The 226929-nt window shown below is 60.7% G+C and carries 219 protein-coding genes, 2 tRNA genes and 5 pseudogenes (2 of these 226 cut by a window edge); 107 read left to right on the top strand and 119 right to left on the bottom strand.

Going from position 1 to position 226929, the window contains the following annotated elements; genetic code table 11:
* Together DNK50_RS11320 and DNK50_RS11315 are read left to right on the top strand one after the other, a co-directional pair.
* Nucleotides 1-270 carry the 3' portion of an RNA methyltransferase gene (locus tag DNK50_RS11320; protein WP_003189607.1) on the top strand. Its footprint begins 198 nt before the window's first position, so the window shows 270 of its 468 coding nt (coding positions 199-468); its start codon lies off the left edge, out of view; its stop codon occupies nucleotides 268-270.
* A 67-nt stretch (nucleotides 271-337) separates the two neighbouring features.
* A complete protein-coding gene (locus tag DNK50_RS11315) occupies nucleotides 338-688 on the top strand; it encodes a DUF2892 domain-containing protein (RefSeq protein WP_099587454.1) in 351 nt (116 codons plus the stop codon).
* Nucleotides 689-748: 60 nt separating this feature from the next.
* On the opposite strand, the gene DNK50_RS11310 is transcribed toward DNK50_RS11315, so the two are convergent.
* Entirely contained in the window at nucleotides 749-1969 is a 1221-nt protein-coding gene (locus DNK50_RS11310) for a hypothetical protein (protein WP_112194064.1), read from the bottom strand.
* 13 nt (nucleotides 1970-1982) lie between these two features.
* The gene (locus DNK50_RS11305) at nucleotides 1983-2432 is read right to left on the bottom strand and encodes a YcgN family cysteine cluster protein (protein ID WP_003172524.1); all 450 of its coding nucleotides are present in this window, start codon (nucleotides 2430-2432) and stop codon (nucleotides 1983-1985) included.
* 153 nt (nucleotides 2433-2585) lie between these two features.
* On the opposite strand from DNK50_RS11305, the gene DNK50_RS11300 reads away from it, so the two are divergent.
* Nucleotides 2586-3170: a nitroreductase family protein gene (locus tag DNK50_RS11300; protein ID WP_112194062.1), complete on the top strand. Its 585-nt coding sequence runs from the start codon at nucleotides 2586-2588 to the stop codon at nucleotides 3168-3170.
* Nucleotides 3171-3217: 47 nt separating this feature from the next.
* On the opposite strand, the gene DNK50_RS11295 is transcribed toward DNK50_RS11300, so the two are convergent.
* The 5 genes from DNK50_RS11295 to DNK50_RS11275 all read right to left on the bottom strand — a co-directional run bounded on the left by DNK50_RS11295 (nucleotide 3218) and on the right by DNK50_RS11275 (nucleotide 7875).
* Nucleotides 3218-4150 carry a D-2-hydroxyacid dehydrogenase gene (locus tag DNK50_RS11295; protein WP_099587457.1) on the bottom strand — a complete coding sequence of 311 codons (933 nt, stop codon included), beginning with the start codon at nucleotides 4148-4150 and terminating at the stop codon, nucleotides 3218-3220.
* Between the two features lie 107 nt (nucleotides 4151-4257).
* Entirely contained in the window at nucleotides 4258-4551 is a 294-nt protein-coding gene (locus DNK50_RS11290) for a YcgL domain-containing protein (RefSeq protein WP_099587458.1), read from the bottom strand.
* Nucleotides 4548-5681, bottom strand: coding sequence for a ribonuclease D (rnd, locus tag DNK50_RS11285; protein ID WP_099587459.1), 1134 nt, complete (start codon nucleotides 5679-5681; stop codon nucleotides 4548-4550). Before rnd ends, DNK50_RS11290 begins: the two co-directional genes overlap by 4 nt.
* A gap of 122 nt (nucleotides 5682-5803) precedes the next feature.
* Nucleotides 5804-6403: a class I SAM-dependent methyltransferase gene (locus tag DNK50_RS11280; RefSeq protein WP_112194060.1), complete on the bottom strand. Its 600-nt coding sequence runs from the start codon at nucleotides 6401-6403 to the stop codon at nucleotides 5804-5806.
* 101 nt (nucleotides 6404-6504) lie between these two features.
* Nucleotides 6505-7875 (bottom strand): glutamine synthetase family protein, encoded by a 1371-nt coding sequence (locus DNK50_RS11275; RefSeq protein ID WP_112194058.1) that lies wholly within the window; start codon nucleotides 7873-7875, stop codon nucleotides 6505-6507.
* A 344-nt stretch (nucleotides 7876-8219) separates the two neighbouring features.
* Between DNK50_RS11275 and DNK50_RS11270 the strand changes: the two genes are divergently transcribed.
* Nucleotides 8220-8993 (top strand): transporter substrate-binding domain-containing protein, encoded by a 774-nt coding sequence (locus DNK50_RS11270; RefSeq protein ID WP_099587462.1) that lies wholly within the window; start codon nucleotides 8220-8222, stop codon nucleotides 8991-8993.
* A gap of 48 nt (nucleotides 8994-9041) precedes the next feature.
* Nucleotides 9042-9881, top strand: a complete 840-nt coding sequence (locus tag DNK50_RS11265; RefSeq protein WP_112194056.1) for a cache domain-containing protein — start codon at nucleotides 9042-9044, stop codon at nucleotides 9879-9881.
* Nucleotides 9882-9952: 71 nt separating this feature from the next.
* On the opposite strand, the gene DNK50_RS11260 is transcribed toward DNK50_RS11265, so the two are convergent.
* Nucleotides 9953-11470, bottom strand: a complete 1518-nt coding sequence (locus DNK50_RS11260) for an MDR family MFS transporter (RefSeq protein ID WP_112194054.1) — start codon at nucleotides 11468-11470, stop codon at nucleotides 9953-9955.
* 66 nt (nucleotides 11471-11536) lie between these two features.
* Nucleotides 11537-12721, bottom strand: a complete 1185-nt coding sequence (pobA, locus tag DNK50_RS11255) for a 4-hydroxybenzoate 3-monooxygenase (protein WP_177411607.1) — start codon at nucleotides 12719-12721, stop codon at nucleotides 11537-11539.
* Between the two features lie 189 nt (nucleotides 12722-12910).
* Between pobA and DNK50_RS11250 the strand changes: the two genes are divergently transcribed.
* On the top strand, nucleotides 12911-13789 hold the full coding sequence (locus DNK50_RS11250) for a helix-turn-helix domain-containing protein (RefSeq protein ID WP_099587466.1): 879 nt from the start codon (nucleotides 12911-12913) through the stop codon (nucleotides 13787-13789).
* On the opposite strand, the gene DNK50_RS28920 is transcribed toward DNK50_RS11250, so the two are convergent.
* Both DNK50_RS28920 and DNK50_RS11240 read right to left on the bottom strand, forming a co-directional pair.
* A complete protein-coding gene (locus DNK50_RS28920; RefSeq protein WP_177411513.1) occupies nucleotides 13782-13958 on the bottom strand; it encodes a hypothetical protein in 177 nt (58 codons plus the stop codon). The two genes, DNK50_RS11250 and DNK50_RS28920, sit on opposite strands and share 8 nt — an antisense overlap.
* Nucleotides 13959-14058: 100 nt before the next feature.
* Entirely contained in the window at nucleotides 14059-14964 is a 906-nt protein-coding gene (locus DNK50_RS11240) for a LysR family transcriptional regulator (protein WP_112194048.1), read from the bottom strand.
* A 107-nt stretch (nucleotides 14965-15071) separates the two neighbouring features.
* Here DNK50_RS11240 and DNK50_RS11235 point away from each other — a divergent pair, with 107 nt between their 5' ends.
* Together DNK50_RS11235 and DNK50_RS11230 are read left to right on the top strand one after the other, a co-directional pair.
* Entirely contained in the window at nucleotides 15072-15938 is an 867-nt protein-coding gene (locus DNK50_RS11235; protein WP_112194046.1) for an MBL fold metallo-hydrolase, read from the top strand.
* Between the two features lie 34 nt (nucleotides 15939-15972).
* Nucleotides 15973-16587, top strand: coding sequence for an NAD(P)-dependent oxidoreductase (locus DNK50_RS11230; RefSeq protein WP_112194044.1), 615 nt, complete (start codon nucleotides 15973-15975; stop codon nucleotides 16585-16587).
* A gap of 115 nt (nucleotides 16588-16702) precedes the next feature.
* Here the strand turns inward: DNK50_RS11230 and DNK50_RS11225 are convergent, their stop codons facing one another.
* Nucleotides 16703-17581: a LysR substrate-binding domain-containing protein gene (locus DNK50_RS11225; RefSeq protein WP_112194041.1), complete on the bottom strand. Its 879-nt coding sequence runs from the start codon at nucleotides 17579-17581 to the stop codon at nucleotides 16703-16705.
* Between the two features lie 110 nt (nucleotides 17582-17691).
* On the opposite strand from DNK50_RS11225, the gene DNK50_RS11220 reads away from it, so the two are divergent.
* The 4 genes from DNK50_RS11220 (at nucleotide 17692) to DNK50_RS11200 (ending at nucleotide 23476) form a co-directional block, all read left to right on the top strand.
* The gene (locus DNK50_RS11220; RefSeq protein ID WP_112194039.1) at nucleotides 17692-19317 is read left to right on the top strand and encodes a 5-guanidino-2-oxopentanoate decarboxylase; all 1626 of its coding nucleotides are present in this window, start codon (nucleotides 17692-17694) and stop codon (nucleotides 19315-19317) included.
* Nucleotides 19314-20756, top strand: coding sequence for an aldehyde dehydrogenase family protein (locus tag DNK50_RS11215; RefSeq protein ID WP_112194037.1), 1443 nt, complete (start codon nucleotides 19314-19316; stop codon nucleotides 20754-20756). The genes DNK50_RS11220 and DNK50_RS11215 overlap by 4 nt, the downstream gene beginning before the upstream one ends.
* A gap of 459 nt (nucleotides 20757-21215) precedes the next feature.
* Nucleotides 21216-22403, top strand: a complete 1188-nt coding sequence (locus DNK50_RS11205; RefSeq protein WP_112194035.1) for a cyanate transporter — start codon at nucleotides 21216-21218, stop codon at nucleotides 22401-22403.
* 137 nt (nucleotides 22404-22540) lie between these two features.
* Nucleotides 22541-23476 (top strand): LysR family transcriptional regulator, encoded by a 936-nt coding sequence (locus DNK50_RS11200; protein ID WP_099587475.1) that lies wholly within the window; start codon nucleotides 22541-22543, stop codon nucleotides 23474-23476.
* Nucleotides 23477-23492: 16 nt separating this feature from the next.
* Here the strand turns inward: DNK50_RS11200 and DNK50_RS11195 are convergent, their stop codons facing one another.
* A complete protein-coding gene (locus DNK50_RS11195) occupies nucleotides 23493-23855 on the bottom strand; it encodes a 5-carboxymethyl-2-hydroxymuconate Delta-isomerase (protein ID WP_112194033.1) in 363 nt (120 codons plus the stop codon).
* Nucleotides 23856-23900: 45 nt separating this feature from the next.
* Complete coding sequence (locus tag DNK50_RS11190) at nucleotides 23901-24824, bottom strand: LysR substrate-binding domain-containing protein (protein ID WP_099587477.1); 924 nt, start codon at nucleotides 24822-24824, stop codon at nucleotides 23901-23903.
* Nucleotides 24825-25070: 246 nt separating this feature from the next.
* On the opposite strand from DNK50_RS11190, the gene DNK50_RS11185 reads away from it, so the two are divergent.
* A complete protein-coding gene (locus DNK50_RS11185; protein ID WP_099587478.1) occupies nucleotides 25071-26375 on the top strand; it encodes an MFS transporter in 1305 nt (434 codons plus the stop codon).
* Nucleotides 26375-27133 carry a substrate-binding domain-containing protein gene (locus tag DNK50_RS11180; RefSeq protein WP_099587572.1) on the top strand — a complete coding sequence of 253 codons (759 nt, stop codon included), beginning with the start codon at nucleotides 26375-26377 and terminating at the stop codon, nucleotides 27131-27133. Before DNK50_RS11185 ends, DNK50_RS11180 begins: the two co-directional genes overlap by 1 nt.
* Here DNK50_RS11180 and DNK50_RS11175 read toward each other — a convergent pair.
* The 9 genes and pseudogenes from DNK50_RS11175 to dapA all read right to left on the bottom strand — a co-directional run bounded on the left by DNK50_RS11175 (nucleotide 27125) and on the right by dapA (nucleotide 34148).
* A complete protein-coding gene (locus DNK50_RS11175; RefSeq protein ID WP_099587573.1) occupies nucleotides 27125-28027 on the bottom strand; it encodes a LysR family transcriptional regulator in 903 nt (300 codons plus the stop codon). The two genes, DNK50_RS11180 and DNK50_RS11175, sit on opposite strands and share 9 nt — an antisense overlap.
* 118 nt (nucleotides 28028-28145) lie before the next feature.
* Nucleotides 28146-28742 (bottom strand): annotated as a pseudogene (locus DNK50_RS29470) (methyl-accepting chemotaxis protein); the annotation flags it as partial.
* 309 nt (nucleotides 28743-29051) lie between these two features.
* Nucleotides 29052-29771, bottom strand: a pseudogene (locus tag DNK50_RS29465) (MCP four helix bundle domain-containing protein); the annotation flags it as partial.
* A 171-nt stretch (nucleotides 29772-29942) separates the two neighbouring features.
* Nucleotides 29943-30197, bottom strand: coding sequence for a hypothetical protein (locus DNK50_RS11165; protein WP_112194029.1), 255 nt, complete (start codon nucleotides 30195-30197; stop codon nucleotides 29943-29945).
* A 262-nt stretch (nucleotides 30198-30459) separates the two neighbouring features.
* A tRNA-Ser gene (locus tag DNK50_RS11160) sits at nucleotides 30460-30549 on the bottom strand.
* 83 nt (nucleotides 30550-30632) lie between these two features.
* Complete coding sequence (gene purC, locus DNK50_RS11155) at nucleotides 30633-31346, bottom strand: phosphoribosylaminoimidazolesuccinocarboxamide synthase (protein WP_017736329.1); 714 nt, start codon at nucleotides 31344-31346, stop codon at nucleotides 30633-30635.
* 27 nt (nucleotides 31347-31373) lie between these two features.
* Complete coding sequence (locus DNK50_RS11150) at nucleotides 31374-32132, bottom strand: MBL fold metallo-hydrolase (protein WP_099587492.1); 759 nt, start codon at nucleotides 32130-32132, stop codon at nucleotides 31374-31376.
* A gap of 4 nt (nucleotides 32133-32136) precedes the next feature.
* On the bottom strand, nucleotides 32137-33252 hold the full coding sequence (gene bamC / locus DNK50_RS11145; protein ID WP_099587493.1) for an outer membrane protein assembly factor BamC: 1116 nt from the start codon (nucleotides 33250-33252) through the stop codon (nucleotides 32137-32139).
* Nucleotides 33253-33269: 17 nt separating this feature from the next.
* Nucleotides 33270-34148, bottom strand: coding sequence for a 4-hydroxy-tetrahydrodipicolinate synthase (gene dapA, locus DNK50_RS11140; RefSeq protein WP_112194027.1), 879 nt, complete (start codon nucleotides 34146-34148; stop codon nucleotides 33270-33272).
* A gap of 272 nt (nucleotides 34149-34420) precedes the next feature.
* Here dapA and DNK50_RS11135 point away from each other — a divergent pair, with 272 nt between their 5' ends.
* Both DNK50_RS11135 and DNK50_RS11130 read left to right on the top strand, forming a co-directional pair.
* Nucleotides 34421-34981 (top strand): glycine cleavage system protein R, encoded by a 561-nt coding sequence (locus tag DNK50_RS11135; protein ID WP_003172487.1) that lies wholly within the window; start codon nucleotides 34421-34423, stop codon nucleotides 34979-34981.
* 10 nt (nucleotides 34982-34991) lie between these two features.
* The gene (locus tag DNK50_RS11130) at nucleotides 34992-35462 is read left to right on the top strand and encodes a peroxiredoxin (protein ID WP_112194025.1); all 471 of its coding nucleotides are present in this window, start codon (nucleotides 34992-34994) and stop codon (nucleotides 35460-35462) included.
* A 134-nt stretch (nucleotides 35463-35596) separates the two neighbouring features.
* Here DNK50_RS11130 and DNK50_RS11125 read toward each other — a convergent pair whose 3' ends face one another.
* Both DNK50_RS11125 and DNK50_RS11120 read right to left on the bottom strand, forming a co-directional pair.
* Nucleotides 35597-36667 carry an AI-2E family transporter gene (locus tag DNK50_RS11125; protein ID WP_027604314.1) on the bottom strand — a complete coding sequence of 357 codons (1071 nt, stop codon included), beginning with the start codon at nucleotides 36665-36667 and terminating at the stop codon, nucleotides 35597-35599.
* Nucleotides 36668-36697: 30 nt separating this feature from the next.
* Nucleotides 36698-36937 carry a sulfurtransferase TusA family protein gene (locus tag DNK50_RS11120; protein ID WP_010212198.1) on the bottom strand — a complete coding sequence of 80 codons (240 nt, stop codon included), beginning with the start codon at nucleotides 36935-36937 and terminating at the stop codon, nucleotides 36698-36700.
* A 95-nt stretch (nucleotides 36938-37032) separates the two neighbouring features.
* Here DNK50_RS11120 and DNK50_RS11115 point away from each other — a divergent pair, with 95 nt between their 5' ends.
* The gene (locus tag DNK50_RS11115) at nucleotides 37033-38466 is read left to right on the top strand and encodes a M48 family metalloprotease (RefSeq protein ID WP_099587496.1); all 1434 of its coding nucleotides are present in this window, start codon (nucleotides 37033-37035) and stop codon (nucleotides 38464-38466) included.
* A 67-nt stretch (nucleotides 38467-38533) separates the two neighbouring features.
* Here DNK50_RS11115 and DNK50_RS11110 read toward each other — a convergent pair whose 3' ends face one another.
* Complete coding sequence (locus tag DNK50_RS11110) at nucleotides 38534-39973, bottom strand: DegQ family serine endoprotease (protein ID WP_112194023.1); 1440 nt, start codon at nucleotides 39971-39973, stop codon at nucleotides 38534-38536.
* 25 nt (nucleotides 39974-39998) lie between these two features.
* On the opposite strand from DNK50_RS11110, the gene DNK50_RS28785 reads away from it, so the two are divergent.
* Nucleotides 39999-40178, top strand: a complete 180-nt coding sequence (locus DNK50_RS28785) for a hypothetical protein (RefSeq protein WP_162633354.1) — start codon at nucleotides 39999-40001, stop codon at nucleotides 40176-40178.
* A gap of 29 nt (nucleotides 40179-40207) precedes the next feature.
* On the opposite strand, the gene DNK50_RS11105 is transcribed toward DNK50_RS28785, so the two are convergent.
* The 3 genes from DNK50_RS11105 to rpoE are packed head-to-tail and all read right to left on the bottom strand — an operon-like array spanning nucleotide 40208 to nucleotide 42388.
* Complete coding sequence (locus tag DNK50_RS11105) at nucleotides 40208-41170, bottom strand: MucB/RseB C-terminal domain-containing protein (protein WP_112194022.1); 963 nt, start codon at nucleotides 41168-41170, stop codon at nucleotides 40208-40210.
* Between the two features lie 16 nt (nucleotides 41171-41186).
* Nucleotides 41187-41774, bottom strand: a complete 588-nt coding sequence (locus DNK50_RS11100; RefSeq protein ID WP_099587499.1) for a sigma-E factor negative regulatory protein — start codon at nucleotides 41772-41774, stop codon at nucleotides 41187-41189.
* Nucleotides 41775-41806: 32 nt separating this feature from the next.
* Nucleotides 41807-42388: an RNA polymerase sigma factor RpoE gene (rpoE, locus tag DNK50_RS11095; protein ID WP_003172477.1), complete on the bottom strand. Its 582-nt coding sequence runs from the start codon at nucleotides 42386-42388 to the stop codon at nucleotides 41807-41809.
* 462 nt (nucleotides 42389-42850) lie between these two features.
* On the opposite strand from rpoE, the gene nadB reads away from it, so the two are divergent.
* Complete coding sequence (nadB, locus tag DNK50_RS11090; protein WP_099587500.1) at nucleotides 42851-44467, top strand: L-aspartate oxidase; 1617 nt, start codon at nucleotides 42851-42853, stop codon at nucleotides 44465-44467.
* On the opposite strand, the gene DNK50_RS11085 is transcribed toward nadB, so the two are convergent.
* A complete protein-coding gene (locus tag DNK50_RS11085) occupies nucleotides 44436-44882 on the bottom strand; it encodes a protein YgfX (RefSeq protein ID WP_112194020.1) in 447 nt (148 codons plus the stop codon). The two genes, nadB and DNK50_RS11085, sit on opposite strands and share 32 nt — an antisense overlap.
* Complete coding sequence (locus tag DNK50_RS11080) at nucleotides 44866-45120, bottom strand: succinate dehydrogenase assembly factor 2 (protein WP_099587502.1); 255 nt, start codon at nucleotides 45118-45120, stop codon at nucleotides 44866-44868. The genes DNK50_RS11085 and DNK50_RS11080 overlap by 17 nt, the downstream gene beginning before the upstream one ends.
* Before the next feature lie 140 nt (nucleotides 45121-45260).
* Between DNK50_RS11080 and DNK50_RS11075 the strand changes: the two genes are divergently transcribed.
* Together DNK50_RS11075 and DNK50_RS11070 are read left to right on the top strand one after the other, a co-directional pair.
* Nucleotides 45261-46202 (top strand): folate-binding protein YgfZ, encoded by a 942-nt coding sequence (locus tag DNK50_RS11075; RefSeq protein WP_112194018.1) that lies wholly within the window; start codon nucleotides 45261-45263, stop codon nucleotides 46200-46202.
* A gap of 36 nt (nucleotides 46203-46238) precedes the next feature.
* Nucleotides 46239-47060: an HDOD domain-containing protein gene (locus tag DNK50_RS11070; protein ID WP_099587504.1), complete on the top strand. Its 822-nt coding sequence runs from the start codon at nucleotides 46239-46241 to the stop codon at nucleotides 47058-47060.
* On the opposite strand, the gene DNK50_RS11065 is transcribed toward DNK50_RS11070, so the two are convergent.
* Together DNK50_RS11065 and DNK50_RS11060 are read right to left on the bottom strand one after the other, a co-directional pair.
* Complete coding sequence (locus DNK50_RS11065) at nucleotides 47061-48446, bottom strand: sensor histidine kinase (RefSeq protein ID WP_099587505.1); 1386 nt, start codon at nucleotides 48444-48446, stop codon at nucleotides 47061-47063.
* Nucleotides 48439-49110, bottom strand: a complete 672-nt coding sequence (locus tag DNK50_RS11060; RefSeq protein ID WP_099587506.1) for a response regulator — start codon at nucleotides 49108-49110, stop codon at nucleotides 48439-48441. Before DNK50_RS11060 ends, DNK50_RS11065 begins: the two co-directional genes overlap by 8 nt.
* Before the next feature lie 235 nt (nucleotides 49111-49345).
* Between DNK50_RS11060 and DNK50_RS11055 the strand changes: the two genes are divergently transcribed.
* The 6 genes from DNK50_RS11055 to DNK50_RS11030 all read left to right on the top strand — a co-directional run bounded on the left by DNK50_RS11055 (nucleotide 49346) and on the right by DNK50_RS11030 (nucleotide 55782).
* On the top strand, nucleotides 49346-50638 hold the full coding sequence (locus DNK50_RS11055) for an OprD family porin (protein ID WP_112194016.1): 1293 nt from the start codon (nucleotides 49346-49348) through the stop codon (nucleotides 50636-50638).
* A gap of 48 nt (nucleotides 50639-50686) precedes the next feature.
* A complete protein-coding gene (locus DNK50_RS11050; RefSeq protein ID WP_099587508.1) occupies nucleotides 50687-51670 on the top strand; it encodes a tripartite tricarboxylate transporter substrate binding protein in 984 nt (327 codons plus the stop codon).
* Nucleotides 51671-51731: 61 nt separating this feature from the next.
* Nucleotides 51732-52190: a tripartite tricarboxylate transporter TctB family protein gene (locus DNK50_RS11045; protein WP_099587509.1), complete on the top strand. Its 459-nt coding sequence runs from the start codon at nucleotides 51732-51734 to the stop codon at nucleotides 52188-52190.
* Between the two features lies 1 nt (nucleotide 52191).
* Nucleotides 52192-53706 carry a tripartite tricarboxylate transporter permease gene (locus DNK50_RS11040; protein WP_099587510.1) on the top strand — a complete coding sequence of 505 codons (1515 nt, stop codon included), beginning with the start codon at nucleotides 52192-52194 and terminating at the stop codon, nucleotides 53704-53706.
* A complete protein-coding gene (locus DNK50_RS11035) occupies nucleotides 53699-54727 on the top strand; it encodes an AbrB family transcriptional regulator (RefSeq protein WP_112196920.1) in 1029 nt (342 codons plus the stop codon). Before DNK50_RS11040 ends, DNK50_RS11035 begins: the two co-directional genes overlap by 8 nt.
* Nucleotides 54728-54846: 119 nt before the next feature.
* A complete protein-coding gene (locus tag DNK50_RS11030; protein WP_112194014.1) occupies nucleotides 54847-55782 on the top strand; it encodes a DUF5074 domain-containing protein in 936 nt (311 codons plus the stop codon).
* Between the two features lie 15 nt (nucleotides 55783-55797).
* Here DNK50_RS11030 and ung read toward each other — a convergent pair whose 3' ends face one another.
* The gene (ung, locus tag DNK50_RS11025; protein ID WP_099587512.1) at nucleotides 55798-56490 is read right to left on the bottom strand and encodes a uracil-DNA glycosylase; all 693 of its coding nucleotides are present in this window, start codon (nucleotides 56488-56490) and stop codon (nucleotides 55798-55800) included.
* Nucleotides 56491-56626: 136 nt separating this feature from the next.
* On the opposite strand from ung, the gene DNK50_RS11020 reads away from it, so the two are divergent.
* Nucleotides 56627-57739 carry an enoyl-CoA hydratase/isomerase family protein gene (locus DNK50_RS11020; RefSeq protein WP_112194012.1) on the top strand — a complete coding sequence of 371 codons (1113 nt, stop codon included), beginning with the start codon at nucleotides 56627-56629 and terminating at the stop codon, nucleotides 57737-57739.
* Between the two features lie 52 nt (nucleotides 57740-57791).
* On the opposite strand, the gene DNK50_RS11015 is transcribed toward DNK50_RS11020, so the two are convergent.
* Entirely contained in the window at nucleotides 57792-58157 is a 366-nt protein-coding gene (locus tag DNK50_RS11015) for a hypothetical protein (protein ID WP_112194010.1), read from the bottom strand.
* 309 nt (nucleotides 58158-58466) lie between these two features.
* Between DNK50_RS11015 and DNK50_RS11010 the strand changes: the two genes are divergently transcribed.
* The 7 genes from DNK50_RS11010 (at nucleotide 58467) to DNK50_RS10980 (ending at nucleotide 63468) form a co-directional block, all read left to right on the top strand.
* Nucleotides 58467-60089, top strand: a complete 1623-nt coding sequence (locus DNK50_RS11010; protein WP_112194008.1) for a methyl-accepting chemotaxis protein — start codon at nucleotides 58467-58469, stop codon at nucleotides 60087-60089.
* A 63-nt stretch (nucleotides 60090-60152) separates the two neighbouring features.
* Complete coding sequence (locus DNK50_RS11005; RefSeq protein ID WP_112196919.1) at nucleotides 60153-60365, top strand: cysteine-rich CWC family protein; 213 nt, start codon at nucleotides 60153-60155, stop codon at nucleotides 60363-60365.
* The gene (locus tag DNK50_RS11000) at nucleotides 60355-61047 is read left to right on the top strand and encodes a 16S rRNA pseudouridine(516) synthase (RefSeq protein WP_112194006.1); all 693 of its coding nucleotides are present in this window, start codon (nucleotides 60355-60357) and stop codon (nucleotides 61045-61047) included. Before DNK50_RS11005 ends, DNK50_RS11000 begins: the two co-directional genes overlap by 11 nt.
* Before the next feature lie 305 nt (nucleotides 61048-61352).
* On the top strand, nucleotides 61353-62237 hold the full coding sequence (locus DNK50_RS10995) for an alpha/beta fold hydrolase (RefSeq protein ID WP_112194004.1): 885 nt from the start codon (nucleotides 61353-61355) through the stop codon (nucleotides 62235-62237).
* A 122-nt stretch (nucleotides 62238-62359) separates the two neighbouring features.
* Nucleotides 62360-62433 (top strand) — tRNA-Gly (locus DNK50_RS10990).
* A gap of 183 nt (nucleotides 62434-62616) precedes the next feature.
* Nucleotides 62617-63141, top strand: coding sequence for a DUF3833 domain-containing protein (locus DNK50_RS10985; RefSeq protein ID WP_112194002.1), 525 nt, complete (start codon nucleotides 62617-62619; stop codon nucleotides 63139-63141).
* A gap of 21 nt (nucleotides 63142-63162) precedes the next feature.
* Nucleotides 63163-63468: a DUF6482 family protein gene (locus DNK50_RS10980; protein ID WP_112194000.1), complete on the top strand. Its 306-nt coding sequence runs from the start codon at nucleotides 63163-63165 to the stop codon at nucleotides 63466-63468.
* A gap of 38 nt (nucleotides 63469-63506) precedes the next feature.
* Here the strand turns inward: DNK50_RS10980 and DNK50_RS10975 are convergent, their stop codons facing one another.
* Nucleotides 63507-64670 (bottom strand): MFS transporter, encoded by a 1164-nt coding sequence (locus DNK50_RS10975; RefSeq protein WP_112193998.1) that lies wholly within the window; start codon nucleotides 64668-64670, stop codon nucleotides 63507-63509.
* Nucleotides 64671-64765: 95 nt separating this feature from the next.
* On the opposite strand from DNK50_RS10975, the gene DNK50_RS10970 reads away from it, so the two are divergent.
* Nucleotides 64766-65683 (top strand): LysR family transcriptional regulator, encoded by a 918-nt coding sequence (locus DNK50_RS10970; protein ID WP_112193996.1) that lies wholly within the window; start codon nucleotides 64766-64768, stop codon nucleotides 65681-65683.
* Between the two features lie 88 nt (nucleotides 65684-65771).
* The gene (locus DNK50_RS10965; protein WP_099587522.1) at nucleotides 65772-66272 is read left to right on the top strand and encodes a methylated-DNA--[protein]-cysteine S-methyltransferase; all 501 of its coding nucleotides are present in this window, start codon (nucleotides 65772-65774) and stop codon (nucleotides 66270-66272) included.
* Here DNK50_RS10965 and DNK50_RS10960 read toward each other — a convergent pair whose 3' ends face one another.
* Nucleotides 66273-67187 (bottom strand): GNAT family N-acetyltransferase, encoded by a 915-nt coding sequence (locus DNK50_RS10960; RefSeq protein WP_371929491.1) that lies wholly within the window; start codon nucleotides 67185-67187, stop codon nucleotides 66273-66275.
* A 45-nt stretch (nucleotides 67188-67232) separates the two neighbouring features.
* On the opposite strand from DNK50_RS10960, the gene DNK50_RS10955 reads away from it, so the two are divergent.
* On the top strand, nucleotides 67233-67658 hold the full coding sequence (locus DNK50_RS10955; RefSeq protein ID WP_099587524.1) for a low affinity iron permease family protein: 426 nt from the start codon (nucleotides 67233-67235) through the stop codon (nucleotides 67656-67658).
* 54 nt (nucleotides 67659-67712) lie between these two features.
* Here DNK50_RS10955 and DNK50_RS10950 read toward each other — a convergent pair whose 3' ends face one another.
* The 3 genes from DNK50_RS10950 to fos all read right to left on the bottom strand — a co-directional run bounded on the left by DNK50_RS10950 (nucleotide 67713) and on the right by fos (nucleotide 69466).
* Nucleotides 67713-68240 carry a DUF4142 domain-containing protein gene (locus DNK50_RS10950; protein ID WP_016975135.1) on the bottom strand — a complete coding sequence of 176 codons (528 nt, stop codon included), beginning with the start codon at nucleotides 68238-68240 and terminating at the stop codon, nucleotides 67713-67715.
* A gap of 119 nt (nucleotides 68241-68359) precedes the next feature.
* The gene (locus DNK50_RS10945) at nucleotides 68360-69001 is read right to left on the bottom strand and encodes a LysE family translocator (protein ID WP_099587525.1); all 642 of its coding nucleotides are present in this window, start codon (nucleotides 68999-69001) and stop codon (nucleotides 68360-68362) included.
* A gap of 54 nt (nucleotides 69002-69055) precedes the next feature.
* Nucleotides 69056-69466: a fosfomycin resistance glutathione transferase gene (gene fos, locus DNK50_RS10940; RefSeq protein WP_099587526.1), complete on the bottom strand. Its 411-nt coding sequence runs from the start codon at nucleotides 69464-69466 to the stop codon at nucleotides 69056-69058.
* A 100-nt stretch (nucleotides 69467-69566) separates the two neighbouring features.
* Here fos and DNK50_RS10935 point away from each other — a divergent pair, with 100 nt between their 5' ends.
* Together DNK50_RS10935 and DNK50_RS10930 are read left to right on the top strand one after the other, a co-directional pair.
* Complete coding sequence (locus DNK50_RS10935) at nucleotides 69567-69806, top strand: CopG family ribbon-helix-helix protein (protein WP_112196918.1); 240 nt, start codon at nucleotides 69567-69569, stop codon at nucleotides 69804-69806.
* Nucleotides 69796-70080, top strand: a complete 285-nt coding sequence (locus tag DNK50_RS10930) for a type II toxin-antitoxin system RelE/ParE family toxin (protein ID WP_112193992.1) — start codon at nucleotides 69796-69798, stop codon at nucleotides 70078-70080. The genes DNK50_RS10935 and DNK50_RS10930 overlap by 11 nt, the downstream gene beginning before the upstream one ends.
* Before the next feature lie 10 nt (nucleotides 70081-70090).
* Here the strand turns inward: DNK50_RS10930 and DNK50_RS10925 are convergent, their stop codons facing one another.
* The gene (locus DNK50_RS10925; RefSeq protein WP_099587529.1) at nucleotides 70091-71008 is read right to left on the bottom strand and encodes a LysR family transcriptional regulator; all 918 of its coding nucleotides are present in this window, start codon (nucleotides 71006-71008) and stop codon (nucleotides 70091-70093) included.
* Between the two features lie 68 nt (nucleotides 71009-71076).
* On the opposite strand from DNK50_RS10925, the gene DNK50_RS10920 reads away from it, so the two are divergent.
* Nucleotides 71077-71562 (top strand): DMT family transporter, encoded by a 486-nt coding sequence (locus DNK50_RS10920; protein WP_099587530.1) that lies wholly within the window; start codon nucleotides 71077-71079, stop codon nucleotides 71560-71562.
* A gap of 7 nt (nucleotides 71563-71569) precedes the next feature.
* On the opposite strand, the gene DNK50_RS10915 is transcribed toward DNK50_RS10920, so the two are convergent.
* The 6 genes from DNK50_RS10915 to yiaY form a co-directional block, all read right to left on the bottom strand.
* Nucleotides 71570-72898, bottom strand: a complete 1329-nt coding sequence (locus DNK50_RS10915; protein WP_099587531.1) for an MFS transporter — start codon at nucleotides 72896-72898, stop codon at nucleotides 71570-71572.
* Nucleotides 72899-72956: 58 nt separating this feature from the next.
* Entirely contained in the window at nucleotides 72957-73898 is a 942-nt protein-coding gene (locus tag DNK50_RS10910; protein ID WP_112193990.1) for a hydroxymethylglutaryl-CoA lyase, read from the bottom strand.
* Entirely contained in the window at nucleotides 73895-75088 is a 1194-nt protein-coding gene (locus DNK50_RS10905; protein WP_099587533.1) for a CaiB/BaiF CoA-transferase family protein, read from the bottom strand. Before DNK50_RS10905 ends, DNK50_RS10910 begins: the two co-directional genes overlap by 4 nt.
* 102 nt (nucleotides 75089-75190) lie before the next feature.
* Nucleotides 75191-76144 carry a LysR family transcriptional regulator gene (locus DNK50_RS10900; protein ID WP_099587534.1) on the bottom strand — a complete coding sequence of 318 codons (954 nt, stop codon included), beginning with the start codon at nucleotides 76142-76144 and terminating at the stop codon, nucleotides 75191-75193.
* Nucleotides 76144-76818, bottom strand: a complete 675-nt coding sequence (locus DNK50_RS10895) for an NAD(P)H-binding protein (RefSeq protein WP_099587535.1) — start codon at nucleotides 76816-76818, stop codon at nucleotides 76144-76146. The genes DNK50_RS10900 and DNK50_RS10895 overlap by 1 nt, the downstream gene beginning before the upstream one ends.
* Before the next feature lie 85 nt (nucleotides 76819-76903).
* Nucleotides 76904-78052 (bottom strand): L-threonine dehydrogenase, encoded by a 1149-nt coding sequence (gene yiaY, locus DNK50_RS10890; RefSeq protein WP_112193988.1) that lies wholly within the window; start codon nucleotides 78050-78052, stop codon nucleotides 76904-76906.
* 124 nt (nucleotides 78053-78176) lie between these two features.
* On the opposite strand from yiaY, the gene DNK50_RS10885 reads away from it, so the two are divergent.
* Nucleotides 78177-79193, top strand: coding sequence for a DUF4917 family protein (locus tag DNK50_RS10885; protein WP_112193985.1), 1017 nt, complete (start codon nucleotides 78177-78179; stop codon nucleotides 79191-79193).
* 19 nt (nucleotides 79194-79212) lie between these two features.
* Here the strand turns inward: DNK50_RS10885 and DNK50_RS10880 are convergent, their stop codons facing one another.
* Nucleotides 79213-79740: a helix-turn-helix domain-containing protein gene (locus tag DNK50_RS10880; RefSeq protein ID WP_099587538.1), complete on the bottom strand. Its 528-nt coding sequence runs from the start codon at nucleotides 79738-79740 to the stop codon at nucleotides 79213-79215.
* 106 nt (nucleotides 79741-79846) lie between these two features.
* Here DNK50_RS10880 and DNK50_RS10875 point away from each other — a divergent pair, with 106 nt between their 5' ends.
* The 6 genes from DNK50_RS10875 (at nucleotide 79847) to DNK50_RS10850 (ending at nucleotide 86858) form a co-directional block, all read left to right on the top strand.
* Nucleotides 79847-80629, top strand: a complete 783-nt coding sequence (locus DNK50_RS10875) for an aldolase (protein WP_099587539.1) — start codon at nucleotides 79847-79849, stop codon at nucleotides 80627-80629.
* A 28-nt stretch (nucleotides 80630-80657) separates the two neighbouring features.
* Entirely contained in the window at nucleotides 80658-81530 is an 873-nt protein-coding gene (locus tag DNK50_RS10870) for a dihydrodipicolinate synthase family protein (RefSeq protein WP_099587540.1), read from the top strand.
* A 137-nt stretch (nucleotides 81531-81667) separates the two neighbouring features.
* A complete protein-coding gene (locus DNK50_RS10865; RefSeq protein ID WP_112193983.1) occupies nucleotides 81668-82207 on the top strand; it encodes an RNA polymerase sigma factor in 540 nt (179 codons plus the stop codon).
* Complete coding sequence (locus DNK50_RS10860; RefSeq protein ID WP_112193981.1) at nucleotides 82204-83172, top strand: FecR domain-containing protein; 969 nt, start codon at nucleotides 82204-82206, stop codon at nucleotides 83170-83172. Before DNK50_RS10865 ends, DNK50_RS10860 begins: the two co-directional genes overlap by 4 nt.
* A 128-nt stretch (nucleotides 83173-83300) precedes the next feature.
* Nucleotides 83301-85859 (top strand): TonB-dependent receptor, encoded by a 2559-nt coding sequence (locus tag DNK50_RS10855; protein WP_112193979.1) that lies wholly within the window; start codon nucleotides 83301-83303, stop codon nucleotides 85857-85859.
* A gap of 99 nt (nucleotides 85860-85958) precedes the next feature.
* A complete protein-coding gene (locus tag DNK50_RS10850) occupies nucleotides 85959-86858 on the top strand; it encodes a DMT family transporter (RefSeq protein WP_099587544.1) in 900 nt (299 codons plus the stop codon).
* A gap of 40 nt (nucleotides 86859-86898) precedes the next feature.
* On the opposite strand, the gene DNK50_RS10845 is transcribed toward DNK50_RS10850, so the two are convergent.
* The 4 genes from DNK50_RS10845 to DNK50_RS10830 all read right to left on the bottom strand — a co-directional run bounded on the left by DNK50_RS10845 (nucleotide 86899) and on the right by DNK50_RS10830 (nucleotide 90255).
* Nucleotides 86899-88116, bottom strand: a complete 1218-nt coding sequence (locus DNK50_RS10845) for an SAM-dependent methyltransferase (protein WP_112193977.1) — start codon at nucleotides 88114-88116, stop codon at nucleotides 86899-86901.
* Between the two features lie 145 nt (nucleotides 88117-88261).
* Complete coding sequence (locus DNK50_RS10840; RefSeq protein ID WP_099587546.1) at nucleotides 88262-88879, bottom strand: TPM domain-containing protein; 618 nt, start codon at nucleotides 88877-88879, stop codon at nucleotides 88262-88264.
* A 31-nt stretch (nucleotides 88880-88910) separates the two neighbouring features.
* Nucleotides 88911-89639 carry a TPM domain-containing protein gene (locus DNK50_RS29370; protein ID WP_112193975.1) on the bottom strand — a complete coding sequence of 243 codons (729 nt, stop codon included), beginning with the start codon at nucleotides 89637-89639 and terminating at the stop codon, nucleotides 88911-88913.
* 4 nt (nucleotides 89640-89643) lie between these two features.
* Complete coding sequence (locus DNK50_RS10830) at nucleotides 89644-90255, bottom strand: LemA family protein (RefSeq protein WP_099587548.1); 612 nt, start codon at nucleotides 90253-90255, stop codon at nucleotides 89644-89646.
* Between the two features lie 244 nt (nucleotides 90256-90499).
* On the opposite strand from DNK50_RS10830, the gene bglX reads away from it, so the two are divergent.
* Nucleotides 90500-92791 carry a beta-glucosidase BglX gene (gene bglX, locus DNK50_RS10825; protein WP_112193972.1) on the top strand — a complete coding sequence of 764 codons (2292 nt, stop codon included), beginning with the start codon at nucleotides 90500-90502 and terminating at the stop codon, nucleotides 92789-92791.
* 67 nt (nucleotides 92792-92858) lie between these two features.
* On the opposite strand, the gene DNK50_RS10820 is transcribed toward bglX, so the two are convergent.
* From DNK50_RS10820 to DNK50_RS10805, 4 genes are all read right to left on the bottom strand, one after another.
* Nucleotides 92859-94016 carry a phosphatidylserine/phosphatidylglycerophosphate/cardiolipin synthase family protein gene (locus DNK50_RS10820; protein ID WP_112193970.1) on the bottom strand — a complete coding sequence of 386 codons (1158 nt, stop codon included), beginning with the start codon at nucleotides 94014-94016 and terminating at the stop codon, nucleotides 92859-92861.
* A gap of 1 nt (nucleotide 94017) precedes the next feature.
* Nucleotides 94018-94599: a YceI family protein gene (locus tag DNK50_RS10815; protein ID WP_112193968.1), complete on the bottom strand. Its 582-nt coding sequence runs from the start codon at nucleotides 94597-94599 to the stop codon at nucleotides 94018-94020.
* Nucleotides 94600-94686: 87 nt separating this feature from the next.
* Nucleotides 94687-95001 carry an amidase gene (locus DNK50_RS10810; protein WP_099587552.1) on the bottom strand — a complete coding sequence of 105 codons (315 nt, stop codon included), beginning with the start codon at nucleotides 94999-95001 and terminating at the stop codon, nucleotides 94687-94689.
* Nucleotides 94998-96071, bottom strand: a complete 1074-nt coding sequence (locus DNK50_RS10805; RefSeq protein WP_112193966.1) for a serine hydrolase — start codon at nucleotides 96069-96071, stop codon at nucleotides 94998-95000. The genes DNK50_RS10810 and DNK50_RS10805 overlap by 4 nt, the downstream gene beginning before the upstream one ends.
* Nucleotides 96072-96256: 185 nt before the next feature.
* Between DNK50_RS10805 and olsB the strand changes: the two genes are divergently transcribed.
* Both olsB and DNK50_RS10795 read left to right on the top strand, forming a co-directional pair.
* Entirely contained in the window at nucleotides 96257-97012 is a 756-nt protein-coding gene (olsB, locus tag DNK50_RS10800; protein ID WP_099587554.1) for an L-ornithine N(alpha)-acyltransferase, read from the top strand.
* Nucleotides 97012-97803: a lysophospholipid acyltransferase family protein gene (locus DNK50_RS10795; RefSeq protein ID WP_099587555.1), complete on the top strand. Its 792-nt coding sequence runs from the start codon at nucleotides 97012-97014 to the stop codon at nucleotides 97801-97803. Before olsB ends, DNK50_RS10795 begins: the two co-directional genes overlap by 1 nt.
* A gap of 51 nt (nucleotides 97804-97854) precedes the next feature.
* Here DNK50_RS10795 and DNK50_RS10790 read toward each other — a convergent pair whose 3' ends face one another.
* Nucleotides 97855-98439, bottom strand: coding sequence for an ACP phosphodiesterase (locus DNK50_RS10790; protein WP_112193964.1), 585 nt, complete (start codon nucleotides 98437-98439; stop codon nucleotides 97855-97857).
* A 154-nt stretch (nucleotides 98440-98593) separates the two neighbouring features.
* On the opposite strand from DNK50_RS10790, the gene DNK50_RS10785 reads away from it, so the two are divergent.
* The 3 genes from DNK50_RS10785 to DNK50_RS10775 are packed head-to-tail and all read left to right on the top strand — an operon-like array spanning nucleotide 98594 to nucleotide 101185.
* The gene (locus DNK50_RS10785; protein ID WP_012722694.1) at nucleotides 98594-98920 is read left to right on the top strand and encodes a helix-turn-helix transcriptional regulator; all 327 of its coding nucleotides are present in this window, start codon (nucleotides 98594-98596) and stop codon (nucleotides 98918-98920) included.
* Nucleotides 98921-98934: 14 nt separating this feature from the next.
* Nucleotides 98935-100101 carry an MFS transporter gene (locus DNK50_RS10780; RefSeq protein WP_112193962.1) on the top strand — a complete coding sequence of 389 codons (1167 nt, stop codon included), beginning with the start codon at nucleotides 98935-98937 and terminating at the stop codon, nucleotides 100099-100101.
* A gap of 28 nt (nucleotides 100102-100129) precedes the next feature.
* Nucleotides 100130-101185: an alkene reductase gene (locus DNK50_RS10775; protein ID WP_112193960.1), complete on the top strand. Its 1056-nt coding sequence runs from the start codon at nucleotides 100130-100132 to the stop codon at nucleotides 101183-101185.
* A 290-nt stretch (nucleotides 101186-101475) separates the two neighbouring features.
* Here DNK50_RS10775 and DNK50_RS10770 read toward each other — a convergent pair whose 3' ends face one another.
* Entirely contained in the window at nucleotides 101476-102108 is a 633-nt protein-coding gene (locus DNK50_RS10770; protein WP_099587559.1) for a TetR family transcriptional regulator, read from the bottom strand.
* Nucleotides 102109-102394: 286 nt separating this feature from the next.
* Between DNK50_RS10770 and DNK50_RS10765 the strand changes: the two genes are divergently transcribed.
* From DNK50_RS10765 to DNK50_RS10740, 6 genes are all read left to right on the top strand, one after another.
* Nucleotides 102395-103543 (top strand): efflux RND transporter periplasmic adaptor subunit, encoded by a 1149-nt coding sequence (locus tag DNK50_RS10765; protein WP_112193958.1) that lies wholly within the window; start codon nucleotides 102395-102397, stop codon nucleotides 103541-103543.
* Nucleotides 103544-103546: 3 nt separating this feature from the next.
* Entirely contained in the window at nucleotides 103547-106708 is a 3162-nt protein-coding gene (locus DNK50_RS10760; RefSeq protein ID WP_112193956.1) for an efflux RND transporter permease subunit, read from the top strand.
* On the top strand, nucleotides 106705-108162 hold the full coding sequence (gene adeC / locus DNK50_RS10755) for an AdeC/AdeK/OprM family multidrug efflux complex outer membrane factor (RefSeq protein ID WP_099587562.1): 1458 nt from the start codon (nucleotides 106705-106707) through the stop codon (nucleotides 108160-108162). The genes DNK50_RS10760 and adeC overlap by 4 nt, the downstream gene beginning before the upstream one ends.
* A gap of 168 nt (nucleotides 108163-108330) precedes the next feature.
* Nucleotides 108331-110028: a molecular chaperone HscC gene (locus DNK50_RS10750; protein WP_099587563.1), complete on the top strand. Its 1698-nt coding sequence runs from the start codon at nucleotides 108331-108333 to the stop codon at nucleotides 110026-110028.
* Between the two features lie 224 nt (nucleotides 110029-110252).
* A complete protein-coding gene (locus DNK50_RS10745) occupies nucleotides 110253-111503 on the top strand; it encodes an OprD family porin (protein WP_112193954.1) in 1251 nt (416 codons plus the stop codon).
* A gap of 84 nt (nucleotides 111504-111587) precedes the next feature.
* Entirely contained in the window at nucleotides 111588-112487 is a 900-nt protein-coding gene (locus DNK50_RS10740) for a polysaccharide deacetylase family protein (RefSeq protein WP_112193952.1), read from the top strand.
* A 65-nt stretch (nucleotides 112488-112552) separates the two neighbouring features.
* Here DNK50_RS10740 and pcaC read toward each other — a convergent pair whose 3' ends face one another.
* The 11 genes from pcaC to pcaR form a co-directional block, all read right to left on the bottom strand.
* Entirely contained in the window at nucleotides 112553-112951 is a 399-nt protein-coding gene (pcaC, locus tag DNK50_RS10735) for a 4-carboxymuconolactone decarboxylase (protein ID WP_112193950.1), read from the bottom strand.
* Between the two features lie 10 nt (nucleotides 112952-112961).
* Complete coding sequence (gene pcaD / locus DNK50_RS10730; protein ID WP_112193948.1) at nucleotides 112962-113753, bottom strand: 3-oxoadipate enol-lactonase; 792 nt, start codon at nucleotides 113751-113753, stop codon at nucleotides 112962-112964.
* Between the two features lie 10 nt (nucleotides 113754-113763).
* On the bottom strand, nucleotides 113764-115128 hold the full coding sequence (locus tag DNK50_RS10725) for a 3-carboxy-cis,cis-muconate cycloisomerase (RefSeq protein ID WP_112193946.1): 1365 nt from the start codon (nucleotides 115126-115128) through the stop codon (nucleotides 113764-113766).
* 10 nt (nucleotides 115129-115138) lie between these two features.
* Nucleotides 115139-116434, bottom strand: coding sequence for an MFS family transporter (locus DNK50_RS10720; protein WP_012722673.1), 1296 nt, complete (start codon nucleotides 116432-116434; stop codon nucleotides 115139-115141).
* A 204-nt stretch (nucleotides 116435-116638) separates the two neighbouring features.
* Nucleotides 116639-117205, bottom strand: a complete 567-nt coding sequence (gene pcaG, locus DNK50_RS10715) for a protocatechuate 3,4-dioxygenase subunit alpha (protein ID WP_112193944.1) — start codon at nucleotides 117203-117205, stop codon at nucleotides 116639-116641.
* A 1-nt stretch (nucleotide 117206) separates the two neighbouring features.
* On the bottom strand, nucleotides 117207-117911 hold the full coding sequence (gene pcaH, locus DNK50_RS10710) for a protocatechuate 3,4-dioxygenase subunit beta (RefSeq protein ID WP_112193943.1): 705 nt from the start codon (nucleotides 117909-117911) through the stop codon (nucleotides 117207-117209).
* A gap of 17 nt (nucleotides 117912-117928) precedes the next feature.
* Nucleotides 117929-119131, bottom strand: coding sequence for a 3-oxoadipyl-CoA thiolase (gene pcaF, locus DNK50_RS10705; protein ID WP_177411606.1), 1203 nt, complete (start codon nucleotides 119129-119131; stop codon nucleotides 117929-117931).
* Nucleotides 119128-119907, bottom strand: a complete 780-nt coding sequence (locus DNK50_RS10700) for a CoA-transferase subunit beta (RefSeq protein ID WP_112193941.1) — start codon at nucleotides 119905-119907, stop codon at nucleotides 119128-119130. The genes pcaF and DNK50_RS10700 overlap by 4 nt, the downstream gene beginning before the upstream one ends.
* On the bottom strand, nucleotides 119907-120764 hold the full coding sequence (locus DNK50_RS10695) for a CoA transferase subunit A (RefSeq protein ID WP_112193939.1): 858 nt from the start codon (nucleotides 120762-120764) through the stop codon (nucleotides 119907-119909). The genes DNK50_RS10700 and DNK50_RS10695 overlap by 1 nt, the downstream gene beginning before the upstream one ends.
* Before the next feature lie 145 nt (nucleotides 120765-120909).
* Complete coding sequence (locus DNK50_RS10690; protein ID WP_112193937.1) at nucleotides 120910-122250, bottom strand: MFS transporter; 1341 nt, start codon at nucleotides 122248-122250, stop codon at nucleotides 120910-120912.
* Nucleotides 122251-122395: 145 nt separating this feature from the next.
* Nucleotides 122396-123238 (bottom strand): pca regulon transcriptional regulator PcaR, encoded by an 843-nt coding sequence (pcaR, locus tag DNK50_RS10685; protein ID WP_025855315.1) that lies wholly within the window; start codon nucleotides 123236-123238, stop codon nucleotides 122396-122398.
* Between the two features lie 558 nt (nucleotides 123239-123796).
* Here pcaR and DNK50_RS10680 point away from each other — a divergent pair.
* Together DNK50_RS10680 and DNK50_RS10675 are read left to right on the top strand one after the other, a co-directional pair.
* Nucleotides 123797-123997: a hypothetical protein gene (locus DNK50_RS10680; RefSeq protein WP_099583295.1), complete on the top strand. Its 201-nt coding sequence runs from the start codon at nucleotides 123797-123799 to the stop codon at nucleotides 123995-123997.
* 311 nt (nucleotides 123998-124308) lie between these two features.
* A complete protein-coding gene (locus tag DNK50_RS10675) occupies nucleotides 124309-125784 on the top strand; it encodes an inorganic phosphate transporter (RefSeq protein ID WP_099583296.1) in 1476 nt (491 codons plus the stop codon).
* Nucleotides 125785-125935: 151 nt separating this feature from the next.
* Here DNK50_RS10675 and ccoM read toward each other — a convergent pair whose 3' ends face one another.
* Both ccoM and DNK50_RS28915 read right to left on the bottom strand, forming a co-directional pair.
* The gene (gene ccoM / locus DNK50_RS29365) at nucleotides 125936-126052 is read right to left on the bottom strand and encodes a cytochrome c oxidase subunit CcoM (protein WP_276145525.1); all 117 of its coding nucleotides are present in this window, start codon (nucleotides 126050-126052) and stop codon (nucleotides 125936-125938) included.
* Nucleotides 126053-126195: 143 nt separating this feature from the next.
* Nucleotides 126196-126357 (bottom strand): hypothetical protein, encoded by a 162-nt coding sequence (locus DNK50_RS28915; RefSeq protein ID WP_092487749.1) that lies wholly within the window; start codon nucleotides 126355-126357, stop codon nucleotides 126196-126198.
* A 133-nt stretch (nucleotides 126358-126490) separates the two neighbouring features.
* Between DNK50_RS28915 and DNK50_RS10670 the strand changes: the two genes are divergently transcribed.
* The 3 genes from DNK50_RS10670 (at nucleotide 126491) to DNK50_RS10660 (ending at nucleotide 129103) form a co-directional block, all read left to right on the top strand.
* A complete protein-coding gene (locus DNK50_RS10670) occupies nucleotides 126491-127363 on the top strand; it encodes a LysR substrate-binding domain-containing protein (RefSeq protein WP_112193928.1) in 873 nt (290 codons plus the stop codon).
* Nucleotides 127364-127454: 91 nt separating this feature from the next.
* The gene (locus tag DNK50_RS10665; protein ID WP_112193926.1) at nucleotides 127455-127925 is read left to right on the top strand and encodes a RidA family protein; all 471 of its coding nucleotides are present in this window, start codon (nucleotides 127455-127457) and stop codon (nucleotides 127923-127925) included.
* Entirely contained in the window at nucleotides 127922-129103 is a 1182-nt protein-coding gene (locus DNK50_RS10660; RefSeq protein WP_112193924.1) for an aminotransferase class V-fold PLP-dependent enzyme, read from the top strand. Before DNK50_RS10665 ends, DNK50_RS10660 begins: the two co-directional genes overlap by 4 nt.
* Here DNK50_RS10660 and DNK50_RS10655 read toward each other — a convergent pair.
* Nucleotides 129100-129441, bottom strand: a complete 342-nt coding sequence (locus DNK50_RS10655; RefSeq protein ID WP_112193922.1) for an aspartate-semialdehyde dehydrogenase — start codon at nucleotides 129439-129441, stop codon at nucleotides 129100-129102. The two genes, DNK50_RS10660 and DNK50_RS10655, sit on opposite strands and share 4 nt — an antisense overlap.
* 218 nt (nucleotides 129442-129659) lie before the next feature.
* On the opposite strand from DNK50_RS10655, the gene rapA reads away from it, so the two are divergent.
* Nucleotides 129660-132506, top strand: a complete 2847-nt coding sequence (gene rapA / locus DNK50_RS10650) for an RNA polymerase-associated protein RapA (RefSeq protein ID WP_112193920.1) — start codon at nucleotides 129660-129662, stop codon at nucleotides 132504-132506.
* A 659-nt stretch (nucleotides 132507-133165) separates the two neighbouring features.
* Here the strand turns inward: rapA and DNK50_RS10645 are convergent.
* The gene (locus DNK50_RS10645; protein WP_112193918.1) at nucleotides 133166-134512 is read right to left on the bottom strand and encodes an MFS transporter; all 1347 of its coding nucleotides are present in this window, start codon (nucleotides 134510-134512) and stop codon (nucleotides 133166-133168) included.
* A 251-nt stretch (nucleotides 134513-134763) separates the two neighbouring features.
* Between DNK50_RS10645 and DNK50_RS10635 the strand changes: the two genes are divergently transcribed.
* The 3 genes from DNK50_RS10635 to DNK50_RS10625 all read left to right on the top strand — a co-directional run bounded on the left by DNK50_RS10635 (nucleotide 134764) and on the right by DNK50_RS10625 (nucleotide 139931).
* A complete protein-coding gene (locus tag DNK50_RS10635) occupies nucleotides 134764-135129 on the top strand; it encodes a YkgJ family cysteine cluster protein (RefSeq protein WP_099583304.1) in 366 nt (121 codons plus the stop codon).
* Nucleotides 135130-135267: 138 nt separating this feature from the next.
* Nucleotides 135268-137532 (top strand): bifunctional diguanylate cyclase/phosphodiesterase, encoded by a 2265-nt coding sequence (locus DNK50_RS10630; RefSeq protein ID WP_112193914.1) that lies wholly within the window; start codon nucleotides 135268-135270, stop codon nucleotides 137530-137532.
* Between the two features lie 203 nt (nucleotides 137533-137735).
* Entirely contained in the window at nucleotides 137736-139931 is a 2196-nt protein-coding gene (locus DNK50_RS10625) for a hypothetical protein (RefSeq protein ID WP_112193912.1), read from the top strand.
* A 36-nt stretch (nucleotides 139932-139967) separates the two neighbouring features.
* Here DNK50_RS10625 and DNK50_RS10620 read toward each other — a convergent pair whose 3' ends face one another.
* Together DNK50_RS10620 and DNK50_RS10615 are read right to left on the bottom strand one after the other, a co-directional pair.
* Nucleotides 139968-141059, bottom strand: a complete 1092-nt coding sequence (locus tag DNK50_RS10620; protein ID WP_112193910.1) for a hypothetical protein — start codon at nucleotides 141057-141059, stop codon at nucleotides 139968-139970.
* Nucleotides 141060-141316: 257 nt separating this feature from the next.
* Nucleotides 141317-141622 (bottom strand): DUF2288 domain-containing protein, encoded by a 306-nt coding sequence (locus DNK50_RS10615; RefSeq protein WP_112193908.1) that lies wholly within the window; start codon nucleotides 141620-141622, stop codon nucleotides 141317-141319.
* Between the two features lie 341 nt (nucleotides 141623-141963).
* Between DNK50_RS10615 and DNK50_RS10610 the strand changes: the two genes are divergently transcribed.
* From DNK50_RS10610 to DNK50_RS10570, 9 genes are all read left to right on the top strand, one after another.
* On the top strand, nucleotides 141964-143091 hold the full coding sequence (locus DNK50_RS10610; RefSeq protein ID WP_112193905.1) for a branched-chain amino acid ABC transporter substrate-binding protein: 1128 nt from the start codon (nucleotides 141964-141966) through the stop codon (nucleotides 143089-143091).
* A gap of 226 nt (nucleotides 143092-143317) precedes the next feature.
* Nucleotides 143318-144241 (top strand): high-affinity branched-chain amino acid ABC transporter permease LivH, encoded by a 924-nt coding sequence (gene livH / locus DNK50_RS10605; RefSeq protein WP_112193903.1) that lies wholly within the window; start codon nucleotides 143318-143320, stop codon nucleotides 144239-144241.
* Nucleotides 144238-145491 carry a high-affinity branched-chain amino acid ABC transporter permease LivM gene (locus tag DNK50_RS10600; RefSeq protein ID WP_099583309.1) on the top strand — a complete coding sequence of 418 codons (1254 nt, stop codon included), beginning with the start codon at nucleotides 144238-144240 and terminating at the stop codon, nucleotides 145489-145491. Before livH ends, DNK50_RS10600 begins: the two co-directional genes overlap by 4 nt.
* A complete protein-coding gene (gene livG / locus DNK50_RS10595) occupies nucleotides 145488-146255 on the top strand; it encodes a high-affinity branched-chain amino acid ABC transporter ATP-binding protein LivG (RefSeq protein ID WP_099583310.1) in 768 nt (255 codons plus the stop codon). Before DNK50_RS10600 ends, livG begins: the two co-directional genes overlap by 4 nt.
* Before the next feature lies 1 nt (nucleotide 146256).
* Complete coding sequence (locus DNK50_RS10590) at nucleotides 146257-146958, top strand: ABC transporter ATP-binding protein (protein WP_078731918.1); 702 nt, start codon at nucleotides 146257-146259, stop codon at nucleotides 146956-146958.
* A gap of 181 nt (nucleotides 146959-147139) precedes the next feature.
* Complete coding sequence (locus DNK50_RS10585; RefSeq protein WP_112193901.1) at nucleotides 147140-147436, top strand: DUF2282 domain-containing protein; 297 nt, start codon at nucleotides 147140-147142, stop codon at nucleotides 147434-147436.
* A 23-nt stretch (nucleotides 147437-147459) separates the two neighbouring features.
* On the top strand, nucleotides 147460-148338 hold the full coding sequence (locus DNK50_RS10580) for a DUF692 domain-containing protein (RefSeq protein ID WP_099583312.1): 879 nt from the start codon (nucleotides 147460-147462) through the stop codon (nucleotides 148336-148338).
* Nucleotides 148335-149111, top strand: a complete 777-nt coding sequence (locus tag DNK50_RS10575) for a DNA-binding domain-containing protein (protein ID WP_112193899.1) — start codon at nucleotides 148335-148337, stop codon at nucleotides 149109-149111. The genes DNK50_RS10580 and DNK50_RS10575 overlap by 4 nt, the downstream gene beginning before the upstream one ends.
* A complete protein-coding gene (locus tag DNK50_RS10570; protein WP_099583314.1) occupies nucleotides 149108-149593 on the top strand; it encodes a DoxX family protein in 486 nt (161 codons plus the stop codon). Before DNK50_RS10575 ends, DNK50_RS10570 begins: the two co-directional genes overlap by 4 nt.
* Here the strand turns inward: DNK50_RS10570 and DNK50_RS10565 are convergent.
* Nucleotides 149590-150498, bottom strand: a complete 909-nt coding sequence (locus DNK50_RS10565; RefSeq protein WP_112193897.1) for a LysR family transcriptional regulator — start codon at nucleotides 150496-150498, stop codon at nucleotides 149590-149592. The genes DNK50_RS10570 and DNK50_RS10565 overlap by 4 nt on opposite strands.
* A gap of 103 nt (nucleotides 150499-150601) precedes the next feature.
* Between DNK50_RS10565 and DNK50_RS10560 the strand changes: the two genes are divergently transcribed.
* The 3 genes from DNK50_RS10560 (at nucleotide 150602) to DNK50_RS10550 (ending at nucleotide 153687) form a co-directional block, all read left to right on the top strand.
* Nucleotides 150602-151201 (top strand): short chain dehydrogenase, encoded by a 600-nt coding sequence (locus tag DNK50_RS10560; RefSeq protein ID WP_112193895.1) that lies wholly within the window; start codon nucleotides 150602-150604, stop codon nucleotides 151199-151201.
* 95 nt (nucleotides 151202-151296) lie between these two features.
* Complete coding sequence (locus DNK50_RS10555) at nucleotides 151297-151968, top strand: COG3650 family protein (RefSeq protein ID WP_112193893.1); 672 nt, start codon at nucleotides 151297-151299, stop codon at nucleotides 151966-151968.
* 105 nt (nucleotides 151969-152073) lie between these two features.
* Entirely contained in the window at nucleotides 152074-153687 is a 1614-nt protein-coding gene (locus tag DNK50_RS10550; protein ID WP_099583318.1) for an NAD(P)/FAD-dependent oxidoreductase, read from the top strand.
* Nucleotides 153688-153749: 62 nt separating this feature from the next.
* Here DNK50_RS10550 and DNK50_RS10545 read toward each other — a convergent pair whose 3' ends face one another.
* Nucleotides 153750-154844: a PLP-dependent cysteine synthase family protein gene (locus tag DNK50_RS10545; protein ID WP_112193892.1), complete on the bottom strand. Its 1095-nt coding sequence runs from the start codon at nucleotides 154842-154844 to the stop codon at nucleotides 153750-153752.
* A gap of 216 nt (nucleotides 154845-155060) precedes the next feature.
* On the opposite strand from DNK50_RS10545, the gene nhaA reads away from it, so the two are divergent.
* Nucleotides 155061-156236, top strand: a complete 1176-nt coding sequence (gene nhaA, locus DNK50_RS10540) for a Na+/H+ antiporter NhaA (RefSeq protein WP_099583320.1) — start codon at nucleotides 155061-155063, stop codon at nucleotides 156234-156236.
* A 75-nt stretch (nucleotides 156237-156311) separates the two neighbouring features.
* Here nhaA and DNK50_RS10535 read toward each other — a convergent pair whose 3' ends face one another.
* The 6 genes from DNK50_RS10535 to dinG all read right to left on the bottom strand — a co-directional run bounded on the left by DNK50_RS10535 (nucleotide 156312) and on the right by dinG (nucleotide 164775).
* Nucleotides 156312-156776 (bottom strand): glycine zipper 2TM domain-containing protein, encoded by a 465-nt coding sequence (locus DNK50_RS10535; protein ID WP_003189251.1) that lies wholly within the window; start codon nucleotides 156774-156776, stop codon nucleotides 156312-156314.
* 264 nt (nucleotides 156777-157040) lie between these two features.
* Nucleotides 157041-157688 (bottom strand): pyridoxamine 5'-phosphate oxidase, encoded by a 648-nt coding sequence (gene pdxH / locus DNK50_RS10530; protein WP_112193890.1) that lies wholly within the window; start codon nucleotides 157686-157688, stop codon nucleotides 157041-157043.
* Between the two features lie 27 nt (nucleotides 157689-157715).
* A complete protein-coding gene (locus tag DNK50_RS10525) occupies nucleotides 157716-158873 on the bottom strand; it encodes an OmpA family protein (protein ID WP_112193888.1) in 1158 nt (385 codons plus the stop codon).
* 143 nt (nucleotides 158874-159016) lie between these two features.
* Complete coding sequence (locus DNK50_RS10520; protein WP_112196917.1) at nucleotides 159017-160162, bottom strand: serine hydrolase domain-containing protein; 1146 nt, start codon at nucleotides 160160-160162, stop codon at nucleotides 159017-159019.
* Nucleotides 160163-160244: 82 nt separating this feature from the next.
* Entirely contained in the window at nucleotides 160245-162542 is a 2298-nt protein-coding gene (locus DNK50_RS10515; RefSeq protein ID WP_112193886.1) for a beta-galactosidase, read from the bottom strand.
* A gap of 88 nt (nucleotides 162543-162630) precedes the next feature.
* The gene (gene dinG / locus DNK50_RS10510) at nucleotides 162631-164775 is read right to left on the bottom strand and encodes an ATP-dependent DNA helicase DinG (protein ID WP_099583324.1); all 2145 of its coding nucleotides are present in this window, start codon (nucleotides 164773-164775) and stop codon (nucleotides 162631-162633) included.
* A 99-nt stretch (nucleotides 164776-164874) separates the two neighbouring features.
* On the opposite strand from dinG, the gene DNK50_RS10505 reads away from it, so the two are divergent.
* Complete coding sequence (locus DNK50_RS10505) at nucleotides 164875-165339, top strand: CopD family protein (protein WP_112193884.1); 465 nt, start codon at nucleotides 164875-164877, stop codon at nucleotides 165337-165339.
* Between the two features lie 100 nt (nucleotides 165340-165439).
* Here the strand turns inward: DNK50_RS10505 and DNK50_RS10500 are convergent, their stop codons facing one another.
* Nucleotides 165440-166198, bottom strand: a complete 759-nt coding sequence (locus DNK50_RS10500; protein WP_099583326.1) for a hypothetical protein — start codon at nucleotides 166196-166198, stop codon at nucleotides 165440-165442.
* A 206-nt stretch (nucleotides 166199-166404) separates the two neighbouring features.
* Here DNK50_RS10500 and DNK50_RS10495 point away from each other — a divergent pair, with 206 nt between their 5' ends.
* The 14 genes from DNK50_RS10495 (at nucleotide 166405) to pdeM (ending at nucleotide 181040) form a co-directional block, all read left to right on the top strand.
* Entirely contained in the window at nucleotides 166405-166902 is a 498-nt protein-coding gene (locus tag DNK50_RS10495) for a DUF6231 family protein (RefSeq protein ID WP_112193882.1), read from the top strand.
* A gap of 4 nt (nucleotides 166903-166906) precedes the next feature.
* Entirely contained in the window at nucleotides 166907-167377 is a 471-nt protein-coding gene (locus tag DNK50_RS10490) for a YchJ family protein (protein ID WP_112193881.1), read from the top strand.
* A 19-nt stretch (nucleotides 167378-167396) separates the two neighbouring features.
* On the top strand, nucleotides 167397-167879 hold the full coding sequence (locus tag DNK50_RS10485; protein WP_099583329.1) for an LEA type 2 family protein: 483 nt from the start codon (nucleotides 167397-167399) through the stop codon (nucleotides 167877-167879).
* Nucleotides 167876-168088 carry an SEC-C metal-binding domain-containing protein gene (locus tag DNK50_RS10480; protein WP_099583330.1) on the top strand — a complete coding sequence of 71 codons (213 nt, stop codon included), beginning with the start codon at nucleotides 167876-167878 and terminating at the stop codon, nucleotides 168086-168088. The genes DNK50_RS10485 and DNK50_RS10480 overlap by 4 nt, the downstream gene beginning before the upstream one ends.
* Nucleotides 168089-168245: 157 nt before the next feature.
* The gene (locus DNK50_RS10475) at nucleotides 168246-170687 is read left to right on the top strand and encodes a penicillin acylase family protein (protein WP_112193880.1); all 2442 of its coding nucleotides are present in this window, start codon (nucleotides 168246-168248) and stop codon (nucleotides 170685-170687) included.
* A gap of 132 nt (nucleotides 170688-170819) precedes the next feature.
* On the top strand, nucleotides 170820-171824 hold the full coding sequence (locus tag DNK50_RS10470; RefSeq protein ID WP_099583332.1) for a ligase-associated DNA damage response exonuclease: 1005 nt from the start codon (nucleotides 170820-170822) through the stop codon (nucleotides 171822-171824).
* On the top strand, nucleotides 171821-173455 hold the full coding sequence (locus DNK50_RS10465) for an ATP-dependent DNA ligase (protein ID WP_112193879.1): 1635 nt from the start codon (nucleotides 171821-171823) through the stop codon (nucleotides 173453-173455). The genes DNK50_RS10470 and DNK50_RS10465 overlap by 4 nt, the downstream gene beginning before the upstream one ends.
* 223 nt (nucleotides 173456-173678) lie before the next feature.
* On the top strand, nucleotides 173679-174458 hold the full coding sequence (locus DNK50_RS10460; protein WP_032891615.1) for a transporter substrate-binding domain-containing protein: 780 nt from the start codon (nucleotides 173679-173681) through the stop codon (nucleotides 174456-174458).
* A 57-nt stretch (nucleotides 174459-174515) separates the two neighbouring features.
* Nucleotides 174516-175244: an ABC transporter permease gene (locus DNK50_RS10455; protein WP_032891617.1), complete on the top strand. Its 729-nt coding sequence runs from the start codon at nucleotides 174516-174518 to the stop codon at nucleotides 175242-175244.
* Nucleotides 175241-175951 (top strand): ABC transporter permease, encoded by a 711-nt coding sequence (locus tag DNK50_RS10450; protein WP_099583334.1) that lies wholly within the window; start codon nucleotides 175241-175243, stop codon nucleotides 175949-175951. Before DNK50_RS10455 ends, DNK50_RS10450 begins: the two co-directional genes overlap by 4 nt.
* 9 nt (nucleotides 175952-175960) lie before the next feature.
* On the top strand, nucleotides 175961-177079 hold the full coding sequence (locus DNK50_RS10445; protein WP_099583335.1) for a succinylglutamate desuccinylase/aspartoacylase family protein: 1119 nt from the start codon (nucleotides 175961-175963) through the stop codon (nucleotides 177077-177079).
* Nucleotides 177080-177092: 13 nt separating this feature from the next.
* Nucleotides 177093-177857 carry an ABC transporter ATP-binding protein gene (locus DNK50_RS10440; protein WP_099583336.1) on the top strand — a complete coding sequence of 255 codons (765 nt, stop codon included), beginning with the start codon at nucleotides 177093-177095 and terminating at the stop codon, nucleotides 177855-177857.
* A gap of 58 nt (nucleotides 177858-177915) precedes the next feature.
* The gene (locus tag DNK50_RS10435; protein WP_112193878.1) at nucleotides 177916-180390 is read left to right on the top strand and encodes a ligase-associated DNA damage response DEXH box helicase; all 2475 of its coding nucleotides are present in this window, start codon (nucleotides 177916-177918) and stop codon (nucleotides 180388-180390) included.
* Nucleotides 180387-181040, top strand: coding sequence for a ligase-associated DNA damage response endonuclease PdeM (pdeM, locus tag DNK50_RS10430; RefSeq protein WP_112193877.1), 654 nt, complete (start codon nucleotides 180387-180389; stop codon nucleotides 181038-181040). Before DNK50_RS10435 ends, pdeM begins: the two co-directional genes overlap by 4 nt.
* A gap of 23 nt (nucleotides 181041-181063) precedes the next feature.
* On the opposite strand, the gene DNK50_RS10425 is transcribed toward pdeM, so the two are convergent.
* Both DNK50_RS10425 and dcd read right to left on the bottom strand, forming a co-directional pair.
* The gene (locus DNK50_RS10425; protein ID WP_010212420.1) at nucleotides 181064-181261 is read right to left on the bottom strand and encodes a hypothetical protein; all 198 of its coding nucleotides are present in this window, start codon (nucleotides 181259-181261) and stop codon (nucleotides 181064-181066) included.
* A gap of 107 nt (nucleotides 181262-181368) precedes the next feature.
* Nucleotides 181369-181935 carry a dCTP deaminase gene (dcd, locus tag DNK50_RS10420; RefSeq protein WP_003172320.1) on the bottom strand — a complete coding sequence of 189 codons (567 nt, stop codon included), beginning with the start codon at nucleotides 181933-181935 and terminating at the stop codon, nucleotides 181369-181371.
* A 389-nt stretch (nucleotides 181936-182324) separates the two neighbouring features.
* Here dcd and DNK50_RS10415 point away from each other — a divergent pair, with 389 nt between their 5' ends.
* Nucleotides 182325-182534 carry a cold-shock protein gene (locus tag DNK50_RS10415; RefSeq protein ID WP_002554837.1) on the top strand — a complete coding sequence of 70 codons (210 nt, stop codon included), beginning with the start codon at nucleotides 182325-182327 and terminating at the stop codon, nucleotides 182532-182534.
* Nucleotides 182535-182715: 181 nt separating this feature from the next.
* On the opposite strand, the gene rpoS is transcribed toward DNK50_RS10415, so the two are convergent.
* The 8 genes from rpoS to DNK50_RS10375 form a co-directional block, all read right to left on the bottom strand.
* Nucleotides 182716-183720 (bottom strand): RNA polymerase sigma factor RpoS, encoded by a 1005-nt coding sequence (gene rpoS, locus DNK50_RS10410; protein ID WP_099583339.1) that lies wholly within the window; start codon nucleotides 183718-183720, stop codon nucleotides 182716-182718.
* A gap of 105 nt (nucleotides 183721-183825) precedes the next feature.
* Nucleotides 183826-184662: a peptidoglycan DD-metalloendopeptidase family protein gene (locus DNK50_RS10405; protein WP_112193876.1), complete on the bottom strand. Its 837-nt coding sequence runs from the start codon at nucleotides 184660-184662 to the stop codon at nucleotides 183826-183828.
* A gap of 207 nt (nucleotides 184663-184869) precedes the next feature.
* Nucleotides 184870-185505, bottom strand: coding sequence for a protein-L-isoaspartate(D-aspartate) O-methyltransferase (locus tag DNK50_RS10400; RefSeq protein WP_169899534.1), 636 nt, complete (start codon nucleotides 185503-185505; stop codon nucleotides 184870-184872).
* A gap of 41 nt (nucleotides 185506-185546) precedes the next feature.
* Nucleotides 185547-186296, bottom strand: coding sequence for a 5'/3'-nucleotidase SurE (gene surE, locus DNK50_RS10395; RefSeq protein WP_099583341.1), 750 nt, complete (start codon nucleotides 186294-186296; stop codon nucleotides 185547-185549).
* The gene (gene truD / locus DNK50_RS10390) at nucleotides 186284-187342 is read right to left on the bottom strand and encodes a tRNA pseudouridine(13) synthase TruD (RefSeq protein ID WP_099583342.1); all 1059 of its coding nucleotides are present in this window, start codon (nucleotides 187340-187342) and stop codon (nucleotides 186284-186286) included. Before truD ends, surE begins: the two co-directional genes overlap by 13 nt.
* Complete coding sequence (gene ispF / locus DNK50_RS10385) at nucleotides 187339-187812, bottom strand: 2-C-methyl-D-erythritol 2,4-cyclodiphosphate synthase (RefSeq protein WP_012722614.1); 474 nt, start codon at nucleotides 187810-187812, stop codon at nucleotides 187339-187341. Before ispF ends, truD begins: the two co-directional genes overlap by 4 nt.
* 55 nt (nucleotides 187813-187867) lie before the next feature.
* The gene (fghA, locus tag DNK50_RS10380) at nucleotides 187868-188713 is read right to left on the bottom strand and encodes an S-formylglutathione hydrolase (protein WP_099583343.1); all 846 of its coding nucleotides are present in this window, start codon (nucleotides 188711-188713) and stop codon (nucleotides 187868-187870) included.
* Nucleotides 188714-188721: 8 nt separating this feature from the next.
* The gene (locus tag DNK50_RS10375) at nucleotides 188722-189834 is read right to left on the bottom strand and encodes an S-(hydroxymethyl)glutathione dehydrogenase/class III alcohol dehydrogenase (protein ID WP_057701300.1); all 1113 of its coding nucleotides are present in this window, start codon (nucleotides 189832-189834) and stop codon (nucleotides 188722-188724) included.
* A gap of 110 nt (nucleotides 189835-189944) precedes the next feature.
* Between DNK50_RS10375 and DNK50_RS10370 the strand changes: the two genes are divergently transcribed.
* On the top strand, nucleotides 189945-190841 hold the full coding sequence (locus DNK50_RS10370; protein ID WP_099583344.1) for a LysR substrate-binding domain-containing protein: 897 nt from the start codon (nucleotides 189945-189947) through the stop codon (nucleotides 190839-190841).
* Between the two features lie 58 nt (nucleotides 190842-190899).
* On the opposite strand, the gene ispD is transcribed toward DNK50_RS10370, so the two are convergent.
* The 23 genes from ispD to rpsB form a co-directional block, all read right to left on the bottom strand.
* Complete coding sequence (gene ispD, locus DNK50_RS10365; protein ID WP_099583345.1) at nucleotides 190900-191607, bottom strand: 2-C-methyl-D-erythritol 4-phosphate cytidylyltransferase; 708 nt, start codon at nucleotides 191605-191607, stop codon at nucleotides 190900-190902.
* Nucleotides 191604-191882, bottom strand: coding sequence for a cell division protein FtsB (ftsB, locus tag DNK50_RS10360; RefSeq protein WP_003231201.1), 279 nt, complete (start codon nucleotides 191880-191882; stop codon nucleotides 191604-191606). Before ftsB ends, ispD begins: the two co-directional genes overlap by 4 nt.
* 171 nt (nucleotides 191883-192053) lie before the next feature.
* Nucleotides 192054-193343 (bottom strand): phosphopyruvate hydratase, encoded by a 1290-nt coding sequence (gene eno / locus DNK50_RS10355; RefSeq protein ID WP_053137218.1) that lies wholly within the window; start codon nucleotides 193341-193343, stop codon nucleotides 192054-192056.
* Between the two features lie 157 nt (nucleotides 193344-193500).
* Nucleotides 193501-194346: a 3-deoxy-8-phosphooctulonate synthase gene (gene kdsA / locus DNK50_RS10350; RefSeq protein WP_010563535.1), complete on the bottom strand. Its 846-nt coding sequence runs from the start codon at nucleotides 194344-194346 to the stop codon at nucleotides 193501-193503.
* Between the two features lie 5 nt (nucleotides 194347-194351).
* Nucleotides 194352-195983, bottom strand: a complete 1632-nt coding sequence (locus DNK50_RS10345; protein WP_032891641.1) for a CTP synthase — start codon at nucleotides 195981-195983, stop codon at nucleotides 194352-194354.
* Nucleotides 195984-196257: 274 nt separating this feature from the next.
* The gene (tilS, locus tag DNK50_RS10340; RefSeq protein ID WP_112193875.1) at nucleotides 196258-197568 is read right to left on the bottom strand and encodes a tRNA lysidine(34) synthetase TilS; all 1311 of its coding nucleotides are present in this window, start codon (nucleotides 197566-197568) and stop codon (nucleotides 196258-196260) included.
* 160 nt (nucleotides 197569-197728) lie between these two features.
* Nucleotides 197729-198676: an acetyl-CoA carboxylase carboxyltransferase subunit alpha gene (locus tag DNK50_RS10335; protein WP_003172288.1), complete on the bottom strand. Its 948-nt coding sequence runs from the start codon at nucleotides 198674-198676 to the stop codon at nucleotides 197729-197731.
* A 128-nt stretch (nucleotides 198677-198804) separates the two neighbouring features.
* Nucleotides 198805-202326 (bottom strand): DNA polymerase III subunit alpha, encoded by a 3522-nt coding sequence (dnaE, locus tag DNK50_RS10330; protein ID WP_112193874.1) that lies wholly within the window; start codon nucleotides 202324-202326, stop codon nucleotides 198805-198807.
* A gap of 75 nt (nucleotides 202327-202401) precedes the next feature.
* Entirely contained in the window at nucleotides 202402-203034 is a 633-nt protein-coding gene (rnhB, locus tag DNK50_RS10325; protein ID WP_112193872.1) for a ribonuclease HII, read from the bottom strand.
* Nucleotides 203031-204170, bottom strand: a complete 1140-nt coding sequence (gene lpxB / locus DNK50_RS10320; protein ID WP_112193870.1) for a lipid-A-disaccharide synthase — start codon at nucleotides 204168-204170, stop codon at nucleotides 203031-203033. Before lpxB ends, rnhB begins: the two co-directional genes overlap by 4 nt.
* Nucleotides 204171-204172: 2 nt before the next feature.
* Complete coding sequence (gene lpxA / locus DNK50_RS10315; protein WP_099583350.1) at nucleotides 204173-204949, bottom strand: acyl-ACP--UDP-N-acetylglucosamine O-acyltransferase; 777 nt, start codon at nucleotides 204947-204949, stop codon at nucleotides 204173-204175.
* Entirely contained in the window at nucleotides 204946-205386 is a 441-nt protein-coding gene (gene fabZ, locus DNK50_RS10310; RefSeq protein ID WP_003172281.1) for a 3-hydroxyacyl-ACP dehydratase FabZ, read from the bottom strand. The genes lpxA and fabZ overlap by 4 nt, the downstream gene beginning before the upstream one ends.
* Nucleotides 205387-205497: 111 nt before the next feature.
* Complete coding sequence (gene lpxD, locus DNK50_RS10305) at nucleotides 205498-206553, bottom strand: UDP-3-O-(3-hydroxymyristoyl)glucosamine N-acyltransferase (RefSeq protein WP_112193868.1); 1056 nt, start codon at nucleotides 206551-206553, stop codon at nucleotides 205498-205500.
* Between the two features lie 3 nt (nucleotides 206554-206556).
* Nucleotides 206557-207060: an OmpH family outer membrane protein gene (locus DNK50_RS10300; protein WP_003172279.1), complete on the bottom strand. Its 504-nt coding sequence runs from the start codon at nucleotides 207058-207060 to the stop codon at nucleotides 206557-206559.
* 45 nt (nucleotides 207061-207105) lie between these two features.
* Nucleotides 207106-209493, bottom strand: a complete 2388-nt coding sequence (gene bamA, locus DNK50_RS10295; RefSeq protein WP_112193866.1) for an outer membrane protein assembly factor BamA — start codon at nucleotides 209491-209493, stop codon at nucleotides 207106-207108.
* A gap of 74 nt (nucleotides 209494-209567) precedes the next feature.
* Nucleotides 209568-210920, bottom strand: coding sequence for a sigma E protease regulator RseP (gene rseP, locus DNK50_RS10290; RefSeq protein WP_099583353.1), 1353 nt, complete (start codon nucleotides 210918-210920; stop codon nucleotides 209568-209570).
* Between the two features lie 53 nt (nucleotides 210921-210973).
* Complete coding sequence (ispC, locus tag DNK50_RS10285) at nucleotides 210974-212164, bottom strand: 1-deoxy-D-xylulose-5-phosphate reductoisomerase (protein ID WP_112193864.1); 1191 nt, start codon at nucleotides 212162-212164, stop codon at nucleotides 210974-210976.
* Nucleotides 212161-212970, bottom strand: coding sequence for a phosphatidate cytidylyltransferase (locus DNK50_RS10280; RefSeq protein WP_099583355.1), 810 nt, complete (start codon nucleotides 212968-212970; stop codon nucleotides 212161-212163). The genes ispC and DNK50_RS10280 overlap by 4 nt, the downstream gene beginning before the upstream one ends.
* Nucleotides 212971-213726 carry a polyprenyl diphosphate synthase gene (gene uppS, locus DNK50_RS10275; protein ID WP_099583356.1) on the bottom strand — a complete coding sequence of 252 codons (756 nt, stop codon included), beginning with the start codon at nucleotides 213724-213726 and terminating at the stop codon, nucleotides 212971-212973.
* Between the two features lie 17 nt (nucleotides 213727-213743).
* Nucleotides 213744-214301 (bottom strand): ribosome recycling factor, encoded by a 558-nt coding sequence (gene frr / locus DNK50_RS10270; RefSeq protein ID WP_048719947.1) that lies wholly within the window; start codon nucleotides 214299-214301, stop codon nucleotides 213744-213746.
* The gene (gene pyrH, locus DNK50_RS10265) at nucleotides 214298-215041 is read right to left on the bottom strand and encodes a UMP kinase (protein ID WP_003189161.1); all 744 of its coding nucleotides are present in this window, start codon (nucleotides 215039-215041) and stop codon (nucleotides 214298-214300) included. Before pyrH ends, frr begins: the two co-directional genes overlap by 4 nt.
* A 210-nt stretch (nucleotides 215042-215251) precedes the next feature.
* A complete protein-coding gene (gene tsf, locus DNK50_RS10260; RefSeq protein ID WP_099583358.1) occupies nucleotides 215252-216115 on the bottom strand; it encodes a translation elongation factor Ts in 864 nt (287 codons plus the stop codon).
* Between the two features lie 192 nt (nucleotides 216116-216307).
* Nucleotides 216308-217045, bottom strand: coding sequence for a 30S ribosomal protein S2 (gene rpsB, locus DNK50_RS10255; protein WP_003189158.1), 738 nt, complete (start codon nucleotides 217043-217045; stop codon nucleotides 216308-216310).
* Nucleotides 217046-217432: 387 nt separating this feature from the next.
* Between rpsB and map the strand changes: the two genes are divergently transcribed.
* The 4 genes and pseudogenes from map to DNK50_RS29115 all read left to right on the top strand — a co-directional run.
* On the top strand, nucleotides 217433-218215 hold the full coding sequence (gene map, locus DNK50_RS10250) for a type I methionyl aminopeptidase (RefSeq protein ID WP_112193862.1): 783 nt from the start codon (nucleotides 217433-217435) through the stop codon (nucleotides 218213-218215).
* A 63-nt stretch (nucleotides 218216-218278) separates the two neighbouring features.
* Entirely contained in the window at nucleotides 218279-220981 is a 2703-nt protein-coding gene (locus DNK50_RS10245) for a [protein-PII] uridylyltransferase (protein ID WP_112193860.1), read from the top strand.
* A gap of 38 nt (nucleotides 220982-221019) precedes the next feature.
* On the top strand, nucleotides 221020-222219 hold the full coding sequence (gene dapC / locus DNK50_RS10240) for a succinyldiaminopimelate transaminase (RefSeq protein ID WP_099583361.1): 1200 nt from the start codon (nucleotides 221020-221022) through the stop codon (nucleotides 222217-222219).
* 133 nt (nucleotides 222220-222352) lie between these two features.
* A pseudogene (locus tag DNK50_RS29115) lies at nucleotides 222353-222889 on the top strand (M12 family metallopeptidase); the annotation flags it as partial.
* 349 nt (nucleotides 222890-223238) lie between these two features.
* On the opposite strand, the pseudogene DNK50_RS10230 reads toward DNK50_RS29115, so the two are convergent.
* Nucleotides 223239-223601 (bottom strand): annotated as a pseudogene (locus DNK50_RS10230) (LysR substrate-binding domain-containing protein); the annotation flags it as partial.
* A 1-nt stretch (nucleotide 223602) separates the two neighbouring features.
* Nucleotides 223603-223722, bottom strand: a pseudogene (locus DNK50_RS10225) (aldo/keto reductase); the annotation flags it as partial.
* Between the two features lie 454 nt (nucleotides 223723-224176).
* Between DNK50_RS10225 and DNK50_RS10215 the strand changes: the two are divergent.
* The 4 genes from DNK50_RS10215 to DNK50_RS10200 form a co-directional block, all read left to right on the top strand.
* Nucleotides 224177-224485 (top strand): arsenate reductase, encoded by a 309-nt coding sequence (locus DNK50_RS10215; protein ID WP_250925901.1) that lies wholly within the window; start codon nucleotides 224177-224179, stop codon nucleotides 224483-224485.
* Between the two features lie 32 nt (nucleotides 224486-224517).
* Entirely contained in the window at nucleotides 224518-225552 is a 1035-nt protein-coding gene (gene dapD / locus DNK50_RS10210) for a 2,3,4,5-tetrahydropyridine-2,6-dicarboxylate N-succinyltransferase (protein WP_099583365.1), read from the top strand.
* Nucleotides 225553-225616: 64 nt separating this feature from the next.
* Entirely contained in the window at nucleotides 225617-226822 is a 1206-nt protein-coding gene (locus DNK50_RS10205) for an aminotransferase class V-fold PLP-dependent enzyme (RefSeq protein ID WP_112193853.1), read from the top strand.
* A protein-coding gene (locus tag DNK50_RS10200; protein ID WP_112193851.1) for a SufE family protein crosses the window boundary here: on the top strand, nucleotides 226819-226929 show its beginning. 303 nt of this gene lie beyond the right edge of the window; 111 of the gene's 414 nt are visible here — the first part of the coding sequence; its start codon is at nucleotides 226819-226821; its stop codon lies beyond the right edge, outside the window. The genes DNK50_RS10205 and DNK50_RS10200 overlap by 4 nt, the downstream gene beginning before the upstream one ends.

Raw genomic sequence — 226929 nt, 5'->3', positions numbered from 1 at the left:
CTGAAAAAAATCCTGCCCCTGGGCTGCATCCCGGTCGCCGTGGAACTGGTGGAAGGCGCCCGCCCGCTGCCCGAGTACACCCACCCCGACCGCGCCCTGTATATCTTCGGCCCGGAAGACGGTTCGCTGGATAAAGAGATTCGTGACTGGTGCGAAGACGTGGTCTACATCCCGACCACCGGCTGCATGAACCTCGCCGCGACGGTCAACGTGGTGCTTTATGACCGCCTGGCCAAGGGCAACAACACCCGTTCGGGCCCCAAGTACTGATTTTTTGGGAACATCCGGCGCCCGCCAGCAGTCAGCTACTTACACTTGCCCTTGTTGGAGACAGATCATGAGCGACAGCAAAAACGTGCGACCTATCATCGAACACACGCCGTTCCAGACTCAGCCCACGCAAAACGTGCACGGCTGGGAACGCATCGGCTCGGTGGCCGGTGGCGTGATGATGGTGGGCAAAGGCCTGCGCCGTGGCGGGATTTTCGGTTTGATTCAGGTGGCGATCGGCGGTGTGGCACTGGCCCGTGGTTTTACCGGGCACAGCTCGCTCAAGGACAAGCTGGAACAGGGTCGTCAGGAAATGAACAGCCTGCGCACCAAGGTCGAGCGTGCCGGGGCAGAGCTGAAGAACCTGAAGACCAAAGCTGAAGTGGCGGCTGAGAAGGCCGTTAAAACCACTGGTTAGATTCAAATGTGGGAGGCGGCAATTCCCCTCCCACATTTTGTTTCGTGCATGACGGGGACTTCAGCGCAGTAACTTGCTGTCCAGCACCACCGACGACTCGCCAATGATGCTTTGGGCCAGTTGCACAAACTCTTTCGTCGTAATGCTATTGGCCCGCATCACTGCCTGCGCAAGGTCGTCGAGCGAGCGCTTGTTATGGGTTTTCACCCGAATCTCGCGGTCCAGCTCCTGCAATACCACCACTGCGCGCGCCACGGTTGCGCCGCTGACGTGCTCGCCGCGTAACGTCGTGACGTCCTTGCCTTCCTTGCTCAAGCGCACCTGTATTGCCTGATATCGCTCATCAGTGATCCCGCCGGCACGGCGCAGCAGTTCAATGGCGTAATACTCGCCAAACCCTTCGCTGATCCAGTCACTGGTGTCGTGATCGTTGAAGCGTGCAATCGCCTGCACCACTTCACGAATCAACGGGCTGCTGCCGTTTTCGCTGACCAGCGGCGTGCGGCTGTTGAGGTAGATCGAGTCATGGGCCGAGAACACGCCCCGGCGCATCGGGTCGCTGGCGCCCACCACCAACAGCTTCGCCGGATGACGCGGGAACGCAGCCTCGACCTGCGGCCAGACAAAGGTCAGCAACGTCAGCACATCCATGCGGCGCATGGCCTGGCCCTTGGGCGACGCTACGGTGACTTCAGTTTCGCCCAGGCGCACGCGGCGGCTGCCCAAGGTGCCGGCGAGCATCCAGCCGGTGGGCCGGTCGAACAGGCGGGAAACATTGTCGATGCGGAATTTGTGCTTGCCGATACGCGGCCAGGCGGTTTCGACGCTTTTCCAGCCCGCCGGCAGTTCGAACACCAGGCGCGAGACCAACTCGACGCCGTCCTGCTGGTCGAGCCGCGCCGTCGGCACCAGGTCTTCGCCGCGAAACAGCGCCCAACTCGGGGTCATGCGCGCTTCATAGCTGCCCGGCTTGCGCGCTTGGGTGAGGTGCACGCGGTAGGTCAGGCTGGCCTTGTCGGCGCTGGGTTGCCACACGCCACGCTCGCCGCTGACCTGCCACTGGCCGTCGGCCTTGAAGTCGCTGTAACTGCCGGTGCGGCCCAGGTCGAAGTCGAGGCTGCGCACCGCCGAGCCTTGTGACAGGCTCAGGCGCACTTCGGCCTGATCGCTCTGGGGCAGCAGTTTGACGTGATAATCCAGGTCGACTTTCCTGGCGCACCACGCAGGCACGCTCAGCGCCAGCAGCACAAAGCTTGCCGCCAGCTGGGTTGCCACCTTCATACACACTCCTTTTTCAGCCTGCGCGGAAGATCAGGTAATCCTCCCAGTCGTCTTCGGGCACGCTGCCTTCGCTGAGCATGCGCCCGGACTGGGAAATGCGTTCGTGGTGCACGGCGTCGCGGTCGCCGCAGACCAGGTGGTGCCACAGCGGCAAGTCCTTGCGCTCGCTGACCAGGCGGTAGCCACAGGTGGGCGGCAGCCATTTGAACTGGTCGGCCTGGCCTGGGGTGAGCTGGATGCAGTCGGGCACCGAGGCGCGGCGGTTGGGGTAATCGGTGCACTGGCAGGTCTTGAGGTCGAGCAGTTTGCAGGCGATACGCGTGTAATAGACGCTGTTGTCGTCTTCGTCCTCGAGCTTTTGCAGGCAGCACAGGCCACAGCCGTCGCACAACGATTCCCACTCCTCCTGGTCGAGGTGTTCAAGGGTTTTGCGTATCCAGAAAGGTTCGACTTTGGCGGCCATGGCTCTACATCAGTTTCGGTAGGTGAAAAGGCCGCCAGTCTAGTGCCCAAGCCCCTTGGAACCAAGCGCTTACGACTGGCGGTGTTACAACACTTGTCAGTCTAGCGGGCGCGCAGTAGCTTTGAGCGCCGAATTGACGATCAGGAACAGCTCATGACACGTGTTGCCGACTATCCGATCCACACCCAGTTCACCGACCGCTGGTCGCCCCGCGCCTTTACCGGCGAGAGCATCTCGCAAGAGACCCTGCTGAGCTTCTTCGAAGCCGCCCGTTGGGCACCGTCGGCCTACAACTCGCAGCCGTGGCGGTTTCTCTACGCGCGCCGTGACACGCCGGACTGGGAACGTTTCCTGGGTCTGCTCAACGAGTTCAACCGCGGTTGGGCGCAGCATGCGTCGGCCCTGGTGATCATCGCCTCGAAAACCGACTTCGTCGCCCCCGGCGCCACCGAAGAAACCCCGGCGCTGTGGCACACCTTCGACACGGGCTCGGCCTGGGGCCACCTGGCGCTGCAAGCCAGCCTCAGCGGCTGGCACACCCACGGCATGGCCGGTTTCGACCAGGAGCTGACCCGCAAGGAACTGAAGATTCCAGAAGGCTATGCACTGCATGCGGCCGTGGCCGTTGGCAAGCTGGGGGATAAGTCGACCCTGCCGGAGTATCTGCAAGGTCGTGAAGCGCCAAGCCCGCGCAAGCCGCTGAGCGAGCTGGTATCGGAAGGTGACTTCAGCCTTTAAGACGGACGCTTTGCCACTGTGGGAGGGGCCAAGCCCGCTCCCACAGTTCAGTAACCCCGCTCGAAATCCACGGTTCCGCGCAGCGCTTCATTGGCCTTATAGGCCCGCAGGTTCTCCAGAAACAACTCCACCATCATCGGCGGCGACGTCGGCGCAGAGCTGTGCCCGGTCAACAGCAAACCCCAGGCGGTCCAGAACGGATGGCGCTGTGGCAGCGGTTCCTGGCGGCACACGTCGATCACGGCGCCGGCCAGGTGCCCTTCTTTCAGAGCTTCGACCAGATCAGCATCCACCACCGCCACACCGCGCCCGACATTGATGAACAAGCCGGTCGGTTTGAATTGTTTGAACAGCGCCGCGTCGTACAGATCGTGGGTGTTCGGCGTGTTGGGCAGCAGGTTGATCACGTAGTCCACTTCGCCCACCAGACGCCCGAGCTGATCAAGCCCGGCCACTTCGATAAACGGCGCTTGCTCACGCTCAGTACTGGCAATGCCATACAGCTTGACGCCAAACGGCACCAGGAACTCGGCCACACTCTGGCCAATATCGCCGGTGCCCACGATCAATGCCTTGCGCCCCGCCAGGCTCTGGCCGGTGCGGCTGTCCCACTTGCGTTCGACCTGGCTGACCAGCCGCGCCAGCACTTCGCGCTCATGGCCGAGCATATACGTGAGGACAAACTCAGCCATGACCTGGCCATAAATGCCGACGGCGCGCGTCAGACGGTAGTCGCGGGGCAAGCCTTCGGCCAGCAGGGGCGTGATACCGGCCCAGGTCGATTGCAGCCATTGGGGTTGGTGGCCCTGGCGCAGCAATGTCGCCAGCAGGTCCGGCTGGCCCAGCCAGACCGGGCAATCGGCGGCCAGGCGTGACAGTTCGGCCGAGTCGCCACTGGTGAGCACCTCAAGGTCCGGCGCCACATCGTTGAGCAGTTGGGCGTAGAGCGGGTGATCCTGTTCAGCAATCAGAACACGCATGGTTCAAACCTTTCAAAAACAATGCAGACGGCCGCCCGCATCCTTACGGCCACCGCCCACTAATACGATTCCATTGAAACCTGTGCCCTGAAGCAGGCACTGACCGATTACATCGGGTCGTTGCGGCGCAGCAGCTCTTCGGGCAAGTGTTCGATGTACTCGTCCTCGGCCGGCGGCATTTGCAGGTGGTAGCCCTGTTTGTCGAGGTTTTCCAGGACCACCAGGATGTCTTCGCGCGACAGCTTGCGCTCCGGCGTCAGGATCATCTCGAACGCCAGATGGGCCTTGCCGAAGGCGGCCATCAACGGTTCCGGCACACGCTCAAGGGCATCGCTCTTGAGCACGTAGAGGTACATGCCGTCTTTTTTCAGGCTGCGGTAGATGGAGCAAATACGTTTCAAGGCTGTTCTCCGGCAGTGGCCAGGCTGTCGAGCAGCGCCTGGCCCATCAACTCGCGGCGCCAGCCACGCAGCGAGTCTGGCAATTTATAAGGCCCATCGGGGTAGCCGCTTTTAACCAGGGCTTCGAGGGTTTTCTTGCGCAGCATCAGTTCCGGCGCCATCTCCAGGCGTTCGGCGAACGTCTGGCCCAGGGCACGCAGTTGCTTGATCAGGTTGGCGGCGTCCACCGGCAGCGGTTCCGCCACGGCCGGCGGCCATTGGTCCATGGACACACTGCCGGCACGTTTGATCAGGTCCAGCAGGAACTGGCCATCCTGACGCACGGTGCGCGGGTGCATGTCTTCGATCTTGCCCAGGGCCGCGAGGTTATCCGGCTGGGATTTGGCCAGGGGCCACAACGAGTGCTCGCGAACGATGCGGTTGCGCGGCAAGTCACGGGCGCGGGCTTGCTGTTCGCGCCAGGCGCACAGTTCACGCAGCACGGCGAGTTGGGCGCGAGACAGTTTCCACGCCAGCTTGGCGTCGCGGTACACCTCGTACGGGTCGACTTCGCGGCGCAGGTTGGCCACCAGTTCGGCGCCGTCCTCCAGCACCCAGGCGTATTTATCGTCCGACAGCTGCGGACGCAGGCGAATGTAGACCTCGGCCAAGTGCACCGCGTCTTCGGCGGCATAGCTGACCTGGGTCTCGGACAATGGTCGCTGCAGCCAGTCCGAGCGGGTCTCGCCCTTGGGCAGATCGATGTCGAGCACGGCGTGGACCAGGCGCGAGTAGCCCATGGAGAAACCGAGATTCAGGTACGCGGCTGCCAATTGGGTGTCGAACAACGGCACCGGCAGGCTGCCGGTCAGGCGCAGCAGGACTTCGAGGTCTTCGCTGCAGGCGTGCACCACCTTGATCACCGCCGGGTTTTCCAGCAGGTCGGCCAAGGGTTGCCAGTTGTCGATGGTCAGGGGATCGATCAGGTAAGCGCGTACGCCATCACCGATCTGGATCAGCCCGGCAATGGGATAAAAGGTGTCGACCCGCATGAATTCGGTGTCGAGGGCGACGAATGGCAACTGCTGCCATTCGGCGCAATGCTGGCCGAGGCTATCGTTGTCGCAGATCCAGTGAATATCGATGGCCACACGGCTCTCCCTTGAAGAATGGCGCGCAGTATATATCGCGAAAGGGGCTAGCGAGCATCCGCAGTGCACTGGCAACCATGAAAACTCAGACAGGAGATGAAGAATAGCCCTACGGGACGGAGTTATCCTTTCTTACGCAGCACATAGACCCGCCACAGGTTTGAGCCTGGCATGAATTCCTGCTGGTTCAGGACTTTGAAGCCGGCCTGGCGAAACTCGTCGTCTACCGCATTGCGCGAATTGACCGAGACAATCACCGTATCGCGGCTCACGCGGTGAAACTCGCGCAGCAACGCCAGGCGTCCCTCGCTGTTGGGCACATGGCGAAACAACTCCAAACAGAAGATGCAGTCCACCGCGTTCTCCGACAAACCGATGGAAAACGCCGAACCCTGAAAGGTCTTGACCCGCTTGAGCAGCGCCGCCGGGTGGTGGGTGCACGCGTGGTCGAGCATGTCCTGGGAATTGTCCGAGGCGAGGATCACCCGGTTGATGTGTTCGGCCAACACCGGCCAGAAACGCCCTGAACCGCAGGCCAGGTCAAGGATCAACCCCGGTTCGCCGGCAACCTTGAGCGCCTGGCGCACCAGCCACTCGTCACGCCACGACGCCAGCCGCCGACGCAGTCCCGGTGGGCGCGTGTCTGCGCAGACCTTGGCATGTTCAAGGCCGCAGCGCTCGGCGTATTCGATCTCGATGGAGGATGGTGGTTGTGGCGACATCACGGGCTCATTGGGGTTAAACAGGGGTGAACGACCTTGATTCGCAGCTTAACCAGCGCAACGTGAAAAAAAGGTCGAAGCGTCCACTCCCCTTCATCCACTCAGGCCTGATGCAGGTACCAACGCCAATCCTGCTCGCCCACCTCGCCCATGAACTGGCGATACTCAGCGCGTTTTACCGCCAGGTACACACCGAGGAATTCACTGCCAAACGCCTCTCTGGCCCAGCTTGAGCCTTCCAGCGCACGCAAGGTGGTGAGCCAATCGGTGGGCAGAAACTCCGTAGCCTGGGCGTAGCCGTTGCCTTCCACCGGCGCGCCGGGGTCGCGCTGTTCGCGGATCCCTCGGTGAATGCCGGCCAGGATCGCGGCAGCGGCCAGATAAGGGTTGGCGTCAGCGCCGCAGATGCGGTGTTCGATATGCCGCGAATGTGCCGGGCCACCGGGCACGCGCAAGCTGACGGTGCGGTTGTCCACGCCCCAGGTGACGGCCAGGGGCGCGTAGCTGTTGGTTTGGAAGCGGCGATAGGAATTGGCGTTGGGGCAGAACATCAGCAGGGAATCGAGCAAGGTGCCGAGCATCCCGCCCACGGCCTGACGCAGCAGCGGCGTGCCGTCGGCCGCCTCGCTGGCGAACAGGTTATGGCCTTGGGCATCCGCCAGGCTGACGTGCATGTGCATGCCGGTGCCTGCCAGGTCGTCGAACGGCTTGGCCATGAAGCACGCCGTCATCCCGTGCTTGTGCGCCACGCCCTTGACCAGGCGCTTGTAGCGCACTGCTTCGTCCATGGCTTGCAGCGCGTCGGCGCGGTGTTCCAGGGTGATTTCCACTTGGCCGGGGGCGTATTCGGAGATGGCCGTGCGCGCCGGGATGCCTTGCAGCTTGCAGGCGCTGTAGAGGTCGGCGAGGAAGGGCTCGATCTGCTCCAGTTCGCGCAGGCCGTAGACCTGGGTCGAACGCGGGCGACCGCCATCCCTATCCCGCGCTGGTTGCGGGCGGCCGTGGCTGTCGGGCTTCTGGTCGAGCAGGTAGAACTCCAGCTCGGCCGCCATCACCGGGTAATAGCCATCGGCGTTGAGCCCATCGATGACCCTGGCCAGCACATGCCGGGGGTCGGCCACGGTGGCGGGCAGGCCTTCGGTGGGGTGCATGCTGACTTGCACCGCTGCGGTGGGGATCAGCCGCCACGGCATGCGCTGCAAACTGCCGCTGATGGGGTAGGCGCGGCAGTCGATATCACCCACCTCCCACACCAGGCCGGAGTTCTCGACGTCATCGCCATTGATGGTCAGGCCGAGGATGGTGCTGGGCAATGGCCGGCCGCTTTCATACACCGCCACCAGTTCATCGCGGTGCAGCAACTTGCCACGCGGTACGCCGTTGTTGTCGAGGATAAACAGCTCGAACATCTCGATGTCCGGGTGCTGCTCAAGGAAAGAGTGGGCTTCGTGCAGGCTGGCGAAATCGCGCATAGGGTTTCTCATACGTTTGCTTCAGGCAGATGCGCACACAGGCGCGTCATCCATGGGGTAAATCAACGTAGGAGAAAGGCATCCGGCGGGCGCGCATGCCGGCAATGGAACAGCGCCCAGAATGCCAGTATGGACGGCAGTGTCGCGAGGTGAGTGGCGGCGGAACCGTCCATGGGCGCATCACGGTGATGGAGATGCCCGCAGCCTCACACGCCGGGATAGGCGCGTAAATTCAGGGATGACGGAGTTTGGTTACGCGCCGGCTAAACATTCGCCACGCCTTGCCACCCTGCCCCGCGCTGGAAATAATGGCTGCCCCCACCCTGCCCCAAGGACTCGACCGCATGAAAGCACCCTTAGCCCTGTGTGTACTGGCGAGCCTGGCCACCAGCGCCCTGGCCGACACTGCCCCGTCACGCCTCGACGAGGTGCTCCAGCGCGGCACCCTCAGCGTATGCACCACCGGCGACTACACGCCCTACACCAAGCTGCGCGCTGATGGCACCTATGAAGGCATCGACATTGCCATGGCCGAGTCCCTGGCCAAGAGCCTCAACGCGAAGATCACCTGGGTGCCCACCACCTGGAAAACCCTGATGCCGGACTTCCTCGCCCAACGCTGCGATATCGCCGTCGGGGGGATTTCGGTGTCCCTGGAGCGCCAGAAAAAAGCCTTCTTCAGCCAGTCCCTCGGCGTCGACGGCAAGATTCCGCTGGTGCGCTGCGCCGATGTGCAGCGCTACCAGACTGTCGAGCAGATCAACCAGCCCCAGGTACGGGTGATCGAACCGGCAGGCGGCACCAATGAAGTGTTTGCCCGTGCCCACCTGGGCCAGGCGCAGATCCGCCTGCACGACAACGTGACCATCTTCGACGAACTGCTCGCTGGCAAGGCAGACGTCATGATCACCGACGCCAGCGAAGCCCGTTACCAGCAGAAGCAAAAGCCCGGCCTGTGTGCAGTCAATCCTGAGCGGCAGATGCAGTACAGCGAAAAAGCCTTTTTGCTGCCCCGCGATGACGTGGCCTGGAAAAGCTATGTCGACCAGTGGTTGCACCTGAGCGTCGCGACCGGTGTGTACCAAGGCATTGTCGACCAATGGTTGGCAGCGCCCTAGCCAAGGCCGTCTACGCTCTTGTCACATCAATAACAACGAGGACGGACCATGAAGGGAATGCTCCGCGTCACCTGGCTGCTGCTGTTGTGTTTCAGCCAAGTGCACGCCGCCACAACTCAGGATGAGGACGCGCAGGCGGCCAAGGCCCTGCTGGAAAAAGCCCTGGCCTACTACCAGAGCAATGGCGACAAGGCCTTTGCCGCGTTCAGCCGCCAAGGGGAATTTATCGACCAGGACCGTTACGTGTTCGTGATCGATACCCAGGGCGTACTGCTGGCCAGCGGCGGTCCCTCCTCCGTGTTGATCGGCCGGGACGTCAAAGAGGTACTGGGGCCGGACTTGCGCGAGTCGTTCAAAACCGCGCTCACGACACCGCAAGGCCAGGGCATCCAGCAGGCGGATTATCGCTGGCAGAACTGGAACGACGGCAAGGTCGAGCACAAGCACGTGTTTTATCAGCGGGTGGGTGAACGCATCCTGGCCGTGGGCTATTACCTGCCACGGGCGACCCCGGAACAGGCCCGGGCCTTGCGCAACAAAGCGGTTAACGCGTTGCTCAAGGATGAAGCCGGTACGCTCAAGGCCATCAACTCATTGCAGGGCGGCTTCCTGCAGGATGATCTCTATGTGTTCGTGGTCGACCTGGACACCCAACGCTACGTGGCCCACGGCACCACCCTGCGGCTGATCAACACCGACTTCAGCAAGATCAAGGACCCGGACGGCAGACCGGTCGGCGAGCCGATCCTCAAGCTGATGGCGGAGCAGGATCAGGGAGAATACAAATACCGCTGGAAAAACCCGGTGACGGACAAGGTCGAGAACAAGCATGCCTATGTGCGCAAGGCCGGGCATTTCATGGTTGCGGTGGGTTACTACAGCCCGTGATCTGGACGCGGATGCCTGAAATTGTGGGAGGGCGCTTGCTCCCTCCCACACGTTGATCTCTATCGCGCCAGTTACTTCGCTTTGTCTTCCCGCCCGCGCAGCACCCGATTCGGCATCGCAATCGCCGCCGCCAACCCCAGCAACGACACCGCCGCACTCACCATCAGCAAATGCCTGAACGTCACCCCCAACTCCCCGCGCAGTGCATCCTGCGCCGGGCCTGGCGCGGCGTTCAGACCGTCGAGCAGCACATTGCCAGAACTGCCCTCGGCCACCAGCGCACCGCTGGCCAGATGCGCGAAGCTCGAATCCTGCAACAACGCCAGCAGCAGCGCCGACATGCACGCCACGCCCACCGCACCGCCGAGGGAACGGAACAGGTTGGTGGTGCTGGTGGCGACGCCGATGTCGCGCTGTTCCACCGAGTTTTGCGAGCCCACCAGGGAGGTGGGGAATTGCATCCCGGCGGCGATCCCGCACAGCAGCATGAACACACCGGTCAGCAGCACATCCTGGGGCGCACTGAAGGCCATGCCCAGGATTGCCAGCGGGCTTAACAGTGCGCCACTGAGAATCATCGGTTTATAGCGCCCGGTCACTGAGGTCATGCGCCCGGCGGAATACGCGCCAATCGGCAAGCCAATCGCCAGGGGCAACAAGTGCAAGGCCGCACTGTCGGCACCGCCTCCGGTTACGGTCTGAAAGCGCAGGGGCATCAGCACCGTCAGGGAAATCGCCTGGAAACTGGTGAAAAACACCGTGCACCAGCACAACACTGCGCTGCGGTTGACGAACAGGTGCATCGGCAGCAAAGGCTCCCGCGCACGGCGCTCGTGCCACACAAACAGCGTCAACGCCACCAGCGCGCAGGCCAGCAAGCCCAGCACCTCAGGGTCACGCCAATGATGGCCCTGGCCGATTTCGGTAATACCCAGCAACAAGCCGGTCAGGCCGACGATCATCAAGACGGTACCGAGGTAATCGATGATCGGCTTGCGCTGCGGCACCGGCAGCCCTACCAGCGTGCGATGCGCCACATACCAGGCGCCGGCGCCCAGCGGCAGGTTGATCAAGAACACCCAGCGCCACGACAGATACTCGGTCATGTAACCGCCCAACACCGGCCCGGCCACGCTGGCCACTGCGTACATGCTGCTGAAATAGCCCTGGTAGCGCCCACGCTCACGGGGCGGAATGATGTCGCCGATGATCGCCTGGCTCACCGAGATCATCCCGCCGGCACCAATGCCCTGCAGCACCCGCGCCAGCACCAGTTGCTCCATGTTTTGCGCCATGCCACAGAACAGCGATGCCACGGTGAACAAACCCATGCCGATCAGCATCATCGGCCGGCGCCCGTACAGGTCGCCAAGCTTGCCGTAGATCGGCACCGCCACCGTCATTGCCACCATGTAGCCGGAGATCACCCAGGCCAGCAGGTTGACGTCGTGAAATTGCGCGGAGATAGCGGGCATGGACACAGCGACGATGGTCTGGTCCAAGGCACCGAGAAAGATCGCCATCATCAACGAGGCGAGGATACTGCGCACCGCCGGGAGCGGTGGCGTAGGCTGATTGAGCTGAGTCACGACAGAACCTTCAAGCAAGGCCCGTAGGAAAAGACGGCCCACGGGAATGCTGAATACGATAGCAGGCTATTCGATAGCCTCGTAAGGAAGCCCGACGTAATTTTCCGCAATGGTTTTGCGCCCGGCTTCGGAGTGGATGAAGTACTCCAGTTCGCTCTGAGCGATGCGCTGGCTGAAACCGTCCGCCTCCGGGAATTGATGCAGCATCGAGGTCATCCACCACGAAAACCGCTCGGCCTTCCACACCCGGCGCAGGCAAATGGCCGAATAGCGCTCCAGCAAATCCACGCGCCCCTCGCCATAGACCTTGAGCAGAATCCGGAACAAGGTGCTCACATCACTGGCCGCCAGGTTCAGGCCCTTGGCGCCGGTGGGCGGGACGATATGCGCGGCATCCCCGAGCAGGAACAGGCGCCCGTACTGCATCGGTTCCACCACAAAACTGCGCAGCGGCGCGATGCTTTTTTCAATCGATGGGCCGGTGACCAACTGCTCGGCCAGGCGGCTGGGCAGGCGGGTTTTCAATTCATCCCAAAAGCGTTCGTCCGACCATTCGTCCAACGGTTCTTCGGCAGGCACTTGCAGGTAATAACGGCTGCGGGTCGGCGAGCGCATGCTGCACAGGGCAAAGCCACGGGGGTGCTTGGCGTACACCAGTTCGTCGTGTACTGGCGGGGTGTCGGCGAGGATGCCCAGCCAGCCGAAGGGGTAGACGCGTTCAAAGATTTTCAGTGACTCAGCCGGGATCGACTGGCGCGCCACGCCGTGAAAACCATCACAGCCGGCGATGTAATCGCACTCCAGGCGGAACGCCTCGCCCTGGTGTTCGAAGGTCAGCCAGGGTCGATCAGTTTTAAGATCATGGGGCTGCACGTCACGTGCTTCGTAGAACGTGACGGCGCCGGCCGCGTCACGGGCGGCCATCAGGTCGCGGGTGACTTCGGTCTGGCCGTAGATCATCACCGATTGGCCGCCGGTCAGGGCCTTGAGATCGATGTGGGTGAGATGCCCGTCCAGCGCCAACTCAAAGCCGTCATGCACCAGGCCTTCGGCATCCATGCGTTGGCTGACACCCGCCTGGCGCAGCAGGTCGACCATGCCTTGCTCCAGCACCCCGGCGCGAATGCGGCCTTGCACATAATCGGCGCTCTGGCGCTCTAGGATAAGGGTCTCGATGCCGGCATTGTGCAGCAGCTGGCCGAGCAACAGTCCAGAAGGACCGGCGCCGATAATGGCGACTTGGGTTTTCAGCGTTTTCATTATTTTTATCGCCCGCAAGTTCCACTCGAACGGATCAAGTGAAAGAGTTGTCATTGATCTTATGGCTGACATTTTTCACTTGAGTGAACGGCATAAGAAGGTGAAAACTGCGACAAACCCTGCGCTTTTTGCCAATTTGGGCGATTACCGCACAACCGTCCTGAGTATCGGATTGAAACCATGACAGACACTGCGATTCCGGTCTTCAAGCTTTACGGGGAAAACCAGCAATGGCCGACCCCCGATTTGTTGCACTGCGAAACCATTTCCCGGCGCAGTCGGGAATACCAGTGGGAAATCCAACCCCACCGGCACGCGGATCTGTGCCAGCTGCTGTATGTGCACAAGGGCCAGGCCCAACTGGAAATCGAAGGCCAGCGCACCACGCTCAACGAAGCCACGCTGCAGGTATTGCCGCCGTTGTGCGTGCATGGCTTTCGTTTTGCCGAAGATGTCGAAGGGTATGTGGTGACACTCTCAGCGCCACTGGTGAGCCACTTGCAGGCACAACTGGGTGCCACGGCGGGCGGTTTGCAAACCTTGGGAAGTTACCCGGCCGGCAAGGACAGTGACTACCTCAACGCCCAGTTCGCCCGCCTGCAGGACGAATACGCCGACGACCAACCGGCCCGGGACATGATGATGCACGCCCTGGTCAGCGTGCTGCTGGTGTGGGTCAGCCGCCAGGCCATCCAGCGCCGCCATCCGCGCGCGCCAAGGGGCCGCGAGTATTTCCGGCGGTTTACCCAATTGGTCGAACAGCACTATCGGGAACACCCGAAGATTGAGGATCTGGCCCACAAGCTGGGTATCTCGGTCTCACACTTGAATGGGACATGTCGGGAACTGGGTGGGCAGCCTGCGTTGCAGATCATGCATGACCGCCAATTGCTGGAGGCCAAGCGCCTGCTGACTTACACCAGCATGACCATCAATGAAATGTCGGAGGTGCTGGGGTTCTCCGACCCGACCAACTTCTCTCGGCTGTTTCGCCGACGGGTCGGGTTCTCACCCAAGGCGTTTCGCGAGCAACTCAAAGCCGAATCGCCGGCTACCTGAGCGCGCTGAAACTGCCGGTGTGGGGCACGCATTGGTCCTGATGGCAGCTGATCGCAAAGGTCGGCTGCATGCGGGTCTGTTCGACGCGGTAGGCGGCAGTCCCGTACAGCGCACTGGCCAAGGCGCAGAGCGTAACAATCATCAGGTATTTTCTGGTTTTAATGCTCATGGCACAGACCTCTGGACGGATCCACACGGTGCTGTTTAAAGCATAGGCCAGCCAGGGCGAGTTGCCATTATTGGACGACATTCAACAGGCTTATGTCGCCTTACAGACCGACGTCCCACGCCGGCTCTTCAGGGAATCTCAATACCAGGAAATCCAGCAGGCTGCGCAGCGCCGACGGCATGTGTTTGCGTGAGGCGTAGACCGCGTAGATATTCATCTGCCGAGGCTCGGCGTGGGGCAGCAGGCGCACCAGTTCGCCACGGCGGATGTGATCGCCGGCCTGGTAACTGGGCAGCATTGCCACCCCGGCGCCGGCCAGCGTCAGGCGTAACAGCGTGCTGGCCTCGTTGGCCGTGATATTGCCGTGCACTGGCACCGACACGTGCTCGCCGTGCTCCTCGAAATGCCACAGGTTTTTGCCGAAGTACGAGTGGGTCAGGCAGTTGTGCCGGGCCAGGTCTTCGACTTTTTGCGGGGCCGGAAGCTCGCGCAGGTACGCCGGGGTGGCGCAGACCACCGAGCGACAGACCGTCAGGCGCCGTGCGATCAGGTTCGGGTCCAGATCATTACTGGTGCGGATGGCCAGGTCGATGCGTTCATCCACCAGGTTCACCGTGCGGTCGAGCATCTGCAGGTCGACAGTGACCAAGGGGTAGCGCTTGACGTACTCGGCAATGGCCTCGGCCAATTGCGCCTGGCCGAACGAGGTGCTGACACTCAGGCGCAGCAGGCCACGGGGCGCGTCATCCGGTTCGCTGACGGCGGCCTGCATGTCGCCGCACAACTCCAGCAATTGTCGGCAGCGCGGCAGGGTTTCGCTGCCTGCCGCCGTGAGGCTGAGTTTGCGCGTAGTGCGGTGCATCAGACGCGCACCAACCCAGTCTTCCAGCTCGGCCAGGTAACGTGAGACGACCGGGCGCGACAGGTCCAGGTGGTCGGCGGCGGCAGACTGGCTGCCCAGGTCCACCACGGTGACAAACACGCGCATTGCTTGAAGACGATCCATGATTTGCCCGATTTCAGAAACAAACTATGTTCCAGCATCGCATTTTTAGTCCCGTTTGGTGCAACTAAGCTCTGTGCATCCTTTGAACCGATTGCTGGAGCTGTCCGATGTTCTCAACCCTCAAGCGCTTGACTCTGGCCACCGCCGCCCTGGCATTTGCCGCCCATGCGTCGGCGGCCGACCTGACCCTCGATGTGTACAACCCTGGCGAAGCGGCGATTTTCCCAGTGACCTCGGTGCTGGTCAGCGGCGCCAAAGACGCGATCCTGGTGGACGCACAATTCGGCAAAGGCCAGGCCGAGCAACTGGTACAGAAGATCCGCGCCAGCGGCAAACACCTGACCACCATCTACATCAGCCATGGCGACCCGGATTACTACTTCGGCCTCGACACCCTGACGGCTGCGTTCCCGGAGGCCAAAGTGCTCGCGCCACAACCGGTGGTCGACCATATCAACGCCACCGTGGCCGGCAAACTTGAGTTCTGGGGCCCGAAAATGGGCGCCGACAAACCGGCTAAAACCATCGTGCCGCAGGTGCTGCAAGGCCACAGCCTGACGCTGGAAGGTAAGCAGTTGGAGGTGATCGGCCTGGACGGCCCGCAGCCGGATCGCAGCTTTGTATGGATCCCGTCGATCAAGGCCGTGGTTGGTGGCGTCGTGGTCGCCGAAAACATTCACCTGTGGATGGCCGACACCCAGGGCGCGCAATCCCACAAGGACTGGCTGGCCACCCTGCAACGCATCGAAAACCTGAAACCGCGCACCGTGATTCCGGGTCACTACCTGGGTACGCCGTCCCTGGCTTCGGTCAAATTTACTGCTGACTACATCAAGGCCTTCGACGTAGAAACGGCCAAGGCCAAAGACTCCGCCGCCCTCATCGTAGCCATGAAAACGCGTTACCCCACCCTGGCCGACGAAAGCTCCCTGGAGCTGAGTGCAAAAGTTGCCAAGGGCGAAATGAAGTGGTGAAACCTCTCACACCTTAACCGTACTGGAGAACGTCATGAGCAAGATCGCAATCATTGGGGCCACAGGCCGTGCCGGCAGTCAATTGCTGGAAGAAGCGTTGCGTCGTGGGCACAGCGTGGTGGCTATCGCGCGCAATACCGAATCCATCGATGTGAAGCCAGGTGTGACCGTCAAAAAAGCTGATGCCTTGAATGCTGACGAGCTGCAAAAAGCTGTCAGTGGAAGTGATGTGGTAATCAGTGCCGCACACTTCGCGACCGTGCCAGCCGAGGCGTTGATCGGTCCGGTGAAGAACGCCGGTGTGAAGCGCCTATTGGTAGTGGGAGGCGCTGGCTCGTTGTTGTTGCCGACGGGAGAGCGCGTCATCGACAGCGCCGGATTCCCTGAGGAATATCGGGCTGAAGCAAGTGCTGGCAGTGTGTTTCTCGACAAACTGCGTCAAGAAAAGGAGTTGGATTGGTCCTTTCTCTCGCCCTCTGCGGAGTTCGTTGAAGATCTCCGCACTGGCGACTTCAGGTTGGGGCAAGACCACTTGCTCATAAGTGAGAAAGGAAGAAGCTGGATCAGCTTCTCCGACTATGCGATTGCACTAATCGACGAAGTAGAAACGCCAAAACATTCGCGCCAGCGCTTCACCGTCGGTTACTGACACAACTAGGTCAAGAAATGTGGGAGGGGGCTTGCCCCCGATAGCGGTGGTTCAGTTGGAGCATCTTTGACTGACACATCGCTATCGGGGGCAAGCCCCCTCCCACATTTACCCTTCAATGCTCTGGAAATTGCGCCTGGCTCACCAACCAATCCATCAGCGCTTCAAGCCCGGTCGACGGCTTCGTCCCCGGCGGATACACCAGGTAATACCCCATCCCCGTCGACACCCGCAGTGCGAACGGCATGACCAACCGTCCCGCCTTCACGTCCTCGCCAATCAACGCGCTATCGCCAATCGCCACCCCGGAACCCTGGGAGGCCACCGTCATTGCCAAGTCCAGCGTTTCGAAATGATGACCCTGGCTCAGATTGCTCACATGGGTATTCGCCGCCTTCAACCATAACGCCCAATCCCGCTCATCCCGCGTGGGATGCAGCAGCACCTGTTGCTGCAAACCCTGCGGTGCGTGCAAGCCCGTCAGTAAACCCGGCGCGCAGACTGGCGTGAGTTGCTCGTCGAACAAATGCCGCGCCTCGGCGGACTGCTCGGCGGCGGGCGCGTAGATCACCGCTGCGTCGAACTGCTCGCGGCGAAAATCCACGGTGTAGGCCACGGTGGTGGTGAGCTCCACCGGCACGTCCGGACGCTCCTTTTGCCACTGCATCAAGCGCGGCAGCAACCAGCGCATCACGCAGGTGGACGCCTTGAGCTGCAAGGTCTGGCGGCGATTGCCGATCTGCTCCACGGCGTCACCGAGCAAGCCAAACACCTGCTGCGCCCGCAGTGACCATTCGCGCCCCTCTTCGGTCAGGCTCAAGCCCCGCGCCTGACGCTGGAACAGGGCGTAACCCAAGTGGCTTTCCAGCCCGGCGATCTGCCGGCTCACCGCGCCCTGGGTAATGTGCAGTTGCTCGGCTGCGCGGGTGAAATTGCAGCACTGGGCCGTGACCCAGAAGGTGTGCAGCGCGGGCAGCGGTGGAAGGCGTTTCATCGAGTTCAGCCATGACGTGAGGACATGGCTAGTATGACTTTTAATCGATTGTTGCCGCTATGGGCCAGCCGTTCCAATACCGCCTCGAATCCATAACAAGAGCGACCTGTATGGCGACCTGCGGCGAAGTGTTGGTCAACCTCCTCGAAGGCTACGGCGTGGACCAGGTGTTTGGCATCCCCGGCGTGCACACCGTGGAACTGTATCGTGGCCTGGCCCGTTCCAGCATCCGTCACGTCACCCCGCGCCACGAGCAAGGCGCCGGGTTCATGGCCGACGGCTATGCGCGTACCCGCGGCAAGCCCGGCGTGTGTTTCATCATCACCGGCCCCGGCATGACCAACATCACCACGGCCATGGGCCAGGCTTACGCCGACTCGATCCCGATGCTGGTGATTTCCAGCGTGCAATCACGCAGCCAGTTGGGCGGCGGGCGTGGCAAGTTGCATGAACTGCCGAACCAGAGCGCGATGATCGCGGGCGTGGCGGCGTTCTCCCATACCTTGATGTCGGCGGCGGAGTTGCCAGGTGTGCTGGCAAGGGCGTTTGCGCTGTTCCAGGCCGGGCGGCCGCGCCCGGTGCATATCGAGATCCCGTTGGATGTACTGGTGGAAAACGCCGACGCCCTGCTGGGCAGCGAGCCGATCAACGTGGCGCGTGCGGGTGCCGCACCTGCGGCGATCAAACAGATGGCTCAGTTACTGGCCTGCGCCAAGCGTCCGCTGATTCTCGCCGGAGGCGGCGCCATCGATGCCGCCTGCGCGTTGACCCGCCTCGCCGAAACCCTCGGCGCGCCAGTGGCGCTGACCATCAACGCCAAAGGCCTGCTGCCCGCCGCGCACCCGTTGCTGATCGGCTCGACCCAGACCTTGGTCGCCACCCGCGCATTGGTCGCCGAAGCCGACGTGGTGCTGGCCATCGGCACGGAGCTTGGGGAAACCGATTACGACGTGACCTTCGCCGGCGGCTTTGACATTCCCGGCGCGCTGCTGCGCATCGACATCGACCCCGACCAGACCGTGCGCAACTACCCCCCTCAAGTTGCATTGGTCGCCGATGCGCAAATCGCCGCCGAAGCCTTGCTGGCCGAGTTGGACAGCACATCGTTACCGCCGCGCTGCAGCAGTTGGGGCGGCGAGCGCGTCGCCCGTTTGTGGGCTGAACTGACGCCCACCTGGGACGCCGCGACCCGCGCGCAAACCCTGTTGCTCAACACGGTCCTGGAGACACTGCCCGGCGTCGTCATGGTCGGCGACTCTACCCAACCGGTGTACAGCGGCAACCTGACCCTCAACCTCGACCACCCGCGCCGCTGGTTCAACTCCTCCACCGGCTACGGCACCTTGGGATACGCCTTGCCCGCCGCCATCGGCGCCTGGCTGGGGCGCGGCGATGGGCAACCGGTGGTGTGCCTGATCGGCGACGGCGGCCTGCAGTTCAGCCTGCCGGAACTGGCCAGCGCGGTGGAAGCCCGCACGCCGATCATCGTGTTGCTGTGGAATAACCAGGGCTATGAGGAGATCAAGAAATACATGCTCAACCGCGCCATCGAGCCGGTCGGCGTAGACATCTACACGCCGGACTTTATCGGCGTGGCCAAGGCCCTGGGTTGCGCGGCTGAACGCATCCAGGGCGTCGGATCTTTGCACAGCGCACTGCTGGCCGCCGCTGAGCGCCAAGGGCCGACGCTGATTGAAATCGACCAGGGGCTTTGGATGAAGGAGGTCGCGGTATGAACGCAGTCATAAACGGTGTGTATATCGACGGCGAATGGCGTGCAGGCCATGACGTGCTGGAGGTGATCAACCCGGCGACCGAAACCCGCTTGGCCGAGGTCAGCGCAGGCGACAGTGTTGCCGTGACCCAGGCCGTCGACGCCGCCAGCCGGGCGTTTACCGAGTGGTCAAAAACCACCGGCCACGAACGCGGTGCCCTGTTGCGCAACATCGCCCAGGGCGTGCGCGAACAGCGCGAACCGTTGATGCACCTGCAGTCGCGCAACAACGGCAAGCCGCTGTTTGAGGCCGGCATCGATGTGGACGACGTGATTGCCACCTTCGAGTACTACGCAGCTGTCGCCGAGGACCTGGACGCCGGGCAAGACCGCCCGGTGGCGCTGCCCGGCGATGATTTCAGCGCTCGCCTGCGCCGTGAACCCTGTGGCGTGGTGGGGCTGATCGTGCCGTGGAATTTCCCCATGGTAACCACCGCCTGGAAACTCGCCCCCGCCCTCGCCGCCGGCTGCTGCGTGGTGCTTAAACCCTCGGAAGTCACGCCGCTGGCGGAGCTGCAATTGGCGCGGATCATCGCCTATTCCGGGCTGCCCGCCGGCGTGTTCAACCTGGTCTGCGGCACGGGCCTGGCGGTCGGGGCGCCACTGGCAGCGGACCGTCGCGTGGCGAAGATTTCCTTCACCGGCAGCAATGCAGTGGGCGTGCAGGTGATGCAACGCGCCGCCGAAACCATCAAGGGCGTCAGCCTGGAACTGGGCGGAAAATCTTCGTTGCTGGTGCTGGCGGATGCTGATCTGGACTTGGCGGTAGAACTGGCGTGTGGCGGTGGATTTTTCAATGCCGGGCAAATGTGTTCCGCGACAAGTCGCGTACTGGTGGCCGACAGCCTGGCGGATGAATTCCTGCAACGCCTGCAGGTGCGGGCTGAAGGGATTCACGTGGCGGACCCGTTTGCCGAGGACGTGGAAATGGGCGCGCTGATCAACCGCGCGCAGTATCAACGGGTACAGGCGCATATCCAGCGTGGCATCGAGGACGGCGCGCGATTGCTGTGCGGCGGTGAACGTCCGGCAGCTCTGGCGACAGGTTTTTTCATCCGCCCGACCGTGTTCACCGAGGTGCCGCTGGACAGCGCGTTATGGAACGAGGAAATCTTCGGCCCGGTGCTGTGTGTACGACGTTTCGCGACTGAGGATGAGGCGATTGCCCTGGCCAACGACAGCGATTTCGGCCTGGTGGCCAGTGTGGTCAGCGCCGACGCCGGGACCGCCGAACGCGTGGCGAATGCCTTGCAGGCCGGGCTGGTGTGGATCAACGCACCGCAAGTGATCTTCCCGCAGACCGCGTGGGGCGGCTACAAGCAGAGCAGCATCGGCCGCGAGTTGGGGCCGTGGGGGTTGGCGGCGTTCCAGGAGATCAAGCATGTGATTCGGTCTAATTGACACCGCTTCGACCCATGTGGGAGGGGGCTCGCCCCCGATAGCCATAGGTATCTACACAACTTCCCGTGGATGCTGAATCTATGGCAACTCGGCTGTTGTGGTGAGCGGGCTTGTCCCGCGCTAGGCTGCGAAGCAGCCCCATCAAAGCCACCGCGTTTTTTCAGAAAAACCAAGTTGCCTGGTTTTGGGGCTGCTGCGCAGCCCAGCGCGGGACAAGCCCGCTCACCACAGCGTTATGTATAAGCCTTTGAGAGTTGTGTAGATACCCATGCCCCGATAGCGGTGGATCAGTTACAGATGCTTAGACTGAAACACGGCTATCGGGGGCAAGCCCCCTCCCACATCTCGATTTGCGGTGTTTGTGGGAAATGCATTTTTTAGATACTCCCTGCGACTTTCTCATTTGCCCCCCGCCTCCATGCGTGGCCTGATTCGCCCTTGTTCACTCAAGGTCGGCCCATGGAAAACGTTCAGGCAAAACCCACCACCGCCGTTTGGCTGATGATCAGCGTGGTGCTGGTCGCCCTTAACCTGCGCCCGTCGATGGCGGCCGTGGGGCCATTGTTGTCGTCGATTCGTGGCGATGTGCCGTTGAGTTTCAGCAGCGCGGCGTTGTTGACCATGCTGCCGGTCATGGCCATGGGCCTGGCGATGTTCCTAGGCATGGGCCTGGCCAAGCGTTTCGGCGAGCACCGCAGCATTGTGCTGTCACTGCTGGTAATTGGCGTGGCGACGCTGTCGCGGCTGTTTCTGGATTCGGCGCTGGAGCTGATCGTCAGCGCCATTGCAGCGGGGGTCGGTATTGCAATGATCCAGGCGTTGATGCCAGCGCTGATCAAGTCGCGCTTCAGCGATAACGTGTCACTGTTCATGGGCCTGTACGTCACCGCCATCATGGGCGGCGCGGCGCTGGCGGCTTCGTTTTCCCCTTTCGTGCAAATGCGCACCGGCAGCTGGCGTATCGGCCTGGCGATCTGGGCCGTGCTGGCGTTGCTCGCCCTGATGTTCTGGCTCGCCCAGCGCTCAACTATGCCGCCATTGCCCCAGGCCGGTTCCGGCCCGCAGGCGTCATTTTTTGGCAACCGTCGTGCCTGGTTGCTGGCGATCTTTTTTGGCCTGGGCACCGCGTCCTACACCTGTGTTCTTGCGTGGCTGGCGCCGTACTACGTGGAGCAAGGCTGGAGCGAGCAGAACGCCGGGCTGCTGCTGGGCTTCCTGACGGCCATGGAAGTGGTCTCCGGCCTGATCACACCCGCCATCGCCAACCGTCGCCGGGATAAACGCGGCGTGGTGGCGGTGTTGCTGGTGCTGATCGTCATCGGTTTCTGCGGCCTGATTCTCAGCCCGCAAGCCCTGAGTTTGCTGTGGCCGTGCCTGCTCGGCCTGGGCATCGGCGGCCTGTTCCCCATGAGCCTGATCCTGTCCCTCGATCACCTGGACAACCCGCGCCGTGCCGGCGGCCTCACGGCCTTCGTGCAGGGCATCGGCTACCTGATTGCAGGCTTGTCGCCGCTGATCGCCGGGATGATTCGTGACCAATTGGGCAGTTTCGAATGGGCCTGGTGGTCGCTGACAGCGGTGGTTGTACTGATGCTGCTGATCGTCACGCGCTTCAACCCAAGGCACTACGCGCACCATATCCGCTGAGGTCGTGTTGCAAACATTATTTGTCCCACGGCAAACATAGAAACGCCCTACAGAGCTTTCTATTGGCACGTACGTTCCGTTAAGCTTTTGCGCTGTCTTGTACTGAATTCGGTACAAAGGGTTTACGGACGAAACCGATGTTAAACAGTAACTTGCTCAGAAAACTCGATATGCAGGACTTGATGGTGTTTATCGCCGTCTACGACCAGAGCAGCGTTACCGAGGTGTCCGAAACGCTGTTCGTCAGCCAGTCCACCGTGAGCTACAGCCTGAAGAAGTTGCGCACCAGCTTTGAAGACGAGCTGTTTATCAACACCCGGGCGGGCATGCGTCCTACGTACAAGGCCACCACCATGTACGGCCATGTGCAGAAAATCCTCGAAAGCATCAACCTGTGCCACGCCGGTGGCCAGGCCTTCGACCCGACCCAGAAGGCGGTGACCTTCAACGTCTGTGCACCGGAATACTTCGAACAGTTGATCCTGCCGCGCCTGCTGAAAAGCTTCGACCGTGCTGACCTGCCGGTGATCGTCAATGTGCAGAAGCTGGAAACCCAGATCCCCGCCGATGACCTGCGCGAAGGCCGCCTGGACCTGGTGATCTGCTTCGGCCCGCACTTTCATCGCGCCCACAAAGACTTCAAGACCCAGATGCTGCTGGAGGACGACCTGGTGTGCGTCTTCGATAAACGCTCGGCGCCCAGGGAGCCGGCATTCAGCCTGCAATCCTTCGTCGAACGACGCCACGTGTTCCCCACGCCGTGGACCTCCGACACCAACATGATCGACGGCTGGCTGGCGCGCCAGGCCCACAAGCGTCATGTGGTTGCCCGGGCCAACAGCTACAGCGCCGCCTTGAAGATGATCACCGGCACCGACTTTATCGTCACCCTGCCGCGCCGCGTGCAAAAGCTGTTGGCGCCAGCGGCGGTGTTCGGCCATTGCGAGGCGCCCAACGGGTTGCCGGGGTTCACCCTGGACATGCAGTGGAACGAAACCAGTGAACAGGACAGTGCCAATACCTGGTTTCGCGAGCAGGTGGTGAAGGTCTGCGCAGACCAAGGATTACTCTAAGCCCTGCGCAAGGGTGTCAGCCGATGGCGGCTTTGCTGTAGGAATCACGGTCCATATCCACCAACTGGACGCTCAGTTGAACCTGTAAAGCCGCTGGCCAATCGCCGAGATCCTGCAACGCCGCCAGCAGGCTTTGCGACAACTGCTGCTTGACCTGCGGTGACCGCCCACTGAGCAGCGACAGCTTCACCGCGATAAAGCCACGCGGATTGAGGGAAGTGCCCACCTGAAAACTCTCAAGCTTCACCGCACGGCTTTTGATATCGAACTCGGAGCCGAACTGACCGGACGCCATCAGCACATTGTTGAGCCGCAACAGGGTTTTATCGACGGCCAGGTCTGTCAGGTTGGCGGTGTATTCCAGGTGCAGGTGTGGCATGGGTTGCTCCGAGCTTGTTGTAGGAAGATTCTTGAATATATCGCGTCAGGCCTTGGTGCCCAAGCCTCTATCGCTCATGAATGCCTCCAGTCGCGAGCGCACCCAACGCTCGGCCGGGTCGGTGTCGACGTGGCTGAGCCAGACCATGGACAAATCCAGCGTCGGCGTCTCGAACGGAAACGGCTCACAAAACAGATTGCCCGACACCGCCATGGCTTCGGCGGTGTAGTCCGGCAGGCTGGCGATCAGGTCGGTGCCGGCCAGCAAGGCAGGCAACGCGCTGTATTGCGGCACCGACAGCACCACGTGGCGCTTGCGGCCGATCTCGGCCAGCCACTCATCGGCAAACCCTGACACGTTGGCGGTGTGGGACACCAGCACATGGGGTCGTGAGCAATATTCATCGAGGGTCAGCGGCGTGTCCGAGGCATCGGCGCGCAGCAGTCGCGGGCGGATATGGCGCAGCAACTTGCGCTTGGCATTCGCCGGCAGGCCACGGGTTTGGGTAATGCCTACGGTGATGTCGCCGGACGCGAGCAGGTCGGGAATGCGCCAGTAATCCACATGCTGCACCACGAACACCACTTGCGGCGCCTCCTGGCGCAACGCGCGCAGCAGCGGCGGCAACAGACCGAACTCGACATCATCGGACAGCCCGATACGAAAGGTCATGGTGCTGATGGACGGGTCGAAATCGTGGGTCAGGCTCAAGGCCGACGACAACGAATCCAGGGCCGGCGACAAATGCTGGATGATTTCCTCGGCGCGCGCGGTGGGCTCCATGCGATGGCCGACACGAATGAACAACGGGTCGTTGAACAAGGTACGCAGGCGGTTGAGGGCCGAACTGATGGTCGGCTGGCCGAGAAACAGCTTCTCGGCAACCCGCGTCACATTGCGCTCCAGCATCAGTGCTTCGAAGACCACCATCAGATTGATGTCGGCCTTGCGTAATTCATTGCGATTCATCGGCGCCTGCCCTTTCCCCAAGACAGGTCGCAGTGTAGAAAGCGCGGCGTGCGGCGTCTATGCGCATCGTGGGGTGCTCCGTCGCCACAGTGACAGCCACACAAAACGCTTCAGCATTTTCTGATTGATAACTTGAACGCATCAATAAATCCAAATCTTTCACTTATCATTTCTAAATGTGTCAGCCACTATCCTCAGTCTTAAGCGAAACAAGCACTTTAAAAAGAACGCTGGAGACACAAAACCATGACTAGCCCTTCCCGGCCCGACGCTGCCAGCTCGAAAATTGGCGCGGTATTTCGCGTTACTTCGGGCAACTTCCTCGAACAGTTCGACTTCTTTCTGTTCGGCTTCTACGCCACCTACATCGCGGCGGCGTTCTTCCCGGCCGCTAATGAGTTTGCGTCATTAATGATGACCTTCGCCGTGTTCGGCGCAGGGTTCCTGATGCGCCCCCTCGGCGCGATCATTCTGGGTGCCTATATCGACGACGTGGGTCGCCGCAAAGGGCTGATCGTAACTCTGTCGATTATGGCCAGCGGCACGCTGCTGATCGTGCTGGTGCCGGGTTATCACACCATTGGCCTGTGGGCTCCGCTGCTGGTGTTGCTTGGGCGCTTGCTGCAAGGCTTCTCGGCCGGTGCGGAACTGGGCGGCGTGTCGGTGTACTTGTCCGAGATGGCCACACCCGGCCGCAAAGGCTTCTACACCAGTTGGCAGTCGGGCAGCCAACAGATCTCGATCGTGGTCGCCGCTGCGCTGGGTTACGGCCTGAACGTGTGGATGGAACCGGCGGTGGTTGCCGACTGGGGCTGGCGCATTCCGTTTGCCGTCGGTTGCGTGATCATCCCGTTTATCTTTGTGCTGCGTCGCAACCTGCAGGAAACCGAAGAGTTCGCCAACCGCAAGCATCGCCCGACCATGCGCGAAGTGCTGGCCACCCTGGTAAAAAACTGGACCGTCGTGATCGGCGGCATGCTGATGGTGGCCATGACCACCACCGCGTTCTACCTGATCACCGTGTACGCGCCGACCTTCGGCAAGACCGTGCTGCAATTGAGCACGTCGGATGCCCTGCTGGTGACCTTGTTGGTGGCGGTGTCGAACTTTGTCTGGCTGCCCATCGGCGGCACCTTGAGTGATCGCTTTGGCCGCAAGCCGGTACTGATCGCCATGACTGCGCTGACGGTTCTTACCGCGTATCCAGCTCTGTCCTACGTGGTAAATGCACCGAGCTTCGGCCATATGCTGGAGACCCTGCTGTGGTTCTCCTTCCTCTATGGCATGTACAACGGCGCGATGATCCCGGCGCTGACCGAAATCATGCCGGTGGAAGTGCGCGTGGCGGGCTTCTCGCTGGCCTATAGCCTGGCAACCGCGATCTTCGGTGGCTTTACCCCGGCGATCTCCACCTGGTTCATCCACATCACCGAAGACAAGGCTTCGCCGGCCTACTGGATGATGTTTGCGGCAGTGTGTGCGCTGTGTTCGACCCTGGCGTTGTACCGCCGCGCCAACACGCGCGGGCAAGTGATGCAGGGGGCGGCATGATGCAGCCTCTGTTCAAGACCCTGGCGGGCCTGGCCCTTGGCGCGCTGGCGCTGACGGCCCAGGCCGAGGAGCTCAAGGTGATGACCTCCGGTGGTTTCACCGCCGCCTATAAATTGCTCGGCCCGCAGTATGCCCAGCGCAGCGGTGACACCCTCGATACCATTCTCGGCCCGTCCATGGGCAAGGCGCCGGAAGCGATTCCCAATCGCCTGGCCCGGGGCGAACACGCCGATGTGGTGATCATGGTCGGCTACGCACTGGATGACTTGATCAAACAAGGCAAGGTCGATCCGGCGTCCCGCGTGGAACTGGCAGACTCGCGCATCGGCCTGGTGGTGAAGGCAGGCGCGGCGAAACCCGCCATCAGCACCGACGCAGAATTGAAAGCGGTGCTGAGCAAGGCCAAATCAGTGGCCTACTCGGACAGTGCCAGCGGTGTGTATGTTGAGAAAGAGCTGTTCAAGAAGCTCGGCATGCCGGCCAAGGGCACGATGATCGAACGCATCCCGGTGGCTGAACAGGTGGCCAAAGGTGACTACGAAGTGGGTCTACAGCAGGTAGCAGAATTGTTACCGGTAGCCGGCGTGACCTATGTGGGAAAAATCCCCGAAGACGTGCAATCAGTAACGCGCTTTGCCGCAGGCATTCCGGTGAACGCCGAACACCCCGCGCAGGCCAAGGCGCTGCTGAAGTACCTGGCGTCGCCCGAGGCGCAACCGGTGGTGCAATCCACCGGCCTGGACTCGGTGTCACGCTGACCGAAACGGCATCTCCCGCACCAACCGCTCCAACTCCAGCGCCGCCGGCGGCAATGTCCGCCCGCGGCGTTTGATCAAGCCAACATTGCGCATCACCTGCGGCTCTACCAGCGGCACACTGACCAGAATCGGGTGTTCGCACGCCGGCATCGCAATCGATGGCACCATCGCCACGCCCAACCCCGCTTCCACCAGACCAATCATGGTGGTCACGTGGTGCGTCTCGCAGATACTCGGCTTCTTCACTCGCACGCCGCGCAAGGCCTGGTCCAACAGGAAGCGGTTGCCCGAGGTCTTGTCCACGGTGATGTAGTCGTGCTCGTAGGCTTCGGCCCAGGTCACGCTGTCCCGTTCTGCCAACGGATGATCACGCCGACAGGCCAACACGTAGCGCTCCTGCAACAGCAATTCGAATTCCACTTCATCGGCCAGGCTGCCGCTGAAACTCACGCCAAAATCCGCCTCGCCACTTTCCACCGCCTGGCACACTTCGCCAGCACTGGCGTCCAGCACCCGCAGGCGAATCTTCGGATACAGTTTGTGGAATTCGGAGATCACATGGGGCATGAAGTAGTACGCGGTCGAGGGCACGCAGGCGATGGTGACATTGCCCATGCGCGTGGACGCGACGTTACTGATGCCCATCAGCGCGATGTCGAGATCGTCGAGCATGCGCTCGACTTGCGGCAGGAAGGCACGGCCCACCATGGTCAGGCTGACCCGCCGCGTGGTGCGTTCGAACAGCTTCACGTCGAGGGCGGATTCGAGTTTTTCGATGCGTCGGCTGAGGGCCGGTTGCGAGATACGGATGGCCTCGGCGGCGCCGCGAAAACTGCCCTTGTCCACCACGGCGCGGAAGGCTTGGAGGTCGTTGAGGTCGAAGTTGATGATCACGGGAGTCGCCAGTGTGGTCGATTTGACCGGCATTATCTTACGAATGCGTTAGCGCATGGCCCACGCGCATTGAAAAAAAACGCACCTGCGTAGGCTGCACGCCCTCAACCTGACCTCACTACAACTGAAACCGTGCGACCGCGTCGTTGAGCGCCACCGCCAACCGCGCCAGCTCCTGGCTTGAGCCGTTGATCTGCCCGGCGCCGGAAGACGATTGCGCCGACAGGTCGCGGATATTGACGATATTGCGGTCCACTTCCTTGGCCACCTGGGCTTGCTCCTCGGCAGCGCTGGCGATGACCAGGTTGCGTTGGTGAATCTGGTCGATGGAGTTGGTGATCTGACTCAAGGCGCCACCCGCCCCTTCGGCCAGGGTCAGGGTGTCGGCGGCGCGCTGGGAGCTCGACTGCATCGAGGTCAATGCATCGTTGGAGCCGGTGCGCATGGCAGTGACCATCTGATCGATTTCAAGGGTCGATTGCTGGGTGCGATGGGCCAATGCACGAACCTCATCGGCGACCACCGCGAAGCCACGCCCGGACTCACCGGCCCGCGCCGCCTCGATGGCGGCGTTAAGTGCCAGCAGGTTGGTCTGCTCGGCGATGGAACGAATCACATCGAGCACTTTGCCGATGTCCCGCGATTGCTCAGCCAGGTTCTGCACCAGGGTCGAAGTCTCGCCGATATTGCTGCTCAGGGCCTGAATCGCGCCGACCGTTTCACCGACGCGGTGCTGACCTTCACGCGCGGTTTCATTGGACAGGCGGGTGGATTCGGAGGTGGATACCGCATTGCGCGCGACTTCTTCAGCGGCCGAAGTCATTTCATTGACCGCCGTCGCCGCCTGCTCGATCTCAGCCGTCTGCTGTTGCAGGCTGCGGCTGCTCTGGTCGGTAATGCCGTTGAGGTCAGTGGCAGAGGCCGCCATCTGTGCCGCCGACTGCCGGATCAGTTGCAAGGTGCTGCGCAAGCTGCCTTGCATGGAGTGCAGGGCTACGAGCAGGCGGGTTACCTCGTCGTTTCCACTGACCTCCACCGTCTGGGTCAGGTCGCCTCGGGCCACGTTTTCGGCTGCGCGCATGGCCTGCCCCAACGGACCGACAATGCTACGCGTGAGGAGCCAGGCCAGGGCCACCGTGCTCAGGCCCGCCAGGATCACGAAGCCAAACACCATGGTGCGCGAACGACTGTACTGCGACTCGGCCGCCTGCCCCTGTTGGTTGATCTGGGCGTTGTAGTAGTCGGCGAGTGCGTTGAGCTGGGCGCCGGAGCCATCGACCACAGTTTTCATGTCCACCAGCAGCAGCTTGTTGAGTTCGGCGCCCTGCTGTTTATCGGCAAGGATGAACGACTGCGCCAAGCCCTGTTGGTACTGGCGCAGCGAAACCTGGAACTGGTCATAGAGCGTGCGCACCTCAGGCGTGTCGATCACCTTATCGAGGTCGGCCAGCCGTTTCGTCAGGTCCTGGCTGCGGGTGTCCATCTGACTGCGGTATTGCGGGAGGCTCGTAGGGCTGGGGTCCAACGCCATCCGCAAAGAAATCGTACGAATGCGCAACATAATCTCGCGAATGTCAGCCACCAGCCGCATCTTCGGCACCAGCCCACTTTCCACCTGCACCGCACTGGCACGGATGCTTGCCATGTTCGACAGCGCGAAAAAACCCAGCAGGGCCACGAGCAAAGCAATCAAGGCAAAACCCAAACCCGCACGGCGGGCGATGGACAGGCTGCGAAGGGACATTTAGGGGGGCACTCTTATTAGGGATACGACATCGTATGACAGCGTTTCGGCCGCGTGGGGGAGTACTTTAGGCGGGACGGAAACTGATGGGCATTCCTAGTGAAAAATGGACAGCCTTAGCCAAGTAAGGCGGTCCATGAGTAAAGAGTTCTTTGGCCGGAGGGCCTTAGCTCAGCTTCTGCGCTCTTTATTGGATTGAGAGAGGACCGAGGCGGCAAGGGCTTTCGTCTCATCGCTGTACTTATCACTGTGAAGCGCCTTGCCAGCTTTCGCCTCCATCTCCGCACTTGTCTGCTTATCCGTACCACTCTGGGCCAGTGCTGACGCGGCAAGACTTTTGGCGATGGCTGAAGCCTTCGGATTACCGAAGGTTTCAGCTGCGAGGGTCGCCATTTTTTCGGAGGTTTGTTTTGTGTTCTTGCTCATTACGCATTTCCTTTGCCGTTTGAGGTGAGACGCACGTGACAACGAAGCCAGAGCCCTGAACGTAGGGCCTGGCTCGCACGAACCAAACGATAGTGAAGTGCTGGCGGGGCCACAACGCCCTACCTGTAGGCAGCATCGTGGAAACACAGAAGAAAGGTGCATCCGTTGAGTAGTACGAGTTTCGAATGGCAAACAGCCCAAGCAAACGCCAGAAACGAAAAAGCCCCGTAGCTTATTCAGCTACGGGGCTTGTTCTGTGTAATGGCGGAGAGATAGGGATTCGAACCCTAGGTACCGGTGAAGGTACAACGGATTTCGAATCCGTCCCATTCGGCCACTCTGGCATCTCTCCAACGGCGCGCATCATAACAGCGTGAATCAGGAAAGCAAAGCGCCGAAGCGATTTTTTTCCGTGCTATCAGATGCTTGCGTCGATTACAGCGGTACGCCGAGACGATTGGCGACTTCTTCGTAGGCTTCGATAACGTCACCGAGGCCTTGGCGGAAGCGGTCTTTGTCCATCTTCTTCTTGGTGTCCTTGTCCCACAGGCGGCAGCCGTCCGGGCTGAATTCGTCGCCCAGGACGATGGAGCCGTCGTGGAATACGCCGAATTCCAGTTTGAAGTCGACCAGCAGCAGGCCGGCGTCGTCGAACAGCTTGTTCAGCACGTCGTTGACCTTGAGGGACAACTCTTTCATGCGGGCCAGTTGTTCAGCGGTGCCCCAGCCGAATGCCACGACGTGGGACTCGTTGATGAACGGGTCGCCCTTGGCGTCGTCTTTCAGGAACAGTTCGAAGGTGTAAGGATTGAGCTTGAGGCCCTCCTCCACACCCAGGCGCTTGACCAGGCTGCCGGCGGCGTAGTTACGTACGACGCATTCGACCGGGATCATGTCCAGCTTCTTCACCAGGCACTCGTTGTCGCCCAGCAGTTTGTCGAATTGGGTCGGAATACCGGCCTCTTCGAGTTTCTGCATGATGAAGGCGTTGAACTTGTTGTTCACCATGCCTTTGCGATCAAGTTGTTCGATGCGCTTGCCGTCGAACGCCGAAGTATCGTTGCGAAACAGCAGGATCAGGCGGTTGGCGTCGTCGGTCTTGTACACCGACTTGGCTTTGCCGCGGTAGAGTTCTTCACGTTTTTCCATGATGGGCTCCGCTTTGAGTGAGGTGGGCTAGGCGATATGTCGCCAGTCGAGCCCTGAATCTTGATCGGCCAGTTGCAGCCAGTCCGGGTCGCACCCGAGGGTGTCGACAAAACATTGCCGGGCAAGCGTCGGCAGGTTGTTCTTGCTGCTCAGGTGGGCCAGGACCAGGTGTTGCAGGTCTTGCCAGCCCAACTCATACACCAGGTACGCCGCCTGATGGTTGTTCAAATGTCCCAGTTCGCCGCCCACCCGCTGCTTGAGAAAGTAGGGGTAGTGACCGCGAGCCAGCAGGTCTCGGCAGTGGTTGGACTCGATCATCAAGGCATCGAGGTTCCGGTAACCGTCCAGCACCTTCGCGCAGTAGGAACCCAGGTCGGTCAGCACGCCGAAGCGCCGCTGGCCATCACTGAATACATACTGTGTCGGCTCCTGGGCGTCGTGCGCCACGGCGATCACATCGATGCTCAAGGCGCCGATTTGCAATTGCTCACCGCCAGCCAGGAAACCTGCGGGTTCAATGGGTTTGCGCATCCCGCGCAAGGTGCCGCGACTCAGGTACACCGGAAGATTGTAGCGCCGAGACAGCAAACCCACGCCATGCACGTGGTCGGCATGTTCGTGGGTCACCAGAATCGCGCTCAGCTGCGCGGGGTGAACCCCCAGGCGCAGCAGGCGCCGCTCGGTTTCTTTTAACGAGAAACCACAATCCACCAATACGTACGTGTCGTCGTGGGCGACCAGCGTGCCGTTCCCTTGGCTACCGCTACCGAGAACAGCAAAACGCATCGGATCAGCCCAGGTTGTCCTGAATCACACCCAACACTTTGCGCGCTGTTTCAGCTGGCGCAACGGTGTTGATGTTCTTCTCGACGGTGACCTGCACGGTCTCGCCAACCTTGCTCAAGCGAACCTGATAACGCTCGGCGCGGGTCTCGATTTCTTCCTTGGTCGGCTGGCTGCCGAACAGCTTGCCGAAGAAACCAGGCTCGTCGTCTTTACGCTCGGCCTTTTCAGCCACGTTGATGTAGTAGAGGCCCAGGCTGCGGTTGATGTCTTCAACACGCCAAGGGCCCTGCTCCAGGGCGCGACCAACGCTGGCCCAGGCACGATCCAGGTCTTCGCCCAGGTTCAGCACCACGTTGCCGCTGCCGTCCTCGGTGAGGCTGACGCGGCTCGGGGTGTCGTAATCACGGGCGGCAAGCAGGGAAACGGAACCGCCCTTCTCGGAGATACGGCTCATGCTGGCCAGCATTTCGTCGACCAGCGCCGAGTCAACGCCGGTGTTGACCGAGCGGTTGGTGAAGTCGACATTGGCCGTGCTGCCGGCAGGACGCTCGGCGCTCACGACGTAGACTTCACTGGTGTTGCGCTGCACACCTGGCTCGATGCGCACACGCACGCGGGCTTCGCTGTCAGCAGCAACACCGCCGGCCTGCAAGCGTTTGGCCATCGTGGCGGACAGCTCGTTGCCTTGCTGCCATGCCGTGGTGAATTCACCGGTCTGCGGGCGCTGCTCGTCAATACGGAAACCGTTGTCCTGGAAGAACTGCACGGCCACTGGCCAGACTTCGGCAGGTGGACGCTGAGCCACGATCCAGCGGGAATCACCGCTCTTCTGCAAGCTGTAGTCGCTGGCGTCCGCCACGGCCGAGATCGGCTGCGGACGTGGCACCACGTACTCACCTTTAGTGGTGTCGTCGGCGACGTTGCGTGGAATCGGCAGCAACGGATCGAGGCGCTTGGCGACGTTGACGTCCGGCGGCAATTGCATCGGTTTGGTTGCTTGTGCTTCCAGGTAATCGCTGCCGCGGTCACGGAAGTAGCCTTCCGGGCCCCAGATCCAACCGCAGCCACTGGTGCTGGAGATAATCAAGGCAAGTGCGGAAAGTCCGGCCAATCGCTTCATGCGTAGTGCTTCCTCAATTAAACCAGGACGCCGGACTGGCGCAGGGCCTGTCGCAGCGGTTCGTGACAGGCTTCGCTGAGGCGGGTGAGCGGCAGACGGATACCGTCCGGCATCAGGCCCATCTCGAACAGCGCCCATTTCACGGGAATAGGGTTGGATTCGATAAAGAGTGTCTTGTTGAGCGGCATCAGCTTCTCGTGGATCGCACGAGCAGTGGCTGCATCGCCGGCAATGGCGGCGGCACACATATCGCTCATGGCGCGCGGGGCCACGTTGGCGGTCACGGAGATGTTGCCCTTGCCGCCCAGCAGGATCAGCTCGACAGCGGTGGCGTCGTCACCGGAATACACCAGGAAATCGCTGCTCACGCCGGCCAGGATGTCCTTGGCGCGCTGCAGGTCGCCGGTGGCTTCCTTGATTCCGATGATGTTCGGTACGGTGGACAGGCGGATCACGGTATCGGCCTTCATGTCGCACGCGGTGCGACCCGGTACGTTGTAGAGGATCTGCGGGATCTGCACAGCTTCGGCAATGGCTTTGAAGTGCTGGTACAAGCCTTCCTGGGTCGGCTTGTTGTAGTACGGGGTTACCAGCAGGCAAGCGTCGGCGCCGGCCTTCTTGGCGTTCTTGGTCAGCTCGATCGCTTCACGCGTCGAGTTGGCGCCCGTACCGGCAATGACGGCAATACGGCCCGCGACACGCTTGACCACGAATTCGATCACCTGAATGTGTTCTTCCACATCGAGGGTGGCCGATTCACCTGTGGTGCCGACCGCCACAATGGCGTTGGTGCCTTCTTGCAGGTGGAAGTCCACCAGTTTGCCCAGGCTGTCCCAGTCGAGATGACCTTGTGCATCCATGGGTGTGACCAGTGCCACCATACTGCCCGCAATCATGCAACCGCTCCTGCCGGAAAAAGAGAGCCGTAATGGTACTGGCGCCAAGATGCTTGTACAAGCGAAGTACCGCGTGAGGATGCGTTATGGAGCAACTAAACGATGGGCAATGCCATCATTGGATGAAAGCAAGGCTTACAGCGGGGTGTAATCACGCCGTTCACGTAATGAAAACGCCACCTCCTATCCCTTGGCGGCGCTTTTCGCTACCCTTCATGCTTTGATCGATACGGCTCTCAGAGTATCGACCGCTCATCGTTTAGGAAGGCTGCATGTCCACCCCCACAGTTCGCGAACAATTCCTTGTTATCAGTGCCCTCGGCGCCAACCCCATGGAGCTGACCAACGTCCTGTGCCGCGCCAGCCATGAAAACCGCTGCGCCGTCGTGACTTCCCGCCTGACCCGCCACGGCGAGTGCAGTGCGCTGGTCCTGCAGATCTCCGGCACCTGGGACGCCCTGGCACGCCTGGAAACCGGCCTGCCGGGCCTGGCCAAGAAGCATGACTTCACCGTCAATGTTGTGCGCAGCGCCGCGCTGGAAAATCGCCCGCAAGCGCTGCCATACGTCGCTTACGTCAGCTCAGCCTACCGCTCGGACATCGTCAATGAGCTGTGCCAGTTCTTTATCGACCATAACGTCGAACTGGAAAACCTGACCTGTGACACCTACCAGGCCCCGCAAACCGGCGGCACCATGCTCAACGCCACCTTTACCGTGACCTTGCCGGCCGGTGTGCAGATCAGTTGGCTTCGCGACCAGTTCCTGGATTTCGCCGACGCCCTGAACCTAGACGCGTTGATCGAACCATGGCGCCCACAGAACCCAATGTAAGGAAGTACCCATGGCAGTAGTCATCGACCAACCCGTAGCCGACTTCGAAGCCCAGGCCACCAGTGGCCAGACCTTCAGCCTTGCCGCCCTCAAGGGCAAGCAGGTGGTGATCTACTTCTATCCGAAGGACAGCACGCCGGGCTGCACGACCGAAGGCCAGGGTTTTCGTGACCGGTACGCGGCGTTCAAGGCGGCCAACACCGAAGTGTTTGGCGTGTCGCGCGACAGCGTGAAGTCCCACGAGAACTTCAAGGGCAAGCAGGAATTCCCCTTTGAGCTGATCAGCGACAAGGACGAAGCGGTCTGCCAGCTGTTTGATGTGATCAAACTCAAAAAGCTGTATGGCAAGGAATACCTTGGCGTGGATCGCAGCACCTTCCTCATCGACAAGAATGGCGTGCTGCGTCAGGAATGGCGTGGGGTGAAAGTGCCTGGGCATGTGGATGCCGTATTGGCAGCGGCACAGACTCTGAACAGCTGACTATTGTAGTGAGCGGGCTTGCCCCGCGCTGGGGTGCGGAGCGGCCCCGATAAAAAACGCCGCGTTCTTACAGAAAGAACGCGGCGTTTGGTTTTAGGGCTGCTCCGCAGCCCAGCGCGGGGCAAGCCCGCTCACTACAATAATGGCGCAACAACGGGCTCCTGCCGAGGCCATGCATCCAGCACGGCCTTGAACAGCGTTGCCAGGGGAATCGCAAAGAACACTCCCCAGAATCCCCACAACCCGCCAAACAACAACACCGCGCAGATGATCGCCACCGGGTGCAGGTTGACCGCCTCCGAGAACAGCAAAGGCACGAGCACGTTGCCATCCAGTGTCTGGATGATCCCGTACACCGCCATCAAGTAGATGAACTGGTCACTCCAACCCCACTGGAACAGGGCAATCAGTGTCACCGGCACCGTCACCACCACCGCGCCGACATACGGTACCACCACTGAAATACCGACCAGCAATGCCAGCAGGGCTGCGTAATTCAGGTCCAGGGCAATAAAGGCGATGTAGGTAACGCCGCCGCAGATAATGATTTCGATGACTTTGCCACGAATGTAGTTGGCGATCTGGCGGTTCATCTCCTCGGCCACCCGCGTGATCAGCGCTCGCTCACGCGGCAGGTAGCCACTCACCCAGCGTCCGATCATTGCGCGGTCCTTGAGGAAGAAGAACACCAGGATCGGAACGAGCACCAGGTAGATCATGATGTTGACCAGCAGCGGCAGACTGGACAGGGAAAACGTCAGCGCCCACTGCCCGAATTTTCCGATTTCGCCGCGCGCCACTTCGATAGCCTGCAACACCTGCTCATCCGACACCAGATGCGGGTAGCGCTCCGGTAACAGCAGCAACAGCGACTGCCACTTGGCAAGCATGCCCGGCAGCTCATTGAACAGCGTAATCAGTTGATGCCACAGCAGCGGCAACACCACTACGACAAACACCACCAGCAGGCCCATGAACAAGGCAAATACCAACCCCACCGCCGCACCACCCGGCAAGCGCAAGCGTTCAAGGGTAGTGACCAGACCCTGCATCAGGTAAGCCAGCACCATCCCCGCGAGTACGGGCGCCAGCATGCCGCCCAGGGTGAGCACGGCAGTAAAGGCCAGGAACAGCAGGACGGCCAGCACCACGGCCTCTTCATCGGAGAAGTAGCGCTGGATCCAGTCTCGTAACACTTTGAACATCAATCAACCTCGGTTGGTAGGGGCAGCGGCTCAGGCCTTGCGCAACCAGTAACGGTAAACACCGGCGGCATCTTCTTCATGCAGCAGGGTGTGGCCGGCCAGTTTGGCAAAGGTGCGGAAATCGCGCTGGGAGCCTGCGTCCGTGGCGATCACCTTGAGCACAGCACCGCTGGCCAATCGATTCAATTCCAGCTTGGCCTTCAGCAAAGGCAACGGGCAATTGAGGCCGCTGGCGTCAAGCTCGGCATCAAAGGCTACAGCGTCGGTCATGGGTTTACTCCGGGCAAGCGTTCGGGGCGCTTAGAATATCTGGTCCGACGCTCAGTGTCCGGCTACAGTAACCTCTTTGTCCAAAGGCTCTGTGCATGACTTTTTTGCGCCCTACCCTGCTGACGCTGGCTTGCCTGCTGGCCTCTCCGGGCTTTGCTGACGACCTGCCGTCGCTTGGCGACGCCAGTTCTGCCATTGTCTCGCCACAACAGGAATTTCAATTGGGCCGTGCCTGGCTGGCTTATCTGCGCGGGCAGGTTTCCCAACTGAACGACCCGCAACTCAAGGATTACGTCGAAACCAGCGTGTACAAGCTGGTAGAAACCAGCCAGGTGAATGACCGACGCCTGGAGTTCATCCTGATCAACAGCCCGCAGCTCAACGCCTTTGCCGCGCCAGGGGGCATCGTCGGCGTGAACGGCGGCCTGTTTCTCAACGCCCAGACCGAAGGCGAATACGCCTCGGTGCTGGCCCACGAATTGGCTCACTTGTCCCAACGTCACTTCGCCCGGGGTGTTGAAGCACAACAGCGCATGCAAATCCCGATGATGGCTGCCCTGCTTGGCGGCATCATCGCGGCAGCCGCCGGCGCAGGCGATGCGGGCATTGCTGCGATTGCCGGCACCCAGGCGGCGGCGATCCAGGAACAACGGCGGTTTTCTCGGCAGAATGAACAAGAGGCGGACCGTATCGGCATCGTCAACCTGGAGAAAGCCGGTTACGACCCGCGCTCCATGCCGACGATGTTCGAGCGTTTGGGACGCCAATACCGCTTCGACGCCAAGCCACCGGAATTCCTTCTGACGCACCCGGTCACCGAATCGCGGATCGCCGACACCCGCAACCGCGCCGAGCAATCCAAGCCCGGTGGCAAGGAGGACAGCCTGCGCTACCAACTGATCCGCGCACGGGTGCAGCTGCAATATGAGGACACCTCGGGACTCGCCGCCAAGCGCTTCCAGGCGCAACTGGACGAGAACCCGAAAAACGATGTGGCGCGCTATGGCTTGGCCATCGCCCAAATCAAGGCCTCACAGTTCAAGCTGGCGCGAGAGAGCCTGCAGCCCTTGCTGGCCAAAGCACCCAATGACATCACGTACAACCTGGCGCAGATCCAGCTGGATATAGACAACAGCCATCTGCCCGATGCCCAGCAACGAACCGATCGGATGTTGACCCAATACCCTGGCAACTACCCACTGAATCAGATCCGGGTCGACTTGCTGCTGAAACAGAATCGTACAGCCGACGCGGAAAAGGCCCTGGACGGCTTGCTCAAGTCCCGCCCAGACGATCCAGACGTGTGGTATCAAGTCGCCGAGACCCGTGGGTTGTCAGGCAACATCATCGGCCTGCATCAAGCACGCGCCGAATACTTTGCCCTGGTGGGTGACTTCCAGCAGGCGATTCAGCAATTGGACTTCGCCAAGCGCCGCGCGGGCAGCAACTTCCCGCTGTCGTCACGTATCGACGCACGCCAACGTGAACTGATCGAACAGGAACGTCTGGTAAAAGGGATGATGGGCTAAACCCATCACCCATAAAAAAGCCCCGCCATCGTTAACCGACGGCGGGGCTTTTTATTGGCTTAGCAGATTACTCGGCCAGCTTGAAGGTAATGAAGCTGGCACGCCCCTGACGCAGCACACGCATCGACACCGAGCGATTCTTCGGCAGCGCTTTGGCGATGTCGGTGAACTGCTTGGTGGTGTCGATTGCTTGATTGTTCAGGTGGGTGATCACGTCGCCTGGCTGCAGGCCGATCAAGGCAGCGGGGCCATCCTGCACTTCCTTGATCACTACGCCGCCCTTGAGGTCGAAAGTTTTCTTCTGCTCGTCGGTCAGCTCAACCACTGCAATGCCCAGGCGGTTACTGCTGCGCTCAGCCCCCGGCTTGTTATTGCCCAGGGCGTCCAGGGTGGCACCCTCTTCAGGGATGGCGCCTACGGTCAGCTCAACGTTCTGGCGCTTACCCTCACGAATCACTTCCAGCTTGGCCTTGCTGCCCGCCTTCAGTGCACCTACCAGATGTGGCAGGTCTGCCGACATGACAATCGGCTGGCCATTCATGCTCAGGATCACGTCGCCGACTTGCAACCCGCCTTTGGCGGCAGGGCCATCATCCTGGATCTGTGCAACCAGGGCGCCGGCCGGTTTGTCGAGACCGAAGGACTCAGCAAGGTCTTTATTCACTTCCTGGATCACCACGCCCAACCAACCACGGCTGACCTTGCCACCGCTTTTCAGCTGGTTGGAAACATCCATGGCGACGTCGATCGGGATAGCGAACGACACGCCCATGAAGCCGCCGGAGCGGGTGTAGATCTGCGAGTTGATACCCACCACTTCACCGGCCAGGTTGAACAGCGGACCACCTGAGTTACCCGGATTGATCGGCACGTCGGTCTGGATGAACGGCACGTAGTTTTCGTTCGGCAGGCTGCGGCCAATGGCGCTGACGATGCCCTGGGTCACAGTGTGGTCAAAACCAAACGGCGAACCGATGGCCACAACCCACTGCCCAGCTTTCAGGTCCTGGGATTTGCCCAGTTTCAGCACCGGCAGGTCCTTGCCTTCGATCTTCAGCAGCGCAACGTCGGAACGAGGATCGGTACCCACCAGCTTGGCTTTCAGCTCGCTACGGTCGGCCAGGCGCACGAGAATCTCATCGGCGTCGGCAATTACGTGGTTGTTGGTGAGGATATAGCCATCAGGGGAAATGATGAAGCCCGAGCCCAGGGACTGCGCTTCACGCTGACCGCCACCGCCGCCACGAGGCGTGCGGGGTTGTGGCATGCCTCGCTCGAAGAACTCGCGCAACATCGGCGGCAGGCCTTCCAGGTCAGGCATCTGCTGATTCGACACTTTGCGATCCGGCAGTTTCTGCGTGGTGCTGATGTTCACTACGGCTGGCGAGGCTTGCTCAACCAATTGGGTGAAATCAGGCAACTCGACCGCTTGCGCAGGCACGGCCTGGCCCAGCACAAGCACCGTTGCGACGATGGATAGGTAGGATTTCAAACGTGGTATCGACATACAGCTCCCGTTACGACGAGCAGGGTTGAGCGACAGGGTTCAAGAAACGCCGAAAACTGCGACCGACATTTTTGTTCCGCGAACAAAACAAGGCCAGAGCCGACAAGCCCTGACCTATAAAAAACATGGGGGATTTTTGCAAGTGAAAATGCTGATCCAGACATTTCATGCTCTCGGCAGCCAACCTGGCATGGACGTACAGTGAAAGAGCCGGATGAACATAGGATTAACAACTCACGGCTGGATGGGGGCCTTTTTTTCACCGCGCACCGACAGCGCGATACGCTCGGCGGTGCCGATAGGAATTTCACCAACGACCGTCACCATCATTTCGCCGTCCACCGTATTAAGACGACGGGACACTGCAACCGTAGGGCCTAACTGGGTGCGAGTCTCGGTCACGCTCACATCGCTGATCGGTTCAAGAAACACCGAGAAGCGCGCCAGCCCATCTTCATACATCAGACTGTCGACCGTGACTTTGGTATGGGGATCCTTACGCGCACTGCTATTGGCCAACTGAAAACCCGATGGCAACCACTCCAAGTGCCAAGCCTCGGTGGGCTCGACTTCTGGCGCCTTTACGTCGGCGACGGCAATCGATGTGCACTCGCTGCTGGGCTGCAAGTCTCGATCACTGGGCGCGGTGGACGTATCCAGGCGGGTGAACTGAAAGCGCTCCAGCAACTGACCTTGATCGTTCAGCAACAAGGATTTAAGTGGCAGTGCGGTCTCGCGATCCAGGTGAAGTTCAAACCCATAACGGTATTGATCACGCGGCACGATCGACACAATGACTGCATTACGACCGGCCACGCGGGATTTTCCGATGACGGCCAGCTCATAGAGTTGATTGAGTTTTTGCGGATCAAGGGAGCGCGAAGGGGCATCAGGCGAATTGCCAAGACCGGCGACCAGCGTGCCACTGACACATCGGGTATGACCATCCACTCGCACAACTTCCTGTGCAGAACCATCAAGCTGCAAAAGCCGCTCGCGGACCTGACCATTCTGGACGCGATGCCAGATGTCATGGGTGGAAAAACTGCCGTTACGCTCGTAGACGAACGTACCTTCAAAGCTTTGTTTCTGCTCGGCACGCCCAAGTCGAGTCAGCCAGTCTTGGGCTTCATCGGCATGGGCGGGTAGTGCAAACCAACCACTGAGCAACAGCGTAAGGAGCGGTATGGCGCGCATAATGCTCCCTAGCGGTTTAGCGGTTTTCCAGGCTTGCAGCGCGAGCGTATGGCAGAGCGCTTTCAGTGCCTTTCAGGGCCGATTCCTGTGCGTGTTGGCGCAGGTAACCTGGAAGACGCTGGTCTTGCCAGCCGGATTGCCCTTGAAGTACACCGTTGGCCATAGGACCGGTGGTGTCCGAGCTTTCCTTGTAGCCTGCCAGTACTGCTGGGCCTTTGACTTGCGGACCGGCCATGACCGGTTGCTGAGTCTGTTGGGCCAGTTCGGCACCAGCGATATCGTCCTGGTTGTACAGGCGAACACCGGCAAGCACTGCAACTGTCACCGAGGCAGCGACTGCCAGGCGACCGAGGCTACGCCAGGGACCACGAGCAGCTTTTGCCGGAACGGCTTCATCGGCCAGCGCAGCAGAAACGGCCGCAGCAATATCCAGACGAGGGATTAGAAGATCCTTGTGCATCACCGCCCGAGCGACTTGGTAACGAGACCAGGTATCACGGGTTTCGGCATCATCAAATGCGTTGAGCACTCGACGAAGTTCCAGTTCATCCGCTTCGTTATCCATCACTGCGGACAGCGATTCCTGCAGGGCATCACGACTCATGGCGGTTCCTCTCTTGGCTGTCGCCGCTGTCTTTAGTTCTCTTGCAACAACGGTTGCAAGGCTTTATCGATGGCTTCCCGGGCCCGGAAAATCCGTGACCTTACAGTCCCCACCGGACACTGCATGACGCTCGCAATGTCTTCGTAACTCAGACCATCGAATTCACGTAAAGTTAACGCTGTACGCAAATCTTCTGGCAATTGCTGAATAGTGCGATGGACGGTGCCTTCAATCTCGTCGCGCAGCAATGCACGCTCCGGCGACTCGAGATCTTTGAGGCCGTGATCACCATCGTAAAATTCTGCATCTTCCGAACTAACATCACTATCCGGTGGGCGGCGTCCGCGAGACACCAGATAGTTCTTCGCCGTGTTGATGGCGATGCGGTACAGCCACGTGTAAAACGCACTGTCACCGCGGAAATTGCCCAGTGCACGGTAGGCCTTGATAAAGGCCTCTTGTGCAACGTCCTGCGCTTCATGGGTGTCGTGCACAAACCGCACGATCAACCCGAGAATTTTGTGCTGGTATTTCAGCACTAGCAGATCAAATGCTCGCTTGTCGCCGCGTTGAACGCGCTCGACCAGCTGCTGATCCTCTTCCTGGGTTAGCATGAACACTCCTCGTTGTACTTGAAGGAGGCTTGCATAACTAAACGATCAGGCTTGCAAACATAGACTCGGACTTTTCGCAAAAGTTCTCCCCCCTCAAGCAAGTTTCCGGCATGCACTGATTTGGCACGCACGAAAAACGCAGCGCGGGTAACGCCGGCTGCGCGAATAATCTTGTCGCCGGTTTTCTGACGCGTCCAATGCTCCCGACGGGCCAATAAACTCAACGTTTCCCAGCTTTCGGGCAACCTGCTATTGAGTCAGGGCTTATGCAAAAAGTTCCCGCCTCAATAACCAGCTGATTTTACCCAAGCCGTGCACCGTAATCTCACATTGCCACGAATGCCTGGCTATTGTGCCGCTCCCCCCCTCTATATACTAGTGGCCCGTGTGACCCTTTGATTCGCCGATCCAGGCGTCCTGTTTGCGCCTGTCCTCTGGATCGCTTTTTGCGGAATCCTTCAAATGAGCCAACAGTTTCAACACGATGTCCTGGTGATCGGCAGCGGCGCGGCCGGATTGAGCCTTGCGCTGACCCTTCCCAGCCATCTGCGCATTGCGGTCCTGAGCAAAGGCGACCTGGCCAACGGCTCCACATTCTGGGCCCAGGGCGGCGTAGCCGCTGTGCTGGATGACACCGATACGGTGCAATCCCACGTCGAAGACACCCTTAACGCCGGCGGCGGCCTGTGCAACGAAGACGCGGTGCGTTTTACCGTCGAGCACAGCCGCGAGGCGATCCAATGGCTGATCGACCAGGGCGTGCCGTTTACCCGAGACGAACACGCGAGCAGTGACGACGGCGGCTTCGAATTCCACCTCACGCGCGAAGGCGGCCACAGCCACCGCCGCATCATCCACGCCGCCGACGCCACCGGTGCCGCGATCTTCAAGACCCTGCTCGACCAGGCTCGCCAGCGCCCCAACATCGAATTGCTGGAGCAACGCGTCGCCGTGGACCTGATCACCGAAAAACGCCTGGGCCTGGACGGCGAGCGCTGCCTCGGCGCCTACGTGCTCAACCGCGCCAGCGGCGAAGTCGACACCTATGGCGCACGCTTCACGATTCTCGCCTCGGGCGGTGCGGCCAAAGTCTACCTCTACACCAGCAACCCCGACGGCGCTTGCGGTGACGGCATCGCCATGGCCTGGCGGTCGGGCTGCCGGGTCGCCAACCTGGAATTCAATCAATTCCATCCGACGTGCCTGTATCACCCACAGGCCAAGAGTTTCCTGATCACTGAAGCCCTGCGCGGAGAAGGCGCACACCTGAAACTGCCAAATGGCGAACGCTTCATGCAGCGCTTCGACCCACGTGCCGAACTGGCCCCACGGGATATCGTGGCCCGCGCCATCGACCACGAGATGAAACGCCTGGGCGTCGACTGCGTATACCTGGACATCAGCCACAAACCGGAAGACTTCATCAAGACCCACTTCCCCACCGTCTATGAGCGCTGCCTGGCGTTCAACATCGATATCACCAAAGGCCCGATCCCCGTGGTGCCGGCCGCGCACTACACCTGCGGCGGCGTGATGGTCGACCAGCATGGCCGCACCGACGTACCCGGCCTGTATGCGATCGGCGAAACCAGCTTCACCGGCCTGCACGGCGCCAACCGCATGGCCAGCAACTCGTTGCTCGAATGCTTTGTTTATGCCCGCTCAGCCGCTGCGGACATTCTCGACCAACTGCCGCGCATCCCCGTGCCGGCGGCCCTGCCCCGCTGGGATGCCAGCCAGGTCACCGATTCGGACGAAGACGTGATCATCGCCCACAACTGGGACGAACTGCGGCGTTTCATGTGGGACTACGTGGGGATCGTGCGCACCAACAAGCGCCTGCAACGGGCTCAACACCGCGTGCGTTTGCTGCTCGATGAGATTGATGAGTTCTACAGCAACTATAAAGTCAGTCGTGACCTGATCGAATTGCGCAACCTGGCGCAGGTCGCTGAACTGATGATTCGCTCAGCCATGGAGCGCAAGGAAAGCCGGGGCCTGCATTACACCCTCGACTATCCGCAGATGCTGCCTGAGGCCCGCGACACTATTCTGGTGCCAACCACCTACGGCGGCTGAACTTCAGGCGTACCCGCAGGCGCCGATGCACATCGGCGACCTGCGAATCCCGCGGCACACAGACCGAACGCAGCCACCACTCGCCCTGCACCCGATAGCGCAACACGACAATCAGCGGCAACGCCAGGCTGTCAGGGCGCAACTGCACGCTGTGCCATCCCAGCTCATGACTGAACAACTGCCAACCCTCCTCATCACGACGCAGGCCAACAACCGACGAGCGGTGGGTCAAGAGGATATGACGTGGCAGCACCCAGGCCGCATGGGCCAGGCACACCAGCACGCCAAGGAAAGCAAAGGGAACATCGAGGACCAAACAGGCGCCCAGCGCAAACAGCTGGGCAAGCACATACGCCGCCAGCAACAGCCGTGAGGCCTGCCAGCGGCATTCAAAGCGATTACTTGGGCTGAACACGGTCCAGAATAATCCGAACCATACGCTGCAGCTCAGGATCTTCCGATTCGGCGCGCTCCATGAACCAGCCGAACATGTCCTGGTCTTCGCATTCCAGCAGACGGACATAAAGGGCGCGATCTACCTGATTGAGCGTCGCATAAACCTCTTTGGTGAAAGGCACCAACAACACATCCAGTTCCAGCATGCCACGACGGCTGTGCCAGTAGAGGCGATTGATTTCTACATCTTCGACCATGGAGCGCTCCTCAAATAGAGCGCAAGTATACAGGCCCGACGGCACCGGAACAGTCGGCTTTGGTCGCCCCATATGGAAACTATCCATTTGCCGGGCGCCCCTCTATGATGCACCCATGACTTTTTGACCTGCGATGACCCATGGCTGACTCCGCTTTTTTCTGCTCGCTGTCCCACGAAGGCGTTCTGGCCGTCCGCGGTTCCGACGCTGCCAAGTTCCTGCAGGGCCAGCTCACCTGCAACCTCAACTACCTGAGCGACACCCAGGCCAGCCTCGGCGCGCGCTGTACACAAAAAGGCCGCATGCAGTCGAGCTTCCGCATCCTGCTGCAAGGTGACGGCGTATTGCTGGCGATGACCACTGAGCTGCTGGAACCCCAGCTGGCCGACCTGAAGAAATACGCAGTGTTCTCCAAGTCCAAGCTCACCGACGAAAGCGCCGCCTGGGTGCGTTTCGGGCTATCGGACGCTGACCAGGCGCTTGGCAGCCTGGGCCTTGAGCTACCGGCCGAGACCGACAGCGTGGCGCGTGCCGAAGCGCTGGTCGCCATCCGCGTCTCGCCAGCCCGTGCCGAACTCTGGGTGCCTGCCGATCAAGCTGACACCGTGCGCAGCCAACTCGCCGCGCACTTGAAGGAAGCCGACTTGAACGAATGGCTGCTCGGCCAGATCCGCGCCGGCATCGGCCAGGTCATGCCGCAAACCCGCGAAGTCTTCATCCCGCAGATGCTCAACCTGCAAGCGGTGGGCGGCGTGAGCTTCAAGAAAGGTTGCTACACCGGCCAGGAAATCGTCGCGCGCATGCAGTACCTGGGCAAACTCAAGCGTCGCTTGTATCGCCTGAGCCTCAACGCGGCTGACATGCCCGAGCCAGGCACCCCGCTGTTTTCACCCAGCCACAACAGCTCGATCGGCGAAGTGGTGATTGCCGCAAAAGCTGACCAAGTGATTGAACTTCTGGCCGTATTGCAAGCCGAAGCAGCCGATAGTGGCGATGTGCACTTAGGCACGCTGGAAGGCCCCGTTTTGCAGCTGCTTGAGCTGCCTTACACCCTCGACCGCGATCGAGAAATCCAGCGTTAGTCGCCGTACCTTTTTGCAGCACCCTAGAGAGCATGAATGAACAAACTGGCGGAAAAAATCCAACAGGCGTTGGTTAAGGCCATCAACAACGATGACCTGGTTCTGCCGACATTGCCGGAAGTGGCCCTGAACATCCGTCAGGCCGCTGAAGACCCGGAAATCAGCATCAGCCACTTGAGCAAAGTCATCGGTCGCGACACCGCGCTGTCGGCGCGCCTGATCAAAGTGGTCAACAGCCCGCTGTTGCGCGCCACCCAGGAAGTCACCGACCTGCACACCGCCATCACCCGGCTGGGCACCAACTACAGCAGCAACCTGGCCATCGGCCTGGTGATGGAACAGATCTTCCATGCCCGCTCCGAAACGGTAGAACAGAAAATGCGCGATGTGTGGCGCCGCAGCCTGGAAGTGGCGGGCGTCAGCTATGCCCTGTGCCGCAGCCACAGCCAGCTCAAGCCGGACCAGGCTGCGCTGGGCGGCTTGGTGCATCAGATCGGCGTGCTGCCGATCCTGACCTACGCCGAAGACCATTACGAACTGCTGTCGGATCCGGTCAGCCTCAACCATGTGATCGACAGCATCCACCCGGCACTGGGTGACAAATTGCTCAGCGGCTGGGACTTCCCGGAAATGCTGGCGAAACTGCCGGGCCAGTACCTGAACCTGGAGCGCGACTCCGCCAGCCTCGACTACATCGACCTGGTGCAGATCGCCGTGCTGTACTGCCATCACGGCACCGACCACCCTTTGGCAAGGGTAGAAGTCTCCAACGTGCCGGCAATGAAGAAACTGCGCGTCGACCCCTACAGCGAAAAACTGCGCGCAGAGCTGGATGAAGCCCGCTCGATGTTCGATTGATCAACCGGCGATAAAACTCACCCGCACCTTCAACCCCGCCTGCGCACCATCGTGCAGGCTGATCTGCGCCAGATGGGCGCGGCAGATTTCGCCGACAATCGCCAGCCCCAGGCCGGAGCCCATGCCTTGCTGGCTACGGCGGTAGAAGCGCTCGAACACCCGGTCGCGCTCATCCAGCGGAATACCTGGGCCGTCATCTTCCACCTCCAATACCGCCGGCGCCGTCACCCGCAGAATCACGTTGCCGCCCGGCGGCGTGTGGGCCAGGGCGTTGTCCACCAGGTTGCTCAGCAATTCGTTCAGCAGCGTCGGCTCGCCGCGCAACCACACCGGCTCGTCGGCCTCCAGCGCCAACGCCACACCACGTGCATGGGCCAATGGCGCCATGGCCATGCCCAGCTCGCGGGCCAACTGGCTCAAATCCAGCAACTGCGCGCCACCTTCGGCAATTGCTCGGGCGCCGTTTTCGATACGCGCCAGGGACAGTAATTGATTGGCCAAATGGGTCAGACGGTCGGTGCCTTGGGCTGCGGTTTCCAGGGTGCTGCGCCAGGTCGCCGGGTCTTCGGCGCGCAGGCCGAGCTCCAGGCGTGCCTTGAGTGCCGCCAAAGGCGTACGCAGTTCGTGGGAGGCGTCGGCGATAAACTGCGCCTGGCGTTCGAACTGCCCGCGCAGGCGTTCAGTAAAGTGATTGAGGGAACGCACCAGCGGGCCGAACTCGTGCTGCACTTCCACCAGCGGCAATGGCCGTAAGTCGTCGGGCTGGCGCTCTTCGACTGCCGTGCGCAGGCGCTCCAACGGGCGCAGCGCCGCACTCACGGCAAACCACACCAACAGCAACGCGCCAATGGCCAGCATGCCCAGGCGCAGCAAGGTGTCGGCCATCAGGCTGCGGGCCATGCTCACGCGAGCTTCGTCGGTTTCGGCCACGCGGATTTCCGCCATGCCGTTCATGTTCGGCTCCGAGACAGCCTTGAGCAGGCTGACCACGCGCACCTCCTGGCCCAGATACATGGCGTTGTAAAACCGCGCAAGCGCCGGATAGTCATCGGTGCGCGGCGTGCCAGGCGGCGGGCCGGGCAGGTTCTCGTAACCGGAGATCAGCTTCTGGTCGATGTCATTGACCTGGTAATAGATACGCCCGGCGCTGTCGTAGGCGAAGGTGTCCAAGGCCACATAGGGCACGTTGGCGCTGAGGGTACCGTCGACTTGGGTCAGCCCAGCGGCGATAGTCCGCGCCGAGGCCAGGAGCGTGCGGTCGTACGCGGTGTCGGCGGCTTCGCGACCGTTCCAATAAGCGCTCATGCCGCTGGCCAGCATCAGCAGCACCAGCAACAGCGCCAGGTTCCACAACAGGCGCCAGCGCAGGCTGCTGGGCTTATGCATCGCGGGCTTCCAGCAAGTAGCCGAGGCCTCGGAAGGTCACGATGGCGATGGGCTGGCCATCGAGTTTCTTGCGCAGGCGATGCACGTAGATTTCGATAGCATCCGGGCTGGCCTCTTCGTCCAGGCCGAACACCTGGGACGCGAGTTGCTCCTTGCTCATCACCCGGCCGGGCCGGGCGATCAACGCTTCGAGCACGGCTTGCTCGCGGGAGGTCAGGGTCATCAGCTCGCCGCCCACGGTGAAGCGCCGCGTATCGAGGTCGTACACCAGCACGCCACAGGCCTGCTGGCGCTCGCCGCCCAGCACACTGCGGCGCAGCAGTGCCTTGACCCGTGCTTCCAGCTCCGTCAATTCGAAAGGTTTGGCGAGGTAGTCATCGGCGCCCAGATTGAGGCCATGCACGCGGTCTTTCACATCGCTGCGGGCGGTCAGCATCAGCACCGGCAGATTTTTTCCACGGGCGCGCAGACGGGCCAGCACCTCGAAACCGTCCATGCGCGGCAGCCCCACATCAAGGATCACCGCCGCGTATTCCTCGCTGCTCAAGGCCAGGTCTGCGGCCACGCCATCGTGCAGTACATCGACGGTCAAACCCGTGCTCTTGAGCGCCTGGGCGACACTTTCGGCAAGTTGCAGATGGTCTTCAACCAGGAGGACACGCATGGATTTCTACCTCGTTCATGGGTGGTCGATGCCACACCTTGGCGGGCAGTTTACAGGCGCCGCCTGCTCTGTGAAGCCCGAAAACATTGAAAGGCAGTTGAAAGGTTAGTGAAAGCTTCGCCCTTTAGCATCCAGACACGGTAGGCCCTGCCTGCCCAGCTACCTCAACCGTAGCGCCCGAAAAACGCCTCGATGCGTTTTCGCCAGAATAAGAACAATAACGGAGTGCACCACGATGCTGTCGACCCAGCCCCAGGCTTGCCCGCCTGTTCGTTTTTCCCGCCTGACTCACACCGCCCTTGCCAGTGCCGCGGCCCTTGCCGGCTTTTCGCCGCTTAGCCAGGCTGCCTTCTTCGAAGACAGCAGCGCGACCCTGGAAACCCGCAACATGTACTTCAACCGCGACTTTCGCGATGGCACCAGTGCGCAGCAATCCAAGCGCGACGAATGGGCCCAGGGCTTCATGCTCAACCTGCAATCAGGCTACACCGACGGCACCGTCGGTTTTGGCGTGGATGCGCTGGGCATGCTCGGGGTCAAGCTCGACTCCAGCCCCGACCGCACCGGCACCGGCCTGCTGCCGACCCATGACGATGGTCGCGCCGCCGATGAGTATTCCAAGCTGGGTTTGACCGGCAAGGTGAAGATCTCCGCCACCGAGTTGAAGATCGGCTCGCTGATGCCTGAACTGCCGATCCTCAAGCCCAACGACGGCCGCATCCTGCCGCAGACGTTCAACGGTGGCCTGCTGACCTCCAGGGAATTCAAGAACCTGACGTTCACCGGCGGCCGCCTGGACAAAGCCAAGGACCGCGACGACAGCAACTACGAGGAAATCGCCCTCAACAACAAGAACAGCCGCTTCCTCAGCGGCGCCACCGGCAAGCACTTCAACTTCGGTGGCGTGGACTACAAGTTCGCCGACAAGATCACCGGCAGCTACCACTTCGCCCAACTCGACGACGTGTACCGCCAGCACTTCCTCGGCCTGGTGGCCGCACGCCCGATGGGCCCCGGCACCTTCGCCACCGACCTGCGCCTGGCCATCAGTGATGACACAGGTGCCGCCCGTGGCGGCAAGATCGACAACACCTCTCTCAACGGCCTGTTCAGCTATGCCCTCAATGGCCATAAGCTCAGCGCCGGCTACCAGCACATGTCCGGCGACAGCGCCTTCCCGTATGTGGATGGCAGTGACCCGTACCTGGTCAACTTCGTTCAGATCAACGACTTTGCCGGCGCCGACGAGCGTTCCTGGCAGGCGCGCTATGACTACGACTTCGCCAAGCTGGGCATTCCCGGCCTGAGTTTCATGAGCCGTTACCTGTCGGGTGACAACATCAAGCTCAAGAACGGCGAAACCGGCAAAGAGTGGGAGCGCAACACCGAGATCAAGTACGTGGTGCAAACCGGTACGTTCAAAGACGTTGCCGTGCGCCTGCGCAACGCCACCTACCGCTCCAACTATTCGGCCCGTGACGCGGATGAAATGCGCGTACTGGTCAGCTACAGCGTTGCCCTTTGGTAAGGGTGCTCAGGCAGTAGAACCTCACAACAAAAAAAGACGGAGATAACCATGACCCCTTCACTGCGTAAGTTTGCCCTCGCCGCCGGCTGCATGCTGTTTGCCGGCCAACTGTTGGCCGCCGATGAACCCAAGCGCCCGGAATGCATCGCCCCGGCCTCCCCCGGCGGTGGTTTTGACCTGACCTGCAAACTGGCGCAAAGCGCGCTGGTCAACCAGAAGTTGCTGAGCAAGCCGATGCGCGTGACCTATATGCCTGGCGGCGTGGGTGCGGTGGCTTACAACGCGGTGGTCGCCCAGCGCCCTGCCGATGCGGGCACTCTGGTGGCCTGGTCCAGCGGGTCGCTGTTGAACCTGGCACAAGGCAAGTTCGGTCGTTTTGATGAAAGCGCCGTGCGTTGGTTGGCAGCCGTCGGCACCAGCTACGGGGCTATCGCCGTGAAAAGTGATTCGCCCTACAAGACCCTCGACGATCTCGTAAAAGCCTTGAAGAAAGATCCGGGCAGCGTGGTGATCGGTTCCGGCGGCACCGTCGGCAGCCAGGACTGGATGCAAACCGCCCTGATCGCCAAGGCTGCCGGGATCAACCCCCGCGAGCTGCGGTATGTGGCCCTCGAAGGCGGCGGCGAAATCGCCACGGCCCTGCTCGGTGGTCACATCCAGGTGGGCAGTACCGACATCTCCGACTCCATGCCGCACATCCTGAGTGGCGACATGCGCCTGCTGGCGGTGTTCTCCGAGAAGCGCCTGGACGAGCCGGAAATGAAGGACATTCCGACCGCCAAGGAGCAAGGCTACGACATCGTCTGGCCAGTGGTGCGCGGCTTCTACCTCGGGCCAAAAGTCAGCGATGCCGACTACGCCTGGTGGAAAGACGCGTTCGACAAACTGCTGGCCTCCGAAGAGTTCGCCAAGCTGCGCGACCAGCGCGAGCTGTTCCCGTTCGCCATGACCGGCCCGGAGCTGGACACCTACGTGAAGAAACAGGTGGCTGACTACAAAGTGTTGGCCAAAGAGTTCGGCCTGATCCAGTAATCGCCCCCCTGTTCGCGCAGCCACGTCTGTGCAGAGCACAGACGTGGCTCAGGAGTTTCCCATGCTCTTACAACGCATTTTCGCGGCCGTGCTGTTACTGGCCTGTGTCGGCCTGGCGCTGATGGCCTGGCCCTATCAGGCGGCTTTTTCCTACGAGCCCGTAGGCCCAAGGGCCTTCCCATTGCTGCTGCTCGGGCTGATGGGCCTGGCACTTTTTTACATGCTGATTCGTCCGCAACCGACCAAACACACCGACGATGAACCCGCGCTGGACCGACCCACGCTGATCAAGATCGGGATCTGCGTGGCCTTGTTGCTGGTGTTTGCCGGCACTTTCGAATCCCTGGGTTTCATCCTCAGCAGCATGCTGATCGGCATTCCGATGGCTCGGCTGTATGGCGGCCGCTGGCTGCCCGGTGCGGTGATCATCACATTGATGAGCGTCGGTCTTTATCTGCTGTTCGATAAAACCATGGACGTACCGCTGCCCCTCGGTCTGCTCGACGTTCTGGAGAACTGATATGGATACTTTTGGCTATTTGGGCCAGGGCTTCGGCATCGCGCTGAGCCCCTACAACCTGGTGACCGCGTTGTGCGGCACCTTGATCGGCACGGTGGTCGGCCTGTTGCCGGGCCTGGGCCCGATCAACGGCGTGGCGTTGTTGATCCCTATCGCGTTTGCCCTGGGCCTGCCGCCGGAATCGGCGCTGATCCTGCTGGCGGCCGTGTACCTGGGCTGCGAATACGGCGGCCGTATCAGCTCGATCCTGTTGAACATCCCGGGCGAAGCCTCCACCGTGATGACCACCCTCGACGGCTACCCGATGGCCCGTAAAGGCCTGGCGGGCGTGGCGCTGTCGTTGTCGGCATGGAGTTCGTTCATCGGTGCGTTTATCGCCACCTGCGGCATGGTGCTGTTCGCCCCGCTGCTGGCCAAGTGGGCGATTGCTTTCGGCCCGGCTGAATATTTCGTCCTTATGGTGTTTGCGATTGTCTGCCTGGGCGGCATGGCCGGTGACAAACCGCTGAAGACGTTTGTCTCGGCGCTGATCGGCCTGTTCCTCGCGTGTGTCGGCATCGATGCCAACAGTGGCGTGTACCGCTTTACCGGTGACAACATCCATCTGACCGACGGCATCCAGTTCGTGGTGCTGGTACTGGGCCTGTTCTCGATCAGTGAGATTCTGCTGCTGCTGGAGAAAACCCATCGCGGCCAGGAAGCGGTGAAAGCCACCGGACGCATGATGTTCAACGCCAAGGAAGCCTTGTCGGTGTTGACCGTGAACCTGCGGTGCGGCGTGTCGGGCTTCATCATTGGCGTCTTGCCAGGCGCCGGCGCGACCATGGCTTCAGCCGTTGCCTACATGACCGAGAAACGTATCGCAGGGGCCAGCGGCAAGTTCGGCCAAGGCGACATGCGCGGCCTGGCCGCGCCGGAAACCGCGATCGGCGCGTCGGTCTGCGGCGCCATGGTGCCGATGCTGACCCTCGGCGTACCCGGATCGGGCACGACAGCGGTGATGATCGGCGCACTGTCGCTGTACAACATCACGCCAGGCCCCCTGCTGTTCCAACAGCAACCGGACATCGTCTGGGGCCTGATCGCGTCGTTGTTTATCGCCAACATCATGCTGGTGATCCTCAACATCCCGATGATCCGCATCTTCACACGCATTCTTGCCGTGCCGAACTGGGCGCTGGTGCCGGTGATCGCCATCATCACCGCGATTGGCGTCTACGCAGTGCATGCCACCACCTTCGATCTGTTCCTGATGATCGCCATCGGCATCTTCGGCTACATTCTGCGCAAGCTGGACTTCCCACTGTCGCCGCTGCTGCTGGGCTTTATCCTCGGTGGCCTGATGGAGCAGAACCTGCGCCGTGCCCTGTCGATCTCCAACGGTGCGCTGGAAATCCTCTGGTCGAGCCCGATCACCTTTGGTGTCTGGGTACTGACCGCCATCATGCTGCTCGTACCGTTGCTGCGTATCTGGCGCAAACGTGCGCAACAGCGTCGTGCCGTGGCCGATGTCTGAGGTCACCTTCAGACATTGGTGGGGAACACCGCTGGTCGGCCTGGCCGGCGGTTACCTGGCCAGCCTCGTCGGCTGGCCGTTGCCGTACATGGTCGGCTCGTTGCTGGCGATCATCCTGGTGCGTTGTCTCACGCCTTGGCAGTTGGCCGAGATTCCCGGCGGGCGCAAATGCGGCCAATGGGTGGTGGGCATCGGTATCGGCCTGCACTTCACCCCGGTGGTGATTGAGCAGGTGATGAGCCACTTCGGCCTGATCTTCTTCGGCGCGCTGGTCACCAGCCTGTCGAGCGTGGTCGGCGTGTGGCTGATGCGCCGCAGCGGTGAAGACCGCGCCACTGCGTTTTTCTCCAGCATGCCGGGTGGTTCCGGCGAGATGGTCAACCTCGGCGCCCGCAATGGCGCGGTGCTCAGCCGTGTCGCGGCGGGTCAGAGCCTGCGGGTGCTGGTCGTGGTGTTGTGTGTGCCGGCGATCTTCAAGTACTTGCTGGAGGGCGGTGCGCCGCAGTTTCATCCGGCGCCGGTAAGTTGGGCCTGGCTGGCGTTGCTGTTTCCAGTCGGTGCGCTGGTAGCCTGGGGATGGCAGCGTTTGCGTCAGCCAAACCCGTGGTTGTTCGGGCCGTTGCTGGTGAGTGCCACCGCCAGCGTGGTGTGGGATCTGCATATCGGTTTGCCTGACGGCGGCAGCCAGATCGGCCAATGGCTGATCGGCAGCGGTTTAGGCTGCCACTTCAACCGTCAGTTCTTCCGGCGCGCTCCGTCGTTCATGGCGCGCACCCTGATCGGCACCGCGCTGACCATGGCGCTGGCGACGCTGGCGGCGGTGGGCTTGAGCGCCCTCACCCATCTGGACCTGCGCTCGTTGACCCTGGGCATGATGCCCGGCGGCATTGCCGAGATGAGCCTCACGGCCGAAACCCTGCAACTGTCGGTGCCGCTGGTTACGGCGATGCAGGTGATGCGGTTGTTGTTTGTGTTGTTTCTGGCGGAGCCGTTGTTCAGGTACTGGAACCGCCAGCCCTGATCTTGTGGAAGTGGCTCTTGAAGGGCCACAACCGTTTGTCTGAACTGTCAATTCTCACAGCTAGGCAAGCTCATCGCTGTGATCCTCAATCGTGCTACTGAACCCTTGAGGATTAAAACATGACGCCCCTCCCCCCTACCGTCGCGGACAACGAGAATGATGAACCCGCTGCGATCATCAAAACGATTTCCGTGCAGGGATCTCCTAATCGCCTTGTACTTAACAACGATGGAAGCAAGCTGTATGTCGCCAGTTCAACAACTCCAAAAGGCATTACGGTCATCGATACTGCAAATATGAGCGTCCTCAAGATGATTATCGGGGTGGGTTCGCCCATCTGGCTCGCCATGCACCCAACTGCCCAACGCCTCTATGCCAGCGACAACAGCCGGGCGGCCGGTACCCCCATTACGGTGATCGACACTTCGAACGACACCGTTATCGAGCAAATCAGGGGGTTCACCACCATCAATGGCATGGCTTTGAACTCAACCGGTGCAAGCCTTTACGTCGCCGACGATGGCGCTAGCCAGATCGTCGCAATCGACACCACCAACCACCAACGAATCAGCACCACCGCCGTGCGTTATCCCAAGGACATTTGTGTAGCCCCAGGCAATGCCCGCTCACACGTTGCATCACTAGGCGAGGATTGGACCAGTATCAACCTAGGCACCAACCAGCGCGTGTTCCAAACCAGAACGGGTGCTGGAGAACCCACCTGCATTGCTCATGCTCGCTTCGCCGCTCGCGTCTACATCACCTACCGAGCGGCTCGCAGGCTCTATATCGGGGATACCACCACCACGCAGACAAGCTCGATCCTCAACGATTTACTCGGCCCTTTTCAAATAGCTTTTCACACAATGCTAGAGCGAGCCTACCTCACCGAAACCGATGGCAACCAAGTCAGCATCATCGATACCCGTACCCAAACCGTGACGGGCACAATCCAAGGCTTCTACAAGCCGCGCGGCATCGTTGTAGCCCCCAGCGGCCGGATGGCGTACGTCGCCAATATCGGTAACTCAACAATCGCAGAGGTCAGGCTGTAAGCAAGGGCTACCGTATTAGAGCGGCGGCAACCGCCACTCAATCGGCGTCTCGCCATTCTGCTCAAGAAACTTGTTGGCGCGGCTGAAATGCCCGCAGCCCAGAAACCCGCGATACGCCGACAGCGGCGACGGATGCACTGACGTCAGGACCAGATGCTTGGTGGCATCGACCAGTTTCTGCTTGCCTTGCGCATGGGCGCCCCACAGCAGAAATACCAAATGTGGCTGGTGCTCGCTGACCACTTCGATAATCCGATCGGTAAAGAACTGCCAGCCCTTGCCCGCATGGGCGTTGGCATTGGCGCGCTCGACGGTCATGGTGGTGTTGAGCATCAACACGCCCTGGTCGGCCCAGCTTTGCAGGTAGCCGTGGTTGGGGATGTCGATGTTCAGGTCGCGCTTGAGTTCTTTATAGATGTTGACCAGCGACGGCGGTGTGGGCACGCCCGGTTGCACCGAGAAGCACAAACCGTGGGCCTGGCCGGGGCCGTGGTACGGGTCCTGGCCAAGGATGACCACCTTGACCTTGTCCAAAGGCGTGGAATTCAGGGCATTGAAAATCAAAGGGCCAGGCGGGTAGATCTCTTTGCCAGCGGCATGCTCCAGGCGCAGGAACTCGCGCAACTGGGCCATGTAGGGCTTATCGAACTCCTCACGCAGGGCGTGTTTCCAGCTGGGTTCGAGTTTGATACGGTCGCCTTCGGTCATAGTTGAATTGTCTTGTAAAAAAGAATGAGGCGAACCCTAGGAAAGCCGGCCTTGCTTGTCAATTGATCTGACACACCATCGGCACCTTCCCACGAAGCGATCATACTGATCCTTCACCCTCCCGAATGAGGTCACAATGAACCTGCACTTCGAAGAGCTGACTGGCAGCGACGGTGCCCGCATCGGCATCGCCAGCCTTGATGCTGAAAAATCCCTGAACGCCCTGTCCCTGCCGATGATCCTGGCCTTGCACGATCGCATGGATGTCTGGGCCAAGGACCCGAATATCGTTTGCGTGCTGCTGCGCGGTAACGGACCCAAGGCCTTTTGCGCCGGCGGCGAGGTGCGCAGCCTGGCCATGGAATGCCGTGAACAGCCCGGCGAAGTGCCCGCCCTGGCGGCGCAGTTCTTTGCCGCGGAATACCGCCTTGATTACCGACTGCACACTTACCCCAAGCCGCTGATCTGCTGGGGCCACGGCTATGTGCTGGGCGGCGGCATGGGCCTGCTGCAAAGCGCCGCCATCCGCATCGTCACGCCGAGCAGCCGCCTGGCCATGCCCGAAATCAGCATCGGCCTGTACCCGGATGTGGGCGCCAGTTGGTTTCTGTCGCGCCTGCCGGGCAAGCTCGGTTTATTCCTGGGCCTTACCGGCGCGCACATCAACGGCCGTGACGCCCTGGACCTGGGTCTGGCCGACCGTTTCCTGCGCGATGATCAACAGGACGAACTGCTCGATGGCCTGCTGCAACTCAACTGGCAGGAACAGACCGCGATGCAGCTCAACAGCCTGCTCAAGGCCCTGGCCCAGGAAGCAGTCGCCCAACAGCCCGAGGCCCAATGGCTGCCGCGCCGGGCGCAGATCGACGAATGGCTGGACGTTGGCGACGTGCGCTGTGCCTGGCGCGCCTTGAGCCCGCTGCGTGACCACGCCGATCCGCTGTTCAGCCGTGCCGGCACGACCTTGAGCGAAGGCTGCCCGCTGACCGCACACCTGGTGTGGGAGCAGATCCAGCGCGCCCGGCATTTATCCCTGGCCCAGGTATTCCAGATGGAATACACCCTGAGCCTCAATTGCTGCCGTCACCCGGAGTTCAGCGAAGGCGTGCGCGCGCGCTTGATCGACAAGGACCACAAACCTCATTGGCATTGGCCAGATATCAATACAGTTCCGGACGCCGTGGTGCAGGCGCACTTTCACAAGGCGTGGGAAGGCCGCCATCCGCTGGCGGACCTGTCCGATTACTGATTGTTTCACCAAAAAAAACGGCGCTTCCTGCGCCGTTTGCATTCAACACCGGTCAGCGGTGACCGCCGCGACCGCGGCCATGGTCACCATCGCGTCCGTGCCTGCCATTACCCCCGTGATCACCCCACCCCTGGTTCGGATAAGGCCGGTAGCCCGCCCTTGGCCCCGAAGGGTAATAGCGAGGTGCCGGCTGATAATAACGCGGCGCCGAGTAGTAACGCGGTGCGGGTGCGTAGTAGCGCGGCGATGGGTAGTAGTCACGGCGGTATTGATACGCCGGGCCACCCCCGTAGTAATACGCCGGCGCCGGTGAGGTGTAGACCTCGGATCGATAGTAGCTCTGGCCTCCATCGTAGTAGGGCACACAAGCGGAAAGGGTCAGACCGAGTAAAGCGCTGAGCAGCAGTCGTCGATACATGGCGGCCTCCTGGACCGCGAAAGAGCACCTCCAGCGACGCGGGAGGGCGGCATTCGGCTTTCACCGAATGACGAAATATCTGACATCAAAAACCGAATCTGGTGCGTTTTGGTAACAGCTTGATACATCTGCATCAGACCAAACTGTGTTGGCGCCGCAAGTTTGCCAATTGGTCGGGCTTTGAGAGTGGGTGGAACATTTGTGGGTGTATTGAAACTTTAAACAATTGAATAGTGTCACTATGACATCGCACAATAGCACGGAGGCTCTAGCGCGAGCTTTATACCCCTATAACCTCGGATTCCAGCTATGAAGATTTCAACCAAACTGTTGCTTTCCTTTCTACTGTGCGCAGTGGTAACCCTGGGCGTGGGTGTACTGGGTATCAAAGGGGTCGTTCGCCTCGCCACTGCACTGGAATTGACGTTTTCGAACAATCTGGTCTCCGTCAGCACCACCTCGGCCACCCTCAACGGCCTGGTCGCTCATAACCGTGGCCTGTACCGGTTGATGGATGCCAGCCAGGGCGACGTGTCCCAGCAAGACCGCGATCGCGTGCGCCAGGACATCACCAAAGAACTCGCGAACAGCCAGGCCGCCTACAAAACCTACCGCACCACGCCGCTGGAAGACGACGAACGGGCAGCCGGCGATAAGCTCGACCAGCTCTGGCCCACCTACATCAGCAACTCCGAACGCATCATGTCGATGCTTGAAAACAACCAGCTCGACCAGGCCCGTGCACAGCTCAACACCACCAACAATGAGATTTTCCGCCAGGCACGCGACTTGATCCGCGTGCTAATCGACTCCAACAACCGCCAGATCAAAGAAGGCTCCATCGCCGCTGATGACCTGCGCAACAGCGCGCTGACCTGGATGATCAGCGGCATCGTGCTGGCCTTCATCATCGCCATCACCATTGGTGTATTGATCACCCGCCTGATCACTCGCCCCATCGCCCAGGCCGTGGAGAGCGCACAACGCATTGCCAGAGGCGACCTGACCCAAGCCATCGTCACCGAGCGCACCGACGAAGCCGGGCAACTGCTGATGGCGCTGGCCGACATGCAGGGCGGCTTGAAAAGCACCCTGGTGGAAATCGCCAACGCCTCTGACCAGCTTGCTTCAGCAGCAGAGGAACTCAGCGCAGTCACCGAAGAAAGCAGCCGGGGCCTCACCCGCCAGAATGACGAAATCCAACAGGCCGCCACCGCCGTCAACCAGATGACCGCTGCGGTGGACGAAGTGGCGAGCAACGCGGTGTCCACGTCGGAAGCCTCGCGCCAGGCCACCACCGAAGCCGAAGAAGGTCGTGAGCAAGTGGCCCAGGCCGTGTCCGGCATGGGTTCGATGGTGGTAGAGATCAATGATTCGACGCAATCGGTCGCCGACCTCGCGGGCCAGGTCCGGGAAATCGGCAAGGTGATCGATGTGATTCGCGGCATCGCCGACCAGACCAACCTGCTGGCCCTCAATGCGGCCATCGAGGCAGCCCGTGCGGGTGAGCAAGGTCGAGGTTTCGCGGTGGTTGCCGATGAAGTGCGGGCCTTGGCCCATCGCACCCAAATCTCCACCGTCGACATCGAAAAAATGATCGGCGAAGTGCAGGTCGGTGCCGATGACGCCGTGGCCGCGATGAACAAGAGCCTGACCTGGGCCAACAACACCCAGACCCTGGCACAGAACGCCGGCGAGGCGTTGGAGCGCATCACCAGCAGCGTGGCGAAGATCAATGAGCGCAATCTGGTGATCGCCTCCGCTTCCGAGGAACAGGCGCAAGTGGCCCGAGAAGTGGACCGCAACCTGCTCAACATTCAGGACCTGTCGACCCAGACCGCCGCCGGCGCCCACCAGACCAATGCCTCCAGCCAGGACCTGTCGCGCCTGGCTACGTCGTTCAATCTGCTGGTCAGCAAGTTCCAGCTGTAAGTAGCCTGCCGTGGGTTGGCGCTGTATCGTGCAAGGCCAAGCGAACCTTGCCCGATGCAGCCCATGACCACGCCAACCCTCTGCCCCGCCTGCGGCGCCCGCAACGACTGCACCCTGGCCGACCCACGTACCGCCGACCAGGCCTGCTGGTGCTTCAGCGTCACCATCGATACCGCGGTGCTCGAAGCGTTGCCGGATGAACTGCGCAATACAGCCTGCCTGTGCCCGCGCTGCGCCCAAGTCGATGAACAGCTGCGCAGCCGCGATGCGAGTTGATCGTTTCCTCAGCAACCTGTCGCAGTTCAACCGCAAGCAAGTGCGTTTGCTATTGGTAGAACGACGGGTGACCGTCGATGGGCTGGCCGTCAGCGACCCTCACCATGAAGTACGGGAATTCAGCCGCGTGTGCGTTGATGAGAACGTGCTGCAGGCGGGCAAACCTGCGCGGTATTTCATGCTGCACAAGCCTCAGGGGTGTGTGAGCGCGACGTCGGACCCGCAACACCCCACGGTGCTGGACCTGATGCATGAACCGGACACCGCCGACTTGCATATCGCCGGCCGTCTGGATTTCAACACCACCGGGCTGATGCTGATCACCAATGACGGCCAGTGGTCGCGCCGCCTGACGCAACCGACGACCAAATTGCCCAAGGTCTATCTCGTTGAAACAGAACAGGCCATCGGCGCCGAGTACGCGAATACGTTTGCGGCGGGCCTGTACTTTGCGTTTGAAGACCTCACCACCCAGCCCGCCGCATTGGAACTGCTGGGACCGACGACCGCGAGACTGAGCATTATCGAAGGCCGTTATCACCAGGTGAAGCGCATGTTCGGGCACTTCAACAACAAAGTGATCGGCTTGCATCGCGAGCGCATGGGGCCGCTCGAATTGGATGCTGCGCTGGCGCCGGGCGAATATAGGCCGTTGACGCTTGAGGAAATCCGCCAGGTCTGATGACCGTTCAGCCGGTGATGGCAAAAACCCATTTTTACGCCTTGCGACATCCCGAGTCTGTGCTTGAATCAAGCTCACCAGTTTAAATATGACTGGCGAGTCGCCTATAACCTCCAAGAAACACCTTGCCCCCGCCCGCGCTTTATCCCACGGGCCTTCCAGGCAAACAGCCCGCCATAACAACACCCGTCGGCCAGCCGTCATCGGACCGACATGGGCCTCCATTTTCAGGCGTATGCCTACCTGTCACAAAGCTCGTGCAGAGTTATCTGCGCGCCCTACCCGCTTGCCAGGAGTCTTACGACATGAGGCCAGAAATCGCTGTGCTGGATATACAGGGTCAGTATCGGGTTTACACGGAGTTCTATCGCGCGGACGAGGCTGAAAAGACCATCATTCTGGTCAACGGCTCAATGGCCACCACGGCATCCTTCGCCCAGACCGTGAAAAGCCTGCACCCGCAGTTCAACGTGGTTTTGTACGACCAGCCCTACGCCGGCCGCTCCAAAATCCATAACCGCCATGAGCAAATGCTGACGAAGGAAGTCGAGGGCCAGATCTTGCTGGAACTCATCGACCACTTTGCCGCCGAGCACGTGCTGTCGTTTTCCTGGGGCGGCGCCGCTACCCTGGTCGCCCTCTCCCACCGCCCCCGTCGCGTGGAAAAGGCCGTGATCAGCTCGTTCTCCCCGGTGATCAACGCGCCCATGCGTGACTACCTGGAGCGCGGTGTCGACTACCTCGGCAACCTCGACCGCGACCGTGTCGGCCACCTCGTCAACAACACCATCGGCAAACACCTGCCGTCGCTGTTCAAGCGCTTCAACTACAAGCATGTCAGCAGCCTGGCCGAGCACGAATATGGGCAGATGCACTTCCACATCAGCCAAGTGCTCACCAGCGACCGACTCTGCTACCTCAAGGCCGCCAAGGCGATCGACATTCCCGTGCTGTTCCTCAACGGCGAGTGGGACGAATACACCAGCGCCCAGGATGCCAGGCAGTTCGGCAACTACGTGGCCAACAGCAGCTTCAGCACCATCCAGGCGACGGGGCATTTTCTGGACATGGAGCATAAAGCGGCATGCAAGGACAGCCGGGAGGCAGTGGTGGGCTTTTTGAAACCGGCGCGGCAGATCAGCCGATTGCGTTATCACCAAGGTCAGGCACAGCATGCATTTGCGGTTTGAAATGACGACTCAACGCCACGCTCGTTGTGGCGAAGGAGCACACGCCTTCGCCGCAACCTGCACATTTTCAAAGAAAAACTTCAAATCCACGTGAACATCTGGTACAAAGTCAGCCGCTCTGAGCGGGTATAGTTTAATGGTAGAACAGTAGCTTCCCAAGCTTCCGACGAGGGTTCGATTCCCTCTACCCGCTCCACTCAGACATAGATCCCACGCCAACATGGTTTTGGCGGGGGATGCATAAAGAAACCGGTCCCTGGAGGCCGGTTTTTTTATGCCAATATTTTCCCGCCCGCAAACCTGTACAAATACAGAATTCTGTACAACTATCAGACCTTGAGCGCAGGCACCGAGCCTCGCACGATCAAGGAGCCGGGCAATGACGCGCCTGCTGATTTCACTGTTGCTGGTTTTGAGCCTGGCCAGTTGCAGCAATGTAGAGGTCGGACACTACGCCGACCAGAAACCTGCGCTGGATCTTGAGCGTTTCTTCAGCAAACCCGTGAAAGCCTGGGGCATCTTCGAGAAACGCTCGGGCGAAGTCGCCAAGCGTTTTGAAGTGGATATCGCCAGTCATCGCGAGGGCGAAAAACTGATTCTCGACGAAAAGTTCCTGTACAGCGACGGCACTCGCCAGCGCCGCGTGTGGACGCTCACGCCCGATGGTCCGGGGCGCTGGCGCGGGCGAGCGGGTGATGTGGTGGGCGAGGCCATCGGCGAGGTCGCCGGGAACGCGTTGCGGTGGCGCTACCGCCTCAACCTCCCGGTGGATGGCTCGGTGTACGAGGTGAGTTTTGACGACTGGATGTACCTGATGGACGAGGACACGATGATCAACCGGTCAAGCATGTCCAAGTTCGGCGTGGAATGGGGCCAGGTCACGTTGTTCTTTCGTCGCCAATAACAGTCAACGCGGGGGTGAAAAATGAATGTGCAGAAGCTGGCCAAACTGGCCGAGAAAGGTGAAATACGGGGTCTTGAGTTGCTGTCCCTGGAGGGCGGTTTCTATATTGCCCGTGTGAAGCTCGATCACGTCGAGATGACATTGCTGGACGATAACGGCAAGACCCTGCGCCTGCGCTCCAGCACGCATTTACGCGACCTGTTGCAGGACGTTCCACCGTTTCCCTGTGTGTTGGTGCAGCAGTGCGCCCATGACGAAATGTGTGGCACCCGCGAGGGCGCTGTCGGTGCGTTGCGCATTCCATTTTCGCTGGGTGCGACTCTTTAGGACCGTTGCAACCAGCCATCCAGGCCCGGCAGGCAACGTCATGAGGGTTGGCCCCGCATAGGTTCGTAGGGTCGCCAACCTGTCAGCGCGATCAACAAGATCAACAGCTGGAACACGATGATAAGCGCCACGCAACCGTCCCAGCCCCAACGCTCCCAGATCAGCGCTGGCACGACTGCACCGCAACTGCCGCCCAAGTAGTAACACGTGAGGTAGACGCCAACGGCGCCGGCCTTGTTGTCGTGCGCGGTGGCGGTGGTGAAGGCATTGGCTGCGGCCTGGGCAAGGAACACGCCGGTGGAACTGAGGGCCAGGCCCGTCACGATGCACCACAGAGAGGGGATCAGCGTCAGGGCTGATCCGCTTACGCCAAGCACGGCAGCCACCGTCAGCAATTGGGCATGGGGACGGGCCTTGCTCAGGCAGCCGGCGATGGGGATCACAATCAGCGCCAACAAAAACACCATGTACAGCGTGCCTAAGGCCGCCGGTCCAAGGTTGAATGGCGGTAGGCCGAGGTACAAACCTGCGTAGGTAAACGCTGCAACCTGGGAAAACAACACACAAAAACCTACGGCGTAAGCAGCCAACAATGGTTTGCGAAAAACGCTCGAAGAAGGAGCGCGGACTTGGACCTCCCGCGCGCGGTTGGCCGGCAGCAGAAACTGGATAAACCCACCGACCATCAAACTCAACACCGCCAGCACTTCAAAGGCTTCGCGCCAACCGAAGTACTCAGTCACCATCCCCGTGACGAAGCGTCCGGCAAACCCACCCAACACGGTGCCGGCGACATACAGGCTGGTGACTTCGGTGACGGTGCCGCCATGCCAACGGTCGCCGATATAGGCCACGCTGGTGGCAAACACCACCGGTATGACCATGCCCTCCACGAAGCGCCACACCAGCACTTCGGCAAAGCTGCCGGCATAGGCGGTCATCAATGTCGGCACCGCCAGCAACAGCGCGGCCACGCAGATCACCGTGCGTTGCTCGAAACGACCGGTCACACGACTGACAAACGGCGCGGTGATCGCCACGGCGAGAGTGGTCACGGTGATGCTCCAACCTGCGGCCTTGGGACTGAGGTGGAACTGCGCGGCAAAGGTCTGGAGGATACTCTGGGTTGCATACAGGTTGAGAAACGCCGCGCAGCCACACAGGAACAGGGCAAGGCGGGCGCAATGCAGGCGCGATTTCATGAAACCTCTCGTCTTATTTTGAAAGGTCTTTATAGAATGGCCTGCGGGTCTGGGACCAATACCGAATTCCGACCGATTGATACCCAAGGACCAGGATGCTCGACCTACGCAAGCTGCGTTACTTTCTGACGGTCGCCGAGGAATTGCACTTCGGCCGTGCTGCCATTCGCCTGCACCTCGCGCAACCACCGCTGACACGGCAGATTTCAGCGCTGGAAGCAGAGTTGGGTTTCAAACTGTTTGACCGCACCAGCCGCACGGTGACCCTCACGGCCCAAGGACGAGCGTTTCTGCCCTATGTACGCGGCGTGTTGGAACAGATCGACGTGGCACAGGTGATCGCAAACAAATTGGCCGCAGGCACTGCCGGGCAGCTGGCGCTTGGTTATGCCAGCTCAATAGCCCTCTCAGATCTGTTCAGCCAAGCGATCCAGTCTTTTGCCCAGCGATATCCAGATGTGCAGTTGACGCTGGTGGAGTGCGCTTCCGGCAGCCTGGGCGCTCAGGTAGCGGATGGGCGGCTGGATATCGGCTTGAGCCGACTGCTACCGCCCCCCGCAGAAGTGCAGGTGCTATCCCTGGGAGAGGAGCGGTTGGTAGCGGCGGTGTCCACAGACAGCCCACTGGCGAGCCTGGCCGAGGTCAGCTTGGCGCAGCTCAGTGCCTACCCACTGATATTGTTTCCGGCGGATTATGGCTCGGGGCTTAACCAATCCATCGAACAGCTTTACCGACACCACGGCGTGCCCCTGCGCCCTGGCCCGACTGGGCGGCAGATCACCTCGATCATCGCGCTGGTGGCGGCTGGCCAAGGGGTGGCGCTGGTACCGGAATGCACGCAAAGCTTGATGAACAAGGGCATCAAGTACAGGCCGCTGATCGAGGCGGACGCCTGTGCGCAGTTGTTAGTCTTGACCGCGACTGAAACGAAAAGTGTGTTGGTCGAGGCGTTCCTCAGCGTGATTGCCGGGATCTCGTCGACTGCGCTTAAAGTGCTGCAGCAGGACCGCTGACGCCGCCGAATTCCACCGCAAGAAACGTAGTTTTGACCGGGGCGGCATGCTTTAGATTGGCACTACACCCGCCCATAGGAGCCCGCTCATGGTGTACGAATACAAACTCATGCCCTCCCCCGTTGGCCAACTCACCCTGGTGGCGCGCAATGGCAAGCTCGGTGCAATCCTGTGGGAGACAGAACGCGCCAACCGCGTGCGCCTGGGCGAATTGCACGAAGCCAATGAAAGCCCCGTGCTATTGGAAACCGAGCGCCAGTTGCAGGAGTACTTCGCCGGCACGCGCAGCACCTTCGAGCTGGAACTGGATTTCAACGGCACCGCGTTCCAGAAGCAGGTCTGGCAGGCATTGCTGACCATCCCCTTCGGCGAAACCCGCAGCTACAGCCAGATCGCCCTACAGATCGGCAACCCCAACGCCGTGCGCGCCGTGGGTGCGGCCAATGGGCGTAATCCGATTTCAATCATCGCGCCGTGCCATCGGGTCATCGGAGCCTCGGGAACCTTGACCGGCTTTGCTGGAGGGCTTGAGGCCAAGCAGTATCTATTGACCCTTGAGAACCGCGGCCAGGTGAAAATGGCCTTCTGATCACGTGCCTGCGACCGCTCCACGGTTAAAGTACTGGTAATCGAACAACGGTTTGAAACCCAGCGTGCTGTACAACGAGCGCCCCGCCATCGACGCCTCTAGAAAGCATCGCTGGGCGCCCAGGTTCGAAGCGTGCAGCAGCGCAGCGTTAATCAATTGAGTGGCATGACCCTGCCCACGAAATTCCTTGATCGTGCCGACATCGTTAAGCCGTGCGACGCCATCACATAGCGACAACGTCAACGAACACGCCACCCTCTCCTCGACGGACAAAGTGAAGTGGTGAAGTGATTGACCGGCGTCCAGGGCACGCTGGTGCCGGGCCTGATAATGCGCCACCACCTCGGGCGGGACCGCGAACGCATTGCCAATGGGAAGCGCCCAGTCATTCAAGTTCCGAGTCAGGCTGATCTGCGAAAAACGCTCACTTACCGAAGGCACCCGACGCGACAGTTCGAGCGCCATCGTGGTGGTCCTTTCGGCAGGCTGCAAGCCGAGCTCCGTCAGTGCCTCATGCACTCCCTCGACCTTTTCCTCATGAATCACCACCTGTATCGCCAGGCAGGTGCGGCGAATCAGACCCAGAGGCTCAGTCATTGCGTCACCCGACGGGGCGTTGCCCATGCGGATAAGCAACAGGTTCGACGGGTTGCAAAATAGATCGGTGAAATAGGCAGTGATGCAGGCGCCATAGCGCCGACGTAACGGACAGGTCACGGTAAAAAAATGATCTTCAGTCCGGTAATAGAGCGTGGGCAAATCGCGGGTAGGAATGGCGCGCATGGGCAGTCCAGGCAAAAGCAAAGTCTTGCGCCCGCCACTGCTGGTCGATGTAAGCCCTTGCCTTGAAACCCGAAGAAAAAGCGCACCGTTTGGTTCATCAGCCAAGTTGTAAAAAGAAATTTCAAAGAGCACCTGCTGTCCATACGTTCATCACCCCTTCACTCCAGGAAAACGGTCATGAAATTCTCCACAGTCTCGCAATCCCTGTCCCGCTGGGCAGGCAGCCCCCGCACCTTCTACGCAGCGACGGCATTGATCCTGGCGTGGAGCCTGAGCGGGCCGTATTTCCACTACAACGACACCTGGCAGCTGATCATCAACACCTCGACCACCATCATCACCTTCCTGATGGTGTTCCTGATCCAGAACACCCAGAACCGCGACAACGATATCCTGCATATCAAGATCGACGAGCTGCTGCGCGTGTCCAAAGATGCACAGAACGCCGTACTCAGCCTGGATGGTCTGGACCGCAAAGAGCTGGAAAAACTGCGCCAGGAATACCGCAGCATTGGCAACGCCGGCACCCTGAACCTGAACAGCAGTTGCGGCCACGCTGCCGACGACGCGGCGCCCACTAAAACCGATCTGAACCAGGCATAAAAAAACGGCGGTTGGAGAGGATCCAACCGCCGTTTTTCAATTCAGGTGACGACCTTAACCGTCGCCTTGATGACCTTTGCCATAAGTCGACGCCAAGGCGCGGGCCTTCTGCAGGCGCTCTTCCAGTTTTGGCAGTGTCTCATCGACCAACGCTTTTATTTCCGGTACATCCGACGCGGCGCCTTCCTGTTTGAACAGTGCAATAGCGTCTTCGTTTTCCTTGACCTGTTGTGCGGTATAGGCGGCGTCGAACGAGTCGCCGTCCTTGAGCTCGGGCATCAGGGTCTCGGCTTTGTCGACAATTTTCTCACGTGGCGCCACGGGCAGATCGAGCTTCTTGGCGATGGCTGCCAAGTGCTGATTGGCCAGGGTGCGCTCGTTGATCACCTCGATGGTGTAGTCCTTGATTTCCTGGGACGAGGTTTTCGCGTGGGCCATGCGGCTGGTCTCGATATCGGCCATTCCTTTGGCCGAGGCCTGCTCGATGAATTCAGCAGGCGACTGGGCGAAAGCATTGCTGGCGCCGAGGCCCAGCAGCATCGCGAAACTGGCGGTGCGTAACCGGATAGCCATGCGGCTCATGATGGGTTCCTCCAGGGCAAAAATTAGGGCGGGGAACACACCCCGCCCTGAATTCGAATTTTCAGGGCGGTAAAGGTTTAGAAAAAAAATTGCCGACGCGACGAACGGTCGTCGACATCTCATGCCGGTTTGCTGGCGAACAGGCCTGGCACCGCATGGGCCAGCGCATTGATGGCGAAGCCGATAAACATCACGCCACAGAGCTTGGTGATGAGGACTTCATGACGCTGATACACCGTGCGTACACGTTGGGCGCCGACCACGCCGATCAGGATTGCATAGGCCAGCAGACCGCCAACGAAGCTCAGGAAGATCAGCGACGGCAGCATCGACCAGGTCAGCAACTCGGCGCGGCTGGACAGCAACGCAGTGAAGGTCGCGACCGCCACCGGGTAGGCTTTCGGATTGGTCAGGCCGAACACAATCCCGTGCCAGAACGGATGCCGCGCGGCGCCCTGAGGGTCGTCACTGCTGCGCCGTTGCGTGCGGATGGCCCGCCAGCCAAGCCAGAACAGATACAGGCCGCTGAGCACGCCCAGCACATCAAACGCAGTGCTGCCCACTTCCCGCGCACCGACAATGGCGATCAACGCGGTGCTGCACCACACCACATCGCCCAGCAGATGCCCGCACAGAAAACCTGCCCCGGCGCGGCGACCACGGGCGGCACCGATACCGAACACGGCCAACACGCCAGGGCCAGGTGTAATGCCATAGATAAAACCCGAGGCGAGTACGGCGAGCAGCAGGGATAGGGTCATGAAGGCGACTCTGAAAAAAGACTGTGAGTTGGATGGATTCTGTATGTTCCGGTGCTAGGGGTAAAACTTCATTCCTGGATAGGCCTTCTGTCGACAGGCCTGCAGACGCGATGCCAGATCACCTACATGGGCTTCGAGCTTGTGTCCATCGGGGTCAAGGAAGTAGAACGAGGCGCCTTCACTACGATTGTCGCGCCACTCCTGAACACCGGCAGCCCTCAAGCGCTCAACCAGTGCAGCGAAATCGCCCGCATCGGTGGTAAATGCAAAGTGGGTGTAATCAGGTGCAGGCGTCGAGACGCGCAGCGGGTCCAGAGACAAGCATAACCATAAACCCGGCAATGAGAGATAGGCGCCGTTGCTCCAAGTGGCATCAAGCCGAAGCCCCAGCAGGTCATGGTAAAAGCACAGGCTGCGGTGCAAATCAGTGACAGCCAACGTTAGGTGATTGAGTCCTGTAAGCATGAAGATGTCCTAGACCATAATGACTCTGACGAACGGTGCAAACTGCAAGCATGATGACAAGGTAGTATGTTTCACTACACATCACTACATCGAGATATATATGTCTGTTATGTCCCTACGCATACCGGAAGAAATCGCCGATACGCTTGCCAGTCTTGCCAAGGCCACCGGGCGCAGCAAATCCTTTCTCGCAGTTGATGCGTTACGCGAATACTTGACGCGCGAAGCCTGGCAAATTGAAGAAATTCAAAAAGCCCTCAAAGAAGCTGATGCGGGTGACTTCGCAACGGCAGCAGAGGTAAAAGCTATCGCCGACAAATGGCGCAACAATGCAGGTTGAGTGGCTGAGGGTAGCCCTCAGGAACCTTGACGACGAAGCGGCCTTCATTGCCGAAGAAAATCCCAAAGCGGCCTATGAGTTCGTCCAGGCAATTTTGAGCGGCCTTGAGAACATCGCGCAATTTCCCGCAATGGGGAAAGAGGGCCGAGTATCCGGTACTCGCGAATGGGTGGTGCCTCGATGGCCTTATATCGTTCCCTACCGCATTCGAGAGGGGCGGTTGCAGGTCATGCGGATTTTCCATACCCGTCGTCAGCCACCCGCGTCTTGGTAGCGATCCTTATTCAGTCTTGTAAAACTCTGCGCACCTGCCCCATCAACCACTGCAACCCCGAATCCCCTCCCCGCCGCGCATGCCACGCCAGCTCAAACGCAAACGATGGAATATGAAACGGCGGCGCTACGGCCAATAAGTGCGGATGCTCGACAGCGCGCAAGCCCCGCGACGATACGGTCAGGATCAGGTCCGTGCCCTCGATCAATTGCGGCGCCACGCCCCAATGCGGCAGGCTGATCGCCACATGCCGCCGCTGACGAATCGCCGTCAGCGCACGTTCGATTTCCGGCGTGCCGCTGCCGCGCATTTCCAGCAGCACGTGGGGGCGCGAGAGGTAGGTGGGCAGGTCGAGTGTGCCGTCCGGCGGCAGGCTGTTACGGTCCACCAGGCAGGTGTAGTGCTCTTCGAACAAGGGCGTGGTGCGCAGTTCGGCGGGCATGTCGGGGAACACACCGGCGGCCAGGTCAAGGTCGCCATTGAGCACACCGTCGACCATGCCTTCACGGCTGGCCTGGATGACTTGCAGGTCGATGCCCGGCGCCTCACGACGCAGAACGCGGACCAATCCCGGTAGGAAAATCGCCGCGCTGTAGTCCGACATTGCCACACGAAACCGGCGCTTGGCCGACGCCGGATCAAAACAATTCGGCGCCAGCAACGCCTGCACCTGGGCCAGGGCTTCGGCCAGCGGTGCGGCCAATTCCAACGCACGCGCAGTGGGCACCAGCGCGCCGCCATGGCGCACCAGCAACGGATCCCCCAACACATCCCGCAACCGCGCCAGCGCATGGCTGACCGCCGGCTGGCTCAGGTGCAGGCGCTCGGCGGCGCGGGTAACGTGTTGCTCGCTGAGCAAGGCGTCGAGGATCACCAACAGGTTGAGGTCGATGCGGCGCAGATCATTCATCAGCTGCATATCCAGCATAAGAACTAGGAATTTAAATTTGCGCGACGAATAGCCTAGAGTCCAGCAAAACCTCTGGGAGATACCAAATGACAACATTGCAATGGCTGGGTTTATTGGTGCTGGCGGTAATAGCCGGGGCGGTGGTGCCGTTTCAGAGTGCAATCAATGCCAACCTCGGGCGCGGGCTGGGCCATCCATTGTGGGCCACGCTGGCATCGCTGCTGGTGAGCATTATCGTGCTGCTGCCGGTGATCATCGCCCTGCGCCTGCCCTTGCCGAGCCTGGCATTCATTACCCAGGCGCCGTTATGGATGTGGGCCGGTGGCGCGTTTGGCGTGTGCTTTATTTCCTTGGCGCTGATGCTGCTGCCCAAGCTGGGGGCATCCGGGTTCATTGCCCTGGCGTTGGCGGGGCAACTGATTGCATCACTGCTGCTCGACCACTTCGGGCTGTTTGGCCTGGTGGAGCGTCAACTGACAACGCCCCGGGTGCTTGGGGCGTTGTTGTTGATAGGTGGGGTGGCGCTGATTCAATTCGGCGGCGCACCAGCCAAAGCCCTGGCTGCCGCGTGAAATACCGTCAGCGCTTGTCGGACGTACGCAGCTTGTGTGGCAAACCCCACAGCAACAGTGCTGCGGCAATCAAGGCGCACACAGCAATGACATAAAGCGCCGGCGTGGTACTGCCCGTGATGTCCTTGATGCGCCCCACCATGACCGGGCTGACGATGCCGCCCAACTGCCCCAACGTGTTGATCAGCGCAATCCCGCCAGCCGCCCCGGCACCCGCGCCCGCCAGCAGTTTGGGCGGCAAGGTCCAGAAGGTCGGGATCGACGCGATAATCCCCGCGCCCAGCAGGCCCAGGGCGATGATCAGGAAGGTGGTGTGGTTATCAAAGATCCCTGCACAGAAGAACCCTACAGCGCCCAACGCCACCAGACCGCTGACGAACTTGCGCCGCTCACCCGTGGCATCCGACCAACGCCCCACAAGGACCATGGTGATCGCCCCGCAGATGTAAGGAATGGCCGTCAGCAAGCCAATCACCACCGGGCTTTCGACCCCCGCACTGCGGATCAATTGCGGAGCCCAGAAGTTGAGGCCGTAGGACGCCACCTGAATCAGAAAGTAGATCAGCCCCAGCATCAGGAAACCCGGAATGCGCAGGGCCTGGAGCAACGAGCCTTTCTTGTGCACTTCGTGCACGGCGATACGGCTGGACAGCAAGGTTTTTTCCTCGGCGCTCAGCCAAGGTGCATCTTCGATGCGATCCTTGAATTGCGTCAGCACCATCCACGCCAGCCCTATACACGGCAAGCCGCCAAGCAGGAACAACCAGTGCCAGCCGCGCATCTGCAGCACGCCGTCCAAGTGCTCCAGCACCAGGCCGGAAAACGGCGCGCCCACCAGCCCGGCGAACGCAGAGGCCAGGAACAGTAAGGAAGTAATCCGCCCACGGAAATCCTGGGGGAACCACAGCGTCAGGTAGTACAGCACGCCAGGGGCAAACCCGGCCTCCATCGCGCCGATCACAAAGCGCAGTGCATAGAACTGCCATTCGGCCGTGACAAATACCATGGCCGCCGTGGCCAGGCCCCAGGACACCATGATCCGCGCAATCCAGCGGCGCGCACCGACCTTGTAGAGCATCATGTTGCTCGGCACTTCGAAGATCACGTAACCGATCACGAACAGCCCCGCGCCCAGGCCATAGGCGGTGTTGCTCAGGCCCAGGTCGGCTTGCAGTTGGAACTTGGCGAAGCTGATGTTGATGCGGTCAAAAAACGCAAACAGGTAGCAGACCATGATCAGTGGCATCAGGCGCCAGGCGACCTTCTTGACCACGGCTTTGATGGGATCGACTTCACCGGCCGGGCGCGCGCCGGCCTCTAACGTATTAGTGCTCATTGTGCTTCTCCAGCGGACTGCTCACAGGCGTCCGATTGTTTTTGTTGTCTGGCAGGCGTTACAACGTGGCGATGTAAGCCGGGGGTGGATGCAAATCACCATTGCGCCCGGCCTTGGCCAGTTGACCGGGCAACTCATGGCCCAACAGCGCCGGCAGGCGCCGGGACATGTCCAGCAGGTGCGCCAAGTCGATCCCGGTGTGAATCCCGACTTCCTCACACAGGTTGACCAGGTCTTCGGTACAGATATTGCCCGAGGCTCCCGGCGCAAATGGGCAGCCGCCAAGGCCGCCAAGCGCCGCATCAAAACGACGGGCACCGGCCTCGTAAGCGGCCAGTACATTGCACAACCCCAGGCCGCGGGTGTTGTGGAAATGCAGCGTCAGGTCACTGGCGGGAATGCGCTCCAGCACGCGCTTGACCAGGCGTTGCACCTGACGGGGGTTGGCCATGCCGGTGGTGTCAGCCAGGCTGATGCCCTGAATGCCCAACTTGCGACAGGCGTCAACGATCTGCAGCACGCGGTCTTCGTCGACCTTGCCTTCGAACGGGCAACCAAAGGTGGTGGCGATACTGCCGTTGAGGCGCACCGGATGCTCGGCGGCAAAGCTGACGATGTCGGCAAATGCTGCCAACGATGCTTCGCAGCGCATGCGCATATTGGCCAGGTTGTGGGTCTGGCTGGCGGACATCACCAGGTTCAGCTCATCGGCGCGAGACGCGATGGCGCGCTCGGCGCCCTTGAGGTTGGGGATCAGCGCCACGTAGATCACACCGGCTTTGCGCTCGATACCCTGGAACACCAGCTCGCCATCGCGCAGCGCAGGGATAGCCTTGGGTGAGACGAACGAACCGGCCTCGATCCGCGAAAAACCGGCAAGTGACAACCGGTCAATCAGCGCGATCTTATCGGCGGTCTCAACCCAGGTCGGTTCGATCTGCAAGCCATCGCGCGGGGACACTTCCTGCACGATCAGCGGGTCGGAATAATCAGTGATCATTGCACCACTCCGGTGGTTTTCAGGCGTTGAATATCGGCGCCGGTGAGGCCCAGCCCGGTGAGAATGTCGTCAGTGTGCTGGCCCAGGGCCGGGCCCGACCAATTTACACCGCCGGGGGTTTGCGAGAGTTTGGGCACAATGCCCGGCATCTTCACCGAAACGCCGCCAGGCAGCTCGGCGTCGAGCAGCATGTCACGTGCCTGGTAGTGAGGGTCGCTGACGATATCCGCCACCGAATAGATACGCCCGGCCGGTACTTGCGCCGTTTCCAGGGCGCTGAGCACCTGCTCGATGGGCAGGCTGCTGGTCCAGTGGGTAATCGCCGCATCCAGCAGGCCGCTCTGCGCCGCACGCCCATCGTTGTGGGCAAACTCGGGGGCTTCGGCCAGGTCGATACGGCCGATGGTGGTCATCAGCCGCTTGTAGATCGGGTCACTGTTGCCGGCAATCACCACATAGGCGCCATCGGCGGTGAGGTAGGTATTGGACGGTGCAATGCCGGGCAAGGCCCCGCCGCTGCGTTCGCGCACATGACCGAGCATGTCGTATTCCGGCACGAGGCTTTCCATCAGGTTGAACACGCTTTCAGCCAGGGACACGTCGACAATCTGCCCATCGCCCTGGCCGGTCTTGACTCGCAGCAACGACATCAAGGTGCCGATCACTGCGTGCAGGGACGCGAGGGAATCGCCCAGGCTCACCCCCACTCGCGCCGGTGGCGAATCCGGGTTGCCCGTGGTGTAGCGAATGCCGCCCATGGCCTCGCCGATAGCGCCGAAACCCGGACGGTCGCGGTAAGGGCCTGTCTGGCCGTAGCCGGAGATGCGCACCAGGGTCAGCTTGGGGTTGAGTGCGTGCAGCACGTCCCAACCCAGGCCGAGTTTTTCCAGGCCGCCGGGGCGCAGGTTTTCGATGAGCACGTCGGCGTCGCCAAGCAGTTGCTTGATCAGGCCCAGGCCTTGCGTGGACTTGAGGTCCAGCGCCAACGACTTCTTGTTGCGTGATTGCAGGTACCACCACAGCGACGTGCCGTTGTGCAGCTTTCGCCATTTACGAAGCGGATCGCCCTGGCCGAGGGATTCGATCTTGATCACCTCGGCGCCAAACTCGGCCATCAACCGTGCGGCGAACGGCGCGGCAATCAAGGTACCGATCTCGATCACCTTGATACCGCTCAGGGGAGCCGTCATGGGGTGTACCTCTTATTCTTGGAATGTGGACCAAGGCTAGAGGACGGGGGCGGAAGAAATCCAACCGTCAGTTGGCAAGGAGCGTTCGCGAAAAGCGAACGCTCAGCGAATTTTCCGTAGGACCAGGCTGGCAGGCTGCTCCAGGGAAGGCATCGACAGACTCAGGTAATCGAACAACAGCCGACTCACTGGCGACAATTGCGCTTCGTCGCGCACCACCAGGATCAAACGGCGATCAGACCAACTGTCCGTCAACGGCACCGCGTGCAAACCCAGTGCGCGCCCAAACAATTCGTAGGCCTTGTGCGGCAGGATACCGATGCCCATATTGGCCTGGACCATCCGGCACATCGCATCAAAGCCCGGCACATGGATACGCAGGCGCAGCATCTTGCCGGCCTCACGCGCAGCGGCGTGGGTACGCATGTTGATTGAGCTCGCGGCGTGCAGGCCGACGTAGTCGCTGTCCAGGGTTTCGGCGAACGCCACGCTCTGGCGCGCTCCCAACGGATGATCCGCCGGCATCAGCACCACCAGTTTGTCGAGCCGATAGGTCACGCTGGGCAAGCCTTTGGTGTCTGTGTCGCACGAGCAGATACCCAGGTCCGCGACGCCGTCCAGCACGCCCTGCACCACGCCGGTACTGGGGCGCTCTTCCAGATCGGTTTTCACTTCGGGATGCAGCTCGGAAAAATCGCGCAAATCTTCAGGAAGGAACTGAATGATCGCCGAAAGATTGGCCAACATCCGCACATAACCGCGCACACCGTGGCTGTGTTCGCCCAGTTCCAGGCCCATCTTCTCGACGTTGAACAGCATCTGCCGTGCATGGTGCAACAGCGTTTCGCCAGCGGCCGTCAGGTCCATGCCCTTGGCCCGGCGCACAAACAGGCTTACGCCCAACACGTGCTCCAGTTCCATCAGGCGCTTGCTGGCGGCCGATACCGCAATGGCCTCACGGGCAGCGGCACGGGTCAAAGTGCCTTCTTCGAACACCGCGACAAACAGCTGCAGGGTGATCAGGTCCAGGCGACGCACCAGGCTCTTGTGCAACATCAGCGACGCTCGGCAGCCAGACGGTGGATCTCGCCCTGCTCTACCACCGCTTGCGGCGCGCCGTGGCTCACCGCCTGCAACATCGCCCGCCCAACGGTCTCGGTACTCACCACCCAGCTCGGTTTGACCCGGCGCACAAACGAGAGCACAGGCCCCAGCACGGAATAAAAGGCCTGGTACAACGGCGTCTTCGAGCGCACACCGTGCAACGGCTGGATAATCCCCGGCCGGAACAGGTACACCGCCTTGAACGGCAAGCGCAGCAAGGCGTTCTCGGTCTTGCCCTTGACCCGCGCCCACATCGACTTGCCCGCCTCGGAGCTGTCGGTACCGGCGCCGGACACATAGATAAACGTCATCTGCGGATTGAGCCGCGCCAAGGTGCTGGCAGCGACGAGAGTCAAGTCATAGGTGAGATGGGTGTACCTGGTTTCATTCATGCCGGCCGAAGACACGCCGAGGCAGAAGAAGCACGCATCAAAGCCTTGCAGCAGGTTTTCCAGGGGCTGGAAATCCAGCATGTCACCGTGCAATACCTGATGCAGCTTGCCGTGTTCCTGGGTCAGTGGCGTGCGGCCAACGGCGACGATTTCCTGCACGTCGGCAGCCAACAGGCATTCACGCAGAACACCCTGGCCGACCATGCCGGTGGCGCCGAATAACAGAACTCTCATAAGGGGACCTCAGCGGCAAGCCGCAAGCTCAAGTTAAACGCATTCGACTTGTAGCTTAACGCTTGCCGCTTGCCACTGCCCCTATTCAAAACGCGCTGCGAAAAATCTCCTCAATCTGACGCTGATCCGCGCGCCGTGGGTTGGTCAGTCCACACGCATCCTTCAACGCATTGGCCGCCAGCAGCGGAATGTCCTGCAACTTGGCGCCCAGTTCACGCAGGCCGGCGGGAATTTCAACGTCCTGGGCCAGGCTGCGGATGGCGGCGATGGCGGCTTGGGCGCCCTCTTCTGCGGTGATGCCCTTGATCTCGGCACCCAGTGCGCGGCCCACGTCGCTCAAGCGTTTGGCGCTGACGCTTGCGTTGAAGCTTTGCACATGGGGCAGCAGCACCGCATTGCACACGCCGTGGGGCAGGTCGTAGAAACCGCCCAACTGGTGGGCCATGGCGTGCACAAAGCCCAGGGATGCGTTGTTGAAGGCCATGCCGGCGAGGAACTGCGCGTAAGCCATGTTTTCCCGCGCGACCTTATCGCTGCCGTCGCGTACGGCCAGGCGCAAGTTGGCGCTGATCAGTTCGATGGCCTTGATCGCGCAGGCATCGGTGATCGGCGTGGCGGCGGTGGAGACGTAGGCTTCGATGGCGTGGGTCAGGGCGTCCATGCCGGTGGCGGCGGTGAGCCCCTTGGGCATGCCGACCATCAGCGCTGGGTCGTTGACCGACAGCAGCGGCGTGACGTTGCGGTCAACGATGGCCATTTTCACGTGGCGGGTTTCGTCGGTGATGATGCAAAAGCGCGTCATCTCGCTGGCAGTGCCGGCGGTGGTGTTGATGGCGACCAGCGGCAGTTGTGGCTTGGCCGACTGATCGACGCCTTCGTAGTCGCCGATATGCCCGCCGTTGGTGGCGCACAGGGCAATCCCCTTGGCGCAGTCATGGGGCGAGCCGCCGCCCAGCGACACCACAAAATCACACGCACTGTGCTGCAACAACGCCAGGCCTTTCTCAACGTTTTCCACATTGGGGTTGGGCTTGGCGCCGTCGTAGATCACCGAGTCAATGTCCTGCATCGCCAGTTTTTCGGCGATCATGCTGGCCACGCCCGCCTTGGCCAGGCCGGCGTCGGTGACGATGAGCGCCTTGCGAAAACCGTAGTTGCGGATAGCGTTCATGGCTTCGTCGAGGCAATCGGTGCCCATGATGTTGACGGCAGGAATGAAGAAGGTGCTGCTCATGGCGAATCCTCGGATAACGTTTATGCCTACAGCATCGACCTCACTGGCCTGCGGCATCTTGATCAGGATCAACGCCCGCTCGTGATAAAGTCACCGCCCAGCCGATTTCGAGTAGCCCGCCGCAATGAAGGATTTCCAGGATATTGACGCCCACCTTGAAGACTGGAGCGCCCTGCGCAGCGCCATCGACTTCACTGGGATTCTGATCGGCAACGGCGCGAGTCGTACGATTTGGGAAGACTTTGCCTACGACTCGCTGTTTGAAAACGCCCGCACCGTCGAAGAAAAACCCCTGAGCCCCTCTGAACTCAGCGTGTTCGACGCCCTGCAAACCCGCAGTTTCGAGCAAGCCCTGGGCGCGCTGAAAACCACCAGCCGGGTCAACAAGGCGTTGGCAGTCAGCTCGGCGGCACCGCGCAATCGCTACTACGCGATCAAGGAAGCGTTGATCAACACGATCCACGCGGTGCATATCCCGTGGCGCCTGGTGCAGCCATCGACACTGGCAGCGATCAACACGGAACTGGCCAGTTATGCCACTGTGTTTACCAGTAACTACGATCTGCTCAACTACTGGGCGATCCTGCACACGCCGGGCATCGACGACCTGTTTCGCAACGCCGACGCCAGCTTCGACCTGCGCAACACCCGCACCGACGCCACACGCATCCTGTACCTGCACGGCGGCCTGCACCTGGTGCGCAACCTCGACGGCACTGCGCGCAAACTGCCGACGACCGACAGCACCTTGCTCAGCAGCTTTGCCATCAACAACACGATCAAGACCCTGGACGATGTGCCGTTGTTTGTCAGCGAAGGCAAGATGGAGGAGAAGCTCAAGACCATCCGCAGTTCGGATTACCTGTCGTTCTGCTATGAGCAATTGCTGACTCACGAGGGCGCGCTGTGCATCTTCGGGCACGGTCTGGGGCCGCAGGATCAGCACTTGGTGGACGCGATTCGCCAGGCCAATGTGAGCACGCTGGCGATCTCGGTGTCGGGCCGCAGTGAAGGGTTTATCCGCCAGCAGAAGCGCCGGTATTTCGAGTTGTTTGATGGCAGCGGTGTGGCGCTGAAGTTTTTTGCGGCGCGCACGCATCCGCTGGGGAATGCAGCACTGTCCGTCCCTGTCGAACGCTGATCAAAAATTCGGATCGTGATTATTCTTCCGCGCTGTGCACCACCACCAGCAGCTGCGCCTGCACGTCCCCCACCGAACGAAGCCGGTGCGGCTTTTGCGCGTTGAAGTGCAACGCATCGCCTCGCTGCAAAATCACCCGTTCGTTCATGAAGTCCACCTCTACCGCGCCTTCATGCACGAACAGAAACTCCTCCCCCAGATGCTCCTTGAAGGTCTTGTCGCTGAACTCCGCCGGCGGGTAAATGATGAACGGCAGCAAGCTGCGCTCGCTGACTTGATGGGCCAGCACCGCGTAACCCGGCGTGGTATCGGGCCGCTCGTGACTGCGCACCAGGCTGTAGCTGTCGAGGCTGACGCGATCCTCGCTGAACAATTCCTCGACGTTCACGTTCAACGCCTTGGCCAGTTTCAACGCGGCGGCAATGGACGGCGTGTTGAGCCCGCGCTCGACCTTGGACAGGTAACTCTTGGTCATCCCGGATTTTTCAGCCAGGGCCTCCAAGGTCACGCCGAGTTTTTTCCTTAATAATTTCAAACGGATAGACATGCGCTGCGGGTAATCCATGCAGTAAACGATAAGCTGTGCTTGCCAATGACACAAAGTGTCATATAGCATCTTTAGTGTCATTTGCTCTAACCCAAAGGACACCGATATGGCCAAGACATTAGCACTCCCCAAAGACCAACTGGTCAAGCACGCACTGAATCAGATGCAAAACAGCCTGGCGGATAATACGTGGACCGACCGGCAAAAGCTGGCGCTCACCTGCCGCATCCTGTTCGAGAACGGCCACGACTCCGGCCTGGCCGGGCAGATCACCGCACGCGGCCCCACGCCAGGCACCTATTACACCCAACCATTGGGCCTGGGTTTTGATGAGATCACCGCCAGCAACCTGTTGCTGGTGAACGAGGACCTTGAAGTGCTGGAAGGTCACGGCATCCCCAACCCGGCCAACCGTTTCCACAGCTGGGTGTACCGTGGCCGGCCGGATGTGAACTGCATCATCCACACGCACCCCACCCATATCGCGGCGTTGTCGATGCTCGAAGTGCCGCTGCAGGTGTCCCACATGGACCTTTGCCCGCTGTACGAAGACTGCGCCTTCCTGGAAGCCTGGCCAGGCGTGCCGGTGGGCAATGAGGAAGGCGATATCATCACCACGGCGCTCGGCGACAAGCGCGCGATTTTGCTCTCGCACCACGGTCAACTGTCCACCGGGGCGAGTATCGAGGAGGCCTGCGTAATCGCCCAGTTGATCGAGCGCGCCGCCAAATTGCAGCTGCTGGCGATGGCGGCGGGCACTATCAAGCCGATCCTGCCAGCGCTGGGCCGCGAGGCCCATGACTGGATTTCCCGACCCAAGCGCCATGGCGCCGCGTTCAACTATTACGCCCGGCAGAACCTGCGCCAACACGCCGATTGCCTGAACTGACCCGCCCCTCTCAGACCGGAGACTATCCATGTCCAGCCCCACTCTTCACGGCATCATCGGCTACACCATCACACCGTTCAGCGCTGACGGTCAAAGCATCGACCTCGGCGCCCTCGGCCGCTCCATCGACCGTCTGATCGACAGCGGCGTGCATGCCATTGCTCCACTGGGCAGCACCGGCGAAGGCGCGTATCTAAGCGATGCCGAGTGGGACGAAGTCAGCGCCTACAGCCTCGCAAAAATCGCCCGGCGCGTGCCGACCATTGTCAGCGTGTCCGACCTGACCACCGCCAAGGCTGTGCGCCGCGCCCGTTACGCCGAAGCCAACGGCGCCGATGTGGTGATGGTGCTGCCAGCCTCGTACTGGAAACTCAGCGAGGCGGAAATTCTCGCCCACTACGCGGCGATCGGCGACAGCGTCGGTGTGCCGATCATGCTCTACAACAACCCGGCCACCAGTGGCACGGACATGTCGGTGGAACTGATCCTGCGCATCCTCAAGCAGGTCGAGAACGTGACCATGGTCAAGGAAAGCACCGGGGATATTCAGCGTATGCACCAGTTGCATCGTCACAGTGATGTGCCGTTCTACAACGGCTGCAACCCGCTGGCGCTGGAAGCCTTCGCGGCGGGTGCCAAGGGTTGGTGCACGGCGGCGCCGAACCTGATCCCGCAGCTCAACCTGGATTTGTATAACGCTGTATTGGCCAATGACCTGACCCTCGCACGTGAACTGTTTTATCGTCAGTTGCCGCTGCTGGAATTTATCCTCAAGGGCGGGTTGCCGGCGACGATCAAGGCTGGGCTGCGGTTGACCGGATTGGAGGTGGGTGATCCGCGGTTGCCGGTGTTCCCCTTGGGTGAAGCGGGGATTGAACAGCTGACGACGCTGCTGCGCTGACGCGGCGATCCAGTGTGGGGCGGGGCCTCCCTCCCACATTTTAAATAGAGTGGATCCTTCAAATAGAGACAAATGACAATAGTTCTCGATATCATTCACGACTTTTCCCACGTCGTGCTTCGTCAAGAAGGATATCCATGTCTCGTCCCAAGCCCGACCCGGTGTCGGCCGATGCCTTTCGCGCGTTTTATACGGATATTCTGTATTTCCTGCGTAAACGCACGGACAACGCCAGCGACGCGGCGGACATGACCCAGGATGTCTTTACCCAATGGCTGGACTACCGCGACCGCGCCAAGGTCGAGCAGCCCCGAGCGTTTCTGTTCCAGATGGCACGCAACCTGCTGCGTGATCACTGGCGCAAACAGAAGGTACGACACACCGTCCATCAAGATCAGGCCGCCATGGACGTCGAACCTGTCACCGACGAGCAAAACGATCCCATGGCCGCCGCGCAACGCTTGCAACGCCTGGAACAGTTGAAAGAAGTCCTCGCCGAACTCTCGCCCCGCAGGCGAGAAGCCCTTATGCTGCACCGCTTCGAAGGCCTGAGCCAGGCGCAGATTGCAGAACGCATGGGCATTTCGACCAGCATGGTGGAAAAGCACATCGCCTTTGCCCTGCTGCATTGCAAGCGACGCCTTCAAAACGACCCCGGCACGGAGCAGCCAGAATGAACCGCCTGAGCGACACCGACGACCTGGATATCGACGATAGCGACGCCATCGACGCCCAGGCCGCCAGCTGGTTTGCGCGCAACCGCAACGACACCGACCGCGCCGACCGCCGGGCGTTTGCCGCCTGGGTGGCCGAACCGGCCCATGCCCGCGCCTATGCCGAATTCGAGCAACTGTGGGCGGACCTGGCCCAGTTGCAGCAACTGAACAAACCCGTGGCGCTGCCCAAGCGCAAACCATCGGTATGGCGCCCTGCGCTAGCGGTGGCCGCCGCATTGCTGTGCGCGGTGCTGGCCACGCATATCGGCGCGCCGCGTGAGCTCTATCACACCCAGGTCGCTGCCCATGCCAAGGGCATGCGCACCGTGAATCTGCCGGATGGCAGTACCTTGTACGTGAATGCCAATACTCAACTGCGCGTGGACTTCAATGCGCACCAACGCATCGTGCACCTGGACAAGGGCCAGTTGTACATCGAGGTGGCTGCCGACAAGGAGCGCCCGCTGTTCGTGCGGGCCGGCGCGGCCACTGTGCGGGTGGTCGGTACCGGTTTTGACGTGCGACGCAGCCAGCAGCAACTGGTGGTCAGCGTCGCCCACGGCCAGGTCGCGTTCGAACCGGACACCAAAAGCCCCGTCACCCTGCTCGGCGCCCGGCAACGCGCCAGCTATAGCTACACCAAAGGCACCTTGCAGCAGCAAACCCTCACGGCTGAAGAAGTGGCCGACTGGCGCAGCGGGCACTTGTCGTTTCGCAACCGCGAACTGGTCAGCCTGATCGATGAACTGAGCCTGTACCGCCCCCAGGCGCCGTTGCAGGTGAGCAACGCCGTGGCCCACCTGACAGTGTCGGGCAATCTTGATGTGAATGACCCCGACGCCCTGCTCAATGCCCTGCCCGCCCTGCTGCCGGTGAAAACCGTGGCGTCGGCCGACGGCATTGTCCGGATAGAACCGAGCAAGTAAGCCAGCCAAAACCACACTTGAGAATATTTTTCATTCGCAGGTGTGGTTTTTTTGGCCAGCCCCGTCTTCCTCCGGTCTGCGTTTGATACGCACGCATTTTCGGCCATTTGGCCACACTGGGGGATTTCATGTTTCGCGCGCCTTGCCACGCTACGCATCTGTTTCTGCGACCAACCCTTATTGCCAGCTGCCTGGCCTTCAGCCTCAGTGCCCAGGCCGAGTCGTTCACCCTGCACCTGCCCGCCCAGTCGCTGGCCACCTCCCTGAGTCAGGTGGCGCAGCAGGCGAAAATCCAGTTGCTGTTCGATGAAACGCTGCTCAAGAACGTACAGGCACCGGCGCTCAACGGTGATTTCACCCCGGAAGTGGCGATTCGCACCCTGCTGAAAAACGCTGCGTTTACCTTGATCAAGGTGGGCAGTACCTACGTGGTCAAGCCCGAAGAGGCCAAGACCACCAACAGCGGTACGATCCTGCTGGATGCGCTGAGCGTGATTGGCACGGGCAATGAAGTCGACTCCAGTACGGTCAACCGCTCAACCCTGACCCAAGCCGACATCGACCGCTACCAGGCCAATAACATCCCGAGCCTGCTGCAAACCTTGCCGGGCGTCAGCCAGGGTGGTTCGCTCAAACCGGGCGGCCAGACCATCAACATCCGCGGTTTCGGCGATGCCGAAGACGTACCGCTAACCGTCGACGGTGCCACCAAAAGCGGTTTCGAGCGCTACCAGCAAGGCACAGTATTCATCGAGCCCGAACTGATCAAGACGATCGAAGTGGAGAAAGGCCCCAATTCGCCTTTCACCGGTAACGGCGGTTTTGGCGGCACCGTTAACATGGTCACCAAGGATGCCCCCGACCTGCTCAAGGACGGCCGCAATAGCGGTGCGATGGTCAAATACGGTTACTCCAGCAACGACCATGAACAGGTCTACAGCGGCGCCGTGTATGGCCGGACTGACGATGGGCGGTTCGATGCATTGGCGTACCTGACCAAACGCGACGGCGACGATATGAAAGTGGCCGCCAAGTTGCCCAACGAGAACAATCAGTACCCGATCAACCCCCAGCGCCTGCCCAACACCGCCCAGGATGTGGACGGCAAACTGTTCAAGATCAACGCACACCTCACCGATGAACATGCCGTTGGCCTCTCTTACTCACAGTCCCACAGCAATCGCTGGACACCGTTTTCCGCCGCAAGCTACCCCACTCCCCCGACCCAGGCCAACATCAACCGCTACGGATACGAAGGGGCACTCAAGCGTTTTTTAGCCCATCGCGACACCGTCGATACCACATGGTCGGGCAAGTATGAATACCAGCCCCTGGATAACCCGCTGGTAGACCTGACCGTCAAGTACTCCCAGTCCAACACCGACCAGACCGACGAGCGCGACGCCACTGCGTTTTTCCAACTGGCCACCGGCGGGCGCAAGATGGACACGGCCTACACCGACAAAAATCTCGATATCCGCAACATCAGCCTGTTCGACACCGGGCCGTTGCAGCACGCAGTGACCGTCGGCGGGCAGATCCGCAAACACGTGCGCGAGACCGAAATGTGGATGCCCGGCACCACCTACAACACGCCGCTCTACAACTATGGGCACTTCCAGCCGGGCTTCATGCCCCACGGTAAGGTCGATACCAACAGTTTCTTTATCCAGGACGCGGTCACCTTGGGCAGCCTGACGGTCACCCCATCGCTGCGCTACGACCATGTGCGCAACCGCGGCGAAGCCAACGATGCGCCGTATTACAGCAACCCCGCCCCGGCGGTCGGCCACGATTACAGCGACCGCACCTACACCGGTTGGTCACCCCGCCTGGCGGTATTCTGGACCGTGACCCCGCAGATCGGACTGTTCGCCAACTGGAGTCAGACCTGGCGTGCGCCAGTGATCGACGAGCAATATGAAGTTCAAGGCCTGGGTAACCGTACCGCCACCAGTGTGGACCTTGACCCCGAGCGCATCACCTCGATCACCGTCGGTAACGTCACCAGCTTCGACAACCTGATCACGCAGGACGACAGCCTGCAACTGCGCACCACGCTGTTCCATAACAAAGTCGAGGATGAGATTTTCAAGGCCACCGGTGTGGGTTGCCAGAACCAGGCCGTCAATGGCGGCACTATCGCCACCGCTTGCCCGCCGGGCGCGATGTCCAACTACCGCAACATCGGCAGCCTGACCATCAAGGGCTTAGAGGTCGAGTCGCTTTATAACTCCACCTACCTGTTTGGCTCGGTATCGTATGCCTACGCCAAAGGCCAGCACGAAGGCGCCTACACCAACCCATGGGGTCCGGATGTGGCCGCGCGGGATATCCCGCCGACCAAATGGGTGCTGGTGTTGGGTACCAACATTCCGGCCTGGGACGCTCAGGTGGGTTGGATGGGCCAGTTCATCGGCGCGACCGACCGCCTGCCCAGCGACAAATATTCTGGCGGCCCGGGCACCAGCGTCGGTGACTTGTTCTACGACCAGTACGGCAACAAGCGTTACAACACACAGGGCCTGTTCGCTAAATGGCAACCGCAGCAGGCTTACCTCAAGGGCACCGAGGTCAACTTCACCCTGGACAACATGTTCAATAGCAACTTCCGGCCCGCGTTGAGCGGCGATCGCGCCTACACCAAAGGTCGCGATGCGAAGATCAGCGTCACACGCTTCTTCTAAAACTGTACGGATAATTCCGTACCCAGCTGTAGGCCCGCATTCGGCGGGGGTTGTGGCTAGATGGGCTTCCCTTGAAGCCCTCTGGATTTCGGTACCCCCATGAGATCGCGTGAAAACACCGGCATGGCCCTCGGCCTGCTGGGCGTCATCATCTTCAGCCTGACCCTGCCCTTCACCCGTATCGTGGTGCAGGAGATCCACCCGCTGCTCAACGGCCTGGGCCGTGCCTTGTTCGCGGCGGTCCCGGCGGCGGCGCTGTTGCTGTGGCGTCGCGAGCGCTGGCCCACCTGGCGCCAAGTGCGCGGGCTGTGCCTGGTGATCGCGGGCGTCATTCTTGGCTTTCCGGTGCTGTCGGCCTGGGCCATGCAAACCCTGCCGGCGTCCCATGGCGCGCTGGTCAACGGCCTGCAACCGCTGTGCGTGGCGCTGTATGCGGCGTGGCTGTCCCACGAGCGACCGTCCAAAGCCTTCTGGGCCTGCGCCGCATTGGGCAGTGCGTTGGTATTGAGTTATGCGTTGATCACCGGCGCCGGCAGTATCCAGGCGGGTGATTTGCTGATGCTCGGCGCGATTGCCGTGGGTGGCCTGGGGTATGCCGAAGGCGGCAGGTTGGCCAAGGAGATGGGCGGCTGGCAGGTGATCTGCTGGGCGTTGGTGCTGTCGACGCCGGTGTTGATCGGGCCGGTGTGGTACCTGGCGGCGCAACATCAAGGCGCGATTTCCATGCGCACCTGGTGGGCGTTTGGCTATGTGTCGCTGTTCTCGCAGTTCCTGGGGTTCTTTGCCTGGTACGCCGGGTTGGCCATGGGCGGTATTGCGCGGGTCAGCCAGATCCAGCTGTTGCAGATCTTCTTCACCATCGCGTTTTCGGCGTTGTTCTTTGGGGAACATATCGAGCCGATTACGTGGGTGTTTGCGTGCGGGGTGATTGTGACGGTGATGCTGGGGCGCAGGACATCCGTGCAACCGGCCCCAGCGCCTAAACCGAGCACGGTCTAAATGTAGCAGGGGGCAAGCCCCCTCCCATATTGAGCAGTATTCAGGCCAGGTAGCCGTCGGCGCGCAGCAGGGTTTCCAGGCAGTGTTCGGTGATCTGGTAGAACGCCTTCAACTGCTGAATCTTCTCCAGCAACTGCGCATTGTCCACCGGCTCCGCGCGCTTGACCGCGAGGATCATCTTGTTCTTGTTGGTGTGGTCCAGGGAGATGAACTCAAACACCTTGGTCTCGTAACCACAGGCTTCAAGGAACAATGCGCGCAAACTGTCAGTGACCATTTCCGCCTGCTGGCCCAGGTGCAAACCGTATTGCAGCATCGGCTTGAGCAGCACCGGGCTCTGGATCTGCAAGCGGATCTGCTTATGGCAGCACGGCGAACACATGATGATCGACGCGCCGGAGCGGATGCCGGTGTGGATCGCATAGTCGGTGGCGATATCGCACGCGTGCAGCGCGATCATCACGTCCAGTTCGCTCGGCGCCACGCTGCGTACATCGCCGCATTTGAACACCAGCCCCGGGTGTTCCAGGCGTGCGGCAGCGGTGTTGCACAGGGTCACCATGTCTTCGCGCAGTTCCACACCGGTAACTTCACCTTCGGCCTGGAGGGTGTTGCGCAGGTAATCGTGGATCGCAAACGTGAGGTAGCCCTTGCCCGAACCGAAGTCGGCAACGCGCACCGGTTGGTCCAGCTTGAGCGGTGACGAGGTCAGCGCATGGCTGAACACTTCAATGAACTTGTTGATCTGCTTCCACTTGCGCGACATCGATGGGATCAGCGCCTGCCTGGCGTCTGTCACACCCAGGTCGGCGAGAAACGGCCGGCTCAGATCGAGGAAGCGATGCTTCTCGCGGTTATGCTCGGCCGAAGGTGCCTCACGCAGTTGCTGGGGCTTGCTTTTGAACAGCGAGCTTTTGTTCTTCTTGCTGTATTCCAACTGGGCTTCGTCGGTCAGCGACAGCAAATGCGCGTTCTTGAACGAGGCCGGCAGCAGCTCGGCAATCGCCGCCACGCCATCGGCCAACGGGAAGTTCTTGGTGATGTCGCGGGTCTTGTAGCGGTAGACGAAGGACAGGCACGCCTGCTCCTTGACCGTCACGGGCTTGATGATCAGCCGTTGCAGCTCGGCGTCCTCACCAACGTACTTGGCCAGCACCAGCTTGATAAAGGCGTTCTGCGCGAGGCTCGTGTCCAGCAGTTCGATGAACTGGGCGTGATGATCCGGCGCGGGGCTGGCAGGTTGAGCGATAACGGACATGAACAAAAACGCCTCGGGCTAAGAATGCCGGGCATTTTAGGGGGGATAGAGGTTTAGGGCACGGGGTTATTTGACCAGTGGTCAACACAGATCCAAATGTGGGAGGGCAAGCCCCTTCCCACATTGTTGTTCAGCGGCGCCTGGGTTATTCGAGTACGACCAGACGGTTGGGCAGTTCATTCCGGGCTTGCGTCACCGGTACATGCACCTTCAACAACTCGCCACACGCTTCGATACAGGAGATGAACCCGGCCAACGTCTGCCCCTGCTTCACCTGCTGGGTAAACGTCTTGACGATGGCATCCCAACTGCTGTCATCCAGGCGTTTGGAAATGCCGTCATCCACCAGGATTTCCACGTAACGCTCGGCCTCACACACAAAAATCAGCACACCGGTACTGCCCAACGTGTGGTGCAGGTTCTGCTCCAGAAACTGCCGGCGCGCCAGGTTGGACGCCCGCCAGTGGCGCACCGAGCGCGGAATCAGCCGCGTGGTCACCTTGGGCAAACGAAACACCAGGCACAGCACAATGAAGGTCAGCCACTGGGCCACTAACAAGGTGTACATGGTCAGGTAGCCCGACAGGTAATGCACCACACCCGGCACCACCAAGGCGATCAGGCTGGCCCACAACAACGGGATGTAGGCGTAATCGTCGGCACGCGCGGCCAGCACGGTGACCAGCTCGGCGTCGGTCTGTTGCTCGACCCGGGCAATCGCCTCGGCGACTTGGCGTTGCTCGTGTTCAGTCAGTAATGCCATGGTTGTACATGCTCTTTTCTAGTTATTGTCATCACCAGCCACCTGAAGCGCCGCCGCCGCCGAAACCGCCACCACCGCCCCGGAAACCACCGCCGCCACCGCCTCCCCCGCCGCCGCGTCCGCTGCTGCTGAGAATAGCCAGCAAGATCGCGCCCACCGGCAGCCCCATACGGTTGCACAGCCACAACACGCCGATCAGCAGGATAAACAGGCCAATGGAAAACCCGGGATTATCCTTGGCAAAGTTGGCGTCCGCCACATGGGCCGGCACGGCCAATGGCTCACCACCAACCACCTGGATCATCGCGGCCACGCCATCGCTGATGCCCTGGCTGAAATGGCCGGTTTTGAATTTTGGGGTGATCACTTGATTGATGATGACCCACGACTGCGCATCGGTCAGCACGCCTTCCAGGCCATAGCCGACTTCGATGCGCAATGTGCGCTCATCGCGGGCGACGATCAACAGCGCGCCATTGTCCTTGCCCTTCTGGCCGATGCCCCAGTGGCGGCCCAGTTGATAACCGAAGTCTTCAATGGGCACGCCTTGCAGGTCGGGCACGGTGACGACTACGATCTGGTCGCCGGACGTTTGCTCCAGCGCCTGCAACTGCTCGGTCAACTGCGCGCGCACCGCCGGGTCGATCATCTGGGCGTTGTCCACCACCCGCCCGGTCAACTCCGGGAAGGTCAACGCCGCCTGGGCCGCCCCGACGCAGGCCAGCAGCCACAGCGCCAGGCCTATCCGTAATAAGCGCATCGGCTTACTTGAACTTCACTTGCGGCGCTTTATCGGCATCGGCACTGGTGGCTTCAAACGTCTGGCGGATCGGCAAGTCGCTGTACATCACGCTGTGCCACAGGCGACCTGGGAAGGTGCGGATCTCGGTGTTGTAGGCCTGAACGGCCTGGATAAAGTCGCGGCGGGCCACGGCGATACGGTTTTCGGTGCCTTCAAGCTGGGATTGCAGGGCCAGGAAGTTCTGGTTGGCCTTCAGGTCCGGGTAGCGCTCGGACACCACCATCAAACGGCTGAGGGCGCCGCTCAAACCGTCCTGGGCTTGCTGGAACTGCTTGAGCTTCTCGGGGTTGTCGAGGGTGCTGGCATCCACTTGGATCGAGGTGGCCTTGGCCCGCGCTTCGATCACCGCAGTGAGGGTGTCTTGCTCATGGGCAGCGTAGCCTTTGACCACTTCCACCAGGTTGGGAATCAGGTCGGCGCGGCGTTGGTATTGGTTCTGCACCTGGCCCCAGGCGGCTTTGGCCTGTTCGTCCAGGGTGGGAATGGTGTTGATGCCGCAACCGCTCAGCACCGTGCTGATCAATAGCAAAGCCGCGGCCTTGACGCCCCAGCGGTAACCTTGTGCTGCTTGCATGGTGTTTCTCCTGAGCAATCTTGATGGAATGTGACGACTGACCCTATAAACCGCGCGCTTGGGGCATAATCCGCTCCCACTACTGGATTGCATCGAATCATTCAGCTAAAAAGATGCCCAGCGCAAATAAGAGTTCAGAAGTGTGGTGCATTTTCTGCAATAACACTCGAACAACACCATATGTTCCCCACATTTTGGCAGAACAGCGCCTGTTCGCTGTGCAGTGAGCCGAAAAAGGATATTCATGAAAAAGCTGTGTTTGCTCGGCCTTGTTGCCACGCTGGCCACCCACCCCGCCTGGGCAGAAACAAAGCCTGCTGCGCTTAAAGACAAGGACGCCTTTGTCAGCGACCTGCTCAAGCAGATGACGCTCGACGAGAAGATCGGCCAATTGCGCCTGATCAGCATCGGCCCCGAAATGCCCCGCGAGATGATCCGCAAGGAAATCGCCGCCGGCCGCATCGGCGGCACGTTCAACTCCATCACCCGCCCGGAAAACCGGCCGATGCAGGACGCGGCCATGCGCAGCCGCCTGAAGATCCCGATGTTCTTCGCCTATGACGTGATCCACGGCCACCGCACGATCTTCCCAATCAGCCTGGCCCTGGCCTCCAGCTGGGACATGGACGCCATCGGCCGCTCCGGGCGCATCGCCGCCCAGGAAGCCGCCGCCGACAGCCTCGACATCACTTTCGCGCCGATGGTCGATATCTCCCGTGACCCGCGCTGGGGCCGGACTTCCGAAGGTTTCGGCGAAGACACCTACCTCGTCTCGCGCATTGCCGAAGTCATGGTCCGGGCCTTCCAGGGCGCCAGCCCCGCGAATGCCGACAGCATCATGGCCAGCGTCAAGCACTTCGCCCTGTACGGCGCGGTGGAAGGCGGGCGCGACTACAACGTGGTCGACATGAGCCCGGTCAAGATGTACCAGGACTACCTGCCGCCGTACCACGCGGCGATCAAGGCCGGTTCCGGCGGCGTGATGGTGGCGCTCAACTCGATCAACGGCGTGCCCGCCACCGCCAACACCTGGCTGATGAACGACCTGCTGCGCAAGGACTGGGGCTTCAAGGGCCTGGCCGTCAGCGACCACGGTGCGATCTTCGAACTGATCAAGCACGGCGTGGCCAAGGACGGGCGTGAAGCCGCCAAGCTGGCGATCAAGGCCGGCATCGACATGAGCATGAACGACTCGCTCTACGGCAAGGAATTGCCGGGGCTGCTCAAGTCCGGTGAGATCGAGCAAAGCGACATCGACAACGCGGTGCGCGAAGTGCTCGGCGCCAAGTACGACATGGGGCTGTTCAAGGACCCGTACCTGCGCATCGGCAAGGCCGAGGATGACCCGGCCGACACCTACGCCGACAGCCGCCTGCACCGCGCCGAGGCCCGTGACATCGCGCGCCGCAGCCTGGTCTTGCTGAAAAACCAGAACAACACCCTGCCACTGAAAAAATCCGCGACCATCGCCCTGGTCGGCCCGCTGGCCAAGGCGCCGATCGACATGATGGGCAGTTGGGCCGCAGCCGGTAAGCCGGAACAGTCGGTGACCCTGCTCGACGGTTTGAATGCGGTGATCGGCGAGAAAGGCAAGATCATCTACGCCCGTGGCGCCAACATCACCAACGACAAGGCCGTGGTCGACTACCTCAACTTCCTCAACTTCGATGCCCCGGAAGTGGTGGATGACAAGCGCGCGCCGCAGGTGCTGATCGATGAAGCGGTCAAAGCGGCCAAGGATGCCGACGTGATCGTCGCCGCCGTGGGCGAGTCCCGTGGCATGTCCCACGAATCCTCCAGCCGCACCGACCTGAACATCCCGCAAAGCCAGCGCGACCTGATCAAGGCGTTGAAGGCCACCGGCAAGCCGCTGGTACTGGTGCTGATGAACGGTCGCCCGCTGTCGATCCTGGAAGAGAACCAACAGGCCGACGCCATCCTGGAAACCTGGTTCGCCGGCACCGAAGGCGGCAACGCCATCGCCGATGTGCTGTTCGGCGACTACAACCCGTCGGGCAAACTGCCGATCACTTTCCCACGCTCCGTGGGGCAGATTCCGACTTACTACAACCACCTGACCATCGGCCGGCCGTTCACCCCAGGCAAACCGGGCAACTACACCTCGCAATACTTCGATGACACCACCGGGCCGCTCTTCCCGTTTGGGTATGGCCTGAGCTACACCACGTTCAGCCTGTCGGACATGGCACTGTCGTCCACCACCCTGAACAAGACCGGCAAGCTCGACGCCAGCGTCACCGTGCAGAACACCGGCAAGGTCGACGGCGAAACCGTGGTGCAGTTGTATATCCAGGACGTGGCCGGCTCGATGATCCGCCCGATCAAGGAGCTGAAGAACTTCCAGAAAGTCATGCTCAAGGCTGGGGAAGAGCGCACCTTGCACTTCACCATCACCGAAGAGGATTTGAAGTTCTACAACACCCAGCTCAAGTTCGCGGCGGAACCGGGTGAATTCAATGTGCAGATCGGGCTGGATTCCCAGGATGTGCAGCAGCAGACCTTCGAACTGCTCTAAACCTCAAATGCGCTAAAAACTGTGGGAGGGGGCTTGCCCCCTCCCACATTTGGCCTCGTTGTTCTTGTCAGCCGCGTCGATCCAGCAGATTGACCACCAACCGATCCACCCATCCCCACACTCGCTGCTTTACCCGCCGCCACAATGGCCGCGCCTTCCATGCTTGCAGGCTTACCGCCTGGCTCTGTGCAAAGTCCCGCTCGAAGCTGTCCACCACCGCCGCCGTCAATTGCGGGTCCAACGCTTCAAGGTTGGCTTCCAGGTTGAAGCGCAGGTTCCAGTGATCAAAATTGCACGAGCCGATGCTCACCCAGTCATCCACCAGCACCATTTTAAGGTGCAAAAAACACGGCTGGTATTCAAAGATCTGCACGCCCGAGCGCAACAAACGCGGGTAATAACGATGCCCGGCGTAACGCACGGACGGGTGATCGGTGCGTGGGCCGGTCAGCAGCAAACGCACATCCACCCCGCGCCCAGCAGCCCGGCGCAAGGCACGGCGCACGCCCCAAGTGGGCAGGAAATACGGCGTAGCCAGCCAGATTCGCGTCTTGCTGTTGTTGAGTGCACGGATCAGCGATTGCAGGATGTCGCGGTGCTGACGGGCGTCGGCATACGCGACGCGGCCCAGACCCGGCCCGGTCGCCGGCACTTTGGGCAAGCGCGGCAAACCGAAATGGGTGGCGGGCTTCCATTCCCGGCGCGCCACGTTGGCGTGCCATTGGCGGTCGAACAGCGCCTGCCAGTCCTGCACCAACGGGCCGCTGATCTGCACCATCACTTCGTGCCATTCGGCGGTGTCTTCGCCCGGCGTCCAGAATTCATCGGTGACGCCGGTGCCGCCGACCACGGCGATGTTTTGGTCGATGAGCAGCAGCTTACGGTGGTCGCGGTACAGGTTACGCATCCAACGGCGCCAGCTCAGGCGATTGTAGAAACGCAGCGTCACACCCGCATCGGTCAAACGCTTGCGCAGCCCCAGGGTAAAGGCGAGGCTGCCGTAGTCATCGAACAGGCAACGCACCTGCACGCCGCGTTCGGCGGCCAGCACCAGCGCCTGCACCATGGCTTCGGCACAAGCGCCCGCCTCCACCAGGTACAACTCCAGATCCACCTGGCGCTCGGCGCGCGCAATGCCCACCAGCATCTGCGGGAAGAAATTCGGTCCGTCGATCAACAACTCGAAACGGTTGGCGCTGCGCCACGGGAACACTGCGCCGCTCACGTCAGCGCGCCGTGAAAATCAGCACCGCACCCACCGGCACCGACAAACTGATCGACTTGAGCCCCGCGGCTTCACGCAATGCCGCCACACCTGGCGCCAGGTCGAAACCCTCGGCGTGCAGTACCACAGGCTCCAGGGTCACTACCTGGAAGCGCCGGTCATCCAGGCGCGTGGCCAGCAATTCGGCGCTGTAGGTCTGGGTCTTGCCGTGCAAGGTCACGCTCAGCGGCAGGCGCAACTCCAACTGCGCGCCGGGGGCCAGGTCATTGATGGGTTGCAGATTGATCTGTGTACGGATCAGCGCATCGGGAAACGTCTTGATCTCGAACAGCTGGTTGCGCATGCGCTCGTCACGCAGCGGGATGCCGCTATTGACCGACTCCAGTTCCACTTCCACCTGCGCCGCGCCCTTGCTGTCGACCTTGCCATGCAGCACCAGAAAGCGCTGCACTTCAGCGATTTCGGTGTTTTTGGTGGTGACAAAGGACAGCCGCGAGGATTCGTTATCCAGGTACCAGTCGGCGTGGGCGGGGATAGCGGCGCAGGTCAGTAACGTGAAGGCCAGAGGTTTGACATTGAACATAAAGACTCGTGGGGCAAAAAACCTGCACGAACCTTAAGCGCATGTCAGGAACGGCGCAAATCCAAATGTGGGAGGGGGCTTGCCGGGTCAGGGTGTCAGGCGGCAGCCCTGCCGCTCCCCCAACCACCTGGCACTGTGCGTGCGCCCCAACCCACTCGCCGTCACTTCACTGCGCTCAGGGTTATCGCTGAATGCACTGGTCGGCACGTACTGCTTCACATAACCCCGGCAATAGTCGGCTGGATTGTTCGCCACATACCGGCACGAGCAATACTCCTTGGCCGTGTACGCCGCGATGATGTCGGGGAAGGCTTGCAGGTTGACGCGCTCGTGCCAGATCCAGCCCAGCAGGGCTGCGACCAACAATAGAAACACGGTGGTAAACGGCCGACGACGGATCATGGCTGCACCGCCGCAAGCACGCGCTTGAGCAGTTCGTTGTGTTGGTAGCTGCCGTCGCGATCATCGCCGTAACGCACGATCACCAAGTGGTCGGCGGGCATCACGTACAGCGCCTGGCCCCAGTGGCCGAGTGCGGCGAACGTGTCAGCCGGGGCGGCGGGCCAGGGTCGCGGGGTGCCTTGGTTCAGCCACCAATGACCGCCGGGCACGGCTTCGTCCTGGCCTGCCTGGTATTTGTCGAAAGGCTGGCGGTTGAAGGCGACCCAGTCTTCTGGCAGCAATTGTTGCTCGCCCCAACGACCGTTGCGCGCCATCAGCAAACCGACGCGGGCCAAGTCGCGTGCAGTCAGGTAGGCATAGGACGAGGCGACGAAGGTTTCATCGGCATCGGTTTCCCACGTGGCATTACGAATGCCCAGCGGTTTGAACAGCGCGTCCCACGGGTAGCTGATGTAAGCCTTGTGTCCGAGCATGCCTTTGAGTGCGGCGGATAAGATATTGCTGTCACCGCTGGAGTAACGGAAGACCTGGCCCGGCGCGCTGAACGATCCGGTGTTGGCGGCGAACTCGGCCATATCGGCGTGGCCACGGGTATAGAGCATCGCCACCACCGAGGATTTGAGCGGCGCGTATTCGTAGTCCTCCTGCCAGTCCAGGCCTGTGGCCCAGTGCAGCAGGTCGGCCATGGTCACCGTGGGGTGTTGCTTCATCGGCGGGTAAAAACGCCACACAGGGTCAGTCAGTTTGAAGCGATTATCGCCGTAGGCTATGCCCAGCACAGTGGCCATCAGGCTCTTGCTGATGGACCAGGTCAGGTGCGGCGTGTCGGCGGTGGTGGGCGCGGCGTAGCGTTCATAGATGATCTGGCCGTCGCGGATCACCAGCAGCGCATCGGTGCGAATGCCTTGGCGGGTGGCATCGTCACGCGGCGGGAACGCGTAGGCGTCCAAGGCTTCGACGGCGGGCCCGGCAAGCGGCGTGCCCTTGGCCCAGTCCTTGTCTGGCCAGGTGTCGGCATCGGCGGTAACGGTGACGAACAGCAGGGCAACACACAGCAGGCCTCTGACCATGGACACAGACTCAAGGGGGCATTCAAGCCCGCGAGCCTAGCCGAGGGTGATGACAGATTTGCGACAGGAAGGGCTGTCATCCAAGCGTCACCATAACTTCATGGAGATGACACCGAGCCTACATAGCCTGAGTTTGGACAAACAAGTCGACCGGCCGAAAGGTGGCTGGCACTCGGAGATTCGCCATGACTCAGATCGCCCGCATCAGCGACACCGGCAATGAACGCCGTCTGCAAGCCGAACGCCTGGTTGGCGCACAAGCGTTGCAGGAAGCCCAGGCCCTGCGGTTCAACGTGTTCAGCGGCGAGTTCAACGCCAAGCTGAAAGGCGCGGAACACGGCCTGGACATGGATGACTATGATGTTCACTGCAGCCACATCGGCGTGCGGGATTTGAACAGCGGTCGACTCGTCGCCACTACCCGCTTGCTCGACCATCAGGCCGCCAGCACCTTGGGCCGGTTCTACAGTGAAGAAGAATTCAGCCTGCATGGCTTGCTGCACCTGCAGGGCCCGATCCTGGAAATCGGCCGCACCTGCGTCGATCCGGCCTACCGCAACGGCGGCACCATCGCCGTGCTGTGGGGCGAATTGGCCGAAGTGCTCAACCAGGGCGGCTACAGCTATCTGATGGGCTGCGCGAGCATCCCGATGCACGACGGCGGCATCCAGGCCCACGCGATCATGCAGCGCCTGCGCGAACGCTATCTGTGCAACGAACACTTGCGCGCCGAACCGAAAAAACCGCTGCCGGCGCTGGACCTGCCGTCCAACGTGATCGCCGAAATGCCACCGCTGCTCAAGGCCTACATGCGCCTGGGTGCGAAGATCTGCGGCGAGCCGTGCTGGGATGAAGATTTCCAGGTGGCCGACGTGTTCATCCTGCTCAAACGCGATAATTTGTGCCCGCGTTATGCGCGCCACTTCAAGGCGGCCATGTGATGAGCCGTTTGCGCGTGTACGGGCGCATCGCCCGCGTGCTGGTGGTGGTGGCGCTGGGCTTGAGCATGGCCAGTGTGTTCGGCGTGTTCGAGCGGCTGGGCATCGCCAACTCGATGGTGCGGCGTCAGCGTTGGTCGCGGTTTTTTATGGCGCGGCTGACCAATGCCCTGCCCTTTCGCGTGACGGTGCACGGTGAGTTACCGACGCAGCCGATGCTGTGGGTGAGTAATCACGTGTCCTGGACGGACATTCCACTGCTGGGTGCGGTGGCGCCGATGTCGTTCCTGTCCAAGGCCGAAGTGCGCACCTGGCCGGTGGCGGGATGGTTGGCGGCCAAGGCCGGCAGCCTGTTTATCCGCCGTGGCTCGGGCGACAGCCAGTTGATCCGCAAGCAGATGACCCGCCATCTGGAGCAACAGCATCCGCTGCTGATGTTCCCCGAGGGCACCACCACCGACGGGCGTAGCCTGCGCACCTTCCACGGGCGCTTGCTGGCCAGTGCGATCGATGCGGATGTGGCGCTGCAACCGGTAGCAATTCGTTACCTGCGCGATGGGCAAGTAGACCCGCTGGCGCCGTTTATTGGCGATGACGATTTGTTGTCGCACCTGATGCGGTTGTTCGCCAATGATCAGGGCGATGTGGAGATTCACGTGCTCAAGCCGATTGCGTGCGCCGGGCAAGAACGCGCGGCATTGGCGTATCAGGCGCAGCAGGCGGTGCAGAAGGCGTTGTTTGGGCCGCTTCCAGAGGCTGAGCAAGTGGCGGTTCGACCAGCATTCGCCGCCTGATATGAGCTAAACACGGTTCCAATGTGGGAGGGGGCTTGCCTCCTCCCACATTTAGACCCCACTAATCAGCTGGGCTTGTGAAAAGGCTTGCAACTCAGGGTAGAACTCACTGAAGCCTTTGCTCAGCGGCTCATACAGAATCCGCAATTCCTGCATCGCCTGCCCCAGTTCCTCCGGCTGCGTCAGCCGCCGCGAAATCCCGCGCAACACCTGCTCCATCACCTCGAACTCACGGTACGAACCCAGCCAGTCATCCGCTGCCATCCAGGGCGCAATCTGCGCCAGCCGCCCCGGCAACTGCGGCTCGGCCGCGAGCACGCGATACACCTGCGAAGTGAACTGCTCCAGCGGCTGATCGGCATACAACGCCCAATCCCGCGCTAGGCAATGATCGAAAAACACATCGAGGACGATCCCCGCATAGCGCCTGCGGGTAAGGCTGAAACGCGACAACGCTTCGCCGACCAGCGGGTGGCTGTCGGTAAAGCGGTCGATGGAGCGATGCAACTGGATCGCCGACTCGATTTGCGGGCTGAACTGCCCTTGCAGGCGACCTTTGACGAAATCGCCATAGAGGCTGCCCAGCAGTTGCGCAGGAAGTTGGCCGCCCAGGTGCAGATGTGCGAGATAATTCATGGCGCGCAGTCTAGCACTGCCGTCAACGTATCGTTATAACCCGATATACCGATTTGACCTGTCCTCAGACCAAAATCATATTGGTATATCGAGATACAACGATTTAAGGTTCGCCTCATCGCGATATAACGCTTTACGACACCGAGCACCTGCCATGTCCATCGACCTCGACGAAATAATAAAAGCCCTGGCGCACCCAGTACGACGAGACATCCTCACCTGGCTGAAAGACCCGAAAGTGCAATTCCCCGAACAGCTGCACAACCACGAATACGGCATCTGCGCCGGGCAGATCGACCAGCGCTGCGGCTTGTCCCAGTCGACCGTGTCGGCCCACCTGGCCACCTTGCAACGGGCGGGTTTGATCAGCAGCCAGAAGGCCGGGCAGTGGCACTTTTTCAAACGCAACGAGGAAACCATCCAGGCCTTCCTCGCAGCGCTCACCACCGAACTCAGCGCTGACGACAACGCAGCGCTGTAACAAAGGAAACGCAAATGCCCCTCTCGCTACTCATCCTGGCCCTGAGCGCCTTCGCCATTGGCACCACCGAGTTCGTCATCATGGGCCTGTTGCCCGATGTGGCGGCGGACCTCGGTGTGTCGATTCCCGGCGCCGGCTGGCTGGTGACTGGTTACGCCCTGGGCGTGGCCATCGGCGCGCCGTTCATGGCACTGGCCACCGCCAAGCTGCCTCGCAAGGCCGCGCTGGTAGCGTTGATGGGCATATTCATTATCGGCAACCTGCTCTGCGCCCTGGCCAGTGACTACAACGTGCTGATGTTTGCCCGCGTGGTCACCGCGTTGTGCCACGGTGCGTTTTTCGGGATCGGCTCGGTGGTGGCGGCCAACCTGGTGCCTGCCAACAAGCGGGCGTCCGCCGTGGCCTTGATGTTCACCGGTCTGACCCTGGCCAACGTGCTCGGTGTACCGCTGGGTACTGCGCTGGGCCAGGAAGCCGGCTGGCGCTCGACCTTCTGGGCGGTGACGGTGATTGGTGTGGTGGCGTTGATCGGCCTGATCCGCTTCCTGCCGGCCAAGCGCGACGAAGAAAAACTCGACATGCGTGCCGAACTGGCCGCCCTCAAAGGGGCCGGGATCTGGTTGTCGCTGAGCATGACCGCGCTGTTCGCCGCGTCCATGTTTACCCTCTTCACCTATGTGGCGCCGCTGCTCGGTGATGTCACCGGCGTGTCGCCCAAAGGCGTGACCTGGACCCTGCTGCTGATCGGCCTGGGCCTCACCGTGGGCAACATCATCGGCGGCAAGCTGGCGGACAAGCGTCTGGCCGCGACCTTGATCGGCGTGTTTATCAGCATGGCGGTGGTGTCCACGGCGCTGACCTGGACCAGCGTCGCCGTGATCCCGACTGAAATCACCCTGTTCCTGTGGGCCACCGCCTCGTTTGCTGCCGTGCCTGCGTTGCAGATCAACGTGGTGACCTTCGGCAAGGCCGCGCCAAACCTGGTGTCCACCTTGAACATCGGCGCCTTCAACATCGGCAACGCCCTTGGTGCCTGGGTCGGCGGCAGTGTGATTGCCCACGGCTTCGGCCTGACCAGCGTGCCATTGGCGGCAGCTGCCCTGGCGATCCTTGCGCTGGTAGTGACCCTGATTACTTTCCGTCAGGGCGGCGATGCCGACCTGGCCCCTGCGACCAACTGATCAACTTCAAAGAGAAAGGTGTATTCCCATGACGACTATTTTCGATCCGATCACACTGGGCGACCTGGAACTGTCGAACCGCATCATCATGGCGCCGCTGACCCGCTGCCGTGCCGATGAAGGCCGCGTACCCAACGCGCTGATGGCCGAGTACTACGTGCAACGTGCGTCCGCCGGGCTGATCCTCAGCGAAGCCACCTCCGTGACGCCGCTGGGCGTGGGCTACCCGGACACGCCAGGCATCTGGTCCAACGACCAGGTGCGTGGCTGGGCCAACGTCACCAAGGGGATTCATGGCGCGGGCGGCAAGATCTTCCTGCAACTGTGGCATGTGGGCCGCATCTCCCACGAGTCCTACCTGAACGGCGAAACGCCGGTGGCACCGAGCGCGATCCAGCCCAAGGGCCACGTCAGCCTGGTACGCCCACTGGCTGACTACCCGACCCCGCGCGCCCTGGAAACTGCAGAAATCGCCGACATCATCGACGCCTACCGCACCGGTGCCGAGAACGCCAAGGCCGCCGGCTTCGACGGCGTGGAAATCCACGGCGCCAACGGCTACCTGCTCGACCAGTTCCTTCAGAGCAGCACCAACAAGCGCACCGACCAGTACGGCGGCTCCCTGGAAAACCGTGCACGCCTGCTGCTGGAAGTGACCGACGCGGCCATCGAAGTCTGGGGCGCCGGCCGTGTGGGCGTGCATTTGGCACCGCGTGCCGACTCCCATGACATGGGCGACGATAACCTGGCAGAAACCTTCACCTACGTCGCCAGCGAATTGGGCAAACGTGGCATCGCGTTTATCTGCTCACGTGAAAAGGAAGGCGCGGACAGCCTCGGTCCACAACTGAAGAAAGCCTTCGGCGGCGTGTACATCGCCAACGAACGCTTTACCAAGGACAGCGCCAATGCGTGGCTGGCCGAAGGTAAAGCGGATGCGGTGGCCTGGGGTGTGCCGTTCATTGCCAACCCGGACCTGCCGGCACGCTTGAAGGCCGATGCGCCGCTGAACGAAGCACGTCCGGACACCTTCTATGGCAAGGGCCCGGTCGGCTACATCGATTACCCAACGCTGGCGCTGTAAACCAAATGTGGGAGGGGGCTTGCCCCCGATGGCGGTGCATCAGTCACTATAGGTGTTGACTGACCCACTGCTATCGGGGGCAAGCCCCCTCCCACATTTTTGACTGTCTGTAGCCTTGGGAAACATCGCTTCACAGAACCGCAACAAAATCCCTACAAAATACTTAGGCGGCTACCTATCAACCGCCCGCCAGCCCGTATATAAAGTCACCCCACCAATCAGGCAGAAGGACGATTGACTGTCCTTAGGCTTTACTGTTGACACACCCTGATGCAATTACGCATTTTGTTTCAATTGCGCAGGCTTGGGCTCAGACGCAGCATGTCTAGCCCTGCGTCTACCCAGCGTTCCGCTTCCTGATGCAATTGGAAGCTGTCGGGGACCAACAGCCACTGGCCAATCAGCCCATTGATGTAGGCATGAATGCACACGGCGCCGCGGGTGGTGTCGAGGTTTTCCGGCAGTTGCCCGCGATGGACCGCGTTACGCAGGGTCAGGCCGATGCGCAGGTTGCACTCCAGGCTGTGGGTCTGACGCTGGCGGCGCATGTCGCACATTTCATCGGTGAATTCGCACTTATGAAACAAAATCTCATTGATGCGCCGGGTTTTCGGGTCCAGGGCCACTTGATGAAACAAATGAATCAGCAGCTTGCGCATGCAGCCCAGCGGGTCGAGTTCATCCTCGCTTTCACTGGCCCTGGCCAATTCATCCAGCGGCTCATGCAAGGTGTCGAGCAGCGCCTGCAACAGATCGGATTTGTTGCTGAAGTGCCAGTAAATAGCGCCCCGCGTCACACCGGCCAGCGCGGCGATGTCCGCCAGCGTCGTGCGTGCAACGCCGCGATCGTAAAAGGCTTGCTCGGCGGCTTGAAGAATTTGGCTGCGCGTTTCTTGAGCTTCCTCTTTAGTGCGACGAACCATGGCAGTAGAACCTCAATCAGGACACTTGAGACTATCGTTAACGCAACGTTAATAGACGCGAACGATCATCTGAATATTTGTGGGACGACACCGTCATGGGTGCCGAACGTAATGGAATCGAGGCTTCGGACGTTGCTTTGTCAACATTCCCCGCAGCCTGTCAAGAGTTTACAAACAACCATGAACGTAAGTATATTGCGTAGCAAGCTACTTATCCACTCACGGCTTGTTTTTTACCCTTCCACCCTTCTTGTGCGCACCCTGCGCGCCTGACCCGAGGATCTTCATGCAACTTAAGCCAGCTGTTACCGCTCTGGTCACTGCCGTCGCCCTGGCATCGCTGCTCAGCGGATGTAAAAAGGAAGAAGCGGCTCCGCCCGCTCAAACCCCTCAGGTCGGCGTGGTCACCATTCAACCGCAAGCCTATACCCTGACGTCCGAGCTGCCAGGCCGCACCACCGCCTACCGCATCGCGGAAGTTCGTCCTCAGGTCAATGGCATCATCCTCAAGCGCCTGTACAAAGAAGGCGCCGACGTGAAGGAAGGCCAACAGCTTTACCAGATCGACCCGTCGGTCTATGAAGCCACGCTCAAAAGCGCACAAGCGACGCTGACCCAGACCAAGTCGATCACCGATCGCTACAAACAGTTGGTGGATGAACAAGCCGTCAGCCGTCAGGAATACGACACCGCCGTCGCTAACCGCATGACTGCCGAAGCAAACGTTCAAACCGCCCAGATCAACGTGCGCTACACCAAAGTCTACGCGCCGATTTCCGGGCGTATCGGCCGTTCTGCCGTCACCGAAGGCGCGCTGGTCAGCAATGGCCAGGCCGATGCCATGGCCGTGATCCAGCAACTGGACCCGATCTACGTCGACGTCACGCAGTCTTCCGCTGAAATGCTGAAACTGCGCCGCGACCTGGAAAGCGGCCAACTGGAAAAAGCCGGCGCCAATGCCGCCAAGGTCAAGCTGACCCTGGAAGACGGCACCGACTACGGTCAGGAAGGCAAACTTGAGTTCTCCGAAGTGTCGGTCGACCAGACCACCGGTTCCGTGACCCTGCGCGCTGTGTTCCCCAACCCTGACCACACCCTGCTGCCGGGCATGTTTGTTCACGCCCAACTGCAAGCCGGTGTGAACAGCAAGGCGATCCTGGCACCGCAGCAAGGCGTGACCCGTGACATCAAGGGCATCCCGACCGCGCTGGTGGTGAACAAGGACAACAAGGTCGAGCAACGCACCCTGGTGGCCAACCGTACCGACGGCGCCTACTGGCTGGTGGAAAAAGGCCTGAACGCCGGTGACCGCGTGATCACCGAAGGCCTGCAATTCATCAAGCCGGGCATCGAAGTCAAGGTCAAGGACGCTGACAACGCCAAGCCCGCAGGTTCCGCTGCTGCTCCTGCTGCCGCTGCCGGCAAAGGGGAGTAATCCATGTCGAAATTTTTTATCGACCGTCCCATTTTCGCCTGGGTAATTGCCCTGGTGATCATGCTGGTCGGGGCACTGTCGATTCTGAAGTTGCCCATCAACCAATACCCGGCCATTGCGCCAACCGCCATCGACATCCAGGTGACCTACCCAGGCGCGTCCGCACAAACCGTGCAGGACACCGTGGTGCAGGTCATCGAGCAACAGCTCAACGGTATCGACAACCTGCGTTATGTCGCCTCGGACAGTAACTCCGACGGCAGCATGACCATCACCGCGACGTTCAACCAGGGTACCAACCCGGACATCGCCCAGGTCCAGGTGCAGAACAAGCTGAACCTGGCAACCCCGTTGCTGCCGCAAGAAGTGCAGCAACAGGGTATCCGTGTGACCAAGTCGGTGAAGAACTTCCTGATGGTGATCGGTCTGGTGTCGGAAGACGGCAGCATGACCAAGGACGACCTTTCCAACTACATCGTGTCCAACATCCAGGACCCGATCTCGCGTACTGCGGGTGTCGGTGACTTCCAGGTGTTTGGTTCGCAGTACGCCATGCGTATCTGGCTGGACCCGGGCAAGCTGAACAACTACCAGTTGACCCCGGTCGACGTCAGCACCGCCATCTCGGCACAGAACGTACAGGTGGCCACCGGTCAACTGGGCGGCCTGCCTGCCCTGCCCGGCACCCAACTGAACGCGACCATCATCGGCAAGACCCGCCTGCAAACCGCAGAAGAGTTCGGCAAGATCCTGATGAAGGTCAACGCCGATGGCTCGCAGGTGCGTCTGCGTGACATCGCGCGTATCGAACTGGGCGGCCAGAACTACAGCATCAGTGCACAGTTCAACGGCAAGCCGGCTTCCGGCATGGCGATCAAGCTCGCCTCGGGCGCCAACGCCCTGGACACCGCCAAGGCCATCCGTGCGACCGTAGCATCCCTGGAGCCGTTCTTCCCGCCAGGCATGAAGGCGGTGGTGCCGTATGACACCACCCCTGTGGTGACCGAATCGATCTCCGGCGTGGTGCACACCCTGGTCGAAGCGATCGTGCTGGTGTTCCTGGTGATGTTCCTGTTCCTGCAGAACTTCCGCGCCACCATCATCACCACCATGACCGTACCGGTGGTATTGCTGGGCACCTTCGGGATCCTGGCGGCGTTCGGTTTCACCATCAACACCTTGACCATGTTCGGCATGATCCTCGCCATCGGCTTGCTGGTGGACGATGCCATCGTCGTGGTGGAAAACGTCGAGCGGGTCATGGCCGAGGAACACCTGTCGCCGAAAGAGGCGACGGTCAAGTCCATGGGCCAGATCCAGGGCGCCCTGGTGGGTATTGCCCTGGTGCTGTCGGCGGTACTGTTGCCGATGGCGTTCTTCGGTGGTTCCACCGGTGTGATCTACAAACAGTTCTCCATCACCATCGTTTCGGCCATGGCGTTGTCGGTACTGGTTGCCCTGATCTTCACCCCGGCGCTCTGCGCCACCATGCTCAAGCCCATCGATCCCGAGAAACACGGCCAACCCAAGCGTGGTTTCTTCGGCTGGTTCAACCGCACCTTCGACCGTGGCGTCATCAGCTACGAGCGCGGCGTGGGCAACATGATCAAACACAAATTCCCTGCGTTCTTTGTGTACCTGATCATCGTCGTCGGCATGATCTGGTTGTTCACCCGGATTCCAAGCGCGTTCCTGCCCGAGGAAGACCAGGGTGTGATCTTTGCCCAGGTGCAGACGCCGGTCGGTTCGTCGGCTGAACGTACGCAAAAAGTCATCGACGACATGCGTGCCTTCCTGCTCAACGACAAAGAAGGCGAGCCAGGCGAAGGCAAGGCTGTGAAATCGGTGTTTACCGTCAACGGCTTCAACTTCGCCGGCCGTGGCCAGAGCTCGGGCCTTGCGTTCGTGATGCTCAAGCCATGGGATGAGCGCGACGCTTCGCAGTCGGTATTCGAAGTGGCCAAGCGTGCCCAGGGTTACTTCTTCGGGGCCTTCAAGGACGCCATGGTCTTCGCCATCGTGCCGCCTTCGGTTCTGGAATTGGGTAACGCCACCGGTTTCGACGTGTTCCTGCAAGACCAGGGCGGTGTCGGCCACGAGAAGCTGATGGAGGCGCGTAACCAGTTCCTCGGCATGGCGGCCCAGAGCAAGATCCTGGCCGGTGTACGCCCCAACGGCGTGAACGATGAGCCGCAGTACGAGCTCACCGTCGACGACGAGAAGGCCAGTGCCCAAGGCATTACGCTGTCGAGCATCAACCAGACCCTGGCGATTGCCCTGGGTGGCAGCTACGTCAACGACTTCATCGACCGTGGTCGCGTGAAGAAGGTGTACGTGCAGGGTGAGGCCGCTGGCCGTATGTCCCCTGAAGACCTGAACAAGTGGTTCGTGCGCAGCGACTCCGGGAAGATGGTGCCGTTGTCGGCTATCTCGTCGGGGAAGTGGATCTACGGTTCGCCGAAGCTCTCGCGCTATAACGGTGTAGCGGCGATGGAAATCCTCGGTACCCCGGCTCCGGGCTACAGCACCGGTGATGCCATGGCTGAAGTCGAACGCATCGCCAAGCAACTGCCGGCGGGCGTGGGCTATGCCTGGACGGGCCTGTCGTACGAAGAACGTCTGTCCGGCTCCCAGGCACCTGCGTTGTACGCCTTGTCGCTGCTGGTGGTGTTCCTGTGCCTCGCGGCCCTGTACGAAAGCTGGTCGATCCCGATTGCAGTTGTCCTCGTGGTGCCGTTGGGTGTGGTGGGTGCGTTGATCGCCACCAGCATGCGCGGCTTGTCCAACGACGTGTTCTTCCAGGTGGGCTTGCTGGTGACGGTGGGCCTGGCGGCGAAAAACGCCATCCTGATCGTCGAGTTCGCCAAAGAGCTGCATGAACAAGGCAAGGGCATTGTCGAGTCGGCCATCGAAGCCTCCCGCATGCGTCTGCGCCCGATCATCATGACCTCCATGGCGTTCGTCCTCGGCGTACTGCCGCTGGCGATCTCCTCGGGCGCCGGTTCAGGCAGCCAGCACGCCATCGGTACCGGCGTGATTGGCGGTATGATCACGGCCACTGTCCTGGCGATCTTCTGGGTGCCACTGTTCTTTGCAACCGTGTCCGCCGCGGGCGAGCGTAAAAAGACTGAACCTAAGCAAACTCCTAAAGAGGCTGGCCAATGAGCAAGTCGCTACTTTCCCTAGCCGTCACCGCCTTCGTGCTCAGTGGCTGCTCGCTGATACCTGACTACCAGCGCCCCGAAGCGCCGGTGGCGGCACAGTTCCCGCAGGGGCCGGCGTATTCGCCAGCCCAGGCGCCGAACCAGGCGGCTGCCGAGCAAGGCTGGAGGCAGTTTTTCCATGACCCGGCCCTGCAACAGCTGATCAAGACCGCGCTGGAAAACAACCGTGACCTGCGCGTTGCGGCGCTGAACATCGATGCCTATGCCGCGCAGTACCAGATCCAGCGCGCCGACCTGTTCCCGGCCGTCTCGGCCACGGGCAGCGGCAGCCGTTCGCGTACACCGGCCAAGCTGTCGCAGACCGGTGAGGCGACCATCGCCAGCCAGTACTCGGCAGGCTTGGGGATCAGCTCCTACGAGCTGGACCTGTTCGGGCGTGTCCGCAGCCTGAGTGAAGAAGCGCTGCAGAAATACTTCGCTACCGAAGAAGCGCGCCGCAGCACCCAGATCAGCCTGGTAGCCAGTGTGGCCAACGCCTACCTGACCTGGCAGGCCGACAAGGAGCTGCTCAAGCTCACCCAGGACACCCTGGGCGCGTTTGAGCAGAGCTTCAAACTGACCTCGCGCAGCAACGAAGTCGGCGTGGCCTCGGCACTTGACCTGAGTCAGGCGCGCACCTCGGTGGAAAACGCCCGCGTGCAACTGGCGCGTTACACCCGCCAGGTGGCCCAGGACGAAAACAACCTGACCCTGCTGCTGGGCACCGGCCTGCCGGCGAATATCGCCAGCCAGCCGCTGTCGGATGACCTGCTCAGCGACGTGCCGGCCGGGTTGCCATCGGACCTGCTGCAACGTCGTCCTGACATCGTGCAGGCCGAGTACAACCTCAAGGCGGCCAACGCCAACATCGGCGCGGCCCGTGCCGCGTTCTTCCCGAGCATCACCCTGACGGCCAGTGCTGGCACCGCCAGCCCAACCTTGGGTGGTCTGTTCAAAGGCGGTTCGGGCACTTGGTCGTTTGCACCGCAGATCAACATCCCGATCTTCAACGCCGGTAGCCTGCGCGCCAGCCTGGACTACTCGAAGATCCAGAAAGAGATCAACGTGGCGAACTACGAGAAGGCCATCCAGACCGGCTTCCAGGAAGTCTCCGACGGCCTCGCCGCACGTGAGACCTACAAGCAGCAACTGGACGCCCAGCGCGGTTTCGTCGAGGCCAACCAGGATTACTACCGCCTGGCTGAGCGTCGCTACCGTATTGGTGTCGACAGCAACCTGACCTTCCTCGACGCCCAGCGCCAGTTGTTCAGTGCCCAGCAATCGCTGATCACCGACCGCCTGGCACAGTTGACCAGCGAGGTCACCCTGTACAAGGCCCTCGGCGGCGGCTGGAACGAGCAGACGGCGAAGAATGAGCCGTTGAAAGAAGAAGCGCCGGCGTTGAAGTTGTTCTGATCACGCTGCAGTAAAGAAAAAACCGCCTCCCTTACAGGAGGCGGTTTTTTTATGTCCATAGTGGTGAGCGGGCTCATCACAAAACGCCCTGTCGCCTTGCTTTCGCTTCAACCTTTCAGGGTAAAATTGGTCACAGATTCTTACAGACCACAGAGGGAGCTTGTCGTAATGATCGTAGGAATCGACCTGGGAACCACCAACAGCCTCGCCGCCGTCTGGCGCGGCGACGCCGCCGAACTGGTGCCCAATGCCCTTGGCCAGTTGCTGACCCCAAGCGTGGTCGGGCTGGATGATCAAGGCCGTATCCTGGTCGGCCAGGCCGCCAAAGAGCGCCTGCACACCCACCCGCACCTGACCACGTCGCTGTTCAAGCGCTACATGGGCAGCGCCACTGAGGTACGCCTGGGTGATCGCTCGTTCCGCCCCGAAGAACTCTCGGCGCTGGTGCTCAAGAGCCTCAAGGAAGACATCGAGCGCACCTACGGCCATACCGTCACCGAAGCCGTGATCAGCGTGCCGGCCTACTTCAGCGACGGCCAACGCAAAGCCACGCGCATCGCCGGTGAACTGGCGGGGCTCAACGTTGAAAAACTGATCAACGAACCCACCGCCGCCGCCCTCGCCTACGGCCTGCATCAGCGCGACAAAGAAACCTCGTTCCTGGTCTTCGACCTCGGCGGCGGCACCTTTGACGTGTCGATCATCGAGCTGTTCGACGGGGTGATGGAAGTGCGCGCCAGCGCCGGCGACAACTTCCTCGGTGGCGAAGACTTCGACACCTTGCTGCTGGAACACTTCGTCGAGAGCCAGCGCAACAGCGCCGGTTTTCCGCCCACCAACAGTGTGCTGCAAGCCCTGCGCCGCGAAGCCGAGCGCGTGCGCAAGGCCCTCGGCCAGGACGACAGCGCCGAGTTCGCCCTGCGGGTCGATGGCCAGCAATGGGTGCAGACCATCACCCAACAGGACATGGCCAAGCTCTACACGCCACTGCTGGAACGCCTGCGCGCCCCGATTGAACGCGCCCTGCGCGATGCGCGGATTCGCGTCAGCGACCTCGATGAAATCCTGCTGGTGGGCGGCACCACACGCATGCCGCTGGTGCGCAAACTCGCCGCCGGGTTGTTCGGGCGCTTTCCGTCCATCAGCCTTGACCCCGACCAGGTGGTCGCCCACGGCGCGGCGATCCAGGCGGCGCTCAAAGCCCGTTCCGCCGCGCTTGAAGAAGTGGTGCTGACCGACGTGTGCCCCTACACCCTGGGCATCGAAACCTCGAACCAATACGGCGGCCATATCGAAAGCGGCCATTACCTGCCGTTGATCGAACGCAACAGCAGCGTGCCGGTGAGTCGTGTCAAAAGCGTAGTGACACTGCACGACAACCAGAGCCAGGTGCTGCTGAAAATCTACCAAGGCGAAAGCCGCCTGGTGAAAGACAACATCGAACTGGGCCAACTGGACATCGCGGTGCCCAAGCGCAAGGCCGGTGAAGTCTCGCTGGATGTGCGCTTCACCTACGACAACAACGGTCTGCTGGAAGCCCAGGTGAGCATCCCGCTGACCGGCGAGCAGCACTCCCTGGTGATCGAGAACAACCCCGGCGTGCTCAGCCCGCAAGAGATTCAGCAACGCCTGCAAGCGCTGGCGCAGTTGAAGGTTCACCCACGCGATCAGCAGGTCAACACGGTGCTGACTGCGCGCCTCGAACGGCTCTATCAGGAAAACCTCGGCGAGCTGCGCGAGCAGCTCGGCCACTGGGCCGCGCAGTTCCAGCAGATCCTCGACACCCAGGACGAACGCCGCATCCGTGAAGCCCGCAGTGAACTGACCCGGCAACTTGAGCAACTCGACAATGGATCGTGGCGCTGAGGGAAAGGCGCTGTAGTCATTCACTGGCGTCATAAATGCCGTCCATGATTGTCAATTTCATGGACGGCCTGTGTGCTCACACGGGCAATCTATCCCAAGCGTTTATCCGCTCAAAGTCGTTCGATCACCGCCCAAAACCCGCCCGCCCCCACTTTCATCGCCCCCGTACCGCCCCGCACCATGGCCGCCACCTGCATAACCCCAATAACAACAGGTCCAACGCCATGAGCACGTTCCGTCCCTGCCAGCTCTTGCTGGCCACCGCTGTCGCCAGCCTGGCAATTCCCGTCGTCGCCGAAGAGCACGGCTTCCTGGAAGACGCCAGCGCCAACCTCAACTTGCGCAATTTCTTTATCAACCGCAATTTCACCAACCCGACCAAGACCCAGGGCGGCGCGCAGGAGTGGACGCAGAGTTTCATCCTTGACGCCAAGTCCGGCTTTACCCAGGGCACAGTTGGGTTCGGTGTGGATGTGCTGGGGCTGTATTCGTTGAAGCTCGATGGCGGGCGCGGCACCGGCGGCACACAGCTGTTGCCGTTGGATCGCGACGGCCGGCCGGCGGATGAGTTCGGGCGCCTCGGTGTGGCGTTCAAGGCCCGTATTTCGAAGACCGAAGTCAAGGTCGGCGAGTGGATGCCGGTGCTGCCGATCCTGCGCTCGGACGACGGCCGTTCCCTGCCGCAAACCCTGCGCGGCGGGCAGATCACGTCCAGGGAAATCGACGGACTGACCCTCTACGGCGGCCAATTCCGCGCCAACAGCCCGCGTGACGACAGCAGCATGACCGACCTGTCGATGACCGGCAAAGCCGCCTTCACCTCTGACCGCTTCAACTTCCAGGGCGGCGAATATACGTTCAACGACAAACGCACCCAGGTCGGCCTGTGGAATGCCCAGCTCAAGGACATCTACAGCCAACAATACGTCAACCTGACCCACAGCCAGCCCCTCGGTGACTGGACCCTGGGCGCCAACCTCGGGTTCTTCTACGGCAAGGACGACGGCAGTGCCCGCGCTGGCGAGTTGGACAACAAGACCTGGTCCGGCCTGTTCTCTGCCAAGTACGGCGGCAACACCTTCTATGTCGGCCTGCAAAAACTCACCGGCAACAACGCCTGGATGCGCGTCAACGGCACCAGCGGCGGCACCCTGGCCAACGACAGCTATAACTCCAGCTACGACAACGCCCAGGAAAGATCCTGGCAACTGCGCCACGACTACAACTTCGCCGCCCTCGGTGTGCCGGGCCTGACCTTGATGAACCGCTATATCAGCGGCAGCAACGTGCACACCGGCACCATCACCGATGGCAAGGAATGGGGTCGCGAAAGCGAATTGGGCTACACCGTGCAAAGCGGCAGCCTGAAAAACCTGACGATGCGCTGGCGCAACTCCAGCATGCGCCGCGACTACAGCAACAACGAGTTTGACGAAAACCGGTTGATCGTCAGTTACCCGATAAGTCTGCTGTAATCCAGCGTCGCACTTGCTGTATGGTGCGCGCCTGCCGCTGCTGATCCGCCCAGCAGCGGCCTCTTTTTCGAGCCCGCATACACCATGAAATCCTTCGCCATCGCATCGGCCGTGCTGGCCCTGGCCGTGAGCCTCAGTGGCTGCATCGGCGCGCCCGTCGCCCTGACGCCCCAGACTGAGCAGCGCCTGCAAAGCCAGGCGCCGATCCGTTTCCTGCTGACCTTCGATGACGGTCCCAGTGCCTCGGGCTACAACAACCCGAGCCGTTCGGTGGTGGCCGACCTGGCGCACAACCCGGTGTTGCCGGGGATCAAGGCGGTGTTCTTTTTGCAGACCGAGGCGGCCCGTTCCGGCGGCAGTTCACGGGGTCGCAAGACCATGGAACGTGAGTACGCGGGCGGGCATATCCTGGCCTTCCACACAGCCACGGCGTTTCATACCAACCATCGCTGGCTGAACAACGCCGAACTGGAAAGCACCCTCGCCCAGGGTTCTGCCGATATCGCCGCGATCACCGGCGCGCCACCGGTGCTGGTGCGCCCGCCGTTCTGGAACTACGACCGCCGCACCTTCGCCGCCTACCAGCGCCATGGCCTGCACGTGCTGCTGACGGACTTGAGCGCCAATGACGGCAAGATCTGGGGCTTCAACGGCAGCCCACGCCGCCGCGCCAACCTGTATCGGCAACTGTCGGTGGTGCGCGAGCGCATTGCATTGGGCGAGTTGCCAACGGTAGATGGGGTGATACCGGTGGTGGTGACCTTCCACGACATCAACCGCTACACCGCGCGGCATATGCAGGAATATCTGCAGATCCTGCTGGACAGTGCCCAGGTCACCGGCATAAAGACCGCCGCCGAGCCGTTCTATACCGACCATGATGCACTGCAGCGTGCGGCGCTGGCGCGGACGGTCAAGGATGTGAGTGAAGCCGTGCACCTGCCAGGGGTATGGAACTGGGTGTGGGATGCTGATTCCCACTGAAACTTGAAGCCTTGTGAAATCAAACAGGTGGGAGCCCCCTCCCACATTTTGAGCGCAGTTCAAATCTAGTCGGGTTGGCGGGACTCAACGCCCAGCTCATCCCACACGGATTCAGCCAGGTGGAAGGTGGCATTCGCCGCCGGGATCCCGCAGTAGATCGCGCTCTGCATCAGCACTTCCTTGATCTCGGCACGGGTCACGCCATTGCTGGCAGCGGCGCGCAGGTGCAGCTTGAGCTCTTCGGCGCGGTTCATGCCGATCAGCATGGCAATGGTGATCAGGCTGCGGGTGTGCCGAGGCAGGCCCGGGCGGGTCCAGATGTCACCCCAGGCGTGGCGGGTGATCATTTCCTGGAATTCGCTGTTGAACTCGGTCAGGGCATTGAGGCTACGGTCGACATGCGCGTCGCCCAGCACGTCGCGGCGTACTTGCAGCCCCTCGGCGTAACGTTGTTTCTCTTCCACAAAAAGCTCCTCAACGGGCCAGCAAAAATTCAATTACACGGTCGCTGAATGCAGCACCGGCCTGAACGTTGGACAGGTGCGCCGCATAGAACTCAGCGTACTCGGCACCCCTCACATGGGTCTGAATAAAGCGGCCACCCTCTGGCGGTGTGACGGCATCTTCGGTGCCGGCAATCACCAGGGTCGGCACTTTGATCGTGCGCAGTTGCTCACGGAAATCCGCATCCCGCACGGCGCCGCAGTTGGCCGCATAACCCCCGGGCGAAGTGGACGCGAGCATGTCGGTGATCTGCTGGGCCTGGTGCGGGTTGGCCGCTGCGAAGTCAGCGGTGAACCAGCGCGCAATGGAGGCATCACGCAAGGCCACCATCGCCGCTGCACCGTCGCGCGACACCATCTCGATGCGCGGGTTCCAGATCTCCGGCGTGCCGATCTTGGCCGCGGTGTTGCACACCACCAGGCTCTGCAAACGCTCACCGGCGTTGATGCCCAGCCATTGGCCAATCAGGCCGCCCATGGACAGGCCGCAAAAATGCGCGCGTTGAATATCCAGTGCGTCCAACAGCTCCAGCACATCACGGCCGAGCTGTTCGATGCTGTAGGGGCCCTCGGTAACCAGGGATTTGCCATGGCCACGGGTATCGAAACGCAACACGCGAAAATGCTGGGTGAAGGCCGGAATCTGGATGTCCCACATATGCAGGTCAGTGCCCAACGAGTTGGACAGCACCAATACTGGCGCGTCCACGGGGCCATCGAGTTGGTAATGCAGGTCGCCCTCGGCGAGTTGTGCAAATGGCATGGTGGCCTCCTCAGGCAGTCAGTTCAAAATGTTCGGTGACAGCACGGGTGACCCAAGTGTGCGCCTGGCCCAGATAGTGGGCCGGGTCGAGCAGGCGGTCGAGTTCGGGTGCAGACAGCTCGGCGCTGACCTGCGGTTCGTCGGCCAATACGGCGCGTAGATGGCGCCCTTCGGCGACTGCTCGCTTGCAGCACTGCTCCAGCAAATGGTGTGCGGTTTCGCGGCCCAGGCGCTGGGCAAGCACGATGCTGACGGCTTCGGCCAGGACCAGGCCCTGGGTCAGATCGAGGTTCTGCTTCATGCGCTCGGGGTCGACTTCCAACCCCTCGCTCACCTGCAGCGCCTGTTGCAAGGCGCCGGAGACCAACCGGCAGATCTCCGGCAAGGTTTCCCATTCGGCATGCCACAAGCCCAGGCTGCGCTCATGCTCCTGGGGCATCGCGCTGAACATCGTCGCGACCAACCCAGGCACGCGGGTGGCCGTACTGATCAGCACCGCAGCGCCGACTGGATTGCGTTTGTGCGGCATAGTCGACGAGCCACCCTTGCCCGGCGCCGACGGTTCGAACACTTCCGCCGCTTCGGTCTGCATCAACAGGCTGATGTCGCGGCCCAGCTTGCCGAGGCTGCCGGCGATCAACCCCAGCACGCTGGCGAACTCCACCAGGCGATCACGCTGAGTGTGCCAGGGCTGTTCGGGCAAGCTCAGTTGCAGCTCAGCCGCCAACGCCTCGGCCACCGGCATCGCCTGCTCACCGAGTGCGGCCAGGGTTCCGGAGGCGCCGCCGAATTGCAGCACCAACAGGCGCGGTTTCAGCTCGGTAAGACGTTGACGACTGCGCGTCACGGCGCCCAGCCAACCGGCGATTTTCATGCCCAACGTCACGGGCGTTGCGTGCTGCAGCCAGGTACGCCCGGCCATCGGTGTGGTCGCATAACGCTGGGCCTGGGCGGCGAGTACATCCCCCAAGCGAGCAAGGTCGGTTTCGATCAACACCAGGCCGCGCCGCAATTGCAGCACCAGCCCGGTGTCCATCACATCCTGGCTGGTCGCGCCCAGATGCACGTAGCGTTCGGCCCCGGCATCTTCGCTGGCGATCAACCTACCCAGCGCCTTGACCAACGGAATCGCCGAATTGCCCGCGGTGGCAATCGCCACGCCAAGCGCGTCCACGTCGTACAACGACGCCAGGCATGCCTGGGCAATCGGTGCAACGGCGGCCTGGGGAATCAACCCGACCCGCGCCTCGGCGCGGGCCAAACCTGCCTCAAAATCCAACATGCCCTGCAAGCGCCCCTGGTCGCAGAACACCTCGGCCATGCTGTCAGCCGTGAAGTAAGCGTCGAACAGCTGATTGCTGGTGCGCAGTGTCATAACGCGTTCCTTACAAATCGTGGTGCAAGTACTCCGCCTGTTTCGGCAGACGCAAGCTGAACAGGAAAGCCACGGCCATCATGCCGGTGACGTACCAATAAAAGGTGTTTTCCATGCCCATGGATTTCAGACCCAAGGCCACGTATTCCGCCGAGCCGCCGAAGATCGCATTGGCCACCGCATAGGCCAGGCCTACGCCCAAGGCACGCACATGGGGCGGGAACATTTCCGCTTTCACCAGGCCGCTGATCGAGGTGTAGAAGCTCACGATAGCCAACGCCAGGGAAATCAGCACAAACGCCAGGAACGGGCTGGTCACGGTTTTCAGGGTCAAAAGGATCGGCACGGTGCACAGAGTACCGAGGGCGCCAAACCAGAGCATCGAGTTGCGTCGACCGATCTTGTCCGAGAGCATGCCGAACAGCGGCTGCATGCACATGTACACAAACAGCGCGCCGGTCATGATGTAGCTGGCGGTCTTGGCGTGCATCCCGGCGGTGTTCACCAGGTACTTCTGCATGTAGGTGGTGAACGTGTAGAAAATCAGCGAGCCGCCGGCGGTGTAGCCGAGCACGGTGATAAACGCCGCTTTATGGTTGCGAAACAGCGCAGCGATGCTGCCGGCGTCCTTGTCCTGGCGCATTTCCTTGCTGGTGGTTTCCTTGAGGGTGCGACGCAGCAACAGCGAAATCACCGCCGCAATCGCGCCGATCACGAACGGAATCCGCCAGCCCCAGGCGCGCAATTCTTCTTCGGTGAGGATCTGTTGCAGGATCACCACCACCAACACCGCCAGCAGTTGCCCGCCGATCAGGGTGACGTATTGGAACGAGGCGAAGAAACCGCGCTGGCCCTTGAGGGCGACTTCACTCATATAGGTTGCGGTGGTGCCGTACTCGCCACCCACCGACAACCCCTGGAACAACCGCGCCACCAGCAGCAACGCCGGAGCCCAGGCGCCGATGTCTTTGTAGGTGGGCAGGAAGGCGATGACCAGCGAGCCGGCGCACATCATCAGCACCGAAATCATCATCGAATTTTTGCGACCGTGTTTATCGGCCACCCGGCCAAACAGCCAGCCGCCGATGGGGCGCATCAGGAACCCGGCGGCGAATACGCCGGCGGTGTTGAGCAGTTGGACCGTGGGGTCGTCCGAGGGGAAAAACGCCGGGGCGAAGTAAATGGCGCAGAAGGCGTAGACGTAGAAGTCGAACCATTCGACTAGGTTGCCGGAGGAGGCACCGACAATCGCGAAGATCCGTTTGCTGCGTTCTTCTCCGGTGTAGTGACTGGTGGTTGTTGTCATGATTTTTCACTCAGTGGGAACGGTTATAGCCTAGACATACTTTGCAACAACCATGTTCCGCAAGCAGACATTTGGATAATGGGTTGCCTGAACCGGCCCTATCGGGGGCAAGCCCCCTCCCACATTTGAATTGTGAATACATTCAAGTGTGGGAGGGGCGGTGCGACGATTCGACTTGCCCCCGATGAAGCCCTCCAGACTTACTCAATAATCAAAAAACACCGTCTCCTTATCCGTCCCCTGCAAAATCACATTCCACTGATACACACCCTGCTCATCCTGCCTGGCAATCAAGGTGCTACGCCGCTCGGCCGGCACACATGCCAGCAGCGCGTCATCGCCATTGAGCACCTCACCGTCAAAATAAATCCGCGTCAGCAAGTGCTTCACCAAGCCTCGCGCAAACACCAGCACCACCAAATGCGGCGCCTGGGTCGTGCCTTTCAGGCCCGGAACAGCCCCCGGCTTGATGGTGGTAAACCGGAAGCGCCCTTCGGCGTCCACCGGCACCCGGCCAAACCCTTCAAAGTTAGGGTCGACGGCCTTGTCCTGGTCATCTTCCGGATGGTCGTACTTGCCGGCGGCATTGGCCTGCCAGACTTCGAGCATGGCGTCGTTGACCACATCACCGTTGCCATCCACCACTTGCCCGCTGATCGCCACGCGCTCGCCAAGGGTGGCGGCGACGGTCAGGTCTTCGCGGTTCAGCCAGGTCAGGCCGATGTGGTAATACGGCCCGACGGTGTGGGACGTGGTTGCGTAAAGGCTCATCTCATTTCTCCATCGGCGTGGCGTCGCGGCCGCGCAGGACGATGTCCCAGCGGTAGCCGAGGGCATAGGAAGGAATGGTTTTTTCCAGGTCGAAGCTGGCGATCAAGCGCTGCTTGGCCGAAGTGTCCGGCACGCAGTTGTAGATCGGGTCGTATTCCAGCAACGGGTCGCCGGGGAAATACATCTGCGTGACCAACCGCGTCAGCACACTCGGGCCAAACAGCGAAAAGTGGATATGCGCCGGGCGCCATGCGTTGTGATGGTTGCCCCACGGGTAGGCGCCGGGCTTGATGGTCTGGAACTGGTACCAGCCATCGGCGTCGGTGACGGTGCGGCCGGTGCCGGTGAAATTCGGGTCCAGCGGCGCGTCGTGCACATCGCGCTTGTGGTTGTAGCGACCGGCGGCGTTGGCCTGCCAGATCTCCACGAGGATGCCCGACACCGGCAAACCGTTTTCGTCCAGCACGCGGCCATGAATAATGATGCGCTCGCCCTGTGGCTCGCCTTCATGCTGCGCGGTGAGGTCGTTGTCCTTCTCGTTGATCCGCTCGGCACCGATGGTCGGGCCGGTGATTTCCGACAAGGAATGGGGCAGGAACACCAACGGCTGGGACGGCGAACGCAGGTTCGTCGACTGGTAGGCCGGGTGCAGGTAATCAGGTTGAGTGCCCGCTTGCGGGCGCCGGTAACCGGGCTTGTCACTCATGGAGCAGTCCTCTCTTATTAGATGCGTTCAATCGCCAGGGCCAAGCCTTGGCCGACGCCGACACACATGGTCGCCAGGCCTTTACGGCCACCGGTTTTTTCCAACTGATGCAGGGCTGTCAGGACCAACCGTGCACCGCTCATGCCCAGCGGATGCCCAAGGGCGATGGCGCCACCGTTCGGATTGACCTGGGGCGCGTCGTCGGCGATCCCCAATTCTCGCAGCACCGCCAAGCCTTGGCTGGCGAAGGCTTCGTTGAGTTCGATCACGTCAAAATCGGTGACCGCCAACCCCAGGCGCTCTACCAGTTTGCGCACCGCCGGCACCGGGCCGATGCCCATCACACGCGGGGCGACACCGGCGCTGGCCATGCCCAACACGCGGGCACGGGCGGTGAGGCCGTGTTTCTTGACCGCTTCGGCGGACGCCAGGATCAGCGCGGCGGCGCCATCATTCACACCCGAAGCATTACCAGCGGTGACAGTTTTGTCAGGGCCGTTGACCGGCTTGAGCTTGGTCAGGGCTTCGAGGGTGGTGTCCCGTGGATGCTCATCGTGCGCCACCACGGTTTCGCCTTTTTTATGGGCGACCCGCACCGGCACGATTTCTTCGGCAAAGAACCCGGCCGCCTGAGCGGCTGCCGTGCGTTGCTGGCTGCGCAGGGCGAAGGCGTCCTGATCGGCGCGGGACACTTGGTAATCGTCGGCGACGTTATCGGCGGTCTGCGGCATTGCATCCACGCCGTATTGTTCCTTCATCAGCGGGTTGATAAAACGCCAGCCGATGGTGGTGTCTTCCAGCTTCATGTTGCGCGAAAACGCCGCATCGGCCTTGCCCATCACGAACGGTGCACGGGACATCGACTCGACGCCGCCGGCAATCGTCAGCTCCATTTCGCCGCTGGCGATGGCGCGAAACGCGGTGCCGATGGCGTCCATGCCCGAGGCGCACAACCGGTTGAGGGTCACGCCGGGAATAGTCTCGGGCAGGCCCGCCAGCAACAGCGCCATGCGCGCAACGTTGCGGTTGTCTTCGCCGGCCTGGTTGGCGCAGCCGAGGAACACCTCGTCCACCGCACGCCAGTCCACCGACGGGTTGCGTTCCATCAGCGCCTTGATCGGCAGCGCCGCCAGGTCGTCGGCACGCACCGTGGCCAGGCCACCGCCAAACCGGCCGATGGGCGTGCGGATGGCATCACAGATAAACACGTCGCGCATCAGGCTTCTCCGGGTGCTTGGCCATGGGCGGCGGCCGTGCGGGCTTCGAGGTCACGCAGGGCGGTCAGTTCGACGTCAGTCGGTTCGGCAGTGGTGCTGACCTGGTCGGCAAAGCGGATCGCCCAACCCGTGGCGGCCACCACTTGCTCGCGGGTGACGCCAGGGTGCAGCGCGGTGACCACAAATTCATGGGTGCCCTCTTCCGGCTCCATGATGCACAGGTCGGTAATGATGCCGACAGGACCGGCGCCCGGCAGGCCCAGGCGCTTGCGTGAATCGCCGCCCTCGCCGTGGCCGACGGAGGTGATGAAGTCCAGCTTGTCCACGAACGACCGGGACGACTGCTTGAGGATGATCAGCACGCTCTTGGCGGAACCGGCGATTTCCGGCGCGCCACCGGCACCCGGCAGGCGTACTTTGGGCTGGTGATAGTCACCGACCACGGTGGTGTTGATGTTGCCGAAACGGTCGACCTGAGCCGCACCGAGAAAGCCGACGTCAATGCGCCCGCCTTGCAGCCAGTAGCGAAAAATCTCACCGGTTGGCACCACGGTGTCAGCGGTTTCCGCCAGTTCACCGTCACCGATGGACAACGGCAGTACCGAAGGCTTGGCGCCAATTGGGCCGGACTCATAGATCAACACCACGTCGGGCGACGAAGTCAGGCGCGCCAGGTTGGCTGCTTTCGAGGGCAGGCCGATGCCGACAAAGCACACCGAGCCGTTTTTGAGGCGGCGCGCGGCGGCGACGGTCATCATTTCATTGGTCGAGTAAGCCATTACTTGGCCTCCTGCGCGGTGGCCAGTTTGGCCTGGAATTCACTGAAGTCGGCAGTGCCGTGGATGTATTCGTCAATCCAGGCGGTAAACGTCCCACGGTCGCGGGCAATCGGGTCCCACGCCTGGTAGAAGCGATTGTCGCGCTCGTTGTAACCGTGGGCGTAGGAAGGATGCGCGCCGCCGGGTACGTGGCAGACAGCAGTCAGGGCCCAGGTCGGCAATACGCAGCTGTTCATCGGTGCATTCAGGTCGTCAACAATTTCCTCGACGGTGACGATGCAACGCTTGGCCGCCAGGGCCGCTTCCTTCTGCACACCGAGAATGCCCCAGAGCAACACGTTGCCCTTGCGGTCGGCCTTCTGGGCGTGAATCACGGTGATGTCCGGGCGTACCGACGGCACCGCCGCCAGCACTTCGCCGGTAAACGGGCAAGTCACACTTTTGATCAGCGGGTTGACCTTGGGCAGGTCGGAACCGGCGTAGGCACGCAGCACCGCGAACGGCAGGCCTGAGGCACCAGCGACGTAGGCATTCGCCAGGTCGGCATGGCTGTGTTCTTCGATCTCCAGCGGCTGCGGCCATTGCTTCTCGACCGCGTCACGCAGGCGATGCAGGGAGCCCACACCAGGGTTGCCGCCCCAGGAGAAAATCAGCTTGCGTGCACAGCCGGCGCCGATCAACTGGTCGTAGATCAGGTCAGGCGTCATGCGTACCAGCGTCAGGTCTTTCTTGCCCTGACGAATGATTTCATGGCCTGCGGCGGTAGGGATCAGGTGGGTAAAACCTTCGAGGGCGACGGTATCGCCGTCGTTCACGAAGCGCTTGACCGCATCACGCAGGGTGAGAATGTCAGCCATGGGGTTGGGCTCCCGGGTTATCGAAAAAGGCGCTGAGGTGGCGCCGAAGTGCTTGAAGATTAAGCTGGGGAAATGCGCCAAACAATCCGATAATCGACTAAGCGTTCGATTATCGAACCGATTGTTGGCAAGCTATCAATCAACCTCAAGTCGCATCCGCGTGGCTGACCATGCCCTTGATGACCACTGCCGCGGTGGCTACTGCGGCCGGGATCACCAGGGCGGTGAGCACCTGCTCGAAGTTCCAGCCCAGGCCCAGCAAGGTGGCGCCCATCCAGGCGCCGAGGATCGCGCCGAAGCGGCCGATGCCGAGCATCCACGACACGCCGGTGGCGCGGCCTTGGGTCGGGTAGAAACGCGCCGCCAGGGACGGCATCGCCGATTGCGCACCGTTGACGCACATCCCGGCAATCAGCACCAAGGTCGCCAGCACGGTGATATTGCCCAGGCTCTGTCCGACCGCGTAGGCAAACACCCCAGCCAGCAGGTAGAAAATGCCGATGACTTTGTGGGGGTTGAACCGGTCCATCGCCCAACCCACGCCAACGGCGCTCAGTACTCCACCGAACTGGAACAACGCACCGATAAACGCGGCTTGCTCCATGCTCGCGCCGCTGTCACGCATCAGCGTCGGCAGCCAACTGGTCAGCAGGTACACAATCACCAGGCCCATGAAGTAGGTGAGCCACAGCAGCAAGGTGCCGGCGCTGTAGGTGCCGGAGAAGATCACCGCGAACACATTGCGGGCCTTGACGGTTTTCTGTTCGGGTACGCTGAAGGCCGTGGCCTGGGCAACGATAGTGGGCTCGATGGGTGACAAGGTTTTGCGCACCTTGTCAGTGCCACGGTTGCGCACCACCAGGTAACGCGCCGACTCCGGCAGCCAGAGCAGCAGGACCACCACCAGGATCAACGGCAGGATGCCGCCGATCATCAACAACGCATGCCAGCCGAACGCCGGGATCAGCTTGGCCGAGATAAACCCGCCACCGGCCATGCCCAGGTTGAAACCGCAGAACATGCTGGTCACCAGCAACGATTTATGACGTTCGGGGGTGTATTCGGACAGCAGCGTGGTGGCATTGGGCATACCCGCGCCCAGGCCCAGCCCTGTGAGGAAACGCAGCACCAGCAACTGGTCGACATTGCTGCTGTAGGCCGAGGCGAGGCTGAACGCACCAAACACCAGTACGGCACCGACCAGCACCACTTTACGGCCAAAACGGTCGGCCAGCGGGCCGGAACCCAGCGCGCCGAATACCATGCCAATCAACGCAGCACTCATCACCGGGCCGAGGCTGGCGCGGTCGATGCCCCAGTCCTGGGACAGCGCAGGCGCAATAAAGCCCATGGCTGCAGTATCGAGGCCGTCGAGGAAAACTATCAGGAAACACAGGATGACCACGCGCCACTGATAGCGTGACAGTGGCTGGGTGTTGATGAAGGACTGCACGTCCAGCGTGGTACCGACAGAAGGCTGATTCATTATTTTTATTCCACACCGAGGGCGGGCCAACGACCTGGGGTCGTCATTATTATTGGGGCGCCCTTGAGAGCGCTGCCGCACAATAATAAGCCGGGTGAAACACCGTCAATTGATCAAGCCGGGATCTGTGCGGTCACCGAACAGCTTAGGCAAACAGTTGCGCACTCAGCTCACGGCTGGCGCTGAGCATGCTCGGCAGGAAGCGCTGTTCCAGCTCGCTGCGGCTGACCCGCCCTGCATGGGTGCTGACATTGAGTGCCGCCAATACCTGGCCCGAGGCGTCATACACCGGCACCGCGATGGAGCGCAGGCCTTGTTCCAGTTCCTGGTCGACGATGCACCAGCCCTGCTGACGCACTTGTTGCAGGCATTCGAACAAGGCTTCAGGTGTGGTGAGGGTGCGACTGGTCTTGGTTTGCAGGTCGGCGTGATCGAGGTAGTCCTGCAGCGAAGCGTCGTCCAATGCCGCGAGCAGGATGCGCCCCATGGAAGTGCAATAGGCCGGCAAACGGCCGCCCACCGAGAGGTCCACCGAAATCAGGCGCTGGGTCGTGGCTGAGCGGGCGATATAGAGGATGTCATCGCCTTCCAGGGTGGCCATGTTGCAGGCTTCGTGCAGTTGTTCACTCATACGGTCCAGGTACGGCTGGGCCGACACCGCCAGTGGCGTGGATGAGAGGTAGGCATGGCCCAGGGTCAGGACTTTGGGCAACAGTGAATAGGTGCGCCCGTCGGTGGTGGCGTAGCCCAGTTTGATCAGGGTATGCAGGCAACGGCGCACAGCGGCGCGGGGGATTTCGGTGCGGTGACTGATCTGGGCAATCGTCAGGTGGCGCTTGCGCTCCTGGAATGCCTGCACGACGGCCAGGCCACGGGCCAGGGAGGTCATGAAGTCGGGGTCACCGGTAAACGCCTGGATCCGCTTGGCCGGCGAGGCAACGATCGGCGGCGCCACTGACGCGAAGGAGTTGCGCAATTGATCGTTCATCTCAGGTTCCTTTCTCTTATTGTCAACCGCAGGGATTGGGCGGGTATTACAAGCCGCACTGGCCGCCCTGCACAAGGCAGGGCCGGCAACATTGGGCGATTATCGGACGATCATGCGATTATCGCAATTTGAGCCGTGCCCGCACCCTCACCTGCCTGGCCGAGTAAAGTTGCGATGAGAAGGTTGAATCTTTAGTTCCTTGTTGACTTTATGGCGCCAGAATTTCAGCAATTGCTGACGTCTGCGTGTAACAAAACGCTCACACAAAGTTGACGCTTTTTAACTTTATGCCGATAGTGTTATTCAAATGCGCCGCTATAATGCACGCTGTGCGGAGGTCAGCCCGGTTTCACTATCGGGACCAGAGCTCGCCAGCCCAGGCACATGCCGTGCATGGAAGGTCGCAACTACCTGCCTTGAATGACAGTTACCACCAACGGTCTTTAGTATCAGCGGTTCAAACTTGAGCGCATCACTGGTTCAACTTTGAACAATCCGAAGGCGACATTCAGGCACTACGCTGCCGGGTAATTACACTCAACTCGATTAGGTAACAATGTGACGAAAGATGAACTGCGCGCGGAACTTGAGCGCCAGGAGCAACGTTACAAGGACGTTTACGGCGGGGAAGTCACCACCTACGCCGCCCAGCCTGAACCTGAGCGCAAACCCTGGCGCAAGCGAGCCAGCCTGCTCGACCAGGCGTTTACCCAGGAAATCCAAAAGATTGAACAGGAACTCAAGGCCGAAGAGCCATAAGTGCTTCGGATTGAGCCAGGGGCGCGGCCCAGGCTGCTAGCGCTTAGCCAGCAGCCCGGACCCTGAATCCCACAGCCGCCAGTAAAATTTCATACAAATGTTTCAGGCATGACGATTCGGTGACAAAACCCGGTCTTTTCAGCCCTGTACTTTATAAATCAAAGACTTGCCAAAGCCCCGAAAACCCTGGGATCGCCCGGTTTCGCCCCTGGCGTTTCAATGAAGTTTGTTACCGATGAGCAGCTAGTGCATCGATTACTGAGGTTTTCTGGCATAATCGCGCCCCCTTACGACCGGGTCAGAAAACCTTCATGATCGATTTATTCAGCGGACTGGATGCTTGGGTTCTCGTGAGCCTGTTGCTCGCCCTGGCCTTTGTCCTCGCCTTCGAGTTCATCAATGGCTTTCATGACACCGCTAACGCGGTGGCCACAGTCATCTATACCAAAGCCATGCCGCCGCATCTGGCCGTGTTCTTCTCCGGGGTGTTCAACTTCCTCGGCGTATTGCTCGGTGGTGTCGGTGTCGCCTACGCCATCGTGCATTTGCTGCCGGTGGAGTTGCTGATCAATGTGAACACCGGCCATGGTTTGGCGATGGTCTTCTCGTTATTGGCCGCAGCGATCACCTGGAACCTGGGCACCTGGTACTTCGGTATTCCTGCTTCCAGCTCACACACCCTGATCGGCTCGATCCTCGGTGTCGGCCTGGCCAACGCCCTGATCAACGATATTCCCCTGGCTGACGGTGTGAACTGGCAGAAGGCTATCGATATCGGCGCCTCCCTGGTGTTCTCGCCGATGGCCGGCTTCCTGGTCGCAGCCCTGGTGCTGATCGGTCTGAAATGGTGGCGCCCGCTGTCGAAGATGCACAAGACCCCGGACCAGCGCCGCAAGCTCGATGACAAGAAGCACCCGCCGTTCTGGAACCGCCTGGTCCTGGTGATCTCCGCCATGGCCGTGAGTTTCGTGCACGGCTCCAACGATGGTCAGAAAGGCATCGGCCTGATCATGCTGGTGCTGATCGGTATCGTGCCGGCGCAGTTCGTACTCGACTTGGGCAGCACCACCTACCAGATCGAGCGTACCCGCGACGCCACCGTGCATTTGAGCCAGTTCTACCAGCGCAATAACGCCACCCTCGGCGAATTCCTGGCCCTGGGCAAAAGCGTGAAGGACGATCTGCCGGGCAAGTTCCAGTGCAACCCGCAGCAGACCGAGCCCACCATCAAAGCGCTCGTCAGTACGCTGAGCGGGGTCTCGGACTACCATTCGCTGACCTCGGACCAGCGTATCGAAGTGCGTCGCTACCTGCTCTGCCTGGACGACACCGCGAAGAAAGTCGGCAAGCTGCCGGGCCTGGATGCGCGTGAGAAGTCCGACCTCGACAAGCTTCGCAAAGACCTGACCGCGACGACCGAGTACGCGCCGTTCTGGGTAATCCTCGCCGTCGCACTGGCCTTGGGCCTGGGCACCATGGTGGGTTGGAAGCGTGTGGTACTGACCATCGGTGAGAAGATCGGCAAGCAGGGCATGACCTATGCCCAGGGCATGTCAGCGCAGATCACCACCGCTACCATGATTGGCTTTGCCAATATCTTTGCCCTGCCGGTGTCCACGACACATGTGCTGTCTTCCGGCGTGGCCGGCACCATGGTCGCGAACAAGAGCGGCCTGCAAGGTGGCACGGTCAAGACCATCCTGATGGCTTGGGTGTTGACGTTGCCTGCGACCGTTGGCCTGTCGGCCGGGTTGTTCTGGCTGGCGTCCAAGGCGCTGGGCAACTGATAGCCAGGCGCTGAAAAAAAGGTGCGGCCTCTGTGAGGACCGCACCTTTTTTTATGGATCAGTATTAACCGACATCATTAAATACCAGGCAAAAAAAAAGGCGACCGAAGTCGCCCAAAATGCCTTGCGTGCTCATGTAATCCAGAAAGACTTACGGTTCTTTACGCTTATTAGCGTCCTTCCAGATAAAAATCCCAAACCCTACAAAAAACAGCACCATGAGGCTGACAGTCAGCACCCCGGCGAATACCACATTATCGATAAACATGACCGGCCTCCTGCACTTGCCCTGTTGCGATAGGGCTAAGTTACTGGAGAAGGCGAATTGGAAAATTGACGGGGATCAATGTCGCCCGCAACGGGGCGTAAAGAAGGGCAATAACTGACCTGCATCAACAGACGCAGGCCGTATTAACGCTTTTTCGGTTTGTTCTTTGATTTTTTCTTGGCTTTGCCTAAAGGCATTGCGTGTTCAAATGCCTGGCGCACTTCATTCAGGCGTTTGTCATTGAGGTCATGCACGCGCTTGGCGCGTTCGGCATTCAGGTCGATCAGCTTGTCGTCATCACTCATGGTTTGTCTTACGTCGTGGCAAGTAGGGCTCAATAATGCGGGCTCCTGTGCCCGACGGCAAATCAGCACGCGACAAAAGGCAGACCGTCGCCCAAAATCGGTACTTTCCGCCCAACCCAGGAGGCGCACTCAGGTGTCACTGCACAAGGATCTTCCCCCGCTGCTGGCCCTTCGTGCTTTTGAAGCCGTGGCCCGGCACTTGAGCTTTATCAAGGCGGCCCAGGAGCTTTCAGTGACCCAAAGCGCCCTCAGCCATCAGGTCCAGAAACTCGAACAGCACCTGGGCAAACCGTTGTTTATCCGACGCACCCGCGCCATCGATCTGACCGCAGACGGGCAGCGTTACTACGATGAAGTCCGCCCGGCCCTCGATGCCATCGCCACCGCGACACGCGCCCAACGGCAGGTGCCCAGCGCCACGGTATTGCGCGTCGGCCTGCTGGCGTCTTTCGCCACGCTGTGGCTGGCGCCGCGCCTGGCGGGGTTTCTCAACCGCTACCCACACATCCAGGTGGAGCTGTTGCCGTCAATTCAACTGGCCAATGTCGCCGCCGCCGAGGTCGACCTGGCCATCCGCTACGGCAAGGGCGATTGGCCGCACGTGCAGGCCACGCGCCTGATGGCTGAAGTCATTTCACCGGTCTGCAGCCCGACGTTCAAGGCCAACTCACTGGGCAACGGCCCCTTGCTGATGGCAACCTCACACCGGCCGTTCGAATGGACGGATTGGTCCCAGCACTATCAAGTCAGCCTTGAACATCACCCGCGCGTCATGCTGCACGACTACAACATCGTGGTCGAAGCCGCCGTGGCCGGCCAGGGCATCGCGATGGGTCGTCACCATCTCATCCAACGCCGACTCCAGGACGGCAGCCTGGTGCAAGCCTTCGACTGGCCGCCCTACCACAGCGATATCGGCTATTGGCTGATCACCCCTCAAGGCCCTGCCCACCAAGCGGTCGAATGCTTCAGCCAGTGGCTAAGGGAGATCTGCGCCGACGCGTGAGTTATTTCGATACGTCGAGTGAGATCTATCCGTTTGTCGCAGTCCCCCCCGGAACAACATGCTCAACCCTCTTGAAACCAGAGGACTCAGCATGAGCAACTCCCTGCGCCAACGCGTGCACGCCCTTGGCCTGACGCTGCCAGCTCCCAGCCAGCCGATTGCCAACTACATCAACCATGTCATCAGTCAGAACCAGCTGTTTATCTCCGGGCAAATCCCCCTGCTCGACGCAAGGCCTGCTTACCTCGGCCAAGTGGGCGAATCCCTCAGTGAAGAAGAAGGTGTCCAGGCGGCAGAACTAGCGGCACTGAGCTTGCTCGCGCAATTGAGCGATGCCTTGGGCGATGACCTGTCGCGCCTGGTACGCACTGTGCGCCTGGGGGTGTTTATCGCGAGCAGCGCCGATTTCCAGCGCCAGGGCGCGGTGGCCAACGGTGCGTCGAACCTGCTGGTCAATGCCCTCGGTGAACAAGGCCGGCATGTGCGCACCGCAGTGGGGGTTGCCAGTCTGCCAGCCGGTGTGGCGGTAGAGATTGACGCGATTTTCGAGCTGCAGCCGTGAGCTCGCTCGATGTTCAACGATTAAGGGAGGCCACGCCTGGCTGCCAGTCGGGCCTGGTGCACTTCAACCCTGCCGGCGCCTCGCTGCCAAGCCAGGCGACACTTGACGCCATCATTGACCAACTCCAGCGCGAAGCCCGGGACGGTCCGATGGAAGCCGGTGAACATGGCGCCATGCTCGTGGAAAAAGCGCGCCACGCCGCCGCGCGACTGCTCAACGCGCCCGCCGCGTCGATAGCCTTTGCCGGCAGCGGTTCGACTGCCTGGAGCATGGCATTCCAAGCCCTGGGCCCGTGGCAACCGGGTGATCGCATTCTGGTGGGGCGCCACGAATGGGGCGGCAACCTGGCGAGCATGCAATTGGCCGTGCAAGCAGGTGCGCGGGTGGAAGTCATCCCCTGCGACGCCACCGGCGCGGTGTGCCCGGTGGCACTGGAGGCGATGATCGATGCCAGCGTAAAGCTGATCGACCTCACCTGGCTGCCGGCCAACGGCGGCCTGATCAACCCCGCCCAGGCCATCGGCGCAGTGGCCCGGCGTCATGGCATCCCCTACTTTATCGACGCCGGCCAAGCGGTCGGCCAGGTGCCGGTGGATGTGCAGGCGTTGCAGTGTGATGTGCTCAAGTCGGCCGGCCGCAAACACTTGCGCGGGCCGCGTGGCACGGCGCTGTTGTATGTGCGGCCGGACTTTCTCCAACAGTTGAACCCGGCCCAACGCGATGTGTTTTCAGCCCCCTGGACCGCCGCCGGTTTCGACCTGCGCGACGACGCACGGCGCTTTGAAACCAGCGAAGTGTCTTTCGCCCTGTTGGCGGGGCTGGGGAATGCGCTGCACGAGATGAATGACTGGGGGATTGAGCGAGTATGGAAACACGTCGCACAAACCAGCGCGCAAATTCGCGCAGCATTGTGTGAGATTCCGGGGGTTTCCCTGCATGACCTGGGCACGTTTCAATCAGGGCTGATCGCCTTTAACCTCGCTGGCTGCGACGCCTTCGAGCTGAAACGACAATTGGGACTCAGGCACATCAATATTGGCGCCAACGGCGTGGCCTACACCCCGCTGGATATGCAGGCGCGGGGCCTGGCAAGCGTTGCACGAATCTCCGTCAGCCCCCTCAACAACGATCACGACATCGAGTCGCTGCTAGCAGCCTTGAGGCAACTGCGGGTTTAAACCTCGACGTCCACCCAAAGGCCCTGGCGCGGCGCGTCTTCGATCAGCGGCACAACCGGTACGGTGTTGTCGGCATTGAGCAGGTCGCCCGGGATCGCCAGGTGCTGGTCCGGATCCTCATCGGCTTCGCGCCGGCGTTTCTGCTGTTCCTGCTGGCGGCGTTGCTCTTCGCGCAGCAGAAAGGTCGACTGCTCGGCATCGCCTTTTTTCAAGTCGATAGTGCTTTCACTGGAGCCCGCTTGAACAGGGACCACGGGCGGAATATCTGGTTTCTGACGGACCGGGTCGAGTTGCGACGTAACCGGTATAACGCTGACGGGCAGCATAGGTGGCAGCATGATAGTTGTTCTCCTGTCAGCAGGCTGTCGGCGGGGGCCACGGCGACTTGAGCGCGGACTCGCCAACCTGTGACCCAGTCGACACTCGCAAGTGCCCGCCACCCGTCGATTCAGCACTCTGCCCTGCACTCAAACGGAGTAGTTTTTGTCAGAGTCCTTTGGCTGCGGGCCTTGTTCCGTTAAGATAGTCGGCTTTTTCACGGCGGGAGTCAGGCAGCATGGCGCAGCAGTATCAACCGGGGCAACGCTGGATTAGTGACAGCGAAGCAGAGCTGGGGTTAGGCACCGTTCTGGCACAGGACGGCCGCTTGTTGACCGTGCTCTATCCGGCCACTGGCGACACTCGCCAGTATGCGCTACGGAATGCGCCCCTCACCCGTGTGAGGTTCTCGCCGGGTGACTCCATCACCCATTTCGAAGGCTGGAAAATGACCGTACAGGAAGTCGACGACGTCGACGGTCTGCTGGTCTACCACGGCCTCAATGGGCAGAACGAACAGGTCACCCTGCCGGAAACCCAACTCTCCAACTTTATCCAGTTCCGCCTGGCCAGCGACCGTCTGTTCGCCGGCCAGATCGACCCGCTGGCCTGGTTCTCGCTGCGCTATCACACCCTGGAACACACCAGCCGCCAGTTGCAGTCCACGCTGTGGGGCCTGGGTGGCGTACGCGCGCAACCTATTGCTCACCAACTGCACATCGCCCGTGAAGTCGCTGACCGTATCGCACCGCGGGTATTGCTGGCTGACGAAGTCGGCCTGGGCAAGACCATCGAAGCCGGCCTGGTGATCCATCGCCAGTTGCTCTCGGGCCGCGCCAACCGCGTGTTGATCCTGGTCCCGGAAAACCTGCAACACCAGTGGCTGGTGGAAATGCGCCGCCGCTTCAACCTGCAGGTCGCGCTGTTCGACGAAGAACGCTTCATCGAAAGCGATGCCGCCAACCCGTTCGAAGACACCCAGTTGGCCCTCGTGGCCCTGGAATGGCTGGTGGACGACGAGAAGGCCCAGGACGCGCTGTTCGCCGCTGGCTGGGACTTGCTGGTAGTCGACGAAGCCCACCACCTGGTCTGGCATGAAGAAAAAGCCAGCCCGCAATACTCTCTCGTCGAGCAACTCGCCGAAGTGATACCAGGCGTGCTGCTGCTCACCGCCACCCCGGAGCAACTGGGCCAGGACAGCCACTTCGCGCGCCTGCGCCTGTTGGACCCGAACCGCTTCCACGATCTGCAGGCCTTCCGCGCCGAGAGCGAAAACTATCGTCCGGTGGCCGAAGCCGTGCAGGAACTGCTCGATAAGGGCCGCCTGTCGCCGACCGCCCACAAGACCATCCAGGGTTTCCTCGGTAACGAAGGCGAAGCGCTGCTCACCGCCGTCAACGATGGCGACGCCGAAGCCAGTGCGCGTCTGGTGCGTGAGCTGCTCGATCGCCACGGCACCGGCCGCGTGCTGTTCCGTAACACCCGTGCCGCCGTGCAGGGTTTCCCGGAGCGCAAGCTGCACGCCTACCCGATGCCGAACCCGGATGAATACCTGGAGTTGCCGCTGGGCGAACACGCCGAGCTGTACCCGGAAGTCAGCTTCCAGTCGCAGCCGGACATTGACGAAGAAAACCGCTGGTGGCGCTTCGACCCGCGCGTCGAGTGGCTGATCGACCAGCTGAAAATGCTCAAGCGCACCAAAGTCCTGGTGATCTGCGCCCACGCTGAAACCGCCATGGACCTGGAAGACGCCCTGCGCGTGCGCTCCGGCATCCCGGCCACGGTGTTCCACGAGGGTATGAACATCCTCGAACGTGATCGCGCCGCCGCCTACTTTGCCGATGAAGAGTTCGGCGCCCAGGTGCTGATCTGCTCGGAAATCGGCTCCGAAGGCCGCAACTTCCAGTTCTCCCACCACCTGGTGCTGTTCGACCTGCCGTCCCATCCCGACCTGCTGGAACAACGCATCGGCCGTCTGGACCGGATCGGCCAGAAACATGTGATCGAACTGCACGTACCGTACCTGGAAACCAGCCCGCAAGAGCGTCTCTTCCAGTGGTACCACGAAGCGCTGAACGCATTCCTCAACACCTGCCCGACCGGCAACGCCTTGCAGCATCAGTTTGGCCCACGCCTGCTGCCGCTGCTGGAAAACGCCGACGACGGCGAGTGGCAAGCCCTGATCGACGAGGCCCGTGCCGAACGCGAGCGCCTGGAGCAAGAGCTGCACACCGGTCGCGACCGCCTGCTGGAACTCAACTCCGGCGGCGCCGGCGAAGGCGATGCACTGGTTGAAGACATTCTTGAGCAAGACGACCAGTTCACCCTGCCGATCTACATGGAAACCCTGTTTGACGCCTTTGGCATCGACAGCGAAGACCATTCGGAAAACGCGCTGATCCTCAAGCCCAGCGAAAAAATGCTCGACGCCAGCTTCCCCCTGGGCGACGACGAAGGTGTGACCATCACCTACGACCGTAATCAGGCACTGTCACGCGAAGACATGCAGTTCATCACCTGGGAACACCCGATGGTGCAGGGCGGCATGGACCTCGTGCTGTCCGGTTCCATGGGCAACACCGCCGTGGCGCTGATCAAGAACAAGGCGCTCAAGCCGGGCACCGTGTTGCTGGAACTGCTCTACGTCAGCGAAGTAGTTGCACCGCGTGCGCTGCAACTGGGTCGCTACCTGCCGCCGGCGGCACTGCGCTGCCTGCTGGATGCGAACGGTAATGACCTGTCGGGGCGTGTGTCATTCGTGACCCTCAACGACCAGCTGGAAAGCGTGCCGCGGGCCAGCGCCAACAAGTTCATCCAGGCCCAGCGCGACCAGTTGACGCCACGGATCAACGCGGGTGAAGAGAAGATCACCCCGCAACATGCCGAGCGCGTGGCCGAGGCCAAGCGTCGCCTGGCAGCGGACACCGACGAAGAGCTGGCGCGCCTGACTGCGTTGCAAGCGGTCAACCCGACCGTACGTGACAGCGAGCTGGTCGCCCTGCGCAACCAACGCGAGCAAGGCCTGGCCATGCTCGACAAGGCGGCGCTGCGACTGGAGGCGATTCGGGTGCTGGTAGCAGGTTGATTACCGCCCTGCCCCGCTGAACAAGAAGGCCCGCGCAATGCGGGCCTTTTTTATTGGCTTTGGGGGCCTCATCGGGGGCAAGCCCCCTCCCACAGTTGACCGAGCGGTCTTGTCTATCACCGATCAATGTGGGAGGGGGCTTGCCCTAATGCCGGTCAGTTAAGAGATAAAAGGGCAAAAAGTAACCTGTGGCGAGGGAGCTTGCTCCCGTTGGACTGCGCAGCAGTCCCATTTTTGGGGCCGCTTCGCGGCCCAGCGGGAGCAAGCTCCCTCGCCACAGGTACGGTGTTCGTCCTTAACTGACTGGCATTAGGGCTTGCCCCCGATCGCCATGGGTATCTACACAACTCTCAAAGGCTTACACATAACACTGTGGTGAGCGGGCTTGCCCGCGCTGGGTGGCGAAGCCGCCCTAAAACCAGGTGGTCGGGTTCTTGCTGATGCTACGCGGTGTTTGTTATTGGGGCTGCTTCGCAGCCCAGCGCGGGGCAAGCCCGCTCACCACAACAGCCCATTTGCCATAGATTCAGCATCCACTGGAAGTTGTGTCGATACCGATGCTCATCGGGGGCAAGCCCCCTCCCACATTGATCGATGATCGACAGAGCAACACGGTCAACTGTGGGAGGGGGCTTGCCCCCGATGGCATCACCTCCATCTCAAGCCGTCACCGCAGCCGCCGGCACCTCGTCAGCCACCAGTCCGGCCTTCATGCGCTTGGCATCGCGCACAAAACTGCGCGAGGCCTGGAACAAGAACAGCATCGTAAAGAACAGCGCCACCGGAATCAGGTACATGGCGTCATGCAGACCCACGGCTTTATAAGCCTCGGTCATCTGCGCAGCCCCATCGGCATACATCGCCGAATGAGCAAAGTGATCGGACAATCCGCCCACCACAATCGGCCCCATGCCCCCGCCCAGCAAGTACAACCCGGCAAAGAACAACGCCATCGCCGTGGCTCGCAGGCGCGGCTCGACCACGTCCTGGATCGCCGTGTACACACAGGTGTAGAAGTTATAGGCAAACAACCAACCCACACTGAACAGCGCCACAAACACACCAATCTCGATGCGCCCGGCATGCAAGGCCCAGGCGGTCGTGACAGTGGAGATGATCAGGCTGCACGCGGCAAACAGCAGCCGCCCATTGGCAACCCGTTGGTGAATCTTGTCGGCGATCCAGCCGCCCAGGGTCAGCCCCACCAAGCCGGTCAAACCGACAATCACCCCGGTGGCAACGGCCGCATCCTGTAACGGCATAAGGAAGTACCGTTGCAGCATCGGCACCAGAAACGAGTTGCACGCGTAGGTGGCAAAGTTGAAGCACAGCCCGGCCAGCACCAGCCACAAAAAAGTCGGTACGGCCAGCACGCGGCGGATCGGGCGGTCGACGCGCTCCTGGGAGACTTGTACGGTTTCGGCAGCGCCGCGCTTGGGTTCCTTGATATAGAACATGAACACCGCGAGGATCATCCCCGGCACGGCGGCGATAAAAAACGGGGCGCGCCAGCTGTCGAAGGCCTTGACCATCCAACCAATGGTAAAAAACGCCAGCAACAGGCCCAGCGGCAGGCCCAGCATGAAAATCCCCATCGCCCGGGCGCGACGATGCGCCGGGAACAGGTCGCCAATCAGCGAGTTGGCGGCCGGCGCATAGCTGGCTTCACCAATACCGATGCCCATGCGCACCAGCAAAAACGTCCAGAAACTGCCGACCAGACCGTTGACCGCCGTCAGCCCGCTCCATGCAAACAGGCCCCACCCCATCAGTTTGCTACGCGAGCCGGTATCGGCCAGGCGCCCGAGCGGCAGGCCGGCAATGGCGTAGACGATGGTAAAGGCCGTGCCGATGATGCCGAGCTGGAAGTCGCTCAGGTGCCATTCCATGCGGATCGGCTCGATGATGATCGCCGGAATGGTGCGATCGAAGAAGTTGAACAGGTTGGCCAGAAACAGCAGGAACAGAATGCGCCAGGCATTCGCCGCTTGGGTCGAGTTCTGCATGGGTCCGTCTCTTTTATTGTTATGAGAGCTGCGATGCCCGATGCATCCTGCCCGGTACCTGCAACATAGTCAGGCGAGCCCAGGTTGTCTGTAATGATTCGTAAAGCTGATAGGGCATGATTTCACCCGGCGCTACGGGACTTCGCCTACAAAAATATAAGTGCGCGCCCCTCTTCCCAACGGCCATGGCACGGATAGAATGGCGAGCCTTCCCGTAGCCCCCCTTCTTACTTTTCTTATTGACGACGCCCATGTCCGAAGCCAGTCCGTGTCTGAGTTGCGGTGCCTGCTGTTCATACTTCCGAGTGTCTTTCTTCTGGGGTGAGTGCGCCTCGTCGGGCGGCACAGTGCCCGATGACCTGGTGGTCCAGATCAACCCGACGCGCGTCGCGATGATCGGCACCGACCAGAAGCCCGCGCGCTGCTGCAGCCTTGAAGGCGAAGTCGGCAAAGGCACCAGCTGCTCAATTTATGAGCAACGCTCAAGCACCTGCCGAGAATTCGATGCGTCGTGGAGCCAGGGCGAGCAGAGCCTCGATTGCGATGCAGCCCGCGCCGCATTTGGCCTGCCGCCGTTGCAAGCGCCATTCGAATTGGAGCTGCCCATCAGCGCTTAGCATTAATCGCTATGAGCGGCATGCCAAAATCATTGAGAGCAAAGTGCCATTATCCCTGGCAAATCCTTCGAGGCTTCTATACTCGACCTCATAGGTCGCTGCCGTAGGCTGTGACGTGACGCTATGACAGGACATGCTATGGAATGGCTGGGTCTGCACTTCTTTACCGACCTTCCAGAGAACGGGCACTTATTACTCAATTGCAGTCATAACCCTTTCCTGGTGCTACTGGCCTACCTGGTCGCCTGTGCGGCGGGGTTCGGCACGCTGGACATGGCCGAACGCGTTGGCCATGTCGAAGACCCCACCGCGCGCCGCCACTGGCGCTGGCTGGGTGCCGGATGCCTGGCGGGTGGCATCTGGTCCACCCACTTCATCAGCATGCTGGCCTTCCAGGCGCCCATTGCCATTCACTACGAACTGATCACCACGTTCGCGTCGCTGCTGATCGCCCTGATCGCCTCATTGTTCGCCATGAAAACCCTCAGTCATACCAATGTGCGCTTGCACCAGTACCTGCTGGCGTCGGTGTGGATGGGGTTTGGCATCACCTTGATGCACTACGTCGGCATGTCGGCCATGCACTCCCAGGCTCAGATGTACTTCGAGTCGGGGCTGTTCTTTGCGTCCCTGGGCATCGCCATGGGCGCCAGCCTGGCGGCGTTGTTGCTGTCCAGCTACCTGCGCACCGGCGCCGGGGTCTTTCATCAACTGCTCAAATACGCCGCCAGCCTGGTGCTGGGCGCGGGCATTCTGAGCATGCATTTTACCGGCATGGCGGCGATGCGACTGATTGTGCCCACGGGCGCCGACCTTTCGTTGACGCAGGACAACAACCCCATCCAACTGGGTCTGTCGGTCGCCGTGATCACCTTGCTGGTGATCGGCAGCAGCATCAGCGCGGCCCTGGCGGACAAGAAGCTGCAACACAAGGAGCGCGACCTGCGACGGGTCAACGCGCTGCTCAGCGAACTGGACCAGGCGCGTGCCTCCCTGCAACAGGTGGCCCATTACGACGCCCTGACCAGCCTGCTCAATCGCCGGGGTTTCAATCAGATCTTTGCGGAAAAAATCGCCGAAAAGACCGCGTCAAACGGCATGATGGCGGTGATTTTCCTGGACATCGACCACTTCAAGCGCATCAACGACAGCCTCGGCCATGACGCCGGCGATCAATTGCTCACCGTACTCGCCAGCCATATCAAAGGCTCGGTGCGCAGCCACGCAGACGTGGTCGCCCGGTTTGGCGGCGATGAGTTCTGCATCCTGATCAGCGTCCACCACCGCGACGAAGCGCGGCACCTGGCCCAGCGCATCATGCAGAAAATGAAAGAGCCCATCGAACTGGCCGGCCGGCGCATGGTAATGACCACCAGCATCGGCATCAGCCTGTTTCCCGATGACGGCGCGACCTGCGAAGAGCTGCTGAAGACCGCCGATCTGGCGCTGTACCAGTCCAAAGAAACGGGACGTAACAGTCTCAACTTCTTCAGCTCCAACCTGAAAACCAGGGCCTTCCTCGAACTGCAATTGGAAGAAGAACTGCGCAGCGCCCTGCGCGCCCAGAACCAACTGGTGCTGTTCTACCAACCGATCTTTGACATGAAACTGGGCAAGGTCACGCGCCTGGAAGCCTTGGTGCGCTGGCAACATCCGCAACATGGGCTGCTGGCCCCGGACCGTTTTATCGGCATTGCCGAAAGCAACGGGCTGATCGCCGACCTCGACCACTGGGTACTGCGCCAGGCCTGCCACGACTTGAGCCTGCTCTGCGACCGAGGCTATACCGACCTGACCATGACGGTGAATTGCTCGGCCCTGAACCTGGCCCGCGATGAGCTGGCGGACGAAATCGAGGACGCCCTGCGCTTCAGCGGAATCGGCGCCGACCGCCTGGAACTGGAAGTGACTGAAAATGCGCTGATGGGCAACATCAGCAGCACCCTGGCGCTGTTGCGGCAAATCCGGGCGCTGGGTGTGTCGCTGTCCATCGACGACTTCGGCACCGGCTACTCCTCCCTCGCCTACCTCAAGCGCCTGCCGCTCAACACCTTGAAGATCGATCGTTCGTTTATCCAGGACATTCCCAAGTCGGCGACCGATATCGAAATCGTCCAGGCGATCATCGGCATGGCCCATACCCTGCACCTGCACGTGGTGACCGAAGGCGTGGAAACCCAGGCCCAGTTCGACTTGCTGCTCAAGCACGGCTGTGATTACGTCCAGGGCTACCTACTGAGCCCGGCGGTGCCCGCCAGCGACATCATCGGCGTGATGCAGGGTATCGATATGCGCAACCCGCTCAATCCGTTGAGCGGCACGGCGGCCAAGGACACCAGCCCGCCGAAAGAACCGTCCCCGGCGCGCTCAGGCACCCCTTCCATCGTCAGGCCAATTCGCTGACGCCGAATCTTTGGCATTTCGCCATCATTTATCTCAAGATTCCCGACAAACGGCCGATTCATCAGAGTCCGGCCAGGTTTGTCCTGAGAACACAGGGTCAAACCCGATTATCCCGGACAAGGACGCACTGCAAAGTCGCGAACTCCCACTCCGTGATGGCCGTTTTATTCTTTTCAGCCATCCGCCCAGGCACATGGCGCACCATGACTTCTAAAAATAACTCTGCCACCGTGGTATCCGACGTGTTGCCCACAGCTCCTGCGGAAAAATCCTCAGGTTCAAAGTCATCGAGCAGCGCCCGCCCGCTGTCCACCCAGCAATACCTGTACTTCACCGAGACCAATACCGACCGCATCCTCGATAACCTCGACGGCCTGCGCGACATGGTGTTCCCGCGCCCGGCTCAGTTGGAAATGGACGGCGAGCAGCGCAGCGAGCAGGAATTCCCCTCGGTGTGCCTGATCGGCCTGGGGCGCTGCGGTTCGAACATTGCGCTGGACGTGGCGGAGTTGGTGTACAACGCGCGCAAGTTCTACCTGAACGAGTTCAGCAACGAAGATAAGCTTCAATTTAAAAAGAGCCATCAGGACAAGGGTTACAGCCCCACCCAGTGGATCCGCAACAACCTGCGCCTGGGCGGCGGCAAAGCCAGCAAGCCGGTGTTCCTGGTGGAACCATTGGTGATGCTCGGCGACCTGGACAAGGACATTGCCGGGCGTATCCGCTTCTCGCGCAAGAGCGAAAAAAGCGGCTTCCTGCGCGACTACAGCAAGATGAAAATCATGGACCTGTCGGAAGTCCATGCCGGCGGCGCCGGTAATGCGCCGATCCTCGGCCAGTACCTGGCCAAGATCATTCTCAATAAAGACACCCAGCGTTTTTCCAGCCCTGACTGGAAGATGATCCACTCGTACCTGATCGACTCCTGCGGTATCAAGGCCAACCAGTCGCGCCTGTATTTTTCGATCTTCAGCGCCGGTGGCGGCACCGGCTCGGGCATGGCCTCGGAATTCGGCCTGGCCCAGCAGCACTCGTACATGAACAAGACGTTCGACACCAAGCCCGCCGACGAGCACGACAGCAAGAGCGGCCACGCTTTCGTCTTCGAACCGATCTTCACCAGCGGCATTTGCGTACTGCCGAATATTTCCGATCACCGCAGCGAAATGTCCGAAGCGTTGCACATCAATGCCGGACGGCTGCTGTGCAAATACCTGTCGGAAGAGTGGGACTTCTCGTATAACTTCGACAACGAGGACAGCAGCGAAGCCAGTGTGAAGGGGCGTATCCGTCCGTGGAACGCGATGATGCTGATCTCCAACGACATCATGCGTTACGCCGAAGAAAGCGATGACGGCAACATCCAGAACATTGACGTCAATGCCATGGAAAAACACGCCAACCAGTACATCTCCCAACAGATCTTCAACATCCTCACCGCCCAGGCCGTGACCACCGACTACGACCAGAACTACTTCCGTCGCGCCGGCATCGACATCGGCGAAACCATCCGCCTGGACGCCAACGACCTGTTCATGAGCCTGGCCGGCCCGGTGGCGATTGCTTACGCCGAGTCCGTGGTCCCGGAAACCCCGGCGCCGTCGAATGACAAGTTCAAAGTCTTCGAAAAAGAGCCGCAACGCCTGAACATCGACGACCTGTTCTTCCGCTCCATCGACCTGCCGCACTTCAACAAAGTCACCCAGGCCATCGAAGGCATCAGCCTGTTGCCGATCGAGTCCAAGCGCTACAAGGCGTCCCTGGAGCAGTACAAGAACTCCGGCTATGACGCGGCGGCGCTGCACGACCTGCACTTCTTCAAGAACTGCTCGTCGGTGGTGTCCATCGTCTCGCTGCCCAAGGACTACAAGCTGTCCTATATGGACCTGAACCGGCTCAAGACCCACCTCAACAGCCTGTTCCCCAACACCACCCTCAAGCGCTATGCCCTGGTGATCGGCGCCTCGGCCAACCTGTCGCTGACCACCTTGATCGCCAAGAGCCCGTGCCTGTCGGATGACTTCCTGACGCTGATCGTGGCCTTTATCAAACGCTGCTTCGCACGCAACCCGTACCGCTTCGACGACACCCTGGACAACTCGATCCTGGACTTCATCATCCACGAGGACTTCGACGAAGACCGGATCGACGAGTTGCTCAACGAGTTTGAAAACCCGGCGAAGATCCTCGACACCAACTGGTACGCGATCAAGCCGATGTATGAAAAGAAGTACCGCGAGTTGATCAACGACAAAGACAAGTTCGTGTCGATCAATGACATTCGTCTGTCACGGGACTGCGTGAAGAAAGCGATCAAGTACCTGCGCGAGATCTACCGTCACCGCATCGGCAAGACCAAGGTAATTTCGTTGAACAACCACACCGGCAAAACCGCCTAGCACTGTGCGACGGCGCCGCGTGGCGCCGCCGCAACCTCAGTGCGTCATGCGTTGGCGCAGGAACGCAATGATGGTCTTTTCGTCAGCGCGCTTGGCAGGCCGGGGGAAATGCTTCGGCCAGCCAGCGTCTTTCGCGCCGAAAAAGCGCTTCTGCTCGGCCTCATTCCAGCCGCGAATCTCCCGCGATGCCGATTCCCACCAGCCATGTCGGCACACGTCGTAGTACGGATGCTCAGGTGCCGAACTGCCGTAGAGCAAATCGCGGCCGACCTTTTTGACGTGTTTGCGCTGATTGCGCAGCTTCCATTTGATACGCAGCCGCTGCCAGGGCGACGGCACGGGCTTGACCTGCGGCACATCCAGGCAACGCGCTACCAACTCGGGACCGAATACCTCACCGTGCAGCGTGAAGAAGTGCGCCTGCATGGCATGGAAGAAGCGCTTGTCGGCAAAGTAGTGATGCACGAACTTGCGCGCCTCGCGCACCTTCTGATCGCGCATCGCAAAGGAAATCGCGATTTGCTCGATGGTGTGGATATCGAACGTGTGCTGGGTCCACTCGTCGATCAGGCGGATAGACGCTTCGAGCAGCGGCGCATCACTGGCGCGCACACCGCACAGGCCACTGTTGTAGAGCTTGAAGCTGTTATCGGCACAGATGCCGTGGGCCTGTAGGTGTTCGCCCAGCTTGAGGTAGTCCGCACGCTGGCAGACGTAACTCCAGTCGTACTCGAAGCCATCCATCACGTACTGGCCCGGCTCGATCAACTCGAACACACGATGGGGGGATTTGAGGAACAGGGTGTCGGTGTCGACAAACAGGGTTTTGTCCGCCAGCGTCAGCCCGTGGGCAATCGCGCAGGCCTTGCGGCGGTGGGTATAGCCGTTCTCACCCTGCCATTGGGTCAGGGTCTGTTCATCCAGGGTGATGGTTTCAACCGGCCAGCCGAGGTAGTCCTGGGGGCGATCGGTCATGACCCGAATGCACAACGACTCGCCCGCTTTCAGCTGGGACAAGGCGGTGAGGATGCTGAATTTGGCTTCGCGCCGATAAACGTCCTGATTACCGTAGATAAGGTAAAGCAGTTGGTGCGAGGGCTTGGCTAAAGGGGGCAGCGCTGACGGCATAACTAGCTCCGGGTAACAAGCGGCGAACTTTACCGGAATTCACCGCTTCCTACGGAATGTTCTGACCTCCGACTTCCATCTATTAACACCGAGAAACAATTCTCCCAGCCGTTCGCCCACGGGAAAACTGTTCCCATGACGCGCACGTCACCCTGAGCTGTGACCTTTCTTCACGGCAACATGCCATCACGTCGATTGCGGTTACTCGGCTACACACTTTTGCAGCGGGATTGCGCGCACCGTTTTGGTGCCAACAGCTATTGCGCCGCCCTTTCCTGGATCAGTATCCACGGCGAAACTACCACCGCCCACAAGCCAGGGTCACGCGCCACAAGGTCCAATGCCCGCGTTGCAGACACTTCGCCCAGGCTGCCCGAGGCCAGCCAGGCAGCGACTTTGTCACGGTTGTCCTCGGCCATTCCCTCGGCGGCTTCGATCAAATCCAGATCGGCGTCGACCCACAATAGGGCACCCTTGGCAAAGAACGGCTCAAGCTCCTTCCAGGAAATTTCGGCCGTTTCACCGAGCAGCTTGGCATAGAGGGTGCTAGGTTCTTGCGTCATGGGAATTCACCTTGGGAAAAAATCGGCGCAATCATAACGTCGCGACCAAGCTAGAAAAACCCAGTTGCAAATGAGTCATCGATAGAAAGTGTCAGGAAAGCCAAGGATTGCCCGAAACTCTGGCATCACCCCGCCGCAATTCTGTCTTTTTCTTTCATTATAGCGACACACCCGGCTTTTGCCCCCAGCAGCCAGCTTTTCAAGCGATGAATCGGCGCTCTACACTGTACCGGTACAGTTGCCAGGGCACTGCCGGGGGGATATCCGAAATATCTGATCCGGTTCTGCAGCTCACAAGGCCGCTAGAACTATAAAAAATACAACAGTAAGAGTGGAGCACTATGAATAAGGCTACTAAGCAGATTTCCAAACTGTTTGCCGCTATGGTCCTGGCTGGGGTTGCCGGCCATTCGTTCGCAGCTGACACCATCAAGATCGGCATCGCCGGTCCGAAGACGGGTCCTGTAACGCAATACGGCGACATGCAATTCATGGGTGCCAAGCAGGCAATCGCCGACATCAACGCCAAAGGCGGCGTCGACGGCAAAATGCTTGAAGCCAAGGAATACGACGACGCTTGCGATCCTAAACAAGCCGTGGCCGTGGCCAACAAAGTAGTCAACGACGGCGTCAAGTTCGTGGTCGGTCACCTCTGCTCCAGCTCCACTCAGCCAGCGTCCGACATTTATGAAGACGAAGGCGTGATCATGATTACCCCGGCAGCCACCAGCCCGGATATCACCGCCCGTGGCTACAAGCTGATCTTCCGCACCATTGGCCTGGACAGCGCCCAAGGCCCAGCGGCCGGCAACTACATCGCCGACCACGTGAAGCCGAAAATCGTTGCAGTCCTGCACGACAAGCAGCAATACGGTGAAGGTATCGCCACCGCCGTCAAAAAGACCCTCGAAGGCAAGAACGTGAAAGTGGCCGTCTTCGAAGGCCTGAACGCCGGCGACAAAGACTTCTCCTCGATCATCCAGAAGCTCAAGCAAGCCAACGTCGACTTCGTCTACTACGGCGGCTACCACCCTGAGCTGGGCCTGATCCTGCGCCAAGCCAAGGAAAAAGGCCTGAACGCCAAGTTCATGGGCCCGGAAGGCGTCGGCAACGACTCCATCTCGCAAATCGCCCAGGGCGCTTCCGAAGGCCTGCTGGTCACCCTGCCTAAGTCCTTCGACACTGACCCGGCCAACAAAGCCATCGTTGAAGAGTTCGCCAAGAACAAGCAGGACCCAACCGGTCCATTCGTGTTCCCAGCCTATTCGGCCATCGAAGTGATTGCCGGCGGCATCAAGGCAGCGAAAAGCGAAGACACCGCCAAAGTGGCCGAAGCCATCCACGCGGGCACCTTCAAGACCCCTACCGGCGACCTGAGCTTCGACGCCAAGGGCGACCTGAAGGACTTCAAGTTCGTGGTCTACGAATGGCACTTCGGCAAACCAAAAACCGAAGTTTCCCCTCAGTAAGCCAGGCGTTACTGGTCCAACAAGCCCACTGTGAGAGCAGTGGGCTTTGTTTTACGAGGTTTATGGGCCTGTCACCCGCGATCCGGGCGCTGGCTCACCTGAAAATCTTAAAACCGTCACCAGCGGTTCGCTGGCAAACGCTTTGTGCAACCTGGTCACAGAACAGGGCACAGGCCGGAAATGACTCCACCAGTGAAATGCGTATCGGGTTTTTAGGAGCGCTGTAATGCCTGAGATCTATCATTTTTTCCAACAGCTGGTTAATGGCCTGACCATTGGCAGCACCTATGCCTTGATAGCCATTGGCTACACAATGGTTTACGGCATCATTGGAATGATCAACTTCGCCCATGGCGAGGTGTACATGATTGGTTCCTACGTGGCCTTCATCGCCCTTGCCGGGCTGGCCATGATGGGTATCCACTCCCTGCCTCTGTTGATGACCGCTGCGTTCCTCGCGTCGATCATCGTGACCAGTGCCTATGGCTACAGTATCGAGCGTGTTGCCTACCGTCCCTTGCGTGGCAGCAACCGCCTGATCCCGCTGATTTCCGCCATCGGCATGTCGATTTTCCTGCAGAACACCGTACTGCTGTCCCAGGACTCCAAGGACAAGTCCATTCCCAACCTGATCCCGGGGAGCTTCTCCTTCGGCCCGGGTGGCGCACAAGAAGTGCTGATTTCGTACATGCAGGTCCTGGTTTTCGTCGTCACCCTGGTGGCGATGCTGGGCTTGACCCTGTTCATCTCCCGCTCCCGTCTGGGGCGCGCCTGCCGGGCCTGCGCCGAAGACATCAAGATGGCCAACCTGCTGGGCATCAACACCAACAACATCATCGCCCTGACCTTCGTGATCGGTGCCGCGCTGGCCGCTGTTGCGGCGGTGCTGCTGAGCATGCAGTACGGCGTGATCAACCCCAACGCCGGTTTCCTGGTAGGGCTCAAGGCCTTTACCGCGGCGGTATTGGGCGGCATCGGCAGTATCCCGGGCGCGATGCTCGGCGGGCTGGTGCTGGGTGTGGCCGAGGCGTTTGGTGCCGATATCTTCGGCGACCAATACAAGGACGTCGTCGCGTTCGGCCTGTTGGTTCTGGTGCTGTTGTTCCGTCCGACCGGCATCCTGGGCCGTCCGGAGGTTGAGAAAGTATGAGCAGATATCTTAAATCGGCGTTTTTCAGCGCCTTGCTGGTATGGGCCGTGGCCTTTCCGGTACTCGGCCTCAAGCTGAGCATTGTCGGCATCAACCTGGAAGTGCATGGCACCGGTCCCGTGACCCTGACCATCATTGCCCTGTGCTCGGTGCTGATGTTCCTGCGCGTGCTGTTCAGCGATCAGGTCGGTGCCTTGCTCAAGCGCAACCGCGGCCCGTTGGTATCGCCCAAGGTCAGCCAATTCCTGACCCTGCCGCGTACCCAGCGCTACATCATCATCGGCCTGATCGTGGCCGCGTTGATCTGGCCGTTCTTCGGCTCGCGCGGGGCGGTGGATATCGCTACCCTGATCCTGATCTACGTGCTGCTGGGCCTGGGCCTGAACATCGTGGTGGGCCTCGCCGGCCTGCTCGATCTGGGCTATGTGGGCTTCTACGCCGTGGGTGCCTACACCTACGCGCTGCTCTCGCACTACCTGGGCTGGAGCTTCTGGATCTGCCTGCCGCTGGCCGGCATGGCGGCGGCCACGTTCGGCTTCCTGCTGGGCTTCCCGGTGCTGCGCCTGCGCGGTGACTACCTGGCCATCGTGACGTTGGGCTTCGGGGAAATCATCCGCCTGTTCCTGCGTAACCTCACGGACATCACCGGCGGCCCCAACGGCATCAGCAGCATCCCCAAGCCAACGTTCTTCGGTCTGTCGTTCGACCGCACCGCCGCCGAGGGCATGCAGACTTTCCACGAGTACTTCGGGATTGCCTACAACCCGGTGAGCAAAGTGGTGTTCCTGTACCTGGTTGCGCTGTTGCTGGCGCTGGCAGCACTGTTCGTGATCAACCGCTTGCTGCGCATGCCGATTGGCCGTGCATGGGAAGCGCTGCGCGAAGATGAGATCGCCTGCCGCGCCCTGGGCCTGAACCCGACCATCATCAAGCTCTCCGCCTTCACCCTCGGTGCCGCGTTCGCCGGTTTCGCCGGCAGCTTCTTTGCTGCGCGCCAAGGCCTGGTCACCCCGGAGTCGTTCACCTTTATCGAATCGGCGATCATCCTCGCCATCGTGGTTCTGGGTGGCATGGGCTCGCAACTGGGCGTGATCCTGGCGGCAATCGTGATGATCCTGCTGCCGGAAATGATGCGTGAGTTCAGCGAATACCGCATGTTGATGTTCGGCGCCATGATGGTGCTGATGATGATCTGGCGCCCTCAAGGCCTGCTGCCCATGCAACGTCCACACATGGAGCTGCGCAAATGAGCCGCGAGATCCTGAAAGTCGAAAATCTGAGCATGCGCTTTGGCGGTTTGCTGGCGGTCAACGGCGTGGCCCTGACCGTCAAGGAGAAACAGGTAGTGGCATTGATCGGCCCCAACGGCGCCGGCAAGACCACAGTGTTCAACTGCCTCACCGGCTTCTACAAGCCGAGCGGTGGCAGCATCCTGCTGGACGGTCAGCCGATCCAGGGTTTGGCCGGCCACGAGATCGCCCGCAAGGGCGTGGTGCGTACCTTCCAGAACGTGCGGTTGTTCAAGGACATGACGGCGGTCGAGAACCTGTTGATCGCCCAACACCGTCACCTGAACACCAACTTCTTTGCAGGCCTGTTCAAGACCCCGGCGTTCCGCAAAAGCGAGCGCGAGGCCATGGAGTATGCGGAGTACTGGCTGGACAAGGTCAACTTGACCGAGTTCGCCAACCGCCCTGCCGGCACCCTGGCCTATGGTCAGCAACGTCGCCTGGAAATCGCCCGCTGCATGATGACCCGCCCGCGGATCCTCATGCTCGACGAACCAGCGGCCGGCCTGAACCCTAGGGAAACCGAAGACCTCAAGGCGCTGATCGGCGTGCTGCGTGAGGAAAACAACGCCACGGTGCTGTTGATCGAACACGACATGAAACTGGTCATGAGCATTTCCGACCACATCGTGGTGATCAACCAGGGCACGCCGCTGGCCGACGGGACGCCGGAGCAGATCCGCGACAATCCTGAAGTGATCAAAGCCTATTTGGGGGAAGCGTAAAATGCTGCAATTCGAAAACGTTTCCACTTTCTACGGCAAGATCCAGGCCCTGCACAGCGTCAATGTGGAAGTGCGCCAGGGTGAAATCGTGACCCTGATCGGCGCCAACGGCGCCGGCAAGTCCACCTTGCTGATGACCTTGTGCGGTTCACCCCAGGCCCACAGCGGCAGCATCCGCTACATGGGTGAAGAGCTGGTGGGCCAGGAGTCGTCGCACATCATGCGCAAGAGCATCGCCGTAGTGCCGGAAGGCCGCCGCGTGTTCTCGCGCCTGACCGTCGAAGAGAACCTCGCCATGGGCGGGTTCTTCACCGACAAGGGCGACTACCAGGAGCAGATGGACAAGGTGCTGCACCTGTTTCCAAGGCTCAAGGAACGCTTCAGCCAGCGCGGCGGCACCATGTCCGGCGGCGAGCAGCAAATGCTCGCCATCGGCCGGGCGCTGATGAGCAAGCCCAAGCTGCTGCTGCTGGACGAACCGTCCCTGGGCCTGGCACCGATCATCATCCAGCAGATTTTCGACATCATCGAACAGCTGCGCAAAGACGGTGTGACCGTGTTTTTGGTGGAACAGAACGCCAACCAGGCGCTGAAAATCGCCGACCGCGCCTATGTATTGGAAAACGGTCGGGTGGTGATGCAGGGCACGGGTGAGCAGTTGCTGACCGATCCGAAGGTACGGGAGGCGTACCTGGGCGGCTAAGAGACGGTTGCTGAATAAACCGGATCTAAATGTGGGAGGGGGTTTGCCCCCTCCCACATTTGTTTCGCGTGATCCCTGAATAATTATTTTCGATCCGCATGTAACGAACTCAGCCCTCCCCTCTCTAGTGGTGCATGCAGGCACTCAAGCCTGCCCACACGACCACTACTGGAGATACACCATGACCACCAAACTGTCCGCCTCCGCCCTCATCCTGGCCCTGGGTTCCGCCCTGAGCCTGTCCGCCCTGACCACCACCGCCCATGCCGCCGACGACATGCAGAAATGCTTCGGCGTCGCAGAAGCCGGCAAAAACGATTGCGCCGCAGGCGCGGGCACTTCCTGTGCGGGCACGTCGAAAACCAAGGATCAGGCCAACGCCTGGAAACTGGTCCCCGCCGGCACCTGCACCCAAACCCCAAGCTCTACCTCGCCGACCGGCTTCGGCCAGGAAGCGGCCTTCACCGCCAAGTCCTGAAACCCTGCATAGCCTGAGTACGGATGATGACGCTTTCCACTCTGCACAAGGTCTCAACGGCTCAGGCACCCGGCCTTCCTTCCAGGGCCGGGCTGGGGCTTAAGAGCGAGCACTTCAACGAGGTGCTCCAGACCCTTCCCGATATCGGTTTTTTTGAAGTGCACGCCGAGAACTACATGGTCGCCGGCGGCCCTTTCCATCATTACCTGGGGTTGATTCGCCAACAGTACCCGCTGTCGCTGCATGGCGTGGGCCTGTCCATCGGCGGCGAAGGCCCGCTCAACCGTGAGCACCTGGCACGGCTTGCGGCGCTGATCGAACGCTACCAACCCCACTCTTTTTCCGAACACCTGGCTTGGTCCAGCCACGGCCCGGTGTTTCTCAATGACTTGCTGCCCCTGGCCTACGACGCCAGCACCCTGAACCGGGTCTGCGAACACGTCGATCAGGTGCAGAGCGCCCTCAAGCGGCCGATGTTGCTGGAGAATCCATCGACCTACCTGCAGTTCGAGCGCTCCACCCTGGACGAGACCGACTTCATCAGCGAGATCATCCGCCGTACCGGCTGCGGCTTGCTGTTGGACGTGAACAACGTCTACGTGTCATGTATCAATCACCAACGCAGCCCGCTGGCCTACATCGACGCCCTGCCGTTGCACGCCGTGGGCGAGATTCATCTGGCAGGTTTTGCCGAAGACACCGACAGCCTGGGTGATCGCCTGCTGATAGATGACCACGGTGCCCCCATCGACAACAGGGTATGGCAGCTTTACGAGCAGGTGCTCACACGCACGGGCCCGGTCGCCACCCTGATTGAGCGTGACAACCAAGTGCCTGCCTTCAACGTGTTGCACGCTGAAGCCCATCAGGCCGAACGTTATTTATCCAAGGTCCGCCCATGAGCCTTCACGACGCATTCACCAGCGCCTTGCTGGCGCCCGATCAGCCCTGCCCGGACGGCCTTTTCAGCAGTAACGGCGCCGACCCGGCCAGTCGTTTTACGGTGTATCGCAACAATGTCCACAGTGCACTGATCAATGCACTGGCCACGGCGTACCCCGTAACGGTGCGCCTGGTAGGTGATGATTTTTTCCGCGCAATGGCCAGCTTTTACGTCCAGGCTTCACCACCCGACAGCCCGTTGATGAGCGACTACGGCAGCACATTTGCCGACTTCATCCAGGGTTTTGAACCCGCCGCCAGCGTGCCTTACCTGGCCGATGTGGCCCGCTTGGAACGCCTGCGGGTTCGTGCCTATCACGCAGCGGATACGCCGTCGGTGAATCAGCAGGTCGTACTACAACACCTGCAAGCCCAAACGGCGCTGGGCGCATTACGCCTGAAACTGCACCCATCCCTCGCCACGTTGAACTGCGCCTACGCGGTGGTCGCAGTTTGGGCGGCGCACCAGACCGAGGGCGCCCTGGCCAGCCTTGATCCCTGGCAGGCACAAAGTGCACTGGTGCTGCGCCACGGACTGAGCGTCAAGGTCTTCGCCATCGACGGCGGCTCGGTCGCGTTTATCAATAGCCTGAACCACGGCGCTGCATTGGAAACGGCCGTGGCAGACGCCCTTGAAGCCTGCGCCGAGTTTGACCTGCACCAATGTCTGTCACTGCTGATCAACCACGACGCCATCACTCACCTGCTCCCAGAACAAAAGGTATCGCCATGAACACCACCCCTTCGTGCCTCATCAGACGTGCCATCGCGCTTTTCGAGAAAATCCCCTACAGCCTGATCGCGTTTATTGCGCGGTTTTCCATTGCAGCCGTGTTCTGGAAATCCGGGCAAACCAAGGTCGAAGGTTTCGCGATAGACCTGATCAGCGGCACGTTCCAGCTGGGCGAACCGAAACTCGCCGCGTCGACATTGCCGCTGTTTCGCAGTGAGTACCACGTGCCGTTGTTGTCGCCGGAAGTGGCCGCGCACATGGCGGCGTTTGCCGAGCACTTTTTCCCGGTGCTGATATTGGTGGGGTTCGCCACGCGGTTCTCGGCCCTGGCCTTGATCGGCATGACGTTGGTTATTCAGCTGTTCGTGTACCCGGACGCCTACCCTACCCACGGCACTTGGCTTGCCTTGTTGTTGCTGTTGGTTGCCAAGGGTCCAGGCTGTTTTTCCATCGACCACTTGATTGCCCGCCGCTCCCGTTAAAGCCGATCCAGCGCCTCGCCGCTGCGCTTGAACCAGTCCACCAGGTAGTCAGCCAGTACCTGGGTACGCCTGGGCAGGCCACCTTGATAAGGGTGAACCAGGTACATCGGCAGGCTTCGCGTCTGATAATCGCGCAGGAGCCAGCGCAATCGGCCGTCAGCCAATTCCGAGTGCAGTACGTAGGACGGCAGCCGGGCGATTCCGGCACCGACCAGCGCGGCCTTCTTCAACAGGTTGTAGTGGTTGGACGCGAACGTGCCACTCACCCTGACCCGCAACAACTCGTGCTGCTGGTGATACAGCCATTCCTCACGACCGCTGTAGTGGCTATTGAGCAAGCAGGTATGCGCCGCAAGATCCGCCGGGGTCAGTGGTTCGCCGTGCTGTTCCAGATAGGCGGGGCTGGCGCAGGTCATCTCATGCCAGGCCAGCAAAGGTTTGGCCACCAGACGCTCGTTTTCGATCGCCCCCGAACGCACCCCCAAGTCAAAACCGTCCCGCGCTAGGTCTCGGTAGCTGTTGTTGAGCTCAAGCTCGATCTGCACCTGGGGGTACTGCCTGGAAAACTCCAGCAACAAGCCATCGAAGAAGGTTTCGCCTAATGAAACGGGAACGGTCATACGCACCGGCCCGGCCAGATCGTCCTTGAGCCGCGCCAATGCCTGACGCGCACGTTCTACTTGCACCACCAATGCCTGGGCCTGCGGCAGCAACGCCGCGCCAGCGGCCGTCAGGCTGAGCTTGCGTGTGGTGCGGTGCAACAACACAACGGAAAACTGTGCCTCCAACTGGGAGATGCGCTTGGACAACTGGCCTTTGCTGCAGCCCAGCTGTTCGGCCGCCACGGTAAAGCTGCCCGCTTCGATCAGTACGGCAAAGGCCGCCAGGTCATCCATCTCGCTCATGGATTGTTTCCATTTGAAAACCAAAGGTTGCCTATTAGCACGTTTATCCGCTTGAAAAGCCACTCTAGACTGAACCTTCACTTACCCGTGGAGGAACTGCACCATGAAAATCCTATTGATTGGCGCCAGCGGCACCGTCGGTTCAGCCATTAAGGCCGAACTGGCGCAGCGTCATGACGTGATCAGCATCGGCCGCAGCAGCGGCGACTTCCAGGTGGATATCAGCGACAGTGCCTCGATCCGCACGCTGTTCGAGCAGACCGGCAAGTTCGACGCCCTGGTCTGTGCCGCTGGCAGTGTGAATTTTGTGGCGCTGGGGGACATGAGCGAAAGCGACTTTGAACTGGGCCTGCGTGACAAGCTGATGGGCCAGGTCAACCTGCTGCTGATTGGCCGTGAATACGCCAACGACGCAGGCTCGTTCACCTTCACCAGCGGCATTCTCAACCGCGATCCGATTCGAACTGGCGCCTCGGCCGCATTGGTCAACGGTGCAATCGACGCCTTTGTGAAGGCCGCCGCCATTGAATTGCCCCGGGGCCTGCGGATCAACTCCGTCAGCCCCACGGTACTGGTGGAAGCCATGGGCAGCTACGCGCCGTATTTCCGTGGCTATAAACCGGCTCCGGGCGCTGATGTGGCATTGGCCTACGCAAAAAGCGTGGAAGGCTTGCAGACCGGCCAGACCTTTATCGTAGGCTGAATTCTACGCCTGTCAGAAATGGCTGAAGCTGGCGGCCGGGCTTGTGATGCATCGCCAGCCTGCGTAACGTGGCGGCACTTGTCTGGAGACCCCTTATGCGTGCCGTCCGTAACCTCGCCCTGTTTGCCTTGCTTCCCCTGTTCGCCGCTTGCCAGATGTTCGAAAGCGAGCCGGCGAAGCCCTCTCTCGCGGGGCTGACCCGCATGCAGGGGGAACTCACAGCCGTCGGTGGCAAGCTCTTGTTCCAGCCGTGCAACGACAAACGCAACTATGTGATCAACGACACCGGTGGCACCAGCATCCTGCAGGAAGCGGCCTCCCTGGCCGGTCAGCAGGGTGCATTGTTTGCCGACCTGCGCGGCAAGTTCTCCGGCGTAGCCAGCGGCACTCAGGGCAGTGTGGACCTGCAACAACTCTATCGCGTAGAACGCTCGACCGCCGCCTGCGACGACCCGGACTTCAAGCGCATGACCCTGCGCGCCAACGGCCACAAGCCCGCCTGGGCGATGAACGTTACCGCCAAGGGCATGGTGCTTGAGCGCGAAGGCCAGCCGCCACTGGCGGTGCCGTATGTAGAGGAGCAGATCGGTGACGGTCGCTTCAACCTGATGACCGAAGCCAACAACCAGCACGTCGAGCTGTGGGTGGCCCCGCAACGCTGCGTGGACAGCGTCAGTGGCAGCCTGCAACACATGACCGCTGAATTGCGGATCAACGGTCAAGTCCAGCGTGGCTGCGCGGCTTTCGGTGGTTCGCGGGACGATTGATCGCATCCTGCGCTTTTTAGCATGACGGGAAACCACGGTTGGGGCTTATAATCGCCGGTTTGCAAAACCGCCGGCCTCACCGAACGCCGCACACCGGATCCTGTCATGTTACGAATCACCGAACTCAAGCTGCCCATCGACCATCCCGAAGAAGACCTGCGGCCTGCCATCTTGCAGCGCCTGGGCATCGCCAGTGATGACCTGCTCGATTTCACCTTGTTCAAACGCAGCTACGACGCCCGTAAGAAGACGTCGGAGCTGTGCTTCATTTACACCATCGACCTAGACGTGAAGGGTGAAGCCGCCCTCCTGCTCAAGTTTGCCGATGACCGCAACGTCAACCCGGCGCCGGACATCAGCTACAAGGTTGTCGGCCAGGCCCCCGAAGGTTTGGTTGAGCGGCCGATCGTCGTCGGTTTTGGCCCGTGCGGCATCTTCGCCGGGCTGCTGCTGGCGCAAATGGGCTTCAAGCCGATCATCCTCGAACGCGGCAAGGAAGTGCGCCAGCGCACCAAGGACACCTGGGGCCTGTGGCGCAAAAGCGTGCTCAACCCCGAGTCCAACGTGCAGTTTGGTGAAGGCGGCGCCGGCACCTTTTCCGACGGCAAACTCTATAGCCAGATCAAGGATCCGAAATTCCACGGCCGCAAAGTGCTGCACGAATTCGTCAAGGCCGGCGCGCCGGAAGAAATCCTCTACGTCAGCAAACCGCATATCGGTACATTCCGCCTGACCGGCGTGGTGGAAAACATGCGCGAGCAGATCATCGCCCTCGGCGGTGAAGTGCGCTTTGAACAACGCGTGACGGACGTGTTGATCGAAGACGGCCAACTGAACGGCGTGGTGGTGGATGGCGGCGAGCAGATCCTGTCCAGGCACGTGATCCTGGCCCTGGGCCATAGCGCCCGCGACACCTTCCGCATGCTCCACGGCCGCGGCGTGTACATGGAAGCCAAGCCGTTCTCGGTGGGCTTTCGCATCGAGCACCCGCAGTCGCTGATCGACGCTGCGCGGCTGGGCAAATACGCCGGGCACCCGAAGCTGGGCGCCGCCGATTACAAACTGGTGCACCACGCGAAGAATGGCCGCTCGGTCTACAGCTTCTGCATGTGCCCCGGCGGCACCGTGGTGGCAGCCACCTCCGAGCCGAACCGCGTCGTGACCAACGGCATGAGCCAGTACTCGCGTAACGAGCGCAATGCCAACTCCGGCATCGTGGTGGGGATCACGCCGGAAGTGGATTACCCAGGTGGCCCACTCGCGGGTATCGAGTTGCAGGAACGTCTGGAATCCCACGCCTACATCCTCGGCGGCAGCAACTACGAGGCGCCGGCACAGCTGGTGGGTGATTTCATCGCCGGCAAGCCGTCCACCGCCATCGGCAGTGTGGAACCGTCCTACAAACCGGGCGTGTCCTTGGGCGATCTCGCACTGGCGCTGCCGGAATTTGCTATTGAAGCTATCCGCGAAGCGTTGCCAGCCTTTGAAAAGCAGATCAAGGGCTACTCGTTGCACGACGCCGTCTTGACCGGCATCGAAACCCGCACCTCATCACCGCTGCGGATTACCCGTGACGAATCGATGCAGAGCTTGAATGTGAAGGGTCTGTTCCCGGCCGGCGAAGGCGCCGGTTATGCCGGTGGGATTCTGTCGGCAGGCGTTGATGGGATTCGGATCGCCGAAGCGTTGGCGCGGGATATGCTCGGCATCCAGGCCTGAGAACAGCGCAAATTGAATGTGGGAGGGGTAAGCCCCTCTTCCACATTCGGGTCAACGTCGGGTCAGATATTTGCGCGCAAGACGCTGGCCGGCAACGGTTCGCCCCGCTCCACACTGGCCGCAACGGCCGCCATCAACCCATCCAACTCATACCCCTGCCCTGCCAGCCATGCCTGGTCGTAATAGGTCGTGGCGTATCGCTCCCCGCCGTCGCACAAGATCGCCACGATAGAACCCGACTCCCCCGCAGCCTTCATCTGCTGCGCCGCCATCAGTGCACCCACCAGGTTGGTCCCGCTGGAACCACCGACTCGCCGACCCAGCCGCTCGGCCAGGTAATGCATGGCTGCCAGTGACAGCGCGTCCGGGACCTTGACCATCGCATCGATCACCTTCGGCAAAAACGACGCCTCGACCCGTGGCCGGCCAATGCCTTCGATGCGCGAACCGCAATCGAGGCGCAGGCTGGCATCACCCGTCTGGTAATAGTCAAAAAACACTGAACGCTCGGCATCGGCGCATAGCACGCGGGTGCAGTGCTGGCGATAGCGCACGTAGCGCCCCAGTGTCGCCGTGGTGCCGCCGGTGCCGGGGCTGGAAATCAGCCAGCTCGGCTCGGGATGCTGCTCAAAGCGCATCTGCTGGAAGATCGACTCGGCGATGTTGTTGTTCGCGCGCCAGTCAGTAGCGCGTTCGGCATAGGTGAACTGGTCCATGAAGTGACCGCCACTTTCCTGCGCAAGACGTTCGGATTCGGCGTAAATCTGCGTCGGATCCTGCACCAAATGGCTCTTGCCGCCATAGAAAGCAATCTGCGCGATTTTTTCCTGGGAGGTAGTGGCGGGCATCACCGCGATAAACGGCAGGCCCAGCAGCCGTGCGAAGTAAGCTTCGGAGATCGCCGTGGAACCGCTGGAGGCCTCGATCACCGGTGCTCCGGGCTTGAGCCAGCCGTTGCACAGCGCATACAGAAACAGCGAGCGGGCCAGCCGGTGTTTCAGGCTGCCGGTGGGATGGCTCGACTCGTCCTTGAAGTACAACTCGATACCGGGCAACCCCGGCAGCGGCAAGGGGATCAGGTGGGTGTCAGCGCTGCGCTGGAAGTCTGCTTCGATGATACGAATGGCTTCGCGAGCCCAAGGACGATGGTCACTCATGGTGGGTTTCTCTAAGGATTTCCAGGCCAATATTAGGATCTTTCCTACACTCGACACAGATACAGTAACGACTCAATTGGACACACAATTCCCGGCCCCTGACGCAACGCTGAACCCGTCCATTGCTTATAACAAATAAGAATATAACTTTTGTTTTAACAACTAACGGTACGGGTTAGGGTACCCACCTATTGAATCCGGATTGGAGAGCATCCCTTGGCTCTGCGTAGCACTTTCACCCGTTTCTTCCAGCTGGAAGCCGCCAGCGGTCTGTTGTTGATCGCCGCTGCGGCCCTGGCACTGATCATCAACAACTCACCGTTGTCGCACCTGTACGGCGCATTTCTCGACGTGCCCGTGGTGGCGCAGATCGGCGCGTTGAAAATCGACAAGCCGGCCTTGTTGTGGATCAACGATGGCCTGATGGCGCTGTTCTTCCTGTTGATCGGCCTGGAGGTCAAGCGCGAGCTGCTTGACGGCCATCTGTCCAAGCCATCGCAAGTGGTACTGCCCGGCGCTGCTGCCATCGGCGGTATGGTGGTGCCGGCGCTGATCTACTGGGCGATCAACAAGGACTTCCCGAGCGCCCTCTCGGGCTGGGCGATCCCGATGGCCACCGACATTGCCTTCGCCCTGGGCGTGTTGGCGCTGCTGGGCAAACGCGTGCCGGTGTCGCTGAAGCTGTTCCTGATGACACTGGCCATCATCGATGACCTCGGTGCAATCATCGTGATCGCTGTGTTCTATTCCGCCGATTTGTCCGGCGCAGCGCTGGCAGGCGCAGGCGCGTGCCTGGTGGCCTTGATCGCGATGAACCGCCTCGGCGTGATCAAGCTCTGGGCCTACCTGATCGTCGGCCTGATCCTGTGGGTCTGTGTACTCAAGAGTGGCGTGCACGCCACGCTGGCCGGCGTGACGCTGGCGTTCTGCATCCCGATGCGCACCAAGAATGCCGAACCCTCGCCGCTGCTGACCCTCGAACACGCCCTGCACCCGTGGGTGGCTTACGGCATCCTGCCGCTGTTTGCCTTTGCCAACGCCGGCGTATCCCTCACCGGTGTCAGCCTGGAAAGCTTCACCCATCACGTGCCCATGGGTATTGCCGCGGGCCTGTTGATCGGCAAGACCGTCGGTGTGTTCGGCCTCACCTGGCTGGCCATCAAGACCGGCCTCGCAGCACTGCCAAGTGGTGCGAGCTGGGGCCAGGTCTTTGGTGTGGCAATCCTGTGCGGCATCGGCTTCACCATGAGCCTGTTTGTCGGCTCCCTGGCGTTTGTACCAGGCGTCAGCGAGTTTGCCGGCGAGGATCGCATGGGGATTCTGACCGGGTCGATATTGGCGGCATGTATCGGGTATATGGTGACGGCGATGGCGAGTCGCAAGAAAGCCTGACCCCCCTGAACAACGCCCACAAAAAACCCCAACCGGTCACCCGGCTGGGGTTTTTCTTTGCCTGCTGCTTACTGCTTAACGGGTAACGCGGCTGGTGCCATCCACCGTCATGATCCGCACGCGGTCGCCAATGCGGAAGATTTCATTCTCCTGCACGGCCTGCACGTAGGCGCGCATGCTGCCGTCGTCTTCGCGAACGGTGATTTCCACGCCTTGGGTGCGGGTCAGGCCTTCTTCGGTGGCCGAACCCAACAGGCCGCCGGCGACTGCACCGATCACCGCAGTGACAATGCTGCCACGGCCGCCGCCGATGGCGCTGCCGCCAACACCGCCGATGACTGCGCCGGCAGCGCCGCCGATTGGGGTCTTGGTGCCTTCGATTTTCACCGGACGCAGAGATTCGATGGTGCCCATGCGCACGGTCTGTACACGACGCGCTTCATCACGGGAATACGAATCGCCGGTCAAACTTGAGGCGCAGCCACCCAGCAGCAGCGACAGGGTGGTAAAGCAGGCAACCAGTAAAACGGACTTACGCATAGCATCAACTCCAAAGGACAGGTGTTCATTAGACGCTGCGGCTTGGCGCCTGTCACGGCAAGCACCACAGAAAACTGCTTTCATTCAGCCTGAGTACAGACTGCACACACCAGAAAACTCGACAAACGGTAGCTCAGTTTTTGCGCCAACAGATGTCATGACGCTTTCATCATTGTAGCCGGGCAGCCGCATGCGACCGAAGTCTCTCCCATAGAGACGTCGGTGCTGCGAACAACATTCAGGTGAGGTGACGAAAGGTGCCGCTCAGGGTGCCAGGCGCTCGCGGGCCCATTCGGTCCCTTGCAGGCGGTAATTCAGGCGGTCATGCAGGCGGCTGGCGCGGCCTTGCCAGAACTCGATACGCTCCGGCAGCAGACGGTAGCCTCCCCAATGCTCGGGGCAGTCGGGCTGGGTATCGCTGAAACGCTGTTCAGTGGCCGTGAGCAAGTCTTGCAGTTCTGCACGGTCACGAATGACCTGGCTCTGCGGGGAGGCCCAGGCGCCCAGGCGGCTGCCCAAAGGCCGGACCTGATAATACGCGTCCGACTCCTCAGGCGTGACCTTGACCACCCGCCCTTCGATGCGCACCTGGCGCTCAAGGGTCGGCCAGAAAAACGTCATGGCTGCGAACGGCCGCGCCGCGAGCTGTTGACCCTTGGCGCTCTGATAGTTGGTGAAGAAGGTAAAGCCCTGCGCATCCAGGCCCTTGAGCAATAGGATGCGGCAGTGCGGGCGACCGTCCTGGTCGACCGTTGCCAGGGTCATGGCATTGGCTTCCACCGGTGGCTGCTCGGTTTTCACCGCGTCGGCAAACCACTGGTGGAACAACGCAAACGGCTCGTCCGGGGCCTGGGCCTCGCTCAAACCGTCCCGTGTGTAGTCACGGCGCATATCGGCCAGTGCCTGGGTCATGCGGCTTTATCCTTCTGGTTCAGCGGATCAGTTTTTGGCCTGGTCGTTCGCCGGTGCAGCAGCCTTGGCTTTGGCCGGAGCCGCTTTCTTGGCCGCTGGCTTGGCCGGCGCCTTTTTAGCGGCTGGCTTGGCGGCAGCTTTCTTGGCAGCAGGGGCTTTTTTCGCCGGTGCTTTGGCAGCAGGAGCCGGTGCAGGTACGTTCTGTACCGCAACCATTTCAGCCACAGGCGGCGTCTTGCCCGAGTTGTACTTGCTCAGCAGCGCCAACATAGTTGTACGCTGAGTGAACATAATTTCCATGCGACGGTTCAGCGCACGGCCCTGGGTGCTGTCGTTGGCGGCACGTGGCATCAGGTCACCCATGCCACGCAGCATCAGTCGATCCTGCTTCAAGCCGCTGAGGCTGAAAATCGAAGCGATCGACTGTGCGCGTTCCTTGCTCAACGCCTGGCTCGCCGGGGCGGTGCCGGTGGCGTCTACGTGACCAAGAACCAGCACGGCGGTCTTGGGATCGGCTTCAACAGCCTTGGCAACACGTGTGAACGGCCCAAGGGTAACCGGCAGCAGCATGGCTGGACGTTTCGGGTTGTAGGAGCCATCAACCGGGGCAATCACGACGAGCACGTTGTCGCGACGTTCCAGTTGCAGGTTGCTGTCCTTGATGGCGGCGCGCAGGCGCGGCTCATAGTCGTCCAACCAGGCCTGGGTGATTTTCGGATCAGGCATCGGCACGTTGGTCACGTCGACCTTGGACAATGGCTTGGGTTTGCTTTCGAACGGCCACCACCAATGGGTTTCGCTGTCAGTCTTGGCAACGGCTGGCGCAGCGGCAGGTGCCGGAGTGGCGGCCTTGAGGTCGGCTTTCAGGTCTGCAGCCTTGGCATCGGCAGCTTTTTCGTCGGCGCTTTTGGAGGAGAACGGCCACCAGCTGGAGCCAGTGTCAGCCTTGGCTGCCGGAGCAGATGCGGGTGCAGGTGCAGCAGCCGCTACAGGTGCGGCAGGCTTGGCGCCAGCAGCAGGCTTGGCATCTGGCTTCGCGTCGGTTTGGGTCACTGCGTCCTTGGTAGCGGCCTTATCAGATCCAAATGACCACCAATGCCCACCCTCGGCATCATTCTGTGGAGTTTGTGCGCAGCCAGTAATGGTGAGGCAAAGCGCCAGGGCCAAGGACTTGTTCGATAACATGAGATATCCACAAAATGAGAAAAGAAACGGGGGTCTGGATGACCCGTTAAACAGACGCTTACAGAACTTTAAAGTTACAAAATTTCGTTCAGCGCCTTCTTATAGTTGCCTTTGTAACAAAAAAACGTGAAACAGCAAGGGGTTTACAGACAACCGGCCAATATTCCGACCAACTTCTGTGCACGGGGGTCCATAAGTACATAAGGCCCCAATGTATTAGTCACGAAACCAAACGCTACATCATGCTCAGGATCGGCAAAGCCGACCGAGCCGCCGGCGCCTGGGTGCCCGAAAGCCCGTGGGCCCAGGCCAAACGTGGCGTTGGGCAACTGCGGTTGATCCAACATGCAGCCCAGGCCAAAACGAGTTTGTGTCAATAATGTTTTATCCAGCCCGATACTGTGTTCACGGGTCAACTCTTCGAGCATTTCGGCTTCCAACAAACTACCGTCCAACAAACCACTGTAAAAACCCGCCAGACTGCGTGCATTACCGTGACCATTAGCCGCGGGCTGCTGCATGCGTCGCCATTCAGGTTTATTAGTACTGGTCAGAATAGACGGTGGGTTGGCAAATGCCCGTGTAGTCATGGCGGTGGGCTCACGCATCATTACTTGCAGTAACCGTTGCGCGGACTCATCGCCCATATTGCCTTTGCTGCGTGCAATATGGGCAACACGATAAAACTCTTCGTCTGCCAGGCCCACATGAAAGTCCAGGCCCAACGGCCTTGCAACCCGCGCCACAATCGACTCACCCGGCCCACGCCCATCGGCGCGACGCAGCAATTCGCCGACCAACCAACCGTAGGTAATCGCTTCGTAGCCATGGCCCTGGCCTGGCGTCCACCAAGGTGCTTCGGCAGCCAGGGTGTCTACCATCAATTGCCAGTCGTACAGGGCTTCGGTGGGCAGCATTTCGCGGATCGCCGGCAAACCGGCCTGATGGCAGAGCAACTGGCGCAGCGTGATGGTTTCCTTGCCGGCAGCGGCAAATTCCGGCCAATACCTGGCCACGGGAGCGTCCAACTGCAACTTGCCCTCGGCCACCAGTTGCAGGGCCGTGACGGCGGTGAAGGTCTTGGTGCAGGAGAACAGGTTGACGATGGTGTCGCTGTGCCAGGCCTCGGCGCCGTCCTTGTCCGCCGTGCCCGCCCACAGGTCGACGACGGTTTCGCCGCCGATCTGGATGCAGAGCCCGGCACCACGCTCCTGCGGGTCATCGAACAGCGCGGCAAACGCTTCACGTACCGCTTCGAACTGGAGTTCGTAATGACCCTGAATCTGCACGTAAGCCGCCTCGAAAAACACCATGGAAAGTGGCCGACATTGTTCCAGCCCTTGTGGCTTTTGTGAACCCGTCAGCCCTCAATCAGTGACCGTTTCCGGCGTGCCCACCAGCATGCCCGGCGCCCTGCCCCGCGCTTTTGCCGTCATGCCCAGATTTACCGCCTTCGCCTTCACGAACCGCGCCGGCCGCCTTGGCCTTTTCTGCTTCCTTGCCCAGTTGTTCTACCGTCGCCAGGTTGCTTTTACGCACGCTGTCGACAAACCCCTGGTAAGGCACATCGGTGATGCCCACCAGGCCGAAGTGGCCGTTTTCACCGTCCAGCAAACGGCCGGTCACCGGCTGGTCCAGGTACTGGAACCAGTGCACGCCGACAATCGACGGCTGGGCCATGGCCTGCTTGAGGAAGTTGGCGTACGCCGCAGCGCGATCTTCTTCCCTGGCCAACTGGGTCACACCGCCCCAGAACGGGCCACGGTCGGCAGAGCCAAAGTTGAATTCAGTGATCAGCACCGGTTTATCCAGTGCGCGCAACGCGGCGAAGTCGTAACCGTCCTGGGGCTTGAGGGTGTACATGTTGAAACTCAGCACATCGCAATACTGCGCGCACGACGCCACAGCTTCCGGAGTGCTCACCGCATAACGACCGCCCAGCAGCAACTGGTTCGGCGCGTGCCATTTCAGGGAATCGGAGATGGTCTTGAAGTAGGCATCGGCGAAGGTTTTCTGGAAGTATTTGAAGTCCGCCTCGATTTCCGGGTGCTCCGGGTTTGGCATGGGTGGCTCGAAACCTGGGTCTTCCATCAGCTCCCAACCCGCCAATTCGATGCCCCACGCTTTCGACAGGCCATCTTCGTTGCGGTACTTGTCCCGAAGTTGCTTGAGGAACGCACGTTTGGCCGGAACGTCAGTGGTCATGCGCAGCGTGCCGTAGGCCAAGGCGTAACGGGATTTCGGATCATCACCCGGCCCGGCCCAGGCCAGTTCGTTATCGGCAAAGAAGCCGATCAACCACGGGTCGTCACGGTGATCGCGGGCGGCGATGGCCACGGCACGCTCGGTGGCCATGGCGAAGCGCGGGTCGAACGGATCGGGCATGCCGCCCCACCAGTCCGTGCCGGTGCTGATGCTGGCGTAATCGCCGACGATCGACAGCGGCAAGGTGTACGGCACACGGTCGGCGCGGGCCAATTCTGCATCGCTCCAGTTGCCAACGGTGTTGAAACCCCAGGCTTGCAGACGATCAAGGGTGTGGGTCACCCAACGCTTCTGGTCGAAGCCTTCGCCGCCGTAAGCGCGCTGCAGGTTGGCACCGTAGAAATCGTACCAACGCCCGGCACCGAAGCTGCGACCTTCACCGGCGCCGTTGCCAGTGCGGTTATCGCCGCTGCCGTAATACTTGTCCAAAGGTTCACCGGCCTTGGGCAAAGCCGCGAACATCCATTCGCGGCCCGCCACATAGGTCTGGCTGTTGTCGGCAGCCACGGTATTGACGCCCAAGGAATAGAACGGATGCCCCTCCGGCGTCACCAGATACCAGCGGCCGTCACGCTTTTCGGTGTGGAAAAAACCGCTGGCCTTGAATACAGGGCCTTTGTTCCAGCCGCCAAACCGGTCCAATGCGGATTTATCCCGCGCAGCCAGCCAACCCTGGAGCTGGGCTTGCTCCTTGGCGACGGCGGCCTTGAGTTGCTCGTCGCTGCTGACTTTCTCCGGCCAGCGCGCACGGGTGGATTGCCCGTACGTATCCACCAGCTCGCTGTAGGCAGCCTTCAACACCGGCTCACTGTCCTGCACGCCAAAGCGCTCCAGCAGAATGCTTTGGGCCGCATTGGGCTTGATCATCGACAGCGTCACCGAAACCACTTGGCTGCGGTCGATTTCCCCCGCACTGCCGGCCAGCAATACGCGTTGGCCGTCCACGGTGATCGGCATCGGCGGGCCGGCCTTCATGCCCTGGCTCAGTGGCGTGTTGGCTTGCAGCGGGATCAGCAGGGTCTGGGCCGGGCCGGCCGGCAGGTCGATGCGGCTGACCAAGGTCTTGCCGTCACTGCTCTGCACCTTGACGTAGAGGGTCAGCGCCCAGTCCATGGCGCTCTGGATACGCAGGCTCATGGCGCCGGACTGCGACCAATCCCACACGCCGGTCTGCGGGCTGAGCACCAGGCTGGGTTCGGCAGCCGGGTTGAACGTGATGCGGCGCAACACCTCACCTTCAGGGGTTTGCTCGGCGTTGTATTGCGGCAGGCTGGCGTCCTGGGTCGCCACCTTGACCACATCGGCAGGCCGGACGAAGTTGAACAGGGTTTGTTGCCCGGCAGGCGCGGCCATCAAGGGCGCAGTGAACAGCAGGGCAAAAAGGGCGGGCAGCGTGCGAATCATACGAGCAAGGTTCTCCCAAACGGCCGGTGAATGGCCTGATGACATTGATGAGATAGACCACGAAGTGGGCGAATCCGCCCACGGTGGCTTAAGAAATTTCGCGCCGGAACGGCGGTAAAGCATTGAGGATAGCTTTACCGTAGCGCTGGGTGACCAAACGACGGTCGAGCAAGGTGATGGTGCCCCGGTCTTCTTCGGTACGCAGCAAGCGCCCGCAGGCCTGCACCAGCTTCAGGGAAGCATCCGGCACCGAGATTTCCATGAACGGGTTACCGCCCCGGGCTTCGATCCACTCGGCCAACGCGGCCTCCACCGGATCATCCGGTACCGAGAACGGGATCTTGGCGATCACCACGTGCTCGCAGTACGCGCCCGGCAAGTCGACACCCTCGGCAAAGCTCGCCAGGCCGAACAGCACGCTGGAGTCGCCGCCATCGACGCGCGCCTTGTGCTTGTTCAGGGTTTCCTGCTTGGACAGGTTGCCCTGGATAAACACTTGCTTGCGCCAGTCGCGGTCGAGGCCGTCGAACACGTCCTGCATCTGCTTGCGCGAGGAGAACAGCACCAGCGTGCCCCGGGAGCCTTCGACCAGGCCCGGCAAGTCACGAATGATCGCCGCAGTGTGGGCCGGCGCGTCACGCGGATCGGCCTTGAGGTCCGGTACCCGCAACACACCGGCGTCGGCGTGGTGGAACGGGCTCGGCACCACGGCGGTGACGGCTTTTTTCGGCAGCCCGGCACGCATGCGGAAGCGGTCGAAAGTGCCCAGGGCGGTCAGCGTGGCCGAGGTCACCAGGCAGCCGTAGGCCACGTTCCACAGGTTGCGCCGCAGCATTTCGGCGGCAAGGATCGGGCTGGCGTTGACCTCGATATCAAACAGCGCGCCGCTTTCCGACAAGGTCAGCCAACGCGCCATGGGCGGGTTGTCTTCCGGGTCTTCGACGGTAAACGCAGTCCACAGCTCCCAGTTGCCCTGGGAACGGGACAACAGGCTGCCGAACAGCGGGTACCACTCCTCGGCCTGGTTGCTGGCGATGCCGATATTGACCTCGCCATCCATGCCTTCCTTGAGCAGATCCGTGAGACGGGTGAACAGGTCGGTCAGGCGTGAAAAGCCCTTCTTCAGCTCAATGCCCATTTCGCGCATATGCTCGGGGATCATCCCGCCGACAAAGCGGTGTCGAGGGCGTTCACGGCCTTCCACATCTTCGCCGGGCTTGAAGTCGGCAACCTGCTCGCAGGCGCTGAACATGAACTGCTGCTGGGTCTTGATCTCCCGCGCCAGCTCTGGCACCTGCTCGATCAGCTTGCCCAGGTCACCGGGCAGCGGGTGCTGGGCCAGCAATTTGGTGAGGTTCTTCGCGGTGGACTCCAACCAGTCGGCGGTGGAGCGCAGGCGCGTGTAGTGGGCGAAGTGGCCGATGGCCTTGTCGGGCAGGTGATGCCCTTCGTCGAACACATAGAGCGTGTCGCGGGGGTCCGGCAACACAGCGCCGCCGCCCAGGGCCAGGTCGGCCAGGACCATATCGTGGTTGGTGACGATTACGTCGACCTTGCCCATGCCCTCGCGTGCCTTGTAGAAGGCGCATTGGCCGAAGTTCGGGCAATGGCGGTTGGTGCACTGGCTATGGTCGGTGGTCAGGCGCGCCCAGTCGGCGTCTTCCAGGGCGGTGGGCCAGCTGTCGCGGTCGCCGTCCCATTTATTGCCGGCGAGTTTCTCGATCATGCTGGTAAACAGCTTCTGGCTGACTTCATCAACCTCAATCTTGAAGCCTTCTTCTTCGAACAGCGACGCCGTGGCCGTCTGCGCGTGGCCTTCCTGCAACAACACGTCGAGCTTGGACAGGCACATGTAGCGACCGCGGCCCTTGGCCAGGGCGAACGTGAAGTTCAGGCCGCTGTTGCGCATCAGGTCAGGCAGGTCTTTGTAGACGATCTGCTCTTGCAGGGCGACGGTGGCGGTGGCGATCACCAGGCGTTTGCCCGCGGCCTTGGCGGTAGGGATCGCGGCCAGGCTGTAGGCCACGGTCTTGCCGGTACCGGTGCCGGCTTCGACGGCCACGACCGCCGGGTCACCCTCGCGGCGACCTTCGTCGTCGGTGTCGATATCCCCGAGGACCTTGGCAACTTCGGCGATCATCAGGCGTTGGCCATAGCGCGGTTTCAGGCTCTTGGCTTCGAGAAAACGCGAGTAGGCGCCCTGGATCGTGGTTTTGAGTTCAGTGCTGATCATGGATAGTCGGGCGCAAAAAACGCTGGATAAATTTTCAGTGGTTCGGATCGGCCGCTATCATACCCCGCTAATTAATCCCGCGCAGAACGGAGTACCACAATGACCGCGTTTAGCCTCGCTTACACCCTGCATGTATTGGCCGCCCTGGTATGGGTGGGCGGTATGTTTTTCGCCTGGATGATCCTGCGCCCCGCCGCTGTGGCGGCACTTGAGGGCCCTGCCCGGCTGACGCTGTGGGCGAATGTGTTTCAACGTTTTTTTGTATGGGTGTGGGTCGCGGTGCTGATTTTGCCGATCAGCGGTGTCGGCCTGCTGCACCTGCGTTTCAGCGGGTTTGAGACTGCACCCCGTTACGTGCAGGTGATGATGGGCTTGTATCTGGTGATGACGGCGCTGTTTATCCGCATCCAGGCGTTGAAGTTTCCGCAGTTGAAGGCAGCAGTGGCGGCACAGGATTGGCCGGCGGGCGCGGCTGCGCTGGGGCAGATTCGCAAGTTGGTAGGGATCAACCTGATTGTGGGGCTAGTGGTGGTGGCGATTGCTTCGGCTCGGCCGATGTTCTGAGGCGAGTCTTATATCGCAATCGGGGGCAAGCCCCCTCCCACAGTTAGATGCATTCCAAATGTGGGAGGGGGCTTGCCCCGATAGCGTCAGACCTTTCGACTCAAAGCCGCTGGATGGTCACAGTCCCCGCCGGCCCAACCGGCCCCGGCTGCCCTTCCAACCCTGGCCGGCCTTTTTCGCCACCATCGGCGCGGTACACCAGGCAGCCTTTGGATTCGCCGCCCTTGCCCGGTTTGCCTGCTACACCGGCCAACCCACCGGCGCCGCCGTCCACCCAGACCTTGATATGTTCAGCCGGGAAGTCCTTCGGCAACTCCACGCGTACCTGTGCGCCCGCGCCACCTGGCAGGCCATCACCGCCGTTATCCCCATTAAAACCGCGCCCTGCCGAGCCCCAGGTGCAGCCAGGGTCCACGCCGTTGGCGCCATCAAGCCCGGCATACCCTTGGGCGCCGGCGCCGCCACGGGCATCTACCGACAGCTCTTCAGCCGTCAGCGAGTTGATGCGCAAGGTCAGGTCTCGTCCGGCCTTGGCCGGTTTTTCATGAGTGCCAGGCGCGCCGCGCGAAGTGATCTGGCTGCCATGCTCCAGTTGCGCTCGACCCACCTGCAATTGCAGCCCGACAGCACCGGGGACAATAGCGATGCGTGCGTCACGACCCAGATGCAGCTCATCGACGTTGACCTGGCTGATGGTCGCCGGAATCAGCAACGTGCCGTAGTCGGCGACCTCCAGGCGCTCCAGTTGCAACACGCTGGTGCTGCTGGGCAGGCGCATCAACGAGTTGGTTTCGACACTGACGCTCTGGGCCAGGGCAACGGGGCTGACCAGCAGGGCCAACAGAAAAACCTTACGCATCATGGGGCTCCTGAGTGTTTTCAAATTTTTCTTTGGACGCACAGTAACGACTTCTACCGGCGATTTGCCAGTGAAGGTTCAAAAAACTTGAGAAGGGCATGGGTTAAGCGAGGATCACCGCCCCTGGAGGATTTTTCGCAGCCTCTCGCTCTAGGCCCGCACGCTCAGCCGCGCTAGTCTCTACGGTCCTGATGTGAGGATCTCTGATGACCGCTGGTATTTCTGCCCGTACCCCCCAGCAAGCCCTGGCCGCTTTGCTCGATCTGCACCAGCCCAAACGCCTGTTGCTGTTGGGCGCCAGCCAGTTCCCGGCGCTGGATGCCTTTAAGGAGGCGCACCCCGACACCCAAGTGTCCGTGGCGGCGCCTGGGCCGTTGCCCGCAGAACTGGCGGCGCAGCGCTTTGACCTGGCATTGGTGGTCGATTGCCTGGAGCACCTGTCAAAACCGCAGGGCCTGACCCTGCTCGGCGGTATTCGCAACCTCAACGCCAGCCGCATTGCGGTACTGGTGGACCTGGGTGCCTGCGACTGGAAAGACACTGACTTTTTCTCCCTGGCCCTGCAGGCCGGCGAGCGTTTCCAGCGCGATGAACAGGTGTTGACGCTGTTTACCTACGATCTGCTTGACTATAAACAGGTGCCGGACTGGCTCAACGCCCGCTTCTGGGCCAACCCGGAAAACTTTGGAAAGTATTGGTGGTAACCCAATGAGTACATCCATTTGCCCCTGCGGCAGTGGCAACCTGCTGGATGCCTGCTGCGGCCATTATCACGCTGGCCATCAGGCGCCGTGCGCCAGCGCGTTGATGCGCTCACGCTACAGCGCCTATGTTCTGGGCCTGGTCGACTATCTGGTAGCGACCACGTTGCCAGCGCAACAAGCAGGTCTGGACCGCGCCGCCATCAGCACCTGGAGCGCCCAGAGCACCTGGCTCGGCCTTGAAGTGGAAAGCTCGGAAGTGTTCGGCGGCCAGCCCGAACATGCCTTCGTGACCTTTACCGCGCGCTGGCACGACAGCACCGGCGAACATAGCCACCGTGAACAGTCCTCTTTCGTACAGAATGACGGGCGCTGGTACTTCATCGACCCAACGGTTGAGGTGAAGGCCGGACGCAATGACCCGTGCCTGTGCGGCAGCGGGCAAAAATTCAAGAAGTGCTGTTCCAGCTACTTCTAACCCCACGAGGACCCACGCCATGCTCCGGATCTACAGCTTGATGCTGGCGTTAACCTTCGGCCTGAGCGGCTGCGCGTCGTGGTTCGAGGACGACTCACCGCCGCCCCACATTTCCCTGGTCAAGGTCGAAGTGGTGCGAGCCAAGTTGCTGGAACAGAAATTCAAACTGTACTTTCGCGTGGACAACCGCGACGACGCCGACCTGACCGTGCGCGGCCTGGTCTACAAGGTCACCCTGGATGATTTTGTGCTGACCGAAGGCGAGTCCAACGAGTGGCTCACCGTGCCGCCCCGAGGCCACGCTTTTTTCAAAGTCTCGGTGCGCACCAACCTCTGGCCGCAGATACGCGATGTGGTGCAATTGTTGAAAAAACCCGACCAACCCGTGCCCTATCGCCTGGAAGGCGAGCTCAAAACCGGATTATTCATCGGTTATGACGTGCAGGTCGCCCACAATGGCGTAATAATCCCCGGCGATTTTATTCCGGAGCGACATCGATGACTCAGCAACCCCATGTCCATGGTCCTGACTGCAACCACGATCACGACCACGATCACAGTCACCATGACCACGATCACGGCCATGTCCACGGCCCGAACTGCGGCCACGCTCACCAGGAACCCGTGCGCAACGCGTTGAAGGATGTTGGCCGCAACGATCCTTGCCCATGCGGCAGCGAGAAGAAATTCAAGAAGTGCCACGGGGCCTGAGCCACACTGAAAATCTCCATGTGGGAGCAACCACGCCCCACATGGCCCGAGCCAGTCTCAAGATCTAACGCTTAACCCAAAACTCCTGCTTGCGTCGCTTCGCCGCGCTCACTAACGTAGCGCCTTTACTGACGCTACCCCCCGCAGGAGCTTTGCCATGGCCTCGCCAGCCCTCTCACATTTTCTTCCCCGGTTCGGCGTTGCCGCGGCAGTGGCCAGTGCATTAAGCCTGGCCGGTTGCCAGCTCCAGAGCACCCAGGACACCCTGCCGCCCGTTGCGGGCGTGCAACCGATCAAAGGTCTGGCACAAAACGTGTCGGTGCGTCGCAATGCCCAAGGCATGCCGCTGATCGAAAGCAACACCTTCCACGACGCGCTGTTCAGTCTCGGCTATGTGCACGCCAGTGACCGCATCACCCAGATGGTCACCTTGCGCCTGCTGGCCCAGGGCCGCCTGGCGGAAATGTCCGGCCCTGAGGTGCTGGATGTCGACCGCTTCATGCGTGCGGTCAACCTGAAAAAAAGCGCCGGCGAGCTGTACAACGCCTCGTCGCCGCGCCTCAAGCGGTTCTTCGAAGTGTATGCCCGTGGCGTCAACGCCTACCTGTACCGCTACCGCGACAAGCTGCCGCCGGACCTGGCCCAGACCGGCTACAAGCCCGAGTACTGGAAACCGGAAGATTCGGCACTGTTGTTCTGCCTGCTGAATTTCAGCGAGTCGGCCAACCTGCAGGAAGAAATCGCCTCCCTGGTGCTGGCGCAAAAAGTCGGCGTCGACAAACTCGCCTGGCTCACTCCAAGCGCGCCGGATGAGCCGATCCCAGTGGCCGAGGCCGAGAAACTCAAGGGCGTGAACTTCAGCCAGATCACCGGTCTGGCCGGGCTTGATACCGTGACCCAGCAACTGAGCAGCCTCAATGCCCTGGGCGTGACCACGTCGAGCAACTGGGCCATCGGCCCGCAGCGCAGCCGCAGTGGCAAAAGCCTGCTGGCCAACGACCTGGCCGCCCAACCGCAAGCGCCGTCGCCCTGGAGCTACGTGCAGATTCGCGCCCCGAAATACCAGGCCGTCGGCGCCTCGATTGCCGGCTTGCCGACGCTGCTGTCCGGGTTCAACGGCAAAGTCGCGTGGAGCCTGAGCACGGTCAAGGGCGACACACAGGACCTGTTCCTGGAAAAAGTCAGACGCCAGGGCAACGCGTTGTACTACGAGAACAATGGCAAATGGCTGCCGGCCGGCGTGCGCAACGAGACCTTCTTCGTCAAGGGCCAGCGCTCAATTCGCGAAGTTGTCTACGAAACCCGTCACGGCGCCCTGCTCAACAGCAGCCAGGCACTCACCAGCGGCCTGGGCCTGGCGTTGCAAACAGCCGACTTTAAAGACGACAAGAGCCTGGATGCGTTTTTCGACCTGTCCCGTGCGCAAAACGTCGGCAAGGCCTCGGACGCAACCCGCGAGATTCGCGCCATCGCGTTGAACATGGTGTTTGCCGACGCCACCAATATCGGCTGGCAGGTTACTGGCCGCTTCCCTAACCGCCGCGAAGGTGAAGGTTTGCTGCCGTCGCCGGGCTGGGATGCGCGCTTTGATTGGGACGGTTACGCCGACGCAATGCTGCACCCCTATGACCAGGACCCGGCCCAAGGCTGGATCGGCACCGCCAACCAGCGCACCGCGCCGCGTGGCTATGGCATGCAGTTGTCCAACTCCTGGGATGCCCCGGAGCGCAGCGAGCGCCTGGCGCAACTGGCCAATGCCGGCAAACATGACAGCCGCAGCATGATCGCCATGCAGTACGACCAGACCACCACCTTCGCCGCCAAGCTCAAGAGCATGTTCCAGGCACCAGGCATGGCCCAGCCGCTGAAGCAGGCGATTGATGGATTGCCCGCAGCCGAACAGGTCAAGGCGCGCGAAGCGCTGAAACGCCTGATGGCCTTTGACGGTCGCCTCGTTGCGACGTCTGCCGACGCGGCGCTCTATGAGCTGTTCCTGCAGGAAAGCACCAAGCAGATCTTCCTCGACGAACTCGGCCCGCAAGACAGCGCCAGCTGGAAGGCCTTCGTCAGCAACGCCAACCTGTCCTACGCCGCCCAGGCGGATCACTTGCTGAGCCGCGAAGACAGCCCGTTCTGGGACGACGTGCGCACACCGCAAAAAGAAGACAAACCGGCGATCCTCGCCCGCAGCCTCGCGGCCGCGATCAGCGCTGGCGACAGCCAATTGGGTGCCGATCACAAGGCCTGGCAGTGGGGCAAGCTGCACAGCACCACCTGGAAGAACACCGCAGGCCAAGTCATCCGTGGCCCGCTGGCGTCCGGCGGCGACCACAACACCCTGAATCCCGCGCCCTACAGCTGGGGCCAGGATTTCAATACCACCCAAGTCCCTGCGCTGCGCATGATCGTCGACTTCGGCCAGGCGGAGCCGATGATGGGCCAGGGCGGTATCGGCCAATCCGGCAACCCGGCCAGCCCGAACTACGCCAATGGCATCGACCCGTCGCTCAAGGCGCAATACCTGAGCTTCCCGATGCAGCCGCAGAACTTCGAGAAGGTCTATGGGAAAGCTCGGCTGACCCTGACGCCAGGCAAGTAACTGAATGTATGTGGTCCAAATGTGGGAGGGGGCTTGCCCCCTCCCACATTTTTAGCTCTCTGCATTTAGATAGAACTTCTCCAGGCTCATTCTCCTCCTACCTGATAAGCCCATCGCCCCCGGCACGCGTCCATGGATCTTGTCATCGCCCGCCCCGAAGGTCTCTACTGCCCCTTTGGCGATTTCTACATCGACCCCTGGCGCCCGGTGGAACGCGCCGTCATCACCCACGCCCACGGCGACCATGCACGCACCGGCAATCAGCATTATCTGGCCGCCGCACCCGGCGAAGGTATCCTGCGCTCGCGTCTGGGCCAGGACATCAACCTGCAAACCCTGGCCTATGGCGAGCAACTGCTGCACCACGGTGTGACCTTGAGTTTCCATCCCGCCGGGCATGTGCTCGGTTCGGCCCAGGTGCGCCTCGAATACCAGGGTGAAGTCTGGGTGGCGTCCGGTGATTACAAAGTCGAGCCCGATGGCACCTGTGCGCCCTTCGAGCCGGTGCGTTGCCACACCTTTATCACCGAATCCACCTTTGGCCTGCCGATCTACCGCTGGCAGCCCCAGGCGCAGATTTTTGCCGGGATCAACGATTGGTGGCAGGCCAATATCGCCGCTGGCAAAGCCAGCGTGCTGTACTGCTATTCCTTCGGCAAAGCCCAGCGCATCCTGCATGGCATCGACGCCAGCATCGGCCCGATCCTCAGCCACGGCGCGGTCGAACCGCTGAACCGGGTGTACCGCGAGGCCGGCATCTATATCCCCGACACGCTCTACGCCGGGGACTTCACCAAGACCGACCCACTGCTGCGCCAAGCCTTGATCATCGCCCCGCCCTCCGCCGGCGGCAGCAGTTGGATCAAGCGCTTCGGCGACTACAGCGACGCGTTCGCCAGCGGCTGGATGCGCCTGCGCGGCACACGGCGGCGGCGCGGAGTGGACCGAGGTTTTGTACTGTCGGACCACGCCGATTGGCCGGGCCTGTTGTGGGCCATCGAACAGACCGGCGCAGAACGGGTGATGGTGACCCACGGTTCTGTCGGCGTATTGGTGCGCCACCTGCGGGAAAAAGGCCTGGACGCCCAGGGCTTCACCACCGAATACGGTGATGACGAAGAAGAGGCCAGCGCATGAGGGCCTTCGCCGAGCTGTACGCCAACCTCGACGCCACCACCTCCAGCAACGCCAAGCTCGCGGCCCTGCAAGCCTACTTCCTGCAAGCACCGCCCGAGGATGCGGCATGGGCGGTGTATTTCCTGTCCGGCGGACGCCCTCGGCAACTGGTGCCGACGCGCCTGCTGCGAGACATGGCCACCGAAGCGTCCGGCATCGAGCCGTGGCTGTTCGAAGAGAGCTACCAGTCGGTGGGTGACTTGGCCGAGACGATTTCCCTGCTGTTACCGGAATCGACCTACACCTCAGAAGACGGCCTGGCCGTGTGGCTGGAAGACAAACTCCTGCCCCTGCGCGGGCTCTCGCCCCTGGACTTGGCTGAACGCCTGCCAGCGTTATGGACACAACTGGATCAACCAAGCCTGATGGTGTGCATCAAATTGATTACCGGCAGCTTCCGCGTTGGCGTGTCCAAGCTGCTGGTCACCCGCGCCCTCGCGGCCATGGCCGGACTGGACAGTAAACGCGTGGCCCAGCGGCTGGTGGGCTACACCGATCTGTCCAATCGCCCTACACCTGAGGGCTACCTCAAGCTGATCGCCGCCGAATCGTCCGACGAACATGCACAACGAGGCGGACAGCCGTATCCGTTTTTTCTCGCTCACGGGTTGTCGCAGCCAGTGGAGCAATTCGATGCCCTGCTCGGCTCTCCAGCAGACTGGCAGGTGGAGTGGAAGTGGGACGGCATTCGTGCGCAGTTGGTCAAGCGTGACGGGCGCCTGTGGATCTGGTCCCGAGGCGAAGAATTGGTGACTGAACGGTTTCCCGAACTCCACAGCCTGGCGAGTGGCCTGCCCGATGGCACGGTGATCGACGGCGAAATCGTCGTGTGGAAAGACTCGGTGCAACCCTTCGCCCTGCTCCAACAACGTATCGGCCGCAAGACCCTGAGCAAAAAAGTGCTGGAGGATGCGCCGGTGGCAGTCCTGGCCTACGACCTGCTGGAACATCAGGGCGACGACTGGCGCAACCACACCCAGGCCAAACGCCGCGCACAACTGGAGCAGGTGATTGCCCAGTGCAACCAACCGGTGTTGCAGCCCTCACCGCTGCTGACGGGTGCAACCTGGCAAGACCTTGCCCAACAACGCGAAGCCTCCCGCAGCCTCGGCGTCGAAGGCATGATGCTCAAGAATCGCCAGGGCCTGTACGGCGTGGGCCGCACCAAGGATATGGGCCTGTGGTGGAAGTGGAAAGTCGACCCGTTCAGCGTCGACGCCGTGTTGATCTACGCCCAGCGCGGGCATGGCCGACGCGCCAGCTTATACAGCGACTACACCTTTGCCGTGTGGGACGGCCCGCCCGGCAGCGAGCGCACGCTCGTGCCGTTTGCCAAGGCCTATTCCGGGCTGACCGACGAGGAAATGCGCAAGGTCGACGCGATTGTGCGCAAGACCACGGTGGAAAAATTCGGCCCGGTCAGCAGCGTGACGCCGAGCATGGTGTTCGAGCTGGGGTTTGAAGGGATTGCACTGTCCAAGCGCCACAAGAGCGGGATTGCCGTGCGCTTTCCCAGGATGTTGCGTTGGCGGCAGGACAAGACAGTCGACGAGGCCGACAACCTTGCCACCCTGCAGGACCTCCTGGCCTGACATAAATCCCCGCGTTGAATTTCCGTGTGACCTGAAATGGTGCGCTCATTTTCCCGCGCCCACTTTCGGGCATCTCCTACACTCAGATTTCCCTTATCCCACCTTTTAAAACGCTCATTCGGAACTATGGTGCAGAAATTGCTACTTGTGATCCGTCTGACACCGTTCAGTAACAGTCCTAAACGCGCCACAAGCGCTTATCTTGGTTTCCAGGGATTACATAATGAAAAAAGCATTGCTGACCCTTTCTGCACTGGCTCTGTGCATGGCCGCCGGTACCGCGCTGGCCAAGGAATACAAGGAATTGCGTTTTGGTGTCGATCCGTCCTACGCGCCATTCGAATCCAAAGCTGCCGACGGCAGCCTGGTGGGCTTCGATATCGACCTGGGCAATGCCATCTGTGCGGAGCTGAAGGTCAAGTGCAAATGGGTCGAAAGTGACTTCGACGGCATGATCCCAGGCCTGAAAGCCAACAAGTTCGACGGCGTGATCTCGTCCATGACCGTGACCCCGGTGCGTGAAAAGGCCATCGACTTCTCCAACGAACTGTTCTCCGGCCCGACCTCGCTGGTGTTCAAGAAAGGCGCTGGGTTCTCTACCCCTGAGTCGCTCAAGGGCAAGTCCGTGGGCTACGAGCAAGGCACCATCCAGGAAGCCTACGCCAAGGCTGTGCTGGACAAGGCCGGTGTGACCACCAAGGCCTACGCCAACCAGGACCAGGTTTATGCTGACCTGACGTCCGGCCGTCTCGATGCGTCCGTGCAGGACATGCTGCAAGCCGAACTGGGCTTCCTGAAGTCGCCAGCCGGTGCCGGCTACGAAGTCAGCGCGGCCATTGACGACCCATTGCTGCCGTCGAAAACCGCGATCGGTATCAAAAAAGGTAACACTGAGCTCAAGGCACTTTTGGATAAAGGTATCAAAGCGTTACACGATGATGGCACCTACGCCACTATCCAGAAGAAACACTTTGGCGATCTGAACCTGTACAGCGGCAAGTAATGCCCGGGGCGCCCCTCCACTGGAGGGGCGCTTTTTTATCGCCATAGGTCCTGATTTATGTTCGAAGATCTGTTGCAAACCCTCGGGCTGAGCGCGTTCAGCTTGAAGGGTTTCGGCCCGCTGTTGCTGCAGGGCACCTGGATGACCCTCAAGTTGTCGGTGCTGTCCCTGGCCGTCAGCGTGTTGCTCGGCCTGCTCGGCGCCAGCGCCAAACTCTCCAGCCTGCCCTTCCTGCGCATTCCCGCCCAGCTCTACACCACCCTGATCCGTGGCGTGCCTGACCTGGTGCTGATGCTGCTGATTTTCTACAGCCTGCAAACCTGGCTTACCGGCCTGACCGACTTTATGGAATGGGAGTACATCGAGATCGACCCATTCAGCGCCGGGGTGATCACCCTGGGCTTTATCTACGGTGCCTACTTCACCGAGACCTTTCGCGGCGCGATTCTCGCCGTGCCCCGTGGCCAGTTGGAAGCTGCCACCGCCTATGGGCTCAAGCGCGGCCAGCGGTTTCGCTACGTGACCTTCCCGCAAATGATGCGTTTTGCCCTGCCCGGCATCGGCAATAACTGGATGGTCATGCTCAAGGCCACCGCGCTGGTGTCGATCATCGGCTTGGCGGACTTGGTCAAAGCGGCCCAGGACGCGGGCAAAAGCACTTACCAGCTGTTCTATTTCCTGGTGCTGGCCGCGCTGATCTACCTGGTGATCACCAGCGTCTCCAACTTTGTCCTGCGCCGTCTTGAACGTCGCTACTCCGCAGGCTCCCGGGAGGCAGTGCGATGATCGAACTCTTGCAGGAATACTGGCGCCCGTTCCTCTACAGCGACGGCCAGCACATCACCGGCCTGGCCATGACGATGTGGTTGCTCAGCGCCGCCTTGGTGATCGGGTTTCTGGTGTCGATCCCACTCTCCATCGCCCGCGTATCGCGCAAGCGCTGGGTGCGCTGGCCGGTGCAGTTCTACACCTACCTGTTTCGCGGTACACCGCTCTATATTCAGTTGCTGATCTGTTACACCGGCATCTACAGCATCGCCGCCGTACGCGCCCAACCGGTGCTGGATGCGTTTTTCCGCGATGCAATGAACTGCACCATCCTCGCCTTCGCCCTCAACACCTGCGCCTACACCACGGAGATTTTCGCCGGCTCGATCCGCAGCATGGCCCACGGTGAAGTCGAGGCGGCCAAGGCCTACGGCCTCAGCGGCTGGAAGCTCTACGCCTATGTGATCATGCCGTCCGCACTGCGCCGCTCGTTGCCGTACTACAGCAACGAAGTGATCCTGATGCTGCACTCGACCACCGTGGCGTTTACCGCGACGATCCCGGACATTCTCAAAGTCGCGCGGGATGCCAACTCGGCGACCTTCATGACCTTTCAATCGTTCGGCATTGCCGCGCTGATCTACCTCGCCGTGACCTTTGCCCTGGTCGGCCTGTTTCGGCTGGCGGAACGTCGCTGGCTGGCCTTTCTCGGGCCAAGCCATTAAGGAGCCTTCATGCGTCATCAGCGACATGAACTGATTGCGCCGGTGCCAGGCACGGCGCGGCAGATCCACAGTTTCCACTTCGGCCCGCAGCAGGCCGCAGGCAAGGTCTACATCCAGGCGTCGCTGCATGCCGATGAGCTGCCCGGCATGTTGGTCGCCTGGCACCTGAAGGTGCGCCTCGCCGAATTGGCGGCGGCCGGACGGCTGTTGAGCGAGATCGTAGTGGTGCCCATCGCCAACCCGGTGGGCCTGGAACAGGTGTTGATGGATATCCCCCTGGGCCGCTACGAGCTGGAAAGCGGGCAGAACTTCAATCGCCTGTTTGTCGACCTCAGTGACGAGGTGGGCAACCGGGTCGAGGCGCTGCTGGGGGATGATCCGCAACGCAATGTCGAACTGATTCGCGCCGCATTGAGCAGCGCCCTCGCCGGGCAAACCGCCGCCACCCAATTGCAGTCTCAACGGCTGGTGCTGCAACGCCTGGCGTGCGACGCCGACATGGTGCTGGACCTGCATTGCGACTTCGAAGCCGTGGCGCACCTGTACACCACGCCTGAGGCCTGGCCGCAGGTGGAGCCGTTGGCGCGTTATCTAGGCTCGGAAGCCAATTTACTGGCCACCGACTCTGGCGGGCAGTCGTTCGATGAATGTTTCACCCTGGTCTGGTGGCAGTTGCAGCAACGGTTTGCCGAACGCTTCCCGATCCTCATGGGCAGTTTTTCGGTGACGGTCGAACTGCGCGGCCAGGGCGACGTCAACCACGGCCTGGCGGGCCTCGATTGCCAGGCGATCATCGACTACCTGATTCACTTCGGCGCCATCAGCGGCGAAGCGGCGCCCTTGCCCGACCTGCCCTACCCGGCCACCCCACTGGCCGGCGTCGAGCCCGTTGCAACACCCGTGGGCGGCCTGCTGGTGTTCAGCGCCCTGCCCGGCGAGTACCTGGAAGCCGGGCAACTGATTGCTGAAATCATCGACCCCATTACCGACCGCGTAACGCCTGTGCACTGCCATCACGCAGGCCTGCTTTACGCCCGTTCGCTGCGCCGCATGGCCACTGCCGGGATGGTCATCGCCCATGTCGCCGGCTCAGAGGCCTACCGCAGCGGCTACCTACTTTCGCCTTGAGGATGCACGCCCCATGTACAAATTGACCGTTGAAGGCCTGCATAAAAGCTATGGCGACAATGAGGTGCTCAAAGGTGTCTCGCTGAAGGCCAGGACCGGTGACGTGATCAGCCTGATCGGCGCCAGCGGCTCGGGCAAAAGCACCTTTTTGCGCTGCATCAACTTCCTGGAAACCCCCAACGACGGCGCCATGACCCTCGACGGCAAGCCGATCCGCATGGTCAGCGACCGCCACGGCATGCGCGTGGCCGACGACGCCGAATTGCAGCGCCTGCGCACGCGGCTGGCGATGGTGTTCCAGCACTTCAACCTGTGGAGCCACATGAGCGTGCTGGAAAACATCACCATGGCGCCACGCCGGGTGCTGGGTTGCAGTAAAAAGGACGCCGAGGACCGTGCCCGTCGCTATCTGGACAAGGTCGGCCTGCCAGCGCGAGTGGCCGACCAGTACCCGGCGTTTCTCTCCGGTGGCCAGCAGCAACGGGTGGCCATCGCCCGCGCGCTGGCCATGGAACCGGAGGTGATGCTGTTTGACGAACCCACCTCGGCGCTCGACCCGGAGCTGGTGGGCGAAGTGTTGAAGGTGATCCAGGGCCTGGCCGAGGAAGGCCGCACCATGATCATGGTCACCCATGAGATGAGCTTTGCGCGCAAGGTGTCGAGCCAGGTGCTGTTCCTGCACAAGGGCCTGGTCGAAGAGCAAGGCGCGCCTGAGGATGTGTTGGGCAATCCGAAGAGCGAGCGTTTGCAGCAATTCCTGAGTGGCAATTTGAAGTAAACCTTTGCGGTGCCTGGAGGGTCTGTGGGAATAGACCTTCCAGAGCGTCAGCCGCCGCATGGCAAAACCCCACGACTTCGCCAAGACATGGTTCGCCGCCAAGGGCTGGAAGCCGTTCGACTTCCAGAAAGCGGTTTGGCAAGCGGTCAAGCAAGGCCGGTCAGGGCTGCTGCACGCCAGCACTGGCGCGGGTAAAACCTACGCACTGTGGTTTGCCGCCCTCAATCGCTTCGCCACCACCCGACCGCCTGCTACGGGCAAACGCAAACCGCCTGCCGAGCCGCTGACGGTGCTGTGGATCACGCCGATGCGTGCGCTGGCCGCCGACACGGCTCGCGCCCTCGAAGCGCCGCTGGCGACCTTGCAGATTCCGTGGAGCGTCGGCCTGCGCACGGGCGATACCAGCAGCAGCGAGCGCGCCCGGCAAACCCGGCGCCAACCCACCGTACTGATCACCACCCCGGAAAGCCTGACCTTGATGCTCGCCCGCGCCGACAGTGAGGCGAGCCTCGCGCACCTGCGCATGGTGGTGGTGGATGAATGGCATGAGCTGATCGGCAACAAGCGCGGCGTACAGTTGCAATTGGCGTTGGCGCGGCTGCGGCGCTGGCGCCCTGACCTGATGGTGTGGGGCATTTCGGCGACCTTGGGTAATCAGCCCCACGCGCTGGAGGTATTGGTCCCACAAGGCGGCGGAATCAATGTGCAAGGGCAAACGGCCAAACAGCTGAAAGTCGACACCTTGTTGCCACTGGTTACCGAGCGTTTCCCGTGGGCCGGGCATATCGGTTTGAAGATGTTGCCGCAGGTGGCCGCCGAGGTCGAGGCCAGCAGCAGCTGCCTGGTGTTTACCAATACGCGGGCGCAGTCGGAAATCTGGTACCAGGCCTTACTGGAAGCGCGGCCGGAGTGGGCCGGGGTCATTGCCCTGCACCACGGTTCGTTGTCTCGGGAAACCCGCGATTGGGTAGAACGCGCCCTGAAAGACGGGCAGCTCAAGGCGGTGGTCTGCACCTCCAGCCTGGACCTGGGGGTGGATTTTTTGCCGGTGGAGCGGGTGTTGCAGATCGGCTCAGCCAAGGGCATCGCCCGTCTGATGCAACGTGCCGGGCGCTCCGGCCATGCGCCGGGGCGGCCATCGAGGGTGACGCTGGTGCCGACCCATAGCCTTGAACTGGTCGAGGCGGCGGCGGCCCAGGATGCAATTGCAGGGCGGCGCATCGAGGCCCGCGAATCACCCTGCAAACCGCTGGATGTACTCGTACAACACGTGGTGAGCATGGCCCTGGGCGGTGGCTTCACGCCGGATGCATTGCTGGCGGAAGTGCGCGGCGCCTGGGCGTATCGCGAGCTTACGGACGCGGATTGGGCCTGGGCGCTGGGGTTTGTACGCCATGGCGGGCTGTCGCTCACCGCTTATCCGGATTACCGCCGGGTGGAGCCCGACGAGCAGGGCATCTGGCGCGTGCCCGACGCCCGCTTGGCGCGACGCCATCGCATGAGTGTGGGCACCATTGTCAGCGACGCGAGTATCCAGTTGAAATTCTGGAGCAAGGGCGGCGGCGGCAAGAATCTGGGCAGCGTCGAGGAAGGTTTTATCGCACGGCTCAAGCCTGGGGATGGGTTTCTGTTTGCCGGGCGCCTGCTGGAACTGGTGCGGGTAGAAAACATGACCGCCTACGTGCGGCGCAGCACCGCCAAAAAGGCCGCCGTACCGCGCTGGAATGGCGGGCGCATGCCCCTTTCCAATGAGCTGGCCCAGGCCGTGGTGGAACGCTTTGACGCGGCGGCGCAGGGTCGCTTCGAAGGCCCGGAAATGCAGGCGGTGCAACCATTGCTACAGACGCAGTTGCGCTGGTCCGGCCTGCCGACGCGGGAACATCTGTTGGCCGAAGTGCTGAAGTCGCGGGAAGGTTGGCACCTGTTTCTGTACCCGTTTGCCGGGCGCCAGGTGCATCTGGGGTTGGCGAGCCTGCTCGCCTGGCGGGTCAGCCAAGGACAGGCAGTGACTTTCTCCATTGCCGTCAATGACTATGGCCTGGAGTTACTGAGCGCCACGCCGGTGGATTGGTCTGTATGGCTGAGCGAAGCGCTGCTGAGCCCGGCCAATTTGCTGAGCGACGTCGCCGCCAGCCTGAATGCCGGGGAACTGGCCTTGCGGCGCTTTCGTGAAATCGCCCGTATCGCCGGGCTGGTGTTTGCCGGCTACCCCGGCGCGCCGAAAAGTACGCGCCAGGTGCAGGCGTCCAGCGGATTGTTCTTTGAAGTGTTCAAGCAGTATGACCCGCAGAACCTGTTGCTGGCCCAGGCCGGGGAAGAAGTCCTGCGTGACGAGTTGGATATTCGCCGCCTGGAAGAGACCTTGCTTCGCTTGTCGGCGCTGAAACTGGACATGCATATGATCGAACGTCCTACGCCCCTCGCCTTCCCGCTGCTGGTGGAGCGGATGCGCGAAAGCATGAGTTCGGAAAAGCTCTCGGAGCGCATTGCACGGATGGTCAAGGATTTGGAAAAAGTAGCGGAGAAACGATGACGCACTGCTCGGTGACGCTTGGCGGCGAAGAACTGTGGTTGCTGGCGGAGAAAGCCGTGTACTGGCCTGCGCGCCAGTGTTTGTTGATTGCCGATGCGCACTTTGGCAAGGCATCTGCCTATCGCAGCCTGGGGCAGCCAGTGCCGCAGGGCACTACTACCGACAATCTGCAGCGTCTGGATCACTTGTTAAGCGCCCTGCCGTGCGCGCAGGTGATCTTTCTGGGCGACTTCCTGCACGGTCCCGGCTCACACGCCAGCGGCACACTGAGCGCACTGCGGGCCTGGCGAGCACGGCATTGCGACCTGGCGATGACGTTGATCCGCGGCAATCACGATAAACGCGCGGGCGATCCACCTGCTGACTTGAGGATCGAGGTGGTGCCTGAGCCGCTGCTGATGGGACCTTTCGCCCTGCAACACGAACCGGATCCCCATGCCAGCCACCTGGTGCTGGCGGGGCATGTGCACCCGGTGTATCGCTTGCGCGGCAAGGGTCGGCAGAGCCTGCGCCTGCCGTGCTTCCTGCTGGGCAGGCACGTCAGCCTGTTGCCAGCGTTTGGCGCATTTACGGGCGGATACGCAGTAGATCAGGGCGATGATCACCAAATTTTTGTGATTGGCGATCACCAGGTCTGGCCAGTTGGCTGAAACACCGACTGGGCTTGCAGGTATCAGGCAACCGGTGCGGGTGGCGGCTCATCGGGAAGGGTCGGCTCACCGGGTTCGGTAGGCTGTGGGTAATCCGGCTCGGGTTGGCCGGGGATGCCGCCCGCATAAGCGGGATCGGCCATCAGGGACCAGGCCAGAACGCCAATCTGGTTGGGTTCAAGCCGGGCAAGTTCTGCGCTGATTCGCGGGTCGATCTTCATAAGGCACTCCTCAAGCGTGGCCCGGCGCGTTTTGCACGCGCCGAGGCAGTACACCCAATAGAGTCACTTTCTGCGGACTAATTCCCTTTACGCGTAGGACCTTTCGATCAAGCGCGTGGCAAGGTGACGCCGCGCTGGCCTTGGTACTTGCCTGCGCGGTCTTTGTAGGACACTTCACAGGCCTCGTCGGACTGCAAGAACAGCATCTGCGCTACGCCTTCATTGGCGTAGATCTTGGCCGGCAGGGTGGTGGTGTTGGAGAACTCCAGGGTGACGTGACCTTCCCACTCAGGCTCAAGCGGCGTCACGTTAACGATAATGCCGCAGCGCGCGTAGGTGCTTTTACCCAGGCAGATGGTCAGCACGTCGCGGGGAATACGGAAGAATTCCACGGTGCGCGCCAGGGCGAAAGAGTTTGGCGGAATGATGCAAACGTCGCTCTTGACGTCGACGAAGCTCTTTTCGTCGAAGTTCTTCGGATCGACGATCGCCGAGTTGATGTTGGTGAACACCTTGAACTCATCGGCGCAGCGCACATCGTAGCCGTAGCTGGAAACGCCATAGGAGATCACTCGGTCGTCGCCTTCACCACGAATCTGGCGCTCGACGAACGGTTCGATCATGCCGTGCTCTTGCGCCATGCGGCGAATCCACTTGTCCGATTTGATGCTCATGGCGGGTGTCCTGAATAGCGAGGTGGAAAAATTCTGTGTGGCATCTTACCGGTGCCGGCGTTGGGGTTCAAAGGGCGTCGGGCTTTTCTTGATGAATGCCCCGCCGGCTGTAAGGCGCAGCCAGCAGGGCCGGGGGCCGTATTGCCGCCAGCGGTACCGGTAAATACCACCGCCAGTCACGAAAATAGAGAAACCTTCGGAAATACCATTGGCACGTTCCGGAAAAAGGGTTAAGGTGGCGCCACTGTGCTGCTTGTGTCACTGAGAATCTCTACACGATATGTTGAATTTCGATCCAACCATCTCCAAGAATTTTTCCTGCTCTTTGCACTCAGTCTCGGCCAGGGCTTTTCCTGAGTCGCAGTTAACTTTGTCCAAGGAGATACACCATGTCTAATCGCCAAACTGGTACCGTTAAGTGGTTCAACGATGAAAAAGGCTTCGGCTTCATCACTCCACAATCCGGTGACGACCTGTTCGTTCACTTCAAAGCTATCCAATCCGACGGCTTCAAAAGCCTGAAAGAAGGCCAACAGGTTTCTTTCATCGCTACCCGCGGTCAGAAAGGCATGCAAGCTGAAGAAGTTCAAGTTATCTAACTTGTACTGACTTAGTCGAAAAAACCCCGCCCTTAAAAGCGGGGTTTTTTTATGCCTGGAACAAAAAAATGTGGGAGGGGGCTTGCCCCGATTGCGGTGTATCAGTCGATATAGCTGGCGACTGTGACACTGCTATCGGGGGCAAGCCCCCTCCCACATTCAAATAATCAAGCTGCGCCGCTTATTGGAACAGCGATTCACTCGACAAGCCATTCTTCTCCAGGATCTCACGCAAGCGCTTGAGCCCTTCCACCTGGATCTGCCGCACCCGCTCACGGGTCAGGCCGATCTCCAGGCCTACGTCCTCCAGGGTGCTGCTCTCATGACCACGCAGGCCGAAGCGGCGAATCACCACTTCACGCTGCTTGTCTGTAAGCTCCGACAACCACTGGTCAATGCTTTGGGACAGATCAACGTCCTGCAACAGCTCGCAAGGATCTGTAGGGCGATCATCCGTCAGGGTGTCCAGCAGGGTTTTATCCGAATCCGGACCCAGCGAGACATCGACCGAAGACACGCGCTCGTTAAGGCCCAGCATGCGCTTGACCTCCCCTACCGGTTTTTCCAGCAGGTTGGCGATTTCTTCGGGCGAGGGTTCATGATCGAGTTTTTGAGTGAGCTCACGCGCTGCCCGCAGGTAGACGTTGAGTTCCTTGACCACATGGATCGGCAACCGGATCGTGCGGGTCTGATTCATGATCGCCCGTTCGATGGTCTGGCGAATCCACCAGGTGGCATAGGTTGAAAAGCGGAAGCCCCGCTCAGGGTCGAACTTCTCCACTGCCCGGATCAGGCCCAGGTTGCCCTCCTCGATCAGGTCCAACAGGGACAGCCCACGATTGACGTAGCGCCGGGCGATTTTCACCACCAGGCGCAGGTTGCTTTCAATCATGCGCTTGCGCCCAGCCGGATCACCCTTTTGCGACAACCGCGCAAAATGGACTTCCTCTTCGGGGGTCAGCAGGGGGGAAAAGCCGATTTCATTGAGGTACAGCTGGGTCGCGTCGAGCGCCCGTGTGTAATCAATGTATTTATGTTGCTTTAACGCGGAGGAGTTTTTGGATTTGGTGCGAACTGAAGGTGTTGCAGGTCCCTCATTCGACATCGATTCCATAGCGATACCGGTCTCCATAAGGAGAACCTCATCGTCGATGTCAAACTCCGGCGCTTCTTTACTGAGAGCCATTGTTATAGTCCTTTGGTGAGTTCGACCTCAAGCTCAAGCGACGCCTTTATCCTTGGCAACGCTGGAGCCTGTTCCTTCTACGTGAGGGAACAGGCTGGCAACACATCAACGACGGGGTAAGAATTGCAGCGGATCTACAGGCTTCCCTTGACGGCGAATCTCAAAGTGCAGTTTCACCCGGTCTGTACCCGTTGAACCCATTTCGGCAATTGTCTGTCCGACTTTGACTTGCTGCCCCTCCCGAACCAACAGCCTGCGGTTATGACCGTAAGCACTGACGTAGGTATCACTGTGTTTGATGATGACCAGCTCGCCGTAGCCCCGTAAACCACTCCCGGCGTACACCACTGTCCCATCAGACGCAGCTAAAACAGGCTGTCCCAAATCCCCGGCGATATCAATGCCTTTATTCAAACTACCGTTTGAAGAGAATTTTCCAATCAACACTCCGTTTGAGGGCCATCCCCAACCGGTCGGCGCAGGTCCGGCAGGCGGCAACGGCGCGGCTGTCGGCTTGTTCGTAGCCGTCGGCGCAGCAGTGCCGGCAGGCCGTGTAATGATGGTGGTTTTGCTCGAAGACGACGGTGAAGATCCGGTGTTTGTCACAACCGCCGTAGGCGCGGAACCGGTGCGACCGTCGAAGCGAATCGTCTGACCCGGATGTATCGTGTAGGGCACAGGAATATTGTTACGGGCTGCAAGCGCTTTGTAGTCCCACCCATAACGGAAGGCGATCGAGAACATCGTGTCGCCCTTGCGCACCACATATTGCCCGGTAGTTACCGTCGGCTTTTGCGGTGCGGCATTATTACGGTCAACGACCCGTGCACCGCTGCTTGGCGAGCTGGAACAGCCCACCAACAAGGAACCGAAGACAAGGCCAAGCACCAGTCGCTGAAAACTTGTTTTACCCATACGCTGCGCAAGACCTGTGAGACTCACCCGCCGCTCCCTTTATGGTGGCTGAACATGAACGCCTGTATCAGGCTTGAAATATGTCGCAAGTATAACTGGGCATTGAAGTTTTACCGGCACGCGACTGAAACGAATCATTCAACGTGTTGAATCGATGAAGCCATCATGTTGACTTGATGGACCCCGCCGTAAGACACATCCCCATCCGCAGAATTCACTGACGGCGAAAATTCATCAGGCCAGTGGGCCGTTGAGTAACGGAACAAAGCGCACTGCGCCCAATACATGCCGGGAAAAACCGTCGTCCTCACGGACAATAAGCATCAATTGTTGCACTTCGCCGGAGCCCACCGGGATGACCAGGCGCCCGCCCGGGGCCAACTGGTCGAGCAGCGCTTGCGGAACATCGGTGGCCACGGCGGTGACGATGATGCCGTTGTAAGGCGCCAGCGCCGGCCAGCCTTCCCAGCCATCCCCCCAGCGAAACACCACGTTGCGCAGGTTCAGTTCCACCAGGCGTTCCTTGGCACGATCCTGAAGCACCTTGATGCGCTCCACCGAGAACACACGCTCCACCAGCTGCGACAGCACGGCGGTCTGGTACCCGGAACCGGTGCCGATCTCCAGCACCTTGTCCAGCGGCCCTGCGGCCAGCAGCAGCTCGCTCATGCGCGCCACCATGTAGGGCTGGGAGATGGTCTGGTTATGCCCGATGGGCAAGGCCGTATCTTCATAGGCGCGATGGGCCAGGGCCTCATCGACAAACAGATGGCGAGGCGTACGGCGGATCACTTCCAACACCTGGGCGTTGGACAAGCCTTCTTCGTACAGGCGCTGGATCAAACGCTCACGGGTGCGCTGGGAGGTCATCCCGATGCCCCGACGCAGCAGGTCGTCTTGTTCACGAGCCATCAGCGCAATCCCTCCAGCCAGCCTTCGAGACCACTGAAGGCATCGCTGAAGGTTCGGTCGAATTGCAACGGGGTAATCGACACATAACCTTGCATCACCGCATGAAAGTCCGTGCCCTCGCCCCCGTCTTCGGCATCACCGGCGGCTGCAATCCAATAGCCTTCCTTGCCGCGCGGGTCGACCACTTTCAACGGCGCTGCTGCACGGGCGCGATGGCCCAGGCGCGTCAGTTGGATGCCACGGATATGGTCGAGGGGCAAATTGGGAATATTGACGTTGAGCACTGTACGCGGCGGCAGGTCCAGAGAGGCGTGGGCCTCCACCAGCTTGCGTGCGAAATAGGCGGCGGTGGGCAGGTTGTCCAGTTGCCGCGAGGCAAACGAAAAAGCGAACGAGGTACGGCCCAGGAAGCGCCCTTCGAGCGCTGCCGCCACGGTGCCGGAATACAGCACGTCGTCGCCCAGATTGGCGCCGAGGTTGATGCCCGACACCACAAGGTCCGGCTCTTGATCCAACAGGCTGTTGATGGCCAGGTGCACGCAGTCGGTGGGCGTACCGTTGACGCTGATAAAGCCATTGGCCAGAACCTGCGGGTGCAGGGGACGGTCGAGCGTCAGCGAACTGCTGGCACCACTCTTGTCCTGGTCGGGGGCAACCACCACGCACTCGGCGTAATCCTGCAGCGCAGCATAGAGCGCGGCAAGGCCGGGTGCGGTGGCACCGTCATCGTTTGATATCAGAATACGCATGGGCTGTCCGTCTGCCCCACCGGCACCAGATCAACAAGCTCGCGCACCAAGACAGTGGCGAAGCATCCGGCCGGCAGGACGAATTCCAATTGCAGAATGTCAGGCCCGGGATAATGCCACGTCAACCCGCCAATGGGCAGTCGCAGAATGCGACGTTCCTGGCTCATGCCGGCATTCACCAGCCAATCGCGCAGGTCGGCTTCACTGGCGGCGATCGCCTGCTCCAGTTCATGGGTGGCACCGGTCGCGGGCGAATCGCCTTCGCCCCACTGCGGGCCAGTGGGGTGCAGGTCCAGGATCGCCAGGCGCGGGTCACTGCACTCAGCCTCTCCCGCCGGGAAAAAACTGCGACTGTCAGTAAACGCCAGCAGATCACCCACTTGCGCACGCTGCCAGGAACCGTCGGCGACCCGTGCTGCCAGGACCTTGTTGAACAGGAAACTGCGCGCCGTAGACAACAACCGCGAACGCACGTTGCGCTGCTCTGGCAGGGCCTTGCGCGCGGCCCACTCACGGGCGTCGACCACATTGCCACCGTTGTGGCCAAAACGCTGGGTGCCGAAATAATTGGGAATGCCGTGCTGCGCAATCAGCTGCAAACGCGCATCGATGGCGGCGGTATCGCCGGCCAGCTGGGTCAGGCGCAAGGTGAACCCGTTGGCCGCGTGCGCGCCGCGTTGCAGCTTGCGCTTGTGGCGGGCGGTCTTGAGAATCTTGAGGGTGTCATTTTCTGCAGCGCTCATGTCCGGGTCGGCCTTGCCCGGCAGTTGCACGCTGAACCACTGGCGGGTCAGCGCCTGGCGGTCCTTGAGCCCGGCATAGCTGACGGTGCGCAACGGCACGCCGGCAGCTTTGGCGATACGGCGCGCAGCTTCCTCAGTATTGAGGCCACGTTTTTCCACCCACAGCCACAAGTGCTCGCCCTCGCCGGTCAGCGGGATATCCAGCACTTCGTCGACCTGGAAATCTTCAGCCGTGGCCTTCAGGACCGCGCTGCCCAAAGCCTCGCCGTAGGCACGCGGGCCCAGCAATTCCAGATCATTCATGCGCGCAGCAACAAGGCGACGGAGTGCACCGCAATGCCCTCTTCACGACCGGTAAACCCGAGCTTTTCGGTGGTGGTGGCTTTCACGTTGACTTGATCCAATTCAATTTGCAGGTCTGCGGCAATCAGTGCGCGCATCGATTCGATATGGGGCGCCATCTTCGGTGCCTGGGCGACGATGGTGTTGTCGACGTTACCGACCTTCCAGCCCTTGGCGTGGATCAGGCCGACCACATGGCGCAGCAATACCCGGCTGTCCGCGCCCTTGAAGGTGGGGTCGGTGTCCGGAAAGTGCTTGCCGATATCACCCAACGCCGCAGCGCCGAGCAAGGCATCGCTCAAGGCATGCAACACCACGTCGCCGTCGGAATGAGCCAGCAGCCCATGGTGGTGCGCAATGCGCACGCCGCCCAGAGTGATGAAATCGCCTTCAGCGAAACGGTGCACATCGTAGCCGTGGCCAATACGCATAAAAAAAACGCCCCGATTTAATTCAGGGCGTGATTCTACCTACTTTTGCCTCACATTAACCGAGCAAAGCACGGCCATGGTGTCGCAAATGGTCTTCGATGAAGCTGGCGATGAAGAAATAGCTATGGTCATAGCCAGGTTGCAGGCGCAGTTCCAGCGGATGCTTGGCCGCCTTGGCTGCTTGCCGCAGGGCTTCAGGCTTGAGCTGCACCGCGAGGAAATCGTCGCGATCGCCCTGGTCCACCAGCAAGGGCAGCTTTTGCGAGGCTTCGCTGATCAATACGCAGGCATCCCATTCACGCCACTTCGAGCGCTCTTCGCCCAGGTAACGGGAGAAGGCTTTCTGGCCCCACGGGCAATCCATCGGGTTGTTGATCGGCGAAAACGCCGACACCGACTGGTAACGCCCCGGGTTGCGCAGCGCGCACACCAGCGCACCGTGTCCGCCCATGGAGTGGCCGCTGATACCGCGTTTATCCGAAGCAGGGAAATGCGCTTCAACCAACGCCGGCAATTCCTGCACCACGTAGTCATGCATCCGATAATGCCTGGCCCACGGTTCCTGCGTGGCATTCAGATAGAAACCGGCCCCCAGACCGAAGTCCCAGGCGTTATCCGGATCACCCGGCACACCGGGACCGCGAGGGCTGGTGTCCGGCGCAACGATGATCAACCCCAGCTCGGCGGCCATGCGCTGTGCGCCAGCCTTCTGCATGAAGTTCTCGTCGGTGCAGGTCAACCCGGACAGCCAATACAGCACCGGCAGCTTGCCGCCCTGCTCCGCTTGCGGCGGCAGGTAAACGGCGAAGGTCATGTCGCAATCGAGCACGTCGGAATGGTGCTTGTAGCGTTTATGCCAGCCGCCGAAGCTCTTCTGGCAGGACAGGTTTTCCAGACTCATGGCCGACCTCAGAAGTGGATGACGGTACGAATGCTTTTGCCTTCATGCATCAGGTCAAACGCTTTGTTGATGTCTTCCAGACCCATGGTGTGGGTGATGAAGGTGTCCAGCGGGATCTCGCCGGTCTGGGCCATTTCCACGTAGCTTGGCAATTCAGTACGACCGCGCACGCCACCGAACGCCGAACCACGCCAGACGCGACCGGTCACCAACTGGAACGGACGGGTAGCGATTTCCTGACCAGCACCGGCTACACCGATGATCACCGACTCGCCCCAGCCTTTATGGCAGCACTCAAGTGCGGCACGCATCAGTTGCACGTTGCCGATGCATTCGAAGGAAAAGTCCACGCCGCCGTCGGTCAAATCAACAATCACGTCCTGGATCGGGCGGTCGTAGTCTTTCGGGTTGATGCAGTCGGTTGCGCCCAATTGCTTGGCAATTTCGAACTTGGCCGGGTTGATGTCGATGGCAATGATGCGACCGGCCTTGGCCTTGACCGCGCCGATCACCGCTGACAGGCCGATGCCGCCCAGCCCGAAGATAGCCACGGTATCGCCCGGTTTGACCTTGGCAGTGTTGAGCACCGCACCGATGCCTGTGGTGACGCCGCAACCAAGCAGGCAGACTTTTTCCAGCGGCGCGTCTTTAGCAATCTTGGCCACGGAGATTTCCGGCAACACGGTGTACTCGGAGAAGGTCGAGGTGCCCATGTAGTGGAAAATCGGCTGGCCCTTGTAGGAAAAGCGCGTGGTGCCATCCGGCATCAAGCCTTTGCCCTGGGTAGAACGGATGGCCTGGCACAGGTTGGTCTTGCCCGACAGGCAGAATTTGCACTTGCCGCATTCCGGGGTGTACAGCGGGATCACATGGTCACCGACGGCGACCGAGGTAACGCCCTCGCCGATGGCTTCAACCACCGCACCGCCTTCGTGGCCGAGGATCGACGGGAAGATACCTTCCGGGTCGGCGCCCGACAGGGTGTAGGCGTCGGTGTGGCATACGCCGGAAGCCACCACGCGCAACAGGACTTCGCCAGCCTTGGGCATGGCGACATCCACCTCAACAATCTCAAGGGGTTTCTTGGCTTCGAAGGCGACGGCGGCGCGGGACTTGATCATCCGGTGTTTCTCCAGGGAGTTTAAAACTGAGACGGCGAGTGTAAAACATGCCCCACTGATTAATAATCCAGGCAAAAGCAAAACTTTATTGCTGTACAGGGACAATCACCATGTTGGAAAACCGCTGGGAAGGCATCGATGAATTTGTCGCCGTGGCCGAGTGCAGCCAATTCACGGCAGCGGCCGAGCGCCTGGGCGTGTCCTCATCCCATATCAGCCGGCAGGTGGCCCGCCTGGAAGAGCGACTGCAAACACGATTGTTGTATCGCAGTACGCGCAAGGTGACGCTGACCGAAGCCGGCCAGACTTTCCTGCAACACTGCCAACGCTTGCAGGACGGTCGCGAAGAAGCCCTGCGTGCGGTAGGCGACCTCGCCAGCGAACCCAAAGGCATGCTGCGCATGACCTGCGCCGTGGCTTACGGCGAACGTTTTATTGTGCCGTTGGTGACGCGATTCATGGGGCTTTACCCTCAGTTGCGGGTGGATATCGAATTGAGCAACCGACAGTTGGATCTCGTGCATGAGGGCCTGGACCTGGCGATTCGCCTGGGGCGCCTGCAGGATTCGCGAATGGTCGCCAGCCGCCTCGCGCCGCGCCGCATGTACTTGTGCGCCTCGCCGTCCTACTTGGCACGGTACGGTCGGCCACATAGCTTGTCGGAATTGAGCCGGCACAACTGCCTGATCGGCAGTTCGGATATTTGGCAACTGGCCCAGGACGGGCGCGAATTCTCCCAGCGGGTGCAGGGAAACTGGCGCTGCAACAGTGGGCAGGCGGTGCTGGACGCGGCGTTGCAGGGGGTTGGGTTGTGTCAGTTGCCGGACTATTACGTGCTGGAGCATTTGCACAGCGGCGCGCTGGTGTCGCTGCTTGAGGCGCATCAGCCGCCGAATACGGCGGTGTGGGCGCTGTATCCGCAACAGCGGCATTTGTCGCCGAAGGTCAGGAAGCTGGTGGATTTCTTGAAGGAGGGGTTGGCCGGGAGGCCGGAGTACAGTCGTTGATTGGGTGTTGCTTGGGCGGGCCTCATCGGGGGCTTGCCCCCGATAGCGGTTCCGCTGATTACCGCCGATTCGCCCACCGCAACCGCAACCACTCAAGATCCTCCGGCCGGGTCACCTTGATATTGTCCGTACGCCCTTCTATCAGGCGCGGCGCCTGGCCGGACCACTCCATGGCCGAGGCTTCGTCGGTGATAAGCGCATCGGCCACCAGGCTGTCAGCCAATGCGCGGTGCAAGGCGCCGAGGCGAAACATCTGCGGCGTGTAGGCTTGCCAGATGAGACTGCGATCCACGGTTTCCACCACCCGACCCTGCTTGTCGGCACGCTTCAGGGTATCGCGCGCCGGCACAGCCAAAAGGCCGCCGACGGGATCGTCAGCCAGTTCGCTCAATAAATTGTCGAGGTCCTCACGACTCAGATTAGGCCGGGCAGCATCATGCACCAGCACCCAATCCTCATCGCTGGCGCCCAGGGCATTGAGCTGCAGCAACGCGTTAAGCACAGAACCCGAGCGCTCGGCGCCACCGTCCGCACGCTGGATACGCGGGTCAGTGGCACATGCCAGGTTTGGCCAATAGGGGTCATCACAAGCAAGACTGACCACCAGGCCCTTGAGCGCTGGGTGGTCGAGAAAACAGCCAAGGCTGTGTTCAAGAATAGTGCGCCCGCCCAGTTGCAAATATTGCTTGGGACGGTCCGCAGCCATACGGGCACCGACGCCCGCGGCAGGAATCACGGCCCAGAAGGCCGGCAAACTGTTACTCATTGGGCCAACTGGTAGAGGGTTTCGCCCTCCTTGACCATGCCCAGTTCATGACGAGCCCGCTCTTCAACGGTCTCCGTGCCTTTTTTCAGCTCAAGCACTTCAGCATCCAGGACGCGGTTGCGCTCCAGCAAGATCTCGTTTTCGGCGTGCTGTGCCGCAATTTGCTCAGTCAGGTCTTTTACCTGCGCAAAGCTGCCATTACCCACCCACAGGCGGTACTGCAGGCCAGCCAGCAACAAGAGCAAGACGAGGAACAACCAATTGGGACTGCGCATCGAATATCGGGTATCCAGTGAAAAAAGACAGCCATGCCTAACTTTTGAAGCAACTGATAGCACGAAGCCTGGAAGAACCAGGCTTGTGCTTGATAGCCATCAGATTAGCGTCGAAATGTTCACTTTCGTGAACTTTCCGACGCAATCCGCCGACTTTTTAGCATTTACAGATCAGCCGCGAAACTCACCGCGACCGTTGTACTTGGCTTTGCCCGCCAGTTGCTCTTCGATACGCAGCAATTGGTTGTACTTGGAAACGCGATCGGAACGGCACAGGGAACCGGTCTTGATCTGGCCCGCCGAGGTACCCACGGCCAGGTCGGCAATGGTCGAATCTTCGGTTTCGCCGGAGCGATGGGAGATTACGGCGGTGTAGCCCGCAGCCTTGGCCATCTGGATGGCTTCCAGGGTTTCGGTCAGGGTGCCGATCTGGTTGAACTTGATCAGGATCGAGTTGGCGATCTTTTTATCGATGCCTTCCTTCAGGATCTTGGTGTTGGTCACGAACAGGTCGTCGCCCACCAGTTGGACTTTCTCGCCGATCTTGTCGGTGAGGATTTTCCAGCCGTCCCAATCGGACTCGTCCAGGCCGTCTTCGATCGAGATGATCGGATAGCGCTGGGTCAGGCCCTTCAGGTACTCAGCGAAACCTTCGGAGTTGAACACCTGGCCTTCGCCGGACAGGTTGTATTTGCCGTCTTCATAGAATTCGCTGGCGGCGCAGTCCAGGGCCAGGGTCACGTCGGTGCCCAGCGTGTAGCCAGCGTTGGCCACGGCTTCGGAGATCACTTTCAGTGCATCTTCGTTGGACGCCAGGTTGGGTGCGAAACCACCTTCGTCGCCTACGGCAGTGCTCAGGCCACGGGCCTTCAGGACAGCTTTCAGGTGATGGAAGATCTCGGTGCCCATGCGCAGGCCTTCGGAGAAGGTCTTGGCGCCAACCGGCTGCACCATGAATTCCTGGATGTCGACGTTGTTATCAGCGTGCTCGCCACCGTTGATGATGTTCATCATCGGCACCGGCATCGAATAGACACCCGGCGTACCGTTCAGGTTGGCGATGTGAGCGTACAGCGGCAGGTCCTGGTCCTGAGCAGCAGCCTTGGCAGCGGCCAAGGACACGGCGAGGATGGCGTTGGCGCCCAGGCTACCTTTGTTTTCGGTGCCGTCGAGCTTGATCATCGCGTGGTCCAGGGCTTTCTGGTCCAGCGGATCCTTGCCCAGCAACAGGTCACGGATCGGGCCGTTGATGTTGGCTACAGCCTTGAGTACACCCTTGCCCAGGTAACGGCTCTTGTCGCCATCACGCAGTTCCAGCGCTTCGCGCGAACCGGTGGAAGCACCGGACGGCGCGCAGGCGCTGCCGATGATGCCGTTATCGAGAAGCACGTCGGCTTCGACGGTGGGGTTGCCACGGGAGTCGAGAACTTCACGACCTTTGATGTCGACGATTTTTGCCATTGTTGTAAACACTCCAAAGTTGACGAAAACGACGCAGCTGAAGGGAAACTTTTGACCGACCGCAAGGGTGGAACAACGGGGCAGGCTTGCAGGCGACAAGGCTCAGGCCCGAGGGCCTGAACAGAAAACATGGGAAAGTCTACCGGAGAAACGACGCTTACGCGGTCTCTACCGTCGGAAAACTCTTGACCAGTTCGTCCAACTGCTTGAGCTGGGCCAGGAATGGCTCCAGCTTATCCAGGCGCAAGGCACATGGACCGTCGCATTTGGCGTTGTCCGGATCCGGGTGGGCTTCCAGGAACAGGCCAGCCAGGGACTGGCTGATGCCGGCCTTGGCCAGGTCCAGTACCTGGGCACGACGCCCACCGGCGGAGTCGGCGCGACCACCGGGCATTTGCAGCGCGTGGGTCACGTCGAAGAACACCGGGTATTCGAACTGTTTCATGATGCCGAAACCGAGCATGTCCACCACGAGGTTGTTGTAGCCGAAGCTCGAACCGCGCTCGCAGAGGATCAACTGGTCGTTACCCGCTTCCACGCACTTGTTCAGGATGTGTTTCATCTCCTGGGGCGCGAGGAACTGGGCTTTCTTGATATTGATCACTGCGCCGGTCTTGGCCATCGCGACGACCAGATCGGTCTGGCGCGACAGGAAGGCCGGCAACTGGATGATGTCGCATACTTCGGCGACCACGGCGGCCTGTTCAGGCTCGTGGACGTCGGTGATGATCGGCACACCGAAGGCTTGCTTGATGTCCTGGAAGATCCGCATGCCTTCTTCAAGGCCTGGGCCGCGATAGGAGGTCACGGACGAACGGTTGGCCTTGTCGAAGCTGGCCTTGAACACGTAAGGGATACCCAGTTTCTGGGTAACCTTTACGTACTCTTCACAGACCTGCATCGCCATGTCACGGCTTTCCAGCACGTTCATGCCGCCGAACAGCACCATGGGCTTGTCGTTGGCAATCTCGATGTCGCCTACGCGAATGATCTTCTGGGCCATCAGGTTTACGCCTTCTTCTGATGTTGCGTCAGTGCAGCTTTGACGAAACCGCTGAACAACGGGTGACCGTCGCGTGGAGTCGAGGTGAACTCTGGGTGGAACTGGCAAGCGACGAACCATGGGTGATCCGGTGCCTCGACCACTTCAACCAGCGCGCCATCACCGGAGCGACCGGAGATTTTCAGGCCGGCTTCCTTGATCTGCGGCAGCAGGTTGTTGTTCACCTCGTAGCGGTGACGGTGACGCTCGACGATCACGTCCTTGCCGTAGCAATCGTGAACCAGCGAGCCCGGCTCCAGCAGGCAGTCCTGCGCGCCAAGGCGCATGGTGCCGCCCAGGTCGGAGCTTTCGGTACGGGTTTCAACAGCGCCAGTGGCGTCTTCCCACTCGGTGATCAGGCCCACGACCGGGTGACCGCTCTTGCTGTCGAACTCGGTGGAGTTGGCGTCTTTCCAGCCCAGCACGTTACGGGCGAACTCGATAACGGCCACTTGCATACCCAGGCAGATACCCAGGTACGGCACCTTGTTCTCACGAGCGTACTGCACGGCGGTGATCTTGCCTTCCACGCCACGCAGGCCGAAACCGCCGGGAACAAGAATCGCGTCAACACCTTCGAGCAGCGCAGTGCCCTGATTCTCGATGTCTTCGGAGTCGATGTAGCGCAGGTTGACCTTGGTACGGTTGCTGATACCGGCGTGGCTCATCGCTTCGATCAGCGATTTGTACGCGTCCAGCAGCTCCATGTACTTGCCGACCATGGCGATGGTGACTTCATGCTCAGGATTGAGCTTGGCGTCGACCACGGCTTCCCATTCGGACAGGTCCGCGCCATTGCACTGCAGGCCGAAACGCTCGACCACAAAATCGTCCAGGCCTTGCGAGTGCAGGATGCCCGGGATCTTGTAGATGGTGTCGGCGTCTTCCAGGGCAATCACCGCACGTTCTTCGACGTTGGTGAACTGCGCGATCTTGCGACGCGAGGAAATATCGATCGGGTGATCGGAGCGGCACACCAGCACGTCCGGCTGAAGGCCGATGGAACGCAGTTCCTTGACCGAGTGCTGGGTTGGCTTGGTCTTGGTTTCGCCGGCGGTGGCGATGTAAGGCACCAAGGTCAGGTGCATCAGCATCGCGCGCTTGGCGCCGACTTCGAAACGCAACTGGCGGATGGCTTCGAGGAACGGTTGGGATTCGATGTCACCCACGGTGCCACCGATCTCGACCATCGCCACGTCGGCATCGCCTGCACCCTTGATGATGCGGCGCTTGATTTCGTCGGTGATGTGCGGGATCACCTGGATGGTTGCACCCAGGTAGTCACCACGGCGCTCCTTGCGCAGCACGTGCTCGTAGACACGGCCGGTGGTGAAGTTGTTGTTCTGGGTCATGGTCGTGCGGATGAACCGCTCGTAGTGGCCCAGGTCCAGGTCAGTCTCGGCGCCGTCGTGTGTGACGAACACTTCACCGTGCTGGAACGGGCTCATGGTGCCCGGGTCGACGTTGATGTACGGGTCCAGCTTGAGCATGGTGACTTTAAGCCCCCGCGCCTCCAGGATGGCCGCCAATGAAGCGGAGGCAATGCCTTTCCCCAATGAAGAAACAACACCGCCCGTGACGAATATGTAGCGCGTCATGAAAAACCCTAGAAGTCTGCGTTAAAGCGGTCCGAGCCGCCGGGGAAAGCGAAGAGAGGCCGAAGCCCCCGATCACCTGCATTAATCACAGTGCACCTTTCAAAAAAACCGCCGCGTTGTGACAGACCAGCAGTGAAACTGCCAGTACGTTGATCGCTACACATTTTTTGGAATCGCCCAGCAAAGACTGCTTGGTAATCGGCAACTGCTGCGATTCAGGCGAATCCACAGAAGTTGTATCAAGAAGGGAGCGTAGTCTACCGGAAAGGCGCTATCAGCTCAAACCTTGATCGCAGGTCTGTGGCATCCAATGTAATTGCCAGCCTCGACTGGGTGCCGCCCAATGTCCAATGAGGCTGGGCACGCCCAGCAATTGCTCGCCCCGATACAGCAGCGGCAATCTGCCACGGACGAAACCCGGCACGCCACTTTCGTTAAGCAGGCGCTTCAAGTCACGCCGACCTCGGCCGGGCACCTCGACGATTTCACCGCCCTGGCGATAACGCACCTCCAGCGGACCTTCGGGCGCCTCGCCGATAATGCTCAGCAGGCCATTGCCGGGTAACTCTAGTGGGTTTTGCGGATCGGGCCAGCTCACCGTTGCGTCGGAAAATTCCGACCAGATCGCAGGCAACCACCAGATGCGCTCGCCACAGCGGTGCAACTCGCCGTCAGCCAAGCGCCATAGCGGCTGTGCGTCGGCCTTGGCATCACGTAAGGAATACCAACTGGCCCAGTGATCACTGTCGGGCAACCGGGTGAGCGGAGCCAGCCAGTGACGCAGGGCGTTGCGCTGGCGGGCATCGGAAAGCTTGCGCAGTGCTGCCAAATCCAGGGATGGCAACTGAAGCCAGGGCAACGGCGAAGGTCGATCCGCGAACTGCAAGTCCATACGGGCCAGCTCATCAAGCAGTCCCTGCGCGTCGCTCAGGTGCTCGGCGGTACGGGCCAGGCTTGAGACAGCCTGGGGCCAGCGTTCCGTGAGGACAGGGAACACTCGGTGGCGCAGGTAGTTACGGGAGAACCGTGGATCGGCATTGGATGGATCCTCGATCCACTCCAATTGATGCTCGTGGGCGTATGCCTCCAGTTCCGCACGGGAGGCATCCAGTAACGGGCGCAGCAGATGCCCCCCCGCCAATGGACGCTGCACCGGTATTGCCGCCAACCCGCGCACCCCAGACCCGCGCAAGAGGCGAAACAGCAGGGTCTCAGCCTGATCGTCGCGATGCTGGCCCGTGAGCAAGACCTCCCCTGCCCCGACCACCTCGGCCAACGCCTGGTAACGCGCCTCACGGGCGGCACGCTCAAGACTCGCGCCTGGCTGGACCTGTACGCGCATGACGCGCAAGGGCACGCCCAGGCTGTCACAAACTGACTGGCAATGACTTGGCCAGGCATCAGCAGCAGCCTGCAGGCCATGGTGGACATGAACGGCGCTGAGCGGCGGGAGGTGTTCGGTGTTGGCGAGGAGGTGGAGCAGGACAGTGGAATCAAGACCGCCGGAGAAAGCGACATGCAAGGCGGGGGCGTTGCGCCAGGGGGCCAAGGCGTGCCGTAGTCTGGCGGTTAAGCAGGGCTTCATGGAAAGTACCGCCATCGATCTGTAATGCGATAACCCAGCATACACAAAGCAAATGTGGGAGGGGGTTTGCCCCCGATAACAGTGGGTCAGCCACCCGATTGGTTGACTGACACCCAGCTATCGGGGCAAGCCCCCTCCCACACTTGGTCTTGCTGCGACTTTAGAGACCGTAGCTCATCAGGCGCTCGTAACGACGGGCCAGCAGTGCTTCGTTATCCAGCTTCTTGAGCATCGCCAGTTGCGAGCCCAACTCGGCACGGATGGTCGCAGCGGCAGCAGCCGGGTCGCGGTGGGCGCCGCCCAAGGGCTCGGCGATCACTTTGTCCACGATGCCAAGGCCTTTGAGGCGATCGGCGGTGATGCCCATGGCTTCAGCAGCGTCCGGCGCCTTTTCTGCGGTTTTCCACAGGATCGAGGCACAACCTTCGGGGGAGATCACCGCGTAGGTCGAATATTGCAACATGTTCAGTTGGTCGCACACGCCAATGGCCAGTGCACCGCCGGAACCACCTTCACCAATCACGGTGGCGATGATCGGGGTCTTCAGGCGGGACATGACACGCAGGTTCCAGGCAATCGCTTCGCTCTGGTTGCGCTCTTCAGCGTCGATACCTGGGTAGGCACCCGGCGTGTCGATGAAGGTCAGGATCGGCATTTTGAAACGCTCGGCCATTTCCATCAGGCGGCATGCCTTGCGGTAGCCTTCCGGACGCGGCATGCCAAAGTTGCGGCGGACTTTCTCGCGCACTTCACGGCCTTTCTGGTGACCGATCACCATCACCGGCTGGTCGTCCAGGCGAGCGATACCGCCCACGATGGCCGCGTCGTCGGAGAAGTGGCGGTCGCCATGCAGCTCGTCGAACTCGGTGAAGATGTGCTGAATGTAGTCCAGGGTGTATGGACGGCGCGGGTGGCGGGCCAGGCGCGCGATCTGCCAGCTGGTCAGCTTGCCGAAGATGTCTTCGGTAAGGGTGCTGCTCTTGTCTTGCAGGCGGGCGATCTCATCGCCGATATTCAGCGAATTGTCATTGCCGACCAGGCGCAGCTCTTCGATCTTGGCTTGCAGGTCAGCGATCGGCTGTTCGAAATCAAGAAAATTCGGGTTCATAAGCGTCCGTCTTGGGTCGACGGCCAGGGCGTGCCTGGCCAGCCGGTTGTCTGTTCGCGCCCTACCTTAAGGGAGAGGCGCGTTCAGGTCGAGATTAAATGTTCAGCCGAGGTCAGACGTGCTGACCGTCAGCGGTATTGGAGGAAGACGTTGTCTCGGCCGAACTGGTCACGCAAAGCTTGAATCAAGCCATCAGCAGGATCAATTCGCCAGGTCTCGCCGAACTGCAACATGGCCTTGGCGTCATTGCCGGTGTACTCCATGGTCACCGGGCATGCGCCACGGTGGCGCTTGAGCAGGTCGCCCAACCAGCGTAGCTGATCGCCCTTGAGCGCCTCGGTTTTGACCTTCAAACGCAGGCTTTCAGCCAGGTTGGTACGTGCATCTTCCATGCTCATTACCCGCTTGATACGCAGGCGCAGGCCACCGGAGAAGTCATCGTTGCTGACCTCCCCCTCCACTACCACCATGGCATCGGTCTGCAGCAGCGATTGCGCCGAATGGAAGGCGTCGGCAAACAGCGACGCCTCGATGCGACCCGAACGGTCGTCGAGGGTGATGAAACCCATCTTGTCGCCCTTCTTATTTTTCATCACCCGCAGGGCGATGATCATGCCCGCGACGGTTTGGGTGTCCCGCGCCGGTTTCAGGTCGATGATGCGCTGGCGGGCGAAACGGCGGATCTCGCCTTCGTATTCGTCAATCGGGTGACCGGTGAGGTACAGGCCCAAGGTGTCTTTTTCACCCTTGAGACGTTCCTTGAGGGTCAATTCCTTGGCCTTGCGGTGGTTGCCGTACACGTCCGCGTCTTCTTCGACGAACAACCCGCCAAACAGGTCGGCATGGCCGCTGTCATGGGTGCGGGCAGTCTGTTCGGCAGCCTTGATCGCTTCCTCCATGGCGGTCAGCAGCACCGCGCGGTTGCGGTCGATATTCGCCTGGTAGGCTTTCGGCTCGTCGTGGAAGTACGGGCCAAGACGGTCCAGCGCGCCGCTGCGGATCAAGCCATCAAGGGTTCTCTTGTTGATACGCTTGAGGTCAACCCGTGCGCAGAAGTCGAACAGGTCCTTGAACGGCCCGTCCTGACGCGCTTCGGTGATCGCCTCCACCGGGCCTTCGCCCACGCCCTTGATCGCGCCCAGGCCGTAAATGATGCGGCCTTCGTCGTTCACCGTGAACTTGAACTCCGAGGCGTTCACGTCCGGTGCATCGAGGCGCAGCTTCATGGTGCGCACTTCCTCGATCAAGGTCACGACCTTGTCGGTGTTGTGCATATCCGCCGAGAGTACCGCCGCCATGAACGGCGCCGGGTAGTGGGCTTTCAGCCACGCGGTCTGGTACGACACCAGGCCGTAGGCGGCGGAGTGGGATTTGTTGAAGCCATAACCGGCAAATTTTTCCACCAGGTCGAAAATGTTACCGGCCAGGTCGGCATCGATATTGTTGGTGGCGCAACCTTCAATGAAACCGCCGCGCTGCTTGGCCATTTCCTCGGGTTTCTTTTTACCCATGGCTCGACGCAGCATGTCCGCGCCGCCGAGGGTGTAGCCCGCCATGACCTGGGCGATCTGCATCACCTGTTCCTGGTACAGGATGATGCCGTAGGTCGGCGCCAGTACGGGCTTGAGGCCTTCGTACTGATAGTCGGAGTGCGGGTACGCCAATTCGGCGCGGCCGTGCTTACGGTTGATGAAGTCGTCAACCATGCCCGATTGCAGTGGGCCCGGACGGAACAGGGCCACCAGTGCGATCAAGTCTTCCAGGCAGTCGGGCTTGAGCTTTTTGATCAGCTCTTTCATGCCCCGCGACTCAAGCTGGAACACTGCGGTCGTTTCAGCTTTTTGCAGCAACTGGTACGTCGGCTTGTCGTCCAGTGGGATGAACGCAATATCCAGCGGCTCTTCGTCGACCTTGGCGCGCTCGCGGTTGATGGTCTTGAGCGCCCAGTCGATGATGGTCAGTGTCCGCAGGCCGAGGAAGTCGAACTTCACCAGGCCAGCCGCCTCCACGTCGTCCTTGTCGAACTGGGTCACCAGGCCGCCGCCCTCTTCGTCGCAATAGATCGGCGAAAAGTCAGTGAGCTTGGTCGGCGCAATTACCACGCCACCCGCGTGTTTACCGACGTTACGCACCACGCCTTCGAGCTTGCGGGCCATGTCCCAGATTTCAGCGGCTTCTTCATCGATCTTGATGAAGTCACGCAGGATTTCTTCCTGCTCGTAGGCCTTTTCCAGGGTCATGCCGACTTCGAACGGGATCATCTTCGACAGGCGGTCGGCCAGGCCGTAGGACTTGCCCTGCACTCGCGCCACGTCGCGGATAACCGCTTTGGCGGCCATGGAACCGAAGGTGATGATCTGGCTGACGGCATTGCGGCCATATTTCTCGGCCACGTATTCGATCACACGGTCGCGACCGTCCATGCAGAAGTCGACGTCGAAGTCGGGCATGGAAACCCGTTCCGGGTTGAGGAACCGTTCGAACAGCAGGTCATATTCCAGGGGGTCGAGGTCGGTGATCTTCTGTACATAGGCCACCAGCGAGCCGGCGCCCGACCCACGGCCAGGGCCGACGGGCACGCCGTTGCTTTTAGCCCACTGGATAAAGTCCATTACGATCAGGAAGTAACCGGGGAACCCCATCTGGATGATGATATCCAGCTCGAAATTGAGCCGGTCGACATACACCTGGCGCTTGGCTTCATAGTCCTCGGTGGTGTCCTTGGGCAGCAGCACGGTGAGCCGCTCTTCCAGGCCATCGAACGACACCTTGCGGAAATACTCATCGATGGTCATGCCATCGGGGATCGGAAAGTTGGGCAGGAAGTGCTTGCCCAGCTTCACTTCAATGTTGCAGCGCTTGGCAATCTCGACGGAGTTTTCCAGGGCCTCGGGCAGGTCGCTGAACAGCTCGGCCATCTCGTCGGCGCTTTTGAGGTATTGCTCTTCGCTGTAGTTTTTCGAGCGACGCGGGTCATCCAGGGCCCGGCCTTCGCCGATACATACCCGAGTTTCGTGGGCTTCGAAATCTTCCTTCTTGATAAAGCGCACATCGTTGGTAGCAACCAGTGGCGCGCCCAGCTTATCGGCCAGGGCTACCGCGGCGTGCAGGTGCTCTTCATCATTGGGGCGATTGGTGCGCTGCACTTCCAGGTAGAAACGGTCGGGAAAGACCTGCATCCACTCCTTGGCCAGCACTTCGGCTTCCTGGGGGTTGCCGCCCAGCAGCGCAAGACCAATCTCACCCTCTTTAGCGGCCGACAGCATGATCAGGCCTTCGCTGGCCTCGGCGACCCATTCACGCTCGATAATGATCGAACCGTTGCGCTGGCCATCGATAAAGCCGCGGGAGATCAGTTCCGTGAGGTTGCGATAACCGACGCCGTTCATCGCCAGCAGGCTGATGCGGCTCAGCGCATTATCCGGATCTTTATTGGACAACCACAGGTCGGCGCCGCAGATGGGCTTGATGCCGGCGCCCATCGCGTTCTTGTAGAACTTGACCAGGGAGCACATGTTGTTCTGATCGGTCACCGCCACCGCTGGCATGTTCATGCCCACCAGGGTTTTGACCAGGGGTTTGATCCGTACCAGGCCGTCGACCAGGGAGTACTCAGTGTGCAGGCGCAGGTGAACGAATGAAGCCGGCATAGTGATCCTGTCTTATACGTGGAAACAACAAGGCCCGGATTGTACCGGGCCTTGGCAAAAACATCAGCCTCGCGACTACACCTCGCTGAGACTCTCCCGCGCCTCGTAAGCCAGGCGTACCGGGGCAAACGAGCGGCGGTGGATCGGCGTGGGGCCGAGCCGGGCCAGGGCTTCCAGATGAACGGGCGTCGGATAGCCCTTATGCCCACCAATGCCGTAGCCAGGGTAGATCAACTCGAACGCCGCCATTTCCCGGTCACGGCTGACCTTGGCCAGGATCGAAGCCGCGGCGATGGCCGGGACCTTGCTGTCACCCTTGACCACCGCCTCGGCCGCCATCGCCAGTTTAGGGCAGCGGTTGCCGTCGATCATCGCGAGCTTGGGCGTGATGTGCAGGCCTTCAACGGCACGCTGCATGGCGAGCATGGTGGCGTGAAGGATGTTCAACTCGTCGATTTCCTCGACTTCGGCCCGGGCAATATGCCAGCTCAGGGCTTTCTCACAGATCTCGTCGTAGAGCTTTTCGCGGCGCGCTTCGGTGAGCTTCTTCGAATCATTCAGGCCGAGGATCGGACGGTTCGGGTCAAGAATCACCGCTGCCGTGACCACAGCGCCGCACAGGGGGCCGCGCCCTACTTCGTCAACACCGGCCACCAGTTCGTCGGCTTGGGCAACGAGGCTGAAATCCATGCCCATTTGCGTACTCATAAAGCTTCCTGTTTGTGGCCGATCAAGGTCAATACGGCATCCGCCGCCTGGTTCGATGCGTCACGGCGCAGGGTGCGATGAATCTCATCAAACCCTCGGGTCTGTTCTTCGCCGCCATCGATCAATGGCAGCAGTGTCTGTGCCAAAGCCTCGGGTTTTGCATCGTCCTGCAACAACTCCGGCACCAACAGGCGCTGGGCCAGCAAGTTGGGCAAAGAGATGTAGGGACTTTTGACCATGCGCTTGAGAATCCAGAACGTCAGCGCCGCCAGGCGATACGCCACGACCATTGGACGCTTGTAGAGCAAGGCTTCCAGGGTGGCCGTGCCTGAGGCAATCAGCACCGCATCGCAGGCCGCCAGGGCCAGGTGCGATTGGCCATCGAGCAGGGTCAACGGCAGGTTGCGACCTTCCAGCAGCGTTTCGATCTGCGCACGGCGCTGCGGGCTGGCACAGGGCAATACGAAACGCACACCCGGCTTCAAGGCTTGCAGGCGTTCGGCGGCATCGAAGAACACGCTGGCCAGCCGGCCGACTTCGCCACCCCGACTGCCCGGCATCAACGCGACAAGCGGGCCATCGGGCAAGCCCAACTGCGCGCGGGCCGCTGCACGGTCCGCCTGTAACGGGATGTCGTCCGCCAGGGTATGCCCGACAAACCGCACCGGCACGCCCTGTTCTTCGTAGAACCTGGCCTCGAACGGCAGCAGGGTCAACATCAGGTCACAGCCTTCACGGATCTTCAGCACACGTTTCTGTCGCCATGCCCACACGGAGGGGCTGACGTAATGCACGGTCTTGATCCCGGCCTGACGCAACTTGAGTTCGATATTGAGGGTGAAGTCCGGCGCGTCGATTCCGATGAAGACGTCGGGCTTTTCTTCGATCAGAGTCTGAATCAGCAGCTTGCGGCGCGCCAACAGCTCACGCAGGCGACCCAGCACTTCCACCAACCCCATGACCGACAGGCGCTCCATGGGAAAGTAGGACACAAGGCCTTCAGCCTGCATCAGCGGACCACCGACGCCAATAAACTCCACCGCCGGATGCTGGGCCTTGAGGGCCCGCATAAGACCTGCGCCCAGAATATCGCCGGAAGCTTCTCCGGCCACCAGCGCAATACGCAGATTGGCCATGATCAGCGGGTGATGCCGCGGGTCGATGCCTGGATCGAATCACGGAACACCGCGACTTCCGGGAACAACGCTGCCGGCTCGGTCAGTTGGGCCAACGCCTGGTCAACCGTCAGCCCCTGGCGGTAAACCACCTTGTAGGCACGGCGCAGGGCATGGATGGCCTCTTCGCTGAAGCCACGACGGCGCATGCCTTCGAAGTTCATGCTGCGGGCTTCGGCGGGGTTGCCGAACACCGTGACAAACGCAGGGACGTCCTTGCCAATGGCGGTGCCCATGCCAGAAAAACTGTGGGCGCCGATATGGCAGTACTGATGCACCAGGGTGAAACCAGACAGGATCGCCCAGTCGTCAACGTGCACATGGCCAGCCAACGCCGTGTTGTTGACCAGGATGCAGTGGTTGCCGATCACGCTGTCGTGGCCGATATGGGCATAAGCCATGACCAGGTTGTGATCACCCAGAGTGGTCTCGGCACGATCCTGCACGGTGCCACGGTGAATGGTCACGCCTTCACGGATGATGTTGTGATCACCGATTACCAAGCGTGTCTCTTCACCCTTGTACTTCATGTCCGGGGTGTCTTCGCCTACCGAGGAAAACTGGTAGATGCGATTGTGTTTGCCAATGCGGGTCGGACCTTTGAGGATCACGTGCGGCCCGATGACAGTCCCCTCGCCGATTTCCACACCTGCGCCGATGATCGACCAAGGGCCGACCTCAACGTCGGCGGCCAGAACGGCCGACGGATCGATGATTGCGCGAGGGTCAATCAAACTCATAGTTTGCGTTCCGCACAGATGATCTCGGCAGAGCACACCGGCTTGCCGTCCACCGAGGCCTGGCATTCGAACTTCCAGATCTGGCGCTTGCAGCTGATGAACTTGGCTTCCAGGATCAACTGGTCACCCGGGGTGACCGGATTGCGGAAACGCAACTTGTCGGAGCCCACGAAATAGTAAAGCGTGCCGTCGGCAGGCTTGAGGTCAAGCATTTTGAAACCAAGGATACCGGCAGCCTGGGCCATCGCTTCGATGATCAACACGCCCGGCATGATGGGATGCGCGGGAAAGTGACCATTGAAGAACGGTTCGTTGATGCTGACATTCTTGTAGGCACGAATGCGCTTTTCCTCAACATTGAGGTCCACTACGCGGTCCACCAGCAGGAACGGGTAACGGTGAGGCAGGTATTCGCGAATCTCGTTGATGTCCATCATTTCGGGGGGAAGCCTGTAATAAAGATTGGGGGCGGGCGACTAAACGCACGCCCCGCTAGCAAATCAAGGAGGCAAGTCTAGCGGCTGTGCACACTTGATATGGAAATGGTATCAGCCTTCTGATGAAGCATTACCGCCAGGGGTCACGTCCCCAACACGCTTTTCCAGCTGTTTGAGACGTCGAGCCATGTCGTCGAGCTGCCTCAACCGTGCTGCACTCTTGCGCCATTCAGCCGCAGGCTGCATGGCGGTACCGGATGAATAGGCCCCCGGCTCGGTAATCGAGTGGGTCACCATGGTCATGCCGGTGATGAAAACGTTGTCGCAAATATCAATATGCCCCACCAGCCCGACGCCACCGGCAAGCATGCAATGCTTACCGATCCTGGTGCTGCCGGAAATCCCCACGCACGCCGCCATGGCGGTGTGATCGCCAATCTGCACGTTGTGGGCAATCTGGATCTGGTTGTCGAGCTTCACACCGTTGCCGATCACGGTATCGGCCAAGGCCCCGCGATCGACAGCTGTGTTGACACCGATTTCCACGTCGTCGCCGATCAAAACGCCGCCGACCTGGGCAATCTTGTTCCAGATACCTTTGGAGTTGGCAAAACCGAAGCCCTCCCCGCCGATCACAGCACCTGACTGAATGACCACACGCTCACCGATACGCACATCGTGGTACAGGGTCACGCGCGGTGCCAGCCAGCCATCGGCACCGATTTCACAGCGCGCACCAATAAAGCAATGCGCACCAACGGTTACACCGGCCGCAATGCGCGCACCACTCTCGATCACCGCAAAGGCGCCAATGCTCGCACCAGGATCAACCTGGGCATCATCGGCGATCACCGCCGACGGGTGAATACCGCTGGCTGCCTTGGGTTTCGGATCGAACAGGTGCGACACCTGCGCATAGGCCAGGTACGGATCAGCTACCACCAGCGCATCCCCGGCAAACCCTTCGGCGTCAGCAGCCTTGAGCAATACGGCTGCGGCTTGGCTGTCGACGAGGTATTTACGGTATTGAGGGTTTGCGAGGAAGCTCAACTGAGCTGGGCCAGCCTCCTGCAAGGTGGCTAGCCCAGTGATTTCCTTCTCCTGGGAGCCACGCAAGGTGGCCCCCAGGAACTCGGCCAACTCGCCGAGCTTGATAGTCGCGGTCATGGCTTACTTCAGCTGGTTCATGCGCTCGATCACCTGACGGGTGATGTCGTATTGAGGCTTGACGTCGATCACTGCGCCACGCTCGAACACCAGGTCAAAGGCACCTTTCTTGATGACTTCTTCCACAGCGCTGTCGAGTTTCGGCTTGAGCTGCTTGAGCATTTCACGGTCGGCAACAGCCTTGGCTTCGTTCAGTTCCTTGGATTGGAACTGGTAGTCGCGGGCCTTTTGCTTGAATTCAAGCTCCAGGCGCTCGCGCTCGCCTTGCTGCATTTTATCGCCACCGGCTACCAGACGATCCTGGATGCCCTTGGCGCTGCTTTCCAGTGTCTTGAGCTTGGTCAGTTGCGGACCGAATTTCTTCTCGGCATCCACGGCGTATTTCTTGGCCGCGTCGGATTCCAGCAATGCCATCTGATAGTTCAGGACGGCGATTTTCATTTCGGCGAAGGCCGGTGTGGTTACCAGCACGGTGGCCAGCAGAACCAATTGAGTCAACTTACGCACGATGTACTCCTACAGAATCCGTTGTCGTTATCTTGGGTCAGACGTTTAGAACGTCTGGCCGAGGGAGAATTGGAAAATCTGGGTTTCAGCGTTATCCGGTTTCTTGATCGGCATGGCCAGAGCAAAGCTCAACGGGCCAAGCGCAGTCACCCATGTCACGCCAACACCCACTGAGCTCGCCAGGTTGCTGAGGCTCACGTCGTTGCATTGAGTCTTGGACTTCACGCCGCTTGGGTTGGTGATCTGCTCACACTTGGAGTCGAACACGTTACCCACGTCCCAGAAGACCGAAGTACGCAGGGATCGCTGATCTTTGACGAACGGGAGCGGGAACAGAATTTCCGCACCACCCTGGATCAACACGTTACCACCGAATGGCAGCGGGTCATCGTCCGAGTCGACGACAGTGCCCGAGTTACCGGTCACACCTGCACCACGGCTCGGCGTACCACGCGGGCCCAAGGTACTGTCCTTGAAGCCACGTACCGAGTTGAAACCACCGGCATAGTAGTTCTCATAGAACGGCAAGCCGTTGGTCGAACCATAACCATCGCCATAACCCAGCTCAGTGTGCAGGCGCATGGTGTAGTTATCGCTCAGCGGCTGGAACAACTGGCCACGGTAGTCGAGTTTGAAGAACGACAGGTCGCTGCCCGGCGTGGTGGTTTCCAAGGTCAGGCTCTGGGAGTGACCACGGGTCGCCAGTACACCTTTGTTCAGGGTCGACTCGGACCAGCCGGCAGACGCCTTGAAGTTCAGGAACTTGTCACCTTCACGACGGGTGAAGTCGAAGATTTCGTCCACGGTGTAGACACCGGTCTTGATCTCATCCTGCTGCGCGGTCAGGCCGAAGGTCAGACGCGAGGTTTCGCTGATCGGGTAGCCAACGTTGACACCCGCGCCGAGGCTGTCGATCGCATAGCTTGCAACGTCAACATCGAGGTCTTTGTAGTCGGTGGTGCGGTAGAAGGCGTTGTAGCCCAGGCTCACACCGTCAGCAGTCCAGTAGGGGTCGGTATAACCGAAGTTATAGCGGCTCTGGTATTCGCTGCGGGTCAGGCCGATGGAGACACGGTTACCGGTACCGAGGAAGTTGTTCTGGGTGATGGACCCACCCAGGATCAGGCCCGCGCTCTGCGCAAAACCGACGCTGGCGGTGATGGAACCCGACGCTTGTTCCTCTACGGCGTAACTCACGTCAACCTGGTCATCCACGCCCGGTACAGCCGGGGTTTCGACGTTGACTTCCTTGAAGAAGCCCAGGCGTTCAAGACGGGTCTTGGACTGGTCGATCAGGTACGTCGACGCCCAGCCACCTTCCATCTGGCGCATTTCACGGCGCAGCACTTCGTCCGCAGACTTGGTGTTGCCACGGAAGTTGATGCGGTTCACGTAGGCACGCTTGCCTGGGTCAACCACGAAGGTGATGTCCACAGTGTGGTCATCATCGTGCGGGGTCGGTACGCCGTTGACGTTGGCGAAGGTATAGCCTTCGTTACCCAGGCGACGGGTGATCAGTTCGGACGTGGTGGTCATCAGCTTGCGCGAGAACACTTGGTCTTTCTGAACCAGCAGCAGGGCCTTGACCTGGTCTTCAGGCACTTTCAAGTCGCCGCTCAGCTTGACGTCACGAACCTTGTACTTCTCGCCTTCGTTGACGTTGACGGTGATGTAGACGTGCTTCTTGTCCGGGGTGATGGACACCTGGGTCGAAGCGATATCCATATTGATATAGCCACGATCCAGGTAGTACGAACGCAGACGCTCCAGGTCACCGGAGAGTTTCTCACGGGCGTACTTGTCATCGTTCTTGAAGAACGACAGCCAGTTGGTGGTCTTGAGCTCGAACAGGTCGATCAGGTCTTCATCAGCAAACTTGGTGTTGCCCACCACGTTGATGTGCTGAATGGCCGCCACGGTGCCTTCGTTGATATTGACCTTCAGGCCGACACGGTTACGAGGCTGCGGGACCACTTCCGTTTCCACGGTCGCGGAGTAGCGACCCTGGGCAACGTACTGACGCTGCAGTTCGTTACGTACACCTTCAAGGGTGGCACGCTGGAAGATCTCGCCCTCGGCCAGGCCGGATTGCTTGAGGCCCTTCATGAGGTCTTCAGTAGAGATCGCCTTGTTGCCCTCGATCTCGATACTGGCGACGGAAGGTCGCTCGACAACAGTGATGACCAGGACGTTACCTTCGCGCCCCAGTTGGATGTCTTGAAAGAAACCGGTTTTGAACAGCGCACGAGTGGATTCCACCAGGCGACGGTCATCAGCCTGTTCACCGACGTTCAACGGTAACGCACCAAAGACGCTACCCGCGGAAACCCGCTGGAGGCCGTTGACGCGAATATCGGAGATGGTGAAGGACTCGGCGTGAACTTCGGCGATCATCAATACGGTGAGAACCGCAGTTAGCAGCAGACGTTTCATGAAGTCCTTTCTTATTCCAACTGGCAATAAACAAACTGCCGCAAAATGCGGCAGATTCGCAATTCAGCGAAGCGTTACAGTCGACCCAGATCGTTGACAAGGGCTAACAACATCACCCCGACCACCAAACTGATACCGATCTGTATCCCCCAACCCTGCACCCGATCCGACAAGGGGCGACCACGCACCCACTCGACCAGATAAAACAACAGATGCCCCCCATCCAATACAGGAATGGGCAGCAAATTCAGAACACCCAGGCTAATACTCAGATAAGCCAGGAAATTCAGGAAATCCGCGACACCCGACTGGGCAGAAGCGCCCGCCACTTTAGCAATGGTTATCGGTCCACTCAAGTTTTTTACCGAGAGCTCGCCGAACAACATTTTCTTGAGGGATTCGAGGGTCAGCACACTCATGGTCCAGGTGCGTTTTGCACCCTCGCCAATTGCCGCCAACGGCCCGAAGCTGACCTCACGCACCATCGATGGCGGCCACTCGGGGCTCTTGACGCCAGCACCCAGGTAACCCCCGGCCGCCTTGGCTTCGCCACGTACCGCCAGGGTCACGGGGACGTCGATTTGAGCACCATCGCGCTCAACTTTCAGCACAATTTTGGTATCAGGGCGTACACGCACCAGATCGACCACTTGTTGCCATTCCCCCAGCGCCTGGCCATCGAGGGCCAGCAGGCGATCGCCGGTTTTCAGGCCTGCGGCCTGGGCCGGGCCCTTCGGATCCAGCTCGGCAAGCACCGGAGGCAGCGCAGGACGCCACGGACGGATACCCAGGGATTTGATCGGATCAGGCTCATCAGCGCCTTTGAGCCACTGGTCCAAGGCCAACGAACGCGGGGTTTCAGCATTGGAATCCTGCTCACGCACCACGACATTGACGGTGCCGCTTTCACCCAAGCGGCGCACCAGTTGCAGATTGACCGCGCCCCACCCGGTGGTCGGCTCGCCATCTATAGAAACAATTTCCTGGCCGGCAACCAGACCTGCCTTGGCCGCGATACTGTCTGCCTCGACCGCGCCGATGACTGGACGCACCTGCTCGCTGCCGAGCATGGCCAAGACCCAGAAGAAGAACATTGCCAACAGGAAGTTGGCGATCGGGCCAGCAGCAACGATAGCGATACGCTGACGAACGGTCTTGCGATTGAAGGATTGATCCAATTGGTCAGCCGGCACTTCGCCTTCGCGCTCATCGAGCATCTTGACGTAGCCACCCAACGGGATGGCCGCAATCACGAACTCCGTACCATGACGGTCGTGCCAGCGAACCAGCGGCATGCCGAAACCGACGGAAAAACGCAGTACCTTGACGCCGCAACGACGCGCCACCCAGAAGTGGCCGAATTCGTGGAAGGTGACCAGCACACCCAGAGCAACCAGGGTGCCGACAATCATGTAAAGCGCACTCATCTAATTTCTCCGCATTCCAATCCAGTGCCTGAAGGCTCAAACGCGCCCACAGACTAACGCGTGTTGCGGCTCAACCATTGCTCGGCCAAGGTCCGCGCCTTGGAGTCCGCCTCAAATACTGCCCCAAGGTCATTCACAGCCACCACAGGCTCAAGACTCAGGACGTCCTCGATAATACTCGCGATCTGCGGAAAGCGGATGCGCCGTTCGAGAAACGCCGCCACGGCCACCTCGTTAGCTGCATTGAGCATCGCCGGCGCACTGTTACCCGCCTCTGCCGCGTGTCGCGCCAAGCGTAGACAAGGAAAGCGCTGCTCGTCCGGTGCTTCAAAGTCCAGGCGAGCGACTGCAAACAGGTCCAGAGGCGCCACACCGGAATCAATCCGCTCCGGCCAGGCCAGGGCGTTGGCGATCGGCGTGCGCATATCGGGATTGCCCAACTGGGCCAATACCGAACCGTCCACATAGTCGACCAGCGAATGAATCACGCTTTGCGGGTGAATGACCACCTCAACCTGGTCCGGCCGTGCGTCGAACAACCAGCAGGCCTCGATCAACTCCAGACCCTTGTTCATCATGCTGGCCGAATCCACGGAGATCTTGCGCCCCATGGACCAGTTCGGATGAGCGCACGCCTGATCCGGAGACACCTGCTCCAGGTCTGCCAGCGGAGTTTGTCGAAAAGGACCACCGGAGGCCGTGAGCAGAATCCGACGCACGCCAACCTGGCTCAAGCCACGGGCATAGTCACCGGGCATGCACTGGAAGATTGCGTTGTGCTCACTGTCCAGAGGCAGCAGCACGGCACCGCTTTTACGCACCGCCTGCATAAAGAGTGCACCGGACATCACCAGCGCTTCTTTATTGGCCAGCAGGATTTTTTTGCCCGCATCAACGGCAGCCAAGGTTGGGCGCAGGCCCGCGGCACCGACGATAGCGGCAACCACTGTATCGACTTGCGCATCGGCCGAGACCTGGCACAACCCCTCCTCGCCCACCAGCACCTGAGTGGCCAGCCCGGCAGCCCGCAAGTCATCCTGCAGACTGCGCGCCGCTACCGCTTCAGGCACCACCGCAAAACGCGGCACGTGGCGTACACACAACGCCAGCAATTCGCTCAGGCGGGTGAATCCGGTCAGGGCAAACACTTGATAGCGGTCAGGGTGACGTGCGATCACGTCAAGGGTGCTCAACCCTACCGAGCCGGTTGCACCGAGCACGGTCACTTGTTGCAGACGGCTCACGAAGCAGTCATCCACAACAGCACGGCAAAGATCGGGATGGCAGCGGTAAGGCTGTCGATACGGTCCAGCACCCCGCCGTGGCCCGGCAGCAGGTTACTGCTGTCCTTGATCCCGGCCTGGCGCTTGAACATGCTTTCGGTGAGATCGCCCACAACCGAAATAAAGACGACGATGGCCGTGCCCAGCAGGGCGAGGAAGATGTCCGTGACCGACCAATCCCGCACAACGCCGACCACCAAGGTGATCAGCAGGGTCAATGCCAGACCGCCGTACACCCCTTCCCAACTCTTGCCCGGACTGACCGCCGGCGCCAGCTTGCGCTTGCCGAATGCCCGACCCGAGAAGTAGGCGCCGATATCCGCGCCCCACACCAGCACCATCACCGCCATGATCAGCCAATTGCCCATCGGCGCATTCTTGATCTCCACCAACCCTTGCCAGGCAGGCAACAGAATCAACAAGCCAATCACCAACTTGCTGGCCACACTGGACCAATGCCCACTGCTGCGCGGGAACGTCAGCACCAGATAGGTCGCAAGCGCCCACCACAGTACCGCAGCGCCCAGCACCCAAGGGACGATGATGCTCGACAGGGTATGCATGAGAAACAGCAACACCGCCACCACTGCGGCATACGCCACGCGTGGCAACTGTGCGTTGAACCCTGCCAATCGCGCCCATTCCCAGGCACCAAGGGTTACAACCAGGCCAATAAACAGGGCAAAACCGGAACCGTCGAGCAGGAAAAACCCACACAAGGCGATCGGCAACAGGATCAGTGCTGTGATGATTCGTTGTTTAAGCATTTAAACCCGGGCTCCAGCTTCGACCTGCTCGCTCGTTTTACCGAAGCGACGTTGGCGGGAAGCGAAATCGGCCAGCGCGGTGCGCATGGCATCGTGTTTGAAGTCCGGCCAGAACAGGTCGGAGAAGTACAGCTCGGTGTAGGCCAACTGCCACAAGAGGAAGTTGCTGATGCGATGCTCGCCGCCGGTACGGATGCACAAGTCTGGCAACGGCAGGTCGCCGGTCACCAGGCAGGTTTGCAACAGCTCAGGCGTGATGTCGTCCGGCCGCAGATGACCGGCCTGCACTTCGCGAGCCAGCCGCTGCGCAGCTTGGGCGATGTCCCACTGGCCGCCGTAATTGGCTGCGATCTGCAACACAAAACGGTTGGCGCCAGCCGTGATGGCCTCGGCTTCGCGCATGGCCGCCTGCAGTTCCGGGTGGAAGCGCGAGCGATCACCGATGATGCGCAGGCTGATATTGTTGTCGTTAAGACGCTTGGCCTCACGACGCAACGCCTTGAAGAACAGATCCATCAAGGCGCTGACCTCTTCGGCAGGCCGCTGCCAGTTTTCACTGGAAAAGGCGAACAAGGTCAACACCTCGACCTTGGCCTCGGCACACACCTCAATCACAGCCCGCACCGCATCAACACCCGCTTTATGCCCGGCGACACCGGGCATAAAGCGTTTCTTCGCCCAGCGATTATTCCCATCCATGATGATCGCGACATGGCGCGGCACCACAGAGGGTACAGTCTGCTTGGTCTTTTCCATGAAGGCGTCCTGACCCCTTATACGGCCATCAGGTCCTTTTCTTTATCGTCGGTAGCCTTGGTGATCTGGGCCTCGGCGTCCTTGGTCAGCTTATCGATATCGGCAACGGCGCGACGCTCTTCGTCTTCGCTGATTTCCTTGTCCTTGACCAACTTCTTCAGGTCACCCAAAGCATCGCGACGGATGTTACGCACAGCAACGCGTGCATCTTCAGCTGCGCTACGCGCCTGCTTGGTGAAGCCCTTGCGGGTTTCCTCAGTCAGGGCTGGCATGGAGATCAACAGCAACTCACCCAGGTTGGTCGGGTTGAGGTTCAGGCCCGCGCTCTGGATTGCCTTGTCGACAGCACCGAGCATGTTGCGCTCGAAGGCCACGACTTGCAGGGTGCGCGAGTCCTTGACGGTGATGTTGGCCACCTGAGTGATGGAGGTGTCGGTGCCGTAGTACGGGACCATCACGCTACCCAGGATGCTCGGGTGCGCCTTGCCGGTACGAATCTGGCCAAATGCATGGTTCAGGGAGTCCAGGGATTTCTGCATACGCTCTTGAGCGTCTTTCTTGATTTCGTTGATCATTGTTGGCCTTCCTCGATCAGAGTCCCTTCTGCGCCGCCGTGTACGATATTCAGCAGGGCGCCGGGCTTGTTCATATTAAATACGCGCAGCGGCATCTTGTGGTCGCGGCACAGGCAAATAGCCGTCAGATCCATCACACCCAGCTTGCGATCCAGCACTTCATCGTAGGTCAGATGATCGAACTTCTCGGCATGCGGGTCTTTGAATGGGTCTGCGGTGTACACACCATCTACCTTGGTCGCCTTCAGTACCACATCAGCATCGATTTCAATGGCACGCAAGCACGCCGCGGAATCAGTGGTAAAGAACGGGTTACCGGTACCGGCGGCGAAGATCACCACTTCTTTTGAGTTCAAATGGCGCATGGCTTTGCGGCGATCATAGTGATCGGTCACGCCTACCATGGAAATAGCCGACATCACGATAGCCGAGATATTGGCACGCTCCAGGGCATCACGCATCGCCAGGGCGTTCATCACAGTGGCCAGCATGCCCATGTGGTCGCCAGTGACCCGATCCATACCGGCCGCACTCAGTGCCGCGCCACGGAACAGGTTACCGCCACCGATCACCAGGCCGACTTGTACGCCGATGCCGACCAATTGGCCGACTTCCAGCGCCATGCGGTCGAGCACCTTGGGATCAATCCCGAACTCTTCCGAGCCCATCAGGGCCTCGCCGCTGAGCTTGAGTAGAATGCGTTTATAGCGAGCCTGATAACCACTGCCCTGCTGAGCCATTGCGAATCTCTCCTGCGGCGTATTTTTAAAAATTCTTGGCGAGCCGTTTACGGCTTGCGTTCACTCTAGCTGGACGCTGTCACAGCGCCATCGGAACACGGCTTTGTAAGCCAGTTCCGAGGGTAAGCCAAATAAATTCGGCCTGCCCATTTGAAAAGAGGCTGCGCGCGTGAGCGGGCAGCCTCTTTCGGGCGACAGTTGAAAACTGTCTTATTGCTTGGCGGCAGCCAGCTGGGCAGCAACTTCTTCAGCGAAGTTGTCGACCGGCTTCTCGATGCCTTCGCCTACTTTGAAGTAAGTGAAGGAAACGATTTCAGCACCGGCTTTCTTAGCCAGTTCGCCAACCTTGATTTCAGGGTTCTTGACGAACGCCTGCTCAACCAGGCTTGCTTCAGCCAGGAACTTGCTGATACGGCCTTTGACCATGTTCTCAACAATGTTTTCTGGCTTGCCTTTGATTTTTTCTTCGTTCAGCTGCAGGAACACAGCTTTTTCGCGCTCGATGGCTTCGGCAGAAACTTCCGAAGGCAGCAGGAACTCAGGGTTGCTGGCCGCTACGTGCATAGCGATGTCTTTGGCCAGTTCAACGTTGCCGCCTTTCAGGACAACTGCAACACCGATCTTGTTGCCGTGCAGGTAACCGCCAACAACATCACCTTCAACGCGTACCAGGCGACGGATGTTGACGTTTTCGCCAACCTTGCCGACCAGTACCAGGCGAGCAGCTTCTTGAGCCTCGATCAACGGAGCGACGTCAGTCAGTTTGTCGGCGAACGCTTTTTCAACGCTGGCAGCAACAAATGCCTTGAAGTCGTCCTGCAGAGCCAGGAAGTCGGTCTGCGAGTTCACTTCCAGCAGAACGGCAGATTTGCCGTCTTCTTTCAGAGCGATAGCGCCTTCAGCAGCTACGTTGCCTGCTTTCTTGGCAGCCTTGATGGCGCCGGAAGCACGCATGTCATCAATGGCTTTTTCGATGTCGCCGTCAGCCTTTTCCAGGGCTTTCTTGCAATCCATCATGCCTTCGCCGGTACGCTCACGCAGTTCTTTAACCAACGCTGCAGTAATTGCTGCCATTTTCAAATTCCTCTTGGATAGGTTTTCAACCATTCCACCCGATCGAACGGGGGATCAATTCTTCCCGAACCACCCTTGTAGGCCGCTGCACGTTACAGATGATGTAGCTGCGCCGCTCACAAATGGTTTTCGAGGTGGCAAAAAGGGGGCCAAGCCCCCTTTTTGCTTACTGAGTCAACGCCAGGGCGTCAATTACTCAGCTGCGGCTACCGGAGCTTCTTCAACGAACTGCTCGGTACCACCAGCAACGTGGTTACGACCACGGATTACAGCGTCAGCCATCGAACCCATGTACAGCTGGATAGCGCGGATTGCGTCATCGTTGCCTGGGATGATGTAGTCAACGCCTTCCGGGCTGCTGTTGGTATCGACTACGCCGATAACAGGGATGCCCAGCTTGTTGGCTTCGGTGATCGCGATGCGCTCGTGATCAACGTCGATAACGAACAGTGCGTCAGGCAGACCGCCCATGTCCTTGATACCACCCAGAGAACGATCGAGCTTTTCCAGGTCACGGGAGCGCATCAGCGCTTCTTTCTTGGTCAGCTTGGCGAAAGTACCGTCTTCGGCTTGCACTTCAAGGTCACGCAGACGCTTGATGGAAGCACGGATGGTTTTGAAGTTGGTCAGCATGCCGCCCAACCAGCGGTGATCGACGTACGGCGAACCGCAACGTGCTGCTTCTTCAGCAACGATCTTGCCAGCGGAACGCTTGGTGCCGACGAACAGAATCTTGTTTTTGCCCTGGGCCAGGCGCTCTACGAAAGTCAGAGCTTCGTTGAACATTGGCAGGGTTTTTTCAAGGTTGATGATGTGGATCTTGTTACGCGCGCCGAAAATGTATTTACCCATTTTCGGGTTCCAGTAACGGGTCTGGTGACCGAAGTGCACACCGGCCTTCAGCATATCGCGCATGTTGACTTGGGACATGATAGTTCCTTAATAAGTCGGGTTTGGCCTCCACGTATCCCAATGACCAACCAGCGGCATCAAGGCCTCCGGCACCCAGGTCATCGTGTCGACACGTGTGTGGATTTAAGCTCTTCGGGGCATCCCCGGAAAGCGGCGCATTTTATACCACACGAAGGGCGAAAACGGAACCCGCAATCACATTTGGCGTGCGCGAGTGATGCGCAATCCTTTGAATAGAGCGGATATAGCCCCACCTCATAGATAGAAGCGATCGTCAGGGGCTCATGATTTGCCGCCCGCGTCTGTTAGAATCGCGTTTTTTGGGGCTTGTGCGAATTCTGTAACCTTTTGTCGCGCGCCCGTAAACCGTATTGATTTCAGCGCGCCGCGCTAGAGAGAGCCTGTATGACTGTTAGTTTGAAAACCGCCGAAGACATCGCCGGCATGCGCATTGCCGGTAAATTGGCTGCCGACGTACTGGAAATGATCGCTGAACACGTCAAGCCCGGCGTCACCACCGAAGAACTGAACCGGATCTGCCACGACTACATCGTCAACGTGCAGAAGGCTATCCCTGCCCCGCTCAACTACAAGGGCTTCCCCAAGTCGATCTGCACCTCGATCAACCACGTGGTCTGCCACGGCATCCCGTGCGACAAACCCCTGAAAGACGGCGACACCCTTAACATCGACGTCACCGTGATCAAGGACCGCTACTTCGGCGACACCAGCCGCATGTTCCACGTCGGCAACGTGCCGGTCTGGGCCGAGCGCCTGTCCCAGGTCACCCAGGAATGCATGTACAAGGCCATCGAAATCGTCAAGCCCGGCTGCCGCCTGGGCGATATCGGTGAAGTGATCCAGAAACACGCTGAAAAGAACGGTTTCTCGGTGGTACGTGATTTCTGTGGCCACGGCATCGGCACCGTATTCCATGAAGAACCGCAGATCCTGCACTACGGCCGCGCCGGCACCGGCATGGAGCTCAAGGCAGGCATGACCTTTACCATCGAGCCGATGATCAACCAGGGCAAGGCGGACACCAAGGTGCTGGGCGACGGCTGGACCGCCATCACCAAGGACCGCAAGCTCTCGGCCCAGTGGGAACACACCCTGCTGGTCACCGAAACCGGCTACGAGATCTTCACCCTGCGCGCCGACGACACGATCCCTCGCATTTCGGCTTGAAGGTTGCCCAGGTTTTCCCACAGCGTGTTGTGACTGACTATAGATAGAAAGGAAAGCCGATCGATGCCCCAGGTGGATCCCGAACTCTTCGACCGTGGCCAGTTCCAGGCCGAACTGGCCCTGAAGGCAAGCCCCATCGCCGCTTTCAAGAAAGCGATCCGCCAGGCCCGCGAGGTGCTCGATGAGCGCTTTCGCAGCGGCCGGGACATCCGCCGACTGATCGAGGACCGCGCCTGGTTCGTCGACAACATCCTGCAAAAGGCCTGGGAACAGTTCAACTGGAGTGAAGACGCCGATATCGCCCTGGTGGCCGTCGGCGGCTATGGCCGTGGCGAACTGCACCCCTACTCCGACATCGACCTGCTGATCCTGCTGGACAGCGCCGACCATGAGACCTTTCGCGATTCCATCGAGCGTTTTCTGACGCTGCTGTGGGACATCGGCCTTGAAGTCGGCCAGAGTGTGCGCTCGGTGGACGAATGCGCCGAAGAGGCCCGCGCCGACCTCACCGTAATCACCAACCTGATGGAAAGCCGCACCATCGCGGGCCCCGAGCGCCTGCGCCAGCGCATGCTGGAAGTCACCAGCACCGCGCATATGTGGCCGAGCAAGGAGTTCTTCCTGGCCAAGCGCGCCGAGCAGAAGACCCGGCACCACAAGTACAACGACACTGAATACAACCTGGAACCCAACGTCAAAGGCTCGCCGGGCGGGCTGCGCGACATCCAGACGATTTTGTGGGTAGCCCGTCGCCAGTACGGCACCCTGAACCTGCGCGCCCTGGCTGGCGAAGGCTTTCTGGTAGAAAGCGAAAACGCCCTGTTGGCCTCATCCCAGGAATTCATCTGGAAAGTGCGCTACGCCCTGCACATGCTCGCCGGCCGCTCCGAAGACCGCCTGCTGTTCGACCATCAACGCTCCATCGCCACCCTGCTGGGCTTTGAAGGCGAAGACGCCAAGACCAGCATTGAAAGCTTCATGCAGCAGTACTACCGGGTGGTCATGAGCATTGCCCAGCTCAGCGACCTGATCATCCAGCACTTCGAAGAAGTGATCCTCGCCCCCGAAGACGAAGCACCGCCGCAGCCAATCAATTCGCGCTTCCAACTGCACGACGGCTATATCGAGGCACGCAACGACAACGTGTTCCGCCGCACCCCGTTCGCCATGCTGGAAATCTTCGTATTGATGGCCCAGCAGCCGGAAATCAAAGGTGTGCGCGCCGACACCATCCGCCTGCTACGGGAAAACCGTCACCTGATCGACGATGATTTCCGCAATGACATCCGCAACACCAGCCTGTTTATCGAGCTGTTCAAGTGCAAGATCGGTATCCATCGCAATCTGCGTCGCATGAACCGCTACGGCATTCTCGGGCGCTATCTGCCGGAGTTCGGTTTTATCGTCGGGCAGATGCAGCACGACCTGTTCCACATCTATACGGTGGATGCGCACACCCTGAACCTGATCAAGCACCTGCGTAAGCTGCAGTACACCCAAGTGTCGGAGAAATTCCCGCTGGCCAGTAAGCTCATGGCCAAGCTGCCCAAGCCGGAACTGATCTACCTGGCCGGCCTGTACCACGACATCGGCAAGGGCCGGCATGGCGACCACTCCGAAGTCGGCGCGGTCGACGCGGAGGCCTTCTGCCAGCGCCACCAACTGCCGCAATGGGACAGCCGCCTGATCGTCTGGTTGGTGCAGAACCATCTGGTCATGTCGACCACGGCCCAGCGCAAGGACTTGTCCGACCCGCAGGTGATCCATGACTTCGCACAGGCGGTCGGCGATGAAACCCGCCTCGACTACCTGTACGTGCTGACCGTCTCCGACATCAACGCCACCAACCCGACGCTTTGGAACTCGTGGCGCGCCAGCCTGTTGCGCCAGCTGTACACCGAGACCAAGCGTGCGCTGCGCCGTGGCCTGGAAAACCCGGTGGACCGCGAAGAGCAGATCCGCCGCACCCAAAGCGCGGCGCTGGATATCCTGGTGCGCGGCGGCAACGACCCGGACGACGTCGAGCAGCTGTGGTCGCAATTGGGTGATGATTACTTCCTGCGCCACACTGCCGGCGATGTAGCCTGGCACACTGACGCGATCCTGCAGCAGCCCGCCGATGGCGGCCCGCTGGTACTGATCAAGGAAACCACCCAGCGCGAATTCGAAGGCGGCACGCAGATTTTCATCTATGCGCCCGACCAGCACGACTTCTTCGCCGTGACCGTGGCGGCCATGGACCAGCTCAACCTGAACATCCACGATGCCCGGGTGATCACTTCCAGCAGCCAGTTCACCCTCGACACCTATATCGTGCTCGACACCGAAGGCGAGTCCATCGGCGACAACCCGGCGCGGGTGAAAAAGATCCGCGAAGGCCTCACCGAGGCCCTGCGCAACCCGGACGACTACCCGACCATCATCCAGCGCCGGGTGCCGCGCCAGCTCAAGCACTTTGCATTTGCGCCCCAGGTGACCATCTCCAACGACGCGCAGCGCCCGGTCACCGTGCTGGAACTCAGCGCGCCGGACCGCCCGGGCCTGCTGGCACGTATAGGCGGGATCTTCCTGGAGTTCGACCTGTCATTGCAGAACGCCAAGATTGCGACTCTCGGCGAGCGCGTGGAAGACGTGTTCTTTATTACCGACGCCGACAACCAGCCACTGTCCGATCCTGAGCTGTGCCTGCGGTTGCAGGAAGCCATCGTGCAGCAGTTGAGCGTGACTCAGGAACCCGGTGTCGAGCTGACGCGCCTGACGATCTAAACCTCATTCCAGTTTTTAACGCCTTGCACGAGATTCCCATGAACAACGCCCTGAACCAGCTGCAACCCTACCCGTTCGAGAAACTGCGCGCACTGCTGGGCAGCGTCACGCCGAACCCGGACAAGCGCCCGATTGCGCTGTCCATCGGCGAGCCCAAGCACAAATCCCCGACCTTCGTGGCCGAGGCACTGAGCAGCAACCTCGACCAGATGGCGGTGTACCCTACTACCCTGGGCATCCCGGCGCTGCGCGAGGCCATCGGCGCCTGGTGTGAACGTCGCTTCAACGTGCCCAAGGGCTGGCTCGACCCGGCGCGCAATATCCTGCCGGTCAACGGCACCCGCGAGGCGCTGTTCGCCTTCACCCAGACCGTGGTCAACCGTGGCGACGATGCTCTGGTCGTCAGCCCGAACCCGTTCTACCAGATCTACGAAGGCGCCGCGTTCCTGGCCGGGGCCAAGCCGCATTACCTGCCATGCCTGGATGAGAACGGCTTCAACCCGGACTTCGACGCTGTGACGCCGGACATCTGGAAACGCTGCCAGATCCTGTTCCTGTGCTCCCCCGGTAACCCGACCGGCGCGCTTATCCCGGTCGAGACCCTGAAAAAGCTGATCGCCCTGGCCGACGAATACGACTTCGTCATCGCCGCCGACGAGTGCTATAGCGAGCTGTACTTCGACGAACAGACCCCGCCGCCGGGCCTGCTGAGCGCCTGTGTCGAACTGGGCCGCCAGGACTTCAAGCGCTGCGTGGTGTTCCACAGCCTGTCCAAACGCTCCAACCTGCCGGGCCTGCGCTCCGGTTTTGTGGCCGGCGACGCGGACATCCTCAAGGCCTTCCTGCTGTACCGCACCTATCATGGCTGCGCGATGCCGGTACAAACGCAACTGGCCAGCATCGCGGCCTGGCAGGACGAAGCCCACGTGCTGGCCAATCGTGACTTGTATCGCGAGAAATTCAACGCTGTGCTGGCGATTCTCAAGCCGGTGCTCGATGTGCAACACCCCGATGGTGGTTTCTACCTGTGGCCGAATGTGAATGGCGACGATGCCGCGTTCTGCCGGGATTTGTTCGTGCAAGAGCACGTGACCGTGGTGCCGGGCTCGTACCTGTCGCGGGAAGTCGATGGCTTCAACCCTGGGGCCGGCCGTGTGCGCCTGGCGTTGGTTGCGCCGTTGGCGGAGTGTGTGGAAGCGGCTGAGCGGATCCGGGCGTTCATTAACCGCCGAAAATAAACGCTATGGCCCGTGGTATCTGACAGATATCACGGGCCAAGTTAAACATTGCATACACTCCATGCTGGAACTTCCCCTGCGTTCAGGACAAATCAGTCAACAGATTCGTCACTGACTCCAACGGGAAAAAGCCATGATCTCAGCCACCGTTTTTACCCCCTGCTCCCCTCCCCCCACTGATCGCTCGAACGACCGCGTCGATCAACCCGAACGCCTTTCCAGAAGTCGACGCAACGTGGGTGAACCCGCTAAATACTGGCCGCAAAACAGCACTATCAAGATCGCGATGTACGATTACCCGATGGATGACCCCTATGTGCGGGCAGTCAAAAACGCCGCCAACGAGTGGTCAACCCATATCAACCTCACGTTCGAGTTCGTATCGGGCGACGAGGGCGACGCTAAAATTACGCAGAACATGGTAGGCGACGCGGGCGGCTCCTCACGGATAGGTAACGACGCTCAACGTGCTTTGTATGGCGCCCCAACGATGAGCCTGCCGAGAGATCATACGTTACCGTCATTCAACCAAACCGTGCTGCATGAGTTCGGGCACATGCTGGGCGCACACCACGCGCATCAACATCCCGATGCCAATGTCCAATGGGATCACGCTGTTCTTGACCTGAACTACCCACAACCCGATCAGCAAACCAACTTTCTACCGCTACCGCGCAGCGAGTCCTACGATTTTTTGCCCTACGATCCAGACTCGATCATGCATTACGCCATCGACCCCGGCTTGACCACTAGCAACGTGTACCACTCAGGAGGCTCGACACTCAGTGCGGGGGACATTGCCTGGGCGAAAAAAACCTACCCCAGGCCCAATAACGGCGAAGACGCTACTTTCTCAATCCCAGGTTCGCCTCACTCATATCAAGCTCCGCCAATGCCTCCCGCAATACATCGTCCGCGATTTCGTGATGCCGACTCAGACTGCTTAACTCAAGGCGTTGCGCACGCAGGGCTTTGAGCCGAAGCTTGCGCTGCCACAATAGGCGCCCTCTGCCCATCGCTCATTGTTTATAAACTAATGCGTCAACCACAACGCCAAATGCGGATGAATGCTCACGTCGATTCGGATAGTAAAGATGGTAGCCCGCGAACGGCTGGCACCAATCTTCCAGAACCCGCACGAGACTGCCCTCCGCAAGTTCGTTGGCCACCATGTCTTCTGGAAGAAACGCCAAACCACATCCCGCCACAGCCGCACGCAAAATTGGCACGCTGCTGTTGAATGTCCATTGCCCTTCTACGCGTGCCTTGAGTTCGTGACCGTTCTTCTCGAAATCCCACTGCATGAGGCTCCCATGAGTCGGGAGACGCAGATTAATGCAGTTGTGCGCGGCCAGATCCGCCGGCTCCATGGGGATTTGCCGCCATCAATGAGATAGCTTGTTGGGTGTCCGTAGCGGGGCCGTAGCCATGGCTCAAGCCCATGCAGCCTAAACCCAAGGCGCAGACTTCAAGTGAACTGGTTCCGAGCGCGCGCTTGTGCATTTCGATCTCCCGACATTTAACGTTGGCAGAACAGTAAGCGCGCTGGCGAATATGGACTAGACGGGTAAATCGGCAAGGGCTCATGAGGCACACTCATAAACCCCAGCTCGATACTTTGATAGTCGTGATAGCTTCGTCCGAATGCCGTAATCCTGGTGCAGGCCGGGAAATGAATAAGAACGGTGTAGGCGGTTTGCCTAACGCGGTTTTCCCGGACAATCGACTTGCAACGACACACATCAGGCAACAACTGGCCACTGAAGTGCCATATTAACCGGCTATGTTACGCGCTGGCTTTTGCACAAAAGTCGCACAGCGCAGGACGACCGGCACCCAAACCCGCTGGTCGTGGCATAATCCCGGACCTTTCGTTTTGAGCATCCTAAAAGGGGGCAATTCCTTGACCGCTTCAAGCAAAACGTTGCACCTTTTCGGCATCAAAGCCTGCGACACCATGAAAAAGGCGCGCACCTGGCTCGATGAGCACGCTGTGAACTATGAGTTCCACGACTACAAAACGGCCGGTATCGACCGCGAACACTTGACCCAATGGTGCGACGAGCACGGTTGGCAGGTGGTTTTGAACCGTGCGGGCACCACCTTTCGCAAACTCGAAGACGAACGCAAAGCCGATCTCGATCAGTCGAAAGCCATTGAATTGATGCTCGCGCAACCTTCGATGATCAAGCGCCCGGTGCTTGATCTCGGTGACAGAACCCTGATTGGCTTCAAGCCAGATAGTTATTCGGCGGCCCTCAAGTAGGCCAGCCCTTCCATTTTTGTAGAGGTAACAGCATGTCCCATTCCCTGTTCAGCCTGGGCTTCGGCGTTGGCACTCAGAACCGCCAAGGTGCTTGGCTGGAAGTGTTTTACGCACAACCGCTGCTTAATCCATCGGCTGAAATCGTCGCGGCCATCGCGCCGATCCTCGGTTACACCGAAGGTAACCAGGCGATCACCTTCACTGTGACCCAGGCGCTGCAACTGGCCGACGCGCTCAAGGGCGTCGACGCCACCCAAGCCGCTCTGCTGAGCCGCCTGGCGGAAAGCCACACGCCGCTGGTCGCCACCCTGCTGGCCGAAGACGCCGCACTGACCTCCACGCCTGAGGCCTACCTCAAACTGCACTTGCTGTCCCACCGTCTGGTCAAGCCCCACGGCCTGAGCCTGGCTGGCGTGTTCCCGCAGCTGCCGAACGTGGCCTGGACCAGCCAGGGCGCGATCGACATCGGCGAACTGGCCGAACGCCAACTGGAAGCACGCCTGCGTGGCGAGCTGCTGGAAGTGTTCTCGGTGGACAAATTCCCGAAAATGACCGACTACGTGGTTCCGGCCGGCGTGCGTATCGCTGACGCGGCACGTATCCGCCTGGGCGCCTACGTGGGCGAAGGCACCACGGTGATGCACGAAGGTTTCGTCAACTTCAACGCCGGCACTGAAGGCCCGGGCATGATCGAAGGCCGCGTGTCGGCAGGCGTGTTCGTCGGCAAGGGCTCGGACCTGGGCGGCGGCTGCTCCACCATGGGCACCCTGTCGGGCGGCGGCAATATCGTGATCAAGGTTGGCGAAGGCTGCCTGATCGGCGCCAACGCCGGTATCGGTATCCCGTTGGGCGACCGCAACACCGTGGAATCGGGCTTGTATGTGACTGCCGGGACCAAGGTTGCGCTGCTGGATGAGCAGAACCAATTGGTCAAAGTGGTCAAGGCACGTGAATTGGCCGGTCAACCGGACCTGCTGTTCCGCCGCAATTCCGAGACGGGTGCCGTGGAGTGCAAAACCCACAAATCGGCCATCGAACTGAACGAAGCGCTGCACGCTCACAACTAAGCAGCCACTCGATGCCACTAGCGGGCCCCGATCCTGGGGCTCGCTTATACGAGTCTTGACCACCATGCTTGTGCCCTCCCCCTGGCGCGCCGATTTTCCGGCCATTGCCACCCTGCAACGGCAAGACCAGACCTATCTGGACAACGCCGCTACGACGCAAAAACCCCAAGCCTTATTGGATGCCATCAGCCATTACTACGCCAACGGCGCAGCCAATGTGCACCGTGCCCAGCATTTACCGGGCGCCCACGCGACCCAGGCCTTCGAGGACAGTCGCAGCAAAGTTGCGCAATTGTTGAATGCAGGTGACACCGGGCAAATCGTTTTTACCCACGGCGCTACCTCTGCGCTGAACCTCCTGGCCTACGGCCTTGAGCACTTATTCAGTGCGGGCGATGAGATTGTCATCAGCGCCCTGGAACACCACGCCAACCTGCTGCCCTGGCAGCAACTGGCCAAACGTCGCGCGCTCACGCTGGTGGTATTGCCACTCAGTGATGACGGCGTGATCGACCTGCACGCCGCCGCCGAGTTGATCGGCCCACGCACGCGCCTGCTGGCAGTGAGCCAGTTGTCCAACGTGCTTGGCGCCTGGCAACCGCTGCAAGCCTTGCTGGCTTTGGCGCAGCCCCACGGCGCCCTGACCGTGGTCGACGGCGCCCAAGGCATCGTCCACGGTCGCCATGACGTGCAAGCGCTGGGATGCGACTTTTATGTTTTCTCCAGCCACAAACTTTACGGCCCGGACGGCGTCGGCGTGCTCTATAGCCGCAACGAAGCCCTGCATCACCTGCGCCACTGGCAGTTCGGCGGGGAGATGGTGCAGCAGGCGGACTACCACAGCGCGAGCTTTCGCCCCGCGCCGCTGGGCTTCGAGGCGGGTACTCCGCCGATTGCCAGCGTGATCGGCCTGGGCGCCAGCCTGGATTACCTGAGTTCCCTGGACCCGCAAGCGGTCATCGCCCATGAAGCGGCCTTGCATGACTACCTGTTGCACGGCCTGAAGGCGCGCAACGGCGTGCGGGTGCTGGGCTCGCCGCAGGTGGCGCTGGTCAGCTTTGTGGTCGAGGGCGTGCACAACGCCGACCTCGCGCACCTGCTGACCGAGCAAGGCATTGCGGTACGCGCCGGCCATCATTGCGCTATGCCGCTGCTCAAGGCGATGCAACTGTCAGGAGCGATCCGCGTTTCCCTGGCGCTGTACAACGATTCCGACGATCTTGAGCGCTTTTTTGAAGCGCTGGATCAGGCACTGGACATGTTGCGATGAGTTTGCCCGTGGATGCGATTGCCGCCTTGGAAGCCTTCCAGGCCGCAGGAAGTTGGGAACAACGCGCGCGGATGTTGATGCAGTGGGGAGAACGCCTTCCCGCCTTG

The organism is Pseudomonas sp. LG1E9 (assembly GCF_003290225.1).
Classification (GTDB): Bacteria; Pseudomonadota; Gammaproteobacteria; order Pseudomonadales; family Pseudomonadaceae; genus Aquipseudomonas; species Aquipseudomonas cyclaminis.
The sequence above is the reverse complement of the archived record's forward strand: the minus strand, read 5'-3'. Positions and strand labels throughout refer to the sequence as shown.

Bases quoted from the DNA above. Each gene is read 5' to 3' on its own strand.
- DNK50_RS11315 (WP_099587454.1), top strand. From the start codon at position 338: ATGAGCGACAGCAAAAACGTGCGACCTATCATCGAACACACGCCGTTC.
- DNK50_RS11310 (WP_112194064.1), bottom strand. From the start codon at position 1,969: ATGAAGGTGGCAACCCAGCTGGCGGCAAGCTTTGTGCTGCTGGCGCTG.
- DNK50_RS11305 (WP_003172524.1), bottom strand. From the start codon at position 2,432: ATGGCCGCCAAAGTCGAACCTTTCTGGATACGCAAAACCCTTGAACAC.
- DNK50_RS11300 (WP_112194062.1), top strand. From the start codon at position 2,586: ATGACACGTGTTGCCGACTATCCGATCCACACCCAGTTCACCGACCGC.
- DNK50_RS11295 (WP_099587457.1), bottom strand. From the start codon at position 4,150: ATGCGTGTTCTGATTGCTGAACAGGATCACCCGCTCTACGCCCAACTG.
- DNK50_RS11280 (WP_112194060.1), bottom strand. From the start codon at position 6,403: ATGTCGCCACAACCACCATCCTCCATCGAGATCGAATACGCCGAGCGC.
- DNK50_RS11275 (WP_112194058.1), bottom strand. From the start codon at position 7,875: ATGCGCGATTTCGCCAGCCTGCACGAAGCCCACTCTTTCCTTGAGCAG.
- DNK50_RS11270 (WP_099587462.1), top strand. From the start codon at position 8,220: ATGAAAGCACCCTTAGCCCTGTGTGTACTGGCGAGCCTGGCCACCAGC.
- DNK50_RS11265 (WP_112194056.1), top strand. From the start codon at position 9,042: ATGAAGGGAATGCTCCGCGTCACCTGGCTGCTGCTGTTGTGTTTCAGC.
- DNK50_RS11250 (WP_099587466.1), top strand. From the start codon at position 12,911: ATGACAGACACTGCGATTCCGGTCTTCAAGCTTTACGGGGAAAACCAG.
- DNK50_RS28920 (WP_177411513.1), bottom strand. From the start codon at position 13,958: ATGAGCATTAAAACCAGAAAATACCTGATGATTGTTACGCTCTGCGCC.
- DNK50_RS11240 (WP_112194048.1), bottom strand. From the start codon at position 14,964: ATGGATCGTCTTCAAGCAATGCGCGTGTTTGTCACCGTGGTGGACCTG.
- DNK50_RS11235 (WP_112194046.1), top strand. From the start codon at position 15,072: ATGTTCTCAACCCTCAAGCGCTTGACTCTGGCCACCGCCGCCCTGGCA.
- DNK50_RS11230 (WP_112194044.1), top strand. From the start codon at position 15,973: ATGAGCAAGATCGCAATCATTGGGGCCACAGGCCGTGCCGGCAGTCAA.
- DNK50_RS11225 (WP_112194041.1), bottom strand. From the start codon at position 17,581: ATGAAACGCCTTCCACCGCTGCCCGCGCTGCACACCTTCTGGGTCACG.
- DNK50_RS11220 (WP_112194039.1), top strand. From the start codon at position 17,692: ATGGCGACCTGCGGCGAAGTGTTGGTCAACCTCCTCGAAGGCTACGGC.
- DNK50_RS11215 (WP_112194037.1), top strand. From the start codon at position 19,314: ATGAACGCAGTCATAAACGGTGTGTATATCGACGGCGAATGGCGTGCA.
- DNK50_RS11205 (WP_112194035.1), top strand. From the start codon at position 21,216: ATGGAAAACGTTCAGGCAAAACCCACCACCGCCGTTTGGCTGATGATC.
- DNK50_RS11200 (WP_099587475.1), top strand. From the start codon at position 22,541: ATGTTAAACAGTAACTTGCTCAGAAAACTCGATATGCAGGACTTGATG.
- DNK50_RS11195 (WP_112194033.1), bottom strand. From the start codon at position 23,855: ATGCCACACCTGCACCTGGAATACACCGCCAACCTGACAGACCTGGCC.
- DNK50_RS11190 (WP_099587477.1), bottom strand. From the start codon at position 24,824: ATGAATCGCAATGAATTACGCAAGGCCGACATCAATCTGATGGTGGTC.
- DNK50_RS11185 (WP_099587478.1), top strand. From the start codon at position 25,071: ATGACTAGCCCTTCCCGGCCCGACGCTGCCAGCTCGAAAATTGGCGCG.
- DNK50_RS11180 (WP_099587572.1), top strand. From the start codon at position 26,375: ATGCAGCCTCTGTTCAAGACCCTGGCGGGCCTGGCCCTTGGCGCGCTG.
- DNK50_RS11165 (WP_112194029.1), bottom strand. From the start codon at position 30,197: ATGAGCAAGAACACAAAACAAACCTCCGAAAAAATGGCGACCCTCGCA.
- purC (WP_017736329.1), bottom strand. From the start codon at position 31,346: ATGGAAAAACGTGAAGAACTCTACCGCGGCAAAGCCAAGTCGGTGTAC.
- DNK50_RS11150 (WP_099587492.1), bottom strand. From the start codon at position 32,132: ATGCGTTTTGCTGTTCTCGGTAGCGGTAGCCAAGGGAACGGCACGCTG.
- bamC (WP_099587493.1), bottom strand. From the start codon at position 33,252: ATGAAGCGATTGGCCGGACTTTCCGCACTTGCCTTGATTATCTCCAGC.
- dapA (WP_112194027.1), bottom strand. From the start codon at position 34,148: ATGATTGCGGGCAGTATGGTGGCACTGGTCACACCCATGGATGCACAA.
- DNK50_RS11135 (WP_003172487.1), top strand. From the start codon at position 34,421: ATGTCCACCCCCACAGTTCGCGAACAATTCCTTGTTATCAGTGCCCTC.
- DNK50_RS11130 (WP_112194025.1), top strand. From the start codon at position 34,992: ATGGCAGTAGTCATCGACCAACCCGTAGCCGACTTCGAAGCCCAGGCC.
- DNK50_RS11125 (WP_027604314.1), bottom strand. From the start codon at position 36,667: ATGTTCAAAGTGTTACGAGACTGGATCCAGCGCTACTTCTCCGATGAA.
- DNK50_RS11120 (WP_010212198.1), bottom strand. From the start codon at position 36,937: ATGACCGACGCTGTAGCCTTTGATGCCGAGCTTGACGCCAGCGGCCTC.
- DNK50_RS11115 (WP_099587496.1), top strand. From the start codon at position 37,033: ATGACTTTTTTGCGCCCTACCCTGCTGACGCTGGCTTGCCTGCTGGCC.
- DNK50_RS11110 (WP_112194023.1), bottom strand. From the start codon at position 39,973: ATGTCGATACCACGTTTGAAATCCTACCTATCCATCGTCGCAACGGTG.
- DNK50_RS11105 (WP_112194022.1), bottom strand. From the start codon at position 41,170: ATGCGCGCCATACCGCTCCTTACGCTGTTGCTCAGTGGTTGGTTTGCA.
- DNK50_RS11100 (WP_099587499.1), bottom strand. From the start codon at position 41,774: ATGAGTCGTGATGCCCTGCAGGAATCGCTGTCCGCAGTGATGGATAAC.
- rpoE (WP_003172477.1), bottom strand. From the start codon at position 42,388: ATGCTAACCCAGGAAGAGGATCAGCAGCTGGTCGAGCGCGTTCAACGC.
- nadB (WP_099587500.1), top strand. From the start codon at position 42,851: ATGAGCCAACAGTTTCAACACGATGTCCTGGTGATCGGCAGCGGCGCG.
- DNK50_RS11080 (WP_099587502.1), bottom strand. From the start codon at position 45,120: ATGGTCGAAGATGTAGAAATCAATCGCCTCTACTGGCACAGCCGTCGT.
- DNK50_RS11075 (WP_112194018.1), top strand. From the start codon at position 45,261: ATGGCTGACTCCGCTTTTTTCTGCTCGCTGTCCCACGAAGGCGTTCTG.
- DNK50_RS11070 (WP_099587504.1), top strand. From the start codon at position 46,239: ATGAACAAACTGGCGGAAAAAATCCAACAGGCGTTGGTTAAGGCCATC.
- DNK50_RS11065 (WP_099587505.1), bottom strand. From the start codon at position 48,446: ATGCATAAGCCCAGCAGCCTGCGCTGGCGCCTGTTGTGGAACCTGGCG.
- DNK50_RS11060 (WP_099587506.1), bottom strand. From the start codon at position 49,110: ATGCGTGTCCTCCTGGTTGAAGACCATCTGCAACTTGCCGAAAGTGTC.
- DNK50_RS11055 (WP_112194016.1), top strand. From the start codon at position 49,346: ATGCTGTCGACCCAGCCCCAGGCTTGCCCGCCTGTTCGTTTTTCCCGC.
- DNK50_RS11050 (WP_099587508.1), top strand. From the start codon at position 50,687: ATGACCCCTTCACTGCGTAAGTTTGCCCTCGCCGCCGGCTGCATGCTG.
- DNK50_RS11045 (WP_099587509.1), top strand. From the start codon at position 51,732: ATGCTCTTACAACGCATTTTCGCGGCCGTGCTGTTACTGGCCTGTGTC.
- DNK50_RS11040 (WP_099587510.1), top strand. From the start codon at position 52,192: ATGGATACTTTTGGCTATTTGGGCCAGGGCTTCGGCATCGCGCTGAGC.
- DNK50_RS11035 (WP_112196920.1), top strand. From the start codon at position 53,699: ATGTCTGAGGTCACCTTCAGACATTGGTGGGGAACACCGCTGGTCGGC.
- DNK50_RS11030 (WP_112194014.1), top strand. From the start codon at position 54,847: ATGACGCCCCTCCCCCCTACCGTCGCGGACAACGAGAATGATGAACCC.
- ung (WP_099587512.1), bottom strand. From the start codon at position 56,490: ATGACCGAAGGCGACCGTATCAAACTCGAACCCAGCTGGAAACACGCC.
- DNK50_RS11020 (WP_112194012.1), top strand. From the start codon at position 56,627: ATGAACCTGCACTTCGAAGAGCTGACTGGCAGCGACGGTGCCCGCATC.
- DNK50_RS11015 (WP_112194010.1), bottom strand. From the start codon at position 58,157: ATGTATCGACGACTGCTGCTCAGCGCTTTACTCGGTCTGACCCTTTCC.
- DNK50_RS11010 (WP_112194008.1), top strand. From the start codon at position 58,467: ATGAAGATTTCAACCAAACTGTTGCTTTCCTTTCTACTGTGCGCAGTG.
- DNK50_RS11005 (WP_112196919.1), top strand. From the start codon at position 60,153: ATGACCACGCCAACCCTCTGCCCCGCCTGCGGCGCCCGCAACGACTGC.
- DNK50_RS11000 (WP_112194006.1), top strand. From the start codon at position 60,355: ATGCGAGTTGATCGTTTCCTCAGCAACCTGTCGCAGTTCAACCGCAAG.
- DNK50_RS10995 (WP_112194004.1), top strand. From the start codon at position 61,353: ATGAGGCCAGAAATCGCTGTGCTGGATATACAGGGTCAGTATCGGGTT.
- DNK50_RS10985 (WP_112194002.1), top strand. From the start codon at position 62,617: ATGACGCGCCTGCTGATTTCACTGTTGCTGGTTTTGAGCCTGGCCAGT.
- DNK50_RS10980 (WP_112194000.1), top strand. From the start codon at position 63,163: ATGAATGTGCAGAAGCTGGCCAAACTGGCCGAGAAAGGTGAAATACGG.
- DNK50_RS10975 (WP_112193998.1), bottom strand. From the start codon at position 64,670: ATGAAATCGCGCCTGCATTGCGCCCGCCTTGCCCTGTTCCTGTGTGGC.
- DNK50_RS10970 (WP_112193996.1), top strand. From the start codon at position 64,766: ATGCTCGACCTACGCAAGCTGCGTTACTTTCTGACGGTCGCCGAGGAA.
- DNK50_RS10965 (WP_099587522.1), top strand. From the start codon at position 65,772: ATGGTGTACGAATACAAACTCATGCCCTCCCCCGTTGGCCAACTCACC.
- DNK50_RS10955 (WP_099587524.1), top strand. From the start codon at position 67,233: ATGAAATTCTCCACAGTCTCGCAATCCCTGTCCCGCTGGGCAGGCAGC.
- DNK50_RS10950 (WP_016975135.1), bottom strand. From the start codon at position 68,240: ATGAGCCGCATGGCTATCCGGTTACGCACCGCCAGTTTCGCGATGCTG.
- DNK50_RS10945 (WP_099587525.1), bottom strand. From the start codon at position 69,001: ATGACCCTATCCCTGCTGCTCGCCGTACTCGCCTCGGGTTTTATCTAT.
- fos (WP_099587526.1), bottom strand. From the start codon at position 69,466: ATGCTTACAGGACTCAATCACCTAACGTTGGCTGTCACTGATTTGCAC.
- DNK50_RS10935 (WP_112196918.1), top strand. From the start codon at position 69,567: ATGTCTGTTATGTCCCTACGCATACCGGAAGAAATCGCCGATACGCTT.
- DNK50_RS10930 (WP_112193992.1), top strand. From the start codon at position 69,796: ATGCAGGTTGAGTGGCTGAGGGTAGCCCTCAGGAACCTTGACGACGAA.
- DNK50_RS10925 (WP_099587529.1), bottom strand. From the start codon at position 71,008: ATGCTGGATATGCAGCTGATGAATGATCTGCGCCGCATCGACCTCAAC.
- DNK50_RS10920 (WP_099587530.1), top strand. From the start codon at position 71,077: ATGACAACATTGCAATGGCTGGGTTTATTGGTGCTGGCGGTAATAGCC.
- DNK50_RS10915 (WP_099587531.1), bottom strand. From the start codon at position 72,898: ATGAGCACTAATACGTTAGAGGCCGGCGCGCGCCCGGCCGGTGAAGTC.
- DNK50_RS10910 (WP_112193990.1), bottom strand. From the start codon at position 73,898: ATGATCACTGATTATTCCGACCCGCTGATCGTGCAGGAAGTGTCCCCG.
- DNK50_RS10905 (WP_099587533.1), bottom strand. From the start codon at position 75,088: ATGACGGCTCCCCTGAGCGGTATCAAGGTGATCGAGATCGGTACCTTG.
- DNK50_RS10900 (WP_099587534.1), bottom strand. From the start codon at position 76,144: ATGTTGCACAAGAGCCTGGTGCGTCGCCTGGACCTGATCACCCTGCAG.
- DNK50_RS10895 (WP_099587535.1), bottom strand. From the start codon at position 76,818: ATGAGAGTTCTGTTATTCGGCGCCACCGGCATGGTCGGCCAGGGTGTT.
- yiaY (WP_112193988.1), bottom strand. From the start codon at position 78,052: ATGAGCAGCACCTTCTTCATTCCTGCCGTCAACATCATGGGCACCGAT.
- DNK50_RS10885 (WP_112193985.1), top strand. From the start codon at position 78,177: ATGAAGGATTTCCAGGATATTGACGCCCACCTTGAAGACTGGAGCGCC.
- DNK50_RS10880 (WP_099587538.1), bottom strand. From the start codon at position 79,740: ATGTCTATCCGTTTGAAATTATTAAGGAAAAAACTCGGCGTGACCTTG.
- DNK50_RS10875 (WP_099587539.1), top strand. From the start codon at position 79,847: ATGGCCAAGACATTAGCACTCCCCAAAGACCAACTGGTCAAGCACGCA.
- DNK50_RS10870 (WP_099587540.1), top strand. From the start codon at position 80,658: ATGTCCAGCCCCACTCTTCACGGCATCATCGGCTACACCATCACACCG.
- DNK50_RS10865 (WP_112193983.1), top strand. From the start codon at position 81,668: ATGTCTCGTCCCAAGCCCGACCCGGTGTCGGCCGATGCCTTTCGCGCG.
- DNK50_RS10860 (WP_112193981.1), top strand. From the start codon at position 82,204: ATGAACCGCCTGAGCGACACCGACGACCTGGATATCGACGATAGCGAC.
- DNK50_RS10855 (WP_112193979.1), top strand. From the start codon at position 83,301: ATGTTTCGCGCGCCTTGCCACGCTACGCATCTGTTTCTGCGACCAACC.
- DNK50_RS10850 (WP_099587544.1), top strand. From the start codon at position 85,959: ATGAGATCGCGTGAAAACACCGGCATGGCCCTCGGCCTGCTGGGCGTC.
- DNK50_RS10845 (WP_112193977.1), bottom strand. From the start codon at position 88,116: ATGTCCGTTATCGCTCAACCTGCCAGCCCCGCGCCGGATCATCACGCC.
- DNK50_RS10840 (WP_099587546.1), bottom strand. From the start codon at position 88,879: ATGGCATTACTGACTGAACACGAGCAACGCCAAGTCGCCGAGGCGATT.
- DNK50_RS29370 (WP_112193975.1), bottom strand. From the start codon at position 89,639: ATGCGCTTATTACGGATAGGCCTGGCGCTGTGGCTGCTGGCCTGCGTC.
- DNK50_RS10830 (WP_099587548.1), bottom strand. From the start codon at position 90,255: ATGCAAGCAGCACAAGGTTACCGCTGGGGCGTCAAGGCCGCGGCTTTG.
- bglX (WP_112193972.1), top strand. From the start codon at position 90,500: ATGAAAAAGCTGTGTTTGCTCGGCCTTGTTGCCACGCTGGCCACCCAC.
- DNK50_RS10815 (WP_112193968.1), bottom strand. From the start codon at position 94,599: ATGTTCAATGTCAAACCTCTGGCCTTCACGTTACTGACCTGCGCCGCT.
- DNK50_RS10810 (WP_099587552.1), bottom strand. From the start codon at position 95,001: ATGATCCGTCGTCGGCCGTTTACCACCGTGTTTCTATTGTTGGTCGCA.
- DNK50_RS10805 (WP_112193966.1), bottom strand. From the start codon at position 96,071: ATGGTCAGAGGCCTGCTGTGTGTTGCCCTGCTGTTCGTCACCGTTACC.
- olsB (WP_099587554.1), top strand. From the start codon at position 96,257: ATGACTCAGATCGCCCGCATCAGCGACACCGGCAATGAACGCCGTCTG.
- DNK50_RS10795 (WP_099587555.1), top strand. From the start codon at position 97,012: ATGAGCCGTTTGCGCGTGTACGGGCGCATCGCCCGCGTGCTGGTGGTG.
- DNK50_RS10790 (WP_112193964.1), bottom strand. From the start codon at position 98,439: ATGAATTATCTCGCACATCTGCACCTGGGCGGCCAACTTCCTGCGCAA.
- DNK50_RS10785 (WP_012722694.1), top strand. From the start codon at position 98,594: ATGTCCATCGACCTCGACGAAATAATAAAAGCCCTGGCGCACCCAGTA.
- DNK50_RS10780 (WP_112193962.1), top strand. From the start codon at position 98,935: ATGCCCCTCTCGCTACTCATCCTGGCCCTGAGCGCCTTCGCCATTGGC.
- DNK50_RS10775 (WP_112193960.1), top strand. From the start codon at position 100,130: ATGACGACTATTTTCGATCCGATCACACTGGGCGACCTGGAACTGTCG.
- DNK50_RS10770 (WP_099587559.1), bottom strand. From the start codon at position 102,108: ATGGTTCGTCGCACTAAAGAGGAAGCTCAAGAAACGCGCAGCCAAATT.
- DNK50_RS10765 (WP_112193958.1), top strand. From the start codon at position 102,395: ATGCAACTTAAGCCAGCTGTTACCGCTCTGGTCACTGCCGTCGCCCTG.
- DNK50_RS10760 (WP_112193956.1), top strand. From the start codon at position 103,547: ATGTCGAAATTTTTTATCGACCGTCCCATTTTCGCCTGGGTAATTGCC.
- adeC (WP_099587562.1), top strand. From the start codon at position 106,705: ATGAGCAAGTCGCTACTTTCCCTAGCCGTCACCGCCTTCGTGCTCAGT.
- DNK50_RS10750 (WP_099587563.1), top strand. From the start codon at position 108,331: ATGATCGTAGGAATCGACCTGGGAACCACCAACAGCCTCGCCGCCGTC.
- DNK50_RS10745 (WP_112193954.1), top strand. From the start codon at position 110,253: ATGAGCACGTTCCGTCCCTGCCAGCTCTTGCTGGCCACCGCTGTCGCC.
- DNK50_RS10740 (WP_112193952.1), top strand. From the start codon at position 111,588: ATGAAATCCTTCGCCATCGCATCGGCCGTGCTGGCCCTGGCCGTGAGC.
- pcaD (WP_112193948.1), bottom strand. From the start codon at position 113,753: ATGCCATTTGCACAACTCGCCGAGGGCGACCTGCATTACCAACTCGAT.
- DNK50_RS10725 (WP_112193946.1), bottom strand. From the start codon at position 115,128: ATGACACTGCGCACCAGCAATCAGCTGTTCGACGCTTACTTCACGGCT.
- DNK50_RS10720 (WP_012722673.1), bottom strand. From the start codon at position 116,434: ATGACAACAACCACCAGTCACTACACCGGAGAAGAACGCAGCAAACGG.
- pcaG (WP_112193944.1), bottom strand. From the start codon at position 117,205: ATGAGCCTTTACGCAACCACGTCCCACACCGTCGGGCCGTATTACCAC.
- pcaH (WP_112193943.1), bottom strand. From the start codon at position 117,911: ATGAGTGACAAGCCCGGTTACCGGCGCCCGCAAGCGGGCACTCAACCT.
- DNK50_RS10700 (WP_112193941.1), bottom strand. From the start codon at position 119,907: ATGGCTTACTCGACCAATGAAATGATGACCGTCGCCGCCGCGCGCCGC.
- DNK50_RS10695 (WP_112193939.1), bottom strand. From the start codon at position 120,764: ATGGCTGACATTCTCACCCTGCGTGATGCGGTCAAGCGCTTCGTGAAC.
- DNK50_RS10690 (WP_112193937.1), bottom strand. From the start codon at position 122,250: ATGAATCAGCCTTCTGTCGGTACCACGCTGGACGTGCAGTCCTTCATC.
- pcaR (WP_025855315.1), bottom strand. From the start codon at position 123,238: ATGAACGATCAATTGCGCAACTCCTTCGCGTCAGTGGCGCCGCCGATC.
- DNK50_RS10675 (WP_099583296.1), top strand. From the start codon at position 124,309: ATGATCGATTTATTCAGCGGACTGGATGCTTGGGTTCTCGTGAGCCTG.
- ccoM (WP_276145525.1), bottom strand. From the start codon at position 126,052: ATGTTTATCGATAATGTGGTATTCGCCGGGGTGCTGACTGTCAGCCTC.
- DNK50_RS28915 (WP_092487749.1), bottom strand. From the start codon at position 126,357: ATGAGTGATGACGACAAGCTGATCGACCTGAATGCCGAACGCGCCAAG.
- DNK50_RS10665 (WP_112193926.1), top strand. From the start codon at position 127,455: ATGAGCAACTCCCTGCGCCAACGCGTGCACGCCCTTGGCCTGACGCTG.
- DNK50_RS10655 (WP_112193922.1), bottom strand. From the start codon at position 129,441: ATGCTGCCACCTATGCTGCCCGTCAGCGTTATACCGGTTACGTCGCAA.
- rapA (WP_112193920.1), top strand. From the start codon at position 129,660: ATGGCGCAGCAGTATCAACCGGGGCAACGCTGGATTAGTGACAGCGAA.
- DNK50_RS10645 (WP_112193918.1), bottom strand. From the start codon at position 134,512: ATGCAGAACTCGACCCAAGCGGCGAATGCCTGGCGCATTCTGTTCCTG.
- DNK50_RS10635 (WP_099583304.1), top strand. From the start codon at position 134,764: ATGTCCGAAGCCAGTCCGTGTCTGAGTTGCGGTGCCTGCTGTTCATAC.
- DNK50_RS10630 (WP_112193914.1), top strand. From the start codon at position 135,268: ATGGAATGGCTGGGTCTGCACTTCTTTACCGACCTTCCAGAGAACGGG.
- DNK50_RS10625 (WP_112193912.1), top strand. From the start codon at position 137,736: ATGACTTCTAAAAATAACTCTGCCACCGTGGTATCCGACGTGTTGCCC.
- DNK50_RS10620 (WP_112193910.1), bottom strand. From the start codon at position 141,059: ATGCCGTCAGCGCTGCCCCCTTTAGCCAAGCCCTCGCACCAACTGCTT.
- DNK50_RS10615 (WP_112193908.1), bottom strand. From the start codon at position 141,622: ATGACGCAAGAACCTAGCACCCTCTATGCCAAGCTGCTCGGTGAAACG.
- DNK50_RS10610 (WP_112193905.1), top strand. From the start codon at position 141,964: ATGAATAAGGCTACTAAGCAGATTTCCAAACTGTTTGCCGCTATGGTC.
- livH (WP_112193903.1), top strand. From the start codon at position 143,318: ATGCCTGAGATCTATCATTTTTTCCAACAGCTGGTTAATGGCCTGACC.
- DNK50_RS10600 (WP_099583309.1), top strand. From the start codon at position 144,238: ATGAGCAGATATCTTAAATCGGCGTTTTTCAGCGCCTTGCTGGTATGG.
- livG (WP_099583310.1), top strand. From the start codon at position 145,488: ATGAGCCGCGAGATCCTGAAAGTCGAAAATCTGAGCATGCGCTTTGGC.
- DNK50_RS10590 (WP_078731918.1), top strand. From the start codon at position 146,257: ATGCTGCAATTCGAAAACGTTTCCACTTTCTACGGCAAGATCCAGGCC.
- DNK50_RS10585 (WP_112193901.1), top strand. From the start codon at position 147,140: ATGACCACCAAACTGTCCGCCTCCGCCCTCATCCTGGCCCTGGGTTCC.
- DNK50_RS10580 (WP_099583312.1), top strand. From the start codon at position 147,460: ATGATGACGCTTTCCACTCTGCACAAGGTCTCAACGGCTCAGGCACCC.
- DNK50_RS10575 (WP_112193899.1), top strand. From the start codon at position 148,335: ATGAGCCTTCACGACGCATTCACCAGCGCCTTGCTGGCGCCCGATCAG.
- DNK50_RS10570 (WP_099583314.1), top strand. From the start codon at position 149,108: ATGAACACCACCCCTTCGTGCCTCATCAGACGTGCCATCGCGCTTTTC.
- DNK50_RS10565 (WP_112193897.1), bottom strand. From the start codon at position 150,498: ATGAGCGAGATGGATGACCTGGCGGCCTTTGCCGTACTGATCGAAGCG.
- DNK50_RS10560 (WP_112193895.1), top strand. From the start codon at position 150,602: ATGAAAATCCTATTGATTGGCGCCAGCGGCACCGTCGGTTCAGCCATT.
- DNK50_RS10555 (WP_112193893.1), top strand. From the start codon at position 151,297: ATGCGTGCCGTCCGTAACCTCGCCCTGTTTGCCTTGCTTCCCCTGTTC.
- DNK50_RS10550 (WP_099583318.1), top strand. From the start codon at position 152,074: ATGTTACGAATCACCGAACTCAAGCTGCCCATCGACCATCCCGAAGAA.
- DNK50_RS10545 (WP_112193892.1), bottom strand. From the start codon at position 154,844: ATGAGTGACCATCGTCCTTGGGCTCGCGAAGCCATTCGTATCATCGAA.
- DNK50_RS10535 (WP_003189251.1), bottom strand. From the start codon at position 156,776: ATGCGTAAGTCCGTTTTACTGGTTGCCTGCTTTACCACCCTGTCGCTG.
- pdxH (WP_112193890.1), bottom strand. From the start codon at position 157,688: ATGACCCAGGCACTGGCCGATATGCGCCGTGACTACACACGGGACGGT.
- DNK50_RS10525 (WP_112193888.1), bottom strand. From the start codon at position 158,873: ATGTTATCGAACAAGTCCTTGGCCCTGGCGCTTTGCCTCACCATTACT.
- DNK50_RS10515 (WP_112193886.1), bottom strand. From the start codon at position 162,542: ATGATTCGCACGCTGCCCGCCCTTTTTGCCCTGCTGTTCACTGCGCCC.
- dinG (WP_099583324.1), bottom strand. From the start codon at position 164,775: ATGATCAGCACTGAACTCAAAACCACGATCCAGGGCGCCTACTCGCGT.
- DNK50_RS10505 (WP_112193884.1), top strand. From the start codon at position 164,875: ATGACCGCGTTTAGCCTCGCTTACACCCTGCATGTATTGGCCGCCCTG.
- DNK50_RS10500 (WP_099583326.1), bottom strand. From the start codon at position 166,198: ATGCGTAAGGTTTTTCTGTTGGCCCTGCTGGTCAGCCCCGTTGCCCTG.
- DNK50_RS10495 (WP_112193882.1), top strand. From the start codon at position 166,405: ATGACCGCTGGTATTTCTGCCCGTACCCCCCAGCAAGCCCTGGCCGCT.
- DNK50_RS10490 (WP_112193881.1), top strand. From the start codon at position 166,907: ATGAGTACATCCATTTGCCCCTGCGGCAGTGGCAACCTGCTGGATGCC.
- DNK50_RS10485 (WP_099583329.1), top strand. From the start codon at position 167,397: ATGCTCCGGATCTACAGCTTGATGCTGGCGTTAACCTTCGGCCTGAGC.
- DNK50_RS10480 (WP_099583330.1), top strand. From the start codon at position 167,876: ATGACTCAGCAACCCCATGTCCATGGTCCTGACTGCAACCACGATCAC.
- DNK50_RS10475 (WP_112193880.1), top strand. From the start codon at position 168,246: ATGGCCTCGCCAGCCCTCTCACATTTTCTTCCCCGGTTCGGCGTTGCC.
- DNK50_RS10470 (WP_099583332.1), top strand. From the start codon at position 170,820: ATGGATCTTGTCATCGCCCGCCCCGAAGGTCTCTACTGCCCCTTTGGC.
- DNK50_RS10465 (WP_112193879.1), top strand. From the start codon at position 171,821: ATGAGGGCCTTCGCCGAGCTGTACGCCAACCTCGACGCCACCACCTCC.
- DNK50_RS10460 (WP_032891615.1), top strand. From the start codon at position 173,679: ATGAAAAAAGCATTGCTGACCCTTTCTGCACTGGCTCTGTGCATGGCC.
- DNK50_RS10455 (WP_032891617.1), top strand. From the start codon at position 174,516: ATGTTCGAAGATCTGTTGCAAACCCTCGGGCTGAGCGCGTTCAGCTTG.
- DNK50_RS10450 (WP_099583334.1), top strand. From the start codon at position 175,241: ATGATCGAACTCTTGCAGGAATACTGGCGCCCGTTCCTCTACAGCGAC.
- DNK50_RS10445 (WP_099583335.1), top strand. From the start codon at position 175,961: ATGCGTCATCAGCGACATGAACTGATTGCGCCGGTGCCAGGCACGGCG.
- DNK50_RS10440 (WP_099583336.1), top strand. From the start codon at position 177,093: ATGTACAAATTGACCGTTGAAGGCCTGCATAAAAGCTATGGCGACAAT.
- DNK50_RS10435 (WP_112193878.1), top strand. From the start codon at position 177,916: ATGGCAAAACCCCACGACTTCGCCAAGACATGGTTCGCCGCCAAGGGC.
- pdeM (WP_112193877.1), top strand. From the start codon at position 180,387: ATGACGCACTGCTCGGTGACGCTTGGCGGCGAAGAACTGTGGTTGCTG.
- DNK50_RS10425 (WP_010212420.1), bottom strand. From the start codon at position 181,261: ATGAAGATCGACCCGCGAATCAGCGCAGAACTTGCCCGGCTTGAACCC.
- dcd (WP_003172320.1), bottom strand. From the start codon at position 181,935: ATGAGCATCAAATCGGACAAGTGGATTCGCCGCATGGCGCAAGAGCAC.
- DNK50_RS10415 (WP_002554837.1), top strand. From the start codon at position 182,325: ATGTCTAATCGCCAAACTGGTACCGTTAAGTGGTTCAACGATGAAAAA.
- rpoS (WP_099583339.1), bottom strand. From the start codon at position 183,720: ATGGCTCTCAGTAAAGAAGCGCCGGAGTTTGACATCGACGATGAGGTT.
- DNK50_RS10400 (WP_169899534.1), bottom strand. From the start codon at position 185,505: ATGACCTCCCAGCGCACCCGTGAGCGTTTGATCCAGCGCCTGTACGAA.
- surE (WP_099583341.1), bottom strand. From the start codon at position 186,296: ATGCGTATTCTGATATCAAACGATGACGGTGCCACCGCACCCGGCCTT.
- truD (WP_099583342.1), bottom strand. From the start codon at position 187,342: ATGAATGATCTGGAATTGCTGGGCCCGCGTGCCTACGGCGAGGCTTTG.
- ispF (WP_012722614.1), bottom strand. From the start codon at position 187,812: ATGCGTATTGGCCACGGCTACGATGTGCACCGTTTCGCTGAAGGCGAT.
- fghA (WP_099583343.1), bottom strand. From the start codon at position 188,713: ATGAGTCTGGAAAACCTGTCCTGCCAGAAGAGCTTCGGCGGCTGGCAT.
- DNK50_RS10375 (WP_057701300.1), bottom strand. From the start codon at position 189,834: ATGATCAAGTCCCGCGCCGCCGTCGCCTTCGAAGCCAAGAAACCCCTT.
- DNK50_RS10370 (WP_099583344.1), top strand. From the start codon at position 189,945: ATGTTGGAAAACCGCTGGGAAGGCATCGATGAATTTGTCGCCGTGGCC.
- ispD (WP_099583345.1), bottom strand. From the start codon at position 191,607: ATGAGTAACAGTTTGCCGGCCTTCTGGGCCGTGATTCCTGCCGCGGGC.
- ftsB (WP_003231201.1), bottom strand. From the start codon at position 191,882: ATGCGCAGTCCCAATTGGTTGTTCCTCGTCTTGCTCTTGTTGCTGGCT.
- eno (WP_053137218.1), bottom strand. From the start codon at position 193,343: ATGGCAAAAATCGTCGACATCAAAGGTCGTGAAGTTCTCGACTCCCGT.
- kdsA (WP_010563535.1), bottom strand. From the start codon at position 194,346: ATGGCCCAGAAGATCATTCGCGTAGGCGACATCGAGATTGCCAACGAC.
- DNK50_RS10345 (WP_032891641.1), bottom strand. From the start codon at position 195,983: ATGACGCGCTACATATTCGTCACGGGCGGTGTTGTTTCTTCATTGGGG.
- tilS (WP_112193875.1), bottom strand. From the start codon at position 197,568: ATGAAGCCCTGCTTAACCGCCAGACTACGGCACGCCTTGGCCCCCTGG.
- DNK50_RS10335 (WP_003172288.1), bottom strand. From the start codon at position 198,676: ATGAACCCGAATTTTCTTGATTTCGAACAGCCGATCGCTGACCTGCAA.
- dnaE (WP_112193874.1), bottom strand. From the start codon at position 202,326: ATGCCGGCTTCATTCGTTCACCTGCGCCTGCACACTGAGTACTCCCTG.
- rnhB (WP_112193872.1), bottom strand. From the start codon at position 203,034: ATGAGTACGCAAATGGGCATGGATTTCAGCCTCGTTGCCCAAGCCGAC.
- lpxB (WP_112193870.1), bottom strand. From the start codon at position 204,170: ATGGCCAATCTGCGTATTGCGCTGGTGGCCGGAGAAGCTTCCGGCGAT.
- lpxA (WP_099583350.1), bottom strand. From the start codon at position 204,949: ATGAGTTTGATTGACCCTCGCGCAATCATCGATCCGTCGGCCGTTCTG.
- fabZ (WP_003172281.1), bottom strand. From the start codon at position 205,386: ATGATGGACATCAACGAGATTCGCGAATACCTGCCTCACCGTTACCCG.
- lpxD (WP_112193868.1), bottom strand. From the start codon at position 206,553: ATGACCGCGACTATCAAGCTCGGCGAGTTGGCCGAGTTCCTGGGGGCC.
- bamA (WP_112193866.1), bottom strand. From the start codon at position 209,493: ATGAAACGTCTGCTGCTAACTGCGGTTCTCACCGTATTGATGATCGCC.
- rseP (WP_099583353.1), bottom strand. From the start codon at position 210,920: ATGAGTGCGCTTTACATGATTGTCGGCACCCTGGTTGCTCTGGGTGTG.
- DNK50_RS10280 (WP_099583355.1), bottom strand. From the start codon at position 212,970: ATGCTTAAACAACGAATCATCACAGCACTGATCCTGTTGCCGATCGCC.
- uppS (WP_099583356.1), bottom strand. From the start codon at position 213,726: ATGGAAAAGACCAAGCAGACTGTACCCTCTGTGGTGCCGCGCCATGTC.
- frr (WP_048719947.1), bottom strand. From the start codon at position 214,301: ATGATCAACGAAATCAAGAAAGACGCTCAAGAGCGTATGCAGAAATCC.
- pyrH (WP_003189161.1), bottom strand. From the start codon at position 215,041: ATGGCTCAGCAGGGCAGTGGTTATCAGGCTCGCTATAAACGCATTCTA.
- tsf (WP_099583358.1), bottom strand. From the start codon at position 216,115: ATGGCAGCAATTACTGCAGCGTTGGTTAAAGAACTGCGTGAGCGTACC.
- rpsB (WP_003189158.1), bottom strand. From the start codon at position 217,045: ATGTCCCAAGTCAACATGCGCGATATGCTGAAGGCCGGTGTGCACTTC.
- map (WP_112193862.1), top strand. From the start codon at position 217,433: ATGACTGTTAGTTTGAAAACCGCCGAAGACATCGCCGGCATGCGCATT.
- DNK50_RS10245 (WP_112193860.1), top strand. From the start codon at position 218,279: ATGCCCCAGGTGGATCCCGAACTCTTCGACCGTGGCCAGTTCCAGGCC.
- dapC (WP_099583361.1), top strand. From the start codon at position 221,020: ATGAACAACGCCCTGAACCAGCTGCAACCCTACCCGTTCGAGAAACTG.
- DNK50_RS10215 (WP_250925901.1), top strand. From the start codon at position 224,177: ATGAAAAAGGCGCGCACCTGGCTCGATGAGCACGCTGTGAACTATGAG.
- dapD (WP_099583365.1), top strand. From the start codon at position 224,518: ATGTCCCATTCCCTGTTCAGCCTGGGCTTCGGCGTTGGCACTCAGAAC.
- DNK50_RS10205 (WP_112193853.1), top strand. From the start codon at position 225,617: ATGCTTGTGCCCTCCCCCTGGCGCGCCGATTTTCCGGCCATTGCCACC.